The sequence below is a fragment of the Paraglaciecola sp. T6c genome (assembly GCF_000014225.1).
Lineage (GTDB): Bacteria > Pseudomonadota > Gammaproteobacteria > Enterobacterales > Alteromonadaceae > Paraglaciecola > Paraglaciecola atlantica_A.
This window is the reverse complement of sequence record NC_008228.1, coordinates 3,287,272-3,517,957: the sequence shown is the minus strand read 5'-3', so window position 1 is coordinate 3,517,957 and position 230,686 is coordinate 3,287,272. Positions and strand designations below refer to the sequence as shown.

The 230,686-nt window shown below is 45.2% G+C and carries 203 protein-coding genes, 3 pseudogenes and 1 other annotated feature (2 of these 207 running past the window's edge); of the genes and pseudogenes, 127 read left to right on the top strand and 79 right to left on the bottom strand.

Annotation, left to right across the window (positions count from 1 at the left end):
* Nucleotides 1-883 carry the 5' end (the start) of a TonB-dependent receptor domain-containing protein gene (locus PATL_RS14830; RefSeq protein ID WP_011575668.1) on the bottom strand. It extends 1,862 nt beyond the left edge of the window, so only the first 883 of its 2,745 coding nucleotides appear in the window; it begins with the start codon at nt 881-883; its stop codon lies beyond the left edge, outside the window.
* A gap of 201 nt (nt 884-1,084) precedes the next feature.
* Here PATL_RS14830 and PATL_RS14825 point away from each other — a divergent pair, with 201 nt between their 5' ends.
* The 12 genes from PATL_RS14825 (at nt 1,085) to PATL_RS14770 (ending at nt 14,677) form a co-directional block, all read left to right on the top strand.
* The gene (locus PATL_RS14825) at nt 1,085-2,290 is read left to right on the top strand and encodes an anhydro-N-acetylmuramic acid kinase (RefSeq protein WP_011575667.1); all 1,206 of its coding nucleotides are present in this window, start codon (nt 1,085-1,087) and stop codon (nt 2,288-2,290) included.
* Between the two features lie 460 nt (nt 2,291-2,750).
* On the top strand, nt 2,751-3,992 hold the full coding sequence (locus tag PATL_RS14820) for a serine hydrolase domain-containing protein (protein ID WP_011575666.1): 1,242 nt from the start codon (nt 2,751-2,753) through the stop codon (nt 3,990-3,992).
* Nucleotides 3,993-4,528: 536 nt separating this feature from the next.
* A complete protein-coding gene (locus tag PATL_RS14815; RefSeq protein WP_011575665.1) occupies nt 4,529-5,002 on the top strand; it encodes an HvfA family oxazolone/thioamide-modified RiPP metallophore in 474 nt (157 codons plus the stop codon).
* Between the two features lie 115 nt (nt 5,003-5,117).
* Nucleotides 5,118-5,966, top strand: coding sequence for an HvfB family MNIO-type RiPP peptide maturase (locus tag PATL_RS14810; RefSeq protein WP_011575664.1), 849 nt, complete (start codon nt 5,118-5,120; stop codon nt 5,964-5,966).
* Nucleotides 5,967-6,716, top strand: a complete 750-nt coding sequence (locus PATL_RS14805; protein WP_011575663.1) for an HvfC family RiPP maturation protein — start codon at nt 5,967-5,969, stop codon at nt 6,714-6,716.
* A 240-nt stretch (nt 6,717-6,956) separates the two neighbouring features.
* On the top strand, nt 6,957-7,493 hold the full coding sequence (gene apt / locus PATL_RS14800) for an adenine phosphoribosyltransferase (RefSeq protein WP_006991928.1): 537 nt from the start codon (nt 6,957-6,959) through the stop codon (nt 7,491-7,493).
* 9 nt (nt 7,494-7,502) lie between these two features.
* Nucleotides 7,503-10,247, top strand: coding sequence for a DNA polymerase III subunit gamma/tau (gene dnaX, locus PATL_RS14795; protein ID WP_011575662.1), 2,745 nt, complete (start codon nt 7,503-7,505; stop codon nt 10,245-10,247).
* 30 nt (nt 10,248-10,277) lie between these two features.
* Nucleotides 10,278-10,604, top strand: a complete 327-nt coding sequence (locus PATL_RS14790; RefSeq protein ID WP_041713919.1) for a YbaB/EbfC family nucleoid-associated protein — start codon at nt 10,278-10,280, stop codon at nt 10,602-10,604.
* Nucleotides 10,605-10,642: 38 nt separating this feature from the next.
* Nucleotides 10,643-11,245 carry a recombination mediator RecR gene (gene recR / locus PATL_RS14785; protein WP_011575660.1) on the top strand — a complete coding sequence of 201 codons (603 nt, stop codon included), beginning with the start codon at nt 10,643-10,645 and terminating at the stop codon, nt 11,243-11,245.
* Between the two features lie 156 nt (nt 11,246-11,401).
* On the top strand, nt 11,402-13,324 hold the full coding sequence (htpG, locus tag PATL_RS14780; protein ID WP_011575659.1) for a molecular chaperone HtpG: 1,923 nt from the start codon (nt 11,402-11,404) through the stop codon (nt 13,322-13,324).
* Between the two features lie 188 nt (nt 13,325-13,512).
* Nucleotides 13,513-14,157, top strand: a complete 645-nt coding sequence (adk, locus tag PATL_RS14775; protein ID WP_011575658.1) for an adenylate kinase — start codon at nt 13,513-13,515, stop codon at nt 14,155-14,157.
* Nucleotides 14,158-14,287: 130 nt separating this feature from the next.
* Nucleotides 14,288-14,677, top strand: a complete 390-nt coding sequence (locus tag PATL_RS14770) for an MAPEG family protein (protein WP_011575657.1) — start codon at nt 14,288-14,290, stop codon at nt 14,675-14,677.
* Nucleotides 14,678-14,792: 115 nt separating this feature from the next.
* On the opposite strand, the gene PATL_RS14765 is transcribed toward PATL_RS14770, so the two are convergent.
* The 12 genes from PATL_RS14765 to hisG form a co-directional block, all read right to left on the bottom strand.
* Nucleotides 14,793-15,257, bottom strand: a complete 465-nt coding sequence (locus tag PATL_RS14765; RefSeq protein ID WP_011575656.1) for an Hsp20 family protein — start codon at nt 15,255-15,257, stop codon at nt 14,793-14,795.
* A 319-nt stretch (nt 15,258-15,576) separates the two neighbouring features.
* The gene (locus PATL_RS14760; protein WP_011575655.1) at nt 15,577-16,146 is read right to left on the bottom strand and encodes a YceI family protein; all 570 of its coding nucleotides are present in this window, start codon (nt 16,144-16,146) and stop codon (nt 15,577-15,579) included.
* A 2-nt stretch (nt 16,147-16,148) separates the two neighbouring features.
* Nucleotides 16,149-16,700, bottom strand: a complete 552-nt coding sequence (locus PATL_RS14755) for a cytochrome b (RefSeq protein ID WP_011575654.1) — start codon at nt 16,698-16,700, stop codon at nt 16,149-16,151.
* 329 nt (nt 16,701-17,029) lie between these two features.
* Nucleotides 17,030-17,650, bottom strand: coding sequence for a bifunctional phosphoribosyl-AMP cyclohydrolase/phosphoribosyl-ATP diphosphatase HisIE (hisIE, locus tag PATL_RS14750; RefSeq protein ID WP_011575653.1), 621 nt, complete (start codon nt 17,648-17,650; stop codon nt 17,030-17,032).
* 61 nt (nt 17,651-17,711) lie between these two features.
* Nucleotides 17,712-18,485 (bottom strand): imidazole glycerol phosphate synthase subunit HisF, encoded by a 774-nt coding sequence (gene hisF / locus PATL_RS14745; RefSeq protein WP_011575652.1) that lies wholly within the window; start codon nt 18,483-18,485, stop codon nt 17,712-17,714.
* Between the two features lie 76 nt (nt 18,486-18,561).
* Complete coding sequence (locus PATL_RS14740) at nt 18,562-19,560, bottom strand: branched-chain amino acid aminotransferase (protein WP_011575651.1); 999 nt, start codon at nt 19,558-19,560, stop codon at nt 18,562-18,564.
* Between the two features lie 187 nt (nt 19,561-19,747).
* Nucleotides 19,748-20,482, bottom strand: coding sequence for a 1-(5-phosphoribosyl)-5-[(5-phosphoribosylamino)methylideneamino]imidazole-4-carboxamide isomerase (gene hisA / locus PATL_RS14735; RefSeq protein WP_011575650.1), 735 nt, complete (start codon nt 20,480-20,482; stop codon nt 19,748-19,750).
* An 8-nt stretch (nt 20,483-20,490) separates the two neighbouring features.
* A complete protein-coding gene (hisH, locus tag PATL_RS14730; protein WP_011575649.1) occupies nt 20,491-21,120 on the bottom strand; it encodes an imidazole glycerol phosphate synthase subunit HisH in 630 nt (209 codons plus the stop codon).
* Nucleotides 21,120-22,196, bottom strand: coding sequence for a bifunctional histidinol-phosphatase/imidazoleglycerol-phosphate dehydratase HisB (hisB, locus tag PATL_RS14725; protein ID WP_011575648.1), 1,077 nt, complete (start codon nt 22,194-22,196; stop codon nt 21,120-21,122). Before hisB ends, hisH begins: the two co-directional genes overlap by 1 nt.
* A gap of 1 nt (nt 22,197) precedes the next feature.
* Nucleotides 22,198-23,313, bottom strand: a complete 1,116-nt coding sequence (hisC, locus tag PATL_RS14720) for a histidinol-phosphate transaminase (RefSeq protein ID WP_011575647.1) — start codon at nt 23,311-23,313, stop codon at nt 22,198-22,200.
* Nucleotides 23,306-24,622, bottom strand: a complete 1,317-nt coding sequence (gene hisD, locus PATL_RS14715) for a histidinol dehydrogenase (protein ID WP_011575646.1) — start codon at nt 24,620-24,622, stop codon at nt 23,306-23,308. Before hisD ends, hisC begins: the two co-directional genes overlap by 8 nt.
* Before the next feature lie 80 nt (nt 24,623-24,702).
* The gene (gene hisG / locus PATL_RS14710) at nt 24,703-25,602 is read right to left on the bottom strand and encodes an ATP phosphoribosyltransferase (protein ID WP_011575645.1); all 900 of its coding nucleotides are present in this window, start codon (nt 25,600-25,602) and stop codon (nt 24,703-24,705) included.
* An 80-nt stretch (nt 25,603-25,682) separates the two neighbouring features.
* Nucleotides 25,683-25,796: a sequence feature (His leader region), on the bottom strand.
* A 437-nt stretch (nt 25,797-26,233) separates the two neighbouring features.
* On the opposite strand from hisG, the gene PATL_RS14705 reads away from it, so the two are divergent.
* From PATL_RS14705 to PATL_RS14675, 7 genes are all read left to right on the top strand, one after another.
* Nucleotides 26,234-26,578, top strand: coding sequence for a hypothetical protein (locus PATL_RS14705; protein WP_011575644.1), 345 nt, complete (start codon nt 26,234-26,236; stop codon nt 26,576-26,578).
* Between the two features lie 3 nt (nt 26,579-26,581).
* Entirely contained in the window at nt 26,582-27,034 is a 453-nt protein-coding gene (locus tag PATL_RS14700; protein ID WP_011575643.1) for a hypothetical protein, read from the top strand.
* A gap of 285 nt (nt 27,035-27,319) precedes the next feature.
* A complete protein-coding gene (locus PATL_RS14695) occupies nt 27,320-28,285 on the top strand; it encodes an aldo/keto reductase (RefSeq protein ID WP_011575642.1) in 966 nt (321 codons plus the stop codon).
* 9 nt (nt 28,286-28,294) lie between these two features.
* On the top strand, nt 28,295-29,284 hold the full coding sequence (locus tag PATL_RS14690; protein ID WP_011575641.1) for a TauD/TfdA family dioxygenase: 990 nt from the start codon (nt 28,295-28,297) through the stop codon (nt 29,282-29,284).
* An 81-nt stretch (nt 29,285-29,365) separates the two neighbouring features.
* On the top strand, nt 29,366-30,346 hold the full coding sequence (locus PATL_RS14685) for a YeiH family protein (RefSeq protein WP_041713915.1): 981 nt from the start codon (nt 29,366-29,368) through the stop codon (nt 30,344-30,346).
* Nucleotides 30,347-30,368: 22 nt separating this feature from the next.
* Nucleotides 30,369-31,742, top strand: a complete 1,374-nt coding sequence (locus PATL_RS14680; RefSeq protein ID WP_011575639.1) for a sulfite oxidase — start codon at nt 30,369-30,371, stop codon at nt 31,740-31,742.
* A gap of 2 nt (nt 31,743-31,744) precedes the next feature.
* Nucleotides 31,745-32,140 (top strand): hypothetical protein, encoded by a 396-nt coding sequence (locus tag PATL_RS14675; protein ID WP_011575638.1) that lies wholly within the window; start codon nt 31,745-31,747, stop codon nt 32,138-32,140.
* 78 nt (nt 32,141-32,218) lie between these two features.
* Here the strand turns inward: PATL_RS14675 and PATL_RS14670 are convergent, their stop codons facing one another.
* Nucleotides 32,219-32,938: a TetR/AcrR family transcriptional regulator gene (locus tag PATL_RS14670; protein WP_011575637.1), complete on the bottom strand. Its 720-nt coding sequence runs from the start codon at nt 32,936-32,938 to the stop codon at nt 32,219-32,221.
* A 171-nt stretch (nt 32,939-33,109) separates the two neighbouring features.
* On the opposite strand from PATL_RS14670, the gene PATL_RS14665 reads away from it, so the two are divergent.
* The 3 genes from PATL_RS14665 to PATL_RS14655 are packed head-to-tail and all read left to right on the top strand — an operon-like array spanning nt 33,110 to nt 38,309.
* Nucleotides 33,110-34,183 (top strand): efflux RND transporter periplasmic adaptor subunit, encoded by a 1,074-nt coding sequence (locus tag PATL_RS14665; protein WP_011575636.1) that lies wholly within the window; start codon nt 33,110-33,112, stop codon nt 34,181-34,183.
* Nucleotides 34,183-35,238: an efflux RND transporter periplasmic adaptor subunit gene (locus tag PATL_RS14660; protein WP_011575635.1), complete on the top strand. Its 1,056-nt coding sequence runs from the start codon at nt 34,183-34,185 to the stop codon at nt 35,236-35,238. The genes PATL_RS14665 and PATL_RS14660 overlap by 1 nt, the downstream gene beginning before the upstream one ends.
* On the top strand, nt 35,235-38,309 hold the full coding sequence (locus PATL_RS14655; protein WP_011575634.1) for an efflux RND transporter permease subunit: 3,075 nt from the start codon (nt 35,235-35,237) through the stop codon (nt 38,307-38,309). The genes PATL_RS14660 and PATL_RS14655 overlap by 4 nt, the downstream gene beginning before the upstream one ends.
* A 107-nt stretch (nt 38,310-38,416) precedes the next feature.
* On the opposite strand, the gene PATL_RS14650 is transcribed toward PATL_RS14655, so the two are convergent.
* Nucleotides 38,417-38,806, bottom strand: coding sequence for a Cd(II)/Pb(II)-responsive transcriptional regulator (locus tag PATL_RS14650; RefSeq protein WP_011575633.1), 390 nt, complete (start codon nt 38,804-38,806; stop codon nt 38,417-38,419).
* Nucleotides 38,807-38,872: 66 nt separating this feature from the next.
* On the opposite strand from PATL_RS14650, the gene PATL_RS14645 reads away from it, so the two are divergent.
* Nucleotides 38,873-39,571, top strand: coding sequence for a cation diffusion facilitator family transporter (locus PATL_RS14645; RefSeq protein WP_011575632.1), 699 nt, complete (start codon nt 38,873-38,875; stop codon nt 39,569-39,571).
* Nucleotides 39,572-39,702: 131 nt separating this feature from the next.
* Here PATL_RS14645 and PATL_RS14640 read toward each other — a convergent pair whose 3' ends face one another.
* From PATL_RS14640 to PATL_RS14615, 6 genes are all read right to left on the bottom strand, one after another.
* Nucleotides 39,703-40,044 (bottom strand): hypothetical protein, encoded by a 342-nt coding sequence (locus PATL_RS14640; protein WP_011575631.1) that lies wholly within the window; start codon nt 40,042-40,044, stop codon nt 39,703-39,705.
* A 306-nt stretch (nt 40,045-40,350) separates the two neighbouring features.
* Nucleotides 40,351-42,747: a TonB-dependent receptor gene (locus tag PATL_RS14635; protein WP_011575630.1), complete on the bottom strand. Its 2,397-nt coding sequence runs from the start codon at nt 42,745-42,747 to the stop codon at nt 40,351-40,353.
* 385 nt (nt 42,748-43,132) lie between these two features.
* On the bottom strand, nt 43,133-44,173 hold the full coding sequence (gene dctP, locus PATL_RS14630) for a TRAP transporter substrate-binding protein DctP (RefSeq protein ID WP_011575629.1): 1,041 nt from the start codon (nt 44,171-44,173) through the stop codon (nt 43,133-43,135).
* Between the two features lies 1 nt (nt 44,174).
* A complete protein-coding gene (locus PATL_RS14625) occupies nt 44,175-45,461 on the bottom strand; it encodes a TRAP transporter large permease (protein ID WP_011575628.1) in 1,287 nt (428 codons plus the stop codon).
* A gap of 1 nt (nt 45,462) precedes the next feature.
* Complete coding sequence (locus tag PATL_RS14620; protein ID WP_011575627.1) at nt 45,463-46,014, bottom strand: TRAP transporter small permease; 552 nt, start codon at nt 46,012-46,014, stop codon at nt 45,463-45,465.
* A 27-nt stretch (nt 46,015-46,041) separates the two neighbouring features.
* Nucleotides 46,042-48,129: an alpha-xylosidase gene (locus tag PATL_RS14615; protein ID WP_011575626.1), complete on the bottom strand. Its 2,088-nt coding sequence runs from the start codon at nt 48,127-48,129 to the stop codon at nt 46,042-46,044.
* Between the two features lie 349 nt (nt 48,130-48,478).
* Here PATL_RS14615 and PATL_RS14610 point away from each other — a divergent pair, with 349 nt between their 5' ends.
* Complete coding sequence (locus PATL_RS14610; protein ID WP_011575625.1) at nt 48,479-49,228, top strand: GntR family transcriptional regulator; 750 nt, start codon at nt 48,479-48,481, stop codon at nt 49,226-49,228.
* 111 nt (nt 49,229-49,339) lie between these two features.
* Here PATL_RS14610 and PATL_RS14605 read toward each other — a convergent pair whose 3' ends face one another.
* The 3 genes from PATL_RS14605 to PATL_RS14595 all read right to left on the bottom strand — a co-directional run bounded on the left by PATL_RS14605 (nt 49,340) and on the right by PATL_RS14595 (nt 54,108).
* Complete coding sequence (locus PATL_RS14605) at nt 49,340-51,325, bottom strand: alpha-amylase (RefSeq protein ID WP_011575624.1); 1,986 nt, start codon at nt 51,323-51,325, stop codon at nt 49,340-49,342.
* A gap of 162 nt (nt 51,326-51,487) precedes the next feature.
* Nucleotides 51,488-53,455 (bottom strand): alkaline phosphatase D family protein, encoded by a 1,968-nt coding sequence (locus PATL_RS14600; RefSeq protein ID WP_011575623.1) that lies wholly within the window; start codon nt 53,453-53,455, stop codon nt 51,488-51,490.
* A gap of 149 nt (nt 53,456-53,604) precedes the next feature.
* Nucleotides 53,605-54,108, bottom strand: coding sequence for a GNAT family N-acetyltransferase (locus tag PATL_RS14595; protein ID WP_011575622.1), 504 nt, complete (start codon nt 54,106-54,108; stop codon nt 53,605-53,607).
* A gap of 232 nt (nt 54,109-54,340) precedes the next feature.
* On the opposite strand from PATL_RS14595, the gene PATL_RS14590 reads away from it, so the two are divergent.
* Entirely contained in the window at nt 54,341-55,738 is a 1,398-nt protein-coding gene (locus PATL_RS14590) for a hypothetical protein (RefSeq protein ID WP_011575621.1), read from the top strand.
* A gap of 95 nt (nt 55,739-55,833) precedes the next feature.
* Here PATL_RS14590 and PATL_RS14585 read toward each other — a convergent pair whose 3' ends face one another.
* Together PATL_RS14585 and PATL_RS14580 are read right to left on the bottom strand one after the other, a co-directional pair.
* On the bottom strand, nt 55,834-56,910 hold the full coding sequence (locus PATL_RS14585; protein WP_041714488.1) for an alcohol dehydrogenase family protein: 1,077 nt from the start codon (nt 56,908-56,910) through the stop codon (nt 55,834-55,836).
* On the bottom strand, nt 56,903-57,448 hold the full coding sequence (locus tag PATL_RS14580; protein WP_011575619.1) for a TetR/AcrR family transcriptional regulator: 546 nt from the start codon (nt 57,446-57,448) through the stop codon (nt 56,903-56,905). The genes PATL_RS14585 and PATL_RS14580 overlap by 8 nt, the downstream gene beginning before the upstream one ends.
* Before the next feature lie 206 nt (nt 57,449-57,654).
* Here PATL_RS14580 and PATL_RS14575 point away from each other — a divergent pair, with 206 nt between their 5' ends.
* From PATL_RS14575 to PATL_RS14565, 4 genes are all read left to right on the top strand, one after another.
* On the top strand, nt 57,655-58,638 hold the full coding sequence (locus tag PATL_RS14575) for a DNA topoisomerase IB (protein ID WP_011575618.1): 984 nt from the start codon (nt 57,655-57,657) through the stop codon (nt 58,636-58,638).
* A gap of 763 nt (nt 58,639-59,401) precedes the next feature.
* Nucleotides 59,402-60,586, top strand: coding sequence for a TonB-dependent receptor plug domain-containing protein (locus PATL_RS22960; RefSeq protein WP_232283229.1), 1,185 nt, complete (start codon nt 59,402-59,404; stop codon nt 60,584-60,586).
* A gap of 57 nt (nt 60,587-60,643) precedes the next feature.
* Nucleotides 60,644-62,053 carry a TonB-dependent receptor gene (locus PATL_RS22955; protein WP_232283228.1) on the top strand — a complete coding sequence of 470 codons (1,410 nt, stop codon included), beginning with the start codon at nt 60,644-60,646 and terminating at the stop codon, nt 62,051-62,053.
* A 550-nt stretch (nt 62,054-62,603) separates the two neighbouring features.
* The gene (locus PATL_RS14565) at nt 62,604-63,107 is read left to right on the top strand and encodes a DUF2059 domain-containing protein (protein WP_011575617.1); all 504 of its coding nucleotides are present in this window, start codon (nt 62,604-62,606) and stop codon (nt 63,105-63,107) included.
* A 208-nt stretch (nt 63,108-63,315) separates the two neighbouring features.
* Here the strand turns inward: PATL_RS14565 and PATL_RS14560 are convergent, their stop codons facing one another.
* The gene (locus tag PATL_RS14560; RefSeq protein WP_011575616.1) at nt 63,316-64,272 is read right to left on the bottom strand and encodes an MBL fold metallo-hydrolase; all 957 of its coding nucleotides are present in this window, start codon (nt 64,270-64,272) and stop codon (nt 63,316-63,318) included.
* Between the two features lie 156 nt (nt 64,273-64,428).
* On the opposite strand from PATL_RS14560, the gene PATL_RS14555 reads away from it, so the two are divergent.
* A complete protein-coding gene (locus tag PATL_RS14555; protein WP_011575615.1) occupies nt 64,429-65,550 on the top strand; it encodes a DUF2855 family protein in 1,122 nt (373 codons plus the stop codon).
* A gap of 31 nt (nt 65,551-65,581) precedes the next feature.
* Here the strand turns inward: PATL_RS14555 and PATL_RS14550 are convergent, their stop codons facing one another.
* Nucleotides 65,582-66,079: a DUF2244 domain-containing protein gene (locus tag PATL_RS14550; protein ID WP_011575614.1), complete on the bottom strand. Its 498-nt coding sequence runs from the start codon at nt 66,077-66,079 to the stop codon at nt 65,582-65,584.
* Nucleotides 66,080-66,260: 181 nt separating this feature from the next.
* Here PATL_RS14550 and PATL_RS14545 point away from each other — a divergent pair, with 181 nt between their 5' ends.
* The 5 genes from PATL_RS14545 (at nt 66,261) to PATL_RS14525 (ending at nt 73,341) form a co-directional block, all read left to right on the top strand.
* Nucleotides 66,261-67,238, top strand: a complete 978-nt coding sequence (locus PATL_RS14545; protein ID WP_041713909.1) for a sulfite exporter TauE/SafE family protein — start codon at nt 66,261-66,263, stop codon at nt 67,236-67,238.
* Nucleotides 67,239-67,414: 176 nt separating this feature from the next.
* Complete coding sequence (locus PATL_RS14540; RefSeq protein WP_041713907.1) at nt 67,415-68,434, top strand: formate dehydrogenase accessory sulfurtransferase FdhD; 1,020 nt, start codon at nt 67,415-67,417, stop codon at nt 68,432-68,434.
* A gap of 74 nt (nt 68,435-68,508) precedes the next feature.
* Nucleotides 68,509-70,818: an FdhF/YdeP family oxidoreductase gene (locus PATL_RS14535; protein ID WP_011575611.1), complete on the top strand. Its 2,310-nt coding sequence runs from the start codon at nt 68,509-68,511 to the stop codon at nt 70,816-70,818.
* A 233-nt stretch (nt 70,819-71,051) separates the two neighbouring features.
* Nucleotides 71,052-71,822 (top strand): tetratricopeptide repeat protein, encoded by a 771-nt coding sequence (locus tag PATL_RS14530; RefSeq protein WP_011575610.1) that lies wholly within the window; start codon nt 71,052-71,054, stop codon nt 71,820-71,822.
* Between the two features lie 409 nt (nt 71,823-72,231).
* Complete coding sequence (locus PATL_RS14525) at nt 72,232-73,341, top strand: mechanosensitive ion channel family protein (RefSeq protein WP_011575609.1); 1,110 nt, start codon at nt 72,232-72,234, stop codon at nt 73,339-73,341.
* 62 nt (nt 73,342-73,403) lie between these two features.
* On the opposite strand, the gene PATL_RS14520 is transcribed toward PATL_RS14525, so the two are convergent.
* The 13 genes from PATL_RS14520 to PATL_RS14460 form a co-directional block, all read right to left on the bottom strand.
* Nucleotides 73,404-74,741, bottom strand: a complete 1,338-nt coding sequence (locus PATL_RS14520; RefSeq protein WP_011575608.1) for an ATP-binding protein — start codon at nt 74,739-74,741, stop codon at nt 73,404-73,406.
* A 3-nt stretch (nt 74,742-74,744) separates the two neighbouring features.
* Entirely contained in the window at nt 74,745-75,425 is a 681-nt protein-coding gene (locus PATL_RS14515; protein ID WP_011575607.1) for a response regulator transcription factor, read from the bottom strand.
* Entirely contained in the window at nt 75,425-75,700 is a 276-nt protein-coding gene (locus PATL_RS14510) for a PepSY domain-containing protein (RefSeq protein WP_011575606.1), read from the bottom strand. Before PATL_RS14510 ends, PATL_RS14515 begins: the two co-directional genes overlap by 1 nt.
* Nucleotides 75,701-75,878: 178 nt before the next feature.
* Complete coding sequence (gene prsT / locus PATL_RS14505) at nt 75,879-78,674, bottom strand: XrtA/PEP-CTERM system TPR-repeat protein PrsT (protein ID WP_198136246.1); 2,796 nt, start codon at nt 78,672-78,674, stop codon at nt 75,879-75,881.
* 129 nt (nt 78,675-78,803) lie between these two features.
* The gene (locus PATL_RS14500; RefSeq protein WP_011575604.1) at nt 78,804-79,766 is read right to left on the bottom strand and encodes a choice-of-anchor A family protein; all 963 of its coding nucleotides are present in this window, start codon (nt 79,764-79,766) and stop codon (nt 78,804-78,806) included.
* A gap of 159 nt (nt 79,767-79,925) precedes the next feature.
* Complete coding sequence (gene arfB / locus PATL_RS14495; RefSeq protein ID WP_011575603.1) at nt 79,926-80,339, bottom strand: alternative ribosome rescue aminoacyl-tRNA hydrolase ArfB; 414 nt, start codon at nt 80,337-80,339, stop codon at nt 79,926-79,928.
* 122 nt (nt 80,340-80,461) lie between these two features.
* Nucleotides 80,462-80,761 carry a YciI family protein gene (locus PATL_RS14490; protein WP_011575602.1) on the bottom strand — a complete coding sequence of 100 codons (300 nt, stop codon included), beginning with the start codon at nt 80,759-80,761 and terminating at the stop codon, nt 80,462-80,464.
* A 9-nt stretch (nt 80,762-80,770) separates the two neighbouring features.
* Complete coding sequence (gene trpA, locus PATL_RS14485; RefSeq protein ID WP_011575601.1) at nt 80,771-81,613, bottom strand: tryptophan synthase subunit alpha; 843 nt, start codon at nt 81,611-81,613, stop codon at nt 80,771-80,773.
* Nucleotides 81,606-82,793, bottom strand: coding sequence for a tryptophan synthase subunit beta (gene trpB / locus PATL_RS14480; RefSeq protein WP_011575600.1), 1,188 nt, complete (start codon nt 82,791-82,793; stop codon nt 81,606-81,608). The genes trpA and trpB overlap by 8 nt, the downstream gene beginning before the upstream one ends.
* Nucleotides 82,794-82,847: 54 nt before the next feature.
* Nucleotides 82,848-84,254 (bottom strand): bifunctional indole-3-glycerol-phosphate synthase TrpC/phosphoribosylanthranilate isomerase TrpF, encoded by a 1,407-nt coding sequence (gene trpCF, locus PATL_RS14475; protein ID WP_011575599.1) that lies wholly within the window; start codon nt 84,252-84,254, stop codon nt 82,848-82,850.
* A gap of 10 nt (nt 84,255-84,264) precedes the next feature.
* Complete coding sequence (trpD, locus tag PATL_RS14470; RefSeq protein ID WP_011575598.1) at nt 84,265-85,287, bottom strand: anthranilate phosphoribosyltransferase; 1,023 nt, start codon at nt 85,285-85,287, stop codon at nt 84,265-84,267.
* Between the two features lie 9 nt (nt 85,288-85,296).
* Nucleotides 85,297-85,953 (bottom strand): aminodeoxychorismate/anthranilate synthase component II, encoded by a 657-nt coding sequence (locus PATL_RS14465; protein WP_049765960.1) that lies wholly within the window; start codon nt 85,951-85,953, stop codon nt 85,297-85,299.
* Nucleotides 85,954-85,976: 23 nt separating this feature from the next.
* A complete protein-coding gene (locus PATL_RS14460) occupies nt 85,977-87,611 on the bottom strand; it encodes an anthranilate synthase component 1 (protein WP_011575596.1) in 1,635 nt (544 codons plus the stop codon).
* A gap of 442 nt (nt 87,612-88,053) precedes the next feature.
* Here PATL_RS14460 and PATL_RS14455 point away from each other — a divergent pair, with 442 nt between their 5' ends.
* The 7 genes and pseudogenes from PATL_RS14455 (at nt 88,054) to PATL_RS22945 (ending at nt 94,942) form a co-directional block, all read left to right on the top strand.
* Nucleotides 88,054-88,920 (top strand): PHP domain-containing protein, encoded by an 867-nt coding sequence (locus PATL_RS14455; RefSeq protein ID WP_011575595.1) that lies wholly within the window; start codon nt 88,054-88,056, stop codon nt 88,918-88,920.
* A 32-nt stretch (nt 88,921-88,952) separates the two neighbouring features.
* Nucleotides 88,953-89,573 (top strand): L-threonylcarbamoyladenylate synthase, encoded by a 621-nt coding sequence (locus PATL_RS14450; RefSeq protein ID WP_011575594.1) that lies wholly within the window; start codon nt 88,953-88,955, stop codon nt 89,571-89,573.
* Nucleotides 89,574-89,590: 17 nt separating this feature from the next.
* Nucleotides 89,591-90,448 carry a segregation and condensation protein A gene (locus PATL_RS14445; RefSeq protein WP_011575593.1) on the top strand — a complete coding sequence of 286 codons (858 nt, stop codon included), beginning with the start codon at nt 89,591-89,593 and terminating at the stop codon, nt 90,446-90,448.
* Entirely contained in the window at nt 90,449-91,201 is a 753-nt protein-coding gene (gene scpB, locus PATL_RS14440; protein ID WP_011575592.1) for an SMC-Scp complex subunit ScpB, read from the top strand.
* On the top strand, nt 91,201-92,070 hold the full coding sequence (gene rluB / locus PATL_RS14435; RefSeq protein WP_006992007.1) for a 23S rRNA pseudouridine(2605) synthase RluB: 870 nt from the start codon (nt 91,201-91,203) through the stop codon (nt 92,068-92,070). Before scpB ends, rluB begins: the two co-directional genes overlap by 1 nt.
* Nucleotides 92,071-92,772: 702 nt before the next feature.
* Nucleotides 92,773-93,730: pseudogene (locus PATL_RS22950) on the top strand (transposase).
* A 609-nt stretch (nt 93,731-94,339) separates the two neighbouring features.
* Nucleotides 94,340-94,942 (top strand): STAS/SEC14 domain-containing protein, encoded by a 603-nt coding sequence (locus PATL_RS22945; protein WP_011575590.1) that lies wholly within the window; start codon nt 94,340-94,342, stop codon nt 94,940-94,942.
* 145 nt (nt 94,943-95,087) lie between these two features.
* Here PATL_RS22945 and PATL_RS14415 read toward each other — a convergent pair whose 3' ends face one another.
* Nucleotides 95,088-95,582 carry a DUF6491 family protein gene (locus tag PATL_RS14415; RefSeq protein ID WP_041713904.1) on the bottom strand — a complete coding sequence of 165 codons (495 nt, stop codon included), beginning with the start codon at nt 95,580-95,582 and terminating at the stop codon, nt 95,088-95,090.
* Between the two features lie 299 nt (nt 95,583-95,881).
* Between PATL_RS14415 and PATL_RS14410 the strand changes: the two genes are divergently transcribed.
* A complete protein-coding gene (locus PATL_RS14410) occupies nt 95,882-96,466 on the top strand; it encodes an outer membrane beta-barrel protein (RefSeq protein WP_011575588.1) in 585 nt (194 codons plus the stop codon).
* Between the two features lie 134 nt (nt 96,467-96,600).
* Here PATL_RS14410 and PATL_RS14405 read toward each other — a convergent pair whose 3' ends face one another.
* Together PATL_RS14405 and PATL_RS14400 are read right to left on the bottom strand one after the other, a co-directional pair.
* Nucleotides 96,601-98,763, bottom strand: a complete 2,163-nt coding sequence (locus PATL_RS14405) for a response regulator (RefSeq protein ID WP_011575587.1) — start codon at nt 98,761-98,763, stop codon at nt 96,601-96,603.
* A 251-nt stretch (nt 98,764-99,014) separates the two neighbouring features.
* Entirely contained in the window at nt 99,015-99,830 is an 816-nt protein-coding gene (locus tag PATL_RS14400; protein WP_011575586.1) for a hypothetical protein, read from the bottom strand.
* A 296-nt stretch (nt 99,831-100,126) separates the two neighbouring features.
* Between PATL_RS14400 and PATL_RS23095 the strand changes: the two genes are divergently transcribed.
* Nucleotides 100,127-100,501 (top strand): cysteine-rich CWC family protein, encoded by a 375-nt coding sequence (locus PATL_RS23095; protein ID WP_011575585.1) that lies wholly within the window; start codon nt 100,127-100,129, stop codon nt 100,499-100,501.
* A gap of 160 nt (nt 100,502-100,661) precedes the next feature.
* Here PATL_RS23095 and PATL_RS14390 read toward each other — a convergent pair whose 3' ends face one another.
* A complete protein-coding gene (locus tag PATL_RS14390) occupies nt 100,662-101,576 on the bottom strand; it encodes a homocysteine S-methyltransferase family protein (protein WP_011575584.1) in 915 nt (304 codons plus the stop codon).
* A gap of 377 nt (nt 101,577-101,953) precedes the next feature.
* Between PATL_RS14390 and PATL_RS23090 the strand changes: the two genes are divergently transcribed.
* Nucleotides 101,954-102,139, top strand: a complete 186-nt coding sequence (locus PATL_RS23090; protein ID WP_011575583.1) for an SEC-C metal-binding domain-containing protein — start codon at nt 101,954-101,956, stop codon at nt 102,137-102,139.
* Nucleotides 102,140-102,591: 452 nt separating this feature from the next.
* On the opposite strand, the gene PATL_RS14385 is transcribed toward PATL_RS23090, so the two are convergent.
* Both PATL_RS14385 and PATL_RS14380 read right to left on the bottom strand, forming a co-directional pair.
* Nucleotides 102,592-103,782 carry a flagellar assembly protein T N-terminal domain-containing protein gene (locus tag PATL_RS14385; RefSeq protein WP_011575582.1) on the bottom strand — a complete coding sequence of 397 codons (1,191 nt, stop codon included), beginning with the start codon at nt 103,780-103,782 and terminating at the stop codon, nt 102,592-102,594.
* Nucleotides 103,783-104,526 carry a flagellar basal body L-ring protein FlgH gene (locus PATL_RS14380; RefSeq protein ID WP_011575581.1) on the bottom strand — a complete coding sequence of 248 codons (744 nt, stop codon included), beginning with the start codon at nt 104,524-104,526 and terminating at the stop codon, nt 103,783-103,785.
* Nucleotides 104,527-104,722: 196 nt separating this feature from the next.
* Here PATL_RS14380 and PATL_RS14375 point away from each other — a divergent pair, with 196 nt between their 5' ends.
* The 14 genes from PATL_RS14375 to PATL_RS14310 all read left to right on the top strand — a co-directional run bounded on the left by PATL_RS14375 (nt 104,723) and on the right by PATL_RS14310 (nt 118,716).
* On the top strand, nt 104,723-105,868 hold the full coding sequence (locus tag PATL_RS14375) for a hypothetical protein (RefSeq protein WP_011575580.1): 1,146 nt from the start codon (nt 104,723-104,725) through the stop codon (nt 105,866-105,868).
* 119 nt (nt 105,869-105,987) lie between these two features.
* The gene (locus PATL_RS14370; RefSeq protein WP_011575579.1) at nt 105,988-107,340 is read left to right on the top strand and encodes an alpha-amylase family glycosyl hydrolase; all 1,353 of its coding nucleotides are present in this window, start codon (nt 105,988-105,990) and stop codon (nt 107,338-107,340) included.
* Nucleotides 107,341-107,473: 133 nt separating this feature from the next.
* Nucleotides 107,474-109,597, top strand: a complete 2,124-nt coding sequence (locus PATL_RS14365) for an ATP-dependent DNA helicase (RefSeq protein WP_011575578.1) — start codon at nt 107,474-107,476, stop codon at nt 109,595-109,597.
* On the top strand, nt 109,594-110,298 hold the full coding sequence (gene tsaB / locus PATL_RS14360; RefSeq protein WP_011575577.1) for a tRNA (adenosine(37)-N6)-threonylcarbamoyltransferase complex dimerization subunit type 1 TsaB: 705 nt from the start codon (nt 109,594-109,596) through the stop codon (nt 110,296-110,298). The genes PATL_RS14365 and tsaB overlap by 4 nt, the downstream gene beginning before the upstream one ends.
* Before the next feature lie 231 nt (nt 110,299-110,529).
* Complete coding sequence (locus PATL_RS14355) at nt 110,530-110,841, top strand: hypothetical protein (RefSeq protein ID WP_011575576.1); 312 nt, start codon at nt 110,530-110,532, stop codon at nt 110,839-110,841.
* 197 nt (nt 110,842-111,038) lie between these two features.
* Complete coding sequence (locus PATL_RS14350; RefSeq protein ID WP_011575575.1) at nt 111,039-111,635, top strand: Slp family lipoprotein; 597 nt, start codon at nt 111,039-111,041, stop codon at nt 111,633-111,635.
* A gap of 115 nt (nt 111,636-111,750) precedes the next feature.
* Nucleotides 111,751-112,698: an alpha/beta fold hydrolase gene (locus PATL_RS14345; protein WP_011575574.1), complete on the top strand. Its 948-nt coding sequence runs from the start codon at nt 111,751-111,753 to the stop codon at nt 112,696-112,698.
* Between the two features lie 151 nt (nt 112,699-112,849).
* Nucleotides 112,850-114,508: a long-chain-fatty-acid--CoA ligase FadD gene (fadD, locus tag PATL_RS14340; protein ID WP_011575573.1), complete on the top strand. Its 1,659-nt coding sequence runs from the start codon at nt 112,850-112,852 to the stop codon at nt 114,506-114,508.
* Nucleotides 114,509-114,586: 78 nt separating this feature from the next.
* Nucleotides 114,587-115,759: a ribonuclease D gene (gene rnd / locus PATL_RS14335; protein WP_041713901.1), complete on the top strand. Its 1,173-nt coding sequence runs from the start codon at nt 114,587-114,589 to the stop codon at nt 115,757-115,759.
* On the top strand, nt 115,752-116,039 hold the full coding sequence (locus tag PATL_RS14330) for a YcgL domain-containing protein (protein WP_011575571.1): 288 nt from the start codon (nt 115,752-115,754) through the stop codon (nt 116,037-116,039). Before rnd ends, PATL_RS14330 begins: the two co-directional genes overlap by 8 nt.
* Nucleotides 116,040-116,102: 63 nt before the next feature.
* Nucleotides 116,103-117,098, top strand: coding sequence for a lytic murein transglycosylase (locus PATL_RS14325; RefSeq protein ID WP_011575570.1), 996 nt, complete (start codon nt 116,103-116,105; stop codon nt 117,096-117,098).
* The gene (locus PATL_RS14320; RefSeq protein WP_011575569.1) at nt 117,099-117,758 is read left to right on the top strand and encodes a fumarylacetoacetate hydrolase family protein; all 660 of its coding nucleotides are present in this window, start codon (nt 117,099-117,101) and stop codon (nt 117,756-117,758) included.
* 84 nt (nt 117,759-117,842) lie between these two features.
* A complete protein-coding gene (locus PATL_RS14315) occupies nt 117,843-118,229 on the top strand; it encodes a hypothetical protein (RefSeq protein ID WP_011575568.1) in 387 nt (128 codons plus the stop codon).
* Nucleotides 118,222-118,716, top strand: a complete 495-nt coding sequence (locus PATL_RS14310; RefSeq protein WP_011575567.1) for a YcgN family cysteine cluster protein — start codon at nt 118,222-118,224, stop codon at nt 118,714-118,716. The genes PATL_RS14315 and PATL_RS14310 overlap by 8 nt, the downstream gene beginning before the upstream one ends.
* 175 nt (nt 118,717-118,891) lie before the next feature.
* Here PATL_RS14310 and PATL_RS14305 read toward each other — a convergent pair whose 3' ends face one another.
* From PATL_RS14305 to nhaB, 3 genes are all read right to left on the bottom strand, one after another.
* Nucleotides 118,892-120,403 (bottom strand): cryptochrome/photolyase family protein, encoded by a 1,512-nt coding sequence (locus PATL_RS14305; RefSeq protein WP_011575566.1) that lies wholly within the window; start codon nt 120,401-120,403, stop codon nt 118,892-118,894.
* A gap of 308 nt (nt 120,404-120,711) precedes the next feature.
* Entirely contained in the window at nt 120,712-121,227 is a 516-nt protein-coding gene (gene dsbB, locus PATL_RS14300) for a disulfide bond formation protein DsbB (protein WP_011575565.1), read from the bottom strand.
* Nucleotides 121,228-121,308: 81 nt separating this feature from the next.
* On the bottom strand, nt 121,309-122,889 hold the full coding sequence (nhaB, locus tag PATL_RS14295) for a sodium/proton antiporter NhaB (protein WP_011575564.1): 1,581 nt from the start codon (nt 122,887-122,889) through the stop codon (nt 121,309-121,311).
* Nucleotides 122,890-123,135: 246 nt separating this feature from the next.
* Here nhaB and fadR point away from each other — a divergent pair, with 246 nt between their 5' ends.
* The 4 genes from fadR to PATL_RS14275 all read left to right on the top strand — a co-directional run bounded on the left by fadR (nt 123,136) and on the right by PATL_RS14275 (nt 129,826).
* The gene (fadR, locus tag PATL_RS14290) at nt 123,136-123,846 is read left to right on the top strand and encodes a fatty acid metabolism transcriptional regulator FadR (RefSeq protein ID WP_011575563.1); all 711 of its coding nucleotides are present in this window, start codon (nt 123,136-123,138) and stop codon (nt 123,844-123,846) included.
* Between the two features lie 903 nt (nt 123,847-124,749).
* Entirely contained in the window at nt 124,750-126,492 is a 1,743-nt protein-coding gene (locus PATL_RS14285; protein ID WP_041713898.1) for a glucan biosynthesis protein, read from the top strand.
* A 43-nt stretch (nt 126,493-126,535) separates the two neighbouring features.
* Complete coding sequence (mdoH, locus tag PATL_RS14280) at nt 126,536-128,461, top strand: glucans biosynthesis glucosyltransferase MdoH (protein ID WP_011575561.1); 1,926 nt, start codon at nt 126,536-126,538, stop codon at nt 128,459-128,461.
* A 297-nt stretch (nt 128,462-128,758) separates the two neighbouring features.
* Nucleotides 128,759-129,826 (top strand): HupE/UreJ family protein, encoded by a 1,068-nt coding sequence (locus PATL_RS14275; RefSeq protein ID WP_049765959.1) that lies wholly within the window; start codon nt 128,759-128,761, stop codon nt 129,824-129,826.
* 79 nt (nt 129,827-129,905) lie between these two features.
* Here PATL_RS14275 and dgcA read toward each other — a convergent pair whose 3' ends face one another.
* From dgcA to PATL_RS14260, 3 genes are all read right to left on the bottom strand, one after another.
* Complete coding sequence (gene dgcA, locus PATL_RS14270; protein WP_011575559.1) at nt 129,906-130,931, bottom strand: N-acetyl-D-Glu racemase DgcA; 1,026 nt, start codon at nt 130,929-130,931, stop codon at nt 129,906-129,908.
* A gap of 87 nt (nt 130,932-131,018) precedes the next feature.
* Entirely contained in the window at nt 131,019-132,020 is a 1,002-nt protein-coding gene (dgcN, locus tag PATL_RS14265) for an N-acetyltransferase DgcN (RefSeq protein ID WP_011575558.1), read from the bottom strand.
* Between the two features lie 187 nt (nt 132,021-132,207).
* Nucleotides 132,208-133,086, bottom strand: a complete 879-nt coding sequence (locus tag PATL_RS14260) for a LysR family transcriptional regulator (protein ID WP_011575557.1) — start codon at nt 133,084-133,086, stop codon at nt 132,208-132,210.
* Nucleotides 133,087-133,347: 261 nt separating this feature from the next.
* Between PATL_RS14260 and PATL_RS14255 the strand changes: the two genes are divergently transcribed.
* A complete protein-coding gene (locus PATL_RS14255; RefSeq protein WP_011575556.1) occupies nt 133,348-134,682 on the top strand; it encodes an amidohydrolase in 1,335 nt (444 codons plus the stop codon).
* 183 nt (nt 134,683-134,865) lie between these two features.
* On the opposite strand, the gene PATL_RS14250 is transcribed toward PATL_RS14255, so the two are convergent.
* Entirely contained in the window at nt 134,866-137,004 is a 2,139-nt protein-coding gene (locus PATL_RS14250; protein ID WP_011575555.1) for a M3 family metallopeptidase, read from the bottom strand.
* Between the two features lie 324 nt (nt 137,005-137,328).
* Here PATL_RS14250 and PATL_RS14245 point away from each other — a divergent pair, with 324 nt between their 5' ends.
* Nucleotides 137,329-138,267: an AEC family transporter gene (locus PATL_RS14245; RefSeq protein WP_011575554.1), complete on the top strand. Its 939-nt coding sequence runs from the start codon at nt 137,329-137,331 to the stop codon at nt 138,265-138,267.
* Nucleotides 138,268-138,297: 30 nt separating this feature from the next.
* On the opposite strand, the gene PATL_RS14240 is transcribed toward PATL_RS14245, so the two are convergent.
* Nucleotides 138,298-138,900, bottom strand: a complete 603-nt coding sequence (locus tag PATL_RS14240) for a DUF4202 domain-containing protein (protein WP_011575553.1) — start codon at nt 138,898-138,900, stop codon at nt 138,298-138,300.
* A 218-nt stretch (nt 138,901-139,118) separates the two neighbouring features.
* On the opposite strand from PATL_RS14240, the gene PATL_RS14235 reads away from it, so the two are divergent.
* Nucleotides 139,119-139,454, top strand: coding sequence for a hypothetical protein (locus PATL_RS14235; protein WP_011575552.1), 336 nt, complete (start codon nt 139,119-139,121; stop codon nt 139,452-139,454).
* Nucleotides 139,455-139,548: 94 nt separating this feature from the next.
* Here the strand turns inward: PATL_RS14235 and PATL_RS14230 are convergent, their stop codons facing one another.
* Nucleotides 139,549-141,723, bottom strand: a complete 2,175-nt coding sequence (locus PATL_RS14230; RefSeq protein WP_011575551.1) for a prolyl oligopeptidase family serine peptidase — start codon at nt 141,721-141,723, stop codon at nt 139,549-139,551.
* 341 nt (nt 141,724-142,064) lie between these two features.
* On the opposite strand from PATL_RS14230, the gene PATL_RS14225 reads away from it, so the two are divergent.
* Nucleotides 142,065-143,681 (top strand): GMC family oxidoreductase, encoded by a 1,617-nt coding sequence (locus PATL_RS14225; RefSeq protein ID WP_011575550.1) that lies wholly within the window; start codon nt 142,065-142,067, stop codon nt 143,679-143,681.
* A 4-nt stretch (nt 143,682-143,685) separates the two neighbouring features.
* Here PATL_RS14225 and PATL_RS14220 read toward each other — a convergent pair whose 3' ends face one another.
* Entirely contained in the window at nt 143,686-144,456 is a 771-nt protein-coding gene (locus PATL_RS14220) for a hypothetical protein (RefSeq protein ID WP_232283227.1), read from the bottom strand.
* Nucleotides 144,457-144,747: 291 nt separating this feature from the next.
* On the opposite strand from PATL_RS14220, the gene rimK reads away from it, so the two are divergent.
* The 11 genes from rimK to PATL_RS14160 all read left to right on the top strand — a co-directional run bounded on the left by rimK (nt 144,748) and on the right by PATL_RS14160 (nt 155,653).
* The gene (gene rimK / locus PATL_RS14215) at nt 144,748-145,656 is read left to right on the top strand and encodes a 30S ribosomal protein S6--L-glutamate ligase (protein WP_011575548.1); all 909 of its coding nucleotides are present in this window, start codon (nt 144,748-144,750) and stop codon (nt 145,654-145,656) included.
* A 2-nt stretch (nt 145,657-145,658) separates the two neighbouring features.
* Entirely contained in the window at nt 145,659-146,699 is a 1,041-nt protein-coding gene (locus PATL_RS14210; RefSeq protein WP_011575547.1) for a succinylglutamate desuccinylase/aspartoacylase family protein, read from the top strand.
* Between the two features lie 234 nt (nt 146,700-146,933).
* A complete protein-coding gene (locus PATL_RS14205) occupies nt 146,934-148,403 on the top strand; it encodes an efflux RND transporter periplasmic adaptor subunit (protein ID WP_011575546.1) in 1,470 nt (489 codons plus the stop codon).
* Complete coding sequence (locus PATL_RS14200) at nt 148,403-149,125, top strand: ABC transporter ATP-binding protein (RefSeq protein WP_011575545.1); 723 nt, start codon at nt 148,403-148,405, stop codon at nt 149,123-149,125. The genes PATL_RS14205 and PATL_RS14200 overlap by 1 nt, the downstream gene beginning before the upstream one ends.
* A complete protein-coding gene (locus tag PATL_RS14195) occupies nt 149,122-150,351 on the top strand; it encodes an ABC transporter permease (protein WP_011575544.1) in 1,230 nt (409 codons plus the stop codon). Before PATL_RS14200 ends, PATL_RS14195 begins: the two co-directional genes overlap by 4 nt.
* A gap of 875 nt (nt 150,352-151,226) precedes the next feature.
* Complete coding sequence (locus PATL_RS14185) at nt 151,227-151,490, top strand: hypothetical protein (RefSeq protein WP_011575543.1); 264 nt, start codon at nt 151,227-151,229, stop codon at nt 151,488-151,490.
* Between the two features lie 254 nt (nt 151,491-151,744).
* The gene (locus PATL_RS14180) at nt 151,745-152,341 is read left to right on the top strand and encodes a Crp/Fnr family transcriptional regulator (protein ID WP_011575542.1); all 597 of its coding nucleotides are present in this window, start codon (nt 151,745-151,747) and stop codon (nt 152,339-152,341) included.
* 96 nt (nt 152,342-152,437) lie between these two features.
* Nucleotides 152,438-153,112, top strand: coding sequence for a nitroreductase family protein (locus PATL_RS14175; RefSeq protein WP_011575541.1), 675 nt, complete (start codon nt 152,438-152,440; stop codon nt 153,110-153,112).
* A complete protein-coding gene (locus PATL_RS14170; protein WP_041713893.1) occupies nt 153,109-153,582 on the top strand; it encodes a DMT family transporter in 474 nt (157 codons plus the stop codon). Before PATL_RS14175 ends, PATL_RS14170 begins: the two co-directional genes overlap by 4 nt.
* Nucleotides 153,583-153,585: 3 nt before the next feature.
* On the top strand, nt 153,586-154,287 hold the full coding sequence (locus PATL_RS14165; RefSeq protein WP_011575539.1) for a GNAT family N-acetyltransferase: 702 nt from the start codon (nt 153,586-153,588) through the stop codon (nt 154,285-154,287).
* A 676-nt stretch (nt 154,288-154,963) separates the two neighbouring features.
* The gene (locus tag PATL_RS14160) at nt 154,964-155,653 is read left to right on the top strand and encodes a hypothetical protein (protein ID WP_011575538.1); all 690 of its coding nucleotides are present in this window, start codon (nt 154,964-154,966) and stop codon (nt 155,651-155,653) included.
* A gap of 151 nt (nt 155,654-155,804) precedes the next feature.
* Here the strand turns inward: PATL_RS14160 and PATL_RS14155 are convergent, their stop codons facing one another.
* Entirely contained in the window at nt 155,805-156,578 is a 774-nt protein-coding gene (locus PATL_RS14155) for a GntR family transcriptional regulator (RefSeq protein WP_011575537.1), read from the bottom strand.
* A gap of 226 nt (nt 156,579-156,804) precedes the next feature.
* Between PATL_RS14155 and PATL_RS14150 the strand changes: the two genes are divergently transcribed.
* Genes PATL_RS14150 through leuD form a run of 4 tightly spaced genes read left to right on the top strand, consistent with a single transcriptional unit; the run spans nt 156,805 to nt 161,407 of the window.
* Nucleotides 156,805-158,391 (top strand): FAD-binding oxidoreductase, encoded by a 1,587-nt coding sequence (locus PATL_RS14150; RefSeq protein WP_011575536.1) that lies wholly within the window; start codon nt 156,805-156,807, stop codon nt 158,389-158,391.
* 4 nt (nt 158,392-158,395) lie between these two features.
* On the top strand, nt 158,396-159,334 hold the full coding sequence (locus PATL_RS14145) for an alpha/beta fold hydrolase (RefSeq protein ID WP_011575535.1): 939 nt from the start codon (nt 158,396-158,398) through the stop codon (nt 159,332-159,334).
* A 4-nt stretch (nt 159,335-159,338) separates the two neighbouring features.
* Nucleotides 159,339-160,742, top strand: a complete 1,404-nt coding sequence (leuC, locus tag PATL_RS14140; RefSeq protein WP_011575534.1) for a 3-isopropylmalate dehydratase large subunit — start codon at nt 159,339-159,341, stop codon at nt 160,740-160,742.
* A complete protein-coding gene (leuD, locus tag PATL_RS14135) occupies nt 160,742-161,407 on the top strand; it encodes a 3-isopropylmalate dehydratase small subunit (protein ID WP_011575533.1) in 666 nt (221 codons plus the stop codon). The genes leuC and leuD overlap by 1 nt, the downstream gene beginning before the upstream one ends.
* Nucleotides 161,408-161,680: 273 nt before the next feature.
* Here the strand turns inward: leuD and PATL_RS14130 are convergent, their stop codons facing one another.
* A complete protein-coding gene (locus PATL_RS14130) occupies nt 161,681-162,880 on the bottom strand; it encodes a CaiB/BaiF CoA transferase family protein (protein WP_011575532.1) in 1,200 nt (399 codons plus the stop codon).
* A 383-nt stretch (nt 162,881-163,263) separates the two neighbouring features.
* Here PATL_RS14130 and PATL_RS14125 point away from each other — a divergent pair, with 383 nt between their 5' ends.
* From PATL_RS14125 to PATL_RS14110, 4 genes are all read left to right on the top strand, one after another.
* On the top strand, nt 163,264-164,196 hold the full coding sequence (locus PATL_RS14125) for a hydroxymethylglutaryl-CoA lyase (protein ID WP_041713891.1): 933 nt from the start codon (nt 163,264-163,266) through the stop codon (nt 164,194-164,196).
* Between the two features lie 71 nt (nt 164,197-164,267).
* Nucleotides 164,268-164,834 (top strand): carboxymuconolactone decarboxylase family protein, encoded by a 567-nt coding sequence (locus PATL_RS14120; protein WP_011575530.1) that lies wholly within the window; start codon nt 164,268-164,270, stop codon nt 164,832-164,834.
* Nucleotides 164,835-164,927: 93 nt separating this feature from the next.
* Nucleotides 164,928-165,575 carry a glutathione S-transferase family protein gene (locus PATL_RS14115; protein ID WP_011575529.1) on the top strand — a complete coding sequence of 216 codons (648 nt, stop codon included), beginning with the start codon at nt 164,928-164,930 and terminating at the stop codon, nt 165,573-165,575.
* Nucleotides 165,576-165,615: 40 nt separating this feature from the next.
* Nucleotides 165,616-166,608, top strand: coding sequence for an NADP-dependent oxidoreductase (locus PATL_RS14110; protein ID WP_011575528.1), 993 nt, complete (start codon nt 165,616-165,618; stop codon nt 166,606-166,608).
* Between the two features lie 79 nt (nt 166,609-166,687).
* Here the strand turns inward: PATL_RS14110 and PATL_RS14105 are convergent, their stop codons facing one another.
* Nucleotides 166,688-167,275 carry a PEP-CTERM sorting domain-containing protein gene (locus PATL_RS14105; protein ID WP_011575527.1) on the bottom strand — a complete coding sequence of 196 codons (588 nt, stop codon included), beginning with the start codon at nt 167,273-167,275 and terminating at the stop codon, nt 166,688-166,690.
* Nucleotides 167,276-167,324: 49 nt separating this feature from the next.
* The gene (locus PATL_RS14100) at nt 167,325-169,196 is read right to left on the bottom strand and encodes a hypothetical protein (protein ID WP_011575526.1); all 1,872 of its coding nucleotides are present in this window, start codon (nt 169,194-169,196) and stop codon (nt 167,325-167,327) included.
* Nucleotides 169,197-169,943: 747 nt separating this feature from the next.
* Here PATL_RS14100 and PATL_RS14095 point away from each other — a divergent pair.
* The 3 genes from PATL_RS14095 to PATL_RS14085 all read left to right on the top strand — a co-directional run bounded on the left by PATL_RS14095 (nt 169,944) and on the right by PATL_RS14085 (nt 173,688).
* The gene (locus tag PATL_RS14095) at nt 169,944-172,169 is read left to right on the top strand and encodes a TonB-dependent receptor (RefSeq protein ID WP_011575525.1); all 2,226 of its coding nucleotides are present in this window, start codon (nt 169,944-169,946) and stop codon (nt 172,167-172,169) included.
* A gap of 89 nt (nt 172,170-172,258) precedes the next feature.
* The gene (locus PATL_RS14090; RefSeq protein ID WP_011575524.1) at nt 172,259-173,068 is read left to right on the top strand and encodes an alpha/beta fold hydrolase; all 810 of its coding nucleotides are present in this window, start codon (nt 172,259-172,261) and stop codon (nt 173,066-173,068) included.
* Nucleotides 173,069-173,241: 173 nt separating this feature from the next.
* Nucleotides 173,242-173,688, top strand: a complete 447-nt coding sequence (locus tag PATL_RS14085; RefSeq protein ID WP_011575523.1) for a hypothetical protein — start codon at nt 173,242-173,244, stop codon at nt 173,686-173,688.
* Nucleotides 173,689-173,814: 126 nt separating this feature from the next.
* On the opposite strand, the gene PATL_RS14080 is transcribed toward PATL_RS14085, so the two are convergent.
* A complete protein-coding gene (locus tag PATL_RS14080; RefSeq protein ID WP_011575522.1) occupies nt 173,815-174,711 on the bottom strand; it encodes a hypothetical protein in 897 nt (298 codons plus the stop codon).
* Between the two features lie 121 nt (nt 174,712-174,832).
* Between PATL_RS14080 and PATL_RS14075 the strand changes: the two genes are divergently transcribed.
* The 3 genes from PATL_RS14075 to PATL_RS14065 all read left to right on the top strand — a co-directional run bounded on the left by PATL_RS14075 (nt 174,833) and on the right by PATL_RS14065 (nt 177,011).
* Nucleotides 174,833-175,615, top strand: coding sequence for an enoyl-CoA hydratase/isomerase family protein (locus tag PATL_RS14075; protein ID WP_011575521.1), 783 nt, complete (start codon nt 174,833-174,835; stop codon nt 175,613-175,615).
* On the top strand, nt 175,615-176,031 hold the full coding sequence (locus tag PATL_RS14070; protein WP_011575520.1) for a PaaI family thioesterase: 417 nt from the start codon (nt 175,615-175,617) through the stop codon (nt 176,029-176,031). Before PATL_RS14075 ends, PATL_RS14070 begins: the two co-directional genes overlap by 1 nt.
* A gap of 68 nt (nt 176,032-176,099) precedes the next feature.
* Nucleotides 176,100-177,011: a DUF1838 family protein gene (locus PATL_RS14065; RefSeq protein ID WP_041713889.1), complete on the top strand. Its 912-nt coding sequence runs from the start codon at nt 176,100-176,102 to the stop codon at nt 177,009-177,011.
* A gap of 246 nt (nt 177,012-177,257) precedes the next feature.
* On the opposite strand, the gene PATL_RS14060 is transcribed toward PATL_RS14065, so the two are convergent.
* Nucleotides 177,258-177,497, bottom strand: a complete 240-nt coding sequence (locus PATL_RS14060) for a hypothetical protein (RefSeq protein WP_011575518.1) — start codon at nt 177,495-177,497, stop codon at nt 177,258-177,260.
* Nucleotides 177,498-177,596: 99 nt separating this feature from the next.
* Between PATL_RS14060 and PATL_RS14055 the strand changes: the two genes are divergently transcribed.
* From PATL_RS14055 to PATL_RS14040, 4 genes are all read left to right on the top strand, one after another.
* Nucleotides 177,597-178,439, top strand: coding sequence for a hypothetical protein (locus PATL_RS14055; RefSeq protein ID WP_011575517.1), 843 nt, complete (start codon nt 177,597-177,599; stop codon nt 178,437-178,439).
* Between the two features lie 118 nt (nt 178,440-178,557).
* Nucleotides 178,558-179,385 carry a DUF2971 domain-containing protein gene (locus tag PATL_RS14050; protein WP_011575516.1) on the top strand — a complete coding sequence of 276 codons (828 nt, stop codon included), beginning with the start codon at nt 178,558-178,560 and terminating at the stop codon, nt 179,383-179,385.
* Nucleotides 179,386-179,504: 119 nt separating this feature from the next.
* On the top strand, nt 179,505-180,032 hold the full coding sequence (locus PATL_RS14045; protein ID WP_041713887.1) for a hypothetical protein: 528 nt from the start codon (nt 179,505-179,507) through the stop codon (nt 180,030-180,032).
* 186 nt (nt 180,033-180,218) lie between these two features.
* The gene (locus PATL_RS14040; RefSeq protein WP_157043416.1) at nt 180,219-180,527 is read left to right on the top strand and encodes a hypothetical protein; all 309 of its coding nucleotides are present in this window, start codon (nt 180,219-180,221) and stop codon (nt 180,525-180,527) included.
* Between the two features lie 79 nt (nt 180,528-180,606).
* Here PATL_RS14040 and PATL_RS14035 read toward each other — a convergent pair whose 3' ends face one another.
* The gene (locus PATL_RS14035) at nt 180,607-181,815 is read right to left on the bottom strand and encodes an IS4-like element ISPat1 family transposase (RefSeq protein ID WP_011575376.1); all 1,209 of its coding nucleotides are present in this window, start codon (nt 181,813-181,815) and stop codon (nt 180,607-180,609) included.
* Nucleotides 181,816-181,983: 168 nt separating this feature from the next.
* Here PATL_RS14035 and PATL_RS14030 point away from each other — a divergent pair, with 168 nt between their 5' ends.
* From PATL_RS14030 to PATL_RS14020, 3 genes are all read left to right on the top strand, one after another.
* Nucleotides 181,984-182,820, top strand: coding sequence for a macro domain-containing protein (locus tag PATL_RS14030; RefSeq protein WP_011575513.1), 837 nt, complete (start codon nt 181,984-181,986; stop codon nt 182,818-182,820).
* Nucleotides 182,821-182,861: 41 nt separating this feature from the next.
* Nucleotides 182,862-183,431, top strand: coding sequence for a TIR domain-containing protein (locus PATL_RS14025; RefSeq protein WP_011575512.1), 570 nt, complete (start codon nt 182,862-182,864; stop codon nt 183,429-183,431).
* A gap of 96 nt (nt 183,432-183,527) precedes the next feature.
* Nucleotides 183,528-183,857, top strand: a complete 330-nt coding sequence (locus PATL_RS14020) for a hypothetical protein (protein WP_157043415.1) — start codon at nt 183,528-183,530, stop codon at nt 183,855-183,857.
* A gap of 112 nt (nt 183,858-183,969) precedes the next feature.
* Here PATL_RS14020 and PATL_RS14015 read toward each other — a convergent pair whose 3' ends face one another.
* Nucleotides 183,970-185,178 (bottom strand): IS4-like element ISPat1 family transposase, encoded by a 1,209-nt coding sequence (locus PATL_RS14015; protein WP_011574664.1) that lies wholly within the window; start codon nt 185,176-185,178, stop codon nt 183,970-183,972.
* Nucleotides 185,179-185,387: 209 nt separating this feature from the next.
* Here PATL_RS14015 and PATL_RS14010 point away from each other — a divergent pair, with 209 nt between their 5' ends.
* A complete protein-coding gene (locus PATL_RS14010) occupies nt 185,388-185,738 on the top strand; it encodes a hypothetical protein (protein WP_041713884.1) in 351 nt (116 codons plus the stop codon).
* Between the two features lie 84 nt (nt 185,739-185,822).
* On the top strand, nt 185,823-186,377 hold the full coding sequence (locus tag PATL_RS14005; RefSeq protein WP_011575509.1) for a GNAT family N-acetyltransferase: 555 nt from the start codon (nt 185,823-185,825) through the stop codon (nt 186,375-186,377).
* Nucleotides 186,378-186,708: 331 nt separating this feature from the next.
* On the opposite strand, the pseudogene PATL_RS22935 reads toward PATL_RS14005, so the two are convergent.
* Together PATL_RS22935 and PATL_RS13995 are read right to left on the bottom strand one after the other, a co-directional pair.
* Nucleotides 186,709-186,909: pseudogene (locus PATL_RS22935) on the bottom strand (hypothetical protein); the annotation flags it as partial.
* Nucleotides 186,910-187,335: 426 nt separating this feature from the next.
* The gene (locus PATL_RS13995) at nt 187,336-187,776 is read right to left on the bottom strand and encodes a GNAT family N-acetyltransferase (RefSeq protein WP_011575507.1); all 441 of its coding nucleotides are present in this window, start codon (nt 187,774-187,776) and stop codon (nt 187,336-187,338) included.
* Between the two features lie 221 nt (nt 187,777-187,997).
* Here PATL_RS13995 and PATL_RS13990 point away from each other — a divergent pair, with 221 nt between their 5' ends.
* The gene (locus PATL_RS13990; RefSeq protein ID WP_011575506.1) at nt 187,998-188,525 is read left to right on the top strand and encodes a DUF3750 domain-containing protein; all 528 of its coding nucleotides are present in this window, start codon (nt 187,998-188,000) and stop codon (nt 188,523-188,525) included.
* Nucleotides 188,526-188,681: 156 nt separating this feature from the next.
* Here the strand turns inward: PATL_RS13990 and PATL_RS13985 are convergent, their stop codons facing one another.
* The 3 genes from PATL_RS13985 to PATL_RS13975 form a co-directional block, all read right to left on the bottom strand.
* Nucleotides 188,682-189,605 (bottom strand): polysaccharide deacetylase family protein, encoded by a 924-nt coding sequence (locus PATL_RS13985; RefSeq protein ID WP_011575505.1) that lies wholly within the window; start codon nt 189,603-189,605, stop codon nt 188,682-188,684.
* Nucleotides 189,605-190,618: a polysaccharide deacetylase family protein gene (locus tag PATL_RS13980; RefSeq protein ID WP_011575504.1), complete on the bottom strand. Its 1,014-nt coding sequence runs from the start codon at nt 190,616-190,618 to the stop codon at nt 189,605-189,607. The genes PATL_RS13985 and PATL_RS13980 overlap by 1 nt, the downstream gene beginning before the upstream one ends.
* Before the next feature lie 202 nt (nt 190,619-190,820).
* Complete coding sequence (locus tag PATL_RS13975; protein ID WP_011575503.1) at nt 190,821-191,480, bottom strand: isochorismatase family protein; 660 nt, start codon at nt 191,478-191,480, stop codon at nt 190,821-190,823.
* Between the two features lie 333 nt (nt 191,481-191,813).
* Between PATL_RS13975 and PATL_RS13970 the strand changes: the two genes are divergently transcribed.
* The 5 genes from PATL_RS13970 (at nt 191,814) to PATL_RS13950 (ending at nt 197,234) form a co-directional block, all read left to right on the top strand.
* Nucleotides 191,814-192,542, top strand: a complete 729-nt coding sequence (locus PATL_RS13970; protein WP_011575502.1) for a hypothetical protein — start codon at nt 191,814-191,816, stop codon at nt 192,540-192,542.
* Nucleotides 192,542-193,810 (top strand): class I SAM-dependent methyltransferase, encoded by a 1,269-nt coding sequence (locus PATL_RS13965; protein WP_011575501.1) that lies wholly within the window; start codon nt 192,542-192,544, stop codon nt 193,808-193,810. The genes PATL_RS13970 and PATL_RS13965 overlap by 1 nt, the downstream gene beginning before the upstream one ends.
* Nucleotides 193,807-194,184 (top strand): hypothetical protein, encoded by a 378-nt coding sequence (locus PATL_RS13960; RefSeq protein WP_011575500.1) that lies wholly within the window; start codon nt 193,807-193,809, stop codon nt 194,182-194,184. Before PATL_RS13965 ends, PATL_RS13960 begins: the two co-directional genes overlap by 4 nt.
* A 516-nt stretch (nt 194,185-194,700) precedes the next feature.
* Nucleotides 194,701-196,587: a TonB-dependent receptor plug domain-containing protein gene (locus PATL_RS13955; RefSeq protein WP_011575499.1), complete on the top strand. Its 1,887-nt coding sequence runs from the start codon at nt 194,701-194,703 to the stop codon at nt 196,585-196,587.
* 164 nt (nt 196,588-196,751) lie between these two features.
* On the top strand, nt 196,752-197,234 hold the full coding sequence (locus PATL_RS13950) for a DUF6314 family protein (RefSeq protein WP_011575498.1): 483 nt from the start codon (nt 196,752-196,754) through the stop codon (nt 197,232-197,234).
* 58 nt (nt 197,235-197,292) lie between these two features.
* Here the strand turns inward: PATL_RS13950 and PATL_RS13945 are convergent, their stop codons facing one another.
* A complete protein-coding gene (locus PATL_RS13945) occupies nt 197,293-198,153 on the bottom strand; it encodes an EamA family transporter (RefSeq protein WP_011575497.1) in 861 nt (286 codons plus the stop codon).
* 607 nt (nt 198,154-198,760) lie between these two features.
* On the opposite strand from PATL_RS13945, the gene PATL_RS13940 reads away from it, so the two are divergent.
* Nucleotides 198,761-201,010 carry a sulfatase gene (locus PATL_RS13940; RefSeq protein WP_232283226.1) on the top strand — a complete coding sequence of 750 codons (2,250 nt, stop codon included), beginning with the start codon at nt 198,761-198,763 and terminating at the stop codon, nt 201,008-201,010.
* 784 nt (nt 201,011-201,794) lie between these two features.
* On the opposite strand, the gene lpxL is transcribed toward PATL_RS13940, so the two are convergent.
* Entirely contained in the window at nt 201,795-202,694 is a 900-nt protein-coding gene (lpxL, locus tag PATL_RS13935; protein ID WP_011575495.1) for an LpxL/LpxP family Kdo(2)-lipid IV(A) lauroyl/palmitoleoyl acyltransferase, read from the bottom strand.
* Nucleotides 202,695-202,937: 243 nt separating this feature from the next.
* Between lpxL and PATL_RS13930 the strand changes: the two genes are divergently transcribed.
* The 15 genes and pseudogenes from PATL_RS13930 to PATL_RS13865 all read left to right on the top strand — a co-directional run bounded on the left by PATL_RS13930 (nt 202,938) and on the right by PATL_RS13865 (nt 217,621).
* The gene (locus PATL_RS13930) at nt 202,938-203,390 is read left to right on the top strand and encodes a hypothetical protein (protein WP_011575494.1); all 453 of its coding nucleotides are present in this window, start codon (nt 202,938-202,940) and stop codon (nt 203,388-203,390) included.
* A gap of 408 nt (nt 203,391-203,798) precedes the next feature.
* Nucleotides 203,799-203,951, top strand: a pseudogene (locus tag PATL_RS22500) (Txe/YoeB family addiction module toxin); the annotation flags it as partial.
* Nucleotides 203,952-204,277: 326 nt separating this feature from the next.
* On the top strand, nt 204,278-204,586 hold the full coding sequence (locus tag PATL_RS13925; RefSeq protein WP_011575492.1) for a hypothetical protein: 309 nt from the start codon (nt 204,278-204,280) through the stop codon (nt 204,584-204,586).
* Nucleotides 204,587-204,594: 8 nt separating this feature from the next.
* A complete protein-coding gene (locus tag PATL_RS13920; protein ID WP_011575491.1) occupies nt 204,595-205,437 on the top strand; it encodes an SDR family NAD(P)-dependent oxidoreductase in 843 nt (280 codons plus the stop codon).
* Nucleotides 205,438-205,514: 77 nt separating this feature from the next.
* Complete coding sequence (locus PATL_RS13915) at nt 205,515-206,411, top strand: polysaccharide deacetylase family protein (RefSeq protein WP_011575490.1); 897 nt, start codon at nt 205,515-205,517, stop codon at nt 206,409-206,411.
* Complete coding sequence (locus tag PATL_RS13910; RefSeq protein WP_011575489.1) at nt 206,408-207,235, top strand: HpcH/HpaI aldolase/citrate lyase family protein; 828 nt, start codon at nt 206,408-206,410, stop codon at nt 207,233-207,235. Before PATL_RS13915 ends, PATL_RS13910 begins: the two co-directional genes overlap by 4 nt.
* 19 nt (nt 207,236-207,254) lie before the next feature.
* Nucleotides 207,255-207,773 (top strand): MaoC family dehydratase, encoded by a 519-nt coding sequence (locus PATL_RS13905; protein WP_011575488.1) that lies wholly within the window; start codon nt 207,255-207,257, stop codon nt 207,771-207,773.
* Nucleotides 207,774-207,789: 16 nt separating this feature from the next.
* A complete protein-coding gene (locus tag PATL_RS13900) occupies nt 207,790-208,965 on the top strand; it encodes an acyl-CoA dehydrogenase family protein (protein ID WP_011575487.1) in 1,176 nt (391 codons plus the stop codon).
* A 98-nt stretch (nt 208,966-209,063) separates the two neighbouring features.
* Entirely contained in the window at nt 209,064-210,254 is a 1,191-nt protein-coding gene (locus PATL_RS13895) for a CaiB/BaiF CoA transferase family protein (protein WP_011575486.1), read from the top strand.
* Between the two features lie 50 nt (nt 210,255-210,304).
* On the top strand, nt 210,305-211,465 hold the full coding sequence (locus PATL_RS13890) for a CaiB/BaiF CoA transferase family protein (RefSeq protein ID WP_011575485.1): 1,161 nt from the start codon (nt 210,305-210,307) through the stop codon (nt 211,463-211,465).
* Nucleotides 211,466-211,480: 15 nt separating this feature from the next.
* Entirely contained in the window at nt 211,481-212,545 is a 1,065-nt protein-coding gene (locus PATL_RS13885; protein ID WP_011575484.1) for a chromophore lyase CpcT/CpeT, read from the top strand.
* 303 nt (nt 212,546-212,848) lie between these two features.
* Complete coding sequence (locus PATL_RS13880) at nt 212,849-215,137, top strand: TonB-dependent receptor (protein WP_011575483.1); 2,289 nt, start codon at nt 212,849-212,851, stop codon at nt 215,135-215,137.
* 127 nt (nt 215,138-215,264) lie between these two features.
* Entirely contained in the window at nt 215,265-216,674 is a 1,410-nt protein-coding gene (locus PATL_RS13875; RefSeq protein WP_011575482.1) for a flavin monoamine oxidase family protein, read from the top strand.
* A 57-nt stretch (nt 216,675-216,731) separates the two neighbouring features.
* Nucleotides 216,732-217,082, top strand: a complete 351-nt coding sequence (locus tag PATL_RS13870) for an MliC family protein (protein ID WP_011575481.1) — start codon at nt 216,732-216,734, stop codon at nt 217,080-217,082.
* Between the two features lie 227 nt (nt 217,083-217,309).
* Nucleotides 217,310-217,621 (top strand): EthD family reductase, encoded by a 312-nt coding sequence (locus PATL_RS13865; RefSeq protein WP_011575480.1) that lies wholly within the window; start codon nt 217,310-217,312, stop codon nt 217,619-217,621.
* A gap of 39 nt (nt 217,622-217,660) precedes the next feature.
* On the opposite strand, the gene PATL_RS13860 is transcribed toward PATL_RS13865, so the two are convergent.
* Nucleotides 217,661-218,626, bottom strand: a complete 966-nt coding sequence (locus tag PATL_RS13860; protein ID WP_041713877.1) for an NAD(P)H-dependent flavin oxidoreductase — start codon at nt 218,624-218,626, stop codon at nt 217,661-217,663.
* Nucleotides 218,627-219,117: 491 nt separating this feature from the next.
* On the opposite strand from PATL_RS13860, the gene PATL_RS13855 reads away from it, so the two are divergent.
* The 3 genes from PATL_RS13855 (at nt 219,118) to zapE (ending at nt 221,926) form a co-directional block, all read left to right on the top strand.
* Nucleotides 219,118-219,540, top strand: coding sequence for a PaaI family thioesterase (locus tag PATL_RS13855; protein ID WP_041714473.1), 423 nt, complete (start codon nt 219,118-219,120; stop codon nt 219,538-219,540).
* A gap of 98 nt (nt 219,541-219,638) precedes the next feature.
* Nucleotides 219,639-220,556 (top strand): alpha/beta hydrolase, encoded by a 918-nt coding sequence (locus tag PATL_RS13850; protein WP_011575477.1) that lies wholly within the window; start codon nt 219,639-219,641, stop codon nt 220,554-220,556.
* Nucleotides 220,557-220,687: 131 nt separating this feature from the next.
* The gene (gene zapE, locus PATL_RS13845; protein WP_011575476.1) at nt 220,688-221,926 is read left to right on the top strand and encodes a cell division protein ZapE; all 1,239 of its coding nucleotides are present in this window, start codon (nt 220,688-220,690) and stop codon (nt 221,924-221,926) included.
* Between the two features lie 74 nt (nt 221,927-222,000).
* Here the strand turns inward: zapE and PATL_RS13840 are convergent, their stop codons facing one another.
* Entirely contained in the window at nt 222,001-223,020 is a 1,020-nt protein-coding gene (locus PATL_RS13840) for a GGDEF domain-containing protein (RefSeq protein ID WP_011575475.1), read from the bottom strand.
* 374 nt (nt 223,021-223,394) lie between these two features.
* Between PATL_RS13840 and PATL_RS13835 the strand changes: the two genes are divergently transcribed.
* Nucleotides 223,395-224,777, top strand: coding sequence for an alkaline phosphatase D family protein (locus tag PATL_RS13835; RefSeq protein ID WP_011575474.1), 1,383 nt, complete (start codon nt 223,395-223,397; stop codon nt 224,775-224,777).
* Between the two features lie 142 nt (nt 224,778-224,919).
* On the opposite strand, the gene PATL_RS13830 is transcribed toward PATL_RS13835, so the two are convergent.
* From PATL_RS13830 to PATL_RS13810, 5 genes are all read right to left on the bottom strand, one after another.
* On the bottom strand, nt 224,920-227,388 hold the full coding sequence (locus PATL_RS13830; RefSeq protein WP_011575473.1) for a TonB-dependent receptor: 2,469 nt from the start codon (nt 227,386-227,388) through the stop codon (nt 224,920-224,922).
* A 251-nt stretch (nt 227,389-227,639) separates the two neighbouring features.
* Nucleotides 227,640-228,206, bottom strand: coding sequence for a VOC family protein (locus tag PATL_RS13825; RefSeq protein ID WP_011575472.1), 567 nt, complete (start codon nt 228,204-228,206; stop codon nt 227,640-227,642).
* Nucleotides 228,207-228,343: 137 nt separating this feature from the next.
* A complete protein-coding gene (locus PATL_RS13820) occupies nt 228,344-229,042 on the bottom strand; it encodes a Crp/Fnr family transcriptional regulator (protein ID WP_006992858.1) in 699 nt (232 codons plus the stop codon).
* Nucleotides 229,043-229,067: 25 nt separating this feature from the next.
* On the bottom strand, nt 229,068-230,111 hold the full coding sequence (locus PATL_RS13815) for a VOC family protein (RefSeq protein ID WP_011575471.1): 1,044 nt from the start codon (nt 230,109-230,111) through the stop codon (nt 229,068-229,070).
* Nucleotides 230,111-230,686 carry the 3' portion of a VOC family protein gene (locus tag PATL_RS13810; protein ID WP_232283225.1) on the bottom strand. Its footprint extends 507 nt past the window's final position, so 576 of the gene's 1,083 nt are visible here — the last part of the coding sequence; its start codon lies beyond the right edge, outside the window; its stop codon occupies nt 230,111-230,113. The genes PATL_RS13815 and PATL_RS13810 overlap by 1 nt, the downstream gene beginning before the upstream one ends.

The following is a 230,686-nucleotide window of genomic DNA, read 5'->3' as shown; positions in this document are numbered from 1 at the left end:
CAAATAATAGGCCGCTCGACAAACGTTTCATCGGTTGAGTCAGGTACAGATCAGCAGTTGAGCTTGTTGTTTGGCGCTCATCAAGCACATTTCCGCCTCCACCAATGGCAAAGGCATTGCCTGTTGCCACGTCGGTATAGTAACCGCCAGTGTTAATGATGGCGTTGGCATTTTGCATTGCATAATCACGCTCGCCGGCTAATAACTCTTTTCTTTCTGAGTAGCCGAGGTAGCCTGTTATATGACCTAAACCATCAGCGATATCACCGCCGAAAATACCTTCAAAATTAAGTGTTTCGTTACCGCCATCAGCGGTTTCGTAGCTGCTGGAAAACTCAGCACCAGTAAAGTCATCGTTCAGGATAAAGTTAACCACACCAGAAACTGCATCAGCACCATACACAGCGGCGGCACCGCCAGTGAGTACATCAACACGCTTGATTAAGCCAGTGGGGATCATGTTAACATCCACAGAATTACGGAAACTAAATGGCACGGCGCGCGTGCCATCAATCAATACTAGGGTGCGGTTTTGCCCTAAGCCTCGTAAATCAATGGTTGAAGAGCCAAATGAATCACCTACGGTCGAGCCGGTACTGTTTGCACCCGCCGCTGCTTGGGGTAATTTTGTTGTAATCTCTTCCACGTTGACGGCGCGATCTAGTTTAATTTGTACTTGGTCAACACTGGCTACTGCACTGCTTGATACCAGCTCTGTGCGTTGTATTCTAGAGCCTGTAATGGAGATAACTTCGGTTTTATCTGCTTTTTGCGATTGCTCTTGCGCCATGGGGGCACAACTGAAAAAAGCAGCGGTTACTGCAAGCGTGATGGGCGTTAGGGTGAGTCGTTGCAACTTGCTAGTATGCGTTTTGTGTTTCATTTGTCTTCTATCCCGAGGTCAATATTCGATGGAAAGCGCAATAAAAAGCACGATGGAAAAATGTGCTTTTGGTGATTCTTATTTGTACACAAGACTCATTATTTACTCAGCAAAATACAAATTGCAATAAAACTTTCTTGTTAATTTTATATTTATTGATAAATTATTCTTACTCAGTCGTAATTAAGAGCAGATTAAATAATGAACAAGCACATCGAGCAACTATATCGCAGCGCTAAAAAACGCTCTCGCTTAATCATTGGTTTGATGAGTGGCACCTCACTAGACGGACTGGACGTGGCATTGTGCCGCATTGAGGGGCACGGCACTGACACGCAAATCGAGTTAGTGGCATTTTGCACCGTGGATTACGACGATGGTTACAAACAAAAAATAAAAAGTGTGTTTGCTAAGCGCCAAGTGGACTTGCAACAGGTGACCTTGCTAAACCCTTGGGTAGGCGTTTTGCATGGTCAGATGGTCAATCAATGTTTAGAAAAGTGGAATATAGCTGCCACAGACATCGATGCCATCGCTAGCCACGGGCAAACGATTTATCACTGCCCGTTAGGTCAACATGGTCAAAGTGAGTTTGGCAACGCCACTTTGCAAATTGGTGATGCGGATCACCTAGCCGTAACTACTGGCATTTTGACCATAGGGGATTTTCGCCAGAAACATATAGCAGCAGGAGGTGAGGGCGCGCCGTTAGCCGTTTATGGGGACTACTTGTTTTTCACCAGCAAGCAAGAGAATCGCATTTTATTGAACATGGGTGGCATCGCTAATTTGACCTTTTTGCCCTGCTCAGCAGATGCAAGTGCGGTATTTAGTTCAGATATTGGGCCAGGCAATACCATCATGGACGCATACGTGCAGCGCCATTTTTCGCCATTACACTATGATAAAGACAGTGCAATGGCATCTCAGGGCAAGGTGCACTTAGGGTTATTGGATAGCTTGTTAGAGCATGCGTTTTTTGCGCTAGATTTTCCTAAAACCACTGGCCCCGAAGTATTCAATTTGGACTATTTAAGTGTTGCTCAGGCGCACTCAGCTACCCGACAATTAGCCCATGAAGATGTACTTGCCACCTTGAATTTATTTTCGGCGAGAACAATTGCAAATGCCATTAATGATGCCGCTATCGAGCTTGAAGAATTCAACGTTTACGCAAGCGGCGGTGGCATTCATAACCCGCTGTTGATGGAGCATATTTTGCGATTGTGCCCCAACGTGACGGCCATCCAAGATACCAGCAAGCTAGGGATAGACCCAGACGCCAAAGAAGCGGTGCTATTCGCCATATTAGCTAACGAATGCCTAGTTGGTGGGCAACAGCCGTTTGGCAACCTAGAGCAGGGGATCCCGAATATCACCATGGGCAAAATAAGCTTTCCTGATTAAACAGCCTAAATGGGATAGTGAATTACGTAGGAAATCGGCAGTGCTGCGCTCAACTCAGTGGTAGAAACAAGTCAACAGTACCCTGTGCACAGGCTATCTTAAACATTTGCCACACACCGCTTTCATTTCAAGCTCGAAGTAGTCGTCTCATATTGCTTTGCACGGTTTTTAGTGCGGCGCTTCGTACGCATTTTTACATACCTATTAGTATGATTTTCGTAATTTCTAGCATTGTTTCATCTTACGAATAGAGCCAAAACGATACTCTTTCAACTAGAGCAAAGTCTTCGCGGTATCCTTCTGATTTTGGCGGTTCGCCGACGTTCAGCTTAGTTTGCCGATGTTAACCAAATGTTATATGTTGTTGACTGAAAACTGACCGTATTTTAGATGCAAAGTGCTAAGCATTAAAATGGGTTTGTCTTGTTTATCTATTCAGCCAACGCTAGGAAAGCAAAAAATGAAGTATATGAATAAATTCACTCAGTTCGGCCTACATGCAAGTCGTTTTTTGTCCTTATCTTTAACGTTATCAATATTCACCACTGGCATAATAATCGGTCATGCTTCTGCCGATACACGTTCTGATGATGCGTTTATCGAAAAGAGTAAATTAGTGGAGCGCAGCAGTGAAATACTCTTTTGGACCCAAGAGGAGCGTGCGATCGGTTTTAAAAACATTAGCAGAATGTGGCCGACGCGAGTGGTTGCAAAATCTAAAAATGCACAACCCATGGTGTTAAATGATCTCGGTCTAGGAAGTGTTACCTACCAGGTTGGAGAAACGAAGTATACCATCGAAGATTTCATTGCTCTTAAAGGCGCGATAGGGATGGTGGTGCTAAAAGACGGTGAGTTGGTATACGAAAATTACACAGAAGGAAATGATAAGAACACCCGCTGGATATCGTTTTCAGTCACTAAATCGGTTTCATCGTTACTGATTGGCGCTGCAATCAAAGATGGCTATATAGCAAGCGTAAATGATCAGATGGTTGACTACTTGCCTCAGCTGAAAGGCTCGGCTTACGAGGGCGTAACCATTAAAAATGTGCTGCACATGAATTCTGGCGTTCAGTGGAACGAAGATTACAGCGACCCAAATTCGGATGTGTCAAAAGCAGGCGGAGCAAATGGCATAACATTAATTAACTATGTCAAAGCGCTTTCAAGAGCGCACGAGCCGGGTACCGTGTTCAATTACAATACTGCAGAGTCGAACTTGATTGGCGAGCTTTTACGCTCAGCGATTGGTAACAATGCTGCTACCTATTTACAAGATAAAATATGGCAACCCTACGCCATGGAAAACGATGCGTTTTGGGTACTTGATAGACCAAACGGTGTTGAAACCGGTGGTTGTTGCTTACTGGCTAGCCTGAGAGACTTTGCTCGGCTTGGGCAGTTCGCCTATGAACAATTGTCGTCACCGCTCAATTCACCATTGCCGGTCAACTGGGTAAAAGACTCGATAACGCCATCGACCACGTACCCTCATTATGGTTACCAATGGTGGTTAGAAACTGGCAACGAGAAGTTTCGCGCATCCGGTATTTTTGGCCAATCAATTGCCATTTATCCTGAGCTCGGAGTCGTTATAGCCAAACATGGCAACACTCCCCAGGCCACAGGGTCTAGCGTATTTAAGGAACACGAAAAAGCGCTAGATGCAGCTATATTAGCAAGGATTAAAGCACTATAGCGTCTCGACTGAGAGCCGTTATAAAGTGAGAGCTCTATAAATAGACGGCTTAGCCACTGGTGGGGGATTGAGCCATCTTACTAACCTTGCTTTTCCTGAAAATAATTTGCACGTTAATAATGATACATTCGACCAGCGATATGAGCTTACGCCATGAATGACTCTAGCGTATTAGGTTCGATGATGGTTAGAGATAAAATGATGGGGGTACGTGAAGCGCTGAGAAAATTTCGTATATGCAGAAAATAACACCTTAGTTACCCAGCATGGCGCATAAGTTATTTTAAGATGCTAAGTATACTTACCCACCACACGTCTGAGCAATACATAAGCGATTGAGGTTGTTTTTCATTTTCAAGCTTCACTCAAACATTGGGGGAATAGTCTACACTGGGTGTGAACTTATGTTTCAGGGAGGAAATAGGGATTAAATGTAAATATTTTTCTTGCCGGTGAAATATTCATTTACATCGTTGGGTCTTATCATTTGTAAGCAAGATTACACAAAATTATTACTTCTACTTAAGGTGTCAAATATGAAACAAATTAAACAAACTACTATCGCTACAGCAATTGGTGCAGTTGTACTAGGCTCACTAGCTTCAGTTAGCTTTCAAGCAAATGCGGCACCTTTTGGGATGCAAACATTAGAGTCTGGTTATATGCAAGATGTTGCTGAAGGTAAATGCGGCGAAGGCAAATGTGGCGGCGACAAAGCAGCTAAAATGACCAAAGAAGGTAAGTGCGGCGAAGGCAAATGTGGCGGCGACAAAGCAGCTAAAATGACCAAAGAAGGCAAGTGCGGCGAAGGTAAATGTGGCGGCGACAAAGCAGCCAAAGAAGGCAAGTGCGGCGGCGACAAAGCAGCCAAAGAAGGTAAGTGCGGCGAAGGTAAATGTGGCGGCGACAAAGCAGCCAAAGAAGGCAAGTGCGGCGAAGGTAAATGTGGCGGCGACAAAGCAGCTAAAGAAGGTAAGTGCGGCGAAGGTAAATGTGGCGGCCAAGCTTAATTCTTAACTAGAATTTTCTGAATAAAGGCCAGCTTTGCTGGCCTTTATTGTTTAGGCGACGTAAGTTGTCGGCTAGGTTAAAACAGTCGTTATAACGGCAGTGAAGAGGTAAGTGATGCAGAGTAAGCATTTATCAGGCGTGGGTTTAGGATTACGCCGTGAGATGATCAACGAACTAATTGACGATATTCCCAGCGCTGTCGATTTTTGGGAAGTCGCTCCCGAGAACTGGATCCCGCTGGGAGGAAAGTACCAAAAGCAGCTCAATCAGTTTACCAGCACCAGCGAGTTTACAACCCACGGACTTTCACTGTCTATTGGTGGCCCCGAGCCGCTGGATATTAATTTCGTTAAAGACGTAAAAGCATTTCTTGATACGCATAATATTCAGCATTACAGCGAGCACCTAAGTTATTGTTCAGGTAAGGGCCATCTCTACGACTTAATGCCAATCCCATTCAGCGAAGACGCAGTGAAGTACGTGGTTGAGCGAGTTAACATGGTGCAAGACATCATTGAGCGGCCGCTCATACTAGAAAACGTATCATACTATGCAGCGCCCAACGCTAATATGAGTGAACAAGACTTCACACTAGCAGTATTGGAAGAATCGAATTGTAAAATGCTGTTAGATGTAAACAATATCTATGTAAATTCAATTAACCATGGTTATGACGCTGAGGGTTTTTTGAAGGCAATGCCAACAGCACGAATTGTCTATGGTCATATTGCTGGGCACTATGATGAGGCTGACGATTTGAAAGTGGACACCCACGGCGCTGATGTGATTCAACCTGTATGGGATTTACTCGAAAAAGCGTATGAGATCCACGGTGTCTTCCCCACCTTGTTAGAGCGTGATTTTAATATTCCTCCGATTGAAGAACTCTTGCTTGAAGTTGACAAAATTCGACAAATTCAGCATAAGCATAGGGTGGCCGAGACACACAAGGATTTGGCATAAATGTACGACTTTCAAAAGACTCAGCTGGCGTTCATTGATCACCTAAAAGATCCTGCTACTCACCCTTTCTCACATGGCATTGAACCAAGGCGAATGGAAATCTATCGAGATTTGTTCTTTAACAATATCAAGGGGTTTCTTAGTTCGGGCTTTCCTGTACTTGAGAGTTTGTATACCGAAGCGCAATGGAACAGCCTTGCTCGGCAATTTTTTGCTGAGCACGAATGCCGTTCGCCCTATTTTACGGATATCAGTAAAGAGTTCGTTGAGTATTTAAGCAATGAATACGAACGCCAACCACATGATCCCATTTTTATGGCCGAACTGGCCCACTATGAATGGATGGAGCTTACGGTATCTATCAGAAAGCAAACTCACTCTCAAACATACGACGCAGCACAAAAGGTAACAGCAGTGCAATTATCACAACTTGCCAGCGTGGTTAGTTACCAGTTTCCTGTACACCAAATTAGCCAAGATTATCAACCAAGCGAACCTAGCGAGCCTGTTTATTTAGTGATCCACCGTGATAGCGACGATCAAGTAGATTTTACGCTGATAACCGCTATGACAGCCCATTTGCTCGTCACGATTGAAAATAATCAGCATTTGTCACTCGAGTCGCTGAATCAAAGTATGATTGAAACGCTCCCGCAAATAGAACCAGCGCAAGTGATACAAGGCGTAAATCAAATTGTGCAGCAAATGTTAGAGCAACAGATACTCGTGCCGTATGCGATTAGCACGTAAATAGGCTATCAATTTTTATTTGTTTGAATTACCATTTACGGCTGAATTCATATTAGTTAAATCGCGACGAATGGGGTTTTCAATGCAAGATAATAATGGTTCTCAAGATCCGTTCAACTTCACTTATCTGGCCGCTGGGCTGTTGACGTTATTGGCACTGCCATTAATGCACGTCATCCTTGGTTGGATGGTTTTCCTTTAACCGTCGTTTTTTAATTATCCATCACAACGGGGAAAGCTGTGCCCGCTGCTTATATAAAGTCGGTTATTAAAACCGTACCTGATTATCCCAAGCCTGGGATTTTATTTCGTGACGTGACTTCGATTCTTGAAGATCATAAAGCGTACACGACGAGTATCGAACTCTTGGTAAAAGAGTTCGCTCCATACAATTTCGATAAAGTGGCTGGCACAGAAGCCCGCGGCTTTTTGTTTGGTGCGCCTCTGGCGATTGAGCTAGGTATCGGTTTTATACCTGTACGTAAGCCCAATAAACTGCCGCGTAAAGTGATTAGCGAAAGCTACGATCTTGAATACGGCACTGACTGCCTAGAGATCCATGAAGATGCGGTCAAACCGGGTGAGAAAGTATTGATGCTAGATGACTTGCTTGCCACTGGTGGCACAATGATCGCCACTGCTAATTTAATTAGACGTTTAGGCGGTATCGTTGAGCATGCTGGTTTTGTTATTTCATTACCTGATTTAGGTGGTGAAGCCAAACTGCAAGAAATCGGTGTACAAAGTCATTCAATTTGTGAGTTCGAAGGCGAGTAATCCAATAACATGAGCTATCAAGTTCTAGCGCGAAAATGGCGGCCAAATAATTTCAGTGAATTAGTTGGTCAAGAGCATGTAGTCGCAGCCATTTCAAATGCACTTGATAATGACCGCTTACACCACGCTTATTTGTTTACGGGTACGCGAGGTGTGGGCAAAACCACTATCGCACGGATCTTTTCCAAGAGTCTGAATTGCGAATTGGGCATGGGGTCAAAACCCTGTGGTAAATGCTCTACGTGTGTTGAAATAGAGCAGGGCAACTTCGTTGATCTGTTAGAAATCGATGCAGCCTCACGCACAAAGGTCGAGGATACTCGGGAATTATTAGACAACGTACAATATCGACCCTCACGTGGTCGATACAAAGTGTACTTAATTGATGAAGTACACATGTTGTCTAAGCATAGTTTTAACGCTCTGCTTAAAACCCTTGAAGAGCCACCGCCACACGTCAAATTCTTGTTGGCGACAACCGATCCGCAAAAGCTACCGATCACGATTTTATCTCGCTGCTTGCAGTTCAACCTTAAAGCCTTATCACGAGCGCAAATTGCTCAGCAACTACAGCATGTTTTTGCCCAAGAGCAACTTCAAAATGCGCCAGAAGCGCTGGCGCAAATAGCAAGAGCTGCACAGGGAAGTATGCGTGACGCTTTGAGTTTATCCGATCAAGCTATTGCCCAAGGCAATGGCAACGTCAGTTTGAGCATAGTCACCGACATGCTCGGCTTAATGGACAAAACGCAAGTTCTCAAGTTACTCAATGCTGTGCTGAATAAGCAAAATGAGTCGGTGTTTGAATTGGTCGACTTTATGTCTGAACAAGCCGTCGACTATAGCCAGGTGCTGAATGAATTGATGAGTTTGCTACATCAAGTCGCTTTGACCCAATTTGTACCTGATGCATGCAAACTTGAGACTATTTCCGCTCGGGCAATATATCAATTAGCAAAAAATGCACTGCCTGAGCACATACAATTGCTTTACCAAATTGCATTGCAAGGCAAGCGCGATATGCCATTTGCAGCGGATGCCAGAACAGGCTTGGAAATGACACTGCTGCGCATGTTGGCCTTTAGCCCAGTGCAAGTAAATACTAGTGTTGAAGAGCTAGTGGCTATGACCCCAAGCTCAGCACCGAGTAGTGGGCCGAGTAGTGCACCGCTGCCAATGCGAGACAAACACGACCTTGTTACACCCACCGACGACACGCCAGTTGAGTCTAAGGAAACGGTTGTAGCTGCGATGGCACAAGCTGAGGAAGCGCCCCAAGCACCAATTGCCACTGAGATTGATAACACGCAAAGAGTGGCAGCGCCAAAAGATGCGCCATCTACAGCCAGTGACTCTACGTCTAACAATGATTTTACTAACGACAGTGATTTTACAGCCCGTCAGAACACTCAACCCCTTGAGGTCATGGGCTCGAAAAGCGAGCGTGCAGACAATGCGGCCACACAAAATCAAGTGGAAGGGGCAGCAGCTGTTGAAAAGACACTAGCAGATGAAACTTCAGCTCAGCCGTTTGATGATGACGAATATCACAGTGCACAAATGCAGGACATGGAAGCGCAACAAGCAGGCATTTTGCAAGAAGCTGAGTATTTTATTCAGCCGCAAACTCAGCAACCGCATGATACGAATACAGCTGTCGACCATCAGCAAGAAGTCCATCAACAAGATGCCTCGAAGCCGCAAAGTCAATCTACCGAAAGTTTACTTGCGCTGCGCCGTAAACTCACTCAGGCAACGGAAGATGAACAGGAGAATGTCCCTTCAGTAAAAAAGTCTGAAGGTGGTTATGATGCCAGTCAGTTTCTGCCTGGTGGCAGCGGGCCGGGTGTTGAACCAATGGCTGGCGCAATTCCTAGGAATCAGCCCGTCACGAAGCCTGCTTCTGCTGAAAGCCCGAGTTCACCCGAATCTCTACCTGAGCCGTCTTCACCTGAGCAGTATTCACCTGAGCAAGCTACGCCGTACACGTATTCTGCTCAAGCAGATGCACCTTATCCGAACGATGCTGATGTACCTAATGCGAATCAGGCCGAGTTAGGGGAAGCACCGCCTTGGGCGACAGATGATGCTAATAATCAAACCTCTCTTAATGAATTCAATGATATCAATGACATTAACGAAGTAACCGTTAACGAAGTCACTGGTGGTGATGTATCTGTTAATGAACTAAGCCATGAGGCGCTAGCCCTTGATGAAGTGACGGTGCCCGTTGACGCACAAGAAGACATAGCAGAAAACCAACAAGAGATTGAAAATACCGTTTTCGACCCCACTGCTCATTTAGCGCAAGATTTAGAATGTGAGGTGGACTATGAGGTACCTGCATTTCTTGAGTCGGGTGAGAAGGTCACAATAGCGCCCCAATTGGATAAATGGAGCGCGTTGATAACACAGATGCAAGTGGCTGCGCTGACGAAGCAATTGGCGCTGCATTCTGAGTTCACTCAAGATGGTGACAAAGTCGTGCTCAATTTGGTGCAAACCAAGGAGCACCTGAATACCGATTCAGCTAAAGAACAATTGCAACGTGCACTGAGTGATGTGTTGCAACAACAGATTACCCTAGAGGTACATGTAGGTGACGCGATTAACACGCCGTTTGCCTTACAACAAAGTATTAATCGGGTGCGATTTGAATATGCCAAGCAAGTGGTCGAAACTAATGAGTCCATTTGTATGTTTAAAGACATGTTCAACGCCCAAGTGCTAAATGATTCAATCAAAGCACGCTAGGTTTTATTTCAAAGTTTAAGAGAGAAAAATATGTTTAAAGGTGGAATGGGTAATGTAATGAAGCAAGCGCAACAAATGCAAGAGCGCATGCAGAAGAAACAAGAAGAGCTAGCCAAAATGGAAGTTACCGGCGAGTCTGGCGCAGGTTTGGTGAAGGTCACTATGACCTGTAACCACAACGTACGCCGCGTTGACATTGACGATAGCTTGATGGAAGACGATAAAGAAATGATTGAAGACTTGGTTGCGGCAGCCACCAACGATGCAGTACGTCGTGTGCAAGAAACCACCAAAGAACAAATGGCAGATGTCACTGGCGGCATGGCGATGCCTCCGGGCTTCAAAATGCCGTTCTAAGAAAGCCGACTCTCAGTATTTCACTCAAGGTAGTATAGATGAAGCTTAGTCCTCTTATTTTAGAGCTTATTAACGCGTTTAAAGTGTTACCCGGTGTGGGCCCGAAAAGCGCCCAGCGCATGGCGTTTCATTTGTTAGAGCGAAATAGAAGTGGTGCCTTGCAGTTGAGCCAAGTGTTGCATAACGCCATGGAACACGTGGGGCATTGTAAGCAGTGCCGTACGTTTACCGAAAGCGAATTGTGTGAAATTTGTGCTCACCCTAGACGTAGCGAAGCGGGCACTTTGTGCGTTGTTGAGTCCCCCCAAGATGTGGTGGCGATTGAACAAACCGCTGAATTTAAAGGTTTGTACTTTGTATTGATGGGACATTTATCGCCTATCGATGGTATTGGGCCGAGTGAAATCGGGTTAGACGAACTAGCGAATTTGTTAGACAGCAAAGATTTGACGGAAGTGATCCTAGCCACCAACCCGACGGTTGAAGGCGAGGCAACGGCCCATTACATTGGCCAGATGTGCTCTGCGAGAGACATTCAAGCGACTCGGTTAGCTCACGGTATGCCGGTGGGTGGCGAGTTAGAATATGTTGATGGCAATACGTTGACGCATGCTTTTGTGGGTCGTCGAAGCCTGTCTTAGGCGAAAATTTCTACGTTTTATGACGGTCTAGTTCATAGGCCGTCAAATATCTCACTGATAGTTACAATTTTTTCATCTTTTGTATTGAAATGCTTTCAAGCGACCTTATCTCCTTACTCACAAACAGAAACCAACTAACTTAGGAGATACTTGTCCATGGCTGACGTTGCCCATCAAGAAACTCATGGCTTTCAAACCGAAGTAAAACAATTGCTTCAGTTGATGATCCATTCACTTTATTCAAATAAAGAAATATTTCTTCGTGAACTTGTTTCTAACGCTGCCGATGCAGCAGACAAATTACGATTCAAGGCGCTGTCGAACGATAGTCTATACGAAGGCGACGGCGATTTATGCGTTAAATTAAGCATTGATAAAGACGCTGGTTCTATCACCATCAGTGATAACGGTATCGGTATGGACCGAGCGAGTGTCATTGAGCATTTAGGCACGATTGCAAAATCTGGTACCTCCGAATTTTTCAGTAATTTGTCGGGTGACCAAGCGAAAGACTCACAATTAATTGGCCAGTTCGGTGTTGGTTTTTACTCTGCGTTTATCGTGGCTGAAAAAGTGGTCGTGCGCTCTCGTGCTGCAGGCGACGATGCCAGCAAAGGTGTTGAGTGGACATCAGAAGGTGAAGGCGAGTTTACGGTTGCAGATATCGAGAAAGCAGACCGTGGTACTGAAATTACCTTGTTCTTACGTGAAGACGAAAAAGAGTTCGCAGATGACTGGCGTCTACGCTCAATCGTTAGCAAGTATTCTGATCACATCAGCATCCCTGTGATGATGTACAAAGAAGAAGTTCCAGAAAGCGATGGCCCAGATGGCGAGAAAGTGCCTGCGCAACCTGCCAAGTGGGAAGCCGTAAACAAGGCAACAGCCCTATGGACTCGCGATAAGTCTGAAGTGTCTGACGAAGAATACAAAGAGTTTTACAAGCATATTTCTCATGATTTTGCGGATCCACTAGTATGGTCACACAACAAGGTTGAAGGTAAAACTGAATACAATAGCTTGCTGTATATTCCAGCTAAAGCACCGTTCGATATGTGGAACCGTGACCAAAAGCACGGCTTGAAGCTATACGTTCAGCGCGTGTTTATCATGGATGACGCTGAGCAATTCATGCCGACGTATTTGCGTTTCGTGAAAGGTTTGCTTGATTCAAACGACCTACCTTTGAACGTATCTCGTGAAATTTTGCAAGATAACAAAATCACTCAAGCCATTCGTCAGGGCTGTACTAAGCGCGTATTGCAAATGCTTGAGCGTGTTGCTAAAAATGACAGCGAGAAGTACCAAGGCTTCTGGGCTGAATTTGGTAATGTGCTAAAAGAAGGCCCCGCTGAAGATCACGCCAATAAAGAGAAAGTAGCAGGCTTGTTACGTTTCGCTTCGACTGAAAATGACAGCGATGCGCAAAACGTTTCTTTGGCTGATTATGTTAGTCGTATGAAAGACGGCCAAGATAAAATCTACTACATTACCGCCGATAGCTACAAAGCAGCTAAATCTAGTCCGCATTTGGAAATCTTCCGCAAAAAAGGCATCGAAGTTTTATTGATGTCAGACCGTGTGGATGAATGGCTTATGTCCCATTTGACTGAATTCGATGAAAAGTCATTCCAATCAATTACCCATGGTGAATTAGATTTAGGTGATTTAGACGACGAAGACAGTAAAAAGGCCCAAGAGGAAGCTGAGAAGCAAGTTGAAGGTTTAACTGAGCGCGTTAAAACTGTGCTAGGCGATAAAGTCGCTGAGGTGAAATTTACGCACCGTCTAACAGATTCACCTGCGTGTATCGTGGCTGATGGCACTGGTATGTCTACCCAGATGATCAAGTTGATGCAAGCTGCAGGTCAACCAGTACCTGAAGCTAAGTATCACTTCGAGCTTAACCCAGAGCATAGCTTGGTGAAAATGCTAGCTGACGAGCAAGATGAAGAACGTTTCGGTCAGTGGACTGAAGTATTGTTTGATCAAGCTGCGTTGTCAGAACAAGGCAGTTTAAAAGACCCAGCAGCCTTTGTGCACAATTTAAACACCCTACTAATGAATTTGGCAAAATAACGCTAAATTACTCAACATAACGTTAAAAAATGGGCTCTTTAGCCCATTTTTTGTGTATATTATGCATTATTAGATGTTTACACATTTGACCTAAGACATACGTCTTATACGGCTTGTAACCAAAAGGCCGAATGTGTAAAGTTCGGCACAGAATTTTTTAACTTTAACTAAAGGCGAGGGCAAAGAATATGCGTATTATTCTTCTTGGTGCTCCTGGTGCTGGTAAAGGCACTCAAGCTCAATATTTAATGGGTAAATATGGCATCCCGCAGATCTCTACGGGTGATATGCTACGAGCAGCAATAAAAGCTGGCACTGAGTTAGGTAACGCCGCAAAGCGCGTTATGGACGAAGGAAAACTGGTTTCTGATGAGCTCATCATTGGTTTGGTAAAAGAGCGCATTGCACAAGATGATTGCAAAGGCGGTTTCTTACTCGATGGGTTCCCGCGCACTATCCCTCAAGCTGATGCGATGAAAGAAGCGGGCATTAATGTCGATCACGTTATCGAATTTGATGTACCTGATGAAGTGATTGTCGAGCGTATGGCGGGTCGTCGCGTGCATCCTGCTTCGGGTCGTGTTTATCATCTACAATACAATCCGCCTCAAAACGACGGAAAGGATGATGAAACGGGCGAAGATTTAGTTATCCGTGCTGATGACCAAGAAGATACCGTTCGTCACCGCTTAGGTGTTTACCATGAACAGACTAAGCCACTGGTTGATTATTATCAGAGTGAAGCAAGCGCTAACAACTGCCAGTATCATAAAATTGATGGTACTAAAGCGGTTGATGTCGTCAGCGACCAGTTGTCATCTTTACTTGGCTAATGATGGCTATTTAATTGAATGATGAAAAACCCACTGAAAAGTGGGTTTTTTTATGTCTATAATCATTTTTATTTGTTTCGAAGAACCTAAACTAAAAACGCAAACACACTAAAACAGGAACTTATTTATTATGTTACACACGCCAATTACCGCATTTTACGCTGGACTACTGGGGATCACTTTCGTGTATCTTTCAATCTTAGTTGTTAGAGGTCGCCGAGCGGGGAAAATCAGCTTGGGAGACGGAGGAGACAGCCATTTCTTAGGCGTAATACGTGCCCATGGAAACTTTGCAGAGTATGTTCCGTTAATACTCGTATTGATGTTGGTCGCAGAAATTAACGCGTCTTATCCTATTGTGCTGCACATTGCTGGCCTCGCTTTACTCGTAGGCCGTATATTACACGCTTATGGCCTTAAACATCATTCAGGGGCTAGTTGGCAACGTGTTTCAGGCATGATATTAACCTTTGTAGCTTTGATTGGACTGTCAGTGCAGAACATCGCTTATCTCTATTAGCACATTCTTATAGGTACTCGTATGAGGACATTGTTCAATCGATACAAGGCATAAAAAAACGGCGCTCACTAAGCGCCGTTTTGATTCACAGGGAACACACATCAAATTTTATAAGTTAACTCGCGGGTTTGCTTTCACCCTCAATCAACTTCTCAGTATGACTACCAATTTGAATCGTGCGTGGTTTTTTCGCTTCGGGTACCACACGCTCTAAATTAACGTGGAGTAGGCCGTTTTCCATTTTGGCGTCGAGCACATTTACGTGATCGCCCAATTGGAATTTGCGTTCAAAGTTGCGCTCTGAAATACCCTTGTGAAGGAATTTTCGCTCTTCGTCTGTTGCTGCGGCTTTATTGCCGGTGACTTTCAAGGTGTTTTCTTGCACCTCAATCGAGACTTCATTTTCTGCGAAACCCGCAACCGCCATGGTGATGCGATATTTATCTTCGGCTATCAACTCAATGTTGTAGGGAGGGTAGCTAGATTGTTTTTCATTACGAGATGCAGTGTCAATCATTGATGCCAAGTGGTCAAAACCAATGAAAGAACGGTATAGTGGAGATAGATCGATATTACGCATTTTGCATATCCTCTTTATAAAGCAATATGAGATTAAAGTGTCCCGACTAGCGGCGACGTTATTTTATTAACGCGGTCCTCGCGTAACCCTTAGGGCTTTGCAGTTTCCTGCCAAATTCTTATCCTTTGAATTTGTATCGACCCTTTCGGCGTCGACAAATACTATGTAGGGATAGGCACAACATTTTTCAATTAAAAAATGTAAATTAAATTTCAATTCAAATTTAACCTTTTGATTTTATTGATTTTATTTTATTGTTGAATATAACAAAAAAGCCCGCTAATAAGCGGGCCATGATTTGTAAAAGTACAATTGAGGGTTATTGCTTAACACCCTCTAGGTTCAGCATCAGCTCAACATGAGTCGAGCTAGGCCCTAAATTTGTCATAATGCCATAATCTGCCATAGCGATGCGTGTGGTGCCTGAGAAGCCTACACGGTAACCGCCCCAAGGATCTTTTCCTTCTCCGATTTTCTCGGCCATGATGATCACAGGTTTAGTGATCCCATGCAGAGATAGGTCCCCGAATATCTTTAAGCGCTCTCCGCCTAAGCTTTCTACCTTGGTGCTCACAAACTTAGCGATTGGATATTTTTTGACGTACAGAAAATCTTCACCGCGCAAGTGTTTGTCACGCTCAGCATGATTTGAGTCAAGACTATCCGTATTGATATTCACAGAGATGGTAGAGGCTTCAGGTTTGGCCGGGTCGTAACTGAACTTACCATCGAAGGTATTGAAACGACCGGTTAGCCAAGAATACCCAAGATGCTGAATTTTAAAGTTAATTGAGGCATGAGCGCCTGCTGTGTCCACCACATAATCTGCGGCAAATGCGTTGCCAGTCAATAGGGCAAGTAAACTGAATGCTAAAAGTGACTTTCTCATTTTTATTCCTTATGTTTTTTAAAGGTAAGCATTCTTACCAGTGTATTGTCGTTATTAATAAAGTGGTGTTTCAACGCTGCTAGTCCATGCAAGCTTGCTAAAGCGATGAGCGTATAAGCGACATATTCATGAACCATGCCCGATAAGTCTTCTTGATTGGAAAATAATTTACCTAAAGAAGCTACCGAAAACCAGTTGAATACGTCAATCCCTCGGTTGTCGGCAGTGGAAATTAAATAGCCGCTCACAAATAAGGTTACTAACAGTATATAGAGCAGGGCGTGAGTGACTCTTGCGGCTAATATTTCCCATGGTTTGCCTAGTGGGTCCGGCTTAGTCTGGGTTACTTTCCATACGATTCGCACAACGGTAAGGCACATAAGCAGTATGCCGACACTTTTGTGATAGTGGGGTGCATCCGTATACCAAGGGCTGTAATAGCTTAATTCGACCATCCACCAGCCCGCTGCAAACATTCCAATAACCACAACGGCGCTGAGCCAATGAAAAGCGATACTTAACCAACCATAATGCTGAGACGAATTTTTAAGCATTTCAAATACCTAATAAAGAATAGAGATACTATACCCTTCGTATTATTGAATTAGTATGACAATCTTGTAACGCTAAGTATCGATAAATTAGAACGGTTATATCAGACTAGACACCCATTACACTCGAGGGGAAAGAGCGTAGCGCGATGCAGTCTCTATGGTGGCAGGTATTAAAAGTGCACAGAAGACTGCGACGTGAGCAATAAACCAAGTGCTAAAAGTTGAAAAGAGAGAAAAAAGATAGAAAGAAGAGAGAAAAAAGATAAAAAGGGAATTACATAACGGTCGGTAGTATTGATGAACCGACCGTTCAGTTTATAGTAAAATAACTATTTCGCGTGGCGAGTTTTTAGTACTTCGATGACGTCGCTTAATGACAAATCACTTGCTTGCAACAGTACCAGTAGATGGTATAGCAAATCAGCCGATTCATTTTTAAGCTCGTCCAAATCTTTTACCGTGGCCGCTAATGCAGTTTCAACCCCTTCTTCACCCACTTTCTGGGCAATTCGTTTTATCCCTTTGCTGTAAAGGTGGGCGGTATAGCTAGAATCAGGAGATGCGCCCTTGCGTGATGCAATAACCTGCTCCAACTCTGCGATAAAACTGACGTCTGGTGCAGCGGCATCAGCCCAGCAGGTTTCGTTACCTAAGTGACACGTTGGGCCATTGGGGTGAGCGAGAGCCAGTATTGAATCTTGATCGCAATCAGCGCTGAGCTGAACGAGATTTAGTGTGTGGCCAGAGGTTTCCCCTTTGGTCCAAAGGCGCAGCTTTGAGCGGCTGAAAAAGGTAACGTGGCCCGTTTCAAGGGTGTGATGAATGGCATCACTGTTCATATACCCCTGCATTAAAACTTTGCCTGTAGACGCATCTTGCACGATGCATGGAAGAAGGTTGTCCATTTTCTGCCAAGCCAATTGCTCAACGTTTTGCTTATTGATGATCATGTTTATCTCGTATTCGTATCAATTTAATGTTGTATAACTCGCTCGCGGGCTTTGCTAACGCTTAATCGCGAATAGCCACCTGCTGTTCGCGCAAATAGGCCTTTAACTCAGGTATTGGAATGATGCCTTTATGAAAGACTGACGCCGCTAATGCGCCGTCTACATCAGCCTGCTCAAACACATCTTTAAAGTGGACTTTTTCACCGGCACCACCTGAAGCGATCAACGGAACCGCGCAGTTTTCACGAATGGCGGTCAGTTGCGTAATATCATAACCTTGGCGCACACCGTCTTGATTCATGCAATTAAGTACAATTTCACCTGCACCGTGTTGCTGCACTTCTTTGACCCAATCAGCGGTTTGCCAACGAGTAATTTGCGTACGGCTTTCGTCCCCTGTGTACTGGTGTACTTGGTACTTTCCTGTTTCTTCATTGAAGTAGCTATCAATACCGACCACCACGCACTGTTGCCCAAACGTATCGTGTAGCTCACGAATAAGGCTAGGGTTAGCAAGAGCAGGGGAGTTAATGGATATTTTATCTGCACCCATTTCAAGAATGCGTCCAGCGTCTTCAACAGACTTGATACCACCGGCAACGCAAAAAGGAATATCGATGACTTGCGCGATGCGAGTTACCCAGCTTTTGTCCACCACGCGTTGATCACTAGAAGCGGTAATATCGTAAAACACCAATTCATCAGCGCCTTGTTGGGCGTATAGCTCCGCCAGAGGAACGATTTCGCCAATGGTTTCATGATTACGAAACTTAACGCCTTTTACCACAAGACCATCACGAACATCTAAACAGGGAATAATGCGCCTAGCGAGCATAGAAAACCTTTTTTAATCAAAATATTTATACGAACAACAGACGCCTACTTTATGCAAGCAGGCGTTCTAATAGGGATTACTTAACGCGCTTCAGCCAACCATGAACATCTGGGGCTTTACCCCATTGAATATCATTTAATGCTTGGCGTAATTTCGCAGTTGTTGGGCCTGCTTCACCGCTACCGACTGTGTATTCTTTATCGTTATGAATAAAGGTGCCCACCGGCGTGAGTACAGCAGCTGTGCCCGAAAGTGCAGCTTCAACGCCAGGCTTAGCCGAGCGCTCAAGAAGCTCACTGACGGTGATGTCGCGCTCACTGATGGTCATGCCTAAGTCAGCCGCAAGGGTCAAAATAGTGCTGCGAGTCACACCATGTAAAAAAGTCGAGTCCAGACCTTTAGTGATGATCTCATTGCCATCAATCAGCAAGAAATTGGCCGCGCCAGTTTCCTGTACGTCGCCATTGGGGCAGAACAAGATTTGATCGGCGTTGTGCTCAACACGCGCTTTAGAAATCGGGCCTAGGGCGCTGGCATAGTTGCCACCGCTTTTAATCATGCCCATGTGCGGCGCACAGCGCATACCGGTTTCATCCAGTAGCAGGCGCAACGCTTTAGCGCCGCCAGTGAAATAATCACCTACTGGTGACAGTAATACGTATAACATCGAGGTCAGTGATGGCACTGCCGCTTTACCGATAGCAGGCTCGGTACCGAAATGTGTTGGGCGAATATACATCGAGCCTGGCGGCAACGGCACATCATCAGCATATTTGGCCACAATATCCATGATCATTTGCGCGACTTGCGCTTCATCAACTTCAGGTAGCGACAAAAAGCGAGCACTTTGAGCAAAACGCTTTATGTTCTGATCCATACGAAAGACATGCACACTGCCATCTTCGTGTTTAAATGCTTTCAAACCTTCAAAACACGTACTTGAGTAGTGCAAAACATGGGCTGCAGGGTGCAGGCTAATACTGTCTGAAGAAACTATTTGCGCTTTATTCCACTGATCATTTTCAAATGTAGTCAATGCCATTTCAGGCATAAAAACGGTACCAAATGCTGCCATTACTTTTTCCTAAATACAGGGGATCAGGGGTGACTCTGGTGTGTCCTTGCCATGATCGTTTACGGTTGAAGTTATCCAATTATTTAGTAAGCACGGCCCCAGTGCAATCACTTCGTCCCATACAATTGTTAAGGACTTTGTCTAGCTTGATTGTACCGGCGCTCTCACCGCGTAAAAAGGGGATAAATTAACTTTGCCAACACTCTATCGCTTGCTCGACGGTGAATTTTCCTTCAAGCAAGGCACGGCCAAGAATAACCCCGCTAACATGGGTTGGTTTAAGGACGGCGATATCATCCAAATTGCCAATGCCGCCCGATGCTTGCCATTCAATGGTCGGGAATTTCGCAGCCATTTCGCTATACAATTGATGATTTGCACCTTGTAATGTGCCATCACGACTGATGTCAGTACATAGCACGTGCTTGGCCCCCACAGACAAAAAGTCTTCTAACAGCGCTTCTAATGACACGCCGGAGTTTTCTTGCCAGCCATGGGTAGCAATAAATTTATTACCTTGCTCGTCAATGTTGATATCAAGGGCGAGTACGATAGCTTCACTGCCATACTTAGTGACCCAACCTTTAACCAGCTCAGGCTCTTTCACCGCAAGTGAACCAATGACGACACGTTTAACGCCTAGCGCTAACAGTTGCGCGACGTCTTGTTCGCTACGAATACCGCCGCCTGCTTGAAATTGCATGCGGCCAGTGGCCACCATGTCGCCAATCAGTTTTAGTTGGCGTTTGTTGGTGTCTTTCGCGCCAGTTAAATCCACTATGTGTAACCACTTAGCGCCTTGATCGGCATAGTTATTGACTACGTCAATGGGGTCCAGTTCGTATTTGGTTTTTTGCTCATAGTCGCCTTGATACAAACGAACCACAGAGCCTTCAATCAAATCTATTGCGGGTATAATCATAATTTGGTTTATAACTCGATAAAGTTTTTAAGAAGGGCGGCGCCCGCATCACTAGAACGTTCAGGGTGAAATTGCACCCCGAAAAAATTGTCTTTGTGCAGCGCAGCTGAAAACGGCATGCCATAGTCGGTTTGCGCGAGGGTATATTCACTCACAGCAACGGCAAAGCTATGTACAAAGTAAAAGTAACTGCCAGCATCGATGCCTTTGAATAAGGTGTTTTGCTCAACAGGGTTCACGGTGTTCCAGCCCATATGCGGTAAACGTAAATCACCCACCTGCATGCGTTTTACCTCACCGGGGATCATACCTAAACATGGGGTGCTATCCACTAGGCTTTCTTCAGAGCGTTCAACCATGAGTTGCATGCCTAGGCAAATGCCTAATACCGGTTGCGTTAGGCCCTGAATACAGGATTTTAGTTGTTTAACCTCAATGCTGGCCATAGCGGCGTTGGCACTGCCTACGCCGGGCAAAAACACTTTATCGGCTTTTTGAATGACCTGAACATCATCAGACACATCCACTTTTACCCCTAAGCGTTCAACGGCAAATTTTACCGATGAAATATTTGCGCAACCGGTGTTCACAATAACAATGTTCTGTTTGCTGTTAACTAAAGGTGCTGACGTACTCACTATAACGTTCCTTTACTGCTGGGTAGTGCTTCACCGTTTTTTTGAATCGCTTGGCGTAGTGCACGGCCAAACACTTTAAATAAGCTCTCGACTTGGTGATGAGCATTGCCTTCAGAGGTCGACAAATGCAGCGACAAGCCCATGGCTTGTGCAATTGAATAGAAGAAATGCGGCACCATTTCGGTCGCCATTTCGCCCACTGTGTCTCGGCTAAACTCGGCTTCAAATTTGAGGTGAGGGCGGTTTGATATGTCTAAAATACACTCGGCGCGACACTCATCCATCGGCAATGCAAAGCCAAAGCGACCGATACCACGCTTATCACCTAAGGCTTTTTTCAATGCTTCACCAAGGGCTAGGGCGGTGTCTTCAACACTGTGGTGATCATCAATGTGCAAATCGCCGTCCACCCGTAGGTTAAGCTCAAAGCCACCGTGAGTGGCGATTTGATCAAGCATATGATCGAAAAAGCCAATGCCAGTTTCTATTGTCGATTTGGCCTGTGAGTCTAAATCGACCTTAACATGAATGTCTGTTTCTGAGGTTTTACGCACCACTTCAGCAATGCGGCTTGATGCCAATAATTGCTTGGCAATCGCAGGCCAGTCTTTTGCGTCACGATCGTAGCGAATACCAACAATGCCCATGTTCTGGGCTAATTGGATGTCGGTCTCACGATCCCCAATGACAAACGAGCGCGTGAAATCAATTTTGCCTTGTTGAAGATAGTCTTTAACCAAACCTAAATTTGGTTTGCGGCAAGTACAGTTATCTTCAGGAAAATGCGGGCATATCAATACGTCATCAAAGACAATCCCTTGGCTGGCGAAAATATCCATCATTTTATTGTGCGGCAAGTCGAAATCGACTTGAGGGAAGCTATCCGTGCCTAAACCATCTTGGTTTGACACCATGACTAAGCGAAATCCTGCATTTTGCAATTGGGTTAATACCGGCATCACCATAGGTTCAAAAACCAGTTTTGCTAAGGTGTCCAACTGCTTATCGATAGGTGGCTCTTCAACCAAGGTACCGTCACGGTCGATGAATAAAATGGCTTGCTGACTTAGGCTCACGTTAGGCCTCCTGCGTAGAAGTTTGAAGGGTGAAAAAACGACTGATCTCGCTCAGCAATTGTTTATTCTGTTCTGGGCTGCCCACGGTGATGCGCAAGCAATTATCCAGGTTAATTTGTTTCGATTGGTCACGTATTAAGATTCCGCTGGCAACCAAGTGACTCATTAATGCAGACTTTTGGGGTGTGCGAAAAAGAATAAAGTTGGCTTTATCGTCACCGACCAGCTCAACGTCTGCAATTTCAGCCAGCGCGCTTTTAAGCAGGGCTTTTTCTTGATTGATCACGGCAACTTGTTGTTCAAGTGTCACCAGCCCCTCGCTACTAAGCGCTTGAGCGGCAATTTGCGCCACAGGCTCTGGAATCGGGTAGGGCGCAATGACCTTCATTAATGCTTGTATAACAGGCGCTTGGGCTAACGTGAAACCGCAACGCAAACCGGCTAAAGCGAAGGCTTTGGACAGAGTGCGTAAAATAGCAATGTTCGGGTAATGAGTGAGCTCAGCTGCCCAACTGTTGTCTTTATCAAACTCGATATAGGCTTCATCAATGACCACGATGGCGCTGTCGGCAAAGTGTTCAACCACCTCTAATAGCTGGTTCTTGTCAACACTGGTGCCGGTGGGGTTATTTGGCGAGCAAATAAATACCAGATTCACTTTGCCTTTAAAGGCCTTGATGGCATCAACGTTTAATGAAAAGTCATCATTTAACCCAGCGCGTTCAATACCCACATCACAGGTTTCTGCACTGATGGCATACATGCCGTAGGTCGGCGGGCAAATAAGCACGCTGTCTTTGCCTGGTGTACAAAAAGCGCGAATGAGTAATTCAATGCCTTCGTCCGCACCTCGGCTAACCAGTAACTGCTCGGGCTGAACACCGGCGTAGGCGGCGTAGGCATCAATAACCGCTGGGGGCTGGCAATCAGGGTAGCGATTAAAACGCTCGGCATCGATAGTAAAATCATTGGCGAACGGCGATTCGTTCGCGTTTAGCCAGACTTGCTGTTTGTTACCTGCACCTGAGAACAAGCGCCGCGCTGACTCATATGGTTTTAATCCTTTAATGTTGTCGTTTAACAGCAAGTCGATAAGATTATTCACGGGCTCAGCCATTATCTTGCTCCTGTTGATTTGCCAGGGTCTCTAAACGTAAGGCAACAGCTTGCTTGTGGGCATCTAAGCCTTCAGCTTGGGCTAAATCCATGATGGCACTGCCAATGTTTTGCAGGCCACTGGCGCTTAGCTCTTGTACCGTGTAACGGCGAATAAAGTCAGCTAAGCCTAAGCTTGAATAATTACGTGCATAGCCATAGGTGGGTAGCACGTGATTGGTGCCACTGGCGTAATCACCAGCTGATTCCGGCGACCATTGGCCAACGAAAATCGAGCCTGCATTTTTTAGCTTAGGCAAACAGGCGCGCGCGTTTTCAACTTGCACAATCAAATGCTCAGGTGCGTATTGGTTGCTAACATCAATGGCGCTGTCCAATGTATCAGTGAAAATATAGCGGCTGTGAGCCATGGCTTTGCGGGCAATGTCTTGGCGGCTAAGGGTGGCGAGTTGACGTTCAACTTCTCGCTGTGTGGCGCTGATCACGTCTTTTGAGTCACTGACCAAAATCGCCTGCGAGTCAGCGCCGTGTTCCGCTTGAGACAGTAAATCAGACGCGACGAACACAGGATTCGCCTTGCCATCGGCAATCACCAACACTTCTGATGGGCCTGCTGGCATATCAATCGCAGGGCCTGCAGGGATACGACTGACTTGCTGCTTGGCTTCGGTCACAAAACTGTTGCCTGGGCCAAAGATTTTGTCCACTTTGGTAATGGTCTTAGTGCCTAAAGCAAGGGCGGCAATCGCTTGCGCTCCGCCCACTAAATACACTTCATTGATATCACATAAGCTGGCGGCGTAACGTATTTCAGCTGGCACCTCACCTTGCTTATTAGGCGGCGTACACAAGACCTTGCGTGGGCAGCCAGCGACTTGTGCGGTCGCACCTAACATCAGCACAGTAGAGATAAGCGGCGCACTGCCGCCAGGAATATACAAACCAACAGAATCTAGCGGGGCATGTTTTAATTCACACACCACACCCGGCGCCGTTTCCACTTTTACATCACTTGGCTTTTGAGCACTGTGAAAGGCATGAATATTGGCATATGCCGTATCAATGGCGGTTTTAACGTCATGGCTAATGTCATGCTTGGCGCGAGTCAGTTCACCCGTTGGCAAACTTAGCTCGCCCAGTTCAACGCCATCAAAGCGACGGGTTAATTCACGTAGTGCGTTATCGCCGTTGTCGGCAACCTGCTGAATAATGTCAGCCACTGCACTGCTGAGCGCCTTGTTGTCCGCCATTGCTGGGCGGCTTAACAATGCCTGTTGTTGGCCTTCGTTTAGGCCCGACCATGTTTGCATTTTCGTTCGTCTCACTGACCAATAAAAGGTATTCGTACTGCTCGCTAACTTGCGCAATTACACAATGGGTAACGGAACCACTAGCCCATCATTTTTTCGATTGGCATCACCAATATAGAGCTACAGCCTAGGGCTTTAAGCTTTTCCATGGTTTCCCAGAAAAGGGTTTCCGAGCTCACCACATGTACAGCCACGGTGTCTTCACTGCCTGCTAATGGCAACACTGTGGGGCTACCAGAGCCTGGCAACAAGCTTTTCACTTGCTCTAAGTAGGTTTTAGGTGCGTGCAACATGATGTATTTGCTTTCTTTGGCCTGCATAACGCCATCGATACGCGGCAAGAAGCGGCTCACAAGTTGTGCTTTGGCTTCTGGTAATTCACCACCACGTTGTATAAGTACCGCTTTGGATTGGAAGATTTCTTCCTCTTCTTGCAATCCGTTTGCTTCAAGGGTTGCGCCGGTTGATACCAAGTCACAGATTGCATCGGCTACGCCTGCTCGCGGAGCCACTTCAACTGAGCCTGTCAACATAACTGCAGACGCATTCACGTTATTTTCTTTAAAGAAACGCTCAAGTAGGAAAGGGTAAGTGGTCGCGACTTTTTTCCCTTCAAGAGATTGAACACCTTGGTAGTTAAACTCGTTTGGTACCGCAATAGATAAGCGGCATCCACCGTAATCTAGGCGGCGCAGAGTTTTGAATTCGAATTTTTTACCTGATGCCTGACGCTCAAGCATTTTTTCTTCTAGCTCGTTTTCACCGATAAAGCCCAAATCAACTACGCCGTCCATGACTAGACCAGGGATGTCGTCATCACGCACACGTAGCAAATCGATAGGTAAGTTGGTCGCGTGAGCAATTAGCAAGCGGTCACGAATTTGCAGTTTAACGCCAATGGCTTTTAATAGCGCAATGCTGTCGTCGCTTAAGCGACCTGATTTTTGAATTGCGATACGTAATCTGTTGCTGTCACTCATAAGTTGCTTGTCCTATTATCATTTGCGTTAATTCATCTTATCGATGCTCACGAATTATATATTTTTCAATGCCTTAAATGAAAAACCCCCGGAAGTTTCCTTCCGAGGGCTAGTTAATCGTTACGCCGCAGGAAGGAATCAATAGACCTTCCAGCACCAACCTGAAAGGTTATGCTATATGATGGTGATGTTTTGCTGGCGTAATTGAGATAAACATTGTAATTCTTGGGCCGTGTTTCGACTGAGGGCGCAAACATTAGCTAATTGGCTTGCTTAATGCAATAGTAAATTTCTAACTTTTTACATCAATGTATTGTAAGAGCGTTGTAAGACTGTTGCAAAGGGGATTGCAACAGGTTTTGTCACGTAAAACAGGTATAAGTTACTGCTAAAAAGCATAATTTAAATAACTGGGTTTAACATCTGTGTGGTTATTTATTGACCTAGTCGATGTACATACAAATCCGGCGGGAACCAAGCGCCACCGTTAGGCTCTAAATGTTATGCTTGGTGCGGTTGATGATTGACGCAATTAATGAGCTGCTCGGTTAGTAACCAGTAAAGACAGGTACAGTGATAACAATCGCTGCTTTTATTAGCTTTTGATAGCTACGCTAAAACGGAGAGAACCATGTTGAACGACTTGCTGTTTTCTATTCTGCCTCGTGAGGGGAAGTCACCCATTGCCCGTGACGAACTCAAGGTCAAAAAGATTGATAAAAAGGGTGCTATCAAACAGATAGATGAAGAGGATGAAGCTTACCGGCCTGACAAAGACGACCCTAGGGAAAAGAAACGCCAGCGACGCAATGCTACGCGTGACGCCCAAGATCAGCATGACGAACAACATCAGCGTGACGCACAGCTCCAGCACGTCGCCAAAAGCGAGGTGAAATCGCCTGAGCAGGCGCCTAAGGGGCAAGCTGCAAAAAACACAGAGTCTGATGATCCTAAATTTATTGATATAGAGGTATAACAAATGGTCACGGCAACATGTTGGCAGTGCGGCGTGCATCTGAGCAATATTATTACCCCTGTGTCTCGTCGCGAAGAGTGCAGCCAGTGTCATAGTGATATTCATGCTTGTACAATGTGTCAGCATTATGATGTCCACAATCGTACAGGCTGTAATGAAGAGCGTGCCGAGTTTATCGTGGATAAAGAGCGGGCCAACTTCTGTGAATATTATGCGTTGTCTAGCCGCGCTTTTGACGATACAAAACTCATCAAACAACGCCAGGCAAAAGCACAACTTGCAGCGCTGTTTGATGATGAAGAGTGTGACAGTGAGCACCGCGACTATCATGAACAAAAGCGTGATGATGCGGTCAATGTTGCGCAAAACCACACGCAAGCGCCCTTACAATCCCCTCAGAGCGAAACACCCGCCCAAGCAGCAGAGCGCAAATTGCGAGAACTGCTGAATCAATAGAAACGCTAGTCTTGTAGGCATAATTTCGCCTTTTTAAAGGGATTATCCAATTCATTTTCTTCGAATTTTGACCTTTCGTTTACATTTTGTTTACCGCTCAATATTTTAAATATTCACGTAAATTCAATGTCTTAGTTGCTTGTCGCCACTAGCGCGAGTTAATTAGTACACAACTATTTGACAAATCATAAGCAGTGCCTTAACTTATGTCTTATATAAGACATAATATTAGACTTAATTAGCGTCTATTTATTACCCGTAGCTTTTCACCTTAGGAATGAATGTATGTCACTCAGTCAGAGCAAAATGCCCAAAGTCGGATTCGGCCTTTGGAAAATCCCCCAAGATATCTGTGCCGATGCCGTTTATGAGGCCATTAAAGCAGGTTATCGCCATTTAGACAGCGCCTGTGATTACGGCAATGAAGTACAGGTAGGCGAGGGGATTAAGCGCGCCATTGATGAAGGCATCTGTACCCGTGAAGACTTATGGATCACGTCAAAATTATGGAATACGTATCATGCAAAAGAGCATGTGCAACAAGCAATCGAACGTTCTTTGTCAGACTTGCAATTAGACTATTTAGACTTGTATCTGATTCATTTTCCGATTGCTCAGCCGTTTGTCGCCTTTGATGATCGCTACCCACCTGAGTGGATCACAGACCCTAGTGCCGCTAATCCTAAGATGGAATTGGCGCCAGTACCTTTATTTGAAACATGGCACGCCATGGAGTCATTGGTTGAGAAGGGCTTAACCAAGGAAATCGGTGTATGTAACTACAACACAGGTTTGCTCAATGATTTGATGGCTTACGCTAAAATCAAGCCCGCTATGTTGCAAGTTGAATCGCACCCATATTTGACGCAAAAACGTCTGATGAAATTGGCGAAGCAATACGACATCCAAGTGACTGCGTTCTCACCTCTTGGTGCTTTGTCATACCTTGAGCTTGATATGGCAGGGGCTGCTGAGTCTGTTCTAGAGCAAAGTGTGGTCAAAGCAGCAGCACAACGTTTAGGCAAAACCGCAGCGCAGGTAGTGCTTCGTTGGGGCGTGCAGCGTGGCAATGCGATCATTCCAAAAACCTCTAAACCTGAGCGTTTAGTGGAAAACTTAGCCATTTTTGACTTCGAGCTGTCGCAGCAAGAAATGGACGATATTAGCGCACTTAACAGTAATCGTCGTTTTAACGATCCCGGCCATTTCTGTGAAGAAGCATTCAATACTTTTTATCCAATCTACGATTAGGGTGTAATCATGTCAGTACCAGCGATTAATTATGTTGACGTACCGCATCAACTAAAAAGCGGTGACTCGGTTTTTCCACGTGTTGTGTTAAACGAGGGATCAGTCAAGTCTCTAGATGATTGTGCAGCGTGGATTGAGCAAAACAAAGCAGCACTTGAGGCTGAGCTAAAAGAGTCAGGGGCTATTTTGTTCAGAGGTTTTCCTCTTGATTCAGCGGAAACGTTTGACGAGTTTTCTAACGCCTTTGGGTACCCAAATTTCACCTACAAAGAGTCGTTGTCTAACGCTGTGCGCATTAACTTCACTGAGCGGGTATTCACCGCTAATGAAGCGCCTAAGCATGTAGAGATTTTCTTGCATCACGAAATGGCTCAAACGCCTATTTCACCGAGCAAAGTATTTTTCTTTTGTAAAACGGCTGCAGATGAAGGCGGAGCCACGCCAATTTGCCGCTCTGATCTGTTGTTTGCGGCGCTAAAAGCGCAGCAACCTGTATTAGCTGCAGACTTCATCAACAAAGGCTTAAAGTACACCACGCACATGCCAAGTGAAAATGACGTTAATTCAGGCCAAGGTCGCAGCTGGAAGAGCACCCTAAGTGTTGAAAGCCAAGCGGAAGCGGAAGCCAAGCTTAAAGAGCTAGGTTATAGCTGGACGTGGACTGAAGATGGCGGTTTGCGTGCCACCACGCCAGTACTGCCTGCTGTGGTAAAACTGGATAACGGCAAAGAGGTCTTTTACAACCAGCTTATTGCTGCATTTATGGGCTGGAAAGGCGTACGGGAAAACCCTTCAAGTGCCATTACTTTTGGCGATGGCAGTGCGATCCCAGTAGAAGGACTGCAATTAGCCACGGATTTAGCCAAAGATTACACCTTTGACCTGCCTTGGCAAGACGGTGACGTTGCGTTAGTTGATAACTACATGAGTATGCACGGACGCCGTTCGTACTCAGGTGAGCGCAAGCGTGAAGTGCTTGTTGCCTTGGCGATGAATTAATATCGCTAACGCATCGCCTCGTTAATACATCTTCACAGCCCGCCTTAATTTCAGGTAGCAACACATATGGAAAAAACACATATGGAAAGAATCAAAACATTGCTACCTGGCATTATGGTGGCGACAACTGTGGGCATGGCCGCACTATTTTTAAGCGACCATTACGGCGCGCCCGCCATGTTATTTGCCTTATTGTTAGGCATCGCCATGTCTTTTTTGCATCAAGGCACCCAATGTAAAACCGGTATCGAATTTACCGCCAGTACTATTTTGCGTATTGGTGTTGCGCTACTTGGTCTGCGTATCGCCTTTGGTGACTTAATTGCCTTAGGCTGGAAAACCGGCTTGTTACTGGTCGTGGCTATTATGAGCACAATTTTGCTTGGCATCATATTAGCAAAAGCATTCGGCTTGCAAAAACGCTTTGGCGTGCTCACTGGCGGCGCAGTAGGGATTTGCGGTGCATCAGCGGCTATGGCTATTTCTGCAGTCTTACCTGACAGCAAAGACAAAGATCGCGACACGCTATTGACGATTATTGGTGTGACTGCACTATCGACTATGGCCATGGTGGTCTATCCGATTATCGCTGGTATGTTAGGGCTTGATGAAACCGCCACCAGTATTTTTCTAGGCGGCACTATTCATGATGTCGCTCAAGTCGTGGGCGCAGGTTACTCAGTGTCAGAACAAACTGGCGTGTTAGCAACACTGACGAAACTGGTACGTGTGGCATTATTGATGCCGGTCGTTGTGTGTATTTTACTGGTCTTGAGGATGAATTTAGACAAAACTACTCATGCTAAAGCACCTGGTATTCCATTGTTTTTAATCGGTTTTGTTATTTTAATGAGCATCAACAGCATGGTAGCCTTGCCTGAGGCATTGACCAAAATATCTACTGATATCTCACGTTTTGCATTAGTCATCGCCATCGCAGCAATTGGTATGAAGTCCAACTTAAGCCAATTACTGACGGTAGGTTTCAAACCAATTTTATTGCTAATGCTAGAAACGGCATGGATTGCTGGCTTGATATTGGTATGCCTTCCTTATCTTTAAATTTTCTTAATGAGGTGATGTCATGAAACCAACACAGACCAAGCCTGAGTCTGCTTTTTCCTCTGTCGAACATTCGTCGGCAATTTCCAATGTTTCCCATACTAACTCTGATTCAAATACAGTTTCTGCAGGTGCTTCGTCTTTTGAGGCGCACGCAACAACGCCTATTAACAATGCGCATAGCGGTCTGTCCAGACGAAAGTTTCTATTGGGACTCGGCGTCGTTACCGGCGCACAAACCTTACTTGCGCCTTTACTTCCCTCGGGCATGATATCCAGCGCGTTCGCCCAAACCAATAGCCCATCCACAATCATAGGTAAAAGTGCGGGGCTGGTGGTGCTCAATGACAGGCCAATTAATGCTGAAACCCCTGCCCATATGCTGGATGATAAAATCACCAGCGCCGAAAATATGTTTGTGCGTAACAATGGTATTCCGCCCAGTGAAATTGATGTAAGCAATTGGGTACTCACCATAGAAGGTGAATCTGCCAAGCAACGCAAACAATATAGCCTCGAGGATCTAAAACAGAAATTTACGCATCATAGTTATCAAATAACATTAGAATGTGGCGGTAACGGGCGCGCGGAGTTCAACCCAGGTGCCAAGGGTAACCAGTGGACAACAGGGGCGGTAGCTTGCCCTAAATGGACAGGCGTACGCTTAGCGGATGTGCTCAAAGACGTTGGCATCAAAGACGATGCGGTATATATCGGTTATTACGGCAAAGACACGCACATCAGTGGCGACCCGAGCAAAGAAGCAATATCTCGTGGCGTGCCTATCGATAAAGCCCTTGAACAAGAAAACCTGATTGCTTGGGCTATGAACGATGCTGATATTCCAATTATGAACGGTCATCCACTGCGTTTAGTCATAGGAGGCTGGCCAGCATCCACCTCTGGTAAATGGCTTGAGCGTATTGTGATCCGTGACCAAGTGCATGACGGCGCGAAAATGGCGGCACCTGCTTATCGCGTCCCCTGTGAGCCGGTTGCGCCTGGCAGCAAAGTGGCCGCAGAGGACATGTGTATTATTCATGCCATGCCTGTTAAATCACTTATTACCTTTCCTAAATCAGGAGAAAGCCATAAGCAATCCCAAACCTTTGCGGTGCGTGGGCACGCATGGGCTGGGGATAAAGTGGTCAGCGAGGTGCATATCTCTGTCGACTTTGGCCAAACATGGCAACAAGCCAAGATTGAAAAACCGGTGAATCGCAATGCATGGCAACACTGGCAAAGTGAGCTGAACTTTCCTGCTAAAGGCTATTTTGAGGTCTGGGCTAGGGCCACTGATAGTGATGGAATAAGCCAACCCATGATATTGCCGGGCTGGAACCCGAAAGGTTATTTAAACAATGCCTGCCATCGTGTTGCTGTGCAAGTGGTATAACCGTGAGCACTTTAAACAGTAGACTAAATGGGCTTAAAAGGCTGATGTTGTTAGCCGTATGCGCGCTGGTAAGTGGATTAACTAGCGCAACTGATGTAACACCTTCAGCCAGCAAGAACGGCGAAATAGACCCTAGTTCAGGTTTTATCATCAAGCCCGGCTTTGAAATGGTGCGGGCCCATTGTACCGCTTGTCATTCGCCCAAATTGGTGACGCAAAATCACATGAGCCGCGAACGCTGGTTGAGTACTATTCGCTGGATGCAGAAAACCCAAAACCTTTGGCCTTTGCCCCAAGAGGAAAAAATACTCGATTATTTGAGTGCTAACTATGGCGAGCGATCCATGGGTCGACGAGCGCCATTGCCACAGCACTTAATGCCGAAAAAGGTGAAATAGCCTAGTGTAAGTACAATCGAGTTAGCCTAGCCATTGCTAGGCTTTTTTATGCCTTACCTACGTTAGCTCGATAAAAATCTATTCCGCTGGCGTTACCGAGCAAGGTAATTCATAAACCAACTCTTTTACACTGTTCGGGATGCTGCGATAGCCATTATCGATCTTTAACCTTGCAGCCATGGTCTGTTCGAACAACATAAAGTGTCGCAGTAAGCAGGTGTCGAGATCGTCAGTTTCGTCAGACCAAGTTTCCTTTAGAAACGGCGTTAGGGATGCTGCGGCATGGGAATACATTACAATCTGCCACTTTAAATCCCACATGCGAATATGTGCTTCAGGGAAAGCGGTATTGTGAGCGCTTACCAGCCCTTCCACAAAACTTTCAATATCGTCGCTACTGCCAATGAAGTAGTCGAGCAGGGCATCTTCTTGGCGCACGGCATCCGCCATTAACTGAACAGGACGTTTAAATACCAACATATATGCCAGCATACGCTTAGCAAATTCGAACAGCTGCACGTTAGCCGGGACTGTTTTAGACATATTTTGGTAGACCACAGCCACATACCGAACAATAAATTCATGCAGTTCGTCACTGATTGCGTGCCAGATCTCTTCTTTGCTGCCGAAATGATGACGTATCAGACTATGAGACACCCCGGCTTTATCACTGATGTTTCGCAAAGAAACACGCTCAAATCCGAGCTCACAGAACAATTCAGCCGCGGCTTCTAATATGTCTGATTTGGTTTGCTCTGCATCTTCGGCGCTTCTACGCCCTTGCTTTTTTACGTTCATTTTTACTCTTTCACCCTTTTGCTGGCGGTGTTGTAACAGATATTTACGCTGTTTAAAATTTTTAATGTACCGGTAGGTCAATAAATATTGATTTTAGCAATAAATTAAATATACTGCACGACTGTATAGTATTTTACTATACGACTGGGCAATAAAGGTGAGAAAAGTGAAATGCTAAGTAGAAATGTCAGTCGCGTATTAGGCTCGCTAGGAGTTATCTTGCTGGTCAGTGTCGGCGTAACTGGGTGCAACAATGTTAACTCTCAAGAAGTGAGCCGTGTTATTAAGCCAGTAAAGTTGACCATGGTGCCAGACCTTAGCCGTCAGCATGTTGACAGCTTTATCGGTAAACTGGATGCCACAGAGCGTGCGGTGTTGTCATTCAACGTAGCCGGTGAAATTGCATCGGTCATGCCACGCATGGGCAAGCAGGTCAAAAAAGGCGAGTTACTGGCAGCGTTAGACCCAACGGATTACCAACTCGCTTTGGACACTCGCCAGGCAGAGTTTGATTTGGCTGAAACACAGTATTTAAGAGCCAAAGCATTGATCAAAGACACCCTTATTAGTAAAGACGTATTCGATCAAACAGAAACCAATTACAAGGTGGCTAAGGCTCAGCTCGCCCAAGCTAAGACAGACTTAACCTACACTAAAATTATTGCGCCATTTGATGGCACAGTATCATTAACTAACGCCGAATCTCATCAGGTGGTGGCGGCTAATCAACCAGTGATGAAAGTACTAAACAACACCGTAATGGATGTGGTCTTTACCGTTCCCGTCAGTTTTGTTTCAAACTATGGCGTGCAGGCGATTAGCCAATCGAGCGTATGGGTGACGATGGACTCAGCCCGTGAACAGCAAATACCCGCTCAATTTAAAGAAATTTCCACCCAGCCAAATACTGATACCAATTCTTACACTGCGCGCGTGACGGTGCGCCGCCCTGCTGATGTGACCTTGTTGTCAGGCATGAGTGGCCAAGTACATGTGGCTAACCCAGAAAATAAACGTCAATTCACTTTGCCCAGAACTGCGTGGATCAGCAAAGAAGATGGCAAAGGTCACGTTTGGAAATTCGAGCCAAATGAAAAACGTGTGATGAAAACAGCCGTGCTATTAGATGACAATGGTTTTATTCATAGCGGGTTGCAACAAGGTGATCTCGTGGTTGAAACCGGCATTCACGGTCTTGAAGAGGGTCAGCTTGTTAAGCCGTGGGTAGAAGAGGACGGAATTTGATGAATTGTACAAAATGTAGTTTGGTTTTTATGGGCGCGATCATGCTGCAAGCGTGTTCGCCGAATATAGAGCACCGCAGCAAACCGCCTCTTATTTTAGATACCATTACTGTACCCGCACCTATTGAAACCCAATTTCGTGCATTCAATGGTCAGGTTATTGCACCTGAGCTCACACCGCTATCGTTTCGTCTAGAAGGCGAAATTCTAGATGTATTGGTACAAGAAGGGGATGAGGTCAAAAAAGGTCAAGTATTGGCGATTTTGGATGACAGTAAACGCAAAGAAACGTTGAATGACGCCCAAGCAAAACTTGATTTAGTTGCACGTCAATTAGCACGGGGTAAGGAGCTAAGAGAGAGGGAAATGCTATCTTCTTCGGAACTCGACGAGCTCAAGGCAAACTACAAACTTGCACTAGCGAATGCCAAACTGGCCGAAGTACAACTTGGCTACACCCGCATCAAAGCCCCGGTAGATGGCATTATCTCGCAAGTATCAAAACAAGATTTTGAGCGTACAGCCGCGGGCGAAACGGTCGTCAGTATCTATCAGAGCAAAGATGTATACGTTGAAATTTCAGTGTCTGACACCGTATTGACGCGCTTGAAACCATTATTGAGCGTACCAAATTATCGGCCTGTCGCGCATTTCAATGGCTACGAAGGGAATTACCCACTCGATTACCTTGAGCACACCAGTGAGCTAAACCCTGAATCTCAGACCTATCAATTTTGGCTACGTATGCCTCAAGTTACCCCTAAAATTTTACCCGGTACTAACGTGCGCGTCAGTGTTGACATGATCAAAGCGCAGATGTCTATGCTACATGGCTATGCCTTACCAGTGACCGCGCTTGACGCAGCTAGCGAGCGTGGGCAATTCAAAGTATGGAAAATTCAAGACGGGGCAGTAACTGCATTCCCGGTTGAGGTTAGTCAGGTTAAATCCAACGGTGTAATTGTTACCAGCGGTGTGCGTGAGGGCGATGTGATTGCCAACTCGAATTTAAGAAAATTAAGACAGGGTATGACGATCCCAGGAGCCGTAAAGTGAATATCGCCGAATACTCGATTAAACACAAAGTCATTAGCTGGCTGTTTCTGACAATTCTAACCTTAGGCGGCTTGTCAGCCTTCTACGGCTTAGGCCGTTTGGAAGACCCTGCATTCACGCTAAAAGACGCCTTAATTATTGCGACTTACCCTGGTGCGACACCGCAAGAAGTCGAAGAGGAGCTGACCTATCCACTAGAGCGTGAAATTCGCCAATTACCCTATATCGATACTATTACCTCGATTTCTTCTGCTGGTATGTCTCAACTCAAAGTCAGTATGAAGTCCATATATGGACCCGAAAGCCTGCCGCAAATTTGGGATGAAATGCGTCGTAAGATAAACGATGTTCAGCCAACGCTTCCCACAGGCGTGAGCTCTTTGCAGATCCTTGATGATTTTGGTGACGTGTTCGGCATTATGATCATGATCACCGGCGACGGATACGACGCAGTTGAACTTAAGCGCTACGCGGATCAACTACGACGGGAATTAGAGTTGGTGCAAGGCGTTGGTAAGGTGGCAATCTCTGGCGATCAAACCGAGCAGCTTTTTGTCGAATTGTCCCTAGAGCGTTTAGCGTCACTTAACTTAGACATGAGCACGGTCACTGGTTTACTTAATCAGCAAAATAGCGTGCAGCAATCTGGCCAAATCATGGTCAATGGTCAGTCGCTTATCATCCGACCTAGTGGCACATTAAGTTCAGTAGAAGAGCTTGAAAACCTCATTATTCATGGCCGAGACACAGGTAACCTTATTCGTTTGAAAGATGTGGCGAAAGTGTCACGGGGCATTGCCGAGCGCCCAAATAATGTGGTGACGTTCAATGGTAGCCAAGCAATAAGCTTAGGAATTTCATTTTCCCCAGGGGTAAATGTGGTTGAAATCGGTAAACATATCGAGCAAGAGTTTGAAGCATTGCAAAGTATTAAACCGGCCGGAGTGGAGCTAGATTATTTCTATAATCAAGCGATAGAGGTTGATAAATCCGTCAGTGATTTTGTGATAAGTCTGGCACAGGCGGTAGGTATTGTGATTGTCGTCCTATTGTTTGCCATGGGCCTGCGCAGCGGGATCATAATCGGTACCGTGTTGCTGTTAACGGTTTTTGGTACGTTCATGCTTATGAACTACAACGAGATTGAGCTACATCGTATCTCTCTTGGTGCATTGATTATTGCCCTGGGCATGCTGGTGGATAACGCCATTGTCGTTGTTGAAGGTATATTGGTAGGGCTCAAAAAAGGTCGTACCCGATTGCAAGCTTCAAAGGATATCGTCACGCAAACACAGTGGCCTTTGCTTGGGGCTACCGTTATCGCTATAGCTGCATTTGCGCCCATTGGGTTGTCAAAAGATGCCACCGGTGAGTTTATGGGATCGCTGTTTTGGGTATTGTGTTATTCGCTATTTTTAAGCTGGATAACCGCGCTGACCCTAACGCCATTTTTAGCCAATCTACTGCTTAAAGAAAAGCCACAAAGTACTGATGGCAGTCAGAATGACGACGAAGAAGACGATGCTTACAAAGGGGCATTGTTTGTTGTTTTTGGCTCGATGCTGAGATTTGCCCTGCGTTTTCGTTGGGCCACGGTCGCATCTATGGTCGTTTTATTAGTGGTGGCTGTGATTGGTTTTGGCAACGTGAAGCAATCGTTCTTTCCTGCTTCTAGCACGCCTATGTTTCATGTTGATGTGTGGATGCCACAAGGGACTGATATTCAGCAAACGATTAAACAGAGCGCTGAGGTAGAAGCGTATTTGGGGTCTTTGGAGCATGTTGATTTTGTTGCCTCCACTGTAGGCCAAGGTATGCAGCGCTTTATGTTGACCTATCAGCCTGAGCAAAGTTACGCGGCGTTTGCGCAAATGACCGTGCGCGTTGACACCCGGGAAAACATGTTTTTACTACTAGATGGTTTGGAAGCTGACTTGAATAAAAACTTTGCGCATCCCACCTTTCGCCTAAGGGTAATGGAATTTGGTCCCACTCCAGGGTCGAAGATTGAAGCAAGGATCACAGGCTCAGATCCAGACATATTACGTTCGCTTGCCGTACAAATAGAGGATGAGTTTAATGCCGATCCTGGTGCGCGAAATATTCGTCATGACTGGCGCGAACGTACCAAAGAGCTGGTGCCTCAGTTTAATGAATCAAAAGCACGGCGGTTGGGCATTTCTAAGCAAGACTTATCAAGTACTTTGCAAATGGCATTTGGTGGTAACACCATAGGTATTATTCGTGATGGTACGCATATGTTGCCTGTGATCACACGCTTACCGCAAGAAGAGAGGGTGGATTTTGAATCTTTAGAGAATCTAAATATTTGGAGCCCTACCTTGCAAACATACATACCCATCGAGCAAATTATTGATGGTGTAAAAATGGAGTGGATCGATCCGCTTATTTTACGCCGAGATAGGAAGCGTACCTTAACCGTTATGGCTGATCACGATGTGTTGGGGGATGAAACCGCAGCGTCTTTGTTTGCCCGTCTACGCCCTAAGGTTGAGGAAATAACATTACCTGAAGGCTATGAGTTATCGTGGGGAGGAGAGTACGAGTCCACCAATGATGCTCAAGCGGCGATGTTTTCGTCTTTACCTTTGGGGGCATTGGTGATGTTTATCATTACTGTCTTTTTGTTTAATTCAGTGCGTAAACCGCTGGTCATTTGGTTTACCGTGCCTTTGGCTATCATAGGCGTGTCTATGGGGTTACTGGCCACAGGTTTACCCTTTAGCTTTACTGCCTTGCTTGGCTTACTTAGCCTGAGCGGGATGATTTTGAAAAATGGCATTGTATTGATGGACCAGATAAACATAGAACTTGCCACAGGCAAGGATGCGTATAAGGCGGTGGTCGACAGTGCACTTAGTCGTGTACGACCCGTCAGTATGGCCGCCATGACGACCATTTTAGGCATGGTGCCACTGATGTTTGATCCTTTCTTTGGCTCTATGGCAATTACTATTATGGCGGGTCTGGGCTTTGCGACGGTATTAACCCTTATTGTGGTGCCAGTGTTGTTTTCTATATTTTATAAAGTGCAACCCGGTAGCGCGTAAATTCATGAGGAAAATTTTTTCTCGGCGTTAATAACGTCACTTAGCAGCCTTACTAAGTACATTAGGCCCTGCATTTGTAGGGCTTTTTTATCTGCGCACGGCGCACCCTAGTTGGCATGTAAGTGATTTAAAATATCGCAGTTCTTTATCTGGCCGTGTTGACAGCTGTCGGCTAACGCTTGCAGGTTTTTTTCCAGTTGTTGCAATTCATATTGGGCAACGCGGATTTGCTCTAATTGCTGGGCAATCAATGCGTCGACCTCTGCGCAGGGGGCATTGCCATCACTTTGCACAGCCACCAATCTTTTTATGTCTGCCAGAGGCATGCGCAACTCTTTGCAGCGACGAATAAAATTCAGTGAAGACACATCAGTTTGCTGATAGTAGCGGTAGCCGTTTTCCCCACGTTTTGCCTCGGGCAGTAGCCCAATGTCTTCATAATAGCGGATTGTTTTGGCGCTGACGTTCGTGACTTGCGCTAATTGTTTAATTTGCATGGTTGACCTTCCTGTTACTGGAACCCTTATTCTACGCTTACTAATACGCAATTCAATGGGAGTCATATGAGTGAATGTTGTGGTGTGAACGCCCAAGACAAAGAACAACGAACGTTGCTATGGACTGTGCTAGGTCTCAATGGTGCTATGTTCTTCGTAGAATTTATTGCCGGTTGGGTAGGGCAATCAAGTGGCTTAATGGCAGACTCGTTAGACATGTTAGCGGATGCCATGGTTTACATGGTGGGGCTTTACGCTGTAGGTAAGGCCATTGAGTACAAAGCAAAAGCGGCACTGTTCAACGGCAGCCTGCAGCTGGTGTTAGCTGGCTTGATTTTATTTGATGTCATCAGGCGCTTGATATATGGCAGTGCGCCACAAAGCAATATCATGTTGTGGATTTCGCTGTTAGCCTTAGCCGTAAATTTATTTTGCTTCGTGTTACTTTCTCGCTACCGAACGGGTGACATTAACATGCGTGCTAGTTGGATATGCTCGCGCAACGATATGATAGCCAATGTGGGTGTGATTGTGTCTGCTGGGCTGGTGGTGTGGTTAGATTCGTCAATCCCGGATTTAGTCATAGGGACCATCATTGCTTTAGTGATTGTTCAATCTTCATGGAAGATTGTCGCTGAGGCGAGGGGTTTAATAGCCGCAGCGCCGCAAGATCATCATTGTTCGCTGAAATCTGATGAGATGGTAAACAAGCAAGAGACTAAAGACCAAGCGCCGAGTAAGCCTAAGTCTTCCTGTTGTCACTAGTAAGCAGCGTAGAATGACTAGCGCTAGTCAGCAGTAATAACTTCACAGATGCAGTATCAAAAAAACAGCAATAAAAAAGCGACGGCAAGTTCGTCGCTTTCATTCGCTTTTAGGGTAAAAGCCTGAATATATTAATCGTGATTTGCGCGAATATGGCCCTGACTCGAGTCAGTCCAATGACCTTCAGACAGTGACAATATAACAGCATCCACTTCATTAAGAAGCTCAACTGATTCAGCGGTAAAACAACCACCTATCACCACCAAGCTTTGATCTTCAAGCTCACCTAGTTTGGTCAGTGCTTTTTGTACTAAACTGCTTTTCACCATGTTTTTACGATCGTGGGGGAAAGTGATTAACGTGCAAGAGTCTTCAAGATGTGACTCACAACCTAAGGCTAACTTTCGGTATTCGGTTGGTACGCGTTCTTTTACTAAGTAAGATTCTAAATGCTTTTGAATGTGAAATTTCATAATTAACTAATAGATTATCAATAAAAAGTAACAATATGGCTCGCCATATCAATTTACGTGTTATGCACCCACAGATTAAACCGCGAGCAAAACACAGCTTAAAGCTAACTACTTGAATTTTATCGGCTAATGGCTCATCTACATAATAAGTAAAAACCGATTATAAATAAACTTACCCCAGTGGCAAATGGAATAAAAGGATTGTTTTAAATTTGTGCGTTTTTCTTGATCGCGGACATAAAAAAGGGCGCCACTAAGGCGCCCTAAACACACACTAACTCTCAGGGAAAGGTTAGACGTTTACGGTTAGAAATTTGCACGTAATTGAACACCGAAATAACGGTCTGCATCACGCGGAATTTGATAACGGAAGTTATCGCCACTGTAAGTAGTGACAAAGCTCTTATCAGTTAAGTTTTTACCGATTAAGCTGATGCGATATGCATCGTCGTCAAACGAGAACGCCAAGCTTGCGTTTAAGATGCCGTAATCTGGCAACAAGTCTACTGCTGTGGCGGTGCCACCTGGGGCACCTGCGTACATTTCGTCGGTGTATACATATGAGCTGTTGAGGATAACGTTCATGTTATCAAGCTCCCATAAGTATTCGCCTGTCACTGAGTACTTAAGGTCAGGTGAGAAAGGTAAGTCAGCACCAGAGCGACCAGTACAATTTGCATCAGTCACTGGGCATTTGAACTCATCCACTTCAGCATCAACTTTAGACAAGCCGCCGGTTAGCGTGAAGTCGTCTGTTACCTGCCACATCAAATCAAACTCGATACCTTGAGTAATCACCGAGCCCGCGTTTGTTAAACGGGTAATGGTGACACCATCAAGTAATTCAGAGTTATTCGCTTGGAAACCATCGATGTTAGTTCTGAAAATAGCCGCGTTGAAAATTAAATCGTTGCTTGCGTATTTATAACCTAGCTCGAAAGCATCAGATGTTTCTTTATCAATGGGCAGTGCATCAGCATCGGCCATGTTGTAGAACACGTTAAACGCTGGGCCTTTATAACCTTGCGAGAAAGTGAAATATGCCATACTGCTGTCAGTTAAGTCGTACTGCACACCAATTTTACCTGATACATTCGTTTCGTCAGTTTCACCTTGATAGTTGGTTTCAAAGCTACGTACGCCCACACCTGTGCGCTTGTATTCATCGTTACTGCGACGGTCGTGTGAGTAACTCACCTCATCATCTGTATAACGAATACCGAACAATAAACGTAAGTCGTCATTAATGTGATATTTACCGTCAGCGAACAGTGCCCAGTTATCGAATTGGGTGCGCATAAAGGCAGTAGCACTGACGATGTCGTTAGCATTGCAGCTTAAATTTTCATCGGCGATAAATTGATTAATCTGTGCTTCAGAAGGATCAGCTACGCCAAGGCTTTCGGTCAGGTATGTGCCAATAGCCGCTGGGAATTGACCACCGTTATTTTGACAGCTGGCGTCACGGGTAAAGTTACGCTCAGATTTTTGTGTCCACCAGAATGCACCTAATTGATAGTCAAAATCACCGCCAACAGGAGAGGCTATGCGAAACTCTTGAGAGGTTTGTTTCCAGTTTTGTACACCCGTATCGTGAAGCTGAAATCCAACGCCACCGTCCGGCACGCTACCAAAGTTAACAGGCAAAGGAATAGAGCCCGTGGTTGAGGTGAAATCACCTTCGCGAAACTCGGTGTTATCCCAGCTACGGTGAGCTGTGATTGAAGTAAATTCGTGATCGCCAATCATTTTATCTACTTGCACTGAGAAACCAGTGGTTTCATCTATGGTGCGAGTTTCAAAGTCATGGTCAATTTTACGTTGCTCTAAATCGAGGTCGCCATTGCCTGTGCTGTCAGGGGCCGCGTCAGAGGAAACATAACGGTTGCTTGGTGCAAGTTCTAAATCTGCACAGCAATTGTCGTTTGATTTTACGTTTTCAAAAATGAATAGGATGTCGGTATCGTTAGCGGCGGTAATGTCTAACATACCGCGGATACCTTCCTTGTCGTAGCCGTTGGTTGTTTCGTTGTTATACACATTGTCGATGTAGCCGTCGAACTGTGATTTAAGTACCGTCAAACTACCATTAACGTTATCGCTCAATGCACCTGTTACACTGGTTTTCAAACGGTATTCGTTGTCCTGAAATAAAGTCACTTCGGCCGTGCCGCCAAATTCATCAGAAGGGCGCTTGGTGGTAATGTTAACCACACCAGCTGACGCATTTTTCCCAAATAAAGTGCCTTGAGGGCCGCGTAGTACTTCGATGCGTTGTAAGTCATATAAATCAACGAATGCCTGCCCAGAACGGCCTAGCACCACACCATCAACCACGGTAGATACACTTGGCTCTGCCGCCACACTGAATGAAATAGTACCGATACCACGTACTGTGATTGCCGAGTTACGGTTGGTGTTACCTTTACGAAAGCTAACTGAAGGCACCAAAGCTTGTAAGCCTTCAATGTTTGCAGAGAACGCCGAGTTAATTTGATCTTCACGTAACACTGATACAGCAACAGGCACTTCGTTGAGGTTTTCTACGCGTTTTTGCGACGTAACAGTGATCTTTTCCATTAGGCCTTTATCTTCTGCCGGCACAGCTTCTTGTGCGTTGGCGGCGAAGCCGATTGTCATGCACGTACCGATAGCGAGTGCGCGCGTGATACCTGAGTGTAGTGTGCTAGGTCTTAGTAACATGGTGTTCTCCACGATATTGTTTTAGGGGCAAGTCCAATGTTCATTTGCAACGTGTCCAGGTTGCAGAATGTCAGTGTGTTCGTAGTTGGCTTACCGTTCTTCATTTAATATTTCATTTCATCAACAGCATGAAATGCTCATTGTGCTGACGCATAGGGCATCTTGTGTCAAACATTAGATGTCTTATATAAGACAAAAGATAGACAAAATTTAACCATAAAGTTAACTAATTGCAATCTTTTTGTTAAATCTATTTTGTTGATTGAGGGGGTTTGAAGAATAAGCTTGTAGCCCAATAAAAATGGGCTATATAAGTGTTGTCAGAAAGGTTTTTGCGCCTTACTTATAGTGGCTATAAATACAATTGATACATTTTAGTAACAGGTTAGCTAGCGTTTGTAGCACATTGCGCCACAGAGGTTTCCAGCAACGTGAGCCAATCATCGCCGTAATTATCTTTAAACCACTGACGCATATTTTTTGAAGCATCTTTGAAAGCTTGTTTTTCGCTTGGAGACGGGCGATAAACCGTACCACCTGCTTTTTCAAACAACGTGTATGAGTTGGCTTCTTGATTAAATACCAAATCATTTGCTGCTTTTTGCTGGCGTACAAAACCTTGTTCTATAATGCCTTGAATATCTTTAGGTAATGATTGCCAAACGGGCTCAGAGAACCACCATAACGCCGCCATATACGAATGCCCATCCAGCACTATGTATTTCAAATGCTCTTCTAATTTAGCCCCAATAATATCTTGAATACCGTTTTTACTGCCCTCTACCACGCCTGTTGCCAGTGCAGTGTAGAGCTCAGCCCATGAAACCGGCGTCGGGTTTGCGCCCAATTGCCGCACAAGCTCTTGCTGTATTTTAGCCGGCGTAGTGCGTATTTTTTGTCCGATTAAATCTCTTGGATGATGAATGGCTTTGCTGGTGGTAGCGAAATTACGCCAGCCGCCAGTGTTGGTCACACCCATTAGGCGAATTTGCAGGTTTCGGTCTAAAACGGTGCTGCGCATTTTGCTTAAAATAGGCCCGTCGAGTACGCACTGGGCTTGCTTGTCGTTATCAAAAACATAAGGCAAATCGAGAACTTGAGCAGGCGCGAAAAAATTTCCTGTGCCGCCTGCCGTGGTAGGAAACATTTCGAGCACGCCTTTTTGTAAGTTACCAATACACTCAGGCACGCCGCCACAAAACTGGCCCGAGGAATAAAGCTGAACTTGAACTCGGCCTTCACTTGCTTGCTCTACGTATTCTTTAAACGCCAGTAAGCCCACATAATCTTCATCTTGAGTCGATGCTTGAATAGACGCCTTGATGATAAATTCAGCGCGATCAGAATTGGCGTTAATAATACCCACCATACTGGCCACAGCAATGAGGGCATAAACAGTAAGAAGCACAATGCGTTTTATATTCATATCAAGCAAACCCAAACAGACGAGGTAAGGTCATAGTGACCGCAGGGAAATAGGTAATAATAAAAATCACCAAGGCTTCAACTGCTAAAAATGGCAGCATTTCGTAGGCAATATTTTCGGTTTTTTCGCCGGATACGGACGCAGCCACAAATAGCACCAAGCCCATAGGGGGGGTTGCTAAGCCAACCGTTAAGTTCACGCACATGATCACCGCAAAATGTAGAGGGTCGATGCCTAGCGAGATAAAAATAGGCGCTAGCACAGGGCCGAGGATCAAGATCGCTGGGCCTGCATCTAGAAACATTCCGATGGCGAATAAGAATAAGTTAATGATCAGCAGCAACAACAATACGTTGTCGGTTATGCCGACGATTTGTTCGGCTAACATATCAGCCATACCGGACACGGTAATGATCCAGGCGAAGGTTACCGCCGAGCCGACCAGTAATAAAATTGTTCCTGATTGCACGGCTGCGTTAACAAGTATGTGCGGCAGCTTGTGGAATTTAAGGGTGTTGGTCACAAATAAGGTAACGATCAGTGCATAACCCGCTGCTGCTGCGGCCGCTTCTGTTGGGGTGAATACACCTAATACGATCCCGCCAAGTAAAATAACGGGGGTAAGTAAGGGTAAAAAGGACGATTTAAGGGCACTGCCACGTTCGTACCAAGTCGCTTTTTGATTTGCTACTGGGTAGTTACGTTTTTTGGCTATTCGGCTGGTGACTATCATCAAACCAGCACAAATCAATAAGCCCGGGGTAATGCCTGCTAAGAACATGCCCGCCACAGATACGTTCATGATAAAAGCGTACAAGATCATGATCCCTGAGGGGGGAATAATCGGGCCGATAACAGAAGAAGCGGCCGTCACTGCAGCGGCAAAGCGTCTGCTGTAGCCGTTTTCTTCCATAGCGGGGATAAGCATTTTACCTAACGCAGAGGTGTCGGCAACCGCTGAGCCTGATAGCCCTGCGAAAAGCACTGACGATAAAATATTCACTTGTGCTAAGCCGCCTCTGTAATGCCCTATTAAGGTTTGGCTAAAGCGCACAATAGACTGAGTGATCCCGCCTTGATTCATCAGCTCACCAGCTAAGATGAAAAACGGTACCGCCATCAAAGGGAACGAATTCATCCCTGAGTACAAACGGGTTAACAATGCTGAGAAAAACACCTCGTTACCGTCAAGCATTAAACTGACGCCAGGACCAATTAACAAGGCAAACACCACTGGCGTGCCAGCAGTGAGTAATAGAATGAAAACCCAAAAATAACTGATAGACATATTATTCTACTTCCATGGGGGGAATCGTTTGCGCAGTGAGATAAGCACGAGCAAAGAGTTGTTTGATCAGGTTTTCGATACCCACTAAAAACAGGGCCGCAAACATTAACGGTGCGCAGGCATAAAAGTAAGCAAGCTTGACGGGCATGGACGAGGCATATATTTCAAAACCACCTTGGAAAAATGCCACGCTTTGTTTGAAAAACACTGCGCTTATCATAATCACTAAGAGGGTGATTATAATTTCTGACATTCTGCGTAAGCCTTTGGGAAGGGCGTCGGCAAACATCTCGATAGACACGTTTAAATTTTCACGATAAGCCCAAGGGGCAACTAAACACGTGACCCATACCATCAAGTATTTCGCGAGCTCTTCGGTCCATGCTAGGGAATCGTTTAACACATAACGGTAGAACACCTGAGCTAAAATCATCAGCAACATAGCGCTTAACAGCACGCCCGCAATATTTTTGCCAAGGGTGCTGATGGCATAATTGACCTTACCTAGCGGGCGATTAACGGCTAAAAACCCGCGACTGACAGCATTTTGCATGAGGTGTTCTCCGACTGCGCTTAAGGGCTATTTGGGCCAGTAATGGCTAATTTGCGGTTGCTGATCAGTCAACTCGTCCGTGTGTTCAACATCTGGCCCAAGTGGTATGCGCTTGCCCTTAGGTACGAACACGGCCATTTCTTGAGCGCCAAGGGTTAGGTTATAAACCTTGCCACCTTGGTAGGTTTGTTCACTTGGGAAGCGTTGCCATTCACCTTCGGGTAAGTAGAACTCTACTTCTCCGCCGGGTTTTAAGCAGGGAGCCACTAACATGTCATCACCGAACATAAACTGCGATTCAAACGCTGCCGCTACACGATCTTTGGGAAAGGCCAATGGCATCGCGCGCATCAAAGGAACACTTGTACTACTTGCTTGTTGCATGGCGTTGTAAATATACGGTAGTAAGCGATAACGTAGCACCAATGCTTGGTTTACTGCATCTTCTGCTTCCGGGCCATAGCTCCAAGGTTCACGCTGACCTATGCCGTGTAAACGCATATGAGCACTGAATACGGCGGCTTGTGACCAACGAATAAAGAGCTCTTGATCTCGTGTGTCTTTGAAGAACCCGCCAATATCAGTGGCAAAGAAAGGCGCGCCTGACATCCCCCACGACAAAGCACCGCGGATACTGGCGCTTAGCCCGCCCCAATCGGCTTGTGGGTCGCCGCCCCATTGACTAGGGAAGCGCTGTGAGCCGGTCCATGCTGAACGGCTGAACAAGAAAGGGCCGTTTTTAGAATACTTCTCTGCGGCTTCGTACACGCACTTGTTGTATAGAAAGCTGTAAATGTTGTGCAAGCGGTTGCCTGAATCACCGCTGTAAGCAAGCATGTTGTCATCTTCGACCTGTTCACCGAAGTCGGCTTTTATCATATCAATGCCTAAATCAAACAAGGGCTTGTGTGATTCCATCCAAAACTGATATGCATCGGGGTGGGTGAAATCCACAATGCCGGACTCAGGTAGCGGCGTCAGCACTTCTGCAAACGCGCTCATGTCCCACTTGTATTGATACGCTTCGCCGGTGCGCTTGTCTTTTAATAACCAGCCTTTTTTGGCCATTTCGGCGAAAAGCGGATGCTGAATAGAAACCAATGGATATTCCCATATGCAGACTTTAAAGTTGTCTGCTTTGAGCTTATTGATCACCGCCGCGGGGTCGTCAAAGCGTTTGGGATCCCATTCAAAGGCAAAGCGGGTATCTGTGTCTTGCCATGCACGTCCGTCAAGGGTGATAACGTCGCACGGCATTTTGTGATCGCGTACGTCTTTTGCCGTAGCCAATAATTCAGGCACATCTTTGTAATACGCTTTCGATAAAATAACCCCTAAGCTCCATACCGGAGGGGTCGGCGCTTTGCCGGTTAAATCTGTGTAGGTGTTGATAATGGCATTACCATCCTCACCGTGCATCAAGAACAAATCTAAGCATTCATCTTCCACCAATACCCCATAAGCACGTTGTGACCAAGTGGCATAACCCACAGCATGTGTTACCGGGGCAGGGGTATGCACAAACACGCCCCAACCGCTGGGGCTCCAACAAAATGGCGTGTTTTTGTAGGAAATTTCTGCATTTACGCCTAGCGCATCGTGGTTGTAAGAGCGCACCAGTTGACCGCGCTTATTAAGGCTACCCCATTTTTCGCCTAAGCCGTATACGGCTTCGTCGGTGCCAAGCTCTAGGCTTATTAACCAGCCTTTATCCACTTTGGCTAGAGGCGGTAAACGGTAGCGACGCACAAAGTGACCATCGGTCGCAGTTTGCTGAATTGTTTTACTGTTTTGTGATAACTCAAACGTGAAGGGGGTGTGGTTGATCACCAACTTACTCTCACCAGCAATCAGGGTTGTTTGCTGCTCATTTGAAACGATATCTGCCGCTATTACATCCGGCGTGGATACGAGTAGGCCATAGTCAGGCTGATTTTTCGTGCCAATTTGTACACGCACACCAAACGTATGAAATGCGATGTGTAACTCACCTTGCGACGTCGGAATTAGTACACTGGCATCACTTTGCAAGCTCGCGGCGCCGGTCACTTCAGCTTGCTTTATATCGTTCCAATTCGGGGCAGTAACATCAAACACAGACGTAGTTATAGACATGAATTTTTCTCACTCGTGATAATGGCACAATGGGGAAGCGCAAATGCTAGCACTGAGGCGATGCAAGCAACCCTTACAATCTTATATAAGATATAAGTTATAGTAGTGTTAAATTCTTGTCAATCTTTGTTGAGTTTTAGTTGCATGGTGGGTTTTCCGTTATCCGAGTGAGCATATTAAGTGATTGAAACGATGCTTAAAACTAGTAGATATAGCGGGATTAATGCACTTCGCAAAAATGCACCGAATTGATCCTTAACAAAGTTTAATGTAAACCAAACGATAATATCTTGTATAAGACATACACTTAATATTACTCTTATATTTTGTTTCAACAAATTTGCCGTATATGAACGAAAATCGCTTTGACAACAAACTTAGCCGACCTGGTTTAGCTTTCCAACCTTTGTACAAACAGGTGGAAGAGCAAGTGACCCAACTTATCGTTGAGCAGCGCTGGAAGCCAGGTGAAATGTTACCCAACGAATTTCAGCTGGCCAGCGAGTTTGGCGTCAGCCAAGGCACGGTGCGTAAAGCGCTGAACAGCCTAACGAGCGCTAAAATTCTTACCCGCAGGCAAGGCATTGGTACGTTTGTTTCTGAGCATACGGGGCATCACGGACTTTATCGTTTTTACCCCCTGATTGCGGATGGTAAAAACCCAGAATTGCCCAAGGCTGAGCTATTGTCTATCTCAACGCAAACAGCCAATAAGAAAGTCGCTGCGGCCTTAGCACTCAACCCGAAAGACAAAGTGATTGTACTGATCAGGCGCCGTATTTTAGATAACGAGTTTTGCATTGCTGAGACTATTTTTTTGCCCCATAAATGGTTCAAAGCATTGCTTGATGAAAAAGAAGTGCCACATACGCTGTACCACTTTTATCAAACCAACTTTAACCTGACCGTACATACCATTCGTGACAGTATCAAAGCGGATCTCGCCACGCAAAATGACGTTGATACACTAGACATAAAACTAGGTGAGCCGTTGCTTGAAGTAACACGCATCGCTCAGTCGCTAAACGACAAACCGATGGAATACCGCATCAGTCGTTGCCGCAGTGACAAATACCATTATCTGGTGGAATTAAACTAATAACCTGCCTCATTGCTACTGACGTGACGCTGGAAAACAGCGGGTAAAGTTTACCCGCACGTGTTTTTAATTCAGCCTCTACTCCTCACAGATTGAAAGTCTAGCTGCTAACTAAAACGGCACGATATACGCAGTTGAACTGTTGAATTCGAATCGGTTTATCTTACCGCATTGAGCGAAATGATTGCTCGAAGGATAAGGTGTACCGATTTGCTGCACGTCGCCTTCAAAGCCTTGTCCGTTTTTTACATAGGCCTTGAGTTCGAACCAGCCGTTTACGGTTTTACTGCAATCCATTTGTACATCCAGCATCCAGTAATGCTCCCCCCACGCATTGAGTACTTCTTGTCCAAACCCGTCGTTGACCACTGTTTTGTGTGGGCCATAGCTGTCGGGCCAAAGGTTTGTCGTCCAGTCCATTGCGGTGCCTTGTGCGGCTGCATTTTGCGCGCTTTCAGCACCATACCAATCTAGGTATTGTTCATTCTGTTTCCACACCGCCGTGGTTGTGTTGCGCAGATTATTGTGGGTGATTGGAATTGCACATTGATAGTTTTCTGCCGTGCAGGCCTTGCCTAATTGGCTGCTGGCATAGGCATGGTCTATACCGCCGCGCACGAACATATCCTGACCATTTTGCGTCTGTGCTTTAATGAATATGACCGTTCTTTGGCTATTTTGAGTAGGGGCAGAGTCTGTGATTTTTGCATTGTGATGAATCGCTATCGCATCAAAAGGAACCACGCTAAGGTTTATGGTTCCGTCGTTTTGTACGGTTACAACCTCCCCGGAACAGCTTTGAGCATCACTGGTAAGTTGACCTTTCAGTACATTGCAGTATTGTCCTGGTGCCATTGAAGTGGATACGCTTGCGTTAAGTTGATAGCTCTCTTTATTGATGGCTACAAAGCCTGAGCTGCTGCGGCCGAAGGCGATTTGATTAGCACCATTATCCCACCAGTCGGACAGTGAGAAATCGTCATGGGTATTATTTCGAAAATCTACCGCACCAGCAATGTAACTCCAGCGATGTTCGCACTTCCAGTTTTGCCCAAAGCATTCAAGATTACCGTTATTGTGTACGCGCATATTGGGCGCACCTGCATCGGTATCAGAATGAAAGTCAAAGCTGGACATGACCTTTGGATATCCATAGGGATAGGCAAGCATAAACACATTTGCGAGATCGTATAACCTGCCATCTTCAAACGTAATAACGTTGCCACCGCCGCCGTGACCCCGCTGATTATCATGGTTGTCAACAAAGACCACTGCTTGGTAGCTAGGCATGAACCCCCAGTCTTCTCCAAAATTACTTAGCCACGCTAATTTACCATTTCGAAAGGTGTTACCTATTTCAACGCTGTACTTAAACTCGGTGACTAAGCCATTACTGGCATACTCACTGGCTGATACAGCTTCCCCGCCTTGATCGATGACCTCTTGAAATATCAAGGGATTGCCCGCGACTTTGGATAATATACTGGATATATCGGCACTAGGCATATGCTTCGCGGCATCTAATCTAAACCCTTTAACGCCTATGTTGGTCAAGTCACTTAAGTAGGCGGCGATGGTGTCTTGAACGTAAGGCGCGTCCGTGTCTAAATCAGCTAGGCCAACCAATTCACAATTTTGTACCTGTCCTCGGTCACTGTAGTTATTGATTGTGCAGGTTGTATGGAAGTCTTGGGGGGAAAATATAGGGTACTGCTTGGCGCCAAAACTGCTGCCAGCAGTTCCATTTCCTAAGCCTGCCGCCATATGGTTAATGACCGCGTCTACGTAAATATCTACGCCTGCTGAATCACAGCGTTGCACCATGTCAATGAACTGCGCGCGGTTTCCCCCTCTGCTTTGCAACACGTAGCTAACGGGTTGATAACGAGCCCACCACTGCTGTGCGGTGATGTGCTCGTTTGGTGGCGATACTTGAACCGCGGCATAGCCTTTGGGGCCCAGAAAGGTTTCGCATTCGGTGGCTATGTCTTGCCAATTCCACTCAAATAAGTGGACAAAAGTTGTGGGGGCTGCACTGCTTTGAGTGCTAAAATTAACTGCCAGTGCACAAGCAATGGTTTTTAAAGATGTCTTCATGAGCGTATCCCTTAGGTTGATCGTTTGGTCATTTGCTAAGGCATACGTGACGATATGTAACTGCTCCTAGCCGTGGCTGTGAAACCTTAAGCCAAGAGCAAAAAAATTACCAAATGAATACGTATGTAAATAAAATGTTGTGTTTTTGTTCTCTAACTGTTTTCACCTTTCATGTCTTCGCATGTGTGGTGAGTTGACAATATCTGCTTCTTCAAACTGTATTTGTTGATCAAACAACAATTGGCTGATACTTGTTGGTTTTCCTTCATCGTCAAGTTCTACCAAGCCAATGCCTGAGCCGTTGACCAAACGCTCACCCGCAGACGCGTGCGAAGGCTTTAACGGGGTGACGCGCATGTTACGTCGTTTGGTAAATACATTTAACGGTGAATAGGGAGCGTATAACCAACGATTTAGCCTATCTAGCCAGTTGAGTAAACTCTCAGGAAAGGTATTGCGTAAGCCACTACTGGTGATTTGCCATATATCAGGGCTGTTGCGTCTTCGCTTTAACTTCACGTGGTAGGCGTAGGAGTAATGCACATCGCCGGATAAAATCACGAAGTTCTGCGGTGTTTTTCGGTGGGTGAATAGATTCAATAAATAATTTGCACTGCCGGGGTGAGCCATCCAGTTCTCGGCATCCACCATCAGTGGTTTTCCAATACGGGTAAATACCCTTTGAATCGCTTCGATGAGTTTCACCCCAAATATAGGCGCTGGCGACACTAGCACCACAGCGGGCTCATTCATCAAAGCTTGTTGCAATTCAGTGAGTGACTCCCAATCCATCAAACCAGATGGTTTATTGGCGTTCGATTCTGACCACCAGCGCTGGGTGCGGGTATCAAGCACCAATAATTTGGGCGAGGTGGGCCATTGGTAATGCCATTGTTCAAACGCTAACAATGTGGTGATAGTTTCATCGTGTTCTGGGCAGCCTAAGTCCTGGAAACTCAATTGCATCTTTTGCAGTAATTCATCACTGAAGTTTTGCGGTGCGTTACCCCATCCTTGGCACAGTAAATAGGCTATTAATGAATTACCTATTATTCGTCGGGAGAACACATTGCCGTAGGCCGCTTGTTCCCAGTCTGCGGTTAAATTCCAGTCGTCGGTTACATCGTGGTCATCGAACATCATGGGGCAGGGCAGGTGTGCCATGACGCGTCTTGCTTGTGAGAGGCCTGACACAAATTGTTCTATCAAGTCTAACTCGCTTTGATATTCTTCAACGCTTTGATCGCCTATTGCGCTTTGAACTCCAGTAGAGCTAGGTATATCAGTATTAGCAATTGCCCAGCACTCAGGAGACCAGCACAATAAATACATGGTGATGACCTCTGCAAACGACACCAAATGATTATTCGCGTGCACCGTGGTGAAGACCGGCTTTTCAGCGGACTTAAAAAGCGGGATCTTTAATTTTTGGCTTTGATTATCATTTGGTAAAATCTGTATGCGTTGATTGTATAAGGCCTGCTCAGTGTGCAAATCGTGGCTGTTGTTAACGGTTGAATCAGAAAAGATTTCGTCAACTATGCCCAGAGAGGGGATAACACTGTGAATGGCCGCTAACATGGGGGTTGCCACATCGTCAGCGTATATTTGGTCCCCAGTCATCATTATTAGACTCGGCCACCGCTGCGGGGAATCTTGCAGAGTACTCAGCAGGGTATCGGCAATCACTAAGCCGTCAGGGCTGTCATGATGAGGTTTGCGGCAAGAGCCATGCAGAATTTTTCGCAGTTTATGGTGCACCACAAAACCGGGAGTGGGGCGCTGTGGGTAACAAATATCACTGAGCAACTCGGTGAGCTTTACGTTGACTTTGTCTTGAGTCGTAAAGTCTAACTGATAGCCAATCCAACAGTCTTCGGGTAATGGGGTGTCGAGTGTCAGGTGCAATAAATGTATATAAAGATGTTCACCGACCTTAATGCTTCTGTGCTGGGGGATTTCATTGTCATTGGTTTGCTCAAGCGGGTAGGTTTGCGCAGTTTGACCTTCAGGTGAAAGCGACAAATTGATATCGATGGGTTGGTTGGTGACTAACCATAAAGTCACTTGCTCGCACGTGAGTTTCTTTAGAATAGGCCCTGCGAGTACTTTTAACGCTGATTGCTGCAAATCGACTTCCTAATCCTGAATATCTAACGGTATAAATGGCTACTTTAACAATGTTCACTTGGATTGATCTACTGAGCCGTTAATTTTAATCCTTAAACAGATACATTTTGTCAGTGAGATAGGGTAATAACAGGCTTCACCCGTCGCTTTTAGCCATTGGCATCGTTAATAACGTTAGCGTAGAGATGCGTGTTATAAAACGAGCCCTGCTTGTACACCGCCTTTTTTAGGTAACCCTCAGCAGTAAAGCCGCATTTTTCTAGTACCTGGCAAGAGGCCAGATTGCCTTCAAATACACTGGCGTGTAAGCGCACTATTTCACTGTTGTTTTTCACTTCATCAATCAGTAAAGCAAGCGCTTTTGAGGCGTAGCCCTTGCCCCAAAACTGCTCAGCCAACCAGTAACCGACTTCAGCTGAATACGTATATTCAAACTGGCCTGGCTCAGCACTCACACAGCCAACAAACTCACCGTCCACTTCAATTGCGCGAATAATGCCAATTTTACTGCCCTGTTCAATCCACCAAATGGCGTCATCTTCTGTGTACGGATAAGGAATGCGACTCGACAAAAAACGCGTCACGTTAGTCGTGTTTAAGCAGCGAATGAGGTGTGTCTTATCTTGTTGGGTAAAATGTCGTATTAGCAGCATATTCTCATTAAATTACCAATCGACACCTTTCCTGCCAATAAAAATTTTTCGTTTTAGCCTGAATTGTTTCTGGCAACTGAGATGAAATGAGCAAACTAGCCTGTTGTACTGAGAGTTTTTTTACCCAATAATAGCTTTGACCTTGTCTTGCATACTGTTCGCCAATTTTTGTTATTCGTCAATAAGATACACGAAGATGTTAAGACAAATATGATAATTTAAAAGGAAATTTATGAGATATCTGAATATGAAGGTGTTGTTAGGCGCTTGTCTTGCGATGTTGGCAAAAGAAAGCTCAGCCGCAGAACTATTACAGTTTTATCCTGCTTGTGATTATGGGGTTGTAGATACAATTAAAGTAAGTGGACGATTACGATTCTCGACAGGAAGCACTAATGCTGAATCGCTGGCAAAAACCAGATCGGAAGTCATTCAAGATATTCTAGACATTGCTAAAAAGCGGGGAGTTGATGGCGTCATCTTAACGAAAAAATCGGTTGTGTTAGATAGCTTGGCCTCGGAATCCCGCGTCGTACGCAACCGAGTCACATTCACTGCGCAACTTGTCAATAATTGCGCTACGGGGGCTGCCTTGTCATCAAAAGCAACGCCCTATGATGCAAGTGGTTTAAGGAAATTCGCCTTAAGTATTGAGTCAAAAATACGTGCTAAAAAACAACATACTATTACCTATCAAATAAACACTGACAAATTACCGCTGCCGCCCATTGAATCGTTCTCAATCGACTTTGAGCAAGGGGTATTTGGATTGCGATTACAAAGTACCTATGACGAAGCTGTGGCTTTATTTGGTAGCCCTGCAGGCGTATATGTCCTAGATAATGACTTATTGCTTGTCTCCTATGGTCGTGATCTTTGGCTTACATTCTTCAATGACAAGCTGGTAAGTGTCACCAATCGAAATGTTTGGTTTAGCAATGAGCTTCTTAGTATGCTTGATTTTGATGCTCGATTTGAAAAGCAAGAGTGGCGTATTCTTAATAAGGTGTCATATGACATGCCTATGCTTGACGTTGAGAAAGCCATCAATACCCAGCAAAATTCGACACACACTGCAGTGCTTAAACATGCATCTCAAACCATTTCAATAGAGGGTATCGCTAAATCAGTAGAGCGAAATCGACAACCTGACTATTTAGCGAGTTTTTATTCTGTATCGCATCGCGATTTTGAGCCAAGTAGACTTGATGTCGCCCACAATACCCACATCGCGGATAGCTTAAGCCGATATATTAATGGGGATCTTGAGTTAGTTGATGTCGATACGTTGAAATCCTTAGCGATAGGAGAAGTCGCAAGTGATAAAGATACAAATTTGCTTATTATGGATAACCACTTGGTCGTGGAGGTGACAGGTAGCACAGTGAATAGAGTGTATTTATTGGATTCGGTCTTTCGGCAAGATAAACTGACGATTAACAGCTCGTGGCAATTTGGGGCTTTTAAGCAGGGTCAGTCGATGGCTGCAGTGAAGAAGCTATTAGAGGATGATCTCTTTAGTTTTGACGACATGATTGAGGTGAGTGACGATAGATTTAATCAAGAGTTCTTTTTTGTTGACTACGAAGATGAGCTGCAACTGAGCTCAAGTGAAGTGACTTTTTATTAAAGAAAATCGACTACATGAAACTTGTTACATGAGTCTTAAGCGCCAATTTGGACGGCGCTATCAGATTTAAAACAAATTCAAATCAACTTTTAGAGTCAATCAATACTCAGCACTATCTTGCCTACATGATGTTTCTCGGTGAAGACTTTTTGAGCCTGCGCTATGTCTTTTAGCGGAAACGATTGGGCAACAATAGGTGAAATCTTACTCTGCTCGATGTAGTCCACTAAGTTTTGAAAAACACCAGCCTCTAATACTGTACAGCCAAAAAAGCTGAGATCTTTTAAGTACAGGGTTCTAACATCTAACTCGACGATTGGGCCGCCAATGGCACCGGCAACCGCGTATCGGCCGTGACATTTAAGCACATCAAGTAAATTAGGCCATGCGCACCCTGCAACCAAATCGATGACCACATCTATGCTATTCGCTTTTAGCGTTGCAAGTAAATCAGCATCGCGGCTGATGACTTCATCGGCACCTAAGGCCAACAGCTGTTCGTTTTTGGCTGGGCTGGTGAGCGCAATAACATATGCCCCACGTGCTTTTGCCAATTGTATGGCTGCTGAGCCTACGCCGCCTGATGCGCCCGTGATCAACACTCTTTCGTTAGGGGCTAGCTGAGTGCGAGTCAGCATGTTTTCAGCGGTCGAGTAGGAACAAGGGAAGGTGGCTAACGCTAGATCGCTCAACTCACTTTGAATAGCGAACGCATGGCGAGCATCAACTAGCGTATATTGTGCAAAGCCACCGTCGCATTCAGAGCCAAAATACCAAGGTGTATCTAACGTTTTTCCGTTCACTTGGCGAATGCAAGGCTCTATCAATACTCGTTCGCCAACACGGCTATTGGCGACCTGACTTCCGACCGCTACGATTTGGCCACACACATCGGCCCCTTGTATACGCGGAAAGGTCAATGCGTTGCCTGACCAACTTGCGTCTGCGCCATCAGCATCACTTTTAGAGTACCAGGCGGTACGTGTGTTAATGTCGGTGTTATTTACCCCCGCAGCTTTCACCCGTATCAGTACTTCATGATCTTTGGGTGAAGGAACAGCAATATCTTGATTGTACTGAAGCACTTCAGGGCCACCGTGACCAGTAAGTTGCACACCCTTCATTTTTTTGGGAATAGCGACGATATTAGGGGCGTTAGTGATGTTAGGCATGTTCATTTTGCTCCATCATTTGTTGAACTGATAATTTTGCAGATTCGATAGATTCGTAGCCTAATATAGGCCACACATTAGAGACTCCCTCGTGAAGTAACAGTAACGCTGTGGCTAAGTGAGGCCGTTGAGCTCGTTGAGCTAACAGTAAACGTACATCGTTTTTGTGCTGTGAAACCGCCGCTTTTATTTCGAGGTTGTCAGGGAATGCCGCTAACGCTTGCAACGACATACACCCATGGGGGGCAAACTCTGTCATCCACTGATCAAGCCTCTCGAAAACCGCTAAAATCGCCTCTTTGCCATCTTTAATGCGGGCATCTGCTAAAAAAGCTAAATAGCGCTGATGTCTGTGGGTCAAGGCCGCGACAATCATTAACTCTTTTGAAGGATAATGTTTGTATAGTGTACGCAAGCTCACGTTACAGGCTGTTTTTAATTGTGAAACGCTGGCTTCAGCGAAACCATACTGGCTAAAGGCAGCCTCTAAACTTTCGGCAATTTGTGCTTTCAATGTCTGGCGCTCCAAGTGCGGCATCAAAGGTAGAACGTTCACTCTACCTTCAGGGTAGAGTGAACGTTCTACTCTGTCAAGGACTAGGTCAAGTCGTTCTTTCCCGAAAGTGCCCATTGGTGGTGTTTTTTATTTCTCAAAAAACCGTAAGTAAGTGAACTAGCGACGGGTAAATGCAGTATGTAACTTATTAAAATAACTGCGCAATAAGGAATAAAAGGAGATTGGATATGGAGCGCTTTATTATTCGAAAACCATTTGGTGATAAGTTTACCTACCAGTACCCTTCTGGCAGAACGGTTAAAAACAAGGGCATTAAGCGCTGGGTGCAAAGCTTAGCGATCCCTCCTGCGTGGCAGGAGGTGCAAATTGAACTCGACCGCAGTGCTAAGGTATTGGCCTTTGGCCGGGACGCGCAAAATCGCAAACAATACATATACAACCCTAAGTGGACTGAGCAGGCCAGCGAGCAGAAATTTGAGCGCATTTTGCGCTTTGCCAAAGAGCTTTCCACTATGCGGCGCGTGACAGGGCAGCATATCACTCAGCGTCCTATCGACGAAAATGTGGTATTAGCTTGCATGACACGCATGTTAGATGACGCCTTCTTCAGACCCGGTAACCCAAGTTACACCAGAGACAACCAAACTTATGGCTTGACCACGCTGCGCGTAAAGCACATGAGCATTGAGCGTGGTCATGTAGAATTTGATTACGTCGGAAAAAGCCACAAACAACAGCACCGCGAAATCCACGACAATCATGTCACCAAGGTGTTAGCCCAATTGGAAAAAATGACTGGCTACGAATTGTTTGATGTCACACTACCGGATGGGGAGCGTAAAAATATTAGCGGACAGGATCTAAACCAATACATTGCAGAAGTAATGGGGGAAGATTTTAGCGCGAAGGACTTTCGAACATGGGCAGGCACGGTACTGATGGCTATCGCACTTGACGAACTTGGTCCGGCCGATGATGAAAAGCTAAGCCAAAGTAATGTGCTAGCGGCAGTCAAAAAAGTGGCTGGCGAGCTTGGTAACACGCCAGCAGTATGCCGCTCAAACTATATTCACCCCGGCGTTATCCTGCACTACGAAAGTGGTCGTACTCTTGATTATTTTCGCAAACAACTCAATCGCACGCGAGCCAAATACTTTAGCCCAGATGAAAAAGCCACCTTAAAACTGCTTGAATATCTAGTCGAATCTTAACTCTATCGTTTTAAATTATTTTTTATTAGGATTGTATTTATTAAATATATGCCTTGCTAAAGGTGAAATAGTATAAATGATACGCTGGAAGGGTTGTTGCTAGTTGTTATCAACTAGCAACAATTAGCACCAGGGAGGTACATAACAGTTCACTACGCTGTCGATAACTATTATGCCGAATTCACACACCAAATAGCATAGGTCTAGTGTAATTTTTGCGTAAATAGTGTGCATAGAGAGTGCATAAAATTTGCAGTAATGCGATGAATAATGAATTTTAATTCATCTTTTATAAAAATCTGGCTGCCGGGTATATTTTGTTTTTTCCCACATTGAGTACACCAACAAGGTCTTTGATTTAAAATTAAACTCACGGCTCTACTCCCCTGTACTCCCTCTATTTTTGATGAATTTTGATAGATTTTGACTCGTTCTAGCTAATTCGCACGCAATCATAAATTGAACATGCCGATAACTTTCTCTTCCATTTATATAGAAAGTTAAGCTAATGTCTGCGTTCTAATTGCATAGTTATGCAATGTTATGTCAGAGACTGTAAGGGCAATGTCAGCAGATAGTAAATTATTGTTTGAAAGCCGTTTTTTTAATCCGTTTGATTTGATTCATTTCTACTCTCAGTGCTTAATTTCGCGCTTGGGTGTATCCCATAAATAACATACAGACACGCAGTGTCACTCATAAAATAATAAATAAAATGCATTCATGTGATTTATGTTGCATGGGTCCATTTAGGGAATTTGAAATGTTTATCAAGAATGCTCTAACGCAGTCGATCCGACTTTCATTACTGGTTACAGGCTCAGCCATGCTGCTACCTAGTGGCATGGTTGCAGCGCAAGAAACTGACGATCAGGCAAAATCAGTAGAAAAGATTCAAATAACAGGCTCGCGCATAAAGCGCACCGATTTAGAATCCGCTAGCCCTGTTTCCATAATCAGCGCCGAAGATATTACCTTAGGTGGCTTTACCTCCGTTGAGCAAGTGCTGCAGCAAAGTACAGCATCAAGCGGTATGGCAACGGGTGCTGCAACCAATAACGGGGGAGCAGGGGCCGCGCGTATTAACTTACGTGGCTTAGGCACCAGTCGTACACTTGTGTTGGTCAATGGCCGTAGAATGGTGAATTCAGGTACGGGGGCTGATTCTTCCGTGGATCTAAACACCATCCCGTTAGCGGCAATTGAGCGCATTGAAGTGCTAAAAGACGGTGCATCTGCCGTGTATGGCTCTGACGCCATAGCCGGTGTTGTGAATATTATTACCAAAACCAATTTTGACGGTATTGAGTTATCCATGGGGTACGCTGGCTCAGATGAAGGCGATGCCAACACAGCCGATATCAGTTTGGTCACAGGTGGCAGCAGTGAAAAAGGCAATTTTGTGTTGGGTTTAAGTTATGTCGATCGTGGTAAAGCGATGCAAGGTGATCGTGGATTCTCAGCCTGTCCAGATAACGACTTCGATGATTTAGGTGCATGCGTCAGTGGTAGTTCATACATCCCAGGCGGCAACTACAACTCAGGAGACGGTTGGGGAACCTTAGACAGTGATAAGAACTGGACAGAGGGCTACAACGCCTATAACTACGCTGATAGCTCGTATCTATACACACCGCAAAAGCGGATAGGCCTATTTGCCAATGCGAATTATGATATCAACGAAGACACACAAATTTATGTAGAGTCGTTATATACCAAACGCACATCTACTCAGCAAATGGCCCCATCGCCCATTGAAGCCATATTAACCGCTGACGCCACAGGCAATCCTTTTGGCACAGCGACCTCTATGCGCCGGCGCATGACAGAAGTAGGCGATCGCGTGTTCGATCAGGTCACAGATACCTTACGAGTGGTGATGGGCGCTCAAGGTGTATGGGATGTTGGCTCAGGTTATGACTGGGATCTTTCCTATTCGTATGGCTGAAACGATGCCACAGACCGTTCCTCCAACTACATTAATTTAACCAAGCTTTACAACACCATGGACGCGTCAATTTGTAATGACGTTAGCATTCCCTGTCAAGATTGGTTCGCTAATGAAGGTGAGCTTTCCAGCGATACCATTGACTATATTTCGTACACGGACCAAGCCAGTGGTGGTAACGAATTCAATATAGTAAACCTTAACGTTACTGGTGATTTGTTCGAGCTTCCAGCTGGTTTTGTTGGTTTTGCAGCAGGCGCTGAATATCGCCGTGAAAAGGGTTGGTATCAGCCAGATGCAGTGACCGTCGCCGGGGATGGCAGCGCATCAGCGCAAGAGCCAACATCAGGGGATTTTGACACCACGCAAATTTACGCTGAATTTGCTATTCCGCTTTTGACCGATTTGCCGTTTGTGAAAAGTTTATCGGTTGATGCAGCCGTGCGTTGGTTTGACTACAGCACGTTTGATTCCGACACCACTTGGAAGTTAGGCCTAAGCTGGCATGTAAATGACGATTTAATGCTGAGAGGTGTGGCTTCTAACGCGTTTCGCGCCCCAACGGTCGACGAGCTTTACGGCGGCGATGTTGGCTCATACGATTATTTGACCGATCCCTGTTCAGGGTATGGCGCTGGCGATCCGAGTTCAAGCCTGTATCAAACCTGTGCGGCGCAAATTAATAACGCCAACTTTGTGTACAGCGACGGCCAGATTGAAAACACCTACACCACTGTGGCCAATTTGAGCCCAGAGGAAGCCGATACCTTTACTCTAGGTTTGGTGTACAACCCTCATTATATCGAGGGCTTATCCGCCACGATTGATTACTTCAATATTGACGTGAGTAATGCGATTTCACGTATCTCTACCCAAACCTATTTGGATCAATGTTACGCCGGCGAAACATCCTACTGTAACGTGCTAAACATCACGCGGAATGAAATCACGGGCAACATCGATTACATGGAATCGCCCCTGACTAACGTGGGAACGGTTGAAACCCGCGGCGTTGATATGAACATGGCCTACGTGTTCGAAGCCATGGGGTACGATTGGGGCGTCAACTTAGATGCTACCCGCCTGCTTGAATACACAGAAGACGAGGTGGAATACACGGGTAAGATTGATGGTACGAACGGCGGATTCGCCAAATGGAAGTCTAACCTAGGCATCAAAGTGGGGCAAAATGATTGGACCGCAAGCTATAAAATTCGATACATCGGTAGCATGACAGATGATTACTACGCTGCTTATGATTTAGTGCAAGACGTAAGCTCTGTGACCTATCATGATTTAGCCGCGCAATATTTTGTGAATGACACGTGGTCAGTCTCAGCAGGTATCGACAACGTGTTTGATAAAACACCGCCCTACATATATTCATGGAATAACGCCAACACCGTACCCGAAGTATATGACGTAATGGGCCGTTACTATCATGCCAAAGTTACTGCTCGCTTTTAAACTAGAAAGCAAAGAGGCAATCAAGCATTTAAGATGCGTCAAGCAAAAATCCGGTAAAGGTTATTTACCGGATTTTTGTGTGTTATTCAATCAATAAACAAACCAGCGATAAAGCCAACATTTCTGTTCTGCAACTGTCTGAGTGTCGGCAATATTAAAGAAAGGAGCACCAATTTCGTTTGACAACTCACTAGTATCCTCAAAATAGTACCTTCAAAAGGTGGTGATTCGCCTATCCCCAGTTATTCATAAATATTACTCCTACCATTTGAATACGGTAGAGCTCAAAAAGTCAGAAAAATCTAGTGTATGTGTCATTAGACTCGACGATACATTTACGATGGATGAATAGGTTGTTTTTTTACTCGTTCCTGTCACGATTTTTTGTACGCAATGTAAGCAAATAGACGCAAAAATAGTTTATGCTAGGGGCGTTATTAACTGAAATACTTAGTTTTAATTGATTTTGATAGCGCAGGTATAAGGATCACGAATTAAGCAATTTTGAATACGCGGGGCGTTATTTACCCTCAAACCTAAAGGATTAAAAATGAAAGTACGAATTTTACTGTTAACCTTATTATGCATCATTTTTGGCGCTCAGGCCGAGACCAAAGCGAGCCGTGAATCGGTTGAAAAATTGATGCTGTTAACGGATGTATCGAAAATTATGGATGCGATGCAGGGTCAGGTGAGCGCTATGTTTAATAACATGGCCACTCAAATGAATATTTCTGAGCCAGAAAGGCCCGCCTTTGAAAAATACATGGGCAAGATTGATCAATTGCTCAAAGAGAAAATGACCTGGGAGCAATTTAAAGAGCCCATGATCAATGTGTACTTAACGCATTTTAATCAGCATGAAATTGATGGTTTAATTGAATTTTACAAATCAGATGTCGGTAAAAGCATGACACAGAAAATGCCTTTAGTAATGCAAGACTCAATGATGGCGGGTCAACAAGCTATGCGCAGTTTAATGCCTGAAATACAAGCAATTGCTCAAGACATGCAGAGCGAAATACAACAGGCTCGGCAGCAAGACGGCGAGTAACTAAGCCGCTTGTTAATAAACTTTATACCAATCTTTGTGGCAGGCTTTACAGGTTTGTCATACTCAAGAAAGTAGCAAAAAGCGGTCTCATTCCGTGTTCTTATTTCACTGAATGAGATGGCTTTTTTATATCAAATGCTTAAGAATAAAGACTGTACTTCAGTCGTAGTACTTCGTATCAAGTCGTTCTCGCTAAACTGATGCTTCTTCAAAACGTCGCCATATCAGTTGCCAGCTCTACCGTGCCAGTATAATGCTGCTGGATAAAGCCAAGCGTGGCTTCGCTGTCATTACGTGTGCGATTCATAAAGTGGGATAACACCACACGATTTGCGTTCGCTTGTTGGGCTATTTTACCAATATCCAGTGGGCGCATATGTAAATTGATAGCAGCGCCAGATGCACTTTGTGGCACAGCATTGTGCATAACCAAAATATCACTGTCTTTAGCCAAAGTAGCTAAGGTATTGTTTTTGTTACTCATATCACCTGAAAAGGTAATGCTGCAGTCACCTATGTCAACGCGCCAAGCAATGGCAGCAATAGGGCCATGATGTACTGGGCTGGCGGTGACAATGATGTCATCACTGATCTTTTGGCTGTGCTGTTTTATTGGCGTCAGGGGAATGTTTTGCGCGTTGATATGATAGTCAGCTTGGCTGGTGGGTTGGGTATAATCACTTAAATAAGCAAAAGCCCCATCGCCTCCCATTAGGCTTGCCAAATACTCGCTGGTATTCGGCATCATGGCGTTCCCCGCAGGACCGAACACGGTTAAATCTTCACTGCGTGAGGTGAAGTAAGAGCCCTTGACGTAGGCGGGTAAATCGCCGCTGTGATCCACGTGTAAATGGGTTAGCAATATTCCTTGTAAATCGGCGAAGTCCGCCCCGGATGCGCCAAAATTAACGCTGCTGCCAGGACCTGCATCAATTAACACCCGCGCTTTATCGTTATGCCAAATAAGGTAGCTGGACGAAACACGCCCATCGTCTAATTCTGGGCCACCAGAGCCCAGCACTTGCAAGGTAACATCTTGCTTAGCACAACTTTGGGTCGGCGCTGAGTGAGCACTAAAACCAGTGGCTACTAGCAACATTGCTGCGGCGTGTGATGCTAGCTGCTTTGGTGAAATAGAGCGTGATACGGTGTTAATTATTGCCATGGACTGTCCTTGATTTATAAGATTTCTGCGCAGAAATTAGTCGCTGTGATGTGCGCGTATTCACAAATATGATGGATTTTGTAGCATAAAAATTTCACTACATCCCTATAATCGTTGCAGATTTCATTGCAGTTTTCTCATACAAGGACACACCTCATGTCAGACAATAAGCTCAACGATACTAAAATAAACAATACACAGATTTGGGTGAACAAAGCAGATATTTCTCAAACCAAAATTGTTAAAGGCGAGCTAGACGCGGCGCAATTGCAAGACGGACAAGCTATTTTAAAAGTCGATAGTTTTGGTTTTTCGGCCAATAACATTAGTTATGCTGTCACCGGCGAAAAAATGGGGTATTGGGGATTTTTCCCTGCTGATGAGCAGTGGGGCATTGTACCTGTTTGGGGGTTCGGTACCGTTATTGCGTCCAAGCATCCAAGAGCCGAAGTCGGTGAAGTGGTGTATGGCTATTTTCCTATGGGGACGCATTTGCTGGTGAATGTGGACAAAGCCACTGACGTGAGCTTTTTTGATAATCACCCCCAGCGGGTCAGTAGCTCACCTGTGTATGACAACTACTTACGTTGCGCCCAAGACCCAGCCTACCAAGAAGACTCCCAAGCGTGGTTACTGAATTATCGACCCTTGTTTATGACATCGTTCGTGCTGGACGATTTTGTGGGTGAACACATTACCGATAAAGTGACGACTGTGTTACTCACCAGTGCATCAAGTAAAACGGCATATGGTTGCGCGCATCTATTGATGAAACACAAAGCACAGCGCGGTGGACATTACCGGGTCGTGGGGTTAACCAGTGCTGCGAACAAAGCGTTGACTGAATCGTTTGCTTGTTACGATGACGTGCTCGAATACAAAGATATCGATCAGATAAGCCAAGACGGTGAAAGCTGGGTGCTGGACTTTGCGGGCAATAAGCAACTGCTCTTAGACCTGCAAGATTTATTAGGCGACAAACTGTCTCGCGAGGTCTTTATTGGCGCCACGGACGTGAAATCGCAAACCAATAAACCCAAAGGTAAATTACACGGGCAATTATTCTTTGCGCCTCATCAAGTGAAAAAACGCACAGAAGAGTGGACGCGAGAAGGGTTCAATGAGCGTTACGCGCAAGCGTGGGGAAGTTTCAACGCGCACATGCAGGGCAAAATCGAAGTGGTCGATTACCAAGGTGCTCAGGCGATTCAAGATTTATATCAACAAGGTTTGGCCGGAACACTGAACAACGAAGAAATTAATGTACTCACCTTTTAAGCGTTTGAGACATAAGTGAAATGGTGGCCAGCTACGCTTGCCACCATTTGTCGCTTAATACTTGAATGGGTAACGCTTTCAAATGCGCCAGTGCAACCATGCGGTCGCTTTGATTCAAAAACTCTCCAAACGTCACATGCCGCGTATTGTCAACAAAACGCAATTGAATACAATCGTACTTGCTGGTGGCCTCTACTAAGCCAAGGTAGGTTTGATGACGCTTGAAAAGCCAGCTCTTTCGCGGTCTGTAGGTACCCGCTTGCAGTTTGATGTCGGTTTTGCTGATGGTGATGACTTGTTGCTGATAAGTAAAAAGTGACACGCGATAAGAAATAAACCACAGTAACCCCACTTCAATGCCCGCGAAAGGCAGTACTAACCACGCGCCGACAAATGTCCACGCTAACGCAATGCTCATCACGATAAACGCCATAGCACTGATCAATAGCTTGGTTTGTGCCCAATTGGCGGAACGATTAGGTGATAAGGTCAGCACCCAGCGCTCTTGTGTTTCAAGCAAGCTAACCACAGGGAGTCTGCGCGTTCAACATGCCAAGCGCACACAGCGAAGTTGTGGATATGCGAAGCAATAAGAGTGTGACGATACGCGTGATCATTAAAGGATAACAACCTTAGTAACCTGAATTACTTTGCGCGAATATGGGTTTTCTGGCAAAGTCATGTCGATATCAAAATGTAGTGTAAATTCAATGTTTTCTCAATTTTCTGCTGGGCAAATTCGTAGCTTCTTGATCGCAACCTGGTGCGTCGTTTTGGCGTTTCAGCAAGAGCCGATTCAACTCTTTACCCAGCACGCGGCTTTCGCTCTTTTAGGTGTGATGGGCGCGGTGTTTGCGAACGCTACAGGTGCAGGTGGTGGCGTAGTGTTTGTGCCGTTTTTTAATCAAATGGGCTTTTCACCCGTCGCAACGGTCGCCACGAGCTTTGCCATTCAGTGTTTTGGCATGACGGCGGGGGCAATGACCTGGTGGCGCTTTCATGTGGCGCAAAGCGGTGATGACGTGCAAACAATTGAATACTTCGATGAGACCTCAGGGCAACTTTGTGGTGAAAGCAACACCCATGATAAACGTGCCACGGAAACTCTGCATATCACTCAGTGGCAGAGTTTGTATCCAGTATTGTTACTGAGCATTCCGGCATCGATTGTGGGCTTGCTCATTGCACAGTTTAACCCTAACTGGTTTGGCGTACTCGCCCAGGGTGATAAGTTACACATTGGCTTCGGTGTGTTTTCTATTTTGCTGGCAATCAGCATGTTTTTGATGGTCACCATGGCAGGGCGCAGCACTTTAAAACTACGATTACGCCCGTTAGATAGTATTTTGTTACCGATTATTTGTATTTGTGGCGGCGTAATTACGGCATATTTGTCCATTGGGGTAGGCGAGTTAGTGGCCGTGTATCTAATTATGCGCGGCTTCAATGTGACCTTTTCAATTGCATGTGCCGTCATTTTAAGTGCCGTCACTGTATGGTCGGGTGTAGTGCATCATGTCTTGATGACCCATGCTATCTATTGGCCTGTTGTGCTATTTGCAGGGCCTGGTGCAGTGGTGGGCGGCATATTGGCGAAACGGCTGGTGCTGCATTTCTCGCCCACTCATTTGAAATTGTTTTTCGCGAGTTGGATCTTAGTCTTAGGTGTATCCGGCTTAGTGTTTTAATTAAGCTGCGTTTTCACAATGTTATACTTTAACTAAGTTGCCTTTTAAGCGAGTGCCATTTAACCGAGCTGCACGTTAACAAATTCAAACATTGCTCAACCAGTTCTGCACTTAAAACGTGTTAATTCATCTTATTAAATGCTGAATTAACGACTGATTTATTTTTCTATATAAAGGTGAGCAGAGTTAAAACATTCCCAATAACGCGCCTTGTAACAAAGAACCTTGTATCGGAACAAGGTAACAGCCTTGAGCTGGCAAAAAGCCAGGGGCCAAAAAACAGCCTTGAGCCAAAAATCAGCCCTGAGCGAAAGCAAAGCTCCGTTGGCCGCTTGGCCATTGACGATATCATCGCCAGTGAAGAGCCTCTGGAAATTTGGTTGAAGCACCCTCTCAAACAGGGCGGTAACGCCAGTTTATTGTTGACCACTATGCGCAGCCCAGGGGACGATACCGCATTGGTGAGGGGGTGGCTGCACACTAGCGGATTGTTAGCAAATAGCGCAGATATTCAAAGCGTTACTCATACCGGTAGTGAGCGAATAAAAGGTAACGAGGCAAATCAGATACTCGTGACTTTACACCCACAATCTGACTTCGACGTTACCTCAGCGCAAAGCCAAGGGGGAAGTCACATCGAGTACGTTAATTCAGGCTGCGGTGTGTGTGGCCAACGCTCTATTGATGTATTGCTTGATAAAATTCCCCATCGAGATACGCCCAATAACGCTTCGCTGTTTTCGCTGTTAACTAAAGAGGTTTTATCTTTAGCCGATGCACTTCGCCAACAGCAAACTGCGTTTGCTGCAACGGGAGGCAGTCACGGGGCTGGGCTGTTTGTACTACCAGAGCATGCTAATCTGAATGCTCCGCAAACAGGGGCAAATAGGCTTATCGATGTACGTGAAGACATTGGTCGCCATAATGCCCTCGATAAACTGATTGGTGCCAATTTACCCATGCTTCTAGTGGGTAATTCCCCGGAAAAACCGAAGGAGTACGGGGTCGTCATAAGCTCGCGGATCAGTTTCGACTTGGTACAAAAAGCCGCCATGGCAAATATCGGTATGATCCTAGCCATGGGGGCACCGTCCACGTTGGCTATCGAGCTGGCCAACGAATGCGATATTTGCTTAGTGGGCTTTATTAGCCAAAAACGTATCAACGTATATACCTGCGACCACAGAATTGTATAGTGGCTTGCCTAATTTAAAATCATGACTCAGTGCTTGCCAGTTTCTGTCGGTGAGCGTTGATCTAAGGAGTCAATATGAAAACCGATTCACGCGTGAGTGAAAAGTCACCCTCATTCGACCCATCTGATACGCAGCGCATTGAAATCAGTCAGCCTAAAGAGTGGGCCGCCGGAATACCGGCCGTATTATCCGCCTACAAAAATGTGACGACTAAAGCCGGAGCGATTAAAGGGACGCGGCTATTATCTGATCTAAACCAAATAGAAGGGTTTGATTGCCCCGGGTGCGCTTGGCCTGACCCACTTGAAAAACGCGCCACGTTCGAATTTTGTGAAAATGGCGCAAAAGCAGTTGCCGATGAGGCCACTACTAAGCGCGCTGATGCTGAATTTTTTGCTCAGCACAGTGTAAGCAAAATGCGTGGAGAATCAGACCGCTGGCTAAACGACCAAGGCCGATTAGTGCAGCCAATGTGGTTGCCAGAAGGGGCAAGCCATTATCAGCCAATCGAATGGGATAGTGCGTTCGAGATGATTGCCACCCAATTAAATCAGTTAGATACGCCGGATCAAGCGGCATTTTATACATCTGGGCGTACAGGTAACGAAGCGGCATTTTTATATCAATTGTTCGTGCGAAAATTTGGTACCAATAACCTGCCTGATTGCTCAAACATGTGCCACGAATCAAGTGGAGTCGGCCTAGGCGAAACCATAGGCGTGGGCAAGGGCACTGTAAGCTTAGAAGATTTGGAGCATGCAGAGGCCATTTTTGTGTTCGGCCAAAACCCAGGCACGAATCACCCGCGCATGTTGGCATCGCTGCAAGGGGCGAAACGCCAAGGGGCGAAAATAGTTGCCGTAAACCCGCTGGACGAAACAGGGCTTAAACGTTTTAAAAACCCGCAAGAAGTGTCGGGCGTCATAGGCAGCGGTACTGCGCTGCGCGATGTGTATTTACCGGTCAAAATAAACGGTGATGTAGCTTTGCTAAAAGGCTTATGTAAATCGCTGATTGAGCGAGACAGTCAGCACCAGCCAGTATTGGATCATCAGTTTATCGAGCAGTATTGCCATGGTTTTGATGAATTTAAAACGGACATTGAACAAACGTGTTGGCAAGACATAGAGCAGGGCAGCGGATTGACCCAAGCGCAAATTGAGGCAGCCGCTGATATTGCATGCGGCTCTAAAAAGACGATTTGCTGTTGGGCCATGGGCATGACGCAGCATAAGAATGCCGTGGCCAATATTCAATTGATGACTAACTTTTTAATGCTACAAGGTAATTTGGGTAAACCTGGCGCGGGCGTTTGCCCCGTGCGTGGCCACAGCAATGTTCAGGGCGATCGCACTATGGGGATTTGGGAAAAACCGGCACCCGCATTTTTAGATGCCCTTGAAAAGGAATTCAGCTTTAGCCCACCGCGCAAAGACGGCGTTGACGCTGTAGAGACAGTACACGGCATGCAAAAGGGCGATATAAAAGTGTTGTTCGCCCTTGGGGGCAATTTTTTCAGGGCCATGCCTGATCACCAAGCCAATGATAAAGGCCTAAGCCAGTGTGAATTAACGGTGCAGGTGTCTACAAAGCTCAATCGCTCGCACTTACACACGGGCAAGCAAGCTTTAATTTTACCCGCCTTAGGGCGCACCGAAATAGACACTCAAGAAAGCGGTATTCAAACCATTACGGTGGAAAATTCAATGGGGGTGATTCAAACATCTCACGGTAAAATTCCCCCAGCATCAACCTTGTTAAAAAGTGAGATAGATATACTTGCGCAGTTAGGCGCGCATACCCTTAAAAACGACAGCATAGATTGGTTAGCCTTACGTACAGATTACCGACTTATTCGTGACCATATCGCTAACGTGGTCCCAGGGTTCGAAAACTTTAACCAACGTATTGATGAATTAGGTGAATTTGTATTGCCCAATGGGGTACGGGACGCTCGTACATTTGCCACCGCCACGGGAAAAGCCAATTTTGTGGTGCATGCTATTGAAAGTGTTGAAGTGCCCGAGGGATGTTTGTTGATGATGACTATTCGTAGTCACGACCAATTCAATACCACTGTATACACCAACAATGATCGCTATCGTGGTATTCATGGTACACGCAAAGTCTTATTTATTAATCGCTTGGACATCGAAGCATTAGGCTTAAAGGCCGGTCAACATGTGAGTATCCGCAGTCACTGGCCAGACGATAAGGCTGCGCTACGTGAAGTAAGTGACTTTGCCTTAGTGGAATATGGCATTCCCAGAGGCTGCGCTGCAGCGTACTACCCTGAGACCAACGATTTAATACCCATTGGCAGTGTGGCGGATAAAAGCAATACGCCAGCTTACAAGTCAATCGTCATTAGCTTGCATGCTTAGTGCGTGCTCGCTATGCATAGACGTAACGCATACGTTTAAGCTCAGCGCACACGTTAAAAATCAGCGCGTAAGTAGAACCACTGTGCACACGTTAAAAATCAGTGCATAGGTAGAGCCATGGCTAAAACGATTGGCTAATCAATACCGTGGACTTTTATCAGTCGCGCTGATAGACAGAGCTTCAAATTGCGAGATAAACACGGTAAACCATAATAAAAAGGCAGAAAAAAACAGTGGTCAAATCAATCAACAACAGCGTAATTGGCAACGCGTTACAAGCGCGAGGTCGCACACAAGCGGTCTTACTTGGACTTTCATTATTAGCCTGCGCAGCATCATCTACCCTTGCCTGCGCCGAGCCAACCGGTGACGAAGTAGCCAGCCTAGACGGTGGCAGTGCTCATCAAGCCGCTTCTCTGGTGTTGGATGCAGGCGTTACATCTGAACTGCACGCCCTGCAACAGCGCTGGGCAAAGGTGAATTACACCTTCAGCGGCGACGAGCAAATTAACGCATTCAAGGTGTTAGTCACCCAAGCAAATGAACTGGTTCAGGACCAGCCTGAAAATGCCGGGTATTGGGCGTGGTTAGGTATTTGCCAATCCACTGCAGCGGCGGCAATTGGTGGGACTGATGCTCTTGGGTTGGCAAAAAAAGCTAAGCTCTCTTTTGAAAAATCTCTTGAACTAGATAACGACGCGCTAGATGGGGTCGCGACATTCTCCCTAGGTACGCTTTATCATAAGGTGCCGGGATGGCCCTTAAGCTTCGGCAGCGATAAACAAGCCAAAAAGCTGTTGATAAAAGCCATTGAGCGTCACCCCGCAAGTATCGACAGTAACTTCTTTTACGGCGAGTTCTTGTTTAATGACGGTGATAGCGAAGACGCGAAAGGGTATTTGCTGCGCGCAAAACAAGCACCGGTGAGACTCGACAGACCCATCGCCGATAAATATCGCCGTATGGCCATAGACGAGCTGCTGGTAAAAATAGAAAACGATTAATGAGACAAGCGGTCATGCATGTGGCTTTGTAGTCTCAGAGTCGTCATCAGCACATAGATAAATAGCTAGGCGCAGCATCATGACTGCTCAGTTTGAACCGACATGGGTAGCGTCTTAGTATTAATCTCATTTAGTGATGTGTGTATTTGGCAGCTTCCTCAGTCGCCATTCACTGGTCGCACTGGGGCAACCTTCCAATTTAAGTGGCAAGAAAGCTTCATCATCTACGATGCGACATGCAGTCTCTTTTTTTACCGAAAATCATGTTTTACCGATACTCACGTTTTAGCGATACTCATGAATTTGTTTAATCCTAAGTGACTGCCAGCATAATGCCTAGTAGCGGATAGACTGTGTTAAATAGCGGATTCGGTTATACTTTTGCCATAGATACCATTGGAATAAATACATGTTTGAGCAGTTACATCAAACCATTACCCCCTTTTTAACCTTCTTTGGCGATAATCGTTATACCCAAGCGGCGCTGGTTATTGTTCTTTCGTTTGTGGTTGCCTCGATTTTTAAATATGTACTGATTGTGGCGCTAAAAGCCTTAATCTCGCGAGTTAATACCGATTTAGATGGCAGTTTTTTGCATTTGCTGCACACCCCTATCTATTACAGTTTGCTGTTGATGGGGTTTTCCAGTGCGGCGTCAATTCTCGCGCCGTCTGACTTGTATGCGCATATTATATTTTCCTCGCTACAGTCGATTTCGATCCTTATTTGGACCGCGTTCTTTTTGCGCGCAAATCATGTTCTGTTGCGCCAAATAGCGCTTAATCCTAACCGCTTTCATGCAGTGAATAACAAGACGCTGCCACTGTTTTTGAACTTGGTGAACATTATTATTTTGGTGCTGGCGGTGTATTTTGTGTTCTCGGTGTGGGGCGTAGACATGACCGCTTGGTTGGCATCAGCGGGAATTGTCGGTATCGCTGTGGGCTTTGCTGCCAAAGACACCTTGGCCAACTTGTTTTCTGGGGTATTTATCATGGCAGATGCACCCTATAAAATTGGCGATTATATTGTGCTTGACTCTGGCGAACGGGGGGAGGTCACCCATATCGGTATGCGTAGCACGCGTATGCTAACCCGTGAAGATGTGGAAGTGACCATTCCAAATTCAGTGATGGGCAATTCTAAAATTATTAATGAATCAGGTGGACCCCATGAGAAGTCTCGCTGCCGTGTGCCCATTGGCGTATCTTACAATGCTGATATTGATGAGGTGCGTGAGGTACTGATGCAGATAGCGTTCGCTGAAAAAGAATACGTGTGTGGCGACCCAGAGCCCAGAGTACGTTTTCGCCGCTACGGGGCATCCGCGCTGGAGTTCGAGTTGCTGGTGTGGATCACTAAACCCGCATTGCGTGGCAGAGTGATTGACATACTCAACAGTGAAATCTTTAAGCAGTTCAAGCAACGGCAGATTGAAATACCGTACTCTAAGCACGATTTGTACATTAAAGAAATGCCTGATCGTCGCGTAAATTATACTGGTGAAGAGCCTGAATAATTCACCTAGCGCGAATAAGTCTTTGATTCAGTTTTCATCCGCCAAAAATGTATATGATAGATTTATTTTGACGGCGCATTGATCATTGTAAAACGCACACAAATGCGTGCTCCACCCAATTCACTGTCTTCGATGAGCAAGGTGCCCTGATAGGCGTCAACCAAATCAGCTACTACGGCCATGCCGATCCCTTGGCCTTCTTTGTAGCTGTCAAGGCGAGTACCTCTGGTCAGTAATAACTGACGTTTCTCTTTCGGAATACCAGGTCCGTCATCTTCCACATCAATCTGTACAAACTTTTCGTGCGTTAAAATCTCAACTCGAACCTTGTGCTTTGCAGCTTTACAGGCGTTATCCAATAGGTTGCCCAATAACTCCATTAAATCCGTGCTATCACCGAAAAATTGACCTTTTGTGTCACTTTCTACGTGTTCAATAGACAGCTGCTTTTGAGCATGCACTTTGTTCATGGCATTGATTATTTTGTTCAATACAGGCGATATGTCTACGGCTTGCTCCCATGCAGCGCTGCTGCCCGCAACAGCACGTTTTAATTGGCGCTGAATTTGCAAATCAATCTGATTGATGGGCTCTCTGGCATCATCCGGCAATGCTGTATTGCCAGATAGCACAGCTAAAGGGGTTTTTAAGCCGTGGGCCAAATCACTCAAGCTGTTCTTGTAGCGACTGCGCTGCTGTTGCTCAGTGGCGAGCAGGTGATTGATACTGCTTTTTAGTTTCTCAAGCTCAGGGGGATAGGTTTGGCTGATGTGTTGAATGTGACCGGCTTCCGCTTGTTTGATTTGCTTGATCAAGCGATTAATTGGCCATAGCGCAGCATTTAGACTGAGAATCAATAACCCAAGCAAGACTAATGCGATCAGGCTTAGCCAGCGCCACAACGTGGTGATAAAGGCTTGTTCTTGTACGTTATATGCGTTTTTATCTTGCAGAATATAGAAACTCACTGGAACGAAATAACCGCCAGCATCGAACTCTGCTGTATAGGCAAATAAAAAGTACGGCTCGAGTAAGGCATATTCTTCATCGAAGCGTTCTTTACCCACTTCCGGCGCATAAAATTCGGGCATGACCTGCCAATTGAGGGTCGATAACGATCGCCACACCATGTCATCGTCAAGCTTGATAAACGCGTACAAGCCTGAATCTGGGATGTTGAGCTGATCGTTAAACAGGTGCTCAGGCATCACTGGTTGGGTACCCGACATTTCAAATTCAGAAATCAGCGTTAAGCTTTGCACCCGCAATTGCTGCTGCATTGATTCACTTAAACTGCTGGTAAACGCACTCTCAAGGGTAAATGCGGCCAGCGGAATGAATACAACTAATACCAACAGGGCAGCGGCAAAGCTGCGCAGGCGTAAGGATAAATTGCGCACCCGTTAAACTTGAAATTCTCGGCTGATGCGATAACCACGCCCGCGCATGGTTTCAATCGGGTTGATGCTTCCTTGTGGGTCGAGTTTTTTACGTAAGCGGCCAACGAATACTTCAATAACGTTGCTGTCTAAATCAAAGTCTTGATCGTATATGTGTTCGGTAAGCTCGGTTTTAGACACTACCTTTTTTGGGTTGAGCAGCAGGTATTCAAACACCTTATATTCATAGGCCGTAAGTTCAATATCGGTACCGCTGACGCTGACTTGCTCGCTTAAGGTATTTAGGCTGATAGGGCCAAGTTCAATCGTGGGGTTAGCTTGACCGGCAGAGCGCCTAATAAGAGCTTTAACGCGGGCGAGTAATTCTTCGTTTTGAAATGGCTTAGTCAGGTAGTCATCGGCGCCGGCATCTAGCCCTTCGACTTTTTCTTGCCAGCGATCACGCGCGGTTAAAATCAGGATAGGGCAAGAAACATTATTTTTTCGGGCTTTTTGAATGACTTCAAAGCCATCCATAACAGGCAAACCGATATCGATAATCGCTAAGTCGTAAGGGTGTTCACTTAATAAAAACAGTGCCTTGGCGCCATCATCGGCTAAATCAACACTGTAGCCATGGGTTTGTAAAAGCGTGTCTAACTGAGTTAATAAACGGCTGTCGTCCTCGACAATTAAAATGCGCATTAGTCGTCCTTTTTACCACTTTTCACCACTCGACCTGAGCGTTTATCAACGTCAACGTTGACCACACGCCCTGATTTTTGCAGTACTTTTACGCGGTATTTATTTTTACTTTGGTCAACTTTCAATACACGACCTTGTACCTGCTGCTGGGCTTTTTGAGCAGCTTGGTTTTTATCTATTTTGGCGTTGTCCTCTTGGGCATAGGCATGACCTAACAACCCCGATGACAGACTGACAAATAAAATAAATAGTGTATTTTTGGCGATATGTTTCAACGATTGACCCCATTCACAAACGGTTACGGATAGTTTAGCGCAATCAATACCTTGGTGGAAATACTTCTACTTAAGTCAACATCTCAAGCAGGTCTAAAGTCTTTAAAGGTAAAGCGCGCCAGTGACGAAGTTTGCTTCGAGGGTAAGCATACGGGGTGTTAGCTGAATTTTGCCTGAATTACATATCTATATTCGACATTAACGTTTGGGCCTCACTGCGGCCGTAGAAGTCACTATCAGTGCTAAGGGCGCTTTCAAGAAGGTGTTTGCCTTCATTTATTCTGTTGAGTTGGAGTAACGTGTATGCGAGATGGTATTTTATCAATTCAGATGTTGCGTTACGAAGGGCGGCTTCTCTCAATATGGTTAATGCTTCTTTGTGGCTCCCAAGTTGAGTCAGTGTCCAGCCGTAAGTATCCAACACATTTATGTCATTTCTATCTATTTCGTATGCTTGTGCTGCAAAATCTGCACTTTTGGGTAAATTATTGGGCATGTAGAGCCAAGCCAATCGATTAAGTAAGGCTGCTTTGTCAGGCACTTCTGATAAGCTAAGTAAAGCTTCATAGTGAACAAGTGCTAGTGAGTGCTGGTGGTTATAGTAATAGTATTGTGCAAGCAAGCTTCGAGGAAAATATCGGGTCGGTTGTTGTTCAATTGTCTTATTCGCATGAGTTAAAAATGATGAAACAGCCACTTCTTGACGAGCAAAACTAAACAGCTTACCTAGCGCTAAATCAAATTGTGGATCAAGTTTTAGCGCGTACTCATACATTCGTTGTGCTGTTGCGATATCTTGCTCTTGTTCTGCTGCACGTCCTCGCATAAACGGTACATTAGCTAATGAAGGAAAACGCTCAGCTAATTCATCTATACGTGGTTTAGCTTCTTTTGATAAGTGATTATTGAGCATAAGCTCAATGACCTGTAACGCAAGCTGGGCATTGTCAGGCGCGAGTGTTTGCGCTTGTGTTAACGCAGCAAGAGCTTTTTGGTTTTCCCCCTGATTTACGTATAGTTTTGCTAGGGCAAATAATGCTTGAGGATTGTTTCTGCCTAGAAATGCTAGTTTATCTAGCATTTTGGTCGCATTAGATGTCTCGTCACGGATTTGATGTAACTGCACTTTTTGCACGATATACTTGATATTATCGGGATCCAAAGCAAGTAGCTTGTCCACTTGGTACAACGCATCTTTACTATTGTGTTTTTTTAACGCGACTAAGAGCAATCCTTCGTGAGCTTTGACATTTCTAATACTCACACTTAGCACTGTTTTGTAACGCTCTACAGCAAGATCGAATTCTTCTCTTTCATAATTTATTTTGGCTGAAAGCAAAAGAGAGGGAACATGTAAGCGATGATCCTGCAGTATCAATCTTAACAGTCGAAAAGCTTCATCAGCATCACCTTGCAAATGCCAAATATTGGCTAGGTTATACTGAGCGGCAACCATACTGGGTTGCAATTTTAGTGCACGCTGTGCGGTACTCAAGGCTTGTTCCAAATGATTTTGTCGTGTGAGTACCGAGGAGTGCAAATTTAAGTAACTAGCATTATTTGGTTGCATGGTTAGTAATTTCTCAGAACTGTACTTAGCTGCTCCAACATTATTGACCAATAGGTTTATGACACTATGGGTAATTAAAACTCGCTCGTTGTTGGGATGATCTGCCAATATTGAATCTAATCTTTGTAAACTTTCAGATGATTTTTTACGAGCTAGAAGTAATTTTACTGAATATAGTTTTATGTCAACATTGTTAGGGTGTAGCAAGAGCAATTGCTTTAATAGCTCAACGCCTTTGAAGACCTTTCCTCTGCTTAAGTACAGCTCACCAAGTAAAAGCGCGCCATCAATATCGTCGAGCAATTCTGATTCGTGTCTTTCAAGAACGGCCAATGCTGATTTTTCTTTGCCTAATGCCAATGAGGTCTTGGCCAGAAGTATGCTCACTTGTATATCGGGCTTACTGATAGATTGAATACGAGTAAAATCTCTGACCGCCTGTTCTAAGTTTCCTAGTAAATAAGCGACTAAAGCACGTAAGTAGAGCAAGGGAGGACGCTCATTCACTATTTCACTAGGTATGCTATTAATTTTCCCTGCCAATGTGATGAGCTCTTCATCTACAGCGAATACTGTTTCGTTTTGCTGCTGTAGCCAGCTATTTATGAGTAAAGCAAATGGATCGTGTGGGCTAGCACTCAATATATTATTAACAATATTGCTTGCCGCAAGATTATTGCCCATCGCCAAATATATATCAGCAAGATTACGAGATATAAATGGATTACGAGGATCTAGATTAAATGCATGAATTAGATAGGTTTTTGCTTTGGATAGTTGCCCTTGCGCTTTTGCAATTTGACCTTTTAGTTGCCAACTATTGGCATTCTCTTTATCCCCTTTTAATGCCAACTCTACATAGTTTAAGGCATCACCATATTCTTCGTTGATTAGTGCAATATTAGCTAAGCCATTCAGGGCAGTGGAACTCGAAGGTGATACTGCGAGTAGTTTATTGTACCTGTTTTTTGCGCATGAAAGTCGGTTTAACAAACTGCATGCATTTGCAGATAAGCCTAACCAGTTTAATCGGTGTTGTTCTGATAATGATATCGGCAGTTCGAAGTCAATAACTTCGTCATAGCGCTCCTGGGCAATAAGGCTTAGGCCCCAAAGGTCAAGATAAAGCTCGATATCTGCACCTGCAGAATATGCGTCGGAAAATTCTTGCTCTGCTCCGCTGAACTCTTTGCGCTGATACAAAATTTTACCCATGAGTATTCTGGCGGGGAGGTAACTGGGGTGACTCTGTAAACTCGATTTTAAATAGATATATGCATCGTCAAAGCGTTCCTTATCATAAGAATGTAACGCTTTTTCGTAATCGTTGGTTTGCGCTGCCGCTGGAAGTAAAAGATTTAGCGCGCATACAAAGAGTAGTAAAACGTGAGCGCTTTTACGCATACAAACAGTGATAGCCTTGAATATCATTTGGGTTACCTAAAACTGATGTTAACGATAAAAAAAGACGGCGTATGCCGTCTTTAAATAAGAGTGCGAGGTGACATTTTACATTGATAAAAATGTTCTATTTTAACTACGTTGACGATTCCGCCGAGTTCTAAAAACTAGCCCAAGACCTAAAGCAAATAGCGCTAACGATGCAGGGGCATTAACTTGAGTGGTTGGAGGCGTTGGCTTCGGCGTATCATAATCAAAAAGGAAATTATGAAACTCTCGAGCCCCAGTATAAGAAACTGCTGCAAAGGCACCATCAAAAGAAGAACCGCCTGTGGTATCAGCATAGGGAGCTAGGACTGAGCCTTTTAGCGCTAAGTTATTAAAATTAATGGTTGTGGCCTCGAAAAAATTCCAAACGATGTTAGTCGCCGTTTGTTGGCTAAAACCATTGGTCAGATTCACACCGCCGCCTGCTGTAATATCAGTACCTGCAACATTAATCACAACCGTTGACGCAGATGCTTGTTGCAAACTTAACGAATTATTTTGTGCAAAGACATCAGACGCATTTACGTTAAATACTGCGACACTCTCACTTCCAGAAAATGAAAGTGAAGATTGATTACCGGGACCCGAAAACGAGCCATTCGTAGCTAGGCTATTAAAATATAAGCTGTCGTTGTATATATCAGTAAATACGGCTGCGATTTCAGATTCAAGCTCAGTCTGTGAACGTTGTAATGCAGAACCGCCACTTCCGTTTAGATTGAAATTTGCATGACTCGAGTTTGAACCATAAACAATGTTGTTGCCATTTTGGATCGTAACGTGATTGGCATTAATATCACCCACAATCGTCACCGCATCAATTGCACTATTTGTATCAGGTAGGCGACTGCCAAATTCGACTGCTTTACCGGCCGCATTCAAATTGCCACCGATAATTGATTTACCTTCTACGTCGCCACCGTTGAAGTCATAATCCTCAAGAAGTATGAGGTTATAAGCCCCGATTGAACCTGAAGAGGCTTCTGCGCTTGTCGCACATATCACAACGAATAGCGTCGCAACGACACTTAATACAGGGTACTTCATATACTTCGCCCTTAACCAGTGTATTGCCGATACGGTCAAACACCTTTAGTAATCTATAACAAAAAAAGGATGATAAGCGCGAGATATGACAGTTTGATGTAAAACAATCTGACAAACTATTGCTTTGAAGTGTGGACAATAACATACACTTTGCTTGGGTTAATATTCGACTTTCTTCCTAAGCTGCTTCTTTTGCCCTGATTTCTTTTTGGTCTCGACTCGGCGCACTTGTGAGCCTTTGGTGGGTTTTGTAGCTTTACGGGGTTTTTGTACGACGGCAGCGTCTCGCACAATGGCGGCCAAACGTTCTAATGCGTCTTGGCGATTCATTTCTTGGGTACGATGGGCTTGGGCTTTTAACACCAATATGCCGTCTTGGGTTATGCGCTTATCGTTACTGTTTAACAACTGCTCTTTATAAAACGCAGGTAAAGATGACGCTTTAATATCAAAACGTAAATGAATGGCGCTTGATACCTTATTAACATTTTGCCCGCCAGCACCTTGGGCACGAATAGCAGTTAGTTCAACTTCGTGATCTTGTAGCGAAATATAGCTTTTGATAAAAATCATTTTGTTGTCCTTTTACGGCAGCGGCTTTTTAGGTGGTAGCTTGGCTAACGCGCTAAAGAATGCGAGGCAGATTCGAAGGGATATACGCATTGCCTCGCACACAGTGTTGTAGCCTAAATGCGTTACGGCAGCACCTTAATGTAGGGTTTTACCGTGACGTTTTTGTACACGCCTGCATCTATATATGGGTCAACATCAGCCCAAGATTGGGCGTCCTCTAAGCTGGGAAACTCAGCAATAACCACAGAGCCAGTAAAACCGGCTTCACCTGGGTCTTTGCTGTCAATAGCTGGGCATGGCCCTGCGACCAACAGACGCCCTTCATCACTTAGCTGTTGTAAACGGGCTAAGTGCGCAGCACGTGCTTGCTTGCGAAGTGGCAAACTGTTTTCTACGTCTTGTGAATACACTACATACCACATGGGCTTTCCTTATTTTTTAGTTGCTTGTTTCATAGCGCTAACAAACTCACGAAGCTTGCTAAGCATCACTTCAGGCTGAGACAGGTTTTTTTCAATGATATTCACTGTTGCCGAGCCTGAAATAGCGCCGGCTGCACCTGCGCTAATCGCTTCTTTGACTTGCTCAGGTTTAGAGATACCAAAGCCTAATAGTGGCGGAGCCACCTTGTACTGAGTCAACTTGGCAATCAACTCACTGGCAGGAATGGTGGCAGCTGTTTCAGCGCCGGTTACGCCAGCGCGGCCAAGTAAGTAAGTGTAACCTTGTGATTTTTGACCGATCTCAGCCAAGGTCTCATTACTGGCGTTAGGCGGAGCAATCAGGATTTGCTTAATACCTGTTTCGTTGGCAATAGCAACAAAGCGGTCTGCTTCACGAAGTGGCACATCAGCAATCAGAATCGAGTCAACACCTGCATTAGCTGCATCGTTATAGAATTTTTCAAGACCGGGCTTAATCACTAAGTTGCTGTACAGCAACAAGCCAATAGGTGTATCAGGGTAGATTTCACGGAATTGACGGATCACCTCAAAACAATCACTGGGGTGAATTTTATGACTCAGGGCACGAATGCTCGCTTGCTGAATCGTAGGGCCATCGGCAATAGGATCAGAGTAAGGAATACCTAACTCAAGAGCATCTGCGCCGCCTTCAGCCAAGGCTTTTAAAATCTCTAGGGACGTGGCGATGTCAGGGTCACCTAGCATCACGAAAGGGACAAATGCGCCTTCATTCGCTGCATCTAAACGGGTGAACATACTGTCGTAACGGTCGCTGCTATGGATGTCATTATGATCATTTTGATTACTCATTGGTTTGGCCTCCCAAAATACTGTGTACGTGGGCTAAATCTTTGTCGCCACGACCGGACAAATTAACCACTATGATAGTGCCATCTTCGGCTTCATCTGCCATGTTTAAGGCATGCGCCAAGGCGTGTGATGATTCAAGGGCCGGAATGATACCTTCCTTGCGGGATAATAATTGAAATGCATAAAGCGCTTCGTCATCGGTGACAGCGGCATAGGTGGCGCGGCCAATATCGTGTAAATGAGCGTGCTGGGGACCAACGGCTGGGTAATCAAGCCCTGCAGATACAGAATATGATTCTTCAATTTGGCCGTCTTCATCTTGCATGATGTAGCTATATGCACCGTGCAAAATGCCTGTGGTGCCTTTACCGATCGCAGCGCCGTGTTCAGCCGTGTGCAAGCCTTTACCGGCTGGCTCAACACCGATTAACTGCACGCTTGGCTCGTCAATAAAGTCAGCGAACATACCAATAGCGTTTGAACCACCACCCACACAGGCGACGACCGCATCAGGTAAGCGACCTTCTTTGGCCATGATTTGCGCGCGCGTTTCTTCGCCTATCATACGGTGGAATTCACGCACGATAGTCGGGAACGGGTGAGGACCAGCCGCGGTGCCAAGTAGATAGTGAGCTTTGTCATACGTGGCAGACCAGTCACGCATGGCTTCATTCACGGCATCTTTCAGGGTGCCTGAGCCTGCGTTTACGGGGATGACTTCTGCGCCCATTAAACGCATTCTGAACACGTTCGGCGCTTGACGCTCAACGTCTTTGGCTCCCATGTAAATACGTGCTTTTAAGCCTAACAGTGCGCAGGCTAATGCTGTTGCAACTCCGTGTTGCCCAGCGCCAGTTTCAGCGATGACTTCGGTTTTACCCATACGCTTGGTCAGTAGTGCTTGACCTAGTACCTGATTGGTTTTATGAGCGCCGCCATGAAGTAAATCTTCACGCTTTAAATACAGTTTCACATTTGGGTTGGAAACCAAGTTACGTGACAAGGTCATTGCCGTGGGGCGACCTGCGTAGTCGGTAAGCAATTCCATAAACTCTTTTTGAAATTCAGGATCGTTTTGCGCGTCAATAAATGCTTGCTCTAATTGATCAAGCGCGGGAATAAGCAGTTCTGGTACATACATACCACCGAACTGTCCGAATTTGCTCTCTAAATGATTCATAATAATTTCTCGTCTTTAAATCGTTAAAATGTGGGCTGTTCGATTCGCTTGGAGCTAATACGCGCGTAATTTTTCGAACACGCTCTGCAGCTTTTTCTCGGACTTTTTGCCTGGGGCGTCTTCAACGCCAGAGTTTAAATCGATTCCACCGAGGCCAAGTGCTGCAGCTTGTTGTACGTTGTCTGGGTTGATACCGCCGGCTAAAATGACTTTGCTGCGGGTTTGGGCACTAAGGGCAGCCTGCGCGAACAATTGCCAGTCAAACGCTTGACCTGTGCCTCCGCTTTGTTCGCCAACTTTGCAATCTAATACAAAACGATCAACGTTCTGTTCATCAAGGGCGGGTAGGGTATCAGTGATCCCCTTAGCTAACCAGATTTGGCAGTCAGTCAAATTCGCATTATCAAGCGCACTGCGCAGTTCATTAACGTAGGACGGTGTCTCACTGCCATGTAGTTGCACCGCAGCTAAGCCGAGGGTGCTGGCGTACTCAACAACCAGTGCAACGTTGGCATCAACGAACACGCCGACGTAGTTAAACGGAACCGCAGCCACTATGTCTTTGGCATCATCAAGTGATAAGTAACGCTTTGATTTCTGTGCAAAGATAAGCCCAGCATAACTGGCGCCCATTTTTGCTACATCAGTGGCGTCTTTTGCACGGGTCATACCACATACTTTGATTGTGCCATAGACCAAACGTTTTACTGCTTGGGCGACGTCATCTTCAGCCATTAAAGCACTGCCTACCAAGAAACCGTCAACAATAGGTGATAAACGGCGTACGTCTTGATGGGTATAAATACCCGACTCAGAAATAATCACATGTTCGTGAGTGGCTTGGTTTATAAGCGGCACTAATTTTTCAGTGGTGGCTAAATCTGTGCTCAAGTCACGCAAATCTCGGTTGTTGATGCCGATAATATTGGCTTTGAGGGCGACAGCGCGATGAGCTTCTTCTTCGTTGCTCACTTCGGTAAGTACATCAAGGCCAAGGCTGTGGGCGATATTGGCTAATTCAAGATATTCATCGTCAGTCAGTACTGACAACATCAATAAAATAGCATCGGCGTTGTGATAGCGGGCCAAGTAAACTTGGTACGGCTCAACGAAAAAGTCTTTATTGATCACCGGCTGGGTTACACGCTCGCGAACGTACTCTAAATACTCGAACTTACCTTGAAAGTACTTCTCATCGGTCAGTACTGAAATGCAGGCAGCGTAGGGTAAGTAAGCCTCAATGATCTCATCTAAATTGAAGTGTTCTCTTATCAAACCTTTAGATGGAGACGCTTTTTTACATTCTAAAATGTACCCTGCATTGGGTTGATTGAGCGCGTCGAAAAAGCTGCGCTGTGATGGCTGTAAACCATCAATAAAGCTCGCCAAAGGTAAATCGACTTTGCGCTGGGCAATTTCTTGGCGTTTATCGGCAACAATTTTTTCTAATACATTGGCCATTTAACTTCCTTTAAATAATGTCGTGGCTGCGGCTAACCGCAGAAGAGGCTTCAATTACCTGTAAAGGGCGCTTGGCCTGCATGGCATCAATCGCCATTTTTGCCCCTTGTTGGTAAGTTTCAGCGCGGCCACATAATTTAATCAGAGCGCCCGCATTCATCGCCACCGCCGCTTCATGGGCAGCTTGGCCTTCACCGGCGAGCACATCTTGGATCAGCTGTTTATTTTCATCAGGCACACCCCCTTCAATGGCGGCTAATGGATATTCTTCAAGGCCAAAATCACTGGGTGACAGGGTATATTCGTTTAAGGCGTCCCCATCAATCTCGACTACCATAGAAGGGCCATGCACAGCGAGTTCGTCTAACCCACTGCCGTGAACCACCAATGCCTTTTTGTAACCCAGTAGCTGCAAAGTACGTGCAAAAGGCATAACTAGTTCAGGTGCATACACACCAATCATCATATGACTGGGTTGCATGGGGTTAACTAAAGGCCCTAACAAGTTAAAAATGGTGCGGGTTTTTAAGGTGGTGCGAACCGGCATAGCGTGTTTGATACCTGCGTGATAAACAGGGGCAAACAAAAAGCATAGATTGGCCTTATCTAAACACTCCCGCGCGGCGGCTGGCGACATATCAAGCTTCATACCAAACGCATTGAACAGATCTGCCGAGCCTGACTTGCTCGACACACTGCGATTACCGTGTTTGGCCACTTTTACACCACAACTGGCAGCCACGATGGCCGCCGCGGATGAAATGTTAATCGTGTTGTGACCGTCTCCGCCGGTGCCGACGATATCGGCAAAATCATATTCTGGGCGCTTAACTGGGCTAGCGTTCTGGATCATAGCCGTCGCTGCACCAGCAATCTCTTCTGGGGTCTCGCCCTTTATTTTTAATGCCGTTAACAACGAAGAGAGGATAATATTGTCTACCTGGCCGGTCACTATTTGACTGAATACATCAGTGGTTTCGTTCTGGCTCAGGGCTTTACCTTGATAAAGCGTTTCAAGTAATGGAAATAGCATGGTTGTCCTCTAATCGTTCGCTTGATCTTGGGTGAGATAATCAATGCTTTGCATTAATAACTGGCTACCAAAAGCGGTTAAAATGGATTCGGGATGAAATTGAAAGCCCAGCATTCTATCTTGCTCGTGGCAAACTGCCATAGGCACAGCGTCAAATTGGGCTAAAACAGTCAATTCAGCAGGCATGTTGCTGGCCATCAGCGAATGGTAGCGTGCAACAGGCAGCGGCTGTGGCAAGTCAGCGAACATTTTGTCGCCCTGATGCGTAATTAACGACGATTTACCGTGCATAACCACATCGGCGCGAATAATGTCACCGCCGTATGACTCCACAATCGCTTGGTGACCTAAGCAAATCCCCAGTACCGGAAAAACGCCTTTTACGAGATTGATTAGCTGAGGCATGCAGCCCGCGTCGGCGGGGGCGCCCGGGCCGGGTGATAACAATAGTATCACTTGGCTATGCTGGGCTTGTGCTTGCATTTTTTCAAAGATAGCGTGTGGAGACACCGAGTTTCGATACACGGTGAGCCCCATGCCCATGGTGCGCAGTTCATCCACCAAGTTATAGGTAAATGAATCAAAGTTATCGACCAAGAAAACATGAGTGCTTTTGACTAAATCAGCAATCACTGAATCAGTGCCCACTGAAGCAGCCTTATCCATAGAAGAGGGAGTCACTAAGCTCATTATTTTGTCTCCTTCGATGTTTGCGTTTGATTAGCTGACACAGCGCTTGGCGATTCATGAGAGGTGAGAATTGCGCGAATAACCGCTTGGGCTTTACCTCGTGTTTCATCTGCTTCTGATTGCGGGTCTGAATCGAATACTACGCCTGCGCCAGCTTGGATGTGCGCTGTATTGTTTTTGATAAAGGCTGAGCGGATGACAATACAGGTGTCCATGTCGCCGTGGCCGTTAACATAACCGACTGCCCCGCCGTAACTGCCTCGGCGTTGCTGTTCTACTTCTCGAATAAGGCTAGCAGCACTGACCTTCGGTGCGCCGACTAGGGTGCCCATGTTCATACAAGCTTGGTACGCGTGCAGTGCATCTAAATCATTTCGCAACTGTCCAACCACTTTAGAGACTAAGTGCATGACGTGTGAATAGCGGTCGACTTTCAGTAAGTCTTTTAAGTGTCTTGTGCCGGGCTTTGACACTTTTGCTACGTCGTTACGGGCTAAATCAACCAACATTAAATGCTCAGATTTTTCTTTCTCGTCTTCGCGTAAATTAAGTTCAATACGGCTGTCTAGATCTAAGTTGATTGAGCCATCAGCGTGCTTACCTCTAGGACGCGTGCCGGCAATGGGGTAAATCTCTACTTGGTTAGTGTCCTTTAAATATTTTAGTGCTGACTCGGGAGAGGCACCAAACATACAAAAATCGATGTCTTGCATGAAAAACATATACGGACTGGGGTTTTGCACCTTCAATGCTTTGTAGGCTTTATGTGGGTCTGGGCAAGGTAGGCTGAACGTACGTGATGGTACAACTTGGAAAATATCACCGGCTAAAATATGATGCTTGAGGTTTTCTACGTCTTGAATAAATTCTTCATCTGACTTGCTAATTTTTAAATCATCTGGCGCAACACTGGGTGATTCGAGCTCAGGCACGTGCATTGCTTTGCCCAGCTTATGCTTTATTTGCTCTAAGCGCTGACTGATAGCGAAATAGTTATTACCGACATTTTTGCCGCTAAACACGCTGCCAATTAATTCGGTTTTCTTTGCTTGGTGGTCAATTAAAAGTAAGGTTTCAGCGAGATAGAAAACAAAGTCAGGGCAGGTATTTTCACTTTCACTAACCGCGGGTAATTGCTCAAATGTGGCGAGTAAATCATAGGCAAAGGCACCGCCTAAAAATAACGCTTCAGGATGAGGTCTAATAGCCACCACACGATTAATCAATAAGCGCAAAGCATCAAATACGGCTGGGGCCTTTAAACGGCTGTCTTCATCTAGTTCCCCGTCATTAAAGGTAAACGTCAACGTCACAGTGCGAGAGTTTTCATCAAAGGCATGCTCAACACCTTGCGGGCAGTATTCGATAAACAAAGGTAAAACAGCAGCCCCGTTATCAGTCAGCGCTTGGCAGGTCACCACAGGGCCATCGCATTGCAACTTTATGGCGGCATCTACCAGTATTAAACTTTTCAAATTATCTTTGCTGTCGATTTCTGCTGACTCAAGCAGCAAATTGTGGGGCTGACCTTGACATAAATATTGATATGCTTGGAGTGGATCGGCCACGTAATCAGCGGATAGTAGCAATGTTTCTACTTTGCCTGCTTGTTGTGTTAATTGCGCTAAGCTCATGATTTTTTTCGATAACCTCGTTTGTAACCTGTTCTAGGCATTGACTTTGTTGGGCATTAATCGGGTCGTAATTTTCAATCGGGCATAAAAAAAGCCCGTATTATACGGGCTTTTCTTGTTCAATCGCACAAATACATACGCTCACAGCCCGCTAGTTAGGGATGTGCCACCACCAAATTAAGTTAGTTGAAACGCGTAATACTGTATTCATGGGTATAAATTCTCGTTTTTGAGCACGCGGAAATCTTTGCTAGGCGTGCGAAAAAAATATCGGTTAATAACAAACATTGTCCTTTTTTAAGGTTTTGTCTGCTATTCATCACTAAATGCGTATAATACACACTTCAGGTGCATAGAAGAAAACAATTTTGCTTCTCTGTCAACACCCAATTTTGTAAACGTATCCTTCGGGTACTCGTTAAAAGGTCATATTTACTGTTCCATGAAAATCGATTTGCACTGCCATACATACTATTCAGACGGTCAACTTTCACCCGTAGAACTGGTGGATCGCGCTAACAATATGCAAGTGGATGTGCTGGCTATTACCGACCACGATACCGTACAAGCGTTAGATGAAGCTAGGGCTCATCAGGCAAAGCAAAAACGTAAGATGCATATCGTTAACGGAATCGAGCTTTCGACCTCTTGGCACAATTTCGATATTCATATTTTGGGCTTAAATGTAGACAAAGATGATGAGGTGTTTCGCCAGCGCTTGGTTGAACAAAAGAACGAGCGAGATGCCCGAGCACAAAAAATGTCAGACAAACTGGCCAAAGCTGGGGTTGAAAATGTGCTCGATGATGCAAAGTTATTAGCGGGTGAAGGCCAGCTGACCCGTGCCCACTTCGCCCGAGTGTTGGTTGAACGCAAAGCGGTGCGAGACTTTGAGAGCGCCTTTAAAAAATACTTAGGTAAGGGCAAACGCGCCCATGTTAAACCCCAGTGGATTTCAATTGAAGAAGCCATTGAGTGGATCCACGATGCAGGCGGCAAAGCGGTATTAGCGCACCCTGGGCACTATGACATGACCACTAAGTGGTTACGTCGATTAGTCACTGAATTTAAACAAGCTGGGGGAGATGGTATTGAAACCACCCATACTCGCATTAACCCTGAAAAACGTAAGTTGATTGTTGAATTAGCCATGGAGCATAATTTACAGGCATCTGCGGGTTCTGATTTTCATTTTGTCAGTCGCTGGACTGAATTGGGTAAAAACTTGGGGGTGCCAGAACACCTGACCCCTATTTGGCATGACTGGTCATTTGTAGACTCGTCAATTGACACAACATCTAACGCATAACATCGCGTGTAACTTACTGGGAAGTAACGATTATGAGCCAATTTTTTTATATTCATCCTGACAACCCTCAAGCACGACTCATTAAACAGGCGTGTGAGTTAATTCATAATGGCCAAGTAGTGGTGTATCCAACAGATTCTGGCTACTCCATTGGCTGTCATATGGATGACAAAAGCGCCCTAGAGCAAATCTGTCGTATTCGCCAAATCGGTAAAGATCATAATTTCACGTTGATGTGCCGAGATATGTCTGAGTTGTCAGAATACGCACAGGTCGACAACGCCGCATTTCGTATGATCAAAAACAATACGCCTGGGCCGTATACCTTTATTTTGAAAGCGACCAAAGAAGTGCCTAAGCGCTTGCAAAATCCTAAGCGCCGTACCATAGGTATTCGAGTGCCAGATAACGCTATCGCCTTAGCCTTGCTTGAAGAACTGGGTGAGCCGCTGATGTCGACCACGCTTATTTTACCGAATGCAATCGTTGCTGAGTCTGATCCTGACGAAATTCGCGACAAGCTTGAGAAGCAGGTAGGCCTAATTATTCATGGGGGGTTCTTAGGAGAGCAGCCCACCACTGTGATTGACTTGTCGGATGGCGAGCCTACGATTATTCGTGAGGGCAGCGGCGACGTTAGCCCGTTTAACTAATCACGTTGTTACTATAAATGAATATTGATAAAACGCTTCAAACTGCACAGCAGCAGGAAGCGACAAACCAAGGTCAAGGCGTACAACAGCCTTTGCCCTTGGCGTTTATCAATGGACAAGCCTTTACTGAACATCCTGAAGACTTATACATTCCGCCAGATGCACTAGAGCTGATTTTAGATGCATTTGAAGGACCACTGGATTTGCTGCTGTACTTAATACGTAAGCAAAAGTTCGATTTGGTTAATTTGCCTGTTTATGAAATAACCAAGCAATACATGTTGTACGTTGACATGATGAAGGACTTAAAGCTTGAGTTAGCGGCTGAGTACCTGTTAATGGCTGCGATTTTAGCCGAGATAAAATCTCGTTTACTGCTGCCTAAACGAACTGACGCAGAAGAAGACGAAGATGATCCGAGGGCTGAGCTGATTCGGCGCTTACAGGAATATGAACTGATAAAAAGCGCGGCCCAAGAATTAGATGCACTACCTCGTTTAGAGAGAGATGTGTTCAGTGCTCAAGCGCAAACCAGTGAATCTGTTGCACCGATTAAAATTCTGCCGAAAGTAAACCTGCAAGATTTGGTGACGAGTTTTCAAAATGTATTGCAGCGGGCCAGTGCTTTCGAGCATCACTCTATTGCCCCTGAGGCGTTATCGACAAGGGAGCGGATGGCACTGATTTTAGAAAAGCTCAACAGTCATGAATTCACCGGCTTTGATTGTTTGTTTCAGGCCAGTGAAGGCCGCGCTGGTGTTGTGGTGACGTTCCTTGCGGTACTCGAGTTGTGTAAAGAGCAGTTAGTGGAGCTGGTACAAAGTGAGCCAATGGCTAATATTCATGTGAAATTGCACGCAGGAGAGCCTCAGTAAGTGGCAAAAATATCTTCGGTACAATTGAAGCAATTGATAGAGGCCGCGGTGTTTGTATCAGATGCACCGGTTAGCCAAGAACATTTGCAAGATACGGTGTTAAGTGGCCTTAAAGTGACTAAAAAAGCACTCAAGGAAGCCATAGAAGAATTACAGGTAGAATATCAATCTCGCGGTGTACAGCTGGTTGAGGTAGCCAGTGGCTATCGCTTTCAGTCAATGGATAGCTTAGGACCATGGTTAAGCAAGCTGTGGCAAGAGCAAGCGCCACGATATTCAAGAGCTTTGCTGGAAACCTTGTCGATGGTGGCCTATCGCCAACCCATCACGCGAGGTGAAATAGAAGATGTACGTGGTGTGGCGGTAAGTAGCCATATCATGAAAACCTTAATAGAGAGGGATTGGGTGAAAGTGGTAGGGCACAAAGAAGTGCCGGGACGCCCAGCCTTGTATGCAACAACAAAAGGATTTTTAAACTATTTCTCGTTAAAGAGATTGAAAGACTTACCCAGTCAAGATGCCTTCGATGCGAGTAATAGCCAGGATGAACGCCGAGTTATTACTGAGCCTGATGACACTAGCCATCAGCAAGTCAGCACAGCACCTGTGCACAGCACTAAAGGTGATAACTCATCAGGCGAGCAATCAACGACAGAAGAACAAATACCGTCAAAACAAGCAGCGTCAGACCAAGCACAAGAGTCTAAGCTTGATAATACTGACAACCCTAATCAAAGAGAGCAGTTACACTAATGAGTGAAAAATTACAAAAAGTCCTAGCCAATGCTGGTGTGGGCTCCCGTCGTGAGATGGAAAAATGGATAGCCTCTGGGCGCATTTCGGTTAACGGAAAAGTCGCCACCTTGGGAGATCGCGTTGAGCCTCTAGATCAGCTTCGCGTTGATGGCAACCTTATCACCGCTGCGGCAAAAAGCACGATATGCCGAGTATTGATGTACAACAAACCGGAAGGTGAGTTATGTAGCCGAAAAGATCCACAAGGTCGCCCAACTGTATTCGACCGTTTGCCTAAGATTCAAAATGGCCGCTGGATTGCGGTAGGGCGCTTAGACATCAACACCAGTGGTTTGTTGTTATTTACTAATGACGGCGAGCTAGCCAACCGTTTAATGCACCCTAAGCATGAAATTGAGCGTGAATATGCGGTGCGTGTATTTGGTGAAGTGGATGACGACATGATTAAACGCCTTAAGAAAGGTGTTGAATTAGAAGATGGGGTCTCTAAATTTACCGAAGTGCGCAAGCGCCCAGGTGATGATGAAAGCCTAAATAGTTGGTACAACGTGAGCCTATCTGAAGGGAAAAACCGTGAAGTTCGCCGATTGTGGGAGTCTCAAGGCTTGCAAGTTAGCCGCCTAATTCGCGTACGTTACGGTACCTTGAATCTACAAAATCGGCTTCCTCAGGGCGGTTGGATTGAGTTGCCACTGACTGACCTGAATACGTTGCGTAAAAGTGTGCAATTGGATTTGGAGCAAGAATCGCTGATCGAAGACAAGCAAACCAAGCTAGACCACGTTCGCTTGAGTCGCATGCGCCGTTCAGTGCAAAAGCACAAGGTTAATCAAGGTCGTGCCAAAGCAAGACCGAAAAAGAAGTAGCACTCTCTTCACTTGATATTGCAGGGTGCTGTTCACCGCGCGTAGCAGCGCTCTCAAAATCGCCTATAGCGGCAGAATAATGGGCGGGTTGTCACTATCACTGACAACTCGCTTTGCTACTAACTCCACTTAAACTATACCCATTACGTGAACCATACCTCCTGCGCCGTTCATGTCTACTTAACGGGCGCAATTTCAACTTTAGCTGAAATTCAGCCTTGATTTGCTGGTTGGCGTCATATGCGCTTCCTTAGAGCCTATAGCGTCGCTAGCTGCACACCAATTGCCCCTAAAACCAAGGCATTTAGGCGGTTAAACCAACGCCAAGAGTGATGTTATTCCATCCAGCTCATACATTTCGATGTTAAGCGTCTCAACCTTATATGCCGCTCAACCTGATAAAGCACACGACAGACGCGAGAATCACAATAATGACGAACCACCTTTTTTCCTGCTGCCAATGCCCAGCGATATTACCCATGCAAAATGATAGAAAATAAAAGAAAGACACCCATTTTAAAAATTGTGAATCTACACCTCTAAACTAAGCTTGATAGGTGTTCCATTTGATCAAGTTGATGGTTGTGCCTCAGTCGCGAAAAAGTCAAATCAGTTTAATCGATACTCCTATTTTATTCACAACATCCATGTCGTTCACTTCTTCGAAGCCAGCTAAAGCTGTTCAAATTTTATTCCCGATAAATTTGTCATTGTATTTCCCGCTGTGTACGGCAGTCATTCTTATGCGGAGTAGACGCGCATTCCGGTCACAGTTACGAGCATCGTCGTAGCTGGGTAGAAGAACGTTTGTTGTTTTTATCTTTTGTATTCGCCATCGATAGCGCGGCTACCGTATTTGTGCCTATGCAGTGATGAGCAATCACACGCATGTGGTGCTTTGTGTAGATAAAGCATTGGCAGATAGCTGGGACGCTAGAGAAGTTCTTCGGCGTTATCACTATGTTCACAGAGGCACCTTGCTGACACAGAAATTCATGAACGGCAAAGTGCTGAGCCAAGGCGAGTTAATCTCGCTTGATGACACCGTTGAAATATACAGAAAGCGTTTGTACGACATAAGCTGGTTTATGCGTGACTTGAACGAGTTTATTGCCCGTGAAGCCAATAAGGAAGATGGTTGAACCGGCCGATTTTATTCGCCGCCATCCTTGGCGCTCTCCCTTCGGGCCAGCTAAAGCTGTGCTGGCGTGTATGGCATACGTTGACCTAAACCCTATAGGCGCAAAAATGGCAGAAACACCCGAAACGGCAAGTCACACCAGTATTAAAAAGCGGATCGACGCGGCTAAAAATCAACAGTCGCAGCCTAGCGCCTTGATGCCCTTTGTGGGCAGCTATCGTGAAGAAATGCCCAAAGGTCTCGCGCGCGTATTCACTTAATGATTATTGCGAGCTTATAGATACTACAAGCCGCTGCATTCGTGATGATAAGACAGGGTATATGGATCATAAGCAAAGTCCTATCTTAGAAAGACTCGAGTTAGGCACGGTGCAGTGGCTAACCCTATCCACGGAGTTCGAAAAGCATTTTTGCTACGCCGCAGGTGCGGAGCAAATGATGAACATGTTCAAGCGTCATACCCACCATCAGCGACTGCGAGGGATGACTAAGGCCAGAGAGCTTCTGACGTCAGCTTAAAGACGTCTGTAAATACTTCTATAAGAATTTAAAAACAAAAAATATCGGCTTATCGCCTGGCATATTCCCATGCCTGAAGCTCTGTAAATTCGATGTTTATTCCTTAATAACCCTTTGAAGTTCGTGTAAATAGCGCTCGTTTTTAATATGAGGTGCTCGCACTAAAACAATTGGTCTCTTTTATGAATTAAAAGTGAGAAAGACGAGAGAACGACCTTTGTGATATTTAGCTTGGCTGTTCATACAAAATCTTTAACTTGGATGTCCATATAAAAATTGCTCGCACTAATACAATTGGTCTCTTTTATAAATCAAAAGTGAGGAAGACAAGAGAACGATCTTTGCAATATTTGGCTTGGCTGTTCAAATAAAATCTTTAACTTGGATGTCCTTATAAAAAATTATCCGAGGAATAGTCGGTTTTTCATCATATCGTCTATTGTGCCTAGATTAGACTTTTGGTGATATGGCCTGATTATTAGTGATGTTATCACTGTAGTGAATATTCTGGGGCTGATGCACTAATGGAGGCGCTAGTATAAAAGCGTGAATTGCGCTTTTTAAACCTCACATTTTTATTAAGACTTAGATGTTATTTGGAATAAATTTATGATCACGCAGTTACCCGAGAGTAAAGGTTCCACCATTGGTATAAGAGTCAGTGGGAAGGTTGACCAGACACAAGAGAAAGAGTGGATCAATACGTTTGATTCACTGATAGCGCAGCACAACAAAATCAATGTATTGGTCTTAATTGATGATAATTTCGATATTGGCTTAAAGGCAGCATTTGAAGATATAAAATGGACGTTTGGCCACCTTGAACATATGGACAAACTTGCGCTCGTATCTACCCGTCGTGTGATTAAGTGGCTAGTGGAAATTGATAGTCCTTTTGCCAAAATGGTCAACATTGATGAAAAGTACTTTGATGTAAACGAGCCATCAAACACAAAGGTAGATGAAATGCATAACACCGTTTTACTAAGCGAAATATTTGGTTGGATGTCATTGATTAATATTGGTTTGCTGAGTTTGGCTACATTGGCCTTAATCTGGATCGGAGAGCGCATCACATCTGTTCATAGCAGGCTTTTTAGCATCCCAGAACGTCGATTAAAAACCATGTATATGAATTACTTAGCGCATTATAAATTACTCATTTTTGTTTTTAACTTGGTGCCGTATATTGCGTTGAATATTCTCTTTTGATTAAAAAAGTACTCTAAAATTCAGCGATCAAAAACACACTAACATTACTTTGCACACGCTAAAAAAAGCTCGATTAAAGTGAGTAAGTATTAATCGAGCTGTGAAGGTCTCCAGATTAATATTGAGACTCGTCGGTCAAAATGGACTACTGAGTCTTAGCCTTGCTCTGTTCACTGGGACTTTCATTCTCTTCTTGAGCGCTTTGTAACGGCTTGTCTTCTGCTTTAGGGCTCACAGCAGTAATTAAACTTTTATTTTGCGCTTTGCTAAGTGGGTAGATACGACTGATATTGCATCTAAATCTATGGTTATCTGGCGTGAAAACGCTATCAAAGCCGGCGCTTAAAGTGTTGGGTATCCGCGAGTACACAAGCAAGGCTGGCGAGTAATTTATATCGTTACAACGCATGGTGAGCTTCACCAAGTACGAGCGAAAAGGGGACGTCCGCAGAATAAGATATTGGTCGCTTAATGATACCCAACTGTCTAAGTCGAATGCACTGATGCTGTTGCGCGCTTCCAGTTGTTCGCTCGTAATAAACTTTTCAATAATGATGGACTTTTCAGGATCAGATAATCGATTCGTCGCACAGCTTGCTAACGTGAGCAGCGTAACCATCAGTATCAGGATATGTTTCATAGTCACTCCATTTCGATTTAAAATTTTACGGTTATCGGTAAGAGTTTCTTTATGGCCAATAGTTTCTCACAAAACGCGTAAGCTACAGATTGTTACATATTTTCTTCGATACAGGACAGCTTAAGGCCATTGGTTATTTGGGTGATTCTAGTAATCAATTCTTATTTTACTTCGAACAAGAAATTAGGCTAATAACATACAGGTGAAAAGGTTAAAATATTGACCTCTCGCTTGAGTCGCTATAGGCTACTTGCGCTTTAAAAAACGATAAATATGCATAAATTTAAGGATAAATCTAAATGAAACCAAAAGCGGTTTTACTCTTTTTCGCACTATTCTCAACTAGTTCAGTCATTGCAGCTTCGCCAAATTGGGATTACGTTCAAGGCGGATATTATACTGCCGATGTGTCTGATTTCGACGGCTTTGATCCTACAGGGTTTGGTATCGGTGGCGCTAAATCGCTTGGGAATAATGTATTTGTCAGAGGCAGCTACAGCATGCTCAGTGATGACTTATCTGGCGGAGATGTGGATTTTGATCAGGGTTCAGCAGAACTAGGCTATCGTTACAAAATGTCTAGCTCTACCGATTTATACGGTACGGTCGCGTACCATTATGCTGAAATTAGCGCGAACGGTTCTGGAGGCAGTGCAAGTACAGATACAGATGGTTTTGGCGCTACCATAGGCATTCGTTCAATGGTAACCAATAAAATTGACTTAGAGGCAGCGGCAGGCTTTCTCCGTTTCGACGGTGACAGTGAAGCAATCACCTCGATAGCGGCAAACTATTTCTTTCACTCGAACGTTTCTGTTGGGATAAAATTCACCAAAATTTCAGATGTAAGCACGTTAGGCGCTGTTCTTCGATATTCGTTCTAACTAGCGTTCTAACGCTTGTTTAAAGAGTGTTTTAACTGCTGCTTTAAATGAGGTACAACTCTGGTTTGCTTGCCGTTTCCCACGTACATACGGGGAAACGGCGAATTTCATCGCCAGTATAAACTAGTCATATTTTACTTTATATGCCGTTTAATGGTGGCCAATAAGGCCTGTTTCTCAACAGGTTTAGAAATAAAGTCGTTCATTCCAGCCTCTATGCAGTGCTCTCTGTCTTCGACAAACGCATTGGCTGACAAAGCAATGATAGGATTCGTAAAGTTCATTTCCCTTCTTAATTTTTGAGTAGCGGTGATGCCATCCATTACAGGCATGTGCATATCCATCAAAATTAGGTCATATTGTTCGAAAATACAGGCCTGCAATGCTTTCTCGCCGTCAGTGGCAATAACGATTTGATAGCCCGCGCCTTCAAGCATGACTTTGACCACTTCTGCATTAATTTCGTTGTCTTCTACGATCAGAATTTTATGTTCTGGCTGTTCCTCTTCGATAGAGGTGTGCTGGCGAGAATAGAAGTTTTGCAGCTTCTTTAAGTCGCTCTCTAACTCTTGCCTTACAATAGGTTTTGCATGGGTGCGCCAAATCAAATCACGTACAGATGTAGAGCAGTCAAGATGCTCTATGACCGCCGATACAATGATGATATGCGGTAGCTTGCTTAATTGCCGATCTCTTAGTGTTTCGACCACATCCACACCGGTTATTTCAGGCATCGACAGGTCAAGCAGCAAAACGTCGAACTGAGATATATCGCTAGCTAAGAAGTCTTCTGCATTATCGAATGTGTTAGGTAAGCACCCTAAAGACGTGACGATATGCTGAATATACTCTCGACTGGTTTGTAGATCGTCCACAATTGCACAGCGTAATGTTTGTTTCGAATAAATATTTTCGACCTGTTTGTCATCGATTTCTATCGGTACGGAAAACGTAAAGCAACTGCCTTTGTCCACTTTGCTTTGTACGGTTAATTTGCCGCCCATCAAGTCAGTCAGTTGTTTGGCGATAGATAAACCTAGACCCGTGCCACCGTGTATACGGGTAGTTGATTGGTCTGCTTGTTCGAATTTATTGAATATAGTTCGTGTCTTTTCAGGGGGGATGCCCATTCCTGTGTCTTGCACATCGATTGTTAACCAGTGGCGCTTCTCTGTGACAAACACCCCAATTCTCAAGGTCACTGTGCCTTGTTGCGTAAACTTAATCGCGTTACTTAATAGGTTGTGTAAAATTTGCGCTATGCGAGTAGGATCTCCCACAATATACGCAGGCAGATTGGTTTGTTTTTGATAATCAAAGGCTAATTTTTTTAAGCGACAATTAGCCGATTGTACAGAGGTTACGTCGTCCATCAGTTGTAACAAATCTACAGATGTGCGCTCAATACGTAGTTTACCTGCTTCAATTTTCGATAGATCAAGGACGTCATTGATCAACACTAACAGTTGCCTACCGGCATTTTTAGCTTTCTTTAAATATTCCCCACTTTTGTGAGGATTATCAATGGCTAGTTCCATCATACCGAATAAACCATTCATGGGCGTGCGAAGTTCGTGGCTCATGCTGGCAAGGAATTCCGATTTAGCTTTACTTGCATCAATAGCTTCTGCTTGCGCTTTTTTAGATGCCGATAGAGCGTCTTTTAACGATGCCAGCGCAAACGTGATTTGTTGCTCCATCGGTCTGAAAATAAATATGGCCTCACACAGTAGTAGCAGTAAAGTGAAACCCCATAAAAACATTTCTATATTCTCAACGCGTTGAACCCTGGCCGTTGCGGCATCTTCAAAGGCCTTTACTGCCTGATCAAGTCTCAATAGTAATGCATCACTATTTTGTGCATCAAAGTGATGTGGTGGAGCAATGCAAGTGGAGTCAAGATTTAGGAATGTGTTTGCTTCATCTGCATATCGCATGCTTGCCAATTCTAATGCGTGCTCGCCATAGTATAAGTCGTGTATCGAGGGAGGAATATTAGGCAAATTAGTTAAATAAACATGGTTGGCTTTAAACTGACTTAGCGCGCTTTTTAGGGTGTTTTTGGTAGCGCTAACCGTTAGTTCATCATTAGGGCAAGTTGATAGGCGATATATGGAAAGGGCTATCCGTTGGGACAACATCCTTTGTTGACCGGCTACGTTAATCACATATGCATCAGTAGCTTGTGCGTTGAAAATATATTTGAGGGTCAGAGCTGAACCACTGACAGTTGCGGCAACTAATGAGAGGGCTAATATGTAACGTGCGCGAATCGATAAGCCTGCCTTTGCTGCCAAAATCCTTGCTCCTGTGGCCTATGTTATTTAAGCGAAAGCGGTGTTCGCTTTCACATAGGTTCTCAAAATCGTTCGTTTAAGTCCATGAGTTATAAAAGCGGATAGCAAAAATAAGTATCACTTACCTATTTACACCACGCAGCACCAGTCTAAACCCGCCTGAAAATATGAGCAATTAACAAAAACAAATCAAGGTTAATAAATTGGTCGAATAATGCCCGCTGATTAAATAGGCGGGTGGGAACTTTATGTCACTTTAGTCTCGTCGCAATGACACTTCTTGAATATAAAATAAGCATGGCACAGGAAAAGATCCATATCAGATTAGGTGCAGAAACAGCTGTCGCTGGGCTAGCGACTACACGAGATAAATTGAACCTTAAACTAGAGTCAAATTGGCTATCTCTGCCACCCGATAGCGGTAATAGAGTTTGGTTATAAGAGAACAGTCCTGAACCTGCCTTACCATTATTATCACTACCATCATTTTCCCAGATAAAAGTTTGAAGCCAATTCGGTTGGGGCTCAACACCGCCGATGCTAGGACCGAAGTCTTGCAAGAAATCATTCACGCTGTCTGAGAAGTCAATGGAAATTCGTTGGCTAAAATACAAGTCACCTTGGGGAGTTTGGGTTTCAATATTTTCGTTATCGCTCAGGTAAAGCGAGTCTGTTACAGGCTTATTAAATTGATCTAAGCCGCTGTAATATTCTAAGTACTCATTGGTATTCCAACCGCTATGCAGCGCGTTGTAGTCGTTTTCACCAGATATTGAATAGGTTTGATTGGCGATATTGATACTCGAAGCCAGTGCGCCAGGTCCATAATCGATATTATCCCACCAGTAGAACGAGGTTTCTTCACGACCGTGAGAGGCGCGCTCAACATCCATCAAAAAATAACCCGTTATCTCAACGCCAATTAATTCGATTGGATCCCACACTTGACTGGCATTGTTTTCTACTTGCGTTACTTGGCCGGTAAATGCGAATTTCATCATTGAAGCTGCGGAGGAAAATGATACGAATAGTATTGATATGAGAGGTAGCAATAAAGATCTTTTCATGGTTATTCCTTAAGCATAGAAAGTGCTATTAATGTACGTAATTGCAATTGACTTAGCGAGCTGGTCGCATAGCTTTGTTAGCATATTTTGCTATTAAAAATGGATTTGTTAGCCTCAAAACGCAATACACCTTGTGGAGTGTATTCTTACCGATTATCCAGTCTTCGGTGAAGTTATTACTATTTACAATGGTAATAAAACTTTTCGCGTCATCATTTCGGACCATAATTTCGCGTCATAATAATGTTGCTTAGGTTAAACTAAGCGCAAAAGGAGAACACTATTTGGTTATATGAATGAAACTATCCCGTAACTTCCCGCCTGAAGATGTCCTTGCTGATGTGAATACGCGCTGCCCATTTTGCCAGCTGGGTAATAGGTGTTTGAGCGCTCAAATTAAGAATGCTCAGGTGAAAAGTGTTCTGGTTGATGGGGTTTCATCTAGGACTATAAATGCTGGTGTTTCCATTGATCAATTACCTCCTGAGAGAGGCATGTCTTTGTCGCCTGCGCAATCTGCACCCTGTTGGTGTTTTGCGCAAAAAATACCACAGTCTCTGATTGATTTGGTGCCAGCTAGCAGTCAACACAGGCATTGCATTTGTCAGCGCTGTGTTAACGCTTTTGAAAGTGACCCAGTGGCTTTTCAGCAAAGGTATTGCAGTGGTTAAACTAGTGGTTAATCTCGGAACTGTTTTTCATATAACCCCTTCCCATTAAACCTATGGCGCTAAAGAACCTAAATAGTCTCTTAAGCGGGCATAGTGAATAGTGTAGTGTTGTACGTCACGGCCACACGTCCAAGTACCATTGGCCTTTAAAGGGAAAGGCTTATATCAAGCCTTCACTTTGCAACTTGCTGTGTAGCGCCTTGATGTGGTCGGGGCCAATTTCACAACAACCACCAATGATAGAAGCACCGTTTTGCACCCAATGCATTGCATGAGCAGCGTATTGTTCTGGGCTCATATCCTTGCGCATTTCTAATTCTTCTACTGTGTCGCCAGGGTATAACGCATCGATCGAGACAAAACCATTTGCGTAGGCCCCTATTTTCGCATTCGATTGTTGCATTAAAGACCAACAAGCGCTGATGGCCTCTGGTAAGCTGCAATTGAGCATTATGGCATCTGGCGAAAGTGCTTTTAATGCGTCCAGTGCGTCTTTTAATAATTCGCCGCTGCGCAGCTGATCTGGCTCAGTGTCACTGACTGTAAACGCTACCCAAACGGGTTTGCCGCTTTCTTTGGCCGCCGTGCAGGCCGCTTGGGCTTCACAAATCGACGACATTGTTTCGCAAATAAAGATATCACTGCCAAGCGATTGCAATGCTACCAATTGACGGTAGCTCACCAGCGAGTCTTCAAACGATAAAGACACTTCAGGGTGATAGCTTGCCACCAACGGCGGCAAGCTACCGGCAATCATTACATCATCTCTTTGGGTAAGCGCAATCGCTTCTTGAGCGGCGCGCATCGCCGCATCATGTAAATGCACAAATTGCTCAAATTGGTTTTCACGCTTAAGGCGTTGTGGGGTAGCGGTATAGGTGTTGAGTGTAATGACGCGAGCACCGCTGTTGATAAACTCCCGATGTAAATCTCTGACTAGCTCTGGTTCATTAAGCATAATGTCAGCCGACCACATAGGGGTGACGTCGCGGGAACTTCGGCGCAGTAATTCTTGGCCCATGCCGCCATCTAGTATGGTAATTGTACTTTTACTCGCACTTGTACTCGCACTCATTAAACTTCCTACAATTTGAATATTGGTAACGTCACGAAACAGCACCACATGATGCCTTATTTCGGTGTTAAGTTCAGTGGGTAACGATGCGTATTTTTGTCATTGGGTATGTCATGAGTGTCAATGCGCTATTTAATCTACTTAGCGTGTTTTGGCGGGGCCAAAATTGGAGTCCACGTTTTTCACAGCGCCAGTGTTGGTCGAGGCTAATGAAAGCGCTTGGTCTAAGTCTATACAGGGCACCATTTTATAGGTAAATTAAGTAAGCTTGGGGTTTAGAAATGTTGTTATTTTCTATAGGGTGATAAGTGGACCTAGCATTTAAATTCGGCGTTAAAAATCAGTGTGTAAATTTTGAAAGAGGGTGAATAGAAAATATGAATCAGAATACCGAAAGCGGATCGAACCAATCTGTCGCGGCCAAAGGGTCAGGTTGTACCAACACGAGTTGTTGTCCACCTTCTAGTCCATTTGTGCGAGCCACATCAAAAGTAGGGCGTAATGACCCATGTATCTGTGGGAACGGACGTAAATATAAAAAGTGTTGCGGTAAAAATGCCTAATATTAATTCGAGTAAGTAATTACCCACTCAGCGTAAATTCAAAAGGGACTGGCCAAATCGTTTGAATGATAGCCGTTAAAATATAAAGATACCCATGAAACATTCGAGCGTTTTTTGTCGTGGGTGTATCTGATTAGGCGATTCTCTTAAGCAATCGATTAATATGGAGGAAGCACTTGAAGAGGCCGGAAACGCCTTTGAATGTGTGAAACTTGGAACCGGTGGCCACGATTTATTGTTGCACTATGATGAAGTGACAAACACGATAGCAATCTGGTTTAGAAACCACATGTGAGTCAGCAATGAGGAGCAGAAAAGTCTCATGCATTCTTCGATTATATGAGGTTCTCGTTTCGGCCCTGATTCAACTTTCCTTAAGAGCCGTCAGGTGGGAGTGCTCTTAATACCTCGCAAGAGGGCTTGCTCTTGATACCTCGCAAGCGGACTTGCTCTTAATAGCCCGCAAGCGGGCTGACGAGGTCAAACAAATTGCTGTTGTTGAAAAGGCTGGCGTCTTTGCTGGTCAACGTGGCGGTTTGTGCATCTACACTGACTACGGTTAATACGTGTTCGTCTTCGTTGGTCAATGTGTTGAACATATCACCATTTTGACCGGGTATGGCTTCGCTTTTAATCAGTTGAAACCTGTCTCCGCTTGCGACGCCCATTTCACTACCAATATTAATCACTATCTGTTGATTGTTTTTGTGAATGATTTGGCCAAGTGATTTCTGGCAGGTGAGAGTGTTGCTGATATCAATGACCGCGCTATTGATCGTGTTCAATACGACGCGGCCGTAATCGCTGCGCCAAAAAAGGCTATTGTAAGTATCGACCGGGTAGGTGGCATCAAAGCTCCAATCTGCTTCGCCATGATAACTTTGATTCACCAGCATCTTGTTGTTAAAGGCATCAAATAAATACAGTTGCATAGTGAAGTTGCGCCTAAGGGCCACATCATCGCTGATCAAGCCTTTAGTGGTTTGCTCAAAAAGACTAATGTCTCTGATATAGCCAAACAGCACAAATTGGCTGTGATATTGATTTGCCAGATGACGAGCGGTCTGGGAAATATACCCAAAGGTAGGCTCTTGCAGCACGCTTTTAGGAATAAATACCTGATTAATCAGTTGTACTTTTGCCACCAACTCATCCGAGAATAATTGCTGTTCTACACGTTTACTGACCTGTGGCCCTAGATCAAAAATAGCGCCGTAACTGGCTTGAGCAGGTTTTAGCACGGGCAGTTGGGTAACAAGCAAAGCGCGCATGTAGTTGTCATGGCTACAGTCAAAAAGGGGTTCAATATCGACTTTCACGTACACGTGTAAAACATCATCGATAACTTCTTCACTGAGAATTTCGACGCGCCTGATTTTACCTTCACTGCGCAATTCGGTTTTGCTGCTTTGCAATAATCCATCGAGTGAAATGTCTTTGGCGGTGATCATGATGCCATGCTGAAAAGAAGCATCGGCAATGGCATTTTTAATCGCCGCCGCGCGAATAACGTTAAGATCAACCCCATCTACGGCCAACTGTGCATTCCCTTGGTACCATACCGCTAGGGTTTGCTGACTGTATAAACCAAGCGCGAGAAGAGGAAGTAAGTAAGCAAAAAGTGCTCGGCGTAACGCGTTCATTTATTCTAAAATACCGAAAAGTTTGCCTAACAAAGATGACTCTTGATTGTCTTGTTGCTCGCCTTTGCCGCTAAATTCGATACGTGAATTACCCACTTTTACGGAACTGACGGTGTTGTCGTTGCTGATATCTGTAGGGCGAATCTCCCCGGAAAAACGGATGAATTCTTCACCTTTATTTAGCGTCATCCACTTTTCACCGGCCACGAGTAAATTTCCGTTGGGCATGATTTCAAGCACGTAAACCGTGACATCACCTTCTAAGGAATTGTCTTGCTTGGTTTCTGCTGAGCTATCAAACTCGTTTTCTTGCTCAAAATCCGCATTAAGTTTATCACCATTGATTTGCAGCGGACCTGCTTTCACGGTGACAGGATCAAGTGTGAAATTACCGCTTTTATCTCGGCTGTAATTCAAGGTTTTCTTGGACGAGGTCTTCTCAGCCAATTCAACTAATATCATGTCCCCTACACGGTAACGATTATTGCGTTGATACAAACCGACTAAGTTGTCGGGATCAAACAGCGAACCAGTAGGTACTTTAACCGCAGGGAAAGGGTCGACTCGCACCGGTCGAAATTCAGGGTTTCCGCGCTCAATTTCGGTCTTCGTCGGCTGAATAGCGCGTTGCTTCACATTGGGGTTAGTAGGGCTACTGGCGATAACCTGTTCTTCATTCGATACGGGGGTACTGCAAGCCGTGACAAGGAACATCACAGATAGCATTAAGACTCTGATTAACATGACTTTAACTTCAAATAGAAAGCGAATAATTATGTTCGCATATTCGCTTGAAGCTTGTCTGTCTGACTTGTGTCAAGGTTGTGTAATGAAGGGTCAACTTTGCAAAGATAGGTAAATTATCTGCTTGGTTCTGGATTAGTCTGGTATGAGTGACATTGCTATGAAAATTAAATAATTACGTTAATCAGGGGACAGGGTGAGCATCATTGATCAATTCTCGTTAAGTCAATTTACCGAGCCAAACACATCAGTACTATCCAATGTACCCAATGATACGCAATCAACAGAAAATGAAACTGCCTTATCTTCACTTGGAAGCGGCACAGGGGTTGGTGCGTATTTTGCGGATATTTTGGCTAGCCTGCAAGGCTCAGCCAGCGAATTCATGGGGAATGATACGGCTAACGCCATTACGCAAAAAGCGACTTCAACAGCACAAAATAGCAGCTCTGGTGACTCCGTTTTGACTACCGGGCTAGCCTCGGGCGTGGCGGCTACAAGTCTATTTTCCTCACTTTTATCGGGTAATAAAGAGACCGATGGTAGCGCTGCGTCATCTAACACCATCGATGCGTCGTCGAGTGCTATCGCCTCAGGTAGCTCGCTTATCAGTGCTGCTTTAAGTGCAGATGAAAGCATCGCGAAAATTCAGCAACAATTGATGGCCTCTCTTAATGCTAATTTGTTCAGCGGATTGCTAGGTGATGGCGCAATCACTGACGGTACTGGGGACTCGACGAGCGGACTACTCGCAGGCATTGGCACGTCTTTTTTGGACGACTCACTTTCGGATGAGTCACTTGCCACTATGCAGTCAAATTTATTGACCAGTTTGCATACTAGTTTGTTTAGTGGTCTGACTGACTCAGCCAGCAGTTCACAAACTACCACGGATGAGTCTAGCCTCTTAACTGCGTCAAAGAATACCGTGACGGATGTTCAGGCCAGTTATTCGTTCTTACAGAACATGAGTGAGCTGTCTTTTGGTGAGGATGGATTCGGCTTAAATGAATTTTTTGATACAGTAAATATTGCACAGCACGTGCCCATTGTTTCTAGTGTTTACCAAGATATGACCGGCGAAGCGATGAGCGCAGCGGCCAGTTTGGCAGGTGGATTTTTATACGGTGGTCCTACAGGCTTAGCCTTATCTGCGGCTGATTTGATGGTCAAAGGGGTAACTGGCTCAACGGTCAGTGATGCGATTGTCGATTTCGATTATGCAGGTACGTTCTTCGGCGACAACATAGAGGCGTCGGCCGCACAAGAAGCGTTAAAGACCACAGAAGAGCCAATTGAAGAATCGACGAATGCCTATCAGTTTGTGTCTCGTCTTTTCTAAAAGCGCTATCTTTAGCCGTATTATTTGAAAGCGACCCAAGCGTAAATTAAAAATACGCATGATGATTGCATACGCAAAGAGACTACCATTTTCATTCGCGCTAAAAAGTTGGAGTCTCTATGCCTAACACCGAACCATCTGCTCATTCATCTTCTGCTCATGCGTCCAACTTAACTGATCATCAGCCCCAGTCACCGGTGAAAATCCAAGCGCCAAGCTGGTGCAAAGATGCGGTTATCTATGAAATCAATCTCCGCCAATTTACCCCCGAAGGTACGTTTAGCGCGGCTGAGGCGCACTTGCCACGTTTAAAGCAACTCGGTGTAAGTATTTTATGGCTCATGCCCATTCATCCTATCGGTAAAAAAAATCGTAAAGGCTCCTTGGGCAGTCCTTATGCTGTGCAAGATTACTTCGCGCTAAACTCTGAGTTTGGCGATCTTGATGATATGTGCCATTTTGTTGAAATCGCACACGAGTTAGGCTTTTACGTCATCGTTGACTGGGTGGCAAATCATAGTGCTTGGGACAATATTTTAGTTGAACAGCACCCCGACTGGTACGCCAAAAACCACGAGGGTGATTTCACGCCTACGCCTTGGTGGGACTGGGACGATATAATCGATTTTGATTACTCTGTACCTGAACTTCGTGCCTACATGGCCAGCGCAATGCGTTACTGGATTAAGGAAACCGACATAGATGGCTACCGCTGTGATGTCGCTGGGTTCGTTCCCCAAGACTTTTGGGCCCAAGTGCGTGAGGAGCTAAGTGACATAAAGCCAGTTTTCATGCTGGCTGAATGGGAAGCCCGTGACGTGCACTACGACGCATTTGATATGAGTTACGCGTGGTCGTGGAATGAAGCTATGCACGGCATCGCCATGGGAAAGCTACCGCTGAGTAAACTTTACAAATATTATTCTTGGAATGAAAAAACTTACCCCAAAGCATCAATGCGGATGACCTTTGTCAGTAATCACGACAAAAACGCGTGGGACGGAACGCAATTTGAGCAATTCGGCGATGCATTAGCGTGCGCCATTGTGCTGTCAGTGCTGGGGGAGGGAATGCCGCTGATTTACAATGGCCAAGAAGCTGGTAATCCAAAACGTTTGGCTTTTTTTGAGCGCGACCCTATCCATTGGCGTACCCACAAAATAGGTGATTTTTATACTGATTTGATCGCCCTAAAAAAAGCGCACAGTGCCTTGCACAATGGTCAGTGGGGCGCACGTATGATCCCTGTGATGAACTCCCATGCCGACAAAGTGTTCAGTTTTGTACGCCAAGACGAGACAAGTAAAGTGCTGGTGCTACTTAACTTTAGCGGCGAGTCACTAACGGTATCGCTGTTATCGAATATCGCGTTTGGGCGAGTTACCGATTGGTTGAGCGGTGAGCGAATAGAGCTGACAAATAGGTGTGAATTAAGTCTAGGGGCGTGGGGATGGCAGGTTTTTACGTCGTGACCTAAGCGCTGATTAGCCAGCGAAATACCAGCGTCAGAATTAATGCGTTAAAGGGCGATTAATCTCTGAAAAGCGTTCGATAATTTGGCATAATCCCTCTCTTTTTTATTTAAAGGTACGTGCGCTGCTCGTTATGTCCAAGTCTTCTAAACTGTTTGCCCAAGATGGCATTTTATCTCAAGCGATCCCCGGATTCACAGTACGCCAAGCGCAAACCGATATGGCGAATGCGGTAGAAGAGACTATCGAGCATAAATCCCCACTGATTGTTGAGGCGGGTACCGGCACAGGTAAAACCTTTGCGTATTTAGCGCCAGCATTACAATCGAAGAAAAAAACTATTGTGTCTACGGGGACCAAAAACCTGCAAGAACAGCTCTACCACAGAGACTTGCCCTTGATTAAAAAAGCCATCGGGGTAAACGGCAAAATTGCGCTGCTAAAAGGGCGTTCAAACTACTTATGTTTGCACCGCCTGCGTCAGCACGGTGGCAGCAGTACCTTACTTGACAAAACAACCATGGTGGAGCTGTCTGATGTGCGCCGCTGGGCGACATCGACTAAAACCGGCGACATGGGGGAAATGAAAACCCTCGCCGAAGATGCCAAAGTCTTACCGTTTGTGACTTCTACGGTGGATAATTGCTTAGGTAAAGATTGCCCCGACTACGAAGACTGCTACATGATCAAAGCGCGGCGCAAAGCCCTCGATGCTGATTTGGTCGTGGTCAATCACCATTTGTTTTTTGCTGACATGGCGCTAAAAGACACCGGCTTTGGCGAGCTTATTCCAGAAGCTGATGTGGTCATATTCGATGAGGCTCATCAGATACCGGATATTGCCAGTGAGTATTTTGGTGAAGCGCTATCAAGCAGACAATTGCACGACCTAAGCCGTGATTTGGAGCTGGTGTATCGCACGTCTTTAAAAGACGCTAAGCAGTTACACAGCGCCGGTGAAAAATGCAAAATGATCTCTGCCGACTTACGTTTATTGTTTCCCGAGCAAGCGCAAAAAGGGAATTGGCGAGAAATGTTGGCGCGCAATGATGTACAAACCCAAATCAGTAAGTTGATTGACTCGTTAGATGTGTTGTACGAAGTGATCAAATTGCATTTGAGTCGCGACAAAGACTTAGACAGTATTTTTGAGCGAGTCAGTGATGCCAGAATGAAGCTAACGCGCCTCACCGATGCCAACCAAAAGGGCGTGAGCTTGTGGTATGAAACCACCATGCGCCATATAGTGTTGCACCTAACACCGTTGAGCATCGCGGCGAAATTTTCTAAAATAGTCTCAACCCCTGAGCGTGCATGGATCTTCACTTCAGCCACATTAATGGTCGGTGATGCTTTTGATCATTTTCAGCGACAAATGGGCTTGCAACACGCTAAAACACTTTCGCTGGATAGCCCTTTTGATTACCAAAAACAGGCCATGTTGTGTGTCCCGCGTTTTTTACCTGAGCCCAATGCCAGAGAAATGCGGCAAACCTTGTTGGATATCTCCCTTAAGTTAATAGCGGCCAGTGGTGGGCGGTGTTTTTTATTGTTCACCAGTCACGCGACTTTGCGCGCCATTGCCGGCATGTTGGAAGACAAGGTAGACAACCCTATTTTAGTGCAAGGCACAACGACTAAGCGTGCGCTTTTGGAGTCATATGTAAAAAGCGACAATGCTGTGCTGCTTGGCACTGGTGCATTTTGGGAAGGGGTGGATGTCAGAGGTAACGATTTAACGTGTGTTTTGATTGATAAATTGCCTTTCGCCTCACCGGATGATCCCTTGTTACAAGCGCGAATTGAAGATTGCCGTAAAGCCGGTGGCAACCCCTTTGGTCAGTTGCAAATCCCTCAGGCTGCGATTGCGTTAAAACAAGGGGCAGGGCGCTTAATTCGGGATGAAACAGACAGAGGGGTGCTGGTCATTTGTGATAATCGACTGGTGACCAAAGACTATGCGAAAACGTTTTTACGTAGTTTACCTGATATGAAACGCACGAGACATTTGCCAAATGCATTAGCCTTTCTTGAAGAGATCCATGAAGATGCTCAGCAAGCGAAGAAAGTACTTAAGGCCGCTAAAAAAACAGCAGATAATCAACGTCGGCAAAATGCAATAAACACAGGGGATCGAGCTAATGAAGAGTTTGTCTCTCAAGAAATTACTCATGACAGTAGTCGAGACGTTAGTCAAAACGTTAGTCAAAACATAGCTACCGGTACCAACGATATTTTAAAGAAGGAAGCACAATGAATCTGTTGATCATTGATACCGCAACAGAGGCTTGCTCAGTTGCACTTACTAATAACGGCCAACAATTTGACCAATTTGAAATTTGCCCTCAGCAACACAGTCAACGCATTTTGCCTATGATCGACGGTTTATTAAAAGAAGCCAGCACCACCCTAAATGAGATTGACTATTTAGGGTTTGGTCAAGGCCCGGGCAGCTTTACTGGGGTGCGTATTGCTACTGGAATTTTACAAGGTTTAGCCTTGGGCACAGATTTACACGTGGTCGGTGTTTCTACGCTTGCTGCTATGGCCCAGCAGGCGATAACCGAACATCAAGCGCAAGATGTATTTTGCGCCATTGATGCACGAATGGGGGAAGTGTACTTTGCTCACTATCAAGCGCAGAACGGCTTGGCAATGTTGATAGGCAGCGAGCAGGTCTTGCCCCCAGAGGAGGCTGCTGAAATCCTTGCGCAGAAATCCACTTCATTGTCGTTTGCTGTTGGCACCGGTTGGGCCGCCTATGATGCGTTACTGGCTGCATTAAATGATGAGCGTAAACCAACCATACTTGAAAGCGTGCTTTACCCCGATGCGAAATATATGCTGCCGTTAGTTGAAAATGCTGCAACAGCTGGGTTTGCCAAAGAGATCGAACAGGTAGAGCCAGTGTACCTGCGCGATAAAGTGACTTGGAAAAAACTGCCTGGGCGCGAATAACAGGCTTGGCTGGTTAATAGGTATGGTGTGTAAAACTGCCTAGGTGCGAGAAACTGCCTAGGTGCCAAAAACTGCCTAGGTGCTAAAAATAGCGAAGTCACTTAACCGTATGGCGAATAGTCAAGCCTATTAAACCTGTGCTATAAATAACAGATGGCAAATAAGCTATTGCCGAATCGAGTGATGTCACTGCTCGATACAGAATTTGTTTTCAATTGATAAGAGAGCCACGTGAGAGTCGAATCGTCCGTTAGTGCCCTGCAAAGTCCATTAAACGACAAAGCAGTAAAGCGTAATAAGCAACAAGACAATGCCCAACAAGACGTGGCATCTGCTCTTGGTGGCGCTAAAGACGTGCAAGAGATTATTCGCAGTGGCTCGGTGGAAGCATTTGATCAGGCTGAGACATTTCGTCAGCAAGCCAGCTCTGATGATAGCTCAACGTTTAGTTCACAAAATGCGATTGATACCTACCAGAGTGTGTCCAAAGAAGAACGTCGCAATGAAATTCAACAAATGCTAGGCGTTGATACCTTCGCTTGAGCGGCTGGCAAAACCCGATCACTGTTAATCTCGTTCAATAATTCTGCTCCACGTTCCTCGCGTTCTGACGCTCTTTTGTCTTGATTAACCCCAGCTACTGTAACGTTTTGATACAAGCCTTTTAACTATTGTTAAGTTCTGCTTTAACCCGAACTGTAGTATCGTTGTTTCAATGATGTATTTTTGTCGAGGTGGTTATGTACACTAAAATCGGTTTCCTATTCGTTACTTTGTGGTTAGCGGGTTGTTCAACACTTCCTGAACAAATTCAGTTGCCTGATGAAACAAACTTGATTACTTATCAAGAAGCCGCTTCAAAGTCCAAAGAGGTATTGGGCCAGAAAGCCCGCTGGGGCGGGATTATCGCTAAGGTAGAAAATAAACCCAACGATACCCTAATCGAAATGGTTTACTACCCGTTACGCAGTTATGGCCGTCCACTACAAAGTGATGAGAGTATCGGGCGTTTTAGGGTTTACGTGAATGGCTTCTTAGATCCTATGGTGTACAAAAAAGGTCGAACCATGACCTTTACCGGTGATTTTGTTCGTTTAGAGAAAGGTATGGTAGGCGAGCATGAGTACGTATTCCCAACACTTGCTTCAACTGGCTATTACTTATGGAAAGAGATTCAGCAAGTTGATATGAATATGATCAGCGTTTGGCCTTATGATTACTGGCGATACGGTTGGTATAATCGCCCGTTTAATAATCGAGTGTTTTTACGCAGCACTCATCGCACTAGAAGTAGCCCGGCGAGCTCTAAACCCTCTGCTAAAACCAAGAGCAATTAGTGTAACGTAACTTGGTTCAACGCTAGTTGACGTAAAGACAGCAGAGCAAACGGCTACTCACGTTATACCTTTTAATATTAGGTATTCTTGATAGCCGTTTTTTTATGGAAGATTTATGCAAGCAAAAAGTACCCTACACAAGAGCACCCAAGAAAAGAGCACGACAGCAGTAAGGTCACAAGAACTAAGCTCACAACAATTAAGTACATTAGAAGCCAATGTGAGTGACGTGGAATTTCCTTTACGAAATATCACGCTGCGTGGCCTAGCGTCCGGTGACCCGTCAAAACCGTTAATCGTTGCCCTGCATGGTTGGCTTGATAATGCCGCCACCTTTAAACCTCTGGCTGAATATTTATCGGATTATTATGTCATTGCACTGGATTTCGCTGGTCACGGTAAATCCGATCATCGCAGTAAAGATGCACATTATCATTTGGTGGATTTTGTTTACGATGTGCATGAAGTTGTTGAAACGCAAGGCTGGGATAATTTCATTTTACTTGGGCACTCTATGGGCGGAATTGTCGGCTCAATGTACACCAGTTGCTTTCCCGAGAGAGTGAGTAAGTATATTACGATTGAATCTTTAGGGCCTGTTACTAAAGACAGTGAAAGCAGTCCTGAGCAATTACGCGAATCCATTGAAAGCCGGCTCAAAGGTGCAGCAAGTGAAGGTAAGCACCCGAGCAATAAGCAAAGCGTGATCCGCGCAAGAGCGATCGCGGGTGGTTTTTCTGATGAGTGCGCTCGTTTATTAGTTGAGCGAAATCTGTGTGAAGTAGAGGGGAAACTTGAATTCACCACTGACAGGCGCCTGAGAACATTTTCTTCATTACGATTGACCGAAGGCCAAGCGCAAGCGTTTTTAAAAGCTATTACTTGTCCGACCATTGTAATCATTGCTGATAACGGCTACGAAATTATGAAGAAAACCGCCGAATTACGAATAAACTTGTTAAAAGATGCAAAATTACTCAGCGTTGTGGGCTCACATCATCCACATTTGGATAATACGCAATCAGTTTCTGAGCATATTTTGCACTTCCTTCGCGAAAATTAACTATTTATAGGTAAAATGTTAATTATATGTAGGGATCTGCGTTTATCTTTACACGGGCTTTGGGTATTATGCGGCGCAATAAGTAGTATAATATCGTCGACCGGCGCGCTTGGGCGTTTTTCTTTGGTCGAGGTAGCGCCGAGGAGGCAATGTGGAAAAATCCTGGTTAAAGAGTTATGACGCTCGAGTACCTCATGAAATCAATCCTGATAGTTATGCGTCTATCGTTGATATTTTAGAGCAAGCAGTATCAACTTACGCCGATAGTGTAAGCTACATCAATCTAGGTAAATCAATTACCTTTAAAGAACTAGACCAGCAATCTAAGCAGTTTGCAGCGTATCTTCAGCATTCAGGGTTAAAGAAGGGCGATGCCGTCGCCATTATGATGCCTAATTTATTACAATATCCAGTTGCCTTATTCGGCGTACTACGCGCGGGTATGGTCGTGGTAAATGTGAATCCGCAATACACCGCGCGCGAACTAAAACATCAACTTAATGATGCAGACGCTAAAGCCATTGTGATCGTTGAAAATTTTGCTTGCACCTTAAGTGAAGTGATAGACGACACGCCAGTTCAAACGGTCATGTTGACCCAAATTGGCGATATGTTGGGTTTTCCGAAAAAGTGGCTGACTAATCTCGTGGTTAAACATGTTAAGAAGATGGTGCCTGCTTTTTCTTTACCGTCAGCCATACACTTTATGGACGCGATGAAAGAAGGGGCGAGCAAACGTTATGAGCGCCCAACCTTAACTGGCGATGACATCGCATTTTTGCAATACACTGGCGGCACAACTGGAGTGTCTAAAGGCGCTATGTTGAGTCACAGGAATATGGTGGCGAACTTAGAGCAAGCGTCTGCTATTTTAAATACTGTCACGGTGCCCAATGAAGAGCTAGTGGTCACGGCATTACCGCTTTACCATATCTTTGCTTTGCAGGCGAACTGCCTATTGTTCTTAAAATTGGGCTGTGCCAACTTATTAATTACCAACCCCAGAGACATGCCGGCGTTTGTATCCGAGTTGGGTAAGTATCCCTTTACTGTGCTCACTGGGGTAAACACGCTATTTAATGGTTTGCTTAATACGCCAAGTTTCACCGAACTTGATTTCTCAAAGGTCAAATTCTCATTGGGCGGTGGTATGGCGGTACAACGCTCAGTCGCAGAACGCTGGTACAAGTTAACGGGACATGTGCTACTTGAAGGATATGGTTTAACCGAATGTAGTCCTATTGTCAGTGTGAACCCACCGCAATTGGAGCAATACAACGGCTCTATTGGCTTGCCATTACCCTCTACTGATATTCGCTTAGTGGATGATGACGGCGTTGACGTTGCGCCCGGTGAAGCAGGTGAGATGCTAGTAAAAGGACCACAAGTCATGGTCGGGTATTTAAACCGACCCGAAGCCACTGAAGAGATCATGCAAGATGGTTGGCTTGCTACAGGGGATATTGCCCGCTGTGATGAAGACGGATATTTCTACATAGTTGATCGCAAAAAAGACATGATTTTAGTCTCTGGCTTTAATGTTTTCCCGAATGAAATCGAAGAAGTTGCCGCGATGCATGACCATATTGTTGAAGTAGCAGCCGTGGGCATTCCCCATGAAGCGTCTGGTGAGGTTGTGAAACTTTACGCAGTGCGCCGTGAAGACAGTTTGTCAGAGCAAGATGTTATCGAACATTGCCGTAAACACTTAACCGGATATAAAGTTCCGAAAAAAGTTGAGTTCAGAGACGAGCTTCCAAAATCGAATGTTGGTAAGATACTCCGCAGAGAACTTCGCGACGAGAAATAATAGCGGCTCTGAGGCCAACACTATTGTTTTGTAGATAAACGCCGGCTTTTGCTGGCTTTTTTATTTGTTTGGAAACACGTGCAATATATTTCAATTACCACAGATGAAACGTTGAACGCATACTGCGCTCAACTGGCAAAAGCCCAAGCGATTGCCGTAGATACAGAGTTTGTGCGAACACGCACTTTGTATCCACAACTCGGTTTAATTCAGATTTACGATGGGCAGCAAATCGCGCTTATCGATCCACTGGAAATCAGCGATTTCACTGCGCTTAAAGCGATTTTGACCGACGAAAATATCGTTAAAGTGTTGCACTCGTGTTCAGAAGACATCGAAACCTTTATTTGTGCTCTTGATATCGTTCCTCGTCCTATCTTTGACAGTCAATTCGCTGCTGCTATTACCGGCATGGGACCGTCTTTAGGGTATGCTAAGTTGGTAGAGGTGATGCTAGATATTCAGGTCGATAAAGGAGAGTCGCGCACAGATTGGCTTGCCAGACCTTTATCGCCTAAGCAGTGTCAATACGCGGCTTATGATGTGTTGTATTTGTTTCAGCTTTATCCCACGTTGTGTGATAAAACGCTTGCTCAAGGTCGCCAAGCTTGGGTGTTTGCCGAAATGGAAAACTTAACGCGCAAAAAGCTGAGTCAAGTTCCCTACGAATTACTCTACTTAAATATAAAGAATAACTGGCATGTAACCGGCAAATCCCTGTATGTGTTACAGCAATTAACCGCTTGGAGGGCCAAAGAAGCGCAGCAGCGTGACTTAGCCTTGAACTTTGTAGTTCGTGAAGCAAATTTGGTGGAGGTAGCGAAACGTCTTCCGGCAAGTAAAAACGCGCTGCATCAAATCAGTGGATTAACCCCTCAAGAAATTCGTATTAACGGTCAAGCAATGCTTGATATCGTAGCCGCCGCAGAGCATGTGGATGAATCAGCTTACCCCCAGCCAGTCGAACGCTTAGTCGATTTTTCACGCTTTAAGAAGGTCGCTGCAGCAGTGCGCCAAGTCTGCGTGCAAACAGCAGAAAAACTGGGGGTGCCGGTTGAACTTATAGGCTCAAAAAAGCAAATCAATCAGTTGATAAAGTGGTGTTGGTTCCTTGACGACGATACGCGTGCGCAAGGTTTGTTGCCAGACTTATTAGAGGGCTGGCGCGGTGAGCATTTGCAGGCTGCACTGGCGAAGGTCGATGGTTTAAATATAGCCCAATCAATCAGTGAGGACTCAACCCATGCTTAATTTACTGTGCGCTGTGTATAAAAGTTCCAAGAAAGCGGATACCTACCTTTATGTGCCAGGGCGAGATGATTTTTCACGTGTGCCAGAGTCTTTGATGAAGATGTTTGGCGCCCCGCGTTTTATCATGATTATGCCTATCAAAAAAGATCGCACTTTGGGGCAAGTCGATATTCAAACCCTGCGTGATGAATTAACCAAAAATGGCTTCTATTTGCAGTTGCCACCCCCTGAAGAAAATCTACTGAAACAACATTTAGCCGCTCAATCCCCCAAGGATTAATAACTTGGGAGGCTAGCCTTATTCATCTACTTTGCCATTTCATTTTTACTAAAAGGAGAGTGCATGTCTCGCTTTGTTTTTTCCGTGATGATGCTTATCTGTGGTTCGCTAATGCCTCTATTCTTGCACGGGGAACCTCAGAAAAGCCAAGCGGGCTTTGAGCTGTATATTCAAAGCTTCAAACAAGAAGCCCTGAGCAAAGGATACGATGAAACGTTTTTAGACTCAGTCTTTACTGGCGCGACGTTTCGCCAACGTGTGGTAAAAGCAGATAAAAACCAGCCGGAACGAAAAATCACTCTGGATACTTATTTAGCAACACGTGTACCTGATTGGAAGGTCCAGCAAGCACTGGATTTATCCGCGAAACACCGTGCGGTACTTGAAGATGTTGCGCAAACGTTCGGCGTTCAAGCGCGGTTTATCGTGGCACTTTGGGGCAACGAAAGTAACTTCGGCAAAATTATGGGTAAATACCCAGTGATTTCATCGCTGGCGACTATGGCGTATGAAGGTCGCCGTGAAGAGATGTTTAAGAAACAGCTATACGCCGCAATGGACATCTTACGTCAAGGTCATATTAAGCAAGATGAATTCTTGGGCTCATGGGCAGGCGCAATGGGCCAGAGCCAGTTTATGCCAACGTCGTTTTTACATTATGCCTATGATTTTGATGGTGACGGTAAAAAGGACATTTGGAACAACCCTGCTGATGTATTCGCCTCTATTGCCAACTTTTTAAAGACAGAAGGCTGGAGCGACAAGGGAACATGGGGCCGTCAGGTTAAATTGCATGATGGCTTTGATATTTCATTGGCTGGCTTAGACAAAAGCAAAATGCGCACCCTAGATGATTGGCAAGCGCAAGGCGTGACTAAATACGACGGAAGTGCCTTGCCAAATGTGAATGTGAAGGCCTCGCTGATAATGCCTGATGGTAAGAAAGGCCGCATTTACTTGGTTTATGATAATTTTCACACCCTAATGGGCTGGAATCGTTCTAGTTATTTCGGTGTGGCGGTCGGGTATTTGTCTGATCGAATTAAGAAAGGGCGTTAAATGTATCAACATCAATTTATCGATGGTCGCAAAATCGACTTGCCCCTTGGAAAAGTGGTGTGTGTTGGGCGAAATTACCTCGAACATATTCAAGAGTTAAACAATGAAGTACCCAACGAGCCTTTGTTGTTTATTAAGCCAAATACCGCACTGTGTGATCTAGCCGAGCCGCTTGTTATCCCTAAAGGCTTAGGCAGTTGTCATAATGAGCTTGAAATCGCTATTTTGATTGGGCAACGCCTAAATCATTGTGATGAAAAGCAGGCTAAACAAAGCATAATCGGCGTGGGTTTAGGGTTAGATCTTACTCTACGTGATATACAAGACCGGCTTAAGGCTAAAGGTCAGCCGTGGGAGAGAGCGAAAAGTTTTGATGCGAGCTGCCCGATGTCTTTGTTTGTACCTGCACAGGAGATTGATATTGAACGAAATATCGAGTTCAGTTTGACGGTCAATAATACAGTAAGGCAACTAGGTAATAGCACTCACATGATGCATAGCATCTTGTCTTTGGTGGAAAATGTAACAAAAACTTTCACCTTGCTGCCAGGCGATATTGTCCTAACAGGCACACCTAAGGGCGTCGGGCCATTGAATGCGGGCGACGACATTAGTGTTAATTTATCACAACATTTTTCTGTGCAGACACACGTTGTTTAACGCAAAGTAACCGCCGCATAACGGTCATGCATACAGCAGTGAATAAGAGCAGTAAATAAGAGTCGTGGATAAGAGTAGTAGATAATGATTTTCACCCAACACCATCGTTTAGACTTAACCAATAAAGTGGTGATTGTAGAGGCGGTGGGTCATGTAGAACATGTTGATAAGATGGAAATTGTCATAAAGAAAGCGATAAATTTGGCTCACGTGCACAATTTAAAAGGGATTTTACTGGATTTGTCTGAGGTACAGCTGTCATACGACAATGTGCGCCTAATGGATATCCTGCTGAGAATGAGAGACGAGGATTGGTTGGGCTTGTTGCGCGTTGCACGCCTTTTGCCTAAAGTCGATCTTAGTCATACCCATGCCTTGATTGCTGATATCAGCAAGAAATTTAGTTTGCCAATTAGAAATTTCGAATCAAAAAGTAAGGCTATAGCCTGGTTATTATATAATTATGAATGATAAATTTTGGCTTGATACGCCACTTGAAAAAATGAATGAAGCACAATGGGAATCGATCTGTGATGGATGTGCCAAGTGCTGTCTGCACAAGTTTATTGATGACGATGAAGCAGAAACAGCTGCCCCTACGGCGCACATAAACAGTGGTGAGCAGATCCACTACACTAATATCGCATGTGGTTTGCTGAACACTAAAACCTGCAATTGCACCCGCTATGACGAGCGCACCATATTGGTCCCGGATTGTGTCAAGCTGAGCAAAGAAAATATAGACGACATATTTTTCATGCCTACCAGCTGCAGCTATCGCCGGTTGCATGAGGGGCGCGGTTTACCGTCATGGCATCCACTTTTAAATAAAGGCAAAAAAGCCAAAATGCATAAAGTGGGTATGTCGGTACGCGGCAAAACCGTATTTGATCACGATGTCGAACTGGAAGATTTTGAAGACTATATTGCCATATGGCCACTGGAAGATACGGATTAAGTTAGGGTCAACTAACCGATTTTATGCACGTAAGGGAAACGTCGAGAGCGTGATTATTACACTGCCTTTCTTTTCCTTTCCCTTCGGTTCGTTTCGTTGACATTAGATTTTTCCGAGAGCGTGTGCTTAAGTGTAAAAAATTGATCGCTAGCAGTACTAGCCAGTCGTTTTACCACTATAACCCAGACAAATACGTGTTGGCCTCTGTCAGGTAGGCGTTTTTTTTATCTTCCTCCATCTTATCTACTTGGCTGCACATCATAGCCCAGCGATGGTTTTTCTTTAGTTCAGCGTGGTTTTTTATTATCCATCGCCAGTACAGCGCATCCCATATATCCGACCAAGCTCCTTTTTTGTAGTGACTCATTTTAATGATGTAATTAGAGCCACTGAAATAGGGCTTGGTGGTGATTTGTCCGCCATCTGCGTGCTGGCTCATCGCGTACACGTTGGACACCATCACCCAATCGTAGCTGTCAATAAACATGTCCATAAACCAGCCATAGATTTCATCCGGCTCGAATTCGCATAAAAAGAAAAAGCCGCCTAGTACCATCAACCGCTCAATGTGATGGCAATAACCCGTTTGTAATATCCGCTTGATGGTATCGTCTAGCGGGATAATGCCTGTGTCCCCGGTGTAGAATGCACTGGGTATTTTGCGCTTATGTTGCCAGTGATTCTGCGTGCGCATTGATACGCCAATGTCACTGTAGGTCGCGCGCATAAACTCTCGCCAGCCTATGATTTGCCGAACAAAGCCTTCTAGGCTCGCAAGGTCCACCTCGTGCTCATCGGCACATTGAATCGCTTGGCTGATGACTTGTTTGGGCGTTAAAAGCCCGATATTCAGCATAGGGGTAAGGACACTGTGATAAAGCCAATTTTGACCTTCTACTATGGCATCCTCAAATCGGCCAAAATATTTAAAACGCTGTTCAAAAAAGGCGGTCAACCATAATTGTGCGTCCTCATGCGTGACCGGATATATGATCGTTTGGCCATTGCCTGGATGATCAGAAAAATCAGCATTAATGCGCTCGATGGCTTGGGTGTGGTATTGAGTCTTTGCACAAAATTGAATTTCTGGAATGTTTGCTATTTCTTTTTTCGGAATTTTTTTGCGATTTTCTTCATCGAAACTCCATCGACCGGAAACGGGTTTGTCTCCGTCCATCAAAATATTAAGGCGAGTGCGCTGGTGACGGTAAAAGTCCGCCATAAACCAGCGCTTTTTGCTGTCACGGTAGGCACTATTTTGACGCTGTGTATTGAGAAAACCTGGGTTTTTATGCCACGTGATTTGAATATGACCTTCGTAAGCGTATTGCTCTAAGCGCTTCTTCAGTATGAAGTCCACGGGGTCCACCGTGTGGATCTGCTCAATTTTTTGCTCTCCTAGTGCGTTGAACAGCCTCTTCATAGCGGGTTCTTCAGCTCTATATTCGATATAATGACAATCGTGGCCTAGCGCCGTTAACGTCGAATGATAATAGTCCATAGATGCCATATGCAATTGCAGTTTCTGCTGATGAAAGCGTTGGGGATACTGGCTATCACCGAAAAACAAATCGTCTTCGACTAACCACACTTTATGGCCTTGTCCCTTCAAACAAGGATTATGTTCAAACAATTGATTTGGAAAAACAACGCAGGCTGAACGCAAAATAAGAACCTCACTAAACATGTCATCATGCGTTTGTTTTACGATCGTGGAATAAATTAGATCTCTTTAATTAATACCATTTCACGTTAATAAGCGATCGCTTAGCGAGAGTTCTGATTAATGGGGATGGCTAGAATGCGTTGTCACGCTATAAGAGTAAAGAAAGTAAATGACTCCGTTTAGCGCTTGATTTTATTGTGAATGCTAAACAAGTTTTACGCGTCTCTAGTGCATACGGGGGCAGGGATGTTTCTAAGGAGCAAAAAAAAAGGAGCGGCAGCTCCTTTTTGATGTAAACCTATTGCTAGGCCAGACAACATTTTAATGTGTCAAATAGCGCGATTACCTATGAGCCGAGACGCAAGCACCACAAACCAAATAGATGAATAAATCGCAAACACGACCATCATCCACTGGGGCATACTCATATCCATAAATACCCAATCAATATTGCCGCAGTCACCTGTGGCTGCGAACAAGTTAGGTAGCCATTCATGTAATGGCAACCATGAAGGAAAGTTCGGTACAATTTCACAGGTCGCAAAGAAAGGGTTGGCCGCATTTTGAATATCGTAATGCTCCCAGGCTATCAGTCCTCCCCAAATGGCGGAAATTCCCCACACAGTAAATGCAAATAAACGCGTTAGCATATTGTTGGCGGCGAGTACGGGTACGCAGGCAAACATAATTCCAAAGATGGCAGTGCGCTGGTAAATACACATAATGCACGGCTGCAGCCCCATGGCATGCTGGCTAAATAGGGCATACGCCACTAATACCAATGCCGATAAAAATAACAGACCCCAAGCAAGGCGGGTGTCAGCAAGATTTGAAATAAAGGTCATGACGCTACTCGTAAAATTACTAAAAATAACTAAAACAAAAAAGCACCGCAATCCAGCGGTGCTTTATTAAACAAAACTAGATTAGTGCGCTGCGGCTTCAGCGCCTAAGGTCGCGCTGTGGTGCTCTATGAGATGCATATCATACAGCCAGTTGGTTAAATCTCCCAAGCCGAAGTATGTTGCAGCTAGCCCAACGATAGTCAGTACAATGGTGTAGGGTAGCGCCATGTACACCATTGTGCCGTATGACAAGCGTAATAGCGGTGCAATTGCAGAGGTCAACAAGAACAAGAAAGCAGCTTGTCCGTTCGGCGTTGCCACACTGGGTAAGTTTGTACCTGTGTTAATTGCAACGGCTAGCATATCGAATTCATCGCGGGTGATGTGACCATGTTCAAGTGCTGCAGCTACCTCGGTAATGTAAACAGAGCCAACAAACACATTGTCACTGACCATGGATAGCGCCCCGTTGGCTAAGTAGAACATCACTAGTTGTGAACGGCCTTCGAAGGTCAGCACCCAATCGATAACAGGCGTGAATAGGCCTTGGTCAATGATGACTGCTACAACCCCAAAGAAAACGCATAATAGGGCTGTAAAGGGCAACGCCTCTTCGAATGCTTTACCGATTGAGTGCTCATCGATGATGCCATTCATGGAGGTCGCCAACACGATAATAGATAAGCCAATTAAGCCTACGGCAGCGAAGTGGCCTGCCAATCCAATCACAAGCCATATGCCGATGAAACCTTGGATCCACAATTTAGCACTGTCTTGTTTGGTACGGGTGGCTTCTTGCTGGTGGCTGTGAGCGGTTAAAATATCGCGAACAACTTGAGGTAACTGTGCGCCATAACTGAATATTTTAAACTTCTCTAAGGCGAAAGTGGTGGCAATTCCGGCGAAAAATACAGGAATAGTGACCGGCGACATGCGCACAAAAAATTCACCAAAATTCCAGCTGGCTTTATCTGCAATAATTAAATTTTGTGGCTCACCAACCATGGTCATCACGCCGCCCAATGCAGTACCTACCGCAGCGTGCATCATTAGGTTACGCAAAAACGCCCGAAAATCTTCCAAATCTTGGCGCTTTGGGTGGTCAACGTGATCGTCGCTGGTGTGGTCGTGATCAGAGTGAAACTCCTTACCAGAGGCAACTTTATGATAGATAGAATAAAAGCCCATGCCGACAGCGATAATGACCGCCACAACCGTTAATGCATCTAAAAAGGCTGACAAAAAAGCGGATGCTGCAACAAACGACATCGACAAGGCAATCTTGTTTTTAAGTTTAAGCAGTAATTTAGTGAACATAAACAACAGCATGTCTTTCATGAAATAGATACCCGCCACCATAAAGACCAGCAGCAAAACCACCTCTATATTGACGACTATTTCATGCTTCATGTGTTCCGGGGAGGTCATCCCGATAAAGAGTGCTTCAATCAACAGAAGGCCACCGGGTTGCAATGGATAGCATTTTAACGCCATCGCAAGAGTAAAAATAAACTCTAATACTAACGCCCAGCCAGCTATGTACGGGTCTGCCATGAATAGGATTGGGTTAAAAATAAGGAAGGCGATAATAGATTTTTTATACCAATCAGGGGCTTGACCCAAGAAATTGCTATAAACTGCGCCGATGGTCGATTGTTGCATAGATTCAAACCTTTAAATTTTTCTAGCTTTTATAACTACTTTTTAAATTCTGTAACGTAAAAATGCAAGGTAAATCGCATGCTTAGCTACATTTAACTTAAAATAAGGTGCTCAAAAGTTTATTCGATGAATGTGACACTCAGTATATAACTTAACATCTTGTTAAAGATTCATTGTTCCCGAGAAATATCATCTGGTACAATCAGTTAATAGCATAATAATATTGATAACCTTGCGAGCAATGAAATGATTTATAAGGCACAGAGTCCAGCCGGATTTGCCGAAGAGTATATAGTTGAATCTATATGGAGCGGTCGCTTCCCTCCCGGTACCATACTTCCTGCAGAGCGTGAACTATCAGAATTAATTGGGGTAACTCGAACAACATTACGTGAAGTACTGCAGCGCTTAGCGCGAGACGGTTGGTTGACTATTCAACATGGTAAGCCGACTAAAGTGAATAACTTCTGGGAAACCTCAGGTCTGAACATCTTAGAAACCTTGGCTCGTTTAGACGAAGATGGGATTTCAGAGCTAGTGGATCATCTGTTGGCGGCGCGCACTAACTTAAGTGCAGTATTTATTCGTGGGGCGATCCGCAACAACCAAGAAAAAACCATTGAAATTCTGCAGCAATATAAAGAAGTAGAGCAAGACGGAACTGCATTTGCTGTTAAAGATTATCAATTAAATCATGACTTGGCCTTTGCATCTGGAAACCCTGTATACGTGCTAATGATGAATGGCTTTAAAGGTTTGTATTCACGTATCGGTGGTTACTACTTCTCTAATGAGAAATCTCGGGCGCTGACCCATGATTACTACCAGCAATTGCTCGCGCTTGCTGAAAAAGGTGATTACGAAAGCGTGTTGTTAGTCATTCGCAATTACGGTATCGCCAGCGGTAAGTTGTGGAACGAGATGCGTGATGAGATGCCCAAGGGCTTAGTTGACTAGCCTCAGTACCGCATGTTGTGGGAATTAAGAGTCATATGATTTTAAATAGCCGCAGTTTTTGCGGCTTTTTTATGTTGCCATACCTTGTTCGTCAATCCTTAACCCCACTACTTAGACCCACTACTTAGACCCACTATTTAACCCCTCAACCTATACCGATTCTCCCTAATTGCTTTTTAGATATGTCCCACGAGTAAAATTTACAATGGCGGGTTAAAAATACCACGGTTATCTCGATTTTCTTGTTTTGAGACTTGGCAAAGAAGTAGATTAAATAACCGCGGCTGTTTCTCAAAACAGACTAGGTTATTCTCGCCTTTGATTTTGTAAGCCATTAATTTTAATAGGTTATATCCATACCAGTACACCACTGTCCGTAATAAGCAACAAAATTGCTGCTCATTAATGTTACGCCTAATGCCAACCTTTGAAAGTGAGACTAATTTGCGACGGGCAAAAACTTTTGAGCGCGCGGCGGCGATTTTGCGTGCAAGGCATTATTCCTTTTCACAGTGACATGCTGCCGCTAAAAATTCACATTAATCTCGGGACTTTTTAGTATCAATGCTGCCTTAGTATTTTCTACGCGGTTTAATTTTAAAGGGCTCCGAGTAAGTCGCTGGCACCGCACTGTGCTGAACGTGCAACTACGTTGCCTTATTCATTTAGCTGTTTTTTCGTCTCAGGTTTGCACAGGAGTGAGTCCTTAATAGCTTATCCTTTAGTCTAATGTTCAGCGGGTTTGGCACATATTTAATTTGTGGTTCGAAAGTTGCAATCTGCGGGTGAGACGTAGCGATTTCACGCGTTAAACGTTCAAGTATTGTAAAAACTGCTCATCACTGGGAACGACCAACCCCAGAATTGTAAAACGCCAAAACCAGTAAAGGGACCAGAAATAAAATGACAACCCAGAACTCCGTCAATCGTCAACGCCTCAAGGCGGTATCTCGTCAAAGGAGTACTCTGTCACGTCTTGTGGGTTTAGTGTGTTTAATTGTCAGTGTGGGGGCTTCTACCCAAGTTCAGACACCAGAACAAGCACCTGTTGATAACAAAAAAACGCAATCGATAAAGCAAACTCAGACCAAGGCAAAAGATAAACAAGACAAGGAAGCAAAGCCTTCAGACGCGGCCGCTGATCCTGTTGAGGCACCTGCAGAGAAAACCACCGAAGAACGCGTGTTCTCATTAGTCACAGAGCAAGCGAAATCCCTTGCTACTCAGTCATATGCGCCACCTAAACAAGATCTTCCAGCTGAATTAGCTGAGATGAATTATCAGCAATACCGCGCGATTCGCTTCAATCCAGAAAAAGCCCAGTGGAAAAACAAAGCCAAATTTGAAATGCAATTGTTCCACCCAGGATTTTTATACCGCTCACCGGTGGGCATTAAAATAGTTGATGACAACAGTGGTACTAAAAACATGTTGTTTGAAACAGACCGCTTTATTTATGAAAAGGATGCTGCAGCCCTGAAAGGGTTGGTGCCTAAAGATGCAGGTTTTGCTGGTTTTAGAGTGCATTACCCATTAAAAACTAATCACTACAAAGATGAAGTAGCCGTGTTCTTAGGTGCGTCTTATTTTCGTTTGATAGGCCCTGGGCAAGTTTTCGGTATTTCAGCCCGTGGGCTCGCTATCGACACCGCGGAAGCAAGCGGTGAAGAATTTCCAGCATTTACCAAATTCTGGATGCTAGAGCCTAAAGAGCATGACACCAAACTTGTGTTCTTTGCCTTGCTTGATAGTAAATCAGTGACTGGGGCGTATCGTTTTGAACTTGTTCCCGGGTTAGATTCTGTTATGCACGTACAAAGCGTTATATTCGCTCGTGAAGACGTCAAGAAATTAGGTGTTGCCCCACTTACCAGCATGTACCTCAGTGGCGAAAATGACACGCGCAAGTTTGATGATTTCAGGCCTGAGGTGCACGACTCTGATGGTTTATCTATGCAGACATCAAGCGGCGAGTGGATATGGCGCTCATTGAATAACCCTAAAGATTTGCGGGTTACCTCTTTGCAAGACGACCAACCTAAGGGCTTCGGGCTGCTGCAACGAGACCAAGACTTTAAGAGCTACCAAGATGCTGAAGCTCACTATCACCAACGCCCTGGTATGTGGATAACCCCCAACAACCATTGGGGTAAAGGAAGAGTAGAGCTGGTTGAAATACCCACTAACTCAGAAACGAATGACAATATTGTTAGTTACTGGGTACCGGCCAAACCCTTCAAAAAAGGGGAAATGCGTCAGTTCGATTACACCTTAACGACAGTAAACGGAGCACTTCACCACGAAGAAGTCGCTAGGGTGACGCAAGTATTTAACAGTTGGGCAGCCTTACCGGGTCAAGATAACGCGCCAGAGCGAAGCGAGCGTCAGATGATGATTGATTTTAGTACTGACGCGTTTGCGCATTTGACCGATTCAATTCGTTTAACGCCGCAGTTATCTCTGTCGTCAGGCACATTTAAAGATTTAGAAGTGATTCAACTGCCTGACAAGAAGACGTGGCGCGCTCAATTTAAGTTAGTGCCTGAGAGCGACAATGCGATAGATATGCGCCTGTTTCTTACCCTTGGTGATACTCAGGTGAGTGAAGTGTGGAATTACGTATGGAGCGCCAACGAGGTTGAGTAATTTTAGCCTTTATAGCAATCGAGATAACAGCGAGGGCACGACCATGTTAATAAATATTAAGGGTAAGGCCGTCCGTAAGTGGATATATGCATTAATGGTGTTTGTCACCTCTATTGCGGGCAGCTGGATGATGTACGAAATCTTTTCAGAAAGCGGTATCACCGTGCTTGAAGTAATTTTGTTGGTGCTGTTTAGTATTACTTTTTTGTGGATCTCTGCCGCGTTTTGGAGCGCCTTTATCGGTTTCATCCTGCAGATATTCGATATTGACCCGCTGAAGCTTAAGCGCAATAAACATTTTGCTGGCCAATTGGACAACGTCATTGTGAAAGACAGGCATGCTGTCGTCATGCCCGTATACAACGAAGACACAGATCGCATCATGGCGGGCTTCGAGGCGTGCTTGGTTGATTTACAGCGCACAGGTCAGCTGGAGCACTTTGACTTTTATATGTTAAGTGACACTCAGAATCCCGATATGGCGCAAGCTGAACTTACCGCGTGGAATGAGCTTTGTCAGCGCGTAGGGGCATTATCTGAGAATATCTATTACCGACGCCGAGAACAAAATACCCATCGTAAAGTGGGTAACTTGGCCGATTTTTGTCAGCGCTGGGGTTACCAGTACGAGTCAATGATCGTACTCGATGCTGATAGCGTGATGACGGGTGAGTGCATGTTGACGCTAGTGAAAGCAATGCAACAAAACCCGATGTCAGGTTTAATTCAAACCGTGCCTATCCCAGTGCGTTCACAAACCTTGTTTGGGCGGTTTCTGCAGTTCGCATCGTGCTTATATTGCCCCATGCTGGCAACCGGTCAGGCATTCTGGCAAACCGACAGCGCAAACTACTGGGGACATAATGCCATTATCCGTGTGGACGCATTTATTCAACATTGTGGTTTACCTACATTAGCGGGTAAAGCGCCTTTTGGTGGCGACATACTCAGCCATGATTTTGTCGAAGCTGCGCTGTTAAGACGTGCAGGATGGGACGTACTATTACTAGCCGATTTAGAGGGCAGTTACGAAGAAATCCCCAGTAATATTATCGATTACGCCACACGAGACAGGCGTTGGGTGCAAGGCAATATTCAGCACCTTGGCATTATCAATGGTAAGGGGTTGCACACGGTAAATCGCCTGCATTTTCTCTTTGGTGCGTTAGCTTATATGTCGTCATTAGTGTGGTTGGTGATGTTAGTACTAAGCACAATAGACGCCGTCGTACGCGCGACCACAGAAACGGTGTTTTTTGCTTCCAATTATTCTTTATTTCCCTCGTGGCCTGTGGTCAAAACTGAATACATTATTACATTGCTAAGTGCCACTGTGGTCATGCTATTGGGGCCAAAGTTACTGGGCGCTATTGTGGCTTTGGTTAGGCGCAGAGAGCAATTTGGCGGCGGATTAGCATTAATGTCCGGGGCGCTAATTGAAGCGACTATCGCCATTATCATTGCCCCATTAATGATGTTTTATCACGCCTATTTTGTACTTAATGTTCTTGTTGGAAAGAATGTCAGCTGGGATGCACAGGGCAGAGAAGGTCGCATGGTGCCGTGGAAAGAAGCCTTTAAGCGTACTTGGGTGGCCAGTGCTATTGCCATCGCGTGGGGCGGGATTACGTTATCTCTAACGCCTATTTTATTTTGGTGGTTGGCCCCTGTGCTACTCGGTTTGTTACTTGCTGCCCCAATTATTCGATTTTCCAGCAGTTTGTATCTTGGCAAATTGAGCCGCAGTTTGGGGATGTTTGTCAGCCCGAGCGAGGTCGAGGAAATCCCGGCGCTGCGTACACTTAGGATCCGCCTAGCCAACATGCAGCATCAAGACGAAATATTGTTATCTAGCCCGCCCATGCCGCCGGAACAGTGGCAAGAGATGCCAGAGCAAAGTTTTGAGTTCTTGTCATCAAGTGTAGAAATGCCGATACAGCGACTGGCGAGTGATAACAAACAACAGTAACTCGATTGTGGCTGGTGGCTCGATTATGGCGTGTTGCACTAAGCGAGTTTATTAGCCACGTATGGCTTTAGCGGCTGAGCCGCAAATATGTACCCCATTTAACGCTGCACCCTTTGCCGACCTTATGGTCGGCTTTTTTTTGTGTAAATGTTTGTATAGATTCATCCCTAAGCGTCATATCGGATATTTAAAGTGAAAAAAAACATATATAATTTATGGGGTTAGAGGTCATTTAGGTTAGTAGAAGTGAACAAGTATTATCGTTATGTCATCAAGCTCCTTTTTTTAGTCAGCGTGATGAGCGGCACCGTGAGTTATGCGCACCAAAACAGTACTGGCTACATCATTGCCAACGTAGATCAAACAGGTCGTATTCAAGGTGAATGGCAACTGGGCTTGACGGATTTAGAATTGGTTTTAGGACTAGATGCGGACCAAAACGGTCAATTGACATGGGGAGAGGTCATTGAGCGTCGAGCAGATATCGCCACTTATTTAGCCGACCATTTATGGCTTAAACGGGGTGGGCTGGCCTGCATCACTCAATTTGCAGGTATAGAGCGCTTAGAAGATCACGCCGACTCCGTGTTTGCGGTAACTGACTTTACTGCTCAGTGTCCGTTAGCAGGTATATTCACCATAGATTACAGTGCGATATTCGTTAAAGACGACAGTCACGAAGTCGTCGTTAATATCAGTGATGATGCCAATACACAGAGCTTTGTGCTGAATAATGCTCAACGCCAAATTGACATAGATCTAACGGATGGCAGTCGCTGGGTCACATTCAAAGAGTTTGTTTATCAGGGCATCATCCATATCTGGATTGGTACCGATCATATCCTGTTTTTATTGGCGCTGCTTTTGCCTTGTGTTTTGCTGCGTCAAGAAGGGCAATGGCAACGAAATCCACAGTTAAAGAACGTACTGAGCACCACAGTGTGGATCATCAGTGCGTTTACGTTAGCGCATTCAATCACCCTGACTGCCACAGCATTAGGCTGGATAATACCGAGCAGTCGCTGGGTGGAATTTGGCATTGCGATTTCGGTGTTATTTGCAGCCTTGAATAATGTGAAGCCCATAATCTTACGTTTGGGGTGGCTCACTTTTGCTTTCGGTTTGCTACACGGAATGGGATTTGCCGGCGTTTTGGGGGAGCTCGGTTTACCGGGGGATCAGAAATTACTCTCTATCTTAGCGTTTAATTTAGGGGTAGAAATTGGCCAGCTGGCGATAGTGTTAGTTGCTTTACCGTTACTGATTTTACTTGCAAAAACAGCGCTGTACCGTCGCTGGGTCATGCCTGGTGCTTCCATTGGTATTGCATTAGTGGCGTTAAACTGGGCGATAGAGCGCTTTTGATGACACCAGTGATATGAACCTCATACGTTATGAAAAAGCCGGAACCGATTAACGGGGCCGGCTTTTTAGTGAAACCACTCTATCTTTCCAAAATCACTTGGCTTTGTGGGGAACCCCATAACGCGGGGTTTAAAGGTTGCATCACGCCGTCTTTAATCGCAAAGCCATTTTCTCTGTCTGTTTTAATTAACAGTGGGCCGTCTAAATCCACGTATTTAGCCCAGTCACTTAACAAAGAAATCGGCGCCATGGCTAGAGAGCTACCCACCATGCACCCAATCATTATTTCAAAGCCCATTGCTTGGGCTTCTTGGGCGAGAGCATAGGCCTCCGTTAAGCCACCTGTTTTATCCAACTTAATATTAACTGCATCATAGCGGCCTTTTAGGTAAGCCAATTCTTCACGGGTATGGCAACTTTCATCGGCGCATAGTGGCACGGGGCAGCTGTAATCTATTAAATCTGCGTCGTCGCCTACCGGTAACGGCTGTTCAATTAAGATTACATTCAGTGCTTTTAAGTTATCACCGCAGGCTTTTAAATCGTCGATAGACCAACCTTCATTGGCATCCACAATAAACTGGCTGTCGGGGGAAGCTAAATGTATGGCTTGCATCTTCTCGACGATGTCTTGGTTATCCAATTTCACTTTAATCAGTGGAGGATGGCCCAGAGCTTTCGCCGCTGCGGCCATGGCTTCGGGCGTGTCTATGCTTAGCGTTTGCGCCGTCACGCAGGGCGCTGGGGTTGATACAGACAATAGTTGTGCCACAGATTTTTGTTGTGACTTCGCCACTAAATCCCACAGGGCGCAGTCCATAACATTGCGCGCAGCACCTGAGGGCATTGCATTAATGCGCGCGCGAACTCCGCTCATATCGCCCTCGAATGTAGCCAAGCTCTTAGCCGTTTGGTCAATTTGCTCCAGTACACTTTGCACTGACTCTTGGTAGCGGGCATAAGGGACTGATTCAGCCCAGCCTGTGTGTACGCCATCGGTTAAGGTGACCACCACTACATCGGCTTGTGTTTTAGCACCTCGTGCAATACGAAATACACTTTTAAGAGGCAGCGCTTGTTGGTAAGCCTCAACTTGAAAACCCATGCTGTTTTCTCCTGTATTTTTGCGTTTAACCAAAGGCGATACCCTTAGCTTACGGATTATGTCTTGAGTTTATGTGAAGCCTTTAGCTTAGATTGGCAATGCGGCGACGATGGCATCGGTCCCATCGCGAAGCGGGTCAACACAGGGCAGCGAAAACTGCTCGCTTAACTGCTGACAAATAGCACGGCCTTCTTCCACGCTAACAGCAGACGTATTCACACTAATACCAGCTACAACTACATCAGGGTTGGTTAAACGGGCTGCTTGTAAGTTAAGGGCAATGGTGGCCTCAATACTTGGGAAGGCGGTATTAGGTAAGCCGCGCATATGCGTGCGATTAAGCGCGTGGCAAATAACCAATGCATCAGGCTGTGAGCCATGCAATAAGCCTAAACTTACGCCTGCAAAAGCCGGGTGTGACAATGAGCCTTGTCCTTCAATCACATCCCAGTGGTCGTCACTGGCGTCGGGGGACAATGACTCAGCCGCACCCGAAATAAAATCAGCCACCACACAATCAATTGCCACACCCGCACCTGCCACTAAAATACCGCACTGGCCAGTGGCGCGAAAATCAACCGCTATGTTTTGTTTAACCATGGCGTGTTCAAGGCTCAACGAGGTATACATTTTACCTACCGAACAATCTGTGCCGACGGTCAATAAGCGCTTGCCGGCCCGTTTGCGGCCTGTGCCTGTACTAAAAGCCGTGGTGGGATGGCGAATATCAAGCAATTCAACATCATACTGCTGCGCGCAGTGAACTAGCTCAGGGTAGCTGGTCAGTTTTTGATGTAGTCCACTAACGATATGCATGCCTTTTTTAATGGCTAATTCAATTAACGGTAACCATTTTTTATCTAAAATACCGCCACTGTTTGCAAAGCCAAGCACCAAGCTTTTAGCGCCGTTTTTGGCGGCTTCTTCGATGCTTAGTTTGTTTAATCCTGTGCTTACGGTGCAGCCTTCGACACTGAATTCACCGACGCATAGGTCAGGGCGCCAGTGAGCGACACTTTGGGCCATTTTGATCGACAGAGCATCGGTAGCATCGCCGATAAACAACAAATAGGGGGCTTGAATCACCATGAATATATCCTTTAGAAGTGCCAATTTACTGATTGATAAGTGCATCCTAGCGTGGTGTTCGGGAAAATAAAGTGACTAGGTATAGCAGGGGTATAACTTCAGGTTATGGCTTGGGTTGTAGCTTAAGACATGGCTTAGGCTATCGCTTAAGGTTGGCCCCGGATCTGCACAACCTTCTGCTGCGCTTTTAGGTTATTTCTGCTTGTAGATACGGCAGAAACCCCTGGACTACTTTAGACAGTGGCCTGTTTTGTAAATGCAGGGCATTAATAGAAAAGCTAAGGGGCGGGGTGAACGATGCCATGGCGATGTTATCATTTAAATTTCCTAGCGCCGTGTGTTTGTCTACTACGCATACCCCTAAGCCCTGTGCCACTAATCTTGCTGCAATAAAATAGGTTTGTACCTGTATAGGACTATGAGGCTGCATGTTTTCGCTTTGCAAACGACTGTAGAGCATATCCCCCAATGGGCCTGAATCACTAATACCAATAAAGCTAACATTTGCCAAGGCTTCGATGCTAAGCAGCGAAGGTGCATCAGGGAATAACGCTTTAGGGTAAACAACTACCAACTCAGACTGCCCACATTCAATGCTATCTACGCCTAATTTAGGGCTCGGATGAAACAAAACGGCCACATCAGATTTATGCTCAATAAGGCTTTGTAAGACCGCGTCGTTGTGTACGGTATTAATGCTGAAGCTCACGTTTGGGTGCTGCTGATGATAGCGAGCGATGGCTCTTGGCAATATGTCAAACCCCAACGCCGGGGTAATACCAATATTAATGTTGCCCGAGTGAGCATGTTTTATGTTGTGCGCAGTGTTATCGATAGTACGCATTTGCTGATGTATTTTGTCCACTTCATGAAACAACATGTTTGCTTCAGGGGTTGGGATCAAGCGGCCTTTGTTACGAGTAAATAACGCAAACCCTAATTGCTGCTCTGCATGAAGCAGCACTTTACTCACGGCAGGTTGCGATACGTGCAAAATTTTAGCCGCGTTGGTAATTGAGCCCGTGGTATAAATAGCATGAAATATTTCTATATGACGTAAACGCAAGTATAAGATCTCGTGAAAAGAGTAACGACGGTAATGTTGGCTATCCTAAACAATCGTGGCGGCTAGATCTCGCTTTTATAACAAATTGCTAAGGATATTTCTGGTGGGCAAGCTAATGTGCAGTTTTTGCTCGGTCATCGATCGTCCTATGACTGGTTCAGTGAGGCGGATTCATGCTAACGTGTTAAACATCATGATTATTTTTATATCATTACTCGATTTTAGCTAAGGCTAAACACTACCACATTCAAGGGAATTACCATGAAATTACGCCGCCTTAATCTAGCCATTGCAGCTATTCCATTTTGTTTCAGCCTGAGTTTAAGCCAAAGTGCCTATGCTGATAGCGTGAGTGATAAAGTCAGTAGTGATATGCCCAAACTCATGGCGTTATATAAAGACCTGCATGCGCATCCTGAATTAAGTGGCTTTGAGGTGAACACCGCAGCAAAATTGGCCAAACGCGCCAAAGCTTTAGGCTTTGACGTCACCGAAAAGGTAGGGGGGACTGGCGTGGTCGCGGTACTGAAAAATGGCCCTGGTCCTGTGGTGATGATCCGCGCTGATATGGATGGCCTGCCAGTGATAGAGCAAACAGGATTGCCCTTTGCCTCAAAGGTGCGCGCTACCACAGAAGATGGCATCGAATCTGGCGTTATGCACGCCTGCGGACATGATACCCACATGACCAGTTGGGTCGGCACGGCGCAAGCGCTGACATCGATGAAAGATAAATGGTCTGGTACGTTAGTGATGATTTTGCAACCGGCAGAAGAGCGCGGGAAGGGGGCACGTGACATGCTGGCCGATGGGTTATACGAGCGATTCCCGAAACCCGATTATGCACTCGCATTTCATGATGCTGCGGGTTTACCCGCTGGCACCATAGGTTATACCCCAGAATTTGCCTTGGCCAACGTTGACAGTGTCGATGTGATTGTCAAAGGGGCGGGTGGTCACGGCGCTTATCCCCATACCACCAAAGACCCTATTGTGTTGGCCAGTCGTATTGTGAGTTCCTTGCAAACGCTGGTGAGTCGAGAGCTCGACCCACAAGACTCAGCCGTGGTCACAGTTGGTAGCTTTCATGCTGGTGCTAAGCACAACATAATATCTGACAAGGCGACTTTGCTGCTAACGGTACGCAGTTACTCTGATGAAACCCGTCAGGCTTTACTGGATGGCATCGCGCGTATCGCTAAGGGCGAAGCCATTGCTGCGGGAATGCCTGAAGCACTCATGCCAGAGGTGAATATTAAAGACGAATACACGCCAGCAACTTACAACACGCCTGAGTTTACCCACAAAATGGCTGACGTATTTACTCAACGTTTCGGCGAAAAACGCGTTGTTCAAACCCCAGCGGTCATGGGCGGTGAAGACTTTAGTCGTTTTTATCGTGCCGATAAGAACATTCAAAGCCTTATTTTCTGGGTGGGTGGGGTAGAGCAAGGTGACTGGGACAAAGCCAAAGAAAATGGCACGTCTTTGCCATCATTACACAGCCCATACTGGGCGCCAGAGGCGGATGCGGTGATTACAACCGCCACGGAAGCGCTGACAGCCGCTGCATTAAATATCATGCACAAGAGCTAACTAATCCCCAGCAAATCAGGTGTAGGGTGGGGCGCGTAAACAGGCATCGCACTTCAGAACTGCAATAAAAAGCCCCGTGATTGATGCTTCATCACGGGGCTTTTATTTTTTTCATTGTTCGCCTTTCTGTTATGTCACGTCAGCGTGACACACAATGCTAGCGTGCAGGTTCAAGCAGCAAGACTACTCGTCTAAGCCGCGACGTTTTAATAATGCATCTGTGCTGGGTTTACTGCCGCGAAAATCGAGATAGTCTTGCATCAAATCTTGGCTGTTACCCATCGATAGCACGCGGCTACGGAATTTATCGCCGTTATCACGGTTTAAACCGCCATGCTCTGCCATATAGGCAAAGGCATCAGCTGCGAATACCTCAGTCCATAAATAAGCGTAATATCCCGCAGAATAACCACCGGCGAAGGCATGGCTAAAATAGGCAGATTTATAGCGCGGTGGCACTGGCGCATAATCGATGCCGTGTTTAGCCAACGCTTTTTGTTCAAAATCAGCTACGTCTGTGATTTTGGTACCGGCCGGAATTGAATGCCATTCCATATCTAGCAAAGCGGATGCTAAATACTCAGTGGTATCAAACCCTTGGTTAAAGTGATGAGCTGAAAGTAGCTTGTCTAATAAGTCTTTTGGGATCGCTTCGCCCGTTTGATAATGCTTCGCATAATGAGCAAGTACCTCTGGGTCGATATCCCAATCTTCATTGAATTGAGACGGGAACTCCACAAAGTCACGTGCTGTTGAGGTACCCGCTAAGCTTGGGTATTTCACCTGGGAAAATAGCCCGTGAGCTGCATGGCCAAACTCGTGAAACAAGGTGGTCACTTCATCGAAGGTTAATAGTGTCGGCTGACCCGCTGCGGGTTTAGGGATGTTAAGTACATTGTAAACGACCGGCTTTTGGCCGAGTAGGTCGCTTTGGGTAACAAATTCGTCCATCCATGCGCCGCCGCCTTTGCCTTCACGGGCATAAGGGTCAAAGTAGAACAGGCCAATGCTACTACCGTCTTCGTTATACACTTCAAAGGCTTGTACATCATCTTGGTATACTGGTAAATCCTTACGGGCTTTAAAGGTGATGCCATAAAGTTTTTGCATCGCAAAGAAAAGGCCATCATGCAGTACGCGCTCAAGTTCGAAATAAGGCTTAATTGCGCTTTCATCAAGATCGTACTTCGCTTTACGCACTTTCTCGCTATAAAACGCCCAATCCCATGGCTGTACAGCAAAGTCTTTGCCATCAGCTTCGATCTGTTGTTGAACAGCTTGCGCTTCAATTTGCGCTTTGGCGACCGCCTTAGGGGCCAAATCGTCGAGTATTTCGTAAACCGCCGCCGGGGTTTTGGCCATTTGGTCTGCGGTCACATATGCCGCCCAAGTGGGGTAACCTAGCAGCTGTGCTTTTTGTGCCCGAAGCTCGGCTAGTTTGATAAGCACTGGGCCATTGCTGGCCATGGCGCGATGAGCAGACGCTTGCCAAATCTTTTTACGCAGATCGCGGTTCGCTAAACTGCCAAGAATAGGTTGGCGCGTCGTGTTCACAAGCGTTATTAAGTAACCTTCTTTGCCCGCTTCTTTAGCCGCACTAGCAAGGGTCGCTATTTCAGCGTCCGATAAACCACTCAGTTCGCTTTTATCGGTAACAAGAATGGTGTCCTGCTTGAACGATTTGAGTAAATTTTGCGAAAACTCTGTGGCCAAACTTGAAAGTTGACCATTGATCTCGCGCACGGTTGCTTTGTCGGCGTCGCTGAGTTTTGCCCCTGCGCGCACAAATTTCTGGTAGTAGTGCTCAACTAAGCGCTGATCGATGGCATTCAGTGAGGCTTTGTCAGCATAAATGCTTTGAATACGAGCAAATAGTTTCGCATCAAGGTAAATGTTGTCATCGTGCGCGGTGAGCTTAGGGCCCATCTGTGCTTCGATGCGCTGATAATCATCGTTGGAGATCACGCTTGATAGGTTGTAAAAGACTTTACTGACGCGGGTTAGTAGGGCACCTGATTTTTCCATGGCCACAATAGTATTATCAAATGTGGGCGAGGCTGGATTATCAGTAATACCAGCGATTTCGATATTATGCTGCTCTATGCCGGCTTTAAAAGCAGGCTCATAATCTGCCATGGTGAGCTTATCGAATTGGGGGGCTTGATATGTCAGCGGGCTTTTTCTAAACAATACATTGTTGCTGGATGCAGCCATGGCTTTAGCTTGCTCTTTGTTGGTTTGTTGATGATTAACCACGTTGGTTGAACATGCACCGAGTACTAAGGTGGCACCTACAGCGGCGGCGATAAATGAGATACGCATTGAAACTCCATAATATTAAAAATATGCCAAGCCTAAAATGGGCAAAAAACTGAAAATAGAAATTAAAAAAACAGGCATATATGACTCTGTCACTTTATCAAGCACAGCCCAGTGTTAACAATCCTTTCAAGCCCAGTAATGCTAAGCTTTATCGCAAATGCACTCACTAAATTGCGACCAATTGTAACAAGTGTGACTGATGTCACATTTGGACCCTAATTTACTGTTTTAGATGGTTTATTGTCAGCTCGCTAAATTGCCTTTAAGCTTGTCGGCAATAACTTACCTGATTTCCTATCCGCTGCCCAAGGGACGCTACCTTACATGCCAATCCAATCACTACTGTTTGCCGTTGAAGTGACCTTGCCCATCAGTCTGCTAATTGTACTGGGGATCATATTTAAGCGTATTCGCTGGATAAACGAAGAATTTGCCATAATTGGCTCGCGGTTGGTATTTAACGTGACTTTGCCGTGTTTGCTATTCGTTAATATTGCTAAAACCGACTTAAGCGTTACTACACCCACTTACTTACTGGTGTTTGCCGCCATTGCCACCACAATCACGTTTTTGCTTTTCAATTTATTCGCATTGAAGATAGAGCGCCAAGATGCACGTGGCGCGTTTGCTCAAGGAGCGTGCAGGGGCAATATGGCGATTATCGGTTTGGCGTTATCCGTTAGCGCATTTGGCGAGACCGCACAGGCGTTAGCATCTATGTATCTAGCGGCCATTGTCATCCTGTATAACGTGTATTCCATCTTAACTCTTTATTACCATCAAGCAGCAACCGCTTCGTTGAAATTGGTCACCTTGAGTGTGATTAAAAACCCGTTGGCGATTGCTATTGCGCTAGCCATATTGGTCGCACTTGTACCTATTCCTTTACCTGATCTTCTGTATGAGTCTGGCAGCTATCTGGCGCAAATGACATTACCGTTAGCATTGTTATGCGTAGGAGCATCTATTCGTTTACAAGAATTTAAAGCGTCTAAGTTGTTGTATATTGCGATAGCCAGCAAGATTGTGTTTATCCCGCTGGTCACTACTGTCATTGGTTATTATTGCGGGCTTAAAAATGAAGCGTTAGGGGTGTTATATATCATGATGGCCACACCCACCGCAGCGGCTGCTTATCCTATGGTACGTGCGATTGGTGGAGACCATCATCTTACTGCAGCGATTATCGCCGGCAGTACCTTGTTCTCGATGTTTACCACCACCCTTGGGTTGTTTTTATTGCACCTGCTGAGCTGGGTTTAAGCAGGTGCGGGAGTGTCTGTTATCACGTTATTAAGCTTGCACCGCTTTCAAAATGATCGGCGTCAAAGATTCCGGCAAGGCCACTTTACCTGCCAACACAAACGCGTGTGCATCATCTGACATCTTCATCCACGTCTTGCGGATGATATCTATCCACTTCTGCTCTGTGTAATCAGCGTGCTTGGCGGCAAACGCCAACATATAGTGCTCAATGAACACCAGACCCACCACGTCTTCTAGTAGTTGTGTATCTGGATTTGATTTTATACCCACTTTGGCGACCGCTTTTTTTGCTCTTGCCACGTCCGTTTCATTAAAACCCGCTTGCTGCATTACCTCAGCGACTTTATCTGCGTGAAAGGTGTATAAGTCGCTACGCCATTGATGATAACCCTGACGATCCATAGGGTAAGCACTGCGCGGAGAATGCCAACGCTGTATGTGTTGCCCGCGAATGGCCAATTTAACCACGTGATCCGCATCGCTTCGATAGCGCTCTAACATGTTTGACATGCGTAAACTATACAGCAGCTCTTTTGGCCACTCTTTGCCTTCGGCTTGCTCTATATTAGGATCTTCACTGTTAGCGCTATCGATTAGATTGACGGCTTGTTCGTAAGCGGCTTGGGTCATGTAGGGCTCCATGGATGGATGATAATGAGTATGAACGGACAATTTTCGCTATTTTAGCCTAAAGCGTGTTGTTAATTATATGCTTATGCTGCAGTTATTTATTGCGCTAGGGTAATGGTCCTAATACGAACGCCGCTCAATAATTAGCCACTCAGGGATTATTTATTGAAAAGGGTAGAAAGAGTAGAAAGGCTGTAAGGGGTAGAAAGGGAATAACAATGACTTGTGTAAAGCGTATGTTCTTGCGTGTCGCCATGCTTACTGTGATAGCAGGGAGCATATTCGTGGCTGGTTTTTTGTGGCTAGAGGCAAGAAAAGAGCTGGTTTATTTGTGTGACACTTTTTCTCAAGGGGAGAGCGTAAGCAGTGTGATAAGCCAATTGGATACGGGCCAATTTCTGCAGTACCGCGTTACTCATATTGAAGCTGATATGCATATTGAAGGGGCTACGCATATTGTTGCCACCAGTGAGTATCCCTTTTCAGGCTATGCCTGCGTGATTGAATTTGATGGGCAAGCAACTGTCCAACAGGCGTCGCTAGTGAAGCAGTAAGTCATAATAGAAAAAGCCAAAACAGCTCAGTAGCATGTTTTGGCTTTGTGACTGTTAGTTAATATTTGCGTTTTTATTGCGTTTTTATTGCGCCTTATTGCACCTTAATACCCATGTTGTAGAGGGTAAACCCAAAGATGTCGGCGTACTGCTCTATGGTTTTGCTGATAGGCGTACCTGCACCGTGACCAGCATTGGTTTCGATACGGATCAACATCGGGTTAGGGCCGGTATTTTTGGCTTGCAGCTGGGCGGCAAACTTAAACGAATGAGCGGGCACGACGCGATCATCATGATCGCCTGTTGTAATCAGTGTGGCAGGGTAGTTAACGCCTTCTCGCACGTTTTGCACCGGTGAGTAGGTCATCAAGTAATCAAACATTTCTTGGCTGTCTTCTGAGGTGCCGTAATCGTAAGCCCAGCCAGCGCCAGCAGTAAAGGTATGATAACGCAGCATGTCCAGCACACCTACAGCAGGCAGGGCAACTTTAAATAAGTCTGGGCGTTGAAGCATAGTGGCACCTACCAATAAACCACCATTTGAACCGCCGCGGATCGCCAAGTAATCAGGGCTAGTGTAGTTTTGCTCAATTAAATACTCGGCTGCCGCGATGAAGTCATCAAACACATTTTGCTTTTGCAATTTTGTGCCAGCGTCATGCCAGGCTTTACCGTATTCACCGCCGCCGCGCAAATTAGGTACCGCATACACTCCTCCTTGCTCAAGCCATGCAGCATTGACACTACTGAAAGCGGGTTGCAAGCTTATGTTAAAACCGCCGTAGCCATAGAGCATAGTTGGGTTGGTGCCATCCAGTTTTAGGCCTTTTTTATGGGTAATGATCATGGGGACTTTGGTGCCGTCTTTAGACGTGTAAAAGACCTGTTTAGATTCGTAAGCGTCGCTATCAAAATTCGCTTTCGACTTTAAATACACCGATGATTCGCCGCTTTCTACATTGAGGCTAAAGATCGTGCTCGGCGTTTTGTAGTTGGTGAAGCTATAGTAAAGAGTTTGTTGGTCTTTTTTGCCATCAAATCCACTGGCAGTGCCGACCCCTGGTAATGCGATTTCTCGCACCAACTTACCGCTCATATCAAGCTGCTTCACATTTGAAATAGCGTCCACCATGTAGCTGGCAAAAATGTATCCGCCGCCGGTAGATACGTCTAATACGTTGTCGGTTTGGGCAATAAAATCTTGCCAGTTCTCAGGCTGGGGCTGACCCGCATCAACAGAGACCACACGCTTATTGGGCGCATCTAAATTGGTCACAAACAACAAGGTGCTGCCTTCGTTATCAAGCAGGTTTGTGTCTGAATCTGTGTTTTCTAAGATGGTCACCAAAGGACTATCTGGTTCGCTTAAATCCTTTAAATACAGTTTGTTACCCGAGGTGGAAACGGCAGCACTGATTAATAAATAGCGGTTATCTTCGGTCACCTGGCCTGATACATAGCGATTTTTTTGCTCGTCAGTACCGCCAAAAACAAGGGTGTCTTGGGTTTGTTTATCGTTCAAACGATGGAAATACAGCTTGTGCTGGTCCGTTTTCGCAGACAGTTCACTGCCCTCTGGTTTGTCGTAGCTTGAATAATAAAAACCTTCATTACCTAACCAAGATATGCCACTGAATTTAATGTCTTTTAAGGTTTCGCTAACAGGCTGCATGGTTTCTACATCAATGGTGATCGCTTTACGCCAATCGCTGCCGCCTTCTGAAATCAAATAGGTAACTAAACTGCCGTCTTTTGAAAAATCGATGCTGGCCAATGAGGTCGTGCCATCATCACTAAATGAATTGGGATCTAAAAATACCTGAGCTTCGCCATCGTCCAATTGGCGATATAGCACGGCTTGGTTTTGCAGGCCGTCGTTCTTAAAGAAATAGGTGTATTTTCCTTCTTTGAATGGGGCGCCAACTTTTTCGTAGTCAAGCAACACTTTTAAGCGCTCTTTTAATTTATCGCGTGAAGGGACTTGCGCTAAGTAGGCTTGGGTCACGGCGTTTTCAGCTTTTACCCATTGCTCAGTTTCGCTGCTCATATCGTCTTCTAACCAGCGGTAAGGGTCGGCTACTTGCTTGCCGAAGTAGGTGTCGATTACGTCACCTTTTTGCGTTTTTGGATAAGATAAGTTCATTTCTTGTAATTGGTTACTCGTAATAGAAGTCTTCATTGTCGCTGGGGTTTGGTTAGCAGAATGGTTCGCGTTGCTACACCCCATAAGCATTGCGCTGATACTGACTGCGATAAGCGTTAATTTCATTTATTTACCCTGATATATGTCGTTTTTATAAATAAAGATGCGTCTTTTTATACGCATTCTTTGTTGATAGTACCTCAATCTACGTCTCTTTAATAAACCTCAAACTGTGTCCAAAAGTGTATAGGCAAGACTTATCCATATGAATTAGATTTGATAATAGTCAAAAGAAACAAGTGGTTATGTAAAATAATGAATGACAATTATTAACATCTGGTTTACATTGGCTGTGTTCGGCGAGCGAGATGAGCTGAACAGCGGCGGAATAGTCGAGGTATTAAGAGCACAATTAAGAAGGCGAACCTACCTCGACGCCTTTCTCTTTCTTCTTGGTATTTAACATCATGTCTTCAACAAATGTTTCCTCTTTTGATTTCATCATTGTTGGTGCAGGTTCAGCAGGATGTGCGTTAGCCGCGCGGTTGACTGAAAATAGTCACTATCGTGTGTGTCTTATTGAAGCGGGTGGTCAAGACTGCAATCCAATGATCCATATTCCGTTCGGGCTATCTCTATTATCTCGCTTTAAAAATATCAATTGGAATTTCAATACGACGGCTCAGGCTGGCTTGAATAACCGAGCCTTGTTTTGGCCAAGGGGAAAAACCTTAGGCGGCTCTAGCGCGATTAATGCCATGTGTTATGTGCGCGGTGTTCCCAAGGATTATGATCGTTGGCAACAAGAGGGTGCCTTAGGTTGGGATTGGGACGCAGTGTTGCCCTATTTTAAAAAATCTGAAGACCAACAGCGTGGAGCCGATGCCTATCATGGTACCGGTGGCCCTTTGTGTGTGGACGACCTACGCTTTGTCAATCCTATGTCGCAGACGTTTGTTGATGCAGCTCATGACGTTGGAGTGCCTATTAGCGAAGATTTTAATGGTGCTCAGCACGAGGGCTTAGGGATATATCAAGTCACGCATAAAGATGGTCAGCGCTGCTCTAGTGCTAAAGGCTATTTGGCTTTAGCACAAACCCGCGATAATTTTACCTTGATAACACAGGCGTTGGTCGAAAAAATCATCATTAAAGACAGCCGAGCAACAGGACTGACGTTGCGCATTAATGACAAGCTACACGTGCTTAACGCGACCAAAGAGGTACTGCTTTGCGCGGGCGCAATCAATTCACCTCAGCTATTAATGTTATCAGGGATCGGTCCGAAGCAGCATCTAGAGGACAAAGGTATTGAGGTGCTAAAGGATTTGCCCGGGGTCGGTCAAAATTTGCAGGATCACCTTGATGCGATCATTCAGTACCGCTGCCAATCTACACACAGTTATGCCATTTCGTTATCTAAGTTGCCACGTTATGTGAAGGCGGCTCTTCGTTATTGGCGCAAGCGCAGCGACATTTTTTCGTCAAATATCGCTGAAGCAGGTGGGTTTGTAAAAAGCCAGTTCGCTAGTTCATTGCCGGACATTCAATACCACTTTTTGCCGGCAATTTTACAAGATCATGGTCGACAAACTGCATTTGGTTATGGCTTTGGTTTGCACGTGTGTAATGTGTATCCTAAAAGCCGAGGTGAGATCACCCTTGCTTCAAGCGACCCAGCTGCCCCTGCGGTAATTGACCCGTGTTATCTGTCTCATCCTGACGACCAAAATGTGATGATCGATGGCATTAGACAAGGCCGAGAGATTTTACAATCCCGAGGGTTTCATGACTACCAAGGTAAAGAAGTGAAGCCCGGTGTTGCAATGCAAAGCGATGAGCAATTACTAGCGTTTTTAAAAGCGAATGCAGAAACGATTTATCACCCCGTGGGGACGTGCAAAATGGGCGCCGACACAGATGATATGGCGGTAGTAGACAATGTATTAAACGTGCGCGGAGTAGCGGGCTTACGGGTGGTTGATGCGTCAGTCATGCCCAGCATAATTGGGGGTAACACCAATGCACCTACTATTATGATTGCTGAGCGAGCAGCGGATTTTATTAAACAACATCATCGATAGGTGCCTAAGACCGTTTTTTAGGGTTAAAAAGTGTGGTGTGTAACAAACGACGTTTGTGGCGCAATTTTTGTTCTATCTGAGGTAACAAGGCCGCGTGCTTTTTGTGGATCACGTGGTAAAGAAAAATATTCCTTAATTTTACCATTTGCATCCCTTTAGGAATGATTTGCCGCTCGTCGATCATAAACGTGGCATATTCTACTTGCCCCGAGACAAGCATCTCTACTGTGTGTTGAATGACTTCGTCTTTTATTAGGGTTGCTCGAACATCTACTTCCTTAAGATATTCCAGTGCTCTGGCATTCGTTAGTAGGGTGTTTTGGCTGTTATCTAATACTGCTCGGTCGCACTCCACCTCTTGGATACATAGCAAGACTAACGTGGCGCGAATTAACTCGGGCTTAACCAGAACAAGATCGTCAAATGTGGTCACTACTTTGCCTAGTCGATAAGCGTCTCCATCGACTTTGCCTTTGCTTAGCAGTGTTATGCCTGTTAGTGCAGGTGTCGCAATGCTCTTAACGTTAAATCCAAGTTCTGTGTATATCTCTTGGATCACCTTTAGGTATGGCTCTGCGCCAGGATACTCAACATAGCTAAGGATGAATTGCTCTTTGAACGGGTTTTCCTCAACCGCCTGTATAATAGGCGCTTGTTGTGTGGCTGAATTTTCTTCAGTGGCAATATCCGCAGGAATTGTATTTGCAAACGCGAAAATGCTCGTCAGGGGTAACCCTAAAAGAAAGAATGTGCGTTGTAACAGATTAAAGGTCATAAATTTAGGCAATGTAATGTTCACAGAGAACGGGAGCAACGGCCGTCTTCTGGCGGCTCGATTTAGAGTCGCATAGTAACGCAAAAGCCAGAGGGAAAATGATGTTATTAGACAGATAGTGATGTAAATCAAATCCATACAGAGTGAATTTCTGTGATTAGCATATTATTTAAACGATACAGTGATGAATTACGCTGATCGTAAAACTAACTTGTATATTTTACACATCCTTGTGACTTATATTGATGTATTCACGTCTATTAGACTCATTCAAGCAAAGAAGAAAAAATAATGAAAATCGCGATTTTATCTCGCAACAAGAAACTGTACTCAACTCGTCGTTTACAAGAAGCTGCTTTGGCCCGCGGCCACGAAGTCGACATCATAGATACGTTGCATTGTTATATGGATATTTCAAGCAACAAGCCCTCTGTGCGCTTTAAAGGTGAACCTTTACCTCAATACGATGCCATTATTCCACGTATCGGAGCGTCGATAACGTTCTATGGCACGGCAGTCGTGCGTCAGTTTGAAATGATGGGCAGTTTTAGTGTCAACGAATCTGTCGCTATCAGCCGTTCACGAGATAAATTACGTTCAATGCAGTTACTGTCACGCAAAGGTATCGGTCTGCCGCGTACGGGGTTTGCTCACAGCCCAGATAACATCAAAGATTTGATTGCCAATGTCGGTGGCGCGCCGGTCGTGATTAAATTGCTTGAAGGCACGCAAGGTATAGGCGTGGTATTAGCAGATACCAACAAAGCTGCAGAAAGTATTGTTGAAGCCTTTATGGGTATAAAAGCCAACATTTTAGTACAGGAATACATTAAAGAAGCGGGCGGTGCCGATATACGCTGTTTCGTGGTGGGCGGTAAAGTGGTTGCTGCCATGAAGCGCCAAGGCGCACCGGGGGAGTTTCGTTCTAACTTGCACCGAGGTGGCAGCGCGGCTTTGGTTAAATTGACGGCGGTTGAACGAGCAACGGCTGTCTCTGCTGCTGGCGCGATGGGCCTAAACGTGTGTGGTGTTGATTTACTGCGCTCAAGTCATGGCCCTGTTGTCATGGAAGTTAACTCTTCCCCCGGCCTTGAAGGAATTGAAGCAGCAACTTCAAAAGATGTGGCCAACATGATCATTGAATTTATAGAGAACAAAAAATCTAAGCCACACAGCACCAAGACTCGAGGTAACGGTTAATCATGGTAAAAGCAGCCCCATTAAAGATCGGCGATAACATTATTGAGCCGGGCACGCGTACTAAGCTACAGCTGTCTGCTGCACGCTTGTACACAGATACCGATATGTCTATTCCGGTTGAAGTGATTCGGGCTAAAAAGGAAGGGCCCACTGTGTTTATCAGTGCTGCCATTCACGGTGATGAACTAAACGGGATCGAGATAGTACGTCGCGTGCTAGATTCCCCATCATTTAAATTGATTGCAGGCACGGTGATCGCAGTGCCTATGGTGAATGTGTATGGCATGTTGATGCAAAGCCGTTACATGCCAGACCGGCGCGATTTAAACCGCAGCTTTCCTGGCTCGCCAAATGGTTCGTTGACTTCGCGCTTGGCGCATATGTTTTTAACGGAAATCGCAGCTAAGTGCGAATATGGCATTGATTTACATACCGGGGCGATTCATCGCAGTAATTTGCCGCAAATCCGAGCCAATTTAAAGGACCCGAAAACGGCCGAGTTAGCCCATGCGTTTGGCGTACCCGTATTGCTTAACTCAGACTTGCGGGATGGTTCACTGCGCCAAGCAGCGGATGAAACAGGGACTAAAATCTTATTGTATGAGGCAGGTGAAGCATTGCGTTTTGATGAATTGTCTATACGCGCTGGGGTCAAGGGCATTTTCAATGTGTTGGCGTCGCTAGGTGTGGTATCAAAACGTCGTCGTACGTTGCCTAAAATTGAGCCGCTGGTGGCTTATAAAAGTTCTTGGTTACGGGCGCCTGAAAGCGGCATAGTGCGGGATCGTAAAAGCTTAGGTGATTATGTGAAACGCGGCGATGTGCTTGCAGATGTATGCAGCCCAACGGGCACCTACAGCGAGCCTCTAATAGCTAATCGCTCCGGGATCATCATTGGTAAGCAGAATATTCCTTTGGTGCAAGAAGGGGATGCTATGTTCCATATTGCCTTGTTTGACGACCCCAAAGATGTGGTGGATAACATGGACCAATTGCAGGAAAACTTAATGCCGGATATCGACCCACAAAGTGCGCCAGTGTAACGTCGTGATCAGCCATTCTTCGTATACTAAAACGTCACATGAGTGGCGTTTTTTTTGGGTGACAAGCCGTGTCTTGCCGTTGCTCAAGCACCCTTTAGCGAATGTTGTGCACAGGCTTGATGGTCAAAATCACAACTTTAGATAACTTTACATTCCCTTTACAGTAATTATCGCTGATAAGTGATTTAATTCGCTCATATTTTAGTATTTCATTAGATTATTAAACAGAACTGTATGAACAAAGAAAGGTTAGTAAAAGGGTTGGTTATCGCGGTTGTCGCACTGGTTGCTGTGTGGTGGTTCACTGAGCCTTCACAGTCAGATGAACGCATTGTCTATCATACTCAACCACTGTCTTTAGGGGACATTGAAAGTACAGTTAACTCATCTGGAACGATTTCTCCTGTGGTCACCGTCTTAGTTGGCTCGGAATTATCAGGCCTAATCTCTCAGTTAAATGCGGATTTCAATGACGAGGTGAGCAGTGGGCAAGTGATCGCGCGCATTGATGATCGCACTATTTTATCAAGGCTACGCCAAAGCGAAGCTGACCTTGCGTCATCTAAAGCCTCTTTGACACAGTTAAAAGCGGCGCTTAAAAAAGCCCAGACTGAGGCCACCTTGGCCCAGCGGGAGTTCAACCGAACCAAAGAGCTTAAAGATAAAAATCTTGTTAGCGCATCAGAATTAGACATCAGCGAAACCAACAATGCGCTAGCCAAAGTAGCTATCGAAACAGCACAGGCGGCTATCTTGGTAGGAGAAGCACAAGTTGAACAATCGCAGTCAAATCTTGAACAAACAAAGCTTGATTTAGACCGTACCTATATTCGCTCACCCGTTGATGGCGTGGTTATTGATCGTCAAGTAGACACGGGCCAAACAGTTTCTGCGAGCTTATCGGCCCCCACTTTGTTTTCTATCGCGCAAGACTTAGTGAAAATGCAAATTGAAGCCGATGTGGATGAAGCAGACATAGGGCGCATCGCAAAAGACCAAAAGGTTAACTTTACCGTAGATGCGTTCCCTGAACGCAAGTTTGCCGGGGTAGTCAGTCAGGTAAGAAAAGCGGCCACCGTGACCAATAACGTGGTGACCTACAAAGTGATTATCAGTGTTGAAAACGAGCAACTACTCTTGTTACCCGGTATGACCGCCAATGTAGACGTGATATTGGGTGAGCGCAAAAATGTCTTACGCGTGCCCAATTCAGCCCTGCGTTTTACGCCAGAGGGAACAACGTCGAACACGGATTCAGGTAAAGGTGGGGCAGGTGATTCTGTCGCTCAGCTTGCGCAGCAACTTGGGTTAAATGATTCACAACAGGCACAAGTAGCAACCGTCATGGAAAACATGCGCGATGCGATGCAAGCTGCACGTAAATCATCTCCTAGGGGCGGTCCAGGCGGTTCACCAAATGACGCTATAAAGAAAATTCGTAGCAAGATGAATATTGAGCTGCAAAGTATTTTAACCCCAGACCAGATGGCGCAATTTAAGGCGCAAGGCCAGACACGAAATGCACAGCGCAAAGCAGGCGACGGGGATTTACAGCCAGGTACGGTGTGGGTATTACGTGACGGTGAGCCTAGTAAAGTGAACGTGGGCATCGGGATCGCAGATTTAGAATACAGCGAGATCCGCGCTCGGGATTTACAAGCGGGTGATGAGGTGATTGTTCGCGCCCAAAAGGTAGCTGAGTGATGTCGCAACCGTTGCTAAAAGTACGACAGGCGAAAAAGGTTTATACCATGGGGGATGAAAAGGTATGGGCGCTAAAAGGTGTTGATTTAGATATTCATCAAGGTGAATTTGTGGCCATCATGGGCAGCTCTGGCTCAGGTAAATCTACCATGATGAATTTGCTCGGGTGTTTAGATATTGCCAGTGAAGGCAGTATTGCTTTTGCGGGCCAAGAATTATCAACCCTAAGTAAAAATGAATTGGCCAGCGTGCGCAATCAGCGTATTGGCTTTGTGTTTCAGCAATTTAATTTATTACCCAGAACCAGTGCCTTAGACAACGTCACTTTGCCACTGTTGTATAGCAAAGTGCCAGAAGCAGATTGGCACTCGCGTGCTCGGCAATGCCTTGAAAGCGTTGGGCTTGCGTCACGTATGGATCATCATCCTGGGCAACTTTCAGGTGGCCAACAACAGCGAGTAGCGATTGCGCGTGCACTGATCAACGACCCGTTGATGATATTGGCTGATGAGCCTACAGGTGCCCTTGATACGCAAACGGGCTTAGAAGTGATGGCGCTTTTTCAAGGGCTTAATCAACAAGGAAAGACCATTATCTTGGTGACCCACGAGCCGGAAATTGCTCAATTTGCTAAGCGTAAACTGACTTTTCGCGATGGAGAGCTCATCAGTGACGAGCAAAATACCAATGTGCGTCAGGCGGCGTTAGAGGGCAACGTATGAAAATTGTTATCTTATTGAAAACCGCCATCACCGCCTTAAAAGTCAATGTATTGCGTAGCTGTCTAACTATGCTGGGGATCATTATCGGTGTAGCTGCTGTCATTATTATGGTGGCGATGGGCGCAGGCGCTCAGCAAAAAGTGGACGAGCAAATTAAATCCTTGGGAGGCAATGTGTTTTTTGTCACCGGATCTTTTCGACAAAGCGGTGGAGCGCGCTCTGCATCCGTGGTCAAAATTAATGAAGACGACGCAAATCTTATAGAAAAACAAGTACCAGGGGTCGAAGCTGCAGCGCCTTACCTGTCTGCCTCGGGTCAGGTCATTTTTGGTAATCTAAACTGGTCCACTGAAATAAACGGGATCGATAATCGTTATTTTTTGGTGCGAGATTGGGACATGGCCAACGGGCGAGAATTCACCAGCGCCGAAATTAATCGTGGCAGCAAAGTGGCAATAATCGGAGAGCGCTTGCGCAGCGAGCTATTTGGCGCCAGCGACCCTATCGGTCAGACGGTACGTGTCACTAATTTTAATGTCACCATTATTGGGGTGCTCGCAGCCAAAGGGCAAGATGCCAGAGGCCAAGATCAAGATGATGTGATTTTTTTACCAATTAAAACCGTGCGCAATAAGATAACAGGAGTCAGTGCTACCAACCCTAAATCAGTAAGCTTTATTCAAGTCAGTGCCTATGATGGCGAAGACATGGATTATATCGAAGAAGAGATGTCACGCTTATTGCGCCAGCGTATGCGCATTCCAGTGGGCGGTGATGACATGTTCCGTATTCGCAATGTATCCGAAATGATTGCCACGCGGGCGGAAACTATTCAGGTCTTCAATACCTTGCTGGCTTGGGTTGCCTCGGTAAGCCTGGTCGTTGGCGGTATCGGTATTATGAATATTATGTTGGTGTCGGTCACTGAGCGTACCCGAGAAATTGGCTTGCGTATGGCGGTGGGGGCCAAGCCTTCGGATATACTGTATCAATTCTTGATTGAATCCATTGTATTGTGCGGCTTGGGTGGCTTTATTGGTGTCATGATAGCCAACGGTTTTGTCTTTATGGGCAATCAATATGGGATTGGGGCAGGGGGGATCATTGAAACACAAGTAGTACTGTTAAGTTTAGGCTTCTCAGGGCTTATTGGGGTATTTTTCGGTTACTACCCAGCCCTGAAAGCATCGCGATTAGCACCGATTGACGCCCTGCGTTACGAGTAGTACCGCCTAGTAAAAGACCAGCCCAACCGATTTTGGCGCCTATACCTTTAACAATCTTTAATAATCACGAGAAAGCGGATCACTTATACAAGTGAGCCGCTTTCTCGTTATATCCTATCTATTTTAATCCTTGTCGTTTTGCTGTTGGGCAATCCCGTTCACACAGATTGCAAACGCGATTTGATAACCATACGGGGATAACCGTCTGATTTACGTGTAATTTTTTCAACGTTATTTGCCCGAGTTACCGAGTGACGCTTGCGTTTACGGCATCTGTTTAATTCTAACTGCCTGCCAAGGCTGATGGTTGCTCGCCTTCACTGATATTCCTCATTTGGTATGGTTTCTGCTAAATCCCGCTCAAAACAACATAACGTTTGAGAAGGCCAGCAGGTCAAAATACCTGCGCTAAGGCTTCAAAGCTCTATGTTTTAACAGTAAAAAATAATGAAATGACGCGCGAGGGTTTACCTGTGGTAGTGACGGAATTAACAATTGGTGTATTTTTACTTTTAGTGGCTTCTTTGTTGGTGATACAAGGCAGTCGGCTTCAGTTAATACAAAAGGGCAACACCAGAATAAGCAAAGAACGACTGAATAACCGCGGTAGAATAATGACGTTAACGGGAATGGTGTTAATTATTCTGAAAGTCTATGAATTAACACAATTCTTTTATCAGTGATGCCATCCTAAAGGCCTGCTAAGGGGGTAAGGCGCAGTAGCCGCTTTGGCTTATTTCAAATCTCGTTCTCGTCTCTTTATGCCCTGTTCTTCCCTCAAATGTATTGAAAGCAATTGTGCACTTGGCCTGTCTTGTACAATACGAACCAATGCTAGCGGCGTAGCCGAATAAGCCAGAACAGGAACAGAGTTAATGTGTAGTTCACCAAAAAGCAGCGGCTCAAGACGACCACGCAGCGCCCCAAGTAAAAGCCTAGCAGAGAGTTTTAGTTCAGAGCAGCGGGCGCGTTTCACGCAAGTAGCCAATCAAGCTGAGCAAAGAAGAGCACAGCGTGTAGCGACCAACAAACGCTGGAAACAAGCCCAAGCTGACAAGGCAAGTACTATAAAGAGCAACATAAAGCCTGAGCAAAGCAAAATTCCCATCGTTAAAAAAGTACTGCAGATTTTTTCATAAGTACGCTTTGTCATTAAGCTCATTTAATAACTCGGCCTAACGCAGCTAAAGGCGCCAGTATCAAAAAGGCAGAAAACGGCCTATTGCCAACCTAAGGGAGCTCGATTGATAAGTTGGTTTGAGCACATTGCCGCTATTTCAACGAATCTCACCGTCAGTTTACGTGGCCCCGCAATTGCCGCCGTTTCTATTCTTATAAAACATCGGCAAAAATGATATAAATCTGCCATTAAATCAATTCGATAAGTCATTTAATGAGCAGCGCATTTAACCACCTTCAACACACACTCAATCAATATCACGTTTTACCTGAAGACACATGGCAAACCTATGTTGCTTGTTGCACAGTGAAACATTTAGATAAGGGGCAAATTTTCTGTGCAATCGGTGAAAAACCCACAAGTTTGGCATTTATTCACCAAGGGCTAATGCGCGCTTATGTCATCGACGAACATGGGAACGAATATAATAAAAACTTTTTTTCGGAAGGGCGTTTTCCCGGCTGTATGAGTGCGCTACTTAATGACCAGCCTAGCGAATTAGAGTTACAAGCGTTAGAGCCGTGCCAAATTATCGAAATTCATCACGCAAAATTTCGCCTTGCGTTAATGAATAATATGGACTTAATGAAGTTTCAGATTAATTATCTTGAAACCCATTGGGTGTTAGAAAAAGAACCTAAAGAAATTGGCTATTTACAACACGAAGCGAGAGCCCGATATGTGACGTTTTTAGATAAGTATCAACACATATTGCCTCGTTTGCCTCAGTATCATATTGCCAGTTATTTAGGCATTACCCCTACCCAATTGAGCCGTATAAAAAAAGAAATCAAACAAGCTGAAAAATAAAAAGGAAGACAATAATAAGAATTATCAACATATGTAAAGGAGTGGCTTAGTACCTTTGAGTAAACTGCAAGCATCATTACTCATTCGGAATACACCATGTCACAAAGCATCTCACTTAATACGCCACTTCATACGCCACTTAATACATCACTGAATGACGCCCTTAATTGGCGCTATGCAGTGAATAAGTTTGCGCACAGCATCTTGAGTTCAGAGCAACTAAACCATTTAATTGAAAGTGTCCGTTTAGCGCCTTCTGCTTATGGAATACAGCCTTACCAACTTCTGGTGATCAGCAACCCAGAAACAAAACAAGCTTGTTTACCTTTCAGTTATGGTCAAGACAAAGTCGCAAAATGTTCGCATCTATTGGTACTTGCCCATAAAACAAACGTCACCCAGCAAGACATTGCCCACTTTATTGAGCAACTGGCAAAAACGCAAAATAAGACGGCTCACCAGTTATCGACTTATCAAACGCAAATTCAGGCTGACTTATTATCCCGTTCATCTGAGGAACAAAATAATTGGGCACAACAACAAACGTATATCGCACTTGGCATATTACTCGCCAGTGCGGCAGCCAGTTTTATTGATGCATGCCCTATGACTGGTTTTGAAGTCGATGGCATTAACGAGGTGCTGCAATTAAACCAAAAAGGTTTAAGTGCAGCGGTGTTATGCCCAGTGGGCATACGGGCCGAGAATGACGTTTCAGCACAGCGTACTAAACACCGCATTAGCCAGGATCAACTTGTAGTAAACCTATGATTAATTTCATTTTATTAGCCCTTTTTGCTGGTGCTTGTATCGCAATGCAAGCGGCCATGAATGCACAACTAGGACAAATATTTAGTAATAGTTTACTGGCAACTACTTATGCTTTTTTCACCAGCTTTATTTTGGTGGCCTCTATCACACTCTTGTATACCGTCTACAGACAAGTGCCAGTAGAGCAAACAGAGCTTGTTTTATCACTTAACGAGCGTCTGCACCGAGTGCCTTGGTACTTATGGGGATCGTGCATATTGAGTGTTATTGGAGTAGGGAGCTTTTATTTTTTAATCCCCAAAATGGGCGTGGGAAACATGATGACCTACGCCTTAACAGGTCAAATTTTAGTGGCTATGTTCATCAGTCATTTTGGTCTCTTTGATAGCCCAATTAAAATGTTATCTGCCAGTAAACTGTTAGGCACAGCCTTACTCATTACTGGCGTCGTACTCATTAACAAGGAGTAAAGAATGAACAATGCAATGAAAAGAACCCTAGATAAAAACTTAAACAATTTAAATCTTTATTGGCAGGCGCTAAATCCCCAAGAACAAGATGGTCTGTTTACGCATACGAGTTGGCCAAATAAACAATGGTGTGCTGACTTTAGTTTACCTAGCCATGTTGCTCTACCACCGGGAAAAGTGTTTAGCACTGTATCCGAACAACATGCCTTAGAGGGCTCTAACCTCTCAATTCAAGGCCTGCTCGTCATAATGAATTTGCCTATCGATACCCAAACAATCACCCAAAAGCCAAGTACTCAGGCACCACAGCAGATCAAAAGGTTGACGTGTGAAGAGGATGCATCAGATTGGGCGAGCGCTTGTGGTTTGGCATTTGGTTATGATGTTGACGCTAAGGTAATACAAGGTTTACTTAAAGACCCTAACGCCAGTGTTTTGGCCTACATCATTGATAATAAAATTGCAGGCACTGCAATCACTTATCACACCGGTGACACGTTAGGGGTTCACCAAGTTGGCACAGTACCAAGCTACAGAAAAATGGGCGTGGCAGCAGCCTTAATGCAGTACTTAATTCATCAAGCACAACACGATGGCATTGACTACATGAGCCTACAGGCCTCACAAGCGGGCATTCATTTATATGAAAAGTTAGGCTTTAAAGCCCTGACCAAGATAACGAGTTTAGTTTCAGCACAACAGTAGGTTACAGCGGTAGTATTGATGTTCACCGCAATCGATGGGGCTAAAGACGTGAATTTATCCCAGGCTCATTCGGTAAGAAATAAAAGTACTATATGCGGGATTCTCATTAATAAGCGTTGTACGTAAAGGTAAAATATGGAAACCGATATAAAAAAGTGTGGCGAGCATTGAGGCCAACAGTCAAAGTAGGCATGAATGTGCTTTTGACCCTTCGAACTAACGCTAGGCCAGTCGAAACTGATTCCATCCTACTGCGGGATCCACCCTAAGCTACAACACCATATCGCAGGCTAGATGATGGAACATATCAAGATTGCGTTATTAATATGGCCTGATGGCACCTATGCATTTTCAATGTGGTGAAGCACCATAAAAACGCTTTTTCTTCTGCGCTTTTACAAGCTTACCTTGATGCATTTTGACCTCTATTTTGTCGTGTAGACTCGCCGATTGGCTGCCTTTTAAAAGCCTAACGCCGCATTTATTGTTTTTGTGGTTTCTCCGAAAGCCCTGTTATTCAACGTTTAAAAGCCGCTGACATAGACAAATTGATATTCATCATTCTGGATTAATTACCCCTAGCGTAGAGTTTTATTCAGGGTTGGGTGGTAAGCAAATCACGCGTCATTACCAAAATTCCCGACTAAGAATAATTAAATTTTACAAGGGTCAATTTATGTCTTTTTTGGAAATGTATCAGTTACCCATTTTAAGATGGCTACATATTGTCGCCATGGTGTATTGGTTAGGTGGCGAGTGGGGCGTATTTCAAACGTCGTTCAATGTGATTAACCGCAAGTTGTCAATGGATGAACGTCGCCGCCATATGGAAACAGCCTATCGCATCGATATTTTGGCCCGTACTGGCATCATCATGTTATTGCCCCTTGGGCTGCACATGGGACACCTTTGGGGTGTGCAGCCGTTAGGTGGGAACTGGCTAACGGGTATGTGGATCCTGTTCGCTGTGTGGTTAGGTTTGTGTTGGTCAGCGTATTATTTTCGTGAAACAGACACGGGTATTCGCTTAACGAAAATTGACGAGGGCATTCGCTTTATTGTTATTCCTGCGTTGATGATCACCAGTCTTTGGTCCTTATTTGGGGATGGGCCTTTGATGGCAGAAACCGGACAAAAATGGTTCTCCATTAAAATGTTCTTCTATGCGTGTACTTTGGTTATCGGCCTTAAGTTACGCTTTATTATGCGAGAGTGGACCGAGTTATTCCGCCAGCTTGCCATGGGTGACAATGCAGAAGTAGAAGCCACCCTTGACCGTTCAATTCGATTTGGACGTAAGCTGGCATATCTTTACTGGATACTCATTCTAACCGTTGCATTTTTCGGTGCGGTTAAACCTATGTAATAAGAGAATAAGAGAATAAGAGAATAAGAGAATAAGAGAATAAGCGATTCGCTTTATATAAAAAACGCCACGTGAAGTGGCGTTTTTTATGGGCGGCATTTAAGTGCGTGCTTGGCCGCAGTGTTGAACAAGCCGAGCGGCGGGTAACTTTCTAACTTGCTGGCTCTGGCGTCAAATCCATTCGGTACTGAAAGCGGTCTGGGTGATACAGCGCAGACAAATAATCCACTAGATTTTCGTTCTCATCATACGAACGGCGGGTCAAACTCAATAGTGGAAAGCCAGGCTCAACCCCTAGCTCTTTTGCGACCTCTGGGGTAGCGGCAGAGGCACTTAAAATCTGCTTTACATGCTTGAGTTCAATACCATTCTTACGAAAGATTTCCAGTCGTGTTGTCGACTCTAAGCTGGCTTTTTCATTGAACTTATTTAGCCCTTTACTCCAACTCACATAATAGCCGAAGGCTTCATGCAAACGGCTACGCACTCGGGTCATTTTCAATAGGGTTTCACCTTCAACCAGTGCAAATTCTTCTGCAATATCCGCAGGTGGGCGAGCTGTAGTGAGTTCAACCACTTTGGCTTCTGAATGTTGGCCCATAAATTCCAATTCTTGCAACATGCCTACTAATGGCGCTTTCACTGGCTTAGGCTGATATTTGTGGGTGACATGGGTGCCTTTTGCTCGGCGTCTTGCCACTAAGCCTTCAGCGGCAAGTTCGTCTAGCGCGCGTTTAGCGGTGATCCGAGAAATGCTGAATGCCTGTGACAATCCCAGTTCAGTGGGTAACTGGGAGCCATCTTCTAAGCTGCCGTTTAAGATATTTTGCTTAAGTAAACTGTAAAGTTGGAAGTAAAGGGGGGTAGGTGACTCTTCATTTAACTTGGTTTGATTGAGCGAAGCGAATTGAGAATCGAATGACATGGGCTATCCATCTCCAATAAATATTTAAGCGGTGTAAGAAAATGATATATCAATATAACAAGGTAACATAAATCTACCGGTTAGTCTTTTATCAATGCGTAGGTGATTGTTTTGTTGTCAGGATTATTCTAATACTGTAATGTCCTAATGATAGAACAATAGGTTTAATCTGGTAGGCATCAGACAAACCGTTTATACAAAATGATAAAATTGTCAGGAGAAGGCTTTGAATACTAAGACGCAAGCTAAGCAAGATATGTTAACAGCCATGATTTCAATCTTAGGCAAAGACAATGTGCTAACCGATGATTACACCACCAGTTTGTACGCACAAGACGTATACACCAAAGATTTACCTGCTGCGGTTGTTGTGAGTCCGGGCGATAAACACGAATTGAGCGAAATGTTAAAAATAGCGGCGGAATTTGCGATGGATGTAGTGCCCCGGGGTGGCGGTATGTCATACACGAAAGGCTATGTGCCTGCTAAGCCACAAAGCGTTATGGTGGATCTAAGTCGTATGAACCGCGTGCTTGAGATCAATACGCAAGACATGTACGTCACGGTGGAGAGCGGCTGTACGTGGAAGAAACTACATGAAGCGCTAAAAGGTAAAGGGGTTCGCACGCCGTATTGGGGGACGCTGTCAGGCAGTAAAGCCACAATAGGTGGCGGATTATCACAGAACTCAATTTTTTGGGGCTCAGGCCAGTTTGGTACCGCGGTTGACTCGGTTATCGGGCTAGAGGTAGCGCTAGCGGATGGCACTTTGGTCACCACAGGATCAGGTGCACAAATTAACGGCAGCCCGTTCTTTCGTCATTACGGCCCAGATCTGACCGGTATTTTCACCTGTGATAACGGCGCTTTAGGGTTTAAAGCCACTGCGACTTTACGCTTAATACCTGAGTTACCTGCAAAAGGCTTTTTAGCGTTTGATTTTAAACAAGGTGACGACTGTATAGCCGCCATGAGCGAAATATCGCGCCAAGGGTTGGCCATGGAATGTTTTGGTTTTGACCCTTTTTTGCAAGCCCTTCGCTTAAAACGAGAAAGCTTAGCCAAAGACGTAAAAGCGCTGGCTGGCGTAATGAAGTCATCGGGTTCACTTTTAGGAGCGCTGAAAGACGGTGCTAAGTTGGCCATAGCGGGGCGTGGCTACATGAAAGATGTTGGCTACTCTGTTCAAATCATCGTTGAGGATCGCATTGACGCCGCCGTTGATGCACGTATGCATGATATCCGGGCGATTGCAGCGCAATTTAACGGTAAAGAAATTGAAAATAGCATCCCAAAAATCACTCGTTCGAACCCCTTTGGGCCAGTCAATAATATGCTTGGGCCAGAAGGTGAGCGCTGGGTGCCTGTGCATGGCCTCTTTCCGCACTCTAAGATCAAACAAGCCCATGATGGGGTAGAGGCGATTTTTGCCAAGCACGGTGCTGACATTGAAAAGTTTGACATTGGCGTAGGCTATTTGTTTGCTGTGGTGGCGAATAACTGCTTTGTGTTAGAGCCAGTGTTCTTCTGGCCTGATGCCTACACGGAAATTCACGAGAAAAGTGTTGAACCCGATTACTTGGCGAAAGTCGGTAAACATGACGAGAACTTACCTGCTAGGGCGAAAGTCCATCAAATTCGCACCGAGCTAAGCACCTTTTTTAAAGAGCTTGGCGGCGTGCATTTGCAAATTGGTAAAACGTACCAGTTCAAAGAAGGGCTGCAAAGCGATACCTATAAAATGATTGAAGGCATCAAAGCCATGGTCGACCCAGATGGGCGGGTTAACCCTGAAACACTGGGCTTAGGGTAAGCTTATGACACGTCATTCTGTATTAAAACACTATGTGACACTGGGCACGGATAACCCTTGGCAATTGCACTATCGTAGTCAAGGTGCAGATCATTTACCTGTGATCGTACTGCTACACGCATCGCCAATGTCGTCCGCCACTATGTTGCCGATTATGAACGTCTTATCAGACTCGTTTAAGGTGATAGCCCTAGATACCCCAGGTTATGGCCAATCAGACCCCTTGCCGCCGACACAAAGCAGCGAGAATGAAACGCCAAGTAACAGCCTTGAGCGAAATGACAGCCTTGAGCTAAACAACAGCCTTGAGCCAAATGACAGCCTCGAACCTTACGTAAAAGCCTTAAACGAATTTATCAATACGTTAGGGTTGAAGCAGCCACTTCTGTATGGCTCGGCAACGGGAGCACAAATCGCCATAGAGTATGCCAAAGCTCATCCAGCAAGCATAAAGGGCATGGTGCTTGAAAACGCCGCGTGGTTTAAAGACGATGAACGAAGTGCCATCTTAGAGCAATACTTCCCCGATATTCGCCCGCAAAAAGATGGCTCTCATTTGGCTATGGTCTGGAAAATGTCTAGTCAGTTATTTCACTACTTCCCATGGTTTGACACCACAGAAAACGCCCGCGTTGGCCATGCAGATATTCCTGCTCAGGTAATACAAGACACATTAATGGGATATTTAACCGCAGGCGAAAACTACCATTTGGCCTATCGAGCGGCGTTTATGAACGAGCGCCCAGAGCAACTGCGACCGGTTACTGTGCCTACTCATATTCTGCGCTGGCCAACCAGCTTATTGAAGCAATATGTCGACAGGCTAGATGACGCCGAGCTGCCAGCCAATATTAAAATGCGCTTTGCTCAAGCGGGCATAGACGATCGCTTTAATGTGCTTAAGCAATCCATGCTTAGCCTTACTAATGATTCAGGTGAGTAACCTCATGGATAGAACGTTATTTGAAAAAATCTGGCAGCATCACCTTGTTGAAGAGCTTGATGATGGCGCTGCATTGATTTATATCGACCGAGTATTTTTACATGAGCGCACAGGCTCTATCGCCCTGAAAAGTTTAGAGGCTGATAACCGACAAGTGGTGTCCCCTGAACATGTATTTTGCACCATGGATCATATTGTTGACACTATGGTAGGGCGAGACGACAACACTAAGGTGCCCAGCGGTAAAAACTTTATTCTCGCCACCCGTGAAGCGTGCATTGATGCCAACATTAAGCTGTTTGATGTGAATGACCCACAGCAAGGCATTGTACATGTGGTATCTCCAGAGCTGGGTATAGTGCAACCAGGCGCAACCTTGGTGTGCCCCGACAGCCACACGTGCTCACAAGGGGCATTAGGGGCGTTAGCGTGGGGTATTGGTTCAAGCGAAGCAGAACATGCACTTGCGACCAAAACCTTGCGGGTAAGTAAACCCAAAACCATGAGGGTGAACTTTCATGGCGAGATGGGGTTTGGGGTCAGTGCTAAAGACATGATTTTGCACTTGATTGGCACGTACGGTGCCGCTGGTGGGGCTGGGTATGTGATTGAATTTGCCGGCAGTGCGGTGGAAGCGCTTGAGATAGAAGGGCGCTTGACCCTATGTAATATGGCCGTAGAGTTCTCTGCATTCAGTGGCCTAGTTGCCCCTGATGAAAAAGCGATTACCTACCTCAAAGGGCGTGAGTACGCCCCCAAAGGTGAGTTATGGCAGCAAGCGGTCACATATTGGCAATCATTGTTCAGTGATGAACAAGCGCAGTTTGATAAAACGATAGAGATAGATTGTGCGGATATTAGCCCAACCATTACTTGGGGCAACAGCCCCCAGCACGCATGTTCAGTGAACTCACGGGTACCCAGCGCCCAAGCGGATGCTACTCAAAATCAACTTAAAGCGTTGAAGCGGGCATATGAGTATATGGACGTGCAACCCGGCTCTGCGCTCAAAGGCTTGCCAATTGGCGCGGCATTTATTGGGTCGTGTACCAACAGTCGAATATCAGACTTGCGCTTGGCAGCCAAGGTACTGAAAGGTCGAAAAGTCGCGGACAACGTCAACGCGATTTGTGTGCCTGGCTCAACTACCGTTAAACGCCAAGCTGAAGCAGAAGGTCTCGATAAGATATTCATTGCTGCTGGGTTTGAATGGCGTGAGGCAGGTTGCTCCATGTGTTTCTTTGCGGGTGGCGAAAGCTTTGGCTATCGCCAGCGTGTGGTAACCAGTACCAATCGTAATTTTGAAAGCAGGCAAGGGCCCGAAACCCGCTCGCACCTTGCAAGCCCTGCGACGGTTGCTGCCTCTGCTATCGCAGGGTGTATTGCTGATGTAAGGGAGTATTTGTAATGGATAAATTTACGATTCATCAAGGGGTTGCAGCCCCTATGCTGCAAATTAATATTGATACCGATGCGATTATCCCCTCGCGGGAAATGAAGCTGGTATCAAAGCAGGGTTTAGGCGAGGGCTTGTTTGCCGGTTGGCGTTACACCTTACCCAATGGCCGTGAGCCCAGCGCTGATTTTGTACTCAACCAAATGCAATATAAAAACACCAGCATTTTACTCGCTGGGGATAATTTCGGTTGCGGCTCATCAAGAGAGCATGCGGTATGGGCGCTAAAAGAATACGGGATCAAAGCGGTAATAGCGCCAGGTTTTGGTTCCATTTTTTATCATAATTGCATCAGAAACGGCATTTTGCCTGTGGTGCTTGAAAACGATGAGGTACTGGCTTTAGCTAAGCATGTTGAGCAGAACCCTCAGACGAGTCAGGTGCATATAAACTTGCTTAAATGTGAGGTGAGCGCGGTCGATGTGAGCTCGCCAAGCACCGCTGATGATGCGAGCGCATCTACTGTTAAAAGCCCGCAATTCAGCTTTTCGATTTTACCGGCCCAGCAGGCCATGTTGCTAGAAGGGCTAGATGGTATTGCGCTAACGCTGAAATCAAAGTCAAAAATACAAAACTTCAAACAGGCTTATCAGCAACAGTACCCGTGGTTGGCCTGATATTGCATGGCCTAATATCGCTTACTGCGTGACTCCTCAGTAGCACATTAAAAACAGAGCTAAATAGCTCTGTTTTTTGTGCTTTTAATTGTGTGCTCTCAATCGTGTGCCCACAATGTAGAGCATCCGCGATGCTTTGATTGCGCAAACATTCGTAGATGAAAATAAAAAGCCGCAGGTTACCATATTCAGTAACTGCGGCTTGCGGTTCTGGGCTTCAGTATCGGATTTAGCGCATAACACCTTACTTAAAACGCATTCTGGTTTAGCGGCTTAAGCGCGCACTACGCCTAGGGCGAGTAATTTCTTAATATCCTCATCACTGAAGCCCGCGTCTTTTAACGTGGCGACAGAATTGCCTTTGTCGGTAGGAATGTCGTGACGCAATGGCATGCGTTCATTGTTCATTTCCAGGGGTAATCCCGGCAGTTTAGTTCTAACACCATCTGGCAGGGTGACATCAACTAATCCACCTGCATTTAAGTGAGGGTCGTCAAATAAATCTGATGGTTTATTAATAGGGGCGAAAGGCAAACCGGATTTTTCCAATTTGGCCATTAGCTCGGCTTTACTTAGTGTGGCGAATACCGCGTTAATAACGGGTAAAATACGTTCACGCTGTGCCACACGACCATTGTTAAGCGCAAGAGTCTGATCAAGCGCAAACTCCTGTAAGCCAAATGCATCACAAAAAATGCGCCACTGAGTATCGCTCACCACACCAATAAAAACCTGTTCATCATTCGCGCAATGAAATATATCGTAAATGGCCCAAGCTGAGCGACGCACCGACATCGGCGGCGGCGCTTCCCCTGTGACCGCTTGCTGTGCCATATGCTGGCCGACCATAAATGCGGTGGTTTCATACAGCGAGCAGGTGACATTTTTACCTTCATGGGTGTGATGGCGCTCTTCAAGGGCGGCCAAAATACCAATGACACCAAACATACCGCCGGTGATATCAATTACCGATGAGCCTGCGCGCATGGGTTTATCGGGCAGACCTGTCATGTACGCTAAGCCGCCCATCATTTGCGTGACTTCGTCCAGCGCTGTGCGATGAGCATAAGGACCACTTAAAAACCCTTTAAGCGAACAGTAAATCAGGCGTGGGTTAATGGTTTTCAGTTGCTCATACCCCAGGCCTAATTTGTCCATTGCGCCAGGGCGAAAATTTTCTAGTAAAATGTCAGCCTCTTCAAGCAAAGATAACGCGACATCTTTCCCTTCGGGGCTTTTTATATCTATACATACGCTCTGTTTATTGCGGTTATACATGGAGAAATAACCTGCGCCTGAGCCCTTTAAGCGACGGGTATTGTCGCCAGTGAGTGGCTCAATTTTTATTACTTCAGCGCCCAAGTCGGCCAGAATAACCCCAGCGGTCGGCCCCATTACCATGTGCGTAAACTCAACTACTTTAATGCCCGTTAACGGCAATCTTCCTGCATTCGGCATAACTGAATTTGTCATCGATACTATTCCCAGTTTTGTTGATAACGCACGACATCTTTTTTATAGAACAAGCTTCACCGTAAAAAAGACTACTTTTTGCCTGTATGATATAATATTATAACAATAGAGTTTGGATGTAAAAGTAGCCGATTAACATTTGTCAATTTAGCTGCACCACCGCGATGCAGTGCCATTGCAAAAGGGCTTAAAAGCAACGTATTTTAATTTTGCTCATTCTACTTTTGCTCTTCGTTTTTTCTTGCACGAGACGTAACTGAGGTAAAAGCAGGATCTTTTTATTCAACCTTGTAAATTGTTTGGCGCAAACTTGGGTAATAACCCAAATGCTTTATCGAGCGCTAGCGCCAATAACAAATACTAGGTTCACAGTTGGAACACATATGGCAACGTTTGATATTGAAATCAGTGAAGTAGGGCCAAGAGACGGCCTGCAAAGTATTAGCACGATCATGCCCACAGCTGACAAGCTAGCGTGGATTGATGCACTAGCCGCTGCCGGCGTTCCTGAAATTGAAGTAGGGTCATTTGTACCGGCCAAAGTGCTTCCGCAACTAGCGGATACGGCGGAAGTGGCTAAGTACGCCCGAGAAATCGCAGGTCTGTCTGTTGCGGTGTTAGTCCCCAATTTTCGCGGTGCACAAAATGCGATTGAGGTTAGGCCGACCAAAATGAGCATTCCTTTGTCGGTCAGCGAAACTCATAGCCTGCGAAACGTAAAGCGTAACCATCAACAAGTGCTTGACGAGGTCAAACGTATTGCTGAACTGGTGAAAAGCTTACCGATAGAGCAACGCCCTAAATTTGAAGGGGGGCTGTCTACCGCATTTGGCTGCACCATTGAAGGGGTTGTGAGCGAATATAAGGTGGTGGAGCTCGCCGTGGCATTAATGGAGGCCGGTTGTGATGAAGTGGGGTTATCAGATACCACAGGCTACGCCAACCCCGCGCAAGTGCAGCGTTTAGTAAAAAAAGTATGGGCAGCGGTAGGTAAAGAAAATCTCACCGGTATTCATTTACACAATACGCGCGGGCAGGGGCTAGCAAATGCGCTAGCGGCGGTTGAAGTAGGTATTACCACGGTTGACTCATCCATGGGCGGTATTGGTGGTTGCCCAGCGGCACCGGGCGCTAGCGGCAACATCGTCACTGAAGATTTAGTCTTTATGTTAGAGGCCATGGGCCTAAAAACGGGCATTGATTTTGACGCACTGTTCGCGGCACGCAAAATATTGGCTAATGCGTTGCCGAATGAACCACTTTACGGTTTTACCCCTGATGCAGGTCTACCAAAAGGCTTTCGACGTGCGCTTTAAGCAAGTTTATCGAATGGTGATAAAAAGCATGCCAACTCAACCTGAATACCGTCAAACTGGAGAGTAACCCTATGTCACGTTTATCAGCGCTATCAATTAGCGAGTTGCCTAATGATCTTAGCGCCATCATGTCGGCGGGTGAAGACATCATGGGTTTTACCCCGAATGATGGTTTGATCATGGCGCGAAGCCCTGAAATGCTGAAAGCATTTTTAGGGTTAGTGCAGTCAATTTACCAACCAAGTGCGTTAGATAATGACCTGAAAAAGTTGCTTGGCTTAATGACCAGCAGTGCTAGCGGTTGTCAGTATTGTCAGGCGCATACGCAATATGGCGCGTTGAAACATGGTATCACCGAGCAAAAAGTCGCTGCCATTTGGGAATACCAAACCAGTGACTTGTTTAGCCTTGCTGAGCGTGAAGCACTCGATATTGCGCGCAATGCTGCTTTGGTGCCAAACGCAGTCACCGACGAGCAGTTTGAACGCCTTAAATTGTATTTTAGCGAGGTGCAAATAGTGGAAATAATCGGCGTGATTTCATTGTTTGGCTTTCTGAATCGCTGGAACGCCACGTTTAAAACAGATATCGAAGCAGCTCCTGCAATGGCAAGTGCAAAGTTCACTAGCGTCGGTTGATACAACGCATGACGACGCAAACATGGTTCGTACAATAAGGTCATTCGAAGAATAAACACCGTCGTGTCACGGTGAAAAAAAAGGGGGAATTAGATGCAGTTAATCAATCTTGATCATTCACCTTATGCCACGCGAGTGCGCATATTGATCCGTAAAAAGCAGTTAGATATTGTACCAGTCGCACCAAGTTTAGCGCTGAAAACGCCGGAGTTTTTAGCGGCTTATCCTCTGGGTAAAATTCCTCTGTTAGCGTTGGATGATGGACAATACTTGCCAGAATCCATCGCTATTATGGAGTATTTAGAGGATGCATTTCCGCAACGCCCCCTTAGACCTGATATGCCCCTTGAAGCAGCAAAATCCCGTATCATGGCCAGTTTTACGGATACCCACTTAGCGCCCGCCTTATTGCCTTATTTTAAAGCCATGATGCTGCCTGAATTTACGTTTGATCAAAGCGTTCAATATGACGTGGTCAGAGTCACATTAGAAAAACTCGATCAGTGGCTTAAGGCAAATGTTGATATAAAAAAACACGCGTTAACCATGGGGGATATTGTCCTCGCGCCGACCTTCTGGTGGGTCGATGTCACAGTGGGAGAAAATGCACAGAATAAGATTACCGACGGACTGGATAACCTAAACCTGTGGTGGGATTGGGTATGCAGCGATGCGGACGTTAAACATGGTATTAGCGAAATGGCCAGTGCTTTTGCCGCCTTTCAAAGCCAACGGTCGTAAAGCGGCTGTTTATTACTATTTCAAAATCGGATAAACAAACATGAAAGATAATATGCAGGTGCAGCTCGCATCAACCCCTGAATCACAGCCCTTACCTGAGCATTTCGCATTCGTAAAAGGCGATATGCCTCAGGCGGGTGACAACCAAGTACTGTGCGAAACCATGTATTTGTCGCTAGACCCATACATGCGCAGTCAAATTGCTGGACGTCATATGTCAGGCTCGGTTAACCCAGGCGATGTGATGCGCGGTGAAACCGTGAGTAAAGTGATTGAGTCAAACCATGCGGATTTCGAAGTGGGTGATGTGGTGCGCTGCTTTGGCGGTTGGCAAACCTACTCGGTGCATGACGGTGACTCTATATTTAAAGTTAAAAAAGAAATCGATAACCCTTCATATGCCTTATCCGCTTTGGGTATGCCCGGGTTAACAGCTTACGCTGGATTAGTCTGGCAAGCGCAGCCTAAAGCGGGTGATGTGGTGGTTATTCCTGCGGCCATCGGTGGCGTCGGCTCAGTAGCTGGGCAGTTAGCCAAAATATACGGCTGTACCGTCATTGGTATCGCAGGCACTGATGAAAAGTGTGACTACGCAGTGGAAAACTTAGGTTACGACGCCTGTATCAACCGTAAAAAAGGCGATTTAGGTGAGCAACTCGATAAGCTGTGCCCAGAGGGCGTCGACATTTTCTTTGATTTAGTCGGCGGCGATATGCTTAATACCGTGTCAGAACGTCTTGCTGTTGGTGCGAGAGTGATTTTATGCGGGCTCATGGCTGATTATAACAAAACTACTCGCAGCATGGGCCCACCACCAGCGATGTGGATCAAAGCGCGAGCCATAGTTTACGGCCTCGTAGTATATGATTTTGAGCCACGGCGAGACGAATTTGTAGACGCCTGCGTTAAGTACATCAAAGAAGGGAAATTGATTGTACGCGAAGATGTGGCAAAGGGGTTAGCCGCTGCGCCAGACGCCTTTTGCCGACTTATGCGCGGTGAAAACATGGGAAAAGCGGTAGTAAAGGTTTAGTTGTTACCGCTTTCAGACAAAATAAAAACGGGAACTGATTTCAGCTCCCGTTTTTTATGGGTAATAGGACTAACTGAAGTTATCTCGCTTTGTAGTTAGCACGTTTGCGTATCGCGACAAAAGCAAATCCAGCTAATAATAGACTCAGGGCACCGGGCTCAGGAACCGCATTGGGGTTATTAACGGTGATGCGTGCACTGTTAAAATCAACATCAGTAATCTCATTGCCGTCTTGATCACCAAGTAAACTAGAATCAAAAGCAACCGAGCTGGTGCCAAACCCTACAGCGGTAAACTCAATGCTAAACAGTAGAAATTCACTTGCTTGGTTGTCAACCAAGTATTGTGCATCTTCTAGAGAGGATTCGAGAACGGCATGCAGGTTTGCACCAAATGAGAACTCGTCTTGAAAACTAAATCCTAGCTCTGTGCCGAATACGATGTTACTCACCGACAAAATAGAGTCGTTAAAAGCAACCTCAAAATCATACGCACCTAAATACTGATCGGTCGCAAAATCAGAAATGGACACATCGACGTTCGCTGTTTCACCCAGTTCAATAGTTTGTGAACTTGGCGTCATGGTGATTACCGCCGCATTTGCGGATTGTGCTAACCATCCTATTGCGGTGAGTGCGTAACAAAAGTACTTTATTTTCTTTAACATTTTTCATTCCTCTTGAGTTTACTATCTTTACTTTATAAAACCGCCATTTCTATAAAACAGCGCAGCGATTTTGCGTGCACTGTACGGCGCATTGTCTAAAGTCCAATATGTTGATAACGCCATTAGCATCATTGTCGCGTAAATCCCCAGGTAAAGCGGTCATGTTGCGGGCTGCGCGGATCATCATTAAATCATCCATGTCTACATTCATATCGCCGTCTATATCACAGGCCATCGCTTCATCATCGGTAAACACGATCTCTAATGCACAGCTATTACCTGCACCATCAACCCCCTCAATACTGGCTGAGCCAGGCTGTGAACCGTCGATTCGTGTTGCTGTAACGCTGACACTGCCATCGCCTGCGGCAAATGGGCTTACTGATACACTGACGTTGGTTGAAGACAAGGTATTGACGAAAAATACCCCAGTATCGGCATCTAAGACCCCGTTATTGTTTGCGTCTTCCCCTGGATCTAACTGGCCATTATTATTGAGATCTTCATTGTTGGCATTGTCACTTACACTGCCATTGGCCATATCGCCATTCATAGTGACAGAGCACACGGGCGGGAAGGGGTCACCTTGGGAATTAATAAAGCCGAATAAGGCACCACCTGGATAAATATAAGAATCAAATCCATTGTAACCTTCAACCGTAATACCGTGTGGGTTAAGGGACGAAGTCGTGTGAGTACCTTGGGTTAACTCAATCACCGCAGAAGAAAACGGGATATCATCGAAAGGGGTGAAGTCTTCAGCGGGCACCGGAACCCCATCGAGTAAAAGTGAACCTACATCAGTATTGGCGGCAATGATGGTTGCAAAATTTTGTACAAATTGCGAATCACCTACAGTCGAAAATGTATAGTCAGTTAAGTATTGTTCTGATGGGATCATGTTGCCCATGGCTGGGTCACCTAATGTTGCACCCGGCGAACTCTGTCCCGGCATATATTGGGTAACGAAGATCGGATTATTGCCGCTAAATGATAGGTTGCCAGTGAGCAACGGGGTTTCAATGAACTCGCCGCGATTAATAGACCCTTGAAATATGCCATTTATCTCAACTGACGTATTGTCTTCAGATGCCACTATTCGGTAAATCGTGCCTGATGGGCGATTAGGTAGATTTGTCGCTGAGGCACTTAAACCCCATGACTGAACAGGTTGCGCTACTTCGTATATGTGGTCGCACGCTGATGTGTTGTTCGGGACATTTGCACATCTATTACCATTTACTAAACCAACAGGTCTGGTTGCGTCAATGATAGTACCCATTAATGAGCCATTTACCCCAGTTGAGGCAGACGCTGCGTAATAAACTTCGCCTCTATTCAATGTAACGTCAAATGGCGTGTTTGCGACGTGCCCGTTTAAATTATTGTTTGGGGTTATGGTAACAATTGTGTTGTTTTGAGAAGCATAAACGGCGAATTGCGAACCAAACAATGGGTCATAAGTGGAAACAATATATTGCGTATTCATAGTATCGACGGGTAAACCTAACGCTGCATCAGAAGTTTGCGGTCTTCTGTTAACGGTGTAAACCACAAACTCTTCAGCGGCAACCGCATGTATAGCATTATCTTGAATAGTGTTAGGTGTTGCGTTTGAAATCGCTGTGATCGGAATGGGGACGACAGTAACGCTACCAGGAACCACATTTTCGACAGTGGTAAAGGTAGGGCTGTTCATTGGGTAGTTGATGGTAACTTGGGTAGCAGTATCTCCGGTTAGATGAATTTCAACATCACCCGTGGTGTCAAAATTTGGTGTAAAGGCCAAAATAAACTCTGTCCCTTTGTTGTCGATTTGCTGTGCAGTTGTTTGCCACGCAGACAAGCCAAGTAACCAAGCACATAGGACGATGAGAGACTTTATTTGGGAGGGACGACTTAGTAGATTTAGACAACGCATAATTAATTATCCTTAATTATTTTATCGTAGTGATTGTGAGTATTTAAATTTTCAGGGCGGCGTCCTAGAACATCTAACTACTGAAACAACATACAACTAAAACATCAAAGATATGGTTTGCCGAACCGTACAGCTCAAGTCCAATTAAGCACAATTCAAGCCATTAAAAATTTAGTAACTAAATCAACATTTTAGGTGTTGATTTTCCGTGGGTAAAAAATTTTCTTGTAAAGTAAATTGACAATAAAAACCACGTGGCCTCTTAGATAAACACTCTTTAGGTGTTTTTATTTACCCATAAGCTGCAATGAACGTTCAATATCAAAAAGTACTGTTACGCTGTGTCATTCGTTAAATTATGACTAAAAGTCATAAGGTTGTCGGTTAAATAAAGTCCACAAAGTTTCTTGCTCAACGTCTTTGCTAACAAGGCAGCACGCAACGAAGAAAAGCAGAGCACTCAATTGTAAATTTTTGCGTCGCTCCAGGTTTTTACAGCAAAAAGTTCTTAAAACAGTTCTAAGTACATTTAATTAGTCTACTTAATATACATATTTCGAGTGTAATTAATCTACCTTGAATGCGAGGTTATGTACTCTGAAATGAAATTATTTATATATTTAACAATTGGTTAGGTCGTTTTTGAGGGGTTCATTCTTTGACCATTTTACACCTTGACTTTGCTTAATGTTATAATAATATGTCATTAGGCTCATGACACATTAAAATAATATTAAGGGGACATCTATGAGTACGTTTGTAAAGAAGGGGTATCTTGCTACCGCGATAGCGGCTGTTTTAGCGTCAACATTTTCTCCGGTTATGGCGCAAGAAACCGCAGAGAGTTCGGTGACTAAAAATGAAGCTGCTCAGAATGATGTAGCTAAGAATAAAGAACTAGAAAAAATCGTGGTTACCGCACAAAGACGTGCTCAGTCTATACAGGAAGTCCCCGTCGCTGTTACCGCTATTGGTGCTGCAGATCTAGAACTAAAACAAGTCACCAACGTGTTGGACTTACAATACGAAATTCCTAATATCAGTTTGGCAACAAACACCGGGACTGCCAGCGGTGCACGGATATTTTTACGTGGCGTAGGGGAAGACGAATCTCGTGTGTCAGCCGACCCGGCAGTGGGCGTCTATGTCGATGGTGTATATGTTGGTCGCCAAGTAGGCGCTCTATTTGATTTAGTCGATTTGGAGCGAGTAGAAGTGCTACGCGGCCCTCAAGGGACCTTGTACGGACGTAACTCCAACGGTGGCGCGATTAAACTGATCAGCAAAGCACCAGAGTTAGATGAAAATTACGGTCTGGTAAAAGCCACTGTGGGCAGCGATGGCCGTTTAGACGGTCGCTTTACTGGCAATGTCGGCTTGTCAGATACCACAGCAGTCCGTGCTACCGTGCTAAGTAAATCTCGCGATGGATTTCACACGGTGAACCCCAATGGTGACTTTGCCGACCAAGCCGGTACTGAGGCAGGTGAGAAAGACACCAAAGCATTTCGTATCGCCTTGTACAATGAATTTAGCGAAGATTGGAATATGAATCTCGCCTTTGATTACACCAAAGATGATTCTGACCCTGTGCCAGACACCGTCGCGTTAGCCAATGATGCGGATAACAATTTGTTCACCATCGAACCTGTGCCAGGCGTGACCTGTTCCGCCGCAACGCCAGCTGCATTTTTGAGCTTAGGCTGTTTCAATGATTATCGCAGTGAAGTCGAAACCAGTGGTTTATCGCTAAATGTGCAAGGACAAATTGGTGAATATGACCTTAGCTTTTTAACCGGTTATCGCCAGATGGAAGATGACCTATCAAGTCGCATCGGCTTTCCTTACAGCCAACAAACTGACCAAAATCAATTTAGCCAAGAAATCACTTTAACATCCAACTATGAAGGGGCATTTAACTTCGTCACAGGTGTTTATTACTTCACAGAAGATGTACAGATGGATTCAATATTTGTCTTTCCTTCTGAGTTAGGCGTAGAAACCGAAGCCTATGCTGCATTCTTACAGACCACCTATGAATTTAATGAAACGTTAACCCTGACCACAGGAATTCGCTATACCGACGAAACCAAAGAGATTGATGCTCTGATGCCTGTCAGCGGTGGTAATCGAAATGAAGAGCTGGATTTTAGCAATACCACCTACAACATAGCGTTAAACAATCAATTTACGGATGATGTGATGGGCTATGTGTCTTACTCAACTGGCTTTAAGAGTGGCGGTTGGTCACCGGATTGCTTCGGAGTTGAGACAGCGTGCTTTTTACCGGTTGACGAAGAAGAGTTAGACGCGTTTGAAGTCGGTGTGCGCAGTGATTTATTGGATAATCGCCTGCGTTTGAACGCAACCTACTTCTACAACAATTACGATAATTTGCAAATCGCTTCCACTGTACCTGGATTAGGATTCACTCGCTTTAATGTCGATGAAACTAAAATCAGTGGTATCGAATTAGAAGCGTTGTTTGAAATGACTGACAGCCTTACCGTTAATGTGACATTCGGTACCATAGATGGCGAATATACAGAAATGACACTGGCCCAGGCTGGCGGTTTAACCAACAGTGGTTCAAGCCCAGGTTGCAATGGCGAAGTCTCTATTGAATGTGCCAAAGCATTAGAGCTTAAGAACGCACCGGATTATAAAGGCACCATTGGTTTTACCCATAGAATGCCAATTGCTGAAGGCTTGCTGACCAGCCGCATTGATTTCTCCTTTGAAGATGATTCATACAGCTTAGTGGCAAATGCACCTGCCCACTCACTTACCTCCGTAGGCACTATCATTAACGCGCGCATTGCGTATGAGCCAAACAGCGAAAAATGGGCCGTCGCTTTGTGGGGCAAAAACCTAAGTGATGAGGTGTACTCACGCGCCGCTGCCGCAGGGGATTTTACCCAATACGTAGCGGACCCGCTCACCTGGGGTGCTGATTTTGAATATAGATTCTAATACGCCACTAGCCTTTGTTAACTAAAACACGATAAGCCCTTGGTATAAGGGCTTTTTTACAGCTATTGAGCTAGTGCTAAGGAGTCATAATGCATAACCCTAAGGTCACGCGACATTTCACAAACGGAGAGTTCGGGCAACTTCACTATCGCATGGCAGGCGAAGCATCAGCTAAACCGGCCATAGTGTGTTTGCACATGGTGCCTAAATCCAGCCGTTCATATCAGTACGTTTTACCTTTGTTGGCTAAAGACAGGCTAGCGATTGCCATCGACTATCCGGGTTACGGTGAGTCATCGCCGCCTTTTGAAGAATCACTAGCGAGCATCGAATGTTACGCCCAAGCGGTTTGGCAGGTGCTGCGCACGTTGAATATTAGCAACGTTGATTTTGTGGGATACCACACAGGCTGCATGGTGTCGGTGCGCGCAGCCCAATTGCAACCCCAGTGGGTGAACAAGGTCATTAATATCGCTGCCCCAGTATTTCTAGAAAGCGAAGTACAGGCATTTTGCGATATGTTCGCGCCAATACCCCTTGATGAAGAGGGAACACGTTTTCGCATTATGTGGGAGCGGGTCATTCATTACCGCGGGCCGGGTATGACGTTGAAAATGTGCGCAGATTCCATGGCGGAAAACCTGCGTGGTGGCGAAGCCTATGAGTGGGGCCACATGGCTGCATTTCACCATGGCGCGCAATATATAGAAGATATTAAAACTCTGCCTCATCGCTTATTCGTGATGAATTTAAATGATGATATGCGCGAGCAAAGTGAACGAGTAGATGCTTATCTAAAAAATGGTTTCCGCAAAGATTATTTTCAATGGGCGACAGGTTTTTTAGATGCTTACCCTGAGCAAGTCGCGGCTGAGTGGTTGGCATTCTTTGATGCTTAGCTTTCTCTGCTTAGCACGTGCTGCATAGCATGTGCGGCGTAATGGCAGTTTTGGGATGTTTTGTTCATACAAAACAGCAAAGCAGCTCAACATCACAACGTCACAACATCACCCCATGATCAAGACATCGCTGTCTGGCATCAGCAGTAGAAATAACACGAAGAGAGAACATTATGACATCAACACTAAAACAGCTTATGCCTGCCGTGCTAGAACACGCAGGCGTGTGGCAAGGCACCTACCGGCACATCGACGCACAAGGCAATACTCTCGACTTTCATCAAAGTCAGGTGGAATGTGTATTTCCAGAAACAGGCCCCGTTGTGTATGTGCAGCGCAATCAATTTACTTGGGATGATGGCCGGGTTTTCACCGTCGCGTTTGACGGCATTATCCAAAACGACAAAATCTACTGGGACACGGATACCTTCAAAGGGTATGGCTGGGTTGCCAGCCCGAATATATTTTTACTTGAGCTTGAACGTAAAGATGAGCCCGGTGCGTGGTTTTACGAAAGTATCGTGATGGGCGCAGACAAAAAACATCGCGCCAGAACCTGGCACTGGTTTAAAGACGGGGTGTGTTTCAAGCGGACTTTGTGCGATGAGCATTTAGTCTGACCGGGCATCTAGTCGTTGGTCACGATGCGTTTGTTAAAGCGAAAAAAGAGGGAGATGAGTACTCCATTTAGCGCTTAACATCTTATGTCGAACAGGATTTAATGGCGAGCACGGTAGCCGCTGCCTCTAAGTTGCGGGGCGTTCCACTAGTTCAATTAACTCACCCGCTGGCCCTGTGGCTAACACAACCTGAGATGTGGGGTAGTATGCATTGCACACTTGGGAAATGGGTAAGCTTAGTTGTTTCGCGGCAAATTCAATGTCGTCCACCATGCAGGTGATCATAGCGATACCAGAGGGTAAAGCCCCAGGGTTTTGTACACTGGGTTGAGCATCTGGTACTTGGTCTATTTCAAATAAGCAATTACCGCCCAGTTGCAGTGTCGCTACCGGGTATTGGTGCTCTATATCAAGGCCCCATGCGTTGTTTAACACAGTGACTTTGGTATCAAACTTGATGCCAGTGACTTGGTTTAACGCCTCATAAAACGCGAGGCTAGCATCGCGATTTTGGGTACACAGCACGGGGATAAATAAGCTACCAGTGCGAGCTTTCGTCATTGGTAATTCGAAAGGCGGTACGGGTTTGTCGATTTGAGTGATGTAACTCACCTCATCACAGGGGCCAATGACTTGCATGGCTTTTATGGCGTCACTTATTTGCAAATACGCTGGTTCGCCGATGATTTTAAATACCTTGGTGTCGATTTCAGCGCGTATCACGTCTACGTCAGCAACGTTCACTTCTAGTGCCATCCAGCCTTGTGTTTTAAGGGGCGTTGTTTCGGCGCAACTTCTGTCCTCAACGATACGCAGCCAAGCATCACCATTGGCGGCGGCTAAAATATGCATGGGGTTGTTTAACAGTTTTGGAGCATTCCACAGGTCGCAAAGCGCTTGGGTGACCACCTCTTCACGTATAAGGGTATAACCCATGCCAGACTGATACGAATGGCTGGCAAATTTGAGGTGCGGCGCTAATAACGTAGCGCCAACGACTGGGCCTAAAAGGGCTTCGCTCATCGGGTTTTCTCGGTTAGATTGCTAAATGGCAATTTAAAATTGCACTGAATAGATGATAATTTGGCGTAACCTAACGCACAACGCAACCACGTACTTAACCAACGCCGGAGCTTATTGATTTATGTCAACAGTCACCTTGAATATAAAGGGAAAAGTCGCTTATTTACGCCTTAACAGAGCTGAAAAGTACAATGCGTTAACCCAAGACATGTGGCATGCCATTGCGGATGCATGCGATGTGTTAGGTCAGGACCAATCAATACGCGTTTTAGTGCTAGGTGCACAGGGTGACAAAGCGTTTTGCGCCGGCGCAGATATACAAGAATTACATAGTATGCTGAGCAACCCAGATGCCTTTGCTGCTAGCAACGAAATAGTGCAATTAACCCAGCAAAAACTTGCAGCCTTACCCTTTGCGACAATTGCACAAATCAATGGTGTGTGTGTGGGCGGGGGCATGGGGCTGGCGATGTGTTGTGATTTTCGTATTGCCGCTAACAATGCAAGCTTCGCGATCACGCCTTCTAAACTAGGGTTGCTATACAGTTTGGCAGATACCCAGCGCTTAGCGGATATAGTGGGCTTGCCTCGAGCCAAAGAGCTGCTTTACCTAGGCAAAAAAATTGATGCAAACACGGCTGCCAGTTGGGCATTGGTGACCGAGGTGGTCGAGCGTGAAGCGCTCAGTGCTGCAACCGACGCATTAATCGCGCAGATATTGAGTGTGAGCGGCTACTCGATTAGCGGTACAAAACGCACGCTAACCCATGTTAGCCAAGCAAATGCACAAGCTTCGGATAATAAAGCTGCGCTAGAGCAGTTATTTGATGATGCGTTTCATGGTAAAGATTTCAAGGAAGGTGCAGCCGCCTTTGTTGAAAAGCGCACTGCGAGATTTTTATAATGACTGACATTCACTTTGACGAGCATTTTACCCCGTGCAGTCAACAAGACGGTTTCTCTGCTCACATCGGCCCGTTTTATGAGAAGAATATTAATGGGGTAGTGCACCGAGCGCTAAAAATAGAAGCTCATCATCTTAACCCTGAAGGTGTGGTGCATGGTGGTGTGACATTAGCCTTTGCGGATTATGCGATTTACCGTGGTATTGGCGATGAAATAGGTCACGATATTCGCTTTGCTACCATTTCGTTGAACAGCAACTTGATTGCACCAGGCAAACAAGGAGACGTTCTGTATGGTGTAGGCTGTGTTGTGCGCAAAACCCGCAGTGTGATATTCGCTGAGGGGCGAATATTCACCAATAAAAACATTGTTTTACAGGCCACTGGGGTGTGGAAGATCATAGGTGCAAATTGATAATTCTCAATGCGCTAAAAGCCCATTCAACTAGTCTAGGTACGGTCAAAAATAAGAGAACCAAACACATGAATAAACTCAAACTGGCATCATTACTACTGCTAGCAAGTGCGTCTTTTAGCAGTGCATTTGCGGCCACAAAAATAGACTTAAATACCCCCGAGGGCGCTAATACCGCGATGCGCAAGATCCAATGCTCAACCATTGACGATAAGCCGGTTTTTTACTGGTGGAAAGGCAAGGTGTTTTCTCGCCGTCAAGGTGAGGTGGACAAGCATATTTTTAATGTTGAGGGCATGAATGTGCGTACCTGCGGCACGGTGGATGGCGGTAAAAAAGGCAAAGCGTATCGCCTCGTTACGCGCGAAATTCTACTCTATACAGACAAAAAGACTGGCCAGCCACTGGATACATGGGAAAACCCATGGACTAACGAAGTGGTTGATGTGCACCATGTGCTAAACGATCCTGTTAATCAACCCCCTAGCTTTCCTCGTAATGAAGATGGTACGGCCTCTCCTTGGAAACAAAAATTCGGTGGTGACATCAATGGTGACTACTGGTGGATGACTTTCCCCGTACCGCTTTTCTATCACAATGACCTTGGCGGTGAGTACCAGAAAGAGGTCGGCGGGGTGTATCACGCATCTGAGTTATTCAACTTTTCAGGTGATTTAGAAAGCTTGACCAATAGCGAAAAAGATACCGCCGATGTTCACGTAGGTTGGGTACGTATTTCAGATTGGCTACCCTTTATGATGATGAGTGGGCGCGAAGGCTCAATTTATATTCACACCGCTGGGCGTAAAGTTGATAGTTTCGACGATATGGGGGAAGTGATGAAAACCTTTATCAACGAACACGCACCAAAGTACAAAACGCCGCCGCCAACAGATGATAAGCGCCCGAATGAAACCAGCTGGACGGGTTATAAAAAAGTGGTGAAAGGCGAGAAATTTAAACGCCAGCGAGCACAATAATAAGCTGTTATATACAAAGCAGTAGCGAAGCGTAGAAAGGTTAGCCTTAGGGCTAACCTTTTTTGATTGATTTTCACCTTGGGGAGCCGCGCGTTTTAGCTTAGCTACAGGCTATCAGCTAACTCAATGCTTATGTGGACAGGGGACGCTAAATTTCAACCATAACAGAAATCTTTACGCCCTAGCTAATCTGGGCATTGCTTTACGTATCCCTGTTAACACATTGCTCCAGCCTACGCGTCGTTTCTAAAGTACACCATCCACAAACGCATCATAGCAATCAATGCGGTCACATTTACGCAACTCAATGCGATGAACGATGGGTTGCCCAGTGTCATAGTCTGTGATTTCGATGACACGCCTCAATTTAGGGATAACGCGCTCGGGCGATATCTTCTCACTGCGTTCAAGACGCTGTTCATTTTTAGATCTGTTAGTGTATGATTCGCTAACATTTTTTTGATATTTATTCGTGCGCCGATACATAACTATCTCCTACCTTACAAGGTAGTATAGCTTGCGCGGTCTTACTAATAAGTTGTTATGCAGAACAAATATTGAGCCACAAAGGGAGCAATTAAAAATATGTTTCACTTGCTAGTGTCTTTTCAAGGATGGCCTGACTCAGGCGGAACACTGTCAACAGGTCGCATGTACATTAGAGAAGACGATCCTGTTGGCAGTAGATTTTATTCAAACGGTACACTCGATGTTGCTAAATTAAAGGAATGCCCTGCACTTTTGGTGACTGAAACTGGGGGCAATGGGCCGCAATTCGCAAGAGTAGCGTATATTACAAATATCACCCTAGGGCATTCTGAAACAGCCATTCAGTACGCCATTGACAATAGCATTCAGCCAATTTCCAATGCTGAGTTAGAAGGGCACTCAGTGGAATTGCGGTTAGGTCGGTTTGGCTTATCCCATACATGTTGGTCTGTGTGCGACGTTGATCTATTTAAGCTGTTATTACAAAACCAACAAAAAAGATCTATTAGCCCAAAGGTTTTCTCGCTTGAAGCGGCTTACTCGCAAGATGAGAGTCTTGTTTCGATCATGATGCCATTTGGGGCTGAATTTAATTCGGTATACGCTGTTCTTCAACAATCAATCGGTGCTGTTGGTATGGAGAGCGTAAGAGCTGACGATATATGGGAGCACCACACGATAATCCAAGATATTGTAAACATAATAGCTAGAGCCAAAGTTGTAATATGTGACTGTTCAGGGAAAAATCCCAATGTGTTTTACGAGGCCGGAGTTGCTCACGCTATCGGAAAAGAAGTGATCCTTATAACACAGTCAGAGCACGATATTCCTTTCGATCTACGGCATATACGGTACATAAGATATCTTCCTAATGCCGAAGGTCTTGGCGAGTTATCGGCATCATTACAGTCAAGATTGCGTTCAATTAGAGGTTGGTAAAATTGCATAACAAAGCCATCAAATTCGCTCCCTTCGGTCGCCCGACGCTCGCAAGCTCGCGCGGTTTATGGCGGCGTTATACATACTCATCACGCTCGCAGTTTAATTCAAGGAAGATATGTTACTTTATAAATTTAGAGAGTTTAACGCGAATAATCTAACTGCGTTAGCGAACAAGCAATTATGGTTTTCGAATCAAAGCGACTTTAATGACCCTTTTGAAGGTGCACACATTAAAGACAATTTAGTGCCCCAAGATATTTTAGATGTCTTCGTATGCCAGTCAAAAGAAGAAATAGGGCAAAAAAAGTATACTGAAATGTTGACAGAAATGGGGTTGAAAGAAGGTGAGTTCACAAATGCCCAACTTTTTCAAAAGATAGCTGAACACGATCTTCAAATCCTTATTGATGTTATTCATAATTCAAAAATCGTTTGTTTGTCATTATCTGAACCTGGTAATGACCCTATTTATAATAACCTGATGTGGTCGCATTATGCTGATGGCTTAAGAGGTTTTTGTTTGGTCTTTGATAATGACTTATTACAGCAAGATATTTATTCATCATCTAATAAAGTAATGAGACCGATAAAAATTCAATATCAAAACACACCTAACACTTTAAATCTTGTAGATTTCATCAAATCGGAAAGCGTATTAGGCTCTGAGGGAAGTGATAATTTTGTCCAGGCGGTGACTGAAACTATAGCCACAAAGTCTACTGAATGGGATTATGAAAATGAACTTAGGATTATGTCTTTAGATAAAAGTAATTTTCATCACTATGCTTCGGAAACACTTAAAGAGGTTGTTATTGGCGAGAAAATGCCATCAACACAAAGAAAGTTACTAATAGATACATTAAAAGCGACATACCCTGATGTAATTATCAAAGAGGCAAAGCTCCAGACTGAAAGTTACTCATTAGAAATAGTGACTTTGTAAGTATGTATAACAAGCAAATCAACAGGATTAAAAACAGTGGGCTATCGCTCGTGACTCACTCATTTTAGCCCACAATTTTTAGCCCGTTATTATGGGCGTTAGCCATCATGGAAAGAATTATGAGATATCCAGCTCTTGCTCTACTCTTTTACCTAGTCAATTTCAGTGCATCAGCTTGCTCTTTTTTCACAGGTGGCTTGTTTCAACCAACATTGGAACGGTGGGAACAACACCCTGGACCGAGTCAAATAAATGAAGGTGCAGAAGGAGAATATTGGGAGTCTGTTCCCGCTCCGGTTGTATCCAACATCGAAATCTCGCGTGCAAATTACAAAGGTAATAATTCTTGCAGCGACTCAGGAGTTATTACACTGGAGGTCTCACTTCCAAATATCTCAACCTATGACATATCAGAGTTTGGTGTTTATTTTCATGTTGTCAGCGGGGAGTTGCCAGATATGATTTTTCCCAATATACCGTTGTCAGGCATTCCCAAAGAGGACACGCTTCGTTTTGTATTTCCTTGGTTTGACCAACACCCTAGAAAACAGAAACCTCTTAACTTGGTAGTAGAAGCAAGATTTATCTCAAATGGATTAGATCTAGGAAGTGCTACAACATTTAGCATTGAGCAAAATGATGGCTAACAAACGCATAAACACTCGCTACGCTCGCGGGGGACAAATACACGTAGGCTCCCCTCGCTTTGCTCGGTATTTTAGCCTACGTGTATTTGCCCGTTATGCGGGCCGTTAACTGCCAACGAGAGTCATGGAAGAATTTAAGCCTAATCACATTCCGAAGAAGACGCGCATTTTTAACGTAATATGGGCGTGCGTCCTTATATTTTGGCTATGTATGGTTGGTTGTCTAGCAGTTTTTATTTTCCTGGTCGAGCTGGTAGCAATGGTGTTACGTTCACCAATTTAGGTTTGATTTTATTCATTTGTGCTTTAATCACCGCAGCGATAAATGCTCTTTTGGTAGTTGTAGACCACTACGATAAGCGTAACAATGAAACACAATACAAAATGTTTTCTCGGTATCTTAATGTCTTTGGTGTCATTTTCATTATCAGTGCTTTTGGTTATCAATATGTTCATAGTCAAAAGCCAGTGGTAGTTATCAGTAATGGCAGTTAACAAAAACATAATGGTGGGAATTTTACTTGCTGAAAAAGCGCTCCTAAAATCCCCATATGTTAAGCGCTGGGGGATCCCCTCATAGAATTGGTCTCCCTTCTTTGTGAACCCAGGTAATATATTGGGCGATAGCCCATGTCATTTGAGCTGAGTTCATCCTGTAATCTTTTGCCCTTTTCCTGACTTCTCTGCCTAGCCTAATGATAGATAACACGCGCCGATGACGGATGGTGTTAGCTTGAAATGCTCTTTCCCAATTTTGTTTTTGAGCAATGATACCGAGTAACCGTAATAGCCATTCTGCGAGCATCGCTATCAGCAGTAATATGTCGAATCGTTTGGTACAGCGACTGTTGCTGTGGCGCAGTCCCATTCCGTATTGAGGGCTTTTAATATCGCGGAAGGTTTCTTCTATTTGCATCCGTCTTGCGTAAAGGGAAACCAGCTGTTTTGAGTTAAGTTTATCGTTCTCGGGAAGGTTAGTGGCGAGTAGCCAAGGCTCTTTGCTACCGGCACGATAGCTTTGCTGGGCGGTGTGGTTTCGACCTGCCTTTGAAGAACGGTTGTCCTTTCGATGTTTGGCCTTTGCTTTGTACAAATGCAGGTGTGCATGAAGCGGGCTTTTACGCCCTAATTGCCCACACCCAAGGTATTTGGCCCGAGAATTTGCACTGGGATAAAACGACTTATTACTTTGCCATGATGCTTGCCCATCACGCTTAAATCCCACATCACCGCGCACTCGGCCTAGCCAGAACCATCCATGCTTTTCGACTTCACGAAACCAAGGGTTACGATAGCCTGCATCGGTCACAATCAACGGGCAACAACCCGACGGCAGGATACTCGCCAACTCCCGTAAAAACGGATTATGACTAACAGGTGAATTGTATTCACCGAATGAAAATACGCGCTCATAAAGCGTGACAGAGCGCCCCTGAACACTGACCGATGCACGTAAGGTTAAATGCCTGAGCTGCTCACGCACATCAGACCAATCCACAAGAACAACCGGCATGGGGTTAGCACCGCAAAGCAAGCGAGCGTGCCAACGGTAGATGTCGAGCCGTTCATTATGTAGGTTGTTATTACCAAGCAGCCTGTCGATGCGTTTAATGTTGTGTTTCGGGGCCACGGAGCCTGAGATATTGCGTCCTAATTCGGTCAACGACAGTTGCTGACCATCTAGCAAAGATTGTGTGGCAACCATCAAAGAGGAAAGGCGTTTTGCATGTAGATTAGGACATTGTTTTTTAAGCAAATCGTGTAAGATATGAATATCACGCATGGTGTTGTTATCTAGTTGGTTTTTGGCGAAATTTATTAGATCAAATGGCGCTATGCGTGTCTATATTATTGTTTCTGCTCATAATTATGAGGGGATTCGTTAGTGTTAAGCGTTAGGTGTAAATGGTATCAGCCGAGATCAGGCTGTCATAATTAAGGGAGAAAGCCTTTGGCAAAGGTAAGTTTTCTGGATAAGAGAATTTTCAGGCAATTTCTTGAAGTTGTCTCTGTAATAAGTGTCGTGGCATCGCTTGCATTTATATTTGTTGAGATACCCAAAGATTGTAAGCTCGTGGTCGGGGGCATATTTTTAATACTGCTTTTTGGCGTTTATGTGGCTTTGTGGGTCAGATCTAACAACTTGCAGCAGATTCACACTAATATCGAGGGAAGTGAAGTCACGATAAAAAAAGGGGATATATTTAAGCAGCCTGATTTTAAAGTCATAGCGTTTAATGAATATTTAGATACGAAAGTGGATAACAAGATTATATCTAGTAACTCACTGAACGGTATATTTATTAATAGCCATCTTGACACTTCAGTTGTTGACCTTGATCGTTATATCGAAAACTATCCTTTCGAAGATGATGATGTTGTTGGCGAAAATCCGGAGAGGAAGAGCGGGAAAAAGAAACGTTTCGAAATTGGCGCCATTTGTGTATATGGAGAGTATTTGTTAACAGCTTTTTCGAAATTTGACGATAAAAACCGAGCTCGGTTAACGATGCCGGAATATCTCAGTTTTCTTATTAACTTCTGGGACAGGGTGAATAGAATCTATGCACAAAAAAGTGTTTCGGTCCCAATTTTTGGGTCAGGGATAACGCGGATTAAAGAGCACAAAAATATCAGTGATGAAGACTTGCTTAAGATCATGCTTTGGACATTCAGGATTAGTGAGATGCGATTCAAGTATCCAGCAAAGCTAACTATTATTATTCATCCAGAGAAAATGGATGCTATTAACTTACTCGATATTAAATCGTCCAACAATGGGCTTTAAAAATAGCTCTTAGAACGAGACTTATATAATTAGGAGAAGACATGGCATATCGCAACGGAAATTATTCAGCGTTTTACGTCAGTGAGCCATTCACTGAAGGTGGTCTAGGCGCTCATGCAACTAAAGATTTTGTAAGCTACAGCATGCTTAGAGCATGGAAAGGAAAGGATTCAGACTTTCCATTTAATGATTCCCACAATAAAAACTACAATGTAAGGGACGGCAGTGATTGGGACAAAACTTTAAAACCGAGAATTAGAGAGCGACTCAGTAAATCTAAGAATATAATATTATTCTTAAGCTCTGTGACAAAAAGTTCCAAAGCGATTCGTGAAGAAATTGACTACGGAATAAATACATTGGGCTTGCCGGTTATTGTTGTATATCCAGAGTACACGGAAAAATCTGATATTATTAACTGCCAATCAAAAACGTTCAAAAAGCAGATAAAGGATCTTTGGGATAAATTGCCAAAGTTTCGAGACTCAATGGATTCAGTGCCCACTCTACATATCCCAAACAAAAAAGCACTGATCGAAAAGTCGCTTAAGGATACTGACTTTATGGTGAATACAAAAAAGGATGCAGCCAAGTCTTTTTATCCGTGTTAATTCTCTCGGCGAGCAAGGGAGCACCTAACAAACGGCTGCTAGGGACTGCATTACGCTGCGCTCCATGCAGCCCCAGAGCCGGGCGTTAGGTGTATTTTGAGCTTAGTGAATACTTTGATAGATAGGATGTTTAATCTGACCAAGTTTATTTCTTATGGCTTGCTTATTCTGATCGTTATTATTTCAATCGTATTAGTAACTGAGCCATCCATGGCTTGTAGCACTGATTATGAATACCAAAAATCTAGAGTTGTTGAGCATATTGAAAGTAAAGGTTGGTCTAAAGAGTACTTAACTCCAATAGAAAGCCCTGATGGTGAATGTGAAGCTATGTTCCTATACAAAAATGAAAAACAACATATTCAATATACTGTTGCTGCCGGATATAAAGTAACTTGGTGGGATTTTAACGAACGTGGTGAATGATACACCTAACAAGCGCCTAAACTCCGACAATGTTTTGTTGTCATGGTTTTGGCAAACAACGCAAAAAGCCATGCCAACACATTGCGTGTTAGGCGGGCGCTGGGGGATCCCCTCATAGAATTGGTCTTCCTTCTTTGTGAACCCAGGTAATATATTGGGCGATAGCCCATGTCATTTGGGCTGAGTTCATCCTGTAATCTTTTGCCCTTTTCCTGACTTCTCTGCCTAGCCTAATGATAGATAACACGCGCCGATGACGGATGGTGTTAGCTTGAAATGCTCTTTCCCAATTTTGTTTTTGAGCAATGATACCGAGTAACCGTAATAGCCATTCTGCGAGCATCGCTATCAGCAGTAATATGTCGAATCGTTTGGTACAGCGACTGTTGCTGTGGCGCAGTCCCATTCCGTATTGAGGGCTTTTAATATCGCGGAAGGTTTCTTCTATTTGCATCCGTCTTGCGTAAAGAGAAACCAGCTGTTTTGAGTTAAGTTTATCGTTCTCGGGAAGGTTAGTGGCGAGTAGCCAAGGCTCTTTGCTACCGGCACGATAGCTTTGCTGGGCGGTGTGGTTTCGACCTGCCTTTGAAGAGCGGTTGTCCTTTCGATGTTTGGCCTTTGCTTTGTACAAATGCAGGTGTGCATGAAGCGGGCTTTTACGCCCTAATTGCCCACACCCAAGGTATTTGGCCCGAGAATTTGCACTGGGATAAAACGACTTATTACTTTGCCATGATGCTTGCCCATCACGCTTAAATCCCACATCACCGCGCACTCGGCCTAGCCAGAACCATCCATGCTTTTCGACTTCACGAAACCAAGGGTTACGATAGCCTGCATCGGTCACAATCAACGGGCAACAACCCGACGGCAGGATACTCGCCAACTCCCGTAAAAACGGATTATGACTAACAGGTGAATTGTATTCACCGAATGAAAATACGCGCTCATAAAGCGTGACAGAGCGCCCCTGAACACTGACCGATGCACGTAAGGTTAAATGCCTGAGCTGCTCACGCACATCAGACCAATCCACAAGGACAACCGGCATGGGGTTAGCACCGCAAAGCAAGCGAGCGTGCCAACGATAGATGTCGAGCCGTTCATTATGTAGGTTGTTATTACCAAGCAGCCTGTCGATGCGTTTAATGTTGTGTTTCGGGGCCACGGAGCCTGAGATATTGCGTCCTAATTCGGTCAACGATAGTTGCTGGCCATCTAGCAAAGATTGGGTGGCAACCATCAAAGCGGAAAGACGTTTGGCATGTAGATTAGGGCATTGTTTTTTAAGCAAATCGTGTAAGATATGAATATCACGCATGGTGTTGTTATCTAGTTGGTTTTTGGCGAAATTTATTAGATCAAATGGCGCTATGCGTGTCTATGTTATTGTTTCTGCTCATAATTATGAGGGGATTCGTTAGACGCGGGCGTTATACATCAAATTAAGCTATGAATCGACGACCTTTATCAACAGGACCAGTAGACACTTCTCTCCTATACAAAGGAGCTTATTCGAATTGGGGTTTAGTGTTAATTGCACTAACGTTTTTAGGTTTTGCAATCAAAATTGCAGAGCCAGAAAGTATTATTTGGGCTTTAGTCGGTTTGATTTTTCTCTATATGTTTTTTGATGCTGTTAATGACGGGCTAGAAATATCGGTCATGTATCAAAATATCAGCTGGTACAGAAAATATTGCAACGCAACTTACATTTCAGGTGCATTAACTGGGTTTCTAATTCCTTTTGATAGTACCCAGCTTATTTCATTGTTAATAGCTTTACCTGCTCTTATTAATGCAGCTTTAATATGGTCGAAGGTAACAGTGAATACTTATAAAAAGAACTACACCAACCTATTTGGACTCGTTGATGCATAACAAACCAAGTCATCGGAAAACCACTCACTGGCTGTGCCTAAACGTTCGCGTTTTCCCCTGCTTGGGGCGTTATGAGTACTCCCTATGAGCATTACGTTCTCACCTATAAGTAGTGGTAGCGCTAATTATATTGGGGTAATAGACCTCTATAAAGAAGCATTCCCAGAAGCGAGGAAAGTGCCTAAATGGCTTCTCAAGTATAAGTTGAGAAATGGTAAGGTAGGTTTTAGTGCTTTGTATGCTGAAGATAAGTGGATTGGCCTTATTTATATAACGGAATATGAGGATATTGTATTTATCCAATCAATTGCAATATTAGAATCTTGTCGTTCAAAAGGCTTTGGTAGTCAAGTGCTCGAATCCTTAAAAAATGAACATTTAGGTAAAAGGATAGTTTTAAATATTGAGGTCATAGATAAACAAACAAATAATTATAAACAAAGAGTTAAACGTAAAGAATTTTACCGAAAAAACGGTTTTTTACCTTCTGGTTTTATAGTTAAAGAACCAGGCGAAAATCTTGAAATGTTAATATATGGTTCAGGTATTACTAAAAAGGAAATAGAATCTATATACAAAAAACTTTTCGGAAACATCCTAGGTTTATTTATAAAGCCAGAGATTACCAAAATTTTATAAGTTTTAGTTTACTGCACTCACCAAAAATCCATTCAGCAGACTAAAAACAGTTGGTTTTGCTCCTGCGTCGCAAACGTACAACATACATAGACACCCAACATACATAGACACCCAACATACATAGACACCCATCTTTAGAATCGTATTAAAAAGCACACCTGTTCAGTATGGGGAAATACCTCTAAAGAAGCGTTGAGGTACTTTTTATCTGAACGATTAGGGATTTCTACTGGAATATTGCGCCTATAGGAAGGAAACGGCGTTTAAGGTCGATTTTTAGGCAAGGGGCTAAGCTACAAGCTATGTTGGGAATGGGTCCTTTAGGGTTGTTTCAAGCACGCTTTAATAATTCTCTCGCTTTGGCCATTCCTCGCAGCCGTTGATGATGAGTGTGGCGTTTAAATGCATTCATCATTTGCTCAGCGCCAGCAGCGTAGCAGAAGTGTTTTTCGAACTCAGCTGTTAAGGTTAACCACTGAACAGCGTCTAATCCCAATCTTTGTAGAATAGGTCTGTGAGTGTTATCGATATGACTGACCTTATCATGACCATTTTTATTATGGGTGTCTTTATATTTTGGTGTCTTTTTTTCAGAAGTTTAAACGCCAGCGAGCTCAATAATAAGCTGTTATATACAAAGCAGTAGCGAAGTGTACAAGGGTTAGTCTTAGGGCTAGCCTTTTATTATTTGCGCACCAATATACCCGCTAAACTAAATAGCTCATGGCGAAAAAAAGATCTACCGCTATTGCCACAAAAACAACAAAGTAAATAATATGCTGCCAGTTCTGCTTGCTGTTATTGCGGTAATGTTTAAGCATTTGGGTAACGTCATCATCGGAAAACCAGCTATCGCAGCGATAACACTGGCGCGTGCCGTGTTTTACATATGCCCCACAACATACACATTTATAACGATAGTGAAGGCGATCAGTATTCAAATGAGGATATTGTTTTTTCATGTTTTCGCAGGTTTAGGCTGATAAACGTCTGGTCGTAATATTTGCATCATGCCTTTAGGTGCGACTACCTCTTTAAAGCCAAATTGTGCATATAAACCCTGTGCATCTCGGGTTACCAATAGCATTCGGCGCAAAGCTTGAAGTTCGGGGGGAGCCATAATATTTTGCATTAACCATTTGCTTAGGACGAGGCCACGATGCTCAGGCAAAATGAATACGTCAGCGAGATATGCAAACGTTGCTTTATCAGTGATCAAACGAGCAAAGCCCACTTGCTCACCTGTCTCGGTCAACACCCCAAAGCACAATGAATTTCTAATGGCTTTTTCCATCGCGCTTCTTGGTATACCTTTAGCCCAGTAGGTGCTCGAAATAAACCCATGTATTACATCGAGATCCATTTCGTTTGTATCCGTACTTATCTTATATCCTTGCATGTATGTGACCCTTCATTTATCAGTTTGGCCGATAGCACTCACTAGACACATCATCATAAAAGTATTTTGCTTGGAAAAGCGAGCAGTTAGGTGCATTTAGAAGAAATTGGTAACAAGTGTTCTCTTGCTTCGCCGATACAATTTTGCTTTATTGTCTGTTAAAAGAGCGTATGAATAACCTGCGCGCTAGGTACTAAAACAAAATAGTTGACGAGGGAAGAATGAAAGTATTGGTGTTGATTGTATTAGTCAGCCTGTTGGCGGCCTGCACAAACAGGGATTGGCGCACGGCATCACGAGAGCCTGCAGGTCTTGCCCTTAACCCAGTAATAGAAACCCAAGCATCGATTGAGGTTTATGCCGCTGATGCCTTTAGTTGGCGCGGCTGGTTTGCAGTGCATACGTGGTTGGCGGTTAAGCTTGAAAACGAGCCTGAATACACAGTGTATGAAGTGGTTGGCTGGCGAGTCAATGAAGGGCTGCCCGCACTGCGTGAATACCAAACCCCTACGCCAGACCGTTTTTGGTATGGGGCGAAGCCCGAAGCGGTCTTATCTATTCAGGGTGACAAAGCCGCTGAGCTTATCCCTAAAATAACCGCAGCGGTGAGTCGCTACCCTTGGGCTAACGAGTACACCTTATTTCCAGGGCCTAACAGCAATACGTTTCCTGCCTGGGTGGGTTTGCAGGTACCAGAATTAGAGCTGGATATGCCGTTTCGGGCGATTGGTAGTGGTTACGCGAATTAGAAATTTATTTAGGTCGAAAATTTAAATGGGAAGCTAAGCCCACGATGTGTAATCACATATCGTGGGCAGAGTCTTCATCGTTCGAAAGAGAATAACTATTCATTCAGTCATGCGCCTTGTTTAAACCCTTTTACACTCTCACTGAGTGATCACTTATTAACGTGGAATGCTTTTAAAAGCACTCAGAATTTCACAGGCGCTTGCGCTGTACACATCTTGACTCATCACGTATTCAAGTACGCGCTCGAGGGCGCCAATGCGGTGGGGTTGCCCTAGCATCCAAGGGTGAATATTTAAGCTTAGAATTCGCCCGCCACTCTCGTTCGCCTCTTTAAGTAGAAAATCACAGGCATCAATCATTTGCTCTGCGTAGGCATCCTCACTGTGTAAATTATTGAGCATGATAAAGGCATCGTCTAATTCATTGGATAATGGCATGGCCCATAAATGACCTTGCTGCGTCTTAAAGGTATAGGGCATATCATCGTTCACCCAGTCGCAAAAGTATTCAACGCCATTAGCGGCTAAAAGCTCTGGGGTGTTCTCACTTTCATTGCGCCCAGGGCTCAACCAACCTGTAATGTTTTGCTCGGTTAACTCCCGTAGTTGCGATAACGAGTCTTGTACTAACTGGGTTTCGGCATGTTTGTCTTGGCCGCCATAATGCAGGGCGTCCATGTGCATGCCGTGGCACATCACTTCATTGCCCCGCTCTTTGATGGTATTGAGCAAATAGGGATTACGCTTGGCTAGCTCGGTGTTCATGGCAAAGGTCGGGGTGACACCGTATTTATCAAACGCTTTTAAAAAACGAAAAATACCCACCCGGTTACCGTAATCACGCAAACTAAAATGACGCAGATCAGGGTAAGGCATGGTCATGCCGCCTTGAATTTTAAACGGCTCACCTTTTTGATCCAGCGGGAAAAACTGCAACGGAACATTCACCCACAATGCCAGCTTTTTACCGCCAGGCCAAGTGACTTTGGGTCTGTCAGTGAGCATCGACCAATCGTAACGGTCGTGATCCATGCCATGACCGCGATGAGCGTATTCTAGGTATGATTTATCTAGCGCCATTATTTCGCTCCTTTGTTCGGGGCTACAGGAGTATTCAAGGCCACAGCGTTATTCAAGGCTACAGCGTTATTTAAGGCAGCCGCGTTCTTTTGCGCAATGTCTGTTTTAGCTTGCTCGTAGTAATGCTCAAGGTAGTAATCGGCAATCTCTTTGCCTGTGGTCACCCATACATCCTCGTGACTGGTGATGTAATCAAGCGCTTCTTCAAATGCCTTCATACGATGTGGGCAAGACACCTGATAATTATGTGTAGGAATACACATAATGGTGCCTGATTCGTCCGCTTCGGCGTAAAGTCGATCAAAGTTTTTCTTGAGCATCTGGCCGTAACGTCTGGGTTCAATTTTGTTCACTACAAAGGCAATGGTGTCGTTCATTTCCAGTGAATAAGGAATAGACACAAACGGTTTATTACTGCGAGTGTGTATGGGGGTGGGCTGATCGTCATGAAATAAATCACAGGTATAGATACCGCCTTCATTGCCAAACAACTCTGTGCCTACTTCAGCGAATAAATCTAAGGTAAGCTCTGAATGGGACAGCGCTGGTGCCAAATAGCCAGCACACTTTTGCCCTGTGTGCTGATAAATCGTTTGCATTGAATCCTTGATCATGTCGCGCTCTTGCTGCTCAGACATGCCGTAGGTGTAACGTGTATTGTAAATGCCGTGGCTGAAAAACTCCCAATCTCGCTCTTTGCACATTTGAATAATTTCAGGGTGGTGATCGCAAAGGGCAGTTGATAACGAAATAGAGCCGCGAATGCCGTATTTATCCAGTAAGTCCATTTGCCGCTGATGGCCCACACGATTGCCGTAATCACGGATACTGTAGCCTTGTGTGGCTGGGTAGGGCTGCGGCCACGCTTTGCGAGATGGGTTAGCTGGCGGATTCAGTTCATAAAACTCAATATTCGGCGCCACCCAAAAGGCCATTTTTTTACCGCCGGGCCAACGAATTTTCGGGCGATTTTCGTAAGGCCAATAGTCGTAAAATCCAGGATCGCTTTTCATATTTTTCTGCCTATTGTGTACTGTCGTTTGCGCTTAAGGTTTTATTACTTCACCTGAGTTCTGGATAAGAAGTATCGCTCCAATGGGATTTAAGATTATTATTCAATGGCTTACGCATCTATACCCAAGTTGTTTTACTCTGAAGCTTACTCGGTGACGAAAAAGAGCGTTATCGAGAGTCTCGGCTTATCCAGTATTCAGGTTACTTAGCAAGCCACTGATTCACTTCGTCTAAGGTGAGTACGTCGGCGTATTTAAGAGACAAGTCCGTTAAATTCGCGTAGTGGTAACTCTCATGTTTATCCGCTACGCACTCCTCAGGCACTATGGTGCGATAGCCACGAGATAAAGAGTCAACGGCTGTGGCGCGAATGCATCCTGAGGTAGAGCCGCCCGTTAAAATGACCGTGTCCACTTGGTGCCATACCAGCAATGACTGCAACTGAGTTTCAAAAAAGGCTGAGGGCATTTTTTTGAGATAAACCACATCTTTGACGTAATCGATTTCGAGGCGATCATCAAATTCACTGCGCCGTGAATCAAACTTGATGTTTTGCAGTGAATCCGGAGTATCCGTGCGAGTGCCCCAAATACCGGCATCTTCGGCGCTATCCATGTAAGCGACATGGGTCCATACCACTGGCCACCCTTTAGCGCGAAAGGTTTTTGACATCTCATTGATGTATTCCATTTGCCGTGGGTCGGTCTCGTAAGCGGTGGCAAACTCATCTGTGCAGGTATAGGCCTTTTGCGGATCGATGTTGACCAGTACCGCTTTATTACCAAAGCCAAAACGTTTACGCGCGGGGTTATTTTTTACGTCGTTATAAATCTCTTTTGCGGTCTTAGTGGTCGTTTGCATCGGGTTACCTTCAGATCTTTGATAATTGTCATAGGTTTTATGGCTGATATTGACAACAATTTAACCTTGAATTGCGTTAATTTTTGGTGCACTTTCTTCTAAATGTGCTATTGATATAACAATTATATTTATAACTCAATTTTAGCACTCCATGCAAATATAATTGCTAGCCAAATTGACATCGACCAATTCACTCAGTTGATTTAAGTGATACTAAATACGTAGCAGGCTTAGTCACGTACTCTTTGAAGAGTAAGTTTAGAGTGTATTTCTACGAAGCATTCTACACAGTACTCTACAAGGTACCTTACACAGATAAAGGCAGGACCCTACATGAAGCACAGAACAATTCGCGGGACGATCCAATACACCAGCAGAAAACCAGAAAAATTTGGCCAAGAAAGAGGACGTGAGTTTTTTAGCATCACCACTCAATCAGATGGTGTACAAGTCATGCATGCTCACTGCGAAATAGACGATGAGCCAAATGTAGTGCGCGATGTGGTGCAATCTATGCGTCAGGACTGCAGCCCAATTGACTGTAGCGTGCGTTTGTCCGTGGGGGATAAATATGAAGGCAGCGGCTGGATCCGTTTTACTGATACCTATGCTGAATGTGAGACCCATAACCAGCGAGATGGGCGCATCACCCAGCGAATTGAGCTTGAGCAAGGCGTCAAATGGTTACAATCGCATCCTATCGTCGGGGACGGTATCTTGATGAAGCTTTATGATTTATCGCAAGGGCCAGGAAAAACCTTTTTCCCCGATATTATGCTGACCTCACCTGATCATCGCGGCGCGACAGGGCCTTTACTGTTCAAAATGAATGGCCTGGGTATTCGCTATGTAGGTGAAGAAAACATTGTGGTGCAAGCAGGGAAATTCATCGCTCGGCATTTTCAAGTGGTCGATACCGCAGGCAACTTACCTGAAGAGCACCCGCCGTATGACTTGTGGGTGAGTGCTGACGATGACTATTTGTTGCTTAAAGCGGGCGTTGAAGGATACATGCAAACCCATTATGAATTAACCGATTATCAAATTATTGGAGGCGAATAATGAGCGACAGCAATGCGTTACCCTCGTGGGACGTGCTTACCAAGCACGATGTGTTTCCGGTAGCGAGTCACGATGAAGTGGCTCGATTGAATTTTCTGACGCACCTTAACGTGCATTTAAGCAGCCAAATATTGCCCGGCGTTAAAACCGCTTATGAAAAGCAGGTAAAACCTGCCATTATCGCGCAAACAGGCAAAGAGCCAACGTCACGTCATGACGTGCGCAAACATATGTTGAACAACGGCTACTTTCAAATGTGGAGTGCGCTGCGGCGTAATACCATGGAAATGCGCCACCAAGCCGCACGCTCTCAAGTGCTTGGGCAGATTGAAGGCATAGTGGCAAAGGTGGATAAAGCCTGTGAAAACGATGGCAACATCCAGCTAGATAACAGCGTGAGTATTCCGCCGAATGTGGGCTCTGTGGATATACATTGCCAGCCAGGGTGTTATTACCAAGAATATTTTGAGAACGATGTCACTGTAGCGGCAAGTTACGATTTAGGCCTGTTTGTGACCACAGCCGGTTTATTAGGCGCGTTAAGTGACGGTGGCGGGCAGGGCATCGCCAACTGGCTTAAAACTCAGCACCCAGATTTTGCCCCTAAGCGTATTCTGGATATTGGTTGTACCGTTGGGCATAACGCATTGCCTTTGGCCGAACACTTCCCTGATGCAGAGGTGATTGCGGTAGATGTGGCGCGCCCAAGTTTGCGATACGCCCATGCTCGCGCCAAATCGCTAGGGTTAAGCAATATTCAATTTGTACAAGCCAATGCTGAAGATCTCAGTCAATACGATGACGGCTCATTCGATTTAATTACCACCTCGATGTTTTTACATGAACTATCACATCAGTCTTTACCTAAAATCCTCAAGAGCATCAACCGCTTGCTAGCGGATGGCGGCTTGAACTTGCACCTTGAACAACCCCAGTACACAGGCATGGATGTTTATCAGCAATTTATTCGCGACTGGGATACGTACTTTAATAACGAACCGTATTGGGGGCCGATGCACGAGCTTGATTTGCCGAAAGTTTTCGCCGAATGTGGCTTCGATCCTAACGATTTATTTGATGTTGGGGTGGTATCCAAAGTAGATGAAAAGATATTCGGTAAGCCAAAAACAGACGGTGAAGATTATGGCCGCTCACCCGTGTGGAACGCCCTTGGGTTATGGAAAGGACAGAATGTAAGAAATAACGCGAAAAAAGATGGTAATAAAGACGTAAACGTCGTCGAAAAGACAAGTGAGAATGCAGCATGAGTGAGATTAAAAAACATCTGACACAAAGCGAAAAAACGAATTTAGCAGGCAGTAAAGCCAAAGGCCAGCGTCCTTACTTCTTAGTCAATAAGCAAACTGAGCAAGCTTTGTCAGTGGCCATGACACTGGCCATGGAGCTGTCAGTCACTAAAGAGCGCTTATCGTCTCTTGAATGTATGTTGGTGGACAAAGGCGTGATTGAAAAAGGCGAACTCGACCAGTATCAGCCAAGCAAAGAAGAAGTAGCGAAACGCAGTCTTGAAACCCAAGCTTATTTAGCGCGCGTACTGCGTATTATGCAGCAGGACAAAGAAGAGTTAGATCGTGATGACCCTGATATGCAAACCGTGCAAGACGAGCTCACCAAGTGGTGACCGAGCTTGCCATTTGTGACGATATACAAGTCGATAAACAGATACACAAGCGCTGCCTCAAGCACTTAGCAGGTTTGTGAATGTAAAAATGTAAGATTGCGCACAGGCTGAAGCCCATGCCTGTGAGCAATCACCTCTGTTAGCGTATTCTTATACCATTCCTGCATAGCGACGCCTTAATCAAAGACCGCTGGGCGCATTCTGAAAGGGCACTTATTAATGCGCATTGGTATTATTACGTCTCACCTTCCTAGGCAGTGCCCAATCATATACAATCCTCGCCGGTTAAATATCGGGTTAACAAACATGCCTTTACGAATAAAAACGAGAAAAATGCTAAACAGTGCTTAGATTGCTTGATTTAAAACTAGCAAATGGCTGAGCATGAAATCGTTGAGCAAGTAAGGGTATTGTAAAAGCACGCCATGATCATGATATAGGTATGCGAATTACGCTCTAAGAAACACAAACACAAATAACGATATGCAAAAAAAGCTTGCAAAACAAGGACACACAATGCTCCGCACTGCAATAACAATGGCCTTAACTGTCGCCGCAACTATGGCTTCTAGCTTCTCAGTATCTGCAAACAGTGCAACCTCTATTGAGAAAAGTGTTAAAAAGGTGTCTGAAAAAGACGTCGAAAAAATTAACATCGAAGGCTCAGCTACAGCGAATGAATCACCGGTTGGCACCTTCAACTCTCCCATCTCTAATTTAGAATACGACCCTAGAGTCGATCTGCAGTCTAGAAACATGGCTGAAGCACAAGCTGATGTCACCATCCGCGGCGGTATCTTCGAAAACACCGGCTTTAGTGTGGGCAGCGCCACCCTTGTCGATCCGCAAACTGGCCATTACGTGGCTGAAATTCCTATTGCGCCAGAAATGCTCACGGCACCGGCTATTTTAACCGGTGTCGATAATTCACTTTACGGCGCAAATAGTTCAGTGGGCTCAGTGGCCTACAAATGGCGACCTATTCAAACTGCTGGTAGCGTTTCATTAGGCGCTGGCAGAAATAACTTTAATATGCAAAGGGTACACAACGCCATTTCTTGGTCGGTGGATGATTCTTCACAGTGGAAAGCTGGCGGTGAAGGTGAATATTCGCGCTCTGAAAGCGATGGCACCATAGACAAGGGGGATCACCGTTTCGAACGGGCATCTGGGCGGGTGCAGCTCATAAGCGACACCTCGCAAACGGATCTCTTTTTCGGTTATCAACAAAAGTTTTTTGGCTGGCCTAACCTGTATACCCCTTTCAACGTGAATGAAACAGAAGATTTAGAAACCCGTTTGTTGATATTTAATCACCAGCAGCAATATGCTCAAGAAAGCACCGTTGAAGTGTCAGCTTATTACCGACAGCAAAACGATCACTATGTATTTTCACGGGAAAACCCAGAGGCTTTTCAAGCTTTTCACGAAACCAAGGTAAAGTCAGTGGCAGTATCGGGTCGGCATATGACAGATTCAAAACTGGCGCTGAACTATGCAGCGCAGTTCACAGCGGATGAGATTGAATCGACCACCCTTGAGAACAACTTCACCTCGCGGGATTACTACAAGTTCAGTGTGGTGCCTGAGTATGCAGTTGCCTTGCAAGACAACGAACAATTAACGTTTCGTGTTGGGGCGGCATTTGATGACACCAATCGCGATGATTCGCGGGTATCCGTGATAAGCGATATCGTTTGGCTTAAAACAAACGCAGACAAGTCTACACGGACGGTGAACTTTTCATATTCTGAAGCCACACAAGTCGCAGGGTATACCGCCATTGGTGGAAGTACCTCCAGTGGATTGTTTAGAAGCAATGACACACTTGAGCGTGAAACCAGTAAAAACCTAGAGTTGGGCGTGTCGTTAGATAAAGCCTCGTGGCGCGTAGATTCTGCTGTGTTCTACCGCTGGGACAACGAACTCACTGATTGGACTTACCGCTTTGACTCTACATCCGCACGGGTGGCAAACCCAGTTGATATCGAAACCATAGGGGTTGAACTGATGGCAATTGCTCGTTTAGAAAGCGCAGATGTCGTGACGAGCTATACCTATCTTGATAAATCTGAAGACTATCGAGATGAAAATATAGACGCAAGTTTCTACGCGCTAAACTATCCTCCCCATCGATTCACCTTGGGTGTGATTTGGTATCCCGCTGAAGCGCTTGAGCTCAAAGTAGATAATGAATGGCGAAAACAAGAAGACAACCTGTTGAGAAATGGCGGCGATAGCGCTTTTTTCACCCATATCTCGTTGACCTATTCACCGCCACAGATAGACGGCTTTAACGTGGTGGTGGCGGTTGATAACTTGTGGGATGAATCTTTTGAAGAGATCCCCGGCACGCCAGGGCGCTCTGATCAATTATCTGTTACAGCAAGCTACTTTTGGTAACGAGATTGCGTTACGTTCGTCGCGTGTTGATTGGCTCAGTGAATGTGGGAGTATGGTTTGAATGAGTTCTGATTTTATAAGTCCCGCCTTTATAAGAACCGTTTTTACAAGTACCGCTTTTATAAGTACTGCTTTGATAACGATTAAATTGATGAGCGTGGATTTTGGTCACTAAAAATAATGCCGTCGATCAAGACACTCAAGTACCTCAAACAGCGGTGACGTCACTCAGTGACTCGCCTTCTTACCTTGCGTACTTTGTAGGAGCATGGCAGCTAAACAGGCAGATCCTGCAAAGTAGTGGTGAGGCTTTTGTGTTTCAAGGGCAGGCTGACTTTAGTTGGGTTGAGTCTGATTTGCATTACCGCGAAACTGGGGTGGTCACAGCGCCGGATGGCCGTGCACTTCAAGCCGAACGCGCCTACGTGTGGCAGCAGCAAGCAGGCGGCAAAATTGAGGTGTTATTTGATGATAACCGATACTTTCATACCTTTAGCGCCGCCGAACCCTATGCCAAGCACCTGTGCGGTGACGATCTTTATGTAGTGAGTTATGCGTTTGAGCATGGACCGCGCTGGGAGTCTACGTGGCAGGTAAAAGGCCCACGAAAAGACTATAAAATGACAAGCCTTTATCAGCGGGCATAACTTGCTTTGTGCTCAATTAAAAACACATTTTTAGGCTAACAAATACTTACGAGCTAGCTTACCCAGCGGTTGTATCACTGCGCTTTTGCGATAACCAAAGTGCAATAGCAATAATCAAACCGCCAAGTGCAAGGCGGCTAAAGTCGGTGTCTTTTTGCCACAGCAGTAGATTTACAACGAGACCTGCGGGGATCAATGCATTATTCATTATGGCTAAGGTGCCCGCTGAAACCTTAAGCGCCCCTTGATTCCAAAAGTAATACCCCATTCCTGAAGCCATCACGCCCAACCACAACAGCACGCCCCATTGGCTTAGCGTTTGAGGTAACTGATTTGTGTTACCGAACATGAAAAAGGCAGGTAAGGCGACAGCCAATGCCCCAAGATAGAACCAGGCGAATATAGTGTGATTAGCCATATCTGGTTGGAAGGTAGTGGCCAGTTTTCGATAGCCCACCTGACCAAGCGCAAAGCAAAGGTTAGCTCCTTGTACAATAAAAAAGCCCATCCAGAAGTGCTCGCTAATGCCCTCAAAACGAATGACGGCTGCGCCAAAGGTAGCGATTAGGGCGCACAATAAATGAAAAGGGGTGAACCGCTTGAATAAGGCATCATTGAGCATAGTCACGTAAAGCGGGGTGAAAATAGTAAACAGCAGGACTTCTGGTACCGATAAATAAAGAAACGAATGGTAGAAAAAGATGTACATCATACCCAGTTGCAACGCGCCTAAAAAGGCCAAAGCAAGTTTCTGCTTGGCGCTCAGCAGTGAAAGCTTTAGGAAGGGTAAGAACACCAAAGACGCCAGTAACACCCGGGTAAGAACAGAAAAGTAGCTATCCACTGAACCTGCTAAATACTCACCAATCAGTGAAAACGAAAATGCCCATAAAACGGTGACGGCGACTAAATAAAACACGGGTAACTCTTTTTCAAAATTGAATGCGCGCTAAAGTATTGCATCCAGCCGGTTTAATCAATGTTGCAGTTTATATTTACCAAGAAGAGGACGTCGCCACCGATGAAGCGTTTAAATAAGAAACACGAGTATCGGAGCATGCACAGTTTAATATCAATCAAACTTGACCGTTTTGGGTGTGGTTACCGTCAATCTATTATTGTTAATCGTACTGGCGTTATTAACTTACACCGTGTTCCATAGGGCTGGACTAACTGATTTGGTTTAGCGGAATCATCCATAAAAATAAGGATCGCCTATCATTTTTTGTTTCATTCAAACAATAGATCTAAATCGGACTTTCATCATCATTTCTGTGTATAGCTAGTGGAACTAGATTTGTTGGAGGTGGAAGTAATAACAAAAGTTTTATGCCGATTATGGTGCCTATTTTCGACAACTAGTGTGGTTTTCTTTTTGTAGAGCCTTATAATGCAAAAATAACAAATAAGGTGTTGTTATCTTAAGAGTTCTGCTGAAATCGAGATACGTCGCAGAATTGCTGTAGTAGCTTCTCCTGTTAATATACCTACTCAGGTGCTCGTCAAACTGGACATCAATATAAAATTTGCTTGATGTCGTTGTATCGCTGCCAAGACTTTATATTCTTAGAACTTGGACGTATTTTGAAGGACTTAATCACATGCTTCGTTTTTTTGCATGTCTAATATTGATGACCTCTTTCAATATCAAGGCAGTAGATGAGCAACCAAAAAACATCGTTATTATTCTGGCTGATGATCTTGGTTGGAATGACACAACTATATTTCAACCGAGTCAATTTTTAGAAACACCTAATATCAATGCACTTGCGGCGAAAGGCATGATTTTCAGCCAGGCTTACGCTAATAGTCCACTGTGCTCTCCTACTCGCGCTACTCTACTTACCGGGCAAACACCGGCGCGTCATGGCTCAACTGCACCAAGTCATCATTTGCCTGTCGTGAGGTTAATGCCTTCATTACCAGCTTCCGCGGCTACAAATAGAAAGTCTATTGCGCCACAAACGGTTACACGTCTTGACACAGCATTACCTACTCTATCTTCTATAGCAAAGGCCAACGGCTATCACACAGCACACTTCGGTAAATGGCATCTTGGGGCGCACCCTTATAGTCCTTCGGAGCACGGTTTTGATATAGATATACCTAATTTTCAAGGAGCCGGCCCCACCGGCGGGTATCTTGCTCCTTGGTCATTCGCGCCCGATATTCAGCCACAAATTGCGGGTGAACATATCGATATTCGACTCGCCAAAGAGGCAAAAAAATGGATATTTAGTGTGAAAGATGATGGCCCCTTCTTTTTAAATTTTTGGGCCTTTTCGGTTCATGCTCCATTTAATGCAGACGCTGACGAGATCGATTATTTTATCAATAAGCGCTCTGGATTTCATAGTCAACGTAATGCCACTTATGCGGCGATGGTGAAGCAATTCGATGACGCTATTGGTGTCTTGTGGCAAGCCTTGGTAGAAGCGAAAGTAGAAAAAAATACCATTATTATTTTCACCTCAGACAATGGTGGCAATATGTATACTGTTGTAGGAAACACACATGCAACGAGTAACTTTCCTCTGAAAGGAGGTAAGGCCACTGAATATGAAGGAGGCTTAAAAGTGCCTACGGCGGTTATTTGGCCGGGTCTTACACAGCCGAATACGTTGAGTAATACACCTATTCAAACGGCAGATTTCTTTCCTACGTTACTCAATGGAGTTAACTTGTCGTGGCCATCAACTCATATTGTTGATGGTCGAGATATTCGGCCAGTTTTACAAGGTGGTACCTTAGAGACGCGTGCTATTTTTACTTATTATCCGGCTGAGCCAAAAGTGCCAGATTGGCTCCCACCCTCGGCCACTGTTACCTTAGATGGTTGGAAATTGATCCGTACGTTTCATTACGGTAAATCTGGGACCCATCTTTATAAACTTTATAATCTTAATCTTGATCCCTCTGAGTCTACTAATTTAGCTAACACTCAGATTCACAAAGTAAGTGAACTTGACGCACTTCTAGAGGCGTATTTACTAGAAAGTGAAGCGGTAATTCCGATCGTTAATACTGGTTATCGCGATGGTACTTTTAATTACAATACCATCGGAGTAGAAAAGGAAAGCTATCAATTACCGGAAGAAAAAATTTATTCTGACATTCACTTTCAAATTAAAACTGATCAGCACGTCATTGATGGGGGGGATACGGCAAAATTCGTATATCAATTAAGTCACCATAGTAATAACGCGTCAGTCGCCTATAAACAATTTATGGGTCCAGCAGTTACGTTAGCTGCGGATGGAAATAGCATAAGCTTCGTAGCGCCAGAGGTGACTCAGGCAGAGTATGTGGGTTTAGCGTTTATTGTTAAGGATCAAGATAAAACGATTAGGAAGCAAATTGGGGTGCGTATTAATCCAACCCAAGTTGCTCCTAGTTTAACCATCTCTCAAGTTACGCAGAGCATTGAAAAAGGAAGTACGGCTAGTTTTAACATTGAAGCCATCGATCTCAATAAAGATTTTATTCATATGAGTGTCTCAAGCGACAATTTACTCTCGAACTCCTTAGGTCAACCGCCAACGGTGGGCGAATTTCAGGTAAACATTCCACCGGATTACTCAGATACGTCAATCACATTATTGTTTACTGCTGATGACCTTCATCAGCAGGTTTCGCAAGCCATTACATTGAATGTTTCACCGGTTAAATCTAGCACGGATAACGTTCAAGCCACCTCAAGTGCCGCGGGAAGCGTGCACTATGTTATGTTATTTTCTATTCTTTTTATCATATTGCTACGCAGACATTTGGAATAAGTATCAGCGGGTATCACTATCACAAGGCAACGATCTTTTGAGACAACATTTTACGCTGAAGCTTCGGATACCTGCATTATGATTTCTATTAACTCCAGTATGCCCACGGCAATTTATTTTTATTATATGCGCATTGATTTTCAAAATGAGTTAAAGCACCCCATTTAGTCCGATAATTAAAAGTATTTATCCCGCACTACTCGTTTAATGCAAGTTCACTGAAGCTTTGGCGAGACGTATTGCGTAATAGTATCAATTAAACAGTGCGCTATTTAGATTACCTTGCTTTTCTGACTGCTGAGTAAAATATTATAAATACGTCGCAGCTTACGCGTCCTATTGTGTCTGTTTTGCACATCATTATCGCCCTAACTCTATAGGTACTTTATCGCTGATTTCATGGCCTAAGCTGTGGTTAACTAATGTAAAGTGTTCAGCTTTAGAATAAATCATCGAAAACGGCTTGTCGTTTTACTTTGCGGCTTTAAAGCATTGCCCTAAGAGGGCATAAGTGTCACGTCTGTTTGATATATATGTAAGTTCATCGGTTGGTGCTAACTGTTTAGATACCTGTTTACGTATAATTCGTTTTGGGCGTAGACCGATACACTCAACAAAATTATGGCTACCAAAATAATGAAAACTCTCATTACGTTTCATTATCAGCAACTCCTCTTTGATTTTGTCGCGCTGAATAGACTGTTCACTTTCAGTTTGAATATCTTCAGCAGCCCCAAGTGGGCTGCTGAATTAAAGATGAATGGTGAAAAGTTATAGCTACAAATCAATACACAGAAGGCACCCCTGGTGGGCGAGTTTTAAAGCGGCGATGTACCCACATGTATTGATCAGGTTGCTCACGGATCGCGCTTTCAATCATTTGGTTGATAATGGTGGCGTCTTGCACATCATCACCACTTGGAAATTCAGCTTCTGGAATAGCAAAGGTGATTTTATATTGATTGGTTTCAAGGTCGCGTTTATGGGCGACGAAGACCGGTTTGGCCTTGCCTAAGCGCATTAATTTACTGGCTGATGTGACAGTTGTAGCGGGTATACCAAAAAACGGCGCGAATACAGAGTTCTTGATACCGTGATCTTGATCCGGTGAGAACCAGACTACGCGACCCTCGCGCAGGGAGCGAATGATGGCGCGCATATCAGAGCGTTCAAATACGTTTTTAAAGACACGTTTTCTGCCTTCGGTGATCACGTATTCAAAAACTGGATCATTATTTTTACGATAGATAACGTCCATATCCGCCACTAAGTTGACCATCATTCCCGCTAAATCTAAATGGGTATAATGACCGCCTATCAGCAATACGCCTTGATTGTTGGTCGTCGCAGCTTTTAATACCTCTAAGCCTTGTACGCTAAAACGTTTACGTAATGACTCAGGTTTAGCCCACCAAGCCCATGCAATTTCAAAAAAGCCAATGCCATTGGCCACAAAAATATCTTTGACCAGTTGTTCTTGTTCCGCTTCAGATTTTTCAGGAAAACACAGTGCAATATTAGTGGTGGTGATATGACGACGATGTTTGAAAAATCGATAGCCAATTTTGCCAAATGCAGTGCCAGCTAACATTTTTACTTTAAAGGGAAGTAAGGCAATGATCCTAAGAATAAGTACTGCAAACCAGCTCGCCCAGTGTCTTGGATGTAGAAGAGATTTTGACATGAATTAATACGCCATCCGAAAAAATTTAAATTACAGTGCACAATCTAGGGAATATAACAAAAATGCGTTTTTATAGGCACACATAGCAATGATTATTTTTCTTCTTGTGCTGAATTAGCATGCCAAATCTAAACATCAAGTAAAATCGCACGAAAAAACACCCTTATCGCGCCGCTGGAATACCCCTTGCTATGTCATAAATATAAGCGTGGAAAATCACCGTAAACTACTAGGGGAGTCACAATGCAAGTTCAATCAAATTCAGTGTTAGCGGCACTTAGCGAGAATACACGTCTTAGCACCTCGGGCAATGAATTGCCGAGCAATGGCAATAAAGCGGCGCAACTCGCCCCAGCACTTCACACTACAAGCGAGCAAGACTCTGGCGACGAGTACGATTTCACCAACATGTCACGCCGAGAATATAATCAATTGGTAAAAGCGGGGGTCGTTCCGCTTGGCTACGTTGTACTGCCCGCGGATGGTATTGATCTCACATCGAACACCAAGGCGCAGATGCAAGCCGTGCAGGATGAAAAAATAAACTTCATCGATTATTACCAAAATAGAATTTCCTATCGAGAAAGCACCGGCCAATCGACGGAAAATTTCCGTGATGTGCTGGCTGACTTACAAAAATTGCAGGGTAAGGCCATGAATCCCGCGTTCAGCAAAAGTGTGGATACTTACGCTTAGTTGTTATCAGGTGATCCCCTCGATTTTGCAATACTCGATAAGTTATCAAACTATATATGGAAAATATTTTACTTGTAGATTTTAATAGGAAAGAGCAAGTCGCACTAAATATTGGTGACAATAAAAATTAAATCGAGAAGTTACATATGGGATTCTTGATAAAGCGTGTTTTGGTTACAAGGACGTTATGCACAAATATAAATATTTTTTCTTAAAAGAGTTACCTCTTTACAGTCTAATTTTTTAATCTTATGCGTATAAATATCCTGCAAATTTGACCATGATAAGCATGCTCCAAATGACTAAAACACTAGGTTACCGTTTAGTTATTTAGCCAATTGTTGTTAGCTCAATATCTAAGTTTTAGGGGAAGTGGCGAAGATAGTAAAAAGAGAGTTCATTGCGACTAAGCGAGATGCGTTTGATGGGATTGGTAAACCCGAGCCTTTAAAGGAAAACTTATCCGATTTTTGGTCACGAAGAATTGATGAAACTAGTCGTCTAATCTATGCCGTTATTGACTCGCACTTAACAATAATCTCAAGTCGTTACCACTATTGAGTCGTTAGCTTGTTAACCTGCGGGGATGATTTATTCGCAAATCCGCAAATCCGCAAATCCGCAAATCCGCAAATCCGCAAATCCGCAAATCCACAAAGTCCGCTTCTCGCCAATAGCTAGCTGTCAAAGTAAGTAGCAACCTTGCCCAGGATGAGATGGCAGTCTATTTGCTCATTTCCCATGTTTGACGCAATGCCTCTTATACGCAGCAATCAATCGCCAATTGCCTTTTGTCAATTTCTTAAAAGCTAATTTCAGCAATGATTGACTTGTCTTGTGGTGCCCTCTAAATTTGTCCGTACAAATTATTTTGCTTGAGGCAGCCAATGACCACCATAGTCGTATTATTCAATCTACAAGCCGGCGTTGATGAAAGTGTTTATCGTCAATGGGCCACAAAAACGGATATTCCTACCGCAGGCGGTCTTGCATCGGTCGATTCATTTGAAGTGCTAAAGGCAGAAGGTGTGTTGATGAGTGAGGCAACGCCGCCTTATCAATATATCGAAATTCTCAAAGTCAATGACATGGACCAATTCGGTCAAGATGTCGCCACGCAGACTATGCAAAAAGTCGCCGCGGAATTTCAGCAATTCGCTGATAACCCTACTTTTATCATGACCTCAAAACTGTAGGTAACGCTATGTCTCAATACCCTGAATTACAAGGCAAAGTCGCCGTCATTACCGGCGCGGGTCGCCAAGCTGGACTAGGTGAAGCCATGGCAAAACGCCTAGCGTCAGAGGGCTGCAAAGTGGTGCTCACTGACATCGGTAAATCTGTTAGTGAACACACCCCTGATAACGCTATCGGTCACAGCGGTGAAATGAACCAAATCGTTGCAGACATAAAGCAAGCGGGCGGCGAAGCCAGCGCGTTTGTGTGCAATGTACTGGATGAAAAAGACGTGCAAGCGGCAGTGAAATTCGCAGTAGATACCTACGGATCTGTCGATATTTGGGTAAACAATGCCGGCATCGGTTACTTGATGAAATCCATTTTAGACATGCAAGTGGATGAATGGGACGCCGTACTTGGCGTTAACCTGCGTGGCACCTTCCTTGGCATTAAATACGCTGCTGAACAAATGGTTAAGCAGGGCAAGGGTGGCAAAATTATTAATATTGGCTCCCAAGCATCTAAATCAGCATTCGGCCATGCTTCCGCTTACACCACCTCAAAACATGGCATGAACGGTTTGACTCGCGTAGCGGCTATTGAGCTTGGCAGCCACAAAATAAACGTCAATGAAATTTGCCCAAATCACGTGACTACGGGCTTGGGCGCGTGGCAGAACGCACATTTCTCAGAGGTGACTGGCAAAGGCCATGAACAGTATATGCAAGACATGCGAGACCGCATTCCTCTGGGCCGACCAGGCTTGCAAGAAGACACCGCCAAAGCATGCGCTTTCTTATGTTCAGATCAAGCCAGTTACATCACGGGTGAGTGCATGAACGTGTCCGGCGGTGAAGAGTATCACTAGCGATAAACGTGCATAGAAAGACGATGCACGTCCATAAACGCGCTGAAAAAAAGTTAAAAAAATAAGAGAGCAATTTGATGTCAGATTTTAAATGGCCAAAAGACAAACGACTTGCCATGTCTATCGTGGTGAATGTTGAAGAAGGCTCTGAGTACAGTGTCAAAGAAGGCGATAAAGGCATGGAGCCGGTGGACGAATTACAAGTTCACCTCAAAAAGCCCATGCGCAATTACGGTAACGAATCGAATTATCAATACGGTATTAATGAAGGTGCACCGCGCATCATCAAACTGCTCGATAAATACCAGATGCCTGCCACATGGACAGCCGCAGCCCTAAGCCTAGAGCGAGCGCCGCAAATCGCAGAGGCAATTCGTCGTCGAAATGATGAAACTTGCTCACACGGTTATCGCTGGGTGTTTCAATTTCGCATGGACGAAAACGAAGAGCGTCAGTTTATAAAAGACGCAGTCACCAGCATTGAAAAAACCACTGGTAAGCGGCCTCTAGGTTGGTTGTCGCGTTACTTGCTCACCGAAAATACCCGTCGTTTGCTGCAAGAGGAAGGCTTCTTGTATCACATGGATGATTACAGCGCCGACGCGCCATTTTGGGATGCAGTGCAAGGTACAAATGAACCCATGGTGATAGTGCCGTACGCCCTAGATTCAAATGATATGAAGATGTGGGTTGCTCCGTCATTAACACCGGACGCCTGGTTGAAATACGCCATTGATACCTTTGATGTACTGTACGAAGAAGGCGCAGAGCAGCCTAGAATGATGAGCTTAGGGTTGCATTTGCGCATCATAGGTCGCCCTGGGCGCATTGGCGCACTTGACGCATTTTTGAAGTACGTGAGCGAGAAACCTGGGGTGTGGTTTACCACTCGTCAGCAAATCGCTGAAACGTTTCAAGAGCAAGTGCCTGCAACGAGCTACGTTCCTAAAGAGCAGGACGGGCAAACATCATGAGCAGCATTTTACGCTCCTTGCTGTTTGTACCGGGCTCACGCCCAGAGCGCTTCGAAAAAGCATTAGGGGCAGGGGCTGATCTCGTATGCATCGACTTAGAAGATGCCGTGCTCCCCGGTGATAAAGATTCCGCGCGGGACGCTGTTTTAACCTGCGTGCAACAAACGCCAACACTGTGTGTGCGCATCAATCCTGTGGGCACGCAAACGGGTGAAAAAGATTTACAGGCCTTCGCGAATGCGCCAATAGCGCCTGAAGTCGTCATGCTAGCCAAATGTGAATCAGCAGAAGATGTACAACATGCTCAGCGTGTTATTGGCAAGGGCAGCACACGTTTTATTCCCCTAATCGAAACCTTAGAAGGGCTTGAAAACGCCTATCAAATTGCCAGCGCTAGCGAACAAATTGAACACATCATGTTTGGCGGCGCCGATATGGCGGCAGAACTGCGCTGTGAATTTAGTTATCAACCCCTGCTTTTTGTGCGCAGCCAGCTGGTTTTCGCGGCAGCGAAGGCCAACGTTGGCCTGATTGATGTGCCCTATGTAGACATCAAAGACGAAGCTGCTCTAGTGGATGAAACCAACCAAGTCAAAGCGCTTGGGTTTAGCGGTAAAGCGGCGATTCATCCCTGCCAGATCCCGGCTATTCATCAAGCGTTTATGCCCAGTGCAGAACAAGTTGTTTACGCGAAAGACGTCATGGCCGCAGTCGATGGGCCAGACGCAGGCGTGGTCGTGGTAAACAATAAAATGGTCGACAGGCCAATTATTTTGGCCTGTCAACGAACGTTAGCGTTAGTCAAAAACGCATCTTCAAATTGATAACCGAGAGAGAAAACTAATGGTACAGAATGTAAAAAAAGTCGGCGACAACCGTTATCGCGAAACCTTCGGCAGATGTTTTGAAGAGTTCACAGTAGGTGACACCTATGAACATCGCCCTGGGCGAACTATTACCAAAACGGACAACACCTGGTTCACGTTATTAACCATGAATACTCACCCGATGCATTTTGATGACGAGTACGCCAAAGCCAGTGAATTTGGTAAATGCATTGTGTGCTCACCCTTCACCGTAGCCCTAATGGTGGGCATGAGCGTGACAGATGTCAGCCAAAAAGCCATTGCCAACTTAGGCTGGGAAGACATCAAAATGACGTACCCCGTTTTTGAAGATGACACCTTATATGCAGAGTCAAAAGTACTGGACAAGCGCGAGTCTAAGTCGCGCCCAGGTGCTGGAATCGTGACCGTTGAAACACTTGGTTTCAACCAAGACGGCAAGCAGGTATGCAGTTTTGTGCGCAAGATGTTAATTGCGAAACAAGGTTACTCAGTAGAAGAAAAAGTTAACTATTAATCAATAGAGGTTTGCTATGTCTGAAGCATGGTCAAAAGAAGATGAGTCAGGGATCATAGACATGATCGATAAATGGGTTGAGAACGACGTTCGCCCCATCGCTAAAGAATATGATCAAGAAGACAAATACCCTCATGCACTGGCTGAGCAAATGAAAGAGCTAGGCTTGTTTGGTGCCACCATCGGCCAAGCGTATGGTGGGCTAGGTTTGCCTGCGTCGATATACGCCAAAATCGTGATGAAAGTGGCATCAGCCTGGATGGCTCCTAGCGGCATCTTTAATTCACATTTGATTCAAGCTTCAGCCATTGAGCGCTGCGGTACTCAGGCACAAAAAGAACGCTTCTTGCCATTGATGGCCACTGGTGAATTACGTGGCGGGGTGGCTTTGACTGAGCCAAATGCAGGCACGGATTTACAAGCCATACGCACAACTGCAGTGAAAGATGGCGATGATTACATCATTAATGGGGCAAAAACCTGGATCACCAATTCCCTAAACGGTAATTCACTTGCTGTACTGGTGAAAACAGACCTTGATGCGGTGCCAGCACATACCGGCACCAGTATGTTTATCGTTGAAACGAAAGATGAAAACGGCGAATTCAAAGCCGGCATCACCGTATCAAAAATGAAAAAGCTCGGTTATCGCTCCATCGATACCTGTGAAGTCGTATTTGAAAACGTACGTGTCCCGGCAGCTAATTTAGTCGGTGAAAAAGAAGGTTCAGGCTTTAAACACGCTATTGGCGGCCTTGAACTTGGGCGTATTAACGTAGCTGCGCGTGGTGCGGGCATTGCCAGAGGCGCCACTGAGTTAGCGGTGCGCTACGCACAAGAGCGTGAAACCTTCGGTAAAGCTATCTGCCAACATCAGGCTATTCAGCTCAAGTTGGGCGAAATGGCCACGCAAGTGGAAGCCGCGCGTTTGTTGATTGAACAAGCCGCCGCCAAATACGATGCGAATGAGCGATGTGATATGGAAGCGGGCATGGCGAAATACTTTGGCTCTGAAGCTGGGGTATTTTGTGCCAACGAAGCTATGCGTATTTTTGGCGGGTACAGCTACTCAGTGGAATACGATATCGAGCGTTACTATCGAGATGCCATGTTGATGTGTATCGGCGAGGGCACCAATGAAATGCAGCGCATTATTATTGCCAAACAAATCATCGATAAAAACAAAATCTAACGCCAACAGCCACGCTTAGTCAATGCACTTACTAAGTGTGGTTTCATACCTAAGAACAGTCAAAATACCGCGGGTAAAGCGCAAAAAAGGACACAGCCATGACACAACTTCCCCTTGATGGTGTACGAATTATAGCCGTTGAACAATACGGCGCAGGCCCTTACGGCTCTATGTATTTAGCAGACTTGGGAGCAGAGGTGATCAAAATTGAAAACCCTGCCATTGGAGGGGATGTTTCTCGTCAAACCGGGCCGTTTTTTCTAGGTGAAAACGACAGCTATTTTTACCAAACTTTTAATGTAAACAAGAAAAGCCTGACCCTGAATTTGAAATCAGAAGAAGGGCGAAAAGTGTTCGAAAAACTGGTTAAAACCGCCGATGCCGTGACCAACAATTTACGTGGCGATCAGCCACAAAAATTGGGAATTACCTACGAGCAGTTAAAGCACATTAACCCGAAAATAGTTTGCGGGCATTTATCCGCCTATGGCCGAGACAACGACCGCGCCAGTTGGCCGGGGTATGATTATTTAATGCAAGCCGAAGCGGGTTTAATGTCTCTCACTGGCGAGCCAGATCAGGCGCCAACACGCTTTGGGGTGTCCATGGTGGACTTTATGACAGGTGCTGTCGCTTCATTAGGTTTAACCGCCGCTATGTTAGGGGCTCACCGCACGGGTCAGGGGCGAGACGTAGATGTATCCCTGTTCGATGTAGCGCTTCATCAGCTATCTTACCCGGCTACTTGGTACTTAAACGAAAGTCATGTGGTGCAGCGCGTTGCGCGCTCGGCGCACCCAGCCACAGTGCCGTGTCAGCTGTATAAAACCCAAGACAGTTTCGTATTTCTGATGGCCATGACGGATAAGTTTTGGGATGTGCTAGTTGATATCCTCGATGATGAAGTGCTTAAAGAATCACGTTTTGCCCAAGTGGCAGGACGGCGTGAAAATCGCGATGTGCTGACCACTGAAATCGATCGCGTCTTGGCTGCTCATCCCACTGCACATTGGTTGGAAGTGCTAAAAGGGCGTATTCCTTGTGCGCCGGTTTACGATGTACCAGAAGCGTTGAATAACCAGTACATTCGAGACATTGGCATGGTGCAAAGTGTGCCTCATCCCCAGAATGAAAAAATGGAAATACTGGCTAATCCGATCAAGCTTGATGGTCAGCGGTTAAGCGGAAACGCCGCCGTGCCTATGGGCACAGATACCCAAGATTTACTCAATGAGTTGGGCTACAACCAAGCTGACATCGCTGAGCTTAGCGCTAATAAAGCCGTATAAAGCGACATGGTAAAACGTGCTTTCAATCGATTATTTATAAGAGGTGTTAGGTGAAATTAGACGGCTATCGAGTACTCGACCTATCTTTGTTTCTACCCGGACCGCACTTCACCATGATGATGGCGGATCACGGGGCAGAGGTCATCAGCCTAGAGCCGCCCACAGGTGAGCCAGTGCGTGAAATTGGCTTGAAGCAAAACGGCCAGTCTGTGTGGTTCAGAAATGTGTTTCGCGGCAAGAAAAGCATCAACTTAAATTTAAAAAGTGATGCAGGAAAACAGGCGTTTTATAAGCTTTGCGAAACCGTTGATGTGGTGGTGGAAGCATTTCGCCCCGGTGTGGTCGAGCGCCTAGGTATTGATTTTGAAACGATTAAAAAAATTAACCCCAAGATCGTCTATTGCTCAATTTCGGCGTATGGCCAGACGGGGCCCAAACGTTTGAACCCCGCACATGATTTGAGTATTCAAGCGGACTCAGGCGCTTTGCAAATCAATCAAGGACAAGATGGAAAACCAGCGCAACCGGCTATGCCAGTGGCCGATATGGCGGGCAGCTTAATGGCCTTTTCTGGGGTGTTGATGGCGTTGTTACGCTGTCAACAAACTGGGCAAGGGGATTACCTTGATATTTCTATGCAAGACTCGCTAGTGGCATGGTACGCCAACGTAATGGGCCCACCTTTTGCCGAAAACCGCTCCCCCGAGCCTAAAGATGAGCGTAGTTGGGGCGGGGCAGCCATGTATAACATTTATCAAACCCGCGACGGCGAGCACCTAACGCTTGGTGGCAGTGAAGTTAAATTTGCCAAAAATTTACTGACGGCACTGGGCAGAGAAGATTTAATTCCACTTTGCTCTGAACCTCCTGGTGAGGCACAACGGCCAGTCAAAACCTTCTTTCAAAATACTTTTGTGACGAAAACACTGAGCCAATGGAGCGAATTCTTGGCTGACATAGATGTGTGCTGGTCACCTGTGCGCAGCTTGAATGACGCCGTTCGTGATGCACATTTAGCCCAGCGCGATATGTTGTTAACTGATGAGCAAGGTAACGTGCATTTAGGGGTGCCGGTTAAGTTTAAACAAGAGCCAGCACAGCCCAGTTTTACTTTACCGGCGTTTAGCCAAGACACTGAAAATTTGCTTATTGAGCTGGGTTACAGTGATACAGAAATTGCCACCATGCGCAGCAAAAATGCGTTTATTTAACCAATAGGGAAAGTCATGAAACAAATCATTGCCGCATTATGTGTGGCCGCAAGTTTAGCCAGTTGCGCCAGCGAAAAGAGCGCCAGCCAAGAAGGCGCTAGCCAAAACAGCGCTTCAATGGCGTCAGCTCAGATACAAGCTAAAGACACTCTTCAAGAAGCATTATTCCACCAGTGGTTTGCCGCTGAATTTGATAATCACGAACAGCACTGGCAAGACAATATATCTAAAGAAAAGGAGCCAGGTTTACAGGTTCACGAGCATATTCATCATGTGTTCGCGCCACTTGCAACACCGGCACTTGAGGGCACCACGTACTTCGTAAAGCAGTACATGGATGGCGACCCAAGCAAGGTGTATCGTCAGCGCTTGTACCAATTTATTCGCAATGAAGAAAAGGGCGCACTGCAACTGAATATTTATCGGTTCAAAGACGAAGCCAAATATGCCGATGCCCACTTGCACCCTGAGGTATACCAAACATTGAGTACTGACGAGATAACGACCTATCCAGGGTGCGAAGTGTACTGGCGATACAACGGCCAGTATTTTGATGGCACCATGGGCCAGGATGCCTGCAGCATCGTGTCAAAGCGCAGTGGCAAGAAGATATTTTTTAACGATACATTGCGGCTAACCGATAACGAAATTTGGATAGCCGACAAAGCCGCCGATGAAGATGGTAACTATGTGTTTGGCAACAAAGCGGGTATTCCTCATAAAAACCGAAAAGTGGTTTATTTTACTGGCTGGGGCGGCACACGGATTGGCGGTAAAGATGCCCCCGAGGATGCCAAGTGGGTGTTTAACCGCGATTTACTGCTGCACAACGAAGGGCAAATAGTGCCTTTGCAGGACGCTAAAACGGGTGAAAAGTCAGGCTACTCGATTCAACTGGCGTTACTGACCTATCAGAATACCTTTGATCCTATTTTCAAACTGGGTCTGATTGATGATGCCACAGGTAAAACCATCACCTATATTTGGAGTGATCGCACCAATCCCACCACTGGCATGAATTTGCGCTGGATGCAGGCAGGCTTAAAAATCAAGGAAACACGGCCTCATTTTAGCTTCTGATATGCAATTAAAGACACAGAGCAATTAAGGCGGGTGATAAACTAACCCGCCTTTTTTATGTTTATTAGCAACGACTTACCCAACCTTCTTATCTTCAGTCTAACGCATGCGTCACCAAATTTGATCAAGGGATGACATTGACATTTATCAACTCATTCTCTTTGATAAATGTCAATCGTGGAAATTTTGGACGAATTTGTCCGTGCAAATTTGGCTAAAGTGATATTCGTCAGCTCGTTACATTCGTGTTTCCGGGAATGCACACAAAACCGAACTATTACAATAAAGTCAGAGGGACCATCCATGAACATGCATTACAGTCGCAGCAAATTAGCGCAAATGATTACGTTAGCCCTAGTGGCACCATTTGTCGCCGCGCCACTCGGGGCCTTCGCCCAAGAGGTCGCGCCAGATACTGAAACCGAATTTAATAAAGAGGCGATTGAGTTAATTGAGGTAACTTCTCGTTATCGTAAAGAAACGCTTAACAAAATTCCTATTTCTGTAACGACTTTCAATGCGGATGACATTGAAAAAGGTGGCCTGCAAAACATTAATGATATTGCCGTTAGTGCAGTGGGTATGTCCATGGAGAAAACCTTTGGTCGTCAATCTGATATTCCGGTGATACGTGGCGTATCGTGGATCCCAGGGTTCGGTTCACAAAAAGCCTCCTATTTTATTGATGGCGTATATTTTGGTGGTTCGATTCAAAGCTTGCCTCTAGATTTGATTGAGCGGGTAGAGATTGTTAAAGGGCCGCAAAGTGCTCAATATGGTCGCCGTACCTTTTCTGGCGCTATCAACTTCATTACTCGCAAGCCAGCGGATGAATTATCAGGCTATGTTAATTTAACCTTGGGCCAAAACGGTAACCAAAAACTTGCCGCAGGGGTTTCGAGTAAGCTTAATGATATGTTCGCTTTTAGAGCATCTGTTTCCGCAGACAGTTACGACGGTGATTGGAACAACACCAAAGAGGATGGCCCTGATGTAGGCGGCGAGAAAACCAAATCTGGCATGTTAGGTTTGTACTTTACCCCGAGTAAAAATACCGATATCTCCCTTAACTATATTTACAACGAAAACGACGATGAAACCCAGCCGTTTGGCTTTCAAGGGGCTGAAGAGAACAACTGCTTCTTAGACACGCGCCCTTACTACTGCGGCGAAGCGTTAACAGACCAACCTATCAGCATTGGTGGCGGTGGGTTTTTAGATAATGACGACTATGGCCTGCGTAATACCAGCGAGCACATCAGCTTCAAATTAAACCATCACTTTGACTTTGGAACCGTCTCTTTGATCAGCGGTTGGAATTCTTATGATGGTGAAACAGGCTTGGATCAGACCTACAACGGCGATGAACAATCCTTTAGTTTTGGCTTTTTCAGTGGTGGGCCTTATTTCACGTCGGCAGACTCCTGGTATACCCTTGATTCCTCCGGCTCAGATGAATACAGTCATGAAATTCGTTTCAGTTCCAGCGCATTTGACGACAGGCTATATTGGTCAGTCGGTGCATACATATGGCACTCAGAAGCAGAGCCCTCAGCGGTAGACAACTTCGCTGAAGAGCTAGACAACACTGCGTTTATGGCGATGGGAACGTATGAGTTTACCGATGATTTCCGTTTATCAGCTGAAATACGTCGCTCAAGCGACGAAGTTACGACCGAAGCGTATGACACCCTCATTCAAAATGAACAATTCGCCGATGTCAGCAATGAGTTTGACAGCACAACCACGCGCTTTATCGCCGAGTACGATGTCAATGACGACACTTTAGTATATTTAACGCGCTCTGAAGGTAATAGCCCTGGAGGCTTTAACACCAGCACTTTGTTACCTGATGACTTAGTGGTTATTGATGAAGAAGACATGGTGATGTATGAGCTAGGTGTTAAGTCCACCATGTTTGATGGCAGCTTATACGTTTCTGCTGCGGCGTACACCATGGATTGGACTAAGCAGCAACTGACGGATAGCTATGATGAGGTTGAGGGGCCACCCGTTTCTTACACCTCTAATGCAGGCTCTACTGAAATCAAAGGGATTGAAATTCAAGGTAAATGGGTTATCAACGAGCACTTCAACTTGGACTTTGGCCTGTCACGTACGGATGCACAGTTTGAAGAGCTGTTTGACTCTAATCAATGTCGCTTCTTCGCCCCAGGCGGTGCTTCTAGTTTCTGTGTAGGTGACAACCTGCGCGAGTTCGGTGACTTAAAAGGCAATACACCGCCGCAAGTACCGAAAAACGAAGCCACGTTAGCACTAAATTATTCGACCCAAATTAATGATGGTATGGAGTTGTTCAGCCGTTTGGACTTCGCATACGATTCAACGCGTTATGCCCATGTGCATAATCTGATTGAAACTGGCTCGCGTAAGCTTTTACACCTCAAAACAGGTGTTCAGCTAGAGAATATACGTTTAACGGCCTGGGTGAACAACGTAACGGATGATGACACGCCTACTTATGTATTTAGATATGTTGATGTGCAGAGCTTTGCTTATGGCGCTCGCGCGTTTCCTGTTGCACCAAGTCGAGGTCGTGAATTTGGTATCACGGCTTCATATAAGTTCTAGTTTGATGCTCAAATACAGAGGGTGATGCGCTAACGTTTCGCGTCGTTATCAACTTATAAAAAAGCGAGTTATCTCGCTTTTTTATTGGCTAAAACCAATTTGGTGTTAATAGCAATTGAGGTACCTTATGCAACGCAGGCACGTTATTAAGGGCTTAGCCGCTAGTTCATTAGTACTTGGGGCTGGTGGAATAGCTGCGCCGCTTTGGGCCGCAAGTGACAGTCATGTTGATGTCATTGTTATTGGTGCAGGATTGGCTGGGCTTACCGGTGCGCGTTATTTAAAAGAGCAAGGTTATAATGTGCTGGTTTTAGAAGCGCGCGCGCGAGTTGGCGGGCGCATACTTACGGTTAATACTCATGGCATAAACGCGGAAGCAGGGGGGCTTCAAATTGGTCAAGGGTACGGCATGATGCGCACGTATGCCCAGCAGCTAGGTTTGCCGTTGGTGTCTTTGGGGAATTATGCCAAACAAAATACCTTTGTGATAAATGGCCAGCGCATTAGCGCAGCTGAATGGCCTACCCATCCGCAAAATAAGCTCCTCGGCGATGACAAAAAAACCTTACCTTCAAGCTTGTATTATAAAGCGTTGGGGCAGGGGCCAAAGTACGCGTTACCGTCTGACTGGACGTTAGGGAAATACGCGCCCTTAGACATTTCACTTGAGGAGTATTTTCAACAGCAACACTTATCAGTAGAAGCGCTACGCCTGATAAAGGCGAATGTAAATGCCTCGAGCCTGCAACAATTATCTGCCGCCGATGCCTTTTATCGTTTGAGCTTAGCGCGAGTAGGCGCAAGAGGCGCGCAGAAAATCCAAGGGGGCAATAGCCGCTTCACTCAAGCACTCGCTGATAGCGTGGGAGATGTTGTTCGTACTGATAAGGTGGTAAGCCATATCATAGAAGGCACAGACACAGTCAAGGTGCGTTGTGAAGATGGCAGCGAATATTCAGCTAAACGCTGTATCATCACCAGCCCATTTTCTGCGTTAAAGGAGGTGGCCCTTCACTGCGATATAAGCACCCACAAACGTCGTGCTATAAATGAAGCCGTTTATACGCCTGTAACACAAGTGCATTTCGCTGTTAATAAGCAGGCGGATGTGTCCATGCTAGAAGCGACTAATTTATGGACGGACAACACTTTGGGGCGCGTATTTAGTCAAGTCGATGAGAGTGGTTCTCTAACCTACTTAACAAGCTGGATAAATGGCCCACAAGCAAAGGCCTTGGACAAGCTACCAGCGATTGAGGCCATTAATGTTGTTAAGGGGGCACTCAACACCTTTTACCCTGGGCTTAAAGGGAAAATCGAGGTGGTGCACCATCAGTCTTGGGCAAACGAGCGCTTCTCAAGGGGAGCTTATATCCAGTTCGCCCCTGGGCAAGTGCAAACACTTGTTCCTCATATGGCAACCATTGAGGGTAAGTTGCATTTCGCCGGTGAGCACACTGAGTTTATGTACTCTGGTATGGAGTCTGCGATAGTATCGGGTTTGCGAGCGGCACAAGAAGTCAGCGAACGACTTTAAATGTTCTTTATCGTGAAACGGTGCCGATGCTCTATCGACTATTTAGGGAGAACCAGTATGCAAGCTAAAATGAAAACGGTGCTACTCATGCCATTATTAATACTTGGCTTACAAGCATGTAGCCCAGAAGCTAATCTAGAAGATAAAAAACGTGTAGAGGCTGAAGAGGCCGAGCAATATACCCGGGTGATATTTGAATGTGATGGAAACGCCCCTGTGACGGTGCGTTTTTACAACGACAGTGATCGAGCCGTTATGACGCGTAACAACGACGAGATAGAGTTGACTCAGGAACCAAGCGCATCAGGTTTTTCGTATACGAATGGGCCTAACAGTATTCGGGGCAAAGGTGACGATTTAACCGTGCACATCGGTCGTATGGCAGCGATTAACTGCCGGGCGATGTAAAGGGCCGGGCGATGTAAAGAGCCGGGCGATGTAAAGAGCTCGCTGTTATCACGTTGCAAGTGTGAAGCGGGGGGAGCCAAATACGTTACTAAACGTGTATGAAACTATAAAATACTGGCAAGGGCTTAGAGCCTAATACATACTTGAACAGTTGCTCACGTTGGTGCATAGACCGCTACTTTCGCTAAAGCACCAATACTCAATATCATCTTAGTAGGATAAATTTAATGATTAAAGTCAGTGTGTTATACCCAAACAGTGAAAGTGCTACCTTCGATATGGATTATTACCGCGCTACGCATTTGCCGCTGGTTGCTGAGCTAGTCGGTGATGCCCTGGTGTCGGCCCATGCTGATTTAGGGCTTGGGGGTGGTGCTCCCGGCGAAGCACCTGCGTATATTGCCATGGGGCACTTGGTTTTCGAATCAGTTGAATCATTCCAGCAGGCGTTCGGGCCACATCAAGAGGTGATTTTGGCTGATTTGGTTAACTTCACCAATACCCAGCCAACCGTTCAAATCAGCGATATAGCGCAATAAACATAGCGTTTGCGTTAGCCAGCTAGTTAGCCCTGCGTTCTATAGGGCTAGCAGCCTTTTTTTCGCTGCTTCGTATTCAGACGTTAGTTTACTGACAAAATCTTGAGTAGATTGAACTTGTTTGATCGCGTTAATGCCCTGGCCACAGCCCCAAATATCTTTCCATGCTTTCGCTTTTGAACTACTGCCTGAGCCAAAGTCCATCTTCAAAGGATCGCTTTGAGGTAAATTATCCGGATCCATACCTGCAGCCACAATAGATGGCTTTAAGTAATTACCATGAACACCGGTAAATAAATTCGTATACACGATATCGCCTGCTGCGTAGTCAACCAAAGCTTGCTTATAAGCTTGGTCTGCATTGGCTTCTTTAGTCGCGATAAAAGCTGAGCCGATATAGGCCAGATCAGCGCCCATGGCTTGCGCGGCTAATACGTTTTGGCCCGTCGAAATAGCGCCTGACAGCAAAACGGGTCCATCGAACCATTCTCTTACTTCTTGAATAAACGCCATCGGGGAAAGTGTCCCTGCATGACCGCCTGCACCGGCTGCCACGCAGATAAGCCCGTCGGCACCTTTTTCAATTGCCTTTTTGGCAAAGCGATTGTCAATCACATCGTGCAAACATATACCACCATAAGAATGAATAGCGTCAAATACCTCTGGTCTGGCCCCTAGTGAGGTGATGACGATGGGCACTTTGTGCTTTACGCATATTTCTACGTCGTGCATTAATCGATCGTTTGAGCTGTGCACTATCTGATTGACTGCGTAAGGGGCGGCTGGGCAGTCGGGATTCGCTTGATTATAAGCATCTAGCTCAGAGTTGATTCTGGTCAGCCAAGTATCTAACATTTCTGCAGGGCGCGCGTTTAGAGCAGGGAATGAACCTACAACACCCGCCTTACATTGGCTGATCACGAGTTCTGGCCCTGAAATTATAAATAGTGGCGCACCCACCACCGGTAGGGAGAGTCGGCCTTGCATGATTTTTGGTATAGACACATTATTCTCGATATTTACATTAGGGGGTATTTAGCAATCTAAATAACCGTGATTGAACCGTTTAATAAAGCGACAAAAATTCGATAGGTTGTAAAATAACGTTCTCTTTACCGCTTCAACCCGAGATTGGCATACATCAGCGTATTAATGGCGTAATGAAAACGTAAACACATTACAACGCGCCAAACGGCCAAGATGAGAAGAGGTAGTAAAGCCTCACCTTTCTATAAAGCCACAGTATATCCGCCTTGGGAACGGCAAACGAACGATTGAAATTTATACTAATCCATAGTTAGCGTTTATCACAAAACCAGCTTTCAAAAAAAGGTCAACGCAAAGTCTATTGAGTGAGATTCGTTACGTTATAAACACTCATCATCAGATGAAATTATCCATGATCTACTGTTTCGATAATAATCGCTCTTGCGCATTAGGTGACACATCCACTTATCAAATGAAACACAGGTAGCTATTTTATGACGAGTAATATTATGCCAAGTAAAGAACAAGCCATTGAAAAGATAAACCAGCATGCCCCTAAGTTCATAAGTCTATTGGGTGGGAAGCTGGTTGATTTTGATGTTGAAAAAGACGCTTGCCGATTTGAATTTAATATTGGGAAAGATTATTGCCACTCAATAGACGTTGTACAGGGCGGTTTTGTTACGGCCATGCTTGATACAGCGATGAGTCATGCGGTGATGGCACTTAATAAAGATATTATCAATATTTCGTCGTTGGAGATCAAAACCACCTATCTGGAGCCAACGCGTGCAGGAAAACTGCGGGTCGAAGGTTGGGCAGTCAGAAAAGGCTATAAAGTGGCCTTTGTCGAAGGGCATATTTATAATGAAAACGACGTACTCACGGCTACGGCGAGTTCAGTAGCCAAGCTATCAAGAGTCGCTAAATAATATTAGTGTAAATGGCTAGGCGTATTGAGGGTTTAATGTGTTCATGGGTTCGCTTTCACTGCAGCGCTTTATAGATTAACGTAAATTTGGAACAGTAAATGTCGTCACAAGGCCCCAAAAGACACACTATTGAAGTGCACGCTGGCAAGATAAATAGCATCGCTTTGAATGTTTATGAGTGGGAAGGTATCGGCCCGCCATTGCTACTGGTTCACGCCGCGGGGTTTCATGCTCGAGTGTGGGACAAAATCATTAAGGCACTAGGTAATCGGCACGTTTACGCGGTTGATTTGCGCTGTCATGGGTTAAGTGAAAACGCTGCATCGCCCTATAGTTTTCAGTTATTTGGTGATGATCTTATCGGATTAATCGAAACCCTAGATTTGAGCGACATAACAGCCTGCGGTCACTCGATGGGCGGACATGTAGTTTTGCAGGCCGCATGTAAATTGCCTCATAGATTCAAGCGTATTTTGTTATTAGATCCTGTTATTTTTACCCCAGGTTCCCCCGACCCAACACAAACCGATCCGGCAAAAAGCCCGATTGCGTCAAGGCGCAACGAATGGGTGTCCGCAGATGAAATGTTTACGCGTTTTAGTAGCCGCCCGCCTTTTAGCGATTGGGATCCTCAAGTGTTGAGAGACTATTGCGACTATGGCCTTGTGCCAAAAAGTACATCAAAGAAAACACCAACAGGTGAACATAAAATCGACAGTGAATTGTGTGAGTTAGCTTGCCCGCCTTTATGCGAGGCTGCGATTTATCAAAGCTCTGACAACGGTTTGTTGCTTGAGCATTTGTCCTCAATCACCGCCGCAGTAAAAATATTGCGGGTAAAAGAACGCACAAAAGACGACGCACCTTTTGATTTTCGCCCGTCAGCCACTTACAAAGGTTTAGTTGGGCTCATTCCAGGAGCAATCGAGGACTACCTACCCGGGCACACGCATTTCATCCCTATGGAAGACCCATACTTGATTGCCGATGAAATCAAACGCTTAGAGACGGAATAGAATTCTTCTGAAATGCACTTTTTAACAGAGATTTTGTAATGAGCATTAAGCAAATGAAAATTCATTTGGCGAGTTGCTTAAAAGTCGTTAGAGTGCTTCTTTACTGACGCTTTAGACTGGAATCATTAACCATGCCTGATGGGCAAAGCTTTCGCTCAATGTCACTTTCACCATCACTCTCACCACCGCTCTCACCAATTAGTGTTTATCAGTCTCAACTGGGCAAAACCTTGATTGAAGACGCTAGCCAGCGTGAAGCGATAGAGGCGCTTGATGGTCTTTATCATCAACTTATTGAGCGAAACCTTTGCGAGGCTGCACAGGTAAAAGGCCTTTATTTATGGGGAGATGTGGGCCGAGGTAAGACGTTTCTGATGGACTTGTTTTACGATTGCTTACCGCAAGATGGAAAATTGCGCCTGCATTTTCATCGCTTTATGGCGCGGATACATCAGTCACTTAATGAGCACAGCGGTCAGCCGAACCCGCTAGTCAGCGTAGCAAAAGCGCTCGCTCAAGAACTGGGTAATGAGCGTCGCGTATTATGTTTCGATGAATTTTTTGTATCAGACATCGGCGATGCCATGCTGTTATCAGGCTTGTTCGAATGCTTATTTAGAGAAGGTGTGGTGCTGGTTGCGACATCGAATATACCGATCGAACGCTTATATGAAAATGGCTTAGCGCGACATAAATTTTTGCCCTGTATCGCACTATTGCAGCAACATATCAATATGTTGCATCTTTGCGGTGAGCAAGATCATCGTTTACATCATTTAGACACCTCCCTAAGTGAGGCGGATTTAGGTAGCTTGTCCACGTATGTTGGCGTTTCAGAAAATATGAATTTCCCCGCTGTGTTTGCTCAGTTGACTCAGGAGGTGGATAGCACACAAGTGACGAACACCACGATAGAAATTTGCCATCGTGATATTCCCGTGCGCAAGGCGACCAACATGAAAACCGCTAGCAATGTTGCTTGGTTTGATTTTAGTGCACTGTGCGAAGGGCCGCGCTCTCAGCTCGATTACATGGAAATTGCATCGCATTTTAAGACTGTGATGATCAGCGAGGTTCCTCATTTAGGAGCAAGGGTCAGAGGCTGGATAAAAGCCAGAGGCACGGAAGATGGTGTTGGGGATAATCAAGCGACCGTTACGGGGGAGCGAGTCTTGTCATACTCAAAGAATGATGACAAAGCGCGGCGCTTTATTAGTCTTATCGATGAGCTTTACGATCAAAATGTTAGGCTTTACCTAAGTTGTGATGTACCGCTCGATGAGCTGTATCTAGACGGCGCTTTGACTTTCGAGTTTCGCAGAACGTATAGCCGTCTGATTGAAATGAGTCGAGGAACGAGTAAACAGTAGGTGCAAAATGATAAGGCAACCCACTGGCAAGATGCACCTGTGAAATGGTTTGGTGAAAGAAGCAGGGTAGGCCCTTAGTGAGCAATGACTTTATTACGACCTGTTTCCTTAGCTTTATATAGTCTCTCATCCGCCAGTTTGTAAATTTGGTTCAACGTCTGACCATCTTCGGGCCAGTGTGAAACGCCAATGCTCACGCTGATTTTCATGTCCTTACTATTAATCAATATGTCTTTTTCTACGATTAAGCGGATACGTTCAGCAATATTTTTAGCCTGCTGCTCGCTGGTGTCTGGAATAAGCATACAAAATTCTTCACCCCCTAGGCGGAAAGCCCAGTCATTTAAGCGGCGTGTTTCATTGATAAGCCGAGCTACCTCAATCAGCACCTTATCACCAATATCATGGCCGTATTCGTCGTTGACCTTTTTAAAGTGGTCTAAATCAATGAGTAACATTGACACTGTTTGTTGTTGTTCCGGGAGACTTTCACACAGCATCTCGAAGCTGGAATCGAGCAACAGCCGGTTATTTAAACCTGTTAATGGGTCCACCGATGCCATTTGCTGCAATCGTTTAACCATTGCTGCTCTTTTTGATTCATAGGTGTAAGACAAGGCCCAAATAGCCGATAAACATAGGCTGATGTTCACCACCGATATCAGAGGTATCTCACTTGATTCAAAGGACAGAGCCCTACAAAGAATAGCCACGCCAGCAATGACATACACACAGGTAAAAACGTTGCCTAGGGTGATGCCAAGCAGAAGGTAAGAAAGGACTGGGATTAAGAACAGCCAAGTATAAAGGGCCGCTTTAAATGCGACGGTGAATATACCAATCAAAATAACCGTATAAACGGTAAATAGAAACAAGGACGACCAAAGCGTCAGATTGGGGGTTTTCTTGTGAATGGCGAGTAGCCCTACAGAAAACAAAACAACCGCCAATTCAATTAACGCATACACTTTGAACCCGTTGAGCCAATTGTTAACAACAAAGATTGAGCCCGCGAAAATGATGATGCACAGGACTACCTTCAGCACAGTTCGTCGATAGTCCAGCTCGTTTGCCCATAAACTCGGTCTAAACATTTACCTAAATATTCCTTGTCTTAACAATACGTGAAATTGCTTTGCCTTTATCTGGAACTGCACTACCTGTGTAATAAAATACACTAAGCAATGCTATTACTTCATTATACACACCCATTGTACGTATATTTGAGTTGAATGAGATTCAACTAAAGACTAAGGGTTGGTTATCTGTCGGGGCAACGCTGTAGCAGACTACTTTGCATGATGATCCGAGATAAAGGGTAACGCGCATCAAAAAAACGCATATTCTAGTCTTCTCCCCATTAATGCATTTTTAACATCATGTACTAGGCTCATTTTTAGACTGAGTCAATTTTGACGTTTGTACTTCTCAGCCTTTTATTCACCCTTCTTTTGAAAAGGAACACAACATGGATGTACAAAATCTTACGGTTGGCCCTATTACCGGTCACACTTCATATCATTTGGTTAGAATTTTTGGGCGGGCTGAATTGTCTATTTATGATGGTAGACCGCGTAAGGCTCACGGTGTCATTCAATATCGAAAAGCGGGTAAGTCGGCGTTCAGTCCCCCTTTGTATTTTAAAATGAACCCGAATTTCGACCTAACGGGTGTGGTGGTGTTAACCGAGTTAGAAGAAAATACGGCCTATGAATATCAGGTAGGTTGGTTTTATTCCGAGGTAGATTCTAGCGAAATCAATGTCGACAACGTGCTGAATTGGAAGCATATCGATATCAACCATATGAGAACCGCATCATCAGATGTGACGCAAGCAAGAACCATTGTGTTTGGCTCCTGTCGGTATGTTTTACGATTGTTCGGCGGACTGTGGTGGGATGATCGCAGTGATAGAACCTTCAAATCCATTTTAGAGCATACAAAAGACCATAAGCAGGTTGATCAGCTCATCATGTGTGGCGATCAAATCTACGCGGATGACTTGAACGTCATTTGCGCCGATGATTCCCTAGACGAATACAATAAGCGTTATCGTAAAGTCTTCACGTCTAAATATCTGCGCCGGTTAATGTCGTGTACTCCAACGTATATGACCCTAGATGACCATGAAATAGAAGATAATTGGCCGCAATCTGCTAACGCCAAAGACTGGGTGACAAAATTTCCAGCCGCTATTCATGCATACTCGACGTATCAGGCCAGTCATAGTCCGCTTTTTGATTTGAACGGTAGCCGTATCACAGGTGCACCGACGCATCTTTGGTACACATACAGTGATGGCTGCTGTGATGTGTTCGTATGTGACACTAGAACAGAGCGCCACCTAACTGAAGGGGCCCAAGAAATGCTAGGGCCGATGCAGATGGCGGCCTTAAAAAAGTGGTTAAGCGATGGCAGTGAACGGGTGAAAATAATTGTGTCCAGTGTGCCGCCCTATGAATCCGAGTCGTCAGATAAATGGCATGGGTTTATTCATCAGCGAGACGAGATTTTTGAGTGCATTAGAATAAACGAAGTTCGAAAAGTGGTTTTTTTATCGGGTGATGTGCATGCCTGCATGGCCTCTCAATTAGAATTGAGTACGAGTGTTACCGTGACGTCAGTGGTTTCATCTGCGCTATTTTGGCCTTACCCGCACCCTAACAGGAGAAGCTTTAAACTTAGAGGAACGATTGATACGCTAACAAGCAGTACCTACAAGGTTAAAAAATCCAGTGATGTCTTCCCGACGGATGCCTTTACAAAACTTCGGGTTTCTCCCGGCGGTTTAAGAGTGGAATTTTATACCAGAAAAGGAGAAAAGCTTGGGAGTAAGCATTATAAATATTAATCACACAATACGAAAACGGAGCCAAGGGGCTCCGTTTTACTGTCTATGATCATCAGGATAGCGAGTTAGTTTCAAACGCGTCAACTTTCAAACGAACCAACTTTCAAAACGCACCAACTTTCAACCGCACCAAGCCTTGATGTTAGAAGCGATATGTCATGTCTATTCCCATTTGTCGACCTCGTCGAGCGGCACTAAAAAATGCTCGCGGTGAGCCATTATCAGCCCCGTCAGGCGCAGTGTTAAGGGATGAAAAGGTAAAGTAAGGAATGCCTAACCAGCGAGATGTCAGAATGGGAGCATCTTCATCTGTCAGGTTTCTAGCATACAAACTCACCCGCCAGTTTTCGCCGTTTACACCCATTCGGGCGCCCATAATGATAGCGCTGGGCACATAGGCTAAGTTATGCACTTGCACATACTTTTTAGACTCATAGCTGGCATCGATATTAAAGAAGGCTTCGAGTTCGCCGGTGATGGGCGTGATGTATTCTAAAAAGGCACTGGCTTGATGCTTCGAACTGAGAGGGAACGCGTTGCCATCGATAGAGCAACTAGCGGACGTGGTAATACCAAAATCGTCTCTAAAATCGGTACCCGTAGTCGTGCCAGGTGTTAACACTCCGCCGCCGCTGGTTAATGACCACTGAAAGTCGTCACAACCTTTGGTAAATTTGGTGTCCGCTAATGCATAGGTAAACCGCCCTGATAAGTTATCGGTAAACTGGGCGTTAATATCCAGCTCTATACCAAATACTTTACCTTCGCCTTGGTTTGTGGCGACAGAGGTGATATTGCCTGATGGTACATTCAGCGGTGTCGTCAATTGAACGTCGCTTACATCGTTGTAAAACATAGAAACCGTGGCATATATCTTGTTCAAGGCGCTGCTTTTTATACCGAGCTCGTAAGTGGTGATTTCTTCCTGCTCGTAGGTGGGTTTGCCCGTGTCGGCGCCAGCTGAGCCATTAATGCCGCCAGGTTTAACGCCTTGGGCGACGATGCCGTAAAATATGGTGTCGCTGTCATAACGGTAATTGAGGGTGGCTCTGGGGGTAAAGTTGTTCCAATTGCCATCTGCATCAAACGTCATTAGGCCATCTGGGGCAAACTCGGTCACCGTTTTTTCTTCTTCGGCCCAGCGAGCTTCAAGCGTACCGTCAAGCTTATTGTTAAATTGGTAATCAACAGAGGCATAAACGGCCTTGTTGGTGACCGTACTGTTGTCTTGGAAAATACCGACTTTGGTGTCTTCAAAGGTCAGATCAAAACTATCTCGGTCTTGCTCATAGTAAAAAGCACCCGCCATCCACTGGAGTTTTCCTTCAGGTGATTGAAAGGTGAACTCGAGCGTTTTATCTTTGGTTTCTTGGCGTGACGTATTGGCAAAGAAGGCCTCTTGTCCCGGTGCAAAGGTATAATTTACCGATGAATTATCGCCATCAGAGCCCGTACTGACGTCGTCATCACGATAACCCAGTGCTAACGACATGCTATAGCCTGCATCGGTTTCATACTCCATTGCCAAACTCGAAATAATCAGATCTCGACCGACGCCATCAAAGGCGGTTCCATCTGCAGTATCGTAAGGCGTGCCGAAAAACGTTGAGCCAGAAGGTAGAAAGCTACTAACCGGAACACCCGGCACCTCGTTTGGTATACCGTCGGTATCCGCTTTATCGTTAAGGGCAATGGGCTGGTTTTTAATCTCGCCACAGAAGTATTGAAAGTTATTGTCAGAGCCAGAGGCAGCCCAAGAGGCCAAAGAGCGGTAGCCAGGTGCGCAGTTGTTTTCGCTGGTGGGGGTTAGGAAAAACGGCCGTGTTTCATCTCTGTCTTCTTGGCTTTGAAATCGAAAGCGCACACCGAGTTTGTCAGAGGGGGCCGCATCTAAAACAACGCTAACTGAACGCGTGTCTTCGCCACCCACTATGTCATCGGTGACGATATTGCGCCAATTATCATCACCGTCAACTTGGTAATCTCGCAGACTTAAGCTGGCCGCTAACCAATCATTTAACGGGCCGCTGATATACGCAGAAGCTGTGCGCTGTGCATCTTGCGCCAAGTTCAATTTTACGTTGCCGGTAAAGTCACCGTGATCAGGGCCTTTGGTGATGAAATTGATTGCCCCTGAATAAGAATTTCGCCCGTACAAAGCACTTTGCGGGCCTTTCACCACTTCTACTCGGGCAACGTCTGACATATCTAAGCTCTGCACATCACCAGAATAGTAGTTGCCGTCAATAAAGTAAGCTGCGCCTGACTCAACCCCGAACTGTATACCAGCGAGTACGTTGCCCATACCGCGAATAACCGGGCGTTCCGTGGCACGACCAAAGGCTTTAGAGAAGCTCAACCCAGATGAAAAGCGTGCAATATCATCGATGCTTTGAAAGCCTTGTTGCTCGATCATAGTGTCAGAAAAAGCAGAAACGGCCACAGGAATACGGTTTAATGACTCGACTTTTTTACGTGAGGTGACTTCAATGATTTCCAGTGCATCGTCGTTTACGGGCACAGCCGGTGCTTCTTGAGCTAGGGTAATCAATGGTTGCGTCATCAAAATCGATGCAATCGCCAGCGGGAGCTTTTTTATTATTAGTGTCATTGGCATTCCTGTTGAGTGTGGGTATGTGCGAACAAATTATTGTTTGATCGGTATCGGTATCGGCAATCTAGCACTGCTAACTCAGGGGCGGTTTGATAAAAATCAACAATCTCAATCTGCTTAAATAACTGGTTGTGCAGTAAAAGAGTCATGCGTTTTATATTGATGAATGAAATAAAAAAACAGCCAATAACAAGGGGTTATTAGCTGCTTTGTAAGATTTTATTATTCTTTTTTTATAGCGGACTAACTTAATCGCTGGCTTTAGCTGGGGCGTCGAGCAATTGATTTACTTCTATCCAATAACCATCTGGATCGCGGATCATAGACACCATAACGGCGATTTTGCCACCGTCTGCTCTAGGATATTCAACATGATGAGGCGCCTCAATAACGGCTACCTTGGGGGATTGCTCAACGCTTTTCCATCGAGTGTCTAGGTCAGATACGTTCATCACCATAATAGGGTCACCGGGGACCGGCTCATCAAACTTCTCTTGGCGCTGGGGCTTTTCAGGGTATATGTATTGCAGTAAACCTAGTGCACCAATGAAGGTGTCGTTCGCTTGCATCAGCACCAAACGGCGCTTACGGGTTTCGCCGTTTTCCATGGGGCTATTAATCATCTGATCGTAAATCACATTTAAACCAAGCGCATCGCGATATAATTGCAACGACGTGTCGATGTCATTAACGAGAAAGGTTGTGCGGCGAATATCGACTGAAATACGGTCTTCGTCGCTTACAGGGGCCGCAATACTTTGAATACAGGGCAGGGCACACAGTACGACTGCAAATAAAGAGGATCTGATTTTCATGTTTGGTTTTCCATTTTTATCGTTACCGACGTTGTTGATGCTTGCTTCGCTTAAAAACAAATAACAATATCTACGCCATCTAAAAATGGCGCATTGATAATGATCAACTGTGCTGCTTTGTACTGCTGATGGACAAATTAGTCAGCGTAGGAAATCAGCTTTTCGCTGTCGGTAACGGTGATTTGGTAGTTGCTTTCGATAGAGATTAACCCGTCTTTTTTCAATTTACTGAACCCGCGGCTAGCGGTCTCTAAACTCATGCCTAGGTAATCAGCAATATCTTGTCGGCTCATGGGCAATAAAAAGCGATGTGTACCACGGCCCAGCCTATGTTCCATATCTAATAGAAAGTGAGCTAAGCGCTGGTGAGCGGATTTTTGCCCCATGATAAACAGTTGATCCAAAATCAGTGACAAGATATGCCCAGTAACGTCGTGATAACGTTTGGCTACCGCAGGGTATTTATCGAAAATATCTTGCATTAACTTACGGCTAATGCGGATGACCACGCAGTTGGTTAGTGCTTTTGCGCTAAAGCTATAACTGACATTTTCAGATAATCCAGCGAGATTACCTGTGAACAGAAAGGCAAATACTTGGCGCGAACCTGATGCGGTAGAGCGTTCAAGCATTAATGAGCCAGACTCAGGAATGTATACGTATTCTGGTGCGTCTTTTTCTCGAAACACGTATTCACCTTGCGCGAAAGACACTTCTTCTGCATCTTCGGCTAGCTCATCAATGAAGGCATTGGCCCCTTCAACTTCTTTAAAATGGCTTCCGAAACATGAGGTAAGGGAAGTTTTAATGACTACTTTATTGATATCGAGTGACATGAATTCAGCCTATTTTATTATTATATTAACGCGCTTGATAAAACTCGATCCATGTTTGGTCTGGCGTTCTAATTGCCAGCATATCCACTGTTCCATATGGAGGTAAATTCAGCGTCGCCTGAGATACAATTTGCACTTCATTTTCGAGCAAATACCCTTTGAGTGCAGGTAAATTGTCTACTGGAAAACGCAGGGTGACAATGCCTAAATTTGGTGGCGCGGCTTTGGCGCTAACATTTTTACCCATAGCACCGTGAAACTGCAGCAATTCAACTGACCCTTCGTTTCGTTTTTGTGGATGCAAGATGTACACTGAACGGGGAATTTCTGTGGTTAGGTTATAGGGTAGTCCCAGCACATTTGGGCCCGCATCTTTACTGGCCCCTTTGTGCTCTAAATACACTTGAAAGCCAAGTACATCGCGGTAAAACGCTAAAGACTTGTCTATGTTATCGACGACTTGGGTGGAATTAAACACTCGGCTCATGTGCTTTACGTTTGGCCAGCCTTCTAGCGTGGGCTTGATGCGTTCGATCATCGCAAAACTGATGCCGTCAAAACCAGTTGCTATCCACTCAGTGACTTCATAAGGACCAAAGGTAAACGAGACGGGGTCGCTTGTGCCGCGCCAGCCAGCATCTTGCAACTGTTGACGTTTAGTTGCCATATCAGCCACTCGCACGTTAACGTCAAATATGCCACCAACATCCCACGACTGGGTGTTTGCCCGAATAATCTCTTGCGCTACGTTGTCGATTTGAATTAAACGCACGTAACCACGTTGCTCACCTTTGTTGGCCAGCAGTACTTGCTTTAGGCGTGCCTTCTCAGGCAGTTGCCATAACTGCTTTAGCTCTGGCGCGACGTATTCTGTAGAGCGTACTTCCCAACCTGCATATTGTTGGTAAAACAGGCTGCTTCTTTCGACGTCTGAGACGATAAAAACGGTTTCGGTAAACCCGTTAAGTGTGAAGTCTTTTGCGTGAGTAAAAGGCACGATCAACAAGGACACCAGAAAGGAGCACAGCAAAGAACCCAGTAATATAGATGTCAGTTTGAAGGCGCGCATTAGGGTTGCACCTCAAACACTTCAATTAAAAAGCCGTTGGGGGCACGTAACGTGGCAACCATGGATTCGCCCACAAGCGGATCGTTAACCCGTTTAGGCTGACTGACTATCATTGCGCCGTGTGCGTTGGCATTATCCATGACCTGTTGTATCGAGCGTACAGGGAAGCTCCACATGCCTAAGCCAATATTCGGTAAGCTAGGTGCATTTTTGGGTTTGATCGGTTCAACGTTGTGAAAATCCACAAACAGCATGTGGCCAGTCGTCGCGCCTTTACTGTATACAATGGCGAATCTGAACTCGGTGCCATTGGGCAGATTCATTGCCCCTTTGTCACCAGCGGATTTGAATACCCTGTCTGAGCGAATTTCAAGGCCAAGTACGTCCGTATAAAAGGTAAGCTGTGATGCTGAATCTGTGATCACTTGTGCCGAATAGGCAGGCCCACCTTTGCCGTTTGCGTCTGTTGGGCCCAATTGCGCCATACCATTGCCACGGGTGATAGCGACTCCATGATTAAAATCTGGGGCATTAAAAATGGTTTCGTCTATTTGGTAGGTACTACCATCCGCGCG

What these genes read in the sequence shown, in the direction of transcription:
- PATL_RS14320 (WP_011575569.1), top strand. Translation starts at nt 117,099, where the DNA reads ATGTATCAACATCAATTTATCGATGGTCGCAAAATCGACTTGCCCCTT.
- PATL_RS14620 (WP_011575627.1), bottom strand. Translation starts at nt 46,014, where the DNA reads ATGCAAAATGCTGTCAGTCGCGGGTTTTTAGCCGTTAATCGCCCGCTA.
- PATL_RS14500 (WP_011575604.1), bottom strand. Translation starts at nt 79,766, where the DNA reads ATGAAGTACCCTGTATTAAGTGTCGTTGCGACGCTATTCGTTGTGATA.
- PATL_RS14670 (WP_011575637.1), bottom strand. Translation starts at nt 32,938, where the DNA reads ATGAACGTAAAAAAGCAAGGGCGTAGAAGCGCCGAAGATGCAGAGCAA.
- PATL_RS14090 (WP_011575524.1), top strand. Translation starts at nt 172,259, where the DNA reads ATGCATAACCCTAAGGTCACGCGACATTTCACAAACGGAGAGTTCGGG.
- PATL_RS14645 (WP_011575632.1), top strand. Translation starts at nt 38,873, where the DNA reads ATGAGTGAATGTTGTGGTGTGAACGCCCAAGACAAAGAACAACGAACG.
- PATL_RS13975 (WP_011575503.1), bottom strand. Translation starts at nt 191,480, where the DNA reads ATGCAAACGACCACTAAGACCGCAAAAGAGATTTATAACGACGTAAAA.
- PATL_RS13970 (WP_011575502.1), top strand. Translation starts at nt 191,814, where the DNA reads ATGAAGCACAGAACAATTCGCGGGACGATCCAATACACCAGCAGAAAA.
- PATL_RS13930 (WP_011575494.1), top strand. Translation starts at nt 202,938, where the DNA reads ATGCAAGTTCAATCAAATTCAGTGTTAGCGGCACTTAGCGAGAATACA.
- PATL_RS14580 (WP_011575619.1), bottom strand. Translation starts at nt 57,448, where the DNA reads ATGCCGCACTTGGAGCGCCAGACATTGAAAGCACAAATTGCCGAAAGT.
- PATL_RS14560 (WP_011575616.1), bottom strand. Translation starts at nt 64,272, where the DNA reads ATGGCAATAATTAACACCGTATCACGCTCTATTTCACCAAAGCAGCTA.
- PATL_RS14165 (WP_011575539.1), top strand. Translation starts at nt 153,586, where the DNA reads ATGAACAATGCAATGAAAAGAACCCTAGATAAAAACTTAAACAATTTA.
- PATL_RS14575 (WP_011575618.1), top strand. Translation starts at nt 57,655, where the DNA reads ATGGAGCGCTTTATTATTCGAAAACCATTTGGTGATAAGTTTACCTAC.
- PATL_RS14565 (WP_011575617.1), top strand. Translation starts at nt 62,604, where the DNA reads ATGAAAGTACGAATTTTACTGTTAACCTTATTATGCATCATTTTTGGC.
- PATL_RS14275 (WP_049765959.1), top strand. Translation starts at nt 128,759, where the DNA reads ATGAGCGGCACCGTGAGTTATGCGCACCAAAACAGTACTGGCTACATC.
- PATL_RS14740 (WP_011575651.1), bottom strand. Translation starts at nt 19,560, where the DNA reads ATGGCAGCATTTGGTACCGTTTTTATGCCTGAAATGGCATTGACTACA.
- PATL_RS14110 (WP_011575528.1), top strand. Translation starts at nt 165,616, where the DNA reads ATGAAAGATAATATGCAGGTGCAGCTCGCATCAACCCCTGAATCACAG.
- PATL_RS13910 (WP_011575489.1), top strand. Translation starts at nt 206,408, where the DNA reads ATGAGCAGCATTTTACGCTCCTTGCTGTTTGTACCGGGCTCACGCCCA.
- PATL_RS14370 (WP_011575579.1), top strand. Translation starts at nt 105,988, where the DNA reads ATGCCTAACACCGAACCATCTGCTCATTCATCTTCTGCTCATGCGTCC.
- PATL_RS14005 (WP_011575509.1), top strand. Translation starts at nt 185,823, where the DNA reads ATGAGCATTACGTTCTCACCTATAAGTAGTGGTAGCGCTAATTATATT.
- PATL_RS14400 (WP_011575586.1), bottom strand. Translation starts at nt 99,830, where the DNA reads ATGAAAAGATCTTTATTGCTACCTCTCATATCAATACTATTCGTATCA.
- PATL_RS14350 (WP_011575575.1), top strand. Translation starts at nt 111,039, where the DNA reads ATGTACACTAAAATCGGTTTCCTATTCGTTACTTTGTGGTTAGCGGGT.
- PATL_RS13855 (WP_041714473.1), top strand. Translation starts at nt 219,118, where the DNA reads ATGCCAAGTAAAGAACAAGCCATTGAAAAGATAAACCAGCATGCCCCT.
- PATL_RS14080 (WP_011575522.1), bottom strand. Translation starts at nt 174,711, where the DNA reads ATGAGCGAAGCCCTTTTAGGCCCAGTCGTTGGCGCTACGTTATTAGCG.
- PATL_RS14610 (WP_011575625.1), top strand. Translation starts at nt 48,479, where the DNA reads ATGAACGAAAATCGCTTTGACAACAAACTTAGCCGACCTGGTTTAGCT.
- PATL_RS14650 (WP_011575633.1), bottom strand. Translation starts at nt 38,806, where the DNA reads ATGCAAATTAAACAATTAGCGCAAGTCACGAACGTCAGCGCCAAAACA.
- PATL_RS13870 (WP_011575481.1), top strand. Translation starts at nt 216,732, where the DNA reads ATGCAAGCTAAAATGAAAACGGTGCTACTCATGCCATTATTAATACTT.
- PATL_RS14640 (WP_011575631.1), bottom strand. Translation starts at nt 40,044, where the DNA reads ATGAAATTTCACATTCAAAAGCATTTAGAATCTTACTTAGTAAAAGAA.
- htpG (WP_011575659.1), top strand. Translation starts at nt 11,402, where the DNA reads ATGGCTGACGTTGCCCATCAAGAAACTCATGGCTTTCAAACCGAAGTA.
- leuD (WP_011575533.1), top strand. Translation starts at nt 160,742, where the DNA reads ATGGATAAATTTACGATTCATCAAGGGGTTGCAGCCCCTATGCTGCAA.
- PATL_RS13895 (WP_011575486.1), top strand. Translation starts at nt 209,064, where the DNA reads ATGACACAACTTCCCCTTGATGGTGTACGAATTATAGCCGTTGAACAA.
- PATL_RS13990 (WP_011575506.1), top strand. Translation starts at nt 187,998, where the DNA reads ATGAAAGTATTGGTGTTGATTGTATTAGTCAGCCTGTTGGCGGCCTGC.
- PATL_RS22955 (WP_232283228.1), top strand. Translation starts at nt 60,644, where the DNA reads ATGGACGCGTCAATTTGTAATGACGTTAGCATTCCCTGTCAAGATTGG.
- PATL_RS14755 (WP_011575654.1), bottom strand. Translation starts at nt 16,700, where the DNA reads ATGCTTAAAAATTCGTCTCAGCATTATGGTTGGTTAAGTATCGCTTTT.
- PATL_RS14810 (WP_011575664.1), top strand. Translation starts at nt 5,118, where the DNA reads ATGCAGAGTAAGCATTTATCAGGCGTGGGTTTAGGATTACGCCGTGAG.
- nhaB (WP_011575564.1), bottom strand. Translation starts at nt 122,889, where the DNA reads ATGCAACAATCGACCATCGGCGCAGTTTATAGCAATTTCTTGGGTCAA.
- PATL_RS14535 (WP_011575611.1), top strand. Translation starts at nt 68,509, where the DNA reads ATGAAAACCGATTCACGCGTGAGTGAAAAGTCACCCTCATTCGACCCA.
- PATL_RS14515 (WP_011575607.1), bottom strand. Translation starts at nt 75,425, where the DNA reads ATGCGCATTTTAATTGTCGAGGACGACAGCCGTTTATTAACTCAGTTA.
- PATL_RS14445 (WP_011575593.1), top strand. Translation starts at nt 89,591, where the DNA reads ATGAATATTGATAAAACGCTTCAAACTGCACAGCAGCAGGAAGCGACA.
- fadR (WP_011575563.1), top strand. Translation starts at nt 123,136, where the DNA reads ATGATTTATAAGGCACAGAGTCCAGCCGGATTTGCCGAAGAGTATATA.
- PATL_RS14815 (WP_011575665.1), top strand. Translation starts at nt 4,529, where the DNA reads ATGAAACAAATTAAACAAACTACTATCGCTACAGCAATTGGTGCAGTT.
- PATL_RS14805 (WP_011575663.1), top strand. Translation starts at nt 5,967, where the DNA reads ATGTACGACTTTCAAAAGACTCAGCTGGCGTTCATTGATCACCTAAAA.
- PATL_RS23090 (WP_011575583.1), top strand. Translation starts at nt 101,954, where the DNA reads ATGAATCAGAATACCGAAAGCGGATCGAACCAATCTGTCGCGGCCAAA.
- PATL_RS14390 (WP_011575584.1), bottom strand. Translation starts at nt 101,576, where the DNA reads ATGAGTGCGAGTACAAGTGCGAGTAAAAGTACAATTACCATACTAGAT.
- PATL_RS14130 (WP_011575532.1), bottom strand. Translation starts at nt 162,880, where the DNA reads ATGACAAATTCAGTTATGCCGAATGCAGGAAGATTGCCGTTAACGGGC.
- PATL_RS13830 (WP_011575473.1), bottom strand. Translation starts at nt 227,388, where the DNA reads ATGACACTAATAATAAAAAAGCTCCCGCTGGCGATTGCATCGATTTTG.
- PATL_RS14450 (WP_011575594.1), top strand. Translation starts at nt 88,953, where the DNA reads ATGAGCCAATTTTTTTATATTCATCCTGACAACCCTCAAGCACGACTC.
- PATL_RS13980 (WP_011575504.1), bottom strand. Translation starts at nt 190,618, where the DNA reads ATGAAAAGCGATCCTGGATTTTACGACTATTGGCCTTACGAAAATCGC.
- PATL_RS13995 (WP_011575507.1), bottom strand. Translation starts at nt 187,776, where the DNA reads ATGCAAGGATATAAGATAAGTACGGATACAAACGAAATGGATCTCGAT.
- PATL_RS13955 (WP_011575499.1), top strand. Translation starts at nt 194,701, where the DNA reads ATGCTCCGCACTGCAATAACAATGGCCTTAACTGTCGCCGCAACTATG.
- PATL_RS14160 (WP_011575538.1), top strand. Translation starts at nt 154,964, where the DNA reads ATGTCTTTTTTGGAAATGTATCAGTTACCCATTTTAAGATGGCTACAT.
- PATL_RS14025 (WP_011575512.1), top strand. Translation starts at nt 182,862, where the DNA reads ATGGCATATCGCAACGGAAATTATTCAGCGTTTTACGTCAGTGAGCCA.
- PATL_RS13865 (WP_011575480.1), top strand. Translation starts at nt 217,310, where the DNA reads ATGATTAAAGTCAGTGTGTTATACCCAAACAGTGAAAGTGCTACCTTC.
- PATL_RS14615 (WP_011575626.1), bottom strand. Translation starts at nt 48,129, where the DNA reads ATGTCTATAACTACGTCTGTGTTTGATGTTACTGCCCCGAATTGGAAC.
- PATL_RS14035 (WP_011575376.1), bottom strand. Translation starts at nt 181,815, where the DNA reads ATGCGTGATATTCATATCTTACACGATTTGCTTAAAAAACAATGTCCT.
- PATL_RS14115 (WP_011575529.1), top strand. Translation starts at nt 164,928, where the DNA reads ATGCAGTTAATCAATCTTGATCATTCACCTTATGCCACGCGAGTGCGC.
- PATL_RS14825 (WP_011575667.1), top strand. Translation starts at nt 1,085, where the DNA reads ATGAACAAGCACATCGAGCAACTATATCGCAGCGCTAAAAAACGCTCT.
- PATL_RS14105 (WP_011575527.1), bottom strand. Translation starts at nt 167,275, where the DNA reads ATGTTAAAGAAAATAAAGTACTTTTGTTACGCACTCACCGCAATAGGA.
- PATL_RS13905 (WP_011575488.1), top strand. Translation starts at nt 207,255, where the DNA reads ATGGTACAGAATGTAAAAAAAGTCGGCGACAACCGTTATCGCGAAACC.
- recR (WP_011575660.1), top strand. Translation starts at nt 10,643, where the DNA reads ATGAAGCTTAGTCCTCTTATTTTAGAGCTTATTAACGCGTTTAAAGTG.
- PATL_RS14665 (WP_011575636.1), top strand. Translation starts at nt 33,110, where the DNA reads ATGCTAAGTAGAAATGTCAGTCGCGTATTAGGCTCGCTAGGAGTTATC.
- PATL_RS13880 (WP_011575483.1), top strand. Translation starts at nt 212,849, where the DNA reads ATGAACATGCATTACAGTCGCAGCAAATTAGCGCAAATGATTACGTTA.
- PATL_RS14385 (WP_011575582.1), bottom strand. Translation starts at nt 103,782, where the DNA reads ATGAACGCGTTACGCCGAGCACTTTTTGCTTACTTACTTCCTCTTCTC.
- dgcA (WP_011575559.1), bottom strand. Translation starts at nt 130,931, where the DNA reads ATGGGTTTTCAAGTTGAGGCTTACCAACAAGCGCTGCCTCTTAAAAGT.
- PATL_RS14790 (WP_041713919.1), top strand. Translation starts at nt 10,278, where the DNA reads ATGTTTAAAGGTGGAATGGGTAATGTAATGAAGCAAGCGCAACAAATG.
- PATL_RS13820 (WP_006992858.1), bottom strand. Translation starts at nt 229,042, where the DNA reads ATGTCACTCGATATCAATAAAGTAGTCATTAAAACTTCCCTTACCTCA.
- PATL_RS14465 (WP_049765960.1), bottom strand. Translation starts at nt 85,953, where the DNA reads ATGGATAAGGCTGCTTCAGTGGGCACTGATTCAGTGATTGCTGATTTA.
- PATL_RS14235 (WP_011575552.1), top strand. Translation starts at nt 139,119, where the DNA reads ATGACTTGTGTAAAGCGTATGTTCTTGCGTGTCGCCATGCTTACTGTG.
- PATL_RS14195 (WP_011575544.1), top strand. Translation starts at nt 149,122, where the DNA reads ATGAAAATTGTTATCTTATTGAAAACCGCCATCACCGCCTTAAAAGTC.
- hisD (WP_011575646.1), bottom strand. Translation starts at nt 24,622, where the DNA reads ATGCAAACATGGTCGGGCCTAAACGAAGGCCAACAACAGGCATTGTTA.
- PATL_RS22945 (WP_011575590.1), top strand. Translation starts at nt 94,340, where the DNA reads ATGATCACGCAGTTACCCGAGAGTAAAGGTTCCACCATTGGTATAAGA.
- PATL_RS13885 (WP_011575484.1), top strand. Translation starts at nt 211,481, where the DNA reads ATGAAACAAATCATTGCCGCATTATGTGTGGCCGCAAGTTTAGCCAGT.
- rluB (WP_006992007.1), top strand. Translation starts at nt 91,201, where the DNA reads ATGAGTGAAAAATTACAAAAAGTCCTAGCCAATGCTGGTGTGGGCTCC.
- PATL_RS14555 (WP_011575615.1), top strand. Translation starts at nt 64,429, where the DNA reads ATGTCAGACAATAAGCTCAACGATACTAAAATAAACAATACACAGATT.
- PATL_RS14310 (WP_011575567.1), top strand. Translation starts at nt 118,222, where the DNA reads ATGAATGATAAATTTTGGCTTGATACGCCACTTGAAAAAATGAATGAA.
- PATL_RS14070 (WP_011575520.1), top strand. Translation starts at nt 175,615, where the DNA reads ATGACTGACATTCACTTTGACGAGCATTTTACCCCGTGCAGTCAACAA.
- PATL_RS14210 (WP_011575547.1), top strand. Translation starts at nt 145,659, where the DNA reads ATGGTAAAAGCAGCCCCATTAAAGATCGGCGATAACATTATTGAGCCG.
- hisF (WP_011575652.1), bottom strand. Translation starts at nt 18,485, where the DNA reads ATGCTCGCTAGGCGCATTATTCCCTGTTTAGATGTTCGTGATGGTCTT.
- PATL_RS14585 (WP_041714488.1), bottom strand. Translation starts at nt 56,910, where the DNA reads ATGCCTAACATCACTAACGCCCCTAATATCGTCGCTATTCCCAAAAAA.
- prsT (WP_198136246.1), bottom strand. Translation starts at nt 78,674, where the DNA reads ATGCGTAAAAGCGCTCACGTTTTACTACTCTTTGTATGCGCGCTAAAT.
- PATL_RS14250 (WP_011575555.1), bottom strand. Translation starts at nt 137,004, where the DNA reads ATGCGTATCTCATTTATCGCCGCCGCTGTAGGTGCCACCTTAGTACTC.
- dnaX (WP_011575662.1), top strand. Translation starts at nt 7,503, where the DNA reads ATGAGCTATCAAGTTCTAGCGCGAAAATGGCGGCCAAATAATTTCAGT.
- PATL_RS14180 (WP_011575542.1), top strand. Translation starts at nt 151,745, where the DNA reads ATGAGCAGCGCATTTAACCACCTTCAACACACACTCAATCAATATCAC.
- PATL_RS13875 (WP_011575482.1), top strand. Translation starts at nt 215,265, where the DNA reads ATGCAACGCAGGCACGTTATTAAGGGCTTAGCCGCTAGTTCATTAGTA.
- PATL_RS14240 (WP_011575553.1), bottom strand. Translation starts at nt 138,900, where the DNA reads ATGACCCAAGCCGCTTACGAACAAGCCGTCAATCTAATCGATAGCGCT.
- rimK (WP_011575548.1), top strand. Translation starts at nt 144,748, where the DNA reads ATGAAAATCGCGATTTTATCTCGCAACAAGAAACTGTACTCAACTCGT.
- PATL_RS14185 (WP_011575543.1), top strand. Translation starts at nt 151,227, where the DNA reads ATGTGTAGTTCACCAAAAAGCAGCGGCTCAAGACGACCACGCAGCGCC.
- PATL_RS13960 (WP_011575500.1), top strand. Translation starts at nt 193,807, where the DNA reads ATGAGTGAGATTAAAAAACATCTGACACAAAGCGAAAAAACGAATTTA.
- PATL_RS14095 (WP_011575525.1), top strand. Translation starts at nt 169,944, where the DNA reads ATGAGTACGTTTGTAAAGAAGGGGTATCTTGCTACCGCGATAGCGGCT.
- mdoH (WP_011575561.1), top strand. Translation starts at nt 126,536, where the DNA reads ATGTTAATAAATATTAAGGGTAAGGCCGTCCGTAAGTGGATATATGCA.
- PATL_RS14065 (WP_041713889.1), top strand. Translation starts at nt 176,100, where the DNA reads ATGAATAAACTCAAACTGGCATCATTACTACTGCTAGCAAGTGCGTCT.
- PATL_RS14685 (WP_041713915.1), top strand. Translation starts at nt 29,366, where the DNA reads ATGGAAAGAATCAAAACATTGCTACCTGGCATTATGGTGGCGACAACT.
- PATL_RS23095 (WP_011575585.1), top strand. Translation starts at nt 100,127, where the DNA reads ATGAAACTATCCCGTAACTTCCCGCCTGAAGATGTCCTTGCTGATGTG.
- PATL_RS14695 (WP_011575642.1), top strand. Translation starts at nt 27,320, where the DNA reads ATGTCACTCAGTCAGAGCAAAATGCCCAAAGTCGGATTCGGCCTTTGG.
- PATL_RS14285 (WP_041713898.1), top strand. Translation starts at nt 124,750, where the DNA reads ATGACAACCCAGAACTCCGTCAATCGTCAACGCCTCAAGGCGGTATCT.
- PATL_RS14525 (WP_011575609.1), top strand. Translation starts at nt 72,232, where the DNA reads ATGTTTGAGCAGTTACATCAAACCATTACCCCCTTTTTAACCTTCTTT.
- hisIE (WP_011575653.1), bottom strand. Translation starts at nt 17,650, where the DNA reads ATGATCATCAATAAGCAAAACGTTGAGCAATTGGCTTGGCAGAAAATG.
- PATL_RS14325 (WP_011575570.1), top strand. Translation starts at nt 116,103, where the DNA reads ATGTCTCGCTTTGTTTTTTCCGTGATGATGCTTATCTGTGGTTCGCTA.
- PATL_RS13985 (WP_011575505.1), bottom strand. Translation starts at nt 189,605, where the DNA reads ATGGCGCTAGATAAATCATACCTAGAATACGCTCATCGCGGTCATGGC.
- PATL_RS14595 (WP_011575622.1), bottom strand. Translation starts at nt 54,108, where the DNA reads ATGCTGCTAATACGACATTTTACCCAACAAGATAAGACACACCTCATT.
- PATL_RS14605 (WP_011575624.1), bottom strand. Translation starts at nt 51,325, where the DNA reads ATGAAGACATCTTTAAAAACCATTGCTTGTGCACTGGCAGTTAATTTT.
- PATL_RS13835 (WP_011575474.1), top strand. Translation starts at nt 223,395, where the DNA reads ATGGATGTACAAAATCTTACGGTTGGCCCTATTACCGGTCACACTTCA.
- PATL_RS14045 (WP_041713887.1), top strand. Translation starts at nt 179,505, where the DNA reads ATGAGATATCCAGCTCTTGCTCTACTCTTTTACCTAGTCAATTTCAGT.
- PATL_RS14205 (WP_011575546.1), top strand. Translation starts at nt 146,934, where the DNA reads ATGAACAAAGAAAGGTTAGTAAAAGGGTTGGTTATCGCGGTTGTCGCA.
- trpD (WP_011575598.1), bottom strand. Translation starts at nt 85,287, where the DNA reads ATGCTATTTCCATTACTTGAAACGCTTTATCAAGGTAAAGCCCTGAGC.
- PATL_RS14700 (WP_011575643.1), top strand. Translation starts at nt 26,582, where the DNA reads ATGGTCACGGCAACATGTTGGCAGTGCGGCGTGCATCTGAGCAATATT.
- PATL_RS14770 (WP_011575657.1), top strand. Translation starts at nt 14,288, where the DNA reads ATGTTACACACGCCAATTACCGCATTTTACGCTGGACTACTGGGGATC.
- PATL_RS13840 (WP_011575475.1), bottom strand. Translation starts at nt 223,020, where the DNA reads ATGTTTAGACCGAGTTTATGGGCAAACGAGCTGGACTATCGACGAACT.
- PATL_RS14075 (WP_011575521.1), top strand. Translation starts at nt 174,833, where the DNA reads ATGTCAACAGTCACCTTGAATATAAAGGGAAAAGTCGCTTATTTACGC.
- PATL_RS14380 (WP_011575581.1), bottom strand. Translation starts at nt 104,526, where the DNA reads ATGTTAATCAGAGTCTTAATGCTATCTGTGATGTTCCTTGTCACGGCT.
- PATL_RS14220 (WP_232283227.1), bottom strand. Translation starts at nt 144,456, where the DNA reads ATGACCTTTAATCTGTTACAACGCACATTCTTTCTTTTAGGGTTACCC.
- lpxL (WP_011575495.1), bottom strand. Translation starts at nt 202,694, where the DNA reads ATGTCAAAATCTCTTCTACATCCAAGACACTGGGCGAGCTGGTTTGCA.
- PATL_RS14060 (WP_011575518.1), bottom strand. Translation starts at nt 177,497, where the DNA reads ATGTATCGGCGCACGAATAAATATCAAAAAAATGTTAGCGAATCATAC.
- trpA (WP_011575601.1), bottom strand. Translation starts at nt 81,613, where the DNA reads ATGAGTAATCAAAATGATCATAATGACATCCATAGCAGCGACCGTTAC.
- PATL_RS14760 (WP_011575655.1), bottom strand. Translation starts at nt 16,146, where the DNA reads ATGAGAAAGTCACTTTTAGCATTCAGTTTACTTGCCCTATTGACTGGC.
- adk (WP_011575658.1), top strand. Translation starts at nt 13,513, where the DNA reads ATGCGTATTATTCTTCTTGGTGCTCCTGGTGCTGGTAAAGGCACTCAA.
- PATL_RS14765 (WP_011575656.1), bottom strand. Translation starts at nt 15,257, where the DNA reads ATGCGTAATATCGATCTATCTCCACTATACCGTTCTTTCATTGGTTTT.
- PATL_RS14055 (WP_011575517.1), top strand. Translation starts at nt 177,597, where the DNA reads ATGTTTCACTTGCTAGTGTCTTTTCAAGGATGGCCTGACTCAGGCGGA.
- zapE (WP_011575476.1), top strand. Translation starts at nt 220,688, where the DNA reads ATGCCTGATGGGCAAAGCTTTCGCTCAATGTCACTTTCACCATCACTC.
- PATL_RS14255 (WP_011575556.1), top strand. Translation starts at nt 133,348, where the DNA reads ATGAAATTACGCCGCCTTAATCTAGCCATTGCAGCTATTCCATTTTGT.
- hisA (WP_011575650.1), bottom strand. Translation starts at nt 20,482, where the DNA reads ATGATTATACCCGCAATAGATTTGATTGAAGGCTCTGTGGTTCGTTTG.
- PATL_RS13900 (WP_011575487.1), top strand. Translation starts at nt 207,790, where the DNA reads ATGTCTGAAGCATGGTCAAAAGAAGATGAGTCAGGGATCATAGACATG.
- PATL_RS14100 (WP_011575526.1), bottom strand. Translation starts at nt 169,196, where the DNA reads ATGCGTTGTCTAAATCTACTAAGTCGTCCCTCCCAAATAAAGTCTCTC.
- PATL_RS14145 (WP_011575535.1), top strand. Translation starts at nt 158,396, where the DNA reads ATGACACGTCATTCTGTATTAAAACACTATGTGACACTGGGCACGGAT.
- leuC (WP_011575534.1), top strand. Translation starts at nt 159,339, where the DNA reads ATGGATAGAACGTTATTTGAAAAAATCTGGCAGCATCACCTTGTTGAA.
- PATL_RS14365 (WP_011575578.1), top strand. Translation starts at nt 107,474, where the DNA reads ATGTCCAAGTCTTCTAAACTGTTTGCCCAAGATGGCATTTTATCTCAA.
- PATL_RS13925 (WP_011575492.1), top strand. Translation starts at nt 204,278, where the DNA reads ATGACCACCATAGTCGTATTATTCAATCTACAAGCCGGCGTTGATGAA.
- PATL_RS14015 (WP_011574664.1), bottom strand. Translation starts at nt 185,178, where the DNA reads ATGCGTGATATTCATATCTTACACGATTTGCTTAAAAAACAATGCCCT.
- PATL_RS14410 (WP_011575588.1), top strand. Translation starts at nt 95,882, where the DNA reads ATGAAACCAAAAGCGGTTTTACTCTTTTTCGCACTATTCTCAACTAGT.
- dsbB (WP_011575565.1), bottom strand. Translation starts at nt 121,227, where the DNA reads ATGACCTTTATTTCAAATCTTGCTGACACCCGCCTTGCTTGGGGTCTG.
- PATL_RS13825 (WP_011575472.1), bottom strand. Translation starts at nt 228,206, where the DNA reads ATGAAAATCAGATCCTCTTTATTTGCAGTCGTACTGTGTGCCCTGCCC.
- PATL_RS14545 (WP_041713909.1), top strand. Translation starts at nt 66,261, where the DNA reads ATGTTTTCTCAATTTTCTGCTGGGCAAATTCGTAGCTTCTTGATCGCA.
- PATL_RS14125 (WP_041713891.1), top strand. Translation starts at nt 163,264, where the DNA reads ATGGCAACGTTTGATATTGAAATCAGTGAAGTAGGGCCAAGAGACGGC.
- PATL_RS14590 (WP_011575621.1), top strand. Translation starts at nt 54,341, where the DNA reads ATGAGATATCTGAATATGAAGGTGTTGTTAGGCGCTTGTCTTGCGATG.
- PATL_RS14315 (WP_011575568.1), top strand. Translation starts at nt 117,843, where the DNA reads ATGATTTTCACCCAACACCATCGTTTAGACTTAACCAATAAAGTGGTG.
- PATL_RS14120 (WP_011575530.1), top strand. Translation starts at nt 164,268, where the DNA reads ATGTCACGTTTATCAGCGCTATCAATTAGCGAGTTGCCTAATGATCTT.
- PATL_RS14455 (WP_011575595.1), top strand. Translation starts at nt 88,054, where the DNA reads ATGAAAATCGATTTGCACTGCCATACATACTATTCAGACGGTCAACTT.
- PATL_RS14690 (WP_011575641.1), top strand. Translation starts at nt 28,295, where the DNA reads ATGTCAGTACCAGCGATTAATTATGTTGACGTACCGCATCAACTAAAA.
- PATL_RS13920 (WP_011575491.1), top strand. Translation starts at nt 204,595, where the DNA reads ATGTCTCAATACCCTGAATTACAAGGCAAAGTCGCCGTCATTACCGGC.
- PATL_RS14625 (WP_011575628.1), bottom strand. Translation starts at nt 45,461, where the DNA reads ATGTCTATCAGTTATTTTTGGGTTTTCATTCTATTACTCACTGCTGGC.
- PATL_RS14460 (WP_011575596.1), bottom strand. Translation starts at nt 87,611, where the DNA reads ATGAGCTTAGCGCAATTAACACAACAAGCAGGCAAAGTAGAAACATTG.
- hisC (WP_011575647.1), bottom strand. Translation starts at nt 23,313, where the DNA reads ATGGCTGAGCCCGTGAATAATCTTATCGACTTGCTGTTAAACGACAAC.
- PATL_RS14345 (WP_011575574.1), top strand. Translation starts at nt 111,751, where the DNA reads ATGCAAGCAAAAAGTACCCTACACAAGAGCACCCAAGAAAAGAGCACG.
- tsaB (WP_011575577.1), top strand. Translation starts at nt 109,594, where the DNA reads ATGAATCTGTTGATCATTGATACCGCAACAGAGGCTTGCTCAGTTGCA.
- PATL_RS14635 (WP_011575630.1), bottom strand. Translation starts at nt 42,747, where the DNA reads ATGTTACTAAGACCTAGCACACTACACTCAGGTATCACGCGCGCACTC.
- hisG (WP_011575645.1), bottom strand. Translation starts at nt 25,602, where the DNA reads ATGAGTGACAGCAACAGATTACGTATCGCAATTCAAAAATCAGGTCGC.
- PATL_RS13815 (WP_011575471.1), bottom strand. Translation starts at nt 230,111, where the DNA reads ATGCGCGCCTTCAAACTGACATCTATATTACTGGGTTCTTTGCTGTGC.
- PATL_RS14050 (WP_011575516.1), top strand. Translation starts at nt 178,558, where the DNA reads ATGTTACTTTATAAATTTAGAGAGTTTAACGCGAATAATCTAACTGCG.
- PATL_RS14680 (WP_011575639.1), top strand. Translation starts at nt 30,369, where the DNA reads ATGAAACCAACACAGACCAAGCCTGAGTCTGCTTTTTCCTCTGTCGAA.
- PATL_RS14085 (WP_011575523.1), top strand. Translation starts at nt 173,242, where the DNA reads ATGACATCAACACTAAAACAGCTTATGCCTGCCGTGCTAGAACACGCA.
- PATL_RS14415 (WP_041713904.1), bottom strand. Translation starts at nt 95,582, where the DNA reads ATGAAACATATCCTGATACTGATGGTTACGCTGCTCACGTTAGCAAGC.
- PATL_RS14490 (WP_011575602.1), bottom strand. Translation starts at nt 80,761, where the DNA reads ATGTGGTATGTAGTGTATTCACAAGACGTAGAAAACAGTTTGCCACTT.
- arfB (WP_011575603.1), bottom strand. Translation starts at nt 80,339, where the DNA reads ATGATTTTTATCAAAAGCTATATTTCGCTACAAGATCACGAAGTTGAA.
- PATL_RS14230 (WP_011575551.1), bottom strand. Translation starts at nt 141,723, where the DNA reads ATGAAATTAACGCTTATCGCAGTCAGTATCAGCGCAATGCTTATGGGG.
- PATL_RS14245 (WP_011575554.1), top strand. Translation starts at nt 137,329, where the DNA reads ATGCCAATCCAATCACTACTGTTTGCCGTTGAAGTGACCTTGCCCATC.
- trpB (WP_011575600.1), bottom strand. Translation starts at nt 82,793, where the DNA reads ATGAATCATTTAGAGAGCAAATTCGGACAGTTCGGTGGTATGTATGTA.
- dgcN (WP_011575558.1), bottom strand. Translation starts at nt 132,020, where the DNA reads ATGGTGATTCAAGCCCCCTATTTGTTGTTTATCGGCGATGCTACCGAT.
- PATL_RS14660 (WP_011575635.1), top strand. Translation starts at nt 34,183, where the DNA reads ATGAATTGTACAAAATGTAGTTTGGTTTTTATGGGCGCGATCATGCTG.
- PATL_RS14175 (WP_011575541.1), top strand. Translation starts at nt 152,438, where the DNA reads ATGTCACAAAGCATCTCACTTAATACGCCACTTCATACGCCACTTAAT.
- trpCF (WP_011575599.1), bottom strand. Translation starts at nt 84,254, where the DNA reads ATGGCCAATGTATTAGAAAAAATTGTTGCCGATAAACGCCAAGAAATT.
- PATL_RS22960 (WP_232283229.1), top strand. Translation starts at nt 59,402, where the DNA reads ATGTTTATCAAGAATGCTCTAACGCAGTCGATCCGACTTTCATTACTG.
- PATL_RS14330 (WP_011575571.1), top strand. Translation starts at nt 115,752, where the DNA reads ATGCTTAATTTACTGTGCGCTGTGTATAAAAGTTCCAAGAAAGCGGAT.
- PATL_RS14225 (WP_011575550.1), top strand. Translation starts at nt 142,065, where the DNA reads ATGTCTTCAACAAATGTTTCCTCTTTTGATTTCATCATTGTTGGTGCA.
- PATL_RS14705 (WP_011575644.1), top strand. Translation starts at nt 26,234, where the DNA reads ATGTTGAACGACTTGCTGTTTTCTATTCTGCCTCGTGAGGGGAAGTCA.
- PATL_RS14200 (WP_011575545.1), top strand. Translation starts at nt 148,403, where the DNA reads ATGTCGCAACCGTTGCTAAAAGTACGACAGGCGAAAAAGGTTTATACC.
- PATL_RS13915 (WP_011575490.1), top strand. Translation starts at nt 205,515, where the DNA reads ATGTCAGATTTTAAATGGCCAAAAGACAAACGACTTGCCATGTCTATC.
- PATL_RS14305 (WP_011575566.1), bottom strand. Translation starts at nt 120,403, where the DNA reads ATGTTTAGTGAGGTTCTTATTTTGCGTTCAGCCTGCGTTGTTTTTCCA.
- PATL_RS14820 (WP_011575666.1), top strand. Translation starts at nt 2,751, where the DNA reads ATGAAGTATATGAATAAATTCACTCAGTTCGGCCTACATGCAAGTCGT.
- PATL_RS14155 (WP_011575537.1), bottom strand. Translation starts at nt 156,578, where the DNA reads ATGTCATTCGATTCTCAATTCGCTTCGCTCAATCAAACCAAGTTAAAT.
- dctP (WP_011575629.1), bottom strand. Translation starts at nt 44,173, where the DNA reads ATGAATATAAAACGCATTGTGCTTCTTACTGTTTATGCCCTCATTGCT.
- PATL_RS14170 (WP_041713893.1), top strand. Translation starts at nt 153,109, where the DNA reads ATGATTAATTTCATTTTATTAGCCCTTTTTGCTGGTGCTTGTATCGCA.
- PATL_RS13965 (WP_011575501.1), top strand. Translation starts at nt 192,542, where the DNA reads ATGAGCGACAGCAATGCGTTACCCTCGTGGGACGTGCTTACCAAGCAC.
- PATL_RS13850 (WP_011575477.1), top strand. Translation starts at nt 219,639, where the DNA reads ATGTCGTCACAAGGCCCCAAAAGACACACTATTGAAGTGCACGCTGGC.